General features: G+C 57.1%; 213 protein-coding genes and 1 tRNA gene (1 of these 214 running past the window's edge). 137 read left to right on the top strand and 77 right to left on the bottom strand.

All coding sequences use genetic code 11. The features are described 5' to 3' along the window. Positions 1 to 258 precede the first annotated feature (258 nt). Positions 259 to 1,413 (top strand): nodulation protein NodZ, encoded by a 1,155-nt coding sequence (locus tag AAFN47_RS04085; RefSeq protein ID WP_499807919.1) that lies wholly within the window; start codon positions 259 to 261, stop codon positions 1,411 to 1,413. 218 nt (positions 1,414 to 1,631) lie between these two features. Here the strand turns inward: AAFN47_RS04085 and AAFN47_RS04080 are convergent, their stop codons facing one another. Continuing rightward, positions 1,632 to 2,081: a hypothetical protein gene (locus AAFN47_RS04080; RefSeq protein ID WP_499807918.1), complete on the bottom strand. Its 450-nt coding sequence runs from the start codon at positions 2,079 to 2,081 to the stop codon at positions 1,632 to 1,634. A gap of 370 nt (positions 2,082 to 2,451) precedes the next feature. On the opposite strand from AAFN47_RS04080, the gene AAFN47_RS04075 reads away from it, so the two are divergent. Genes AAFN47_RS04075 through AAFN47_RS04065 form a run of 3 tightly spaced genes read left to right on the top strand, consistent with a single transcriptional unit; the run spans position 2,452 to position 4,584 of the window. Further along, on the top strand, positions 2,452 to 3,627 hold the full coding sequence (locus tag AAFN47_RS04075; RefSeq protein ID WP_499807917.1) for a M24 family metallopeptidase: 1,176 nt from the start codon (positions 2,452 to 2,454) through the stop codon (positions 3,625 to 3,627). Positions 3,628 to 3,655: 28 nt separating this feature from the next. Beyond that, positions 3,656 to 4,408: an IclR family transcriptional regulator gene (locus AAFN47_RS04070; RefSeq protein WP_499807916.1), complete on the top strand. Its 753-nt coding sequence runs from the start codon at positions 3,656 to 3,658 to the stop codon at positions 4,406 to 4,408. Positions 4,409 to 4,437: 29 nt separating this feature from the next. Next, positions 4,438 to 4,584 (top strand): fumarylacetoacetate hydrolase family protein, encoded by a 147-nt coding sequence (locus tag AAFN47_RS04065; protein ID WP_499807915.1) that lies wholly within the window; start codon positions 4,438 to 4,440, stop codon positions 4,582 to 4,584. A gap of 7 nt (positions 4,585 to 4,591) precedes the next feature. Here AAFN47_RS04065 and AAFN47_RS04060 read toward each other — a convergent pair whose 3' ends face one another. Genes AAFN47_RS04060 through dctP form a run of 6 tightly spaced genes read right to left on the bottom strand, consistent with a single transcriptional unit; the run spans position 4,592 to position 11,175 of the window. After that, the gene (locus AAFN47_RS04060; protein ID WP_499807914.1) at positions 4,592 to 5,059 is read right to left on the bottom strand and encodes a (2Fe-2S)-binding protein; all 468 of its coding nucleotides are present in this window, start codon (positions 5,057 to 5,059) and stop codon (positions 4,592 to 4,594) included. Next, positions 5,056 to 5,877, bottom strand: coding sequence for an FAD binding domain-containing protein (locus tag AAFN47_RS04055; RefSeq protein ID WP_499807913.1), 822 nt, complete (start codon positions 5,875 to 5,877; stop codon positions 5,056 to 5,058). Before AAFN47_RS04055 ends, AAFN47_RS04060 begins: the two co-directional genes overlap by 4 nt. After that, positions 5,874 to 8,222: a xanthine dehydrogenase family protein molybdopterin-binding subunit gene (locus AAFN47_RS04050; protein ID WP_499807912.1), complete on the bottom strand. Its 2,349-nt coding sequence runs from the start codon at positions 8,220 to 8,222 to the stop codon at positions 5,874 to 5,876. The genes AAFN47_RS04055 and AAFN47_RS04050 overlap by 4 nt, the downstream gene beginning before the upstream one ends. A gap of 27 nt (positions 8,223 to 8,249) precedes the next feature. After that, the gene (locus tag AAFN47_RS04045; protein ID WP_499807911.1) at positions 8,250 to 9,569 is read right to left on the bottom strand and encodes a TRAP transporter large permease; all 1,320 of its coding nucleotides are present in this window, start codon (positions 9,567 to 9,569) and stop codon (positions 8,250 to 8,252) included. Further along, a complete protein-coding gene (locus tag AAFN47_RS04040) occupies positions 9,562 to 10,053 on the bottom strand; it encodes a TRAP transporter small permease subunit (RefSeq protein ID WP_499807910.1) in 492 nt (163 codons plus the stop codon). The genes AAFN47_RS04045 and AAFN47_RS04040 overlap by 8 nt, the downstream gene beginning before the upstream one ends. 54 nt (positions 10,054 to 10,107) lie before the next feature. After that, positions 10,108 to 11,175 (bottom strand): TRAP transporter substrate-binding protein DctP, encoded by a 1,068-nt coding sequence (gene dctP, locus AAFN47_RS04035; protein WP_499807909.1) that lies wholly within the window; start codon positions 11,173 to 11,175, stop codon positions 10,108 to 10,110. 548 nt (positions 11,176 to 11,723) lie between these two features. Here dctP and AAFN47_RS04030 point away from each other — a divergent pair. From AAFN47_RS04030 to AAFN47_RS04015, 4 genes are all read left to right on the top strand, one after another. Next, entirely contained in the window at positions 11,724 to 12,119 is a 396-nt protein-coding gene (locus AAFN47_RS04030) for a hypothetical protein (RefSeq protein ID WP_499807908.1), read from the top strand. A 652-nt stretch (positions 12,120 to 12,771) separates the two neighbouring features. Further along, a complete protein-coding gene (locus tag AAFN47_RS04025) occupies positions 12,772 to 13,362 on the top strand; it encodes a L,D-transpeptidase (protein ID WP_499807907.1) in 591 nt (196 codons plus the stop codon). A gap of 133 nt (positions 13,363 to 13,495) precedes the next feature. Beyond that, positions 13,496 to 14,563, top strand: a complete 1,068-nt coding sequence (locus AAFN47_RS04020) for a GGDEF domain-containing protein (protein WP_499807906.1) — start codon at positions 13,496 to 13,498, stop codon at positions 14,561 to 14,563. Positions 14,564 to 14,602: 39 nt separating this feature from the next. Continuing rightward, a complete protein-coding gene (locus AAFN47_RS04015) occupies positions 14,603 to 15,010 on the top strand; it encodes a response regulator (protein ID WP_499807905.1) in 408 nt (135 codons plus the stop codon). 62 nt (positions 15,011 to 15,072) lie between these two features. Here the strand turns inward: AAFN47_RS04015 and AAFN47_RS04010 are convergent, their stop codons facing one another. Beyond that, the gene (locus AAFN47_RS04010; RefSeq protein ID WP_499807904.1) at positions 15,073 to 16,023 is read right to left on the bottom strand and encodes an acetamidase/formamidase family protein; all 951 of its coding nucleotides are present in this window, start codon (positions 16,021 to 16,023) and stop codon (positions 15,073 to 15,075) included. Between the two features lie 287 nt (positions 16,024 to 16,310). Between AAFN47_RS04010 and AAFN47_RS04005 the strand changes: the two genes are divergently transcribed. The 3 genes from AAFN47_RS04005 to AAFN47_RS03995 are packed head-to-tail and all read left to right on the top strand — an operon-like array spanning position 16,311 to position 18,997. After that, the gene (locus AAFN47_RS04005; RefSeq protein ID WP_499807903.1) at positions 16,311 to 17,342 is read left to right on the top strand and encodes an ABC transporter substrate-binding protein; all 1,032 of its coding nucleotides are present in this window, start codon (positions 16,311 to 16,313) and stop codon (positions 17,340 to 17,342) included. Continuing rightward, a complete protein-coding gene (locus tag AAFN47_RS04000; RefSeq protein ID WP_499807902.1) occupies positions 17,343 to 18,128 on the top strand; it encodes an ABC transporter ATP-binding protein in 786 nt (261 codons plus the stop codon). It abuts the gene before it with no gap. A gap of 8 nt (positions 18,129 to 18,136) precedes the next feature. Beyond that, positions 18,137 to 18,997, top strand: a complete 861-nt coding sequence (locus AAFN47_RS03995; protein WP_499807901.1) for an ABC transporter permease — start codon at positions 18,137 to 18,139, stop codon at positions 18,995 to 18,997. A 13-nt stretch (positions 18,998 to 19,010) separates the two neighbouring features. On the opposite strand, the gene AAFN47_RS03990 is transcribed toward AAFN47_RS03995, so the two are convergent. Both AAFN47_RS03990 and AAFN47_RS03985 read right to left on the bottom strand, forming a co-directional pair. Beyond that, positions 19,011 to 20,108, bottom strand: a complete 1,098-nt coding sequence (locus AAFN47_RS03990) for a sensor histidine kinase (protein WP_499807900.1) — start codon at positions 20,106 to 20,108, stop codon at positions 19,011 to 19,013. Positions 20,109 to 20,115: 7 nt separating this feature from the next. Next, positions 20,116 to 21,891: a B12-binding domain-containing radical SAM protein gene (locus AAFN47_RS03985; protein WP_499807899.1), complete on the bottom strand. Its 1,776-nt coding sequence runs from the start codon at positions 21,889 to 21,891 to the stop codon at positions 20,116 to 20,118. Between the two features lie 182 nt (positions 21,892 to 22,073). Here AAFN47_RS03985 and AAFN47_RS03980 point away from each other — a divergent pair, with 182 nt between their 5' ends. The 11 genes from AAFN47_RS03980 (at position 22,074) to rpoC (ending at position 35,830) form a co-directional block, all read left to right on the top strand. Then, positions 22,074 to 22,439, top strand: coding sequence for an ArsR/SmtB family transcription factor (locus AAFN47_RS03980; RefSeq protein WP_499807947.1), 366 nt, complete (start codon positions 22,074 to 22,076; stop codon positions 22,437 to 22,439). Continuing rightward, positions 22,436 to 22,792 (top strand): SRPBCC family protein, encoded by a 357-nt coding sequence (locus tag AAFN47_RS03975; protein WP_499807898.1) that lies wholly within the window; start codon positions 22,436 to 22,438, stop codon positions 22,790 to 22,792. The genes AAFN47_RS03980 and AAFN47_RS03975 overlap by 4 nt, the downstream gene beginning before the upstream one ends. Before the next feature lie 40 nt (positions 22,793 to 22,832). Continuing rightward, on the top strand, positions 22,833 to 23,438 hold the full coding sequence (locus tag AAFN47_RS03970; RefSeq protein WP_499807897.1) for an ATP-dependent Clp protease proteolytic subunit: 606 nt from the start codon (positions 22,833 to 22,835) through the stop codon (positions 23,436 to 23,438). Positions 23,439 to 23,764: 326 nt separating this feature from the next. Continuing rightward, positions 23,765 to 23,965 carry a preprotein translocase subunit SecE gene (gene secE, locus AAFN47_RS03965; protein WP_499807896.1) on the top strand — a complete coding sequence of 67 codons (201 nt, stop codon included), beginning with the start codon at positions 23,765 to 23,767 and terminating at the stop codon, positions 23,963 to 23,965. A gap of 25 nt (positions 23,966 to 23,990) precedes the next feature. After that, positions 23,991 to 24,521: a transcription termination/antitermination protein NusG gene (gene nusG, locus AAFN47_RS03960; protein ID WP_220227412.1), complete on the top strand. Its 531-nt coding sequence runs from the start codon at positions 23,991 to 23,993 to the stop codon at positions 24,519 to 24,521. Between the two features lie 177 nt (positions 24,522 to 24,698). After that, positions 24,699 to 25,127, top strand: coding sequence for a 50S ribosomal protein L11 (gene rplK, locus AAFN47_RS03955; RefSeq protein WP_499807895.1), 429 nt, complete (start codon positions 24,699 to 24,701; stop codon positions 25,125 to 25,127). A gap of 4 nt (positions 25,128 to 25,131) precedes the next feature. Continuing rightward, positions 25,132 to 25,830 (top strand): 50S ribosomal protein L1, encoded by a 699-nt coding sequence (gene rplA / locus AAFN47_RS03950; protein ID WP_499807894.1) that lies wholly within the window; start codon positions 25,132 to 25,134, stop codon positions 25,828 to 25,830. Positions 25,831 to 26,085: 255 nt separating this feature from the next. Further along, positions 26,086 to 26,673, top strand: coding sequence for a 50S ribosomal protein L10 (gene rplJ, locus AAFN47_RS03945; protein WP_499807893.1), 588 nt, complete (start codon positions 26,086 to 26,088; stop codon positions 26,671 to 26,673). Between the two features lie 55 nt (positions 26,674 to 26,728). Further along, a complete protein-coding gene (gene rplL, locus AAFN47_RS03940) occupies positions 26,729 to 27,106 on the top strand; it encodes a 50S ribosomal protein L7/L12 (RefSeq protein ID WP_499807892.1) in 378 nt (125 codons plus the stop codon). 190 nt (positions 27,107 to 27,296) lie between these two features. Then, positions 27,297 to 31,442: a DNA-directed RNA polymerase subunit beta gene (gene rpoB / locus AAFN47_RS03935; protein WP_499807891.1), complete on the top strand. Its 4,146-nt coding sequence runs from the start codon at positions 27,297 to 27,299 to the stop codon at positions 31,440 to 31,442. Between the two features lie 173 nt (positions 31,443 to 31,615). Continuing rightward, complete coding sequence (gene rpoC, locus AAFN47_RS03930) at positions 31,616 to 35,830, top strand: DNA-directed RNA polymerase subunit beta' (RefSeq protein ID WP_499807890.1); 4,215 nt, start codon at positions 31,616 to 31,618, stop codon at positions 35,828 to 35,830. 110 nt (positions 35,831 to 35,940) lie between these two features. Here the strand turns inward: rpoC and AAFN47_RS03925 are convergent, their stop codons facing one another. Beyond that, entirely contained in the window at positions 35,941 to 36,216 is a 276-nt protein-coding gene (locus AAFN47_RS03925) for a transcriptional regulator (protein WP_499807889.1), read from the bottom strand. A 421-nt stretch (positions 36,217 to 36,637) separates the two neighbouring features. Here AAFN47_RS03925 and rpsL point away from each other — a divergent pair, with 421 nt between their 5' ends. The 39 genes from rpsL (at position 36,638) to AAFN47_RS03730 (ending at position 64,144) form a co-directional block, all read left to right on the top strand. Beyond that, entirely contained in the window at positions 36,638 to 37,009 is a 372-nt protein-coding gene (gene rpsL / locus AAFN47_RS03920; RefSeq protein ID WP_220227420.1) for a 30S ribosomal protein S12, read from the top strand. 46 nt (positions 37,010 to 37,055) lie between these two features. Beyond that, positions 37,056 to 37,526 carry a 30S ribosomal protein S7 gene (gene rpsG, locus AAFN47_RS03915; protein WP_499807888.1) on the top strand — a complete coding sequence of 157 codons (471 nt, stop codon included), beginning with the start codon at positions 37,056 to 37,058 and terminating at the stop codon, positions 37,524 to 37,526. A gap of 33 nt (positions 37,527 to 37,559) precedes the next feature. Next, positions 37,560 to 39,650 carry an elongation factor G gene (gene fusA, locus AAFN47_RS03910; protein ID WP_499807887.1) on the top strand — a complete coding sequence of 697 codons (2,091 nt, stop codon included), beginning with the start codon at positions 37,560 to 37,562 and terminating at the stop codon, positions 39,648 to 39,650. A gap of 63 nt (positions 39,651 to 39,713) precedes the next feature. Further along, positions 39,714 to 40,889, top strand: a complete 1,176-nt coding sequence (tuf, locus tag AAFN47_RS03905) for an elongation factor Tu (protein ID WP_499807886.1) — start codon at positions 39,714 to 39,716, stop codon at positions 40,887 to 40,889. Positions 40,890 to 41,021: 132 nt separating this feature from the next. Beyond that, positions 41,022 to 41,330: a 30S ribosomal protein S10 gene (rpsJ, locus tag AAFN47_RS03900; protein ID WP_003547547.1), complete on the top strand. Its 309-nt coding sequence runs from the start codon at positions 41,022 to 41,024 to the stop codon at positions 41,328 to 41,330. An 82-nt stretch (positions 41,331 to 41,412) separates the two neighbouring features. Further along, the gene (rplC, locus tag AAFN47_RS03895) at positions 41,413 to 42,138 is read left to right on the top strand and encodes a 50S ribosomal protein L3 (protein ID WP_499807885.1); all 726 of its coding nucleotides are present in this window, start codon (positions 41,413 to 41,415) and stop codon (positions 42,136 to 42,138) included. Further along, the gene (gene rplD / locus AAFN47_RS03890; protein ID WP_499807884.1) at positions 42,138 to 42,758 is read left to right on the top strand and encodes a 50S ribosomal protein L4; all 621 of its coding nucleotides are present in this window, start codon (positions 42,138 to 42,140) and stop codon (positions 42,756 to 42,758) included. The genes rplC and rplD overlap by 1 nt, the downstream gene beginning before the upstream one ends. Beyond that, entirely contained in the window at positions 42,755 to 43,048 is a 294-nt protein-coding gene (locus tag AAFN47_RS03885; protein WP_499807883.1) for a 50S ribosomal protein L23, read from the top strand. Before rplD ends, AAFN47_RS03885 begins: the two co-directional genes overlap by 4 nt. 25 nt (positions 43,049 to 43,073) lie before the next feature. Next, positions 43,074 to 43,910: a 50S ribosomal protein L2 gene (gene rplB / locus AAFN47_RS03880; protein WP_499807882.1), complete on the top strand. Its 837-nt coding sequence runs from the start codon at positions 43,074 to 43,076 to the stop codon at positions 43,908 to 43,910. 15 nt (positions 43,911 to 43,925) lie between these two features. Then, positions 43,926 to 44,204, top strand: a complete 279-nt coding sequence (gene rpsS / locus AAFN47_RS03875) for a 30S ribosomal protein S19 (protein WP_499807881.1) — start codon at positions 43,926 to 43,928, stop codon at positions 44,202 to 44,204. A gap of 2 nt (positions 44,205 to 44,206) precedes the next feature. Further along, a complete protein-coding gene (rplV, locus tag AAFN47_RS03870; protein ID WP_499807880.1) occupies positions 44,207 to 44,596 on the top strand; it encodes a 50S ribosomal protein L22 in 390 nt (129 codons plus the stop codon). Beyond that, a complete protein-coding gene (gene rpsC / locus AAFN47_RS03865) occupies positions 44,596 to 45,303 on the top strand; it encodes a 30S ribosomal protein S3 (protein ID WP_499807879.1) in 708 nt (235 codons plus the stop codon). Before rplV ends, rpsC begins: the two co-directional genes overlap by 1 nt. Positions 45,304 to 45,339: 36 nt before the next feature. Further along, positions 45,340 to 45,753: a 50S ribosomal protein L16 gene (rplP, locus tag AAFN47_RS03860; protein ID WP_220227430.1), complete on the top strand. Its 414-nt coding sequence runs from the start codon at positions 45,340 to 45,342 to the stop codon at positions 45,751 to 45,753. Positions 45,754 to 45,764: 11 nt separating this feature from the next. Continuing rightward, a complete protein-coding gene (gene rpmC / locus AAFN47_RS03855) occupies positions 45,765 to 45,965 on the top strand; it encodes a 50S ribosomal protein L29 (RefSeq protein WP_499807878.1) in 201 nt (66 codons plus the stop codon). 14 nt (positions 45,966 to 45,979) lie between these two features. Next, the gene (gene rpsQ / locus AAFN47_RS03850; protein ID WP_220227432.1) at positions 45,980 to 46,210 is read left to right on the top strand and encodes a 30S ribosomal protein S17; all 231 of its coding nucleotides are present in this window, start codon (positions 45,980 to 45,982) and stop codon (positions 46,208 to 46,210) included. Between the two features lie 83 nt (positions 46,211 to 46,293). Next, positions 46,294 to 46,662, top strand: coding sequence for a 50S ribosomal protein L14 (rplN, locus tag AAFN47_RS03845; protein ID WP_499807877.1), 369 nt, complete (start codon positions 46,294 to 46,296; stop codon positions 46,660 to 46,662). A 10-nt stretch (positions 46,663 to 46,672) separates the two neighbouring features. Then, complete coding sequence (gene rplX / locus AAFN47_RS03840; protein WP_499807876.1) at positions 46,673 to 46,981, top strand: 50S ribosomal protein L24; 309 nt, start codon at positions 46,673 to 46,675, stop codon at positions 46,979 to 46,981. Then, entirely contained in the window at positions 46,974 to 47,531 is a 558-nt protein-coding gene (gene rplE, locus AAFN47_RS03835; protein ID WP_499807875.1) for a 50S ribosomal protein L5, read from the top strand. Before rplX ends, rplE begins: the two co-directional genes overlap by 8 nt. Before the next feature lie 28 nt (positions 47,532 to 47,559). Next, a complete protein-coding gene (gene rpsN / locus AAFN47_RS03830; RefSeq protein WP_499807874.1) occupies positions 47,560 to 47,865 on the top strand; it encodes a 30S ribosomal protein S14 in 306 nt (101 codons plus the stop codon). Positions 47,866 to 47,876: 11 nt separating this feature from the next. Continuing rightward, positions 47,877 to 48,275 carry a 30S ribosomal protein S8 gene (gene rpsH / locus AAFN47_RS03825; protein ID WP_220227437.1) on the top strand — a complete coding sequence of 133 codons (399 nt, stop codon included), beginning with the start codon at positions 47,877 to 47,879 and terminating at the stop codon, positions 48,273 to 48,275. 38 nt (positions 48,276 to 48,313) lie between these two features. Next, a complete protein-coding gene (gene rplF, locus AAFN47_RS03820) occupies positions 48,314 to 48,847 on the top strand; it encodes a 50S ribosomal protein L6 (protein ID WP_499807873.1) in 534 nt (177 codons plus the stop codon). 12 nt (positions 48,848 to 48,859) lie between these two features. After that, positions 48,860 to 49,219, top strand: a complete 360-nt coding sequence (gene rplR / locus AAFN47_RS03815; RefSeq protein ID WP_220227439.1) for a 50S ribosomal protein L18 — start codon at positions 48,860 to 48,862, stop codon at positions 49,217 to 49,219. Between the two features lie 42 nt (positions 49,220 to 49,261). Further along, complete coding sequence (gene rpsE, locus AAFN47_RS03810) at positions 49,262 to 49,822, top strand: 30S ribosomal protein S5 (RefSeq protein WP_499807872.1); 561 nt, start codon at positions 49,262 to 49,264, stop codon at positions 49,820 to 49,822. 6 nt (positions 49,823 to 49,828) lie between these two features. Continuing rightward, positions 49,829 to 50,029, top strand: a complete 201-nt coding sequence (gene rpmD / locus AAFN47_RS03805; protein ID WP_499807871.1) for a 50S ribosomal protein L30 — start codon at positions 49,829 to 49,831, stop codon at positions 50,027 to 50,029. A gap of 11 nt (positions 50,030 to 50,040) precedes the next feature. After that, positions 50,041 to 50,508 carry a 50S ribosomal protein L15 gene (rplO, locus tag AAFN47_RS03800; protein WP_499807870.1) on the top strand — a complete coding sequence of 156 codons (468 nt, stop codon included), beginning with the start codon at positions 50,041 to 50,043 and terminating at the stop codon, positions 50,506 to 50,508. A gap of 192 nt (positions 50,509 to 50,700) precedes the next feature. Next, positions 50,701 to 52,041 (top strand): preprotein translocase subunit SecY, encoded by a 1,341-nt coding sequence (secY, locus tag AAFN47_RS03795; RefSeq protein ID WP_499807869.1) that lies wholly within the window; start codon positions 50,701 to 50,703, stop codon positions 52,039 to 52,041. Next, positions 52,038 to 52,688 carry an adenylate kinase gene (locus AAFN47_RS03790; protein ID WP_499807868.1) on the top strand — a complete coding sequence of 217 codons (651 nt, stop codon included), beginning with the start codon at positions 52,038 to 52,040 and terminating at the stop codon, positions 52,686 to 52,688. The genes secY and AAFN47_RS03790 overlap by 4 nt, the downstream gene beginning before the upstream one ends. A gap of 236 nt (positions 52,689 to 52,924) precedes the next feature. Further along, positions 52,925 to 53,293, top strand: coding sequence for a 30S ribosomal protein S13 (gene rpsM, locus AAFN47_RS03785; protein WP_499807867.1), 369 nt, complete (start codon positions 52,925 to 52,927; stop codon positions 53,291 to 53,293). Between the two features lie 127 nt (positions 53,294 to 53,420). Beyond that, on the top strand, positions 53,421 to 53,807 hold the full coding sequence (gene rpsK, locus AAFN47_RS03780) for a 30S ribosomal protein S11 (protein WP_499807866.1): 387 nt from the start codon (positions 53,421 to 53,423) through the stop codon (positions 53,805 to 53,807). A 103-nt stretch (positions 53,808 to 53,910) separates the two neighbouring features. After that, positions 53,911 to 54,921: a DNA-directed RNA polymerase subunit alpha gene (locus AAFN47_RS03775; protein ID WP_220227446.1), complete on the top strand. Its 1,011-nt coding sequence runs from the start codon at positions 53,911 to 53,913 to the stop codon at positions 54,919 to 54,921. A 45-nt stretch (positions 54,922 to 54,966) separates the two neighbouring features. Next, positions 54,967 to 55,395, top strand: a complete 429-nt coding sequence (gene rplQ / locus AAFN47_RS03770; RefSeq protein WP_499807865.1) for a 50S ribosomal protein L17 — start codon at positions 54,967 to 54,969, stop codon at positions 55,393 to 55,395. A 185-nt stretch (positions 55,396 to 55,580) separates the two neighbouring features. Next, on the top strand, positions 55,581 to 57,083 hold the full coding sequence (locus AAFN47_RS03765) for a DegQ family serine endoprotease (protein WP_499807864.1): 1,503 nt from the start codon (positions 55,581 to 55,583) through the stop codon (positions 57,081 to 57,083). Between the two features lie 5 nt (positions 57,084 to 57,088). After that, positions 57,089 to 58,417 (top strand): replication-associated recombination protein A, encoded by a 1,329-nt coding sequence (locus AAFN47_RS03760; RefSeq protein WP_499807863.1) that lies wholly within the window; start codon positions 57,089 to 57,091, stop codon positions 58,415 to 58,417. Then, positions 58,401 to 59,435 (top strand): 2-dehydropantoate 2-reductase, encoded by a 1,035-nt coding sequence (locus AAFN47_RS03755; protein WP_499807862.1) that lies wholly within the window; start codon positions 58,401 to 58,403, stop codon positions 59,433 to 59,435. The genes AAFN47_RS03760 and AAFN47_RS03755 overlap by 17 nt, the downstream gene beginning before the upstream one ends. A 307-nt stretch (positions 59,436 to 59,742) precedes the next feature. Then, on the top strand, positions 59,743 to 60,120 hold the full coding sequence (gene crcB, locus AAFN47_RS03750; protein ID WP_499807861.1) for a fluoride efflux transporter CrcB: 378 nt from the start codon (positions 59,743 to 59,745) through the stop codon (positions 60,118 to 60,120). Between the two features lie 14 nt (positions 60,121 to 60,134). Further along, the gene (locus tag AAFN47_RS03745; protein ID WP_499807860.1) at positions 60,135 to 61,103 is read left to right on the top strand and encodes an RluA family pseudouridine synthase; all 969 of its coding nucleotides are present in this window, start codon (positions 60,135 to 60,137) and stop codon (positions 61,101 to 61,103) included. After that, positions 61,100 to 61,762, top strand: coding sequence for an HAD-IA family hydrolase (locus AAFN47_RS03740; RefSeq protein WP_499807859.1), 663 nt, complete (start codon positions 61,100 to 61,102; stop codon positions 61,760 to 61,762). The genes AAFN47_RS03745 and AAFN47_RS03740 overlap by 4 nt, the downstream gene beginning before the upstream one ends. A gap of 2 nt (positions 61,763 to 61,764) precedes the next feature. Beyond that, positions 61,765 to 62,553 carry an ATP12 family chaperone protein gene (locus AAFN47_RS03735; RefSeq protein WP_499807858.1) on the top strand — a complete coding sequence of 263 codons (789 nt, stop codon included), beginning with the start codon at positions 61,765 to 61,767 and terminating at the stop codon, positions 62,551 to 62,553. Positions 62,554 to 62,611: 58 nt separating this feature from the next. Then, positions 62,612 to 64,144, top strand: coding sequence for an acyl-CoA carboxylase subunit beta (locus AAFN47_RS03730; protein ID WP_499807857.1), 1,533 nt, complete (start codon positions 62,612 to 62,614; stop codon positions 64,142 to 64,144). Between the two features lie 16 nt (positions 64,145 to 64,160). Here the strand turns inward: AAFN47_RS03730 and AAFN47_RS03725 are convergent, their stop codons facing one another. Further along, complete coding sequence (locus AAFN47_RS03725; protein ID WP_499807856.1) at positions 64,161 to 64,577, bottom strand: DUF4864 domain-containing protein; 417 nt, start codon at positions 64,575 to 64,577, stop codon at positions 64,161 to 64,163. Between the two features lie 456 nt (positions 64,578 to 65,033). Between AAFN47_RS03725 and AAFN47_RS03720 the strand changes: the two genes are divergently transcribed. From AAFN47_RS03720 to AAFN47_RS03710, 3 genes are read left to right on the top strand one after another with little or no spacing between them, the layout of a single operon-like run. Then, positions 65,034 to 65,990 carry an ABC transporter permease gene (locus tag AAFN47_RS03720; RefSeq protein WP_499807855.1) on the top strand — a complete coding sequence of 319 codons (957 nt, stop codon included), beginning with the start codon at positions 65,034 to 65,036 and terminating at the stop codon, positions 65,988 to 65,990. 10 nt (positions 65,991 to 66,000) lie between these two features. Continuing rightward, complete coding sequence (locus tag AAFN47_RS03715; protein ID WP_499807854.1) at positions 66,001 to 67,062, top strand: ABC transporter permease; 1,062 nt, start codon at positions 66,001 to 66,003, stop codon at positions 67,060 to 67,062. 3 nt (positions 67,063 to 67,065) lie between these two features. Beyond that, entirely contained in the window at positions 67,066 to 68,724 is a 1,659-nt protein-coding gene (locus AAFN47_RS03710) for an ABC transporter ATP-binding protein (protein ID WP_499807853.1), read from the top strand. 71 nt (positions 68,725 to 68,795) lie between these two features. On the opposite strand, the gene AAFN47_RS03705 is transcribed toward AAFN47_RS03710, so the two are convergent. From AAFN47_RS03705 to AAFN47_RS03640, 14 genes are all read right to left on the bottom strand, one after another. Beyond that, positions 68,796 to 70,406 carry an ABC transporter substrate-binding protein gene (locus AAFN47_RS03705; protein WP_499807852.1) on the bottom strand — a complete coding sequence of 537 codons (1,611 nt, stop codon included), beginning with the start codon at positions 70,404 to 70,406 and terminating at the stop codon, positions 68,796 to 68,798. A 162-nt stretch (positions 70,407 to 70,568) separates the two neighbouring features. Beyond that, the gene (locus AAFN47_RS03700) at positions 70,569 to 71,711 is read right to left on the bottom strand and encodes an acyl-CoA dehydrogenase family protein (protein ID WP_499807851.1); all 1,143 of its coding nucleotides are present in this window, start codon (positions 71,709 to 71,711) and stop codon (positions 70,569 to 70,571) included. Further along, the gene (locus AAFN47_RS03695; protein WP_499807850.1) at positions 71,712 to 72,908 is read right to left on the bottom strand and encodes an acyl-CoA dehydrogenase family protein; all 1,197 of its coding nucleotides are present in this window, start codon (positions 72,906 to 72,908) and stop codon (positions 71,712 to 71,714) included. Between the two features lie 52 nt (positions 72,909 to 72,960). Further along, a complete protein-coding gene (locus AAFN47_RS03690) occupies positions 72,961 to 75,087 on the bottom strand; it encodes a 3-hydroxyacyl-CoA dehydrogenase NAD-binding domain-containing protein (RefSeq protein ID WP_499807849.1) in 2,127 nt (708 codons plus the stop codon). A gap of 87 nt (positions 75,088 to 75,174) precedes the next feature. Further along, positions 75,175 to 76,338: an ABC transporter substrate-binding protein gene (locus AAFN47_RS03685; RefSeq protein WP_499807848.1), complete on the bottom strand. Its 1,164-nt coding sequence runs from the start codon at positions 76,336 to 76,338 to the stop codon at positions 75,175 to 75,177. 30 nt (positions 76,339 to 76,368) lie between these two features. Next, the gene (locus AAFN47_RS03680) at positions 76,369 to 78,258 is read right to left on the bottom strand and encodes an AMP-dependent synthetase/ligase (protein ID WP_499807847.1); all 1,890 of its coding nucleotides are present in this window, start codon (positions 78,256 to 78,258) and stop codon (positions 76,369 to 76,371) included. 22 nt (positions 78,259 to 78,280) lie between these two features. Continuing rightward, positions 78,281 to 79,057, bottom strand: a complete 777-nt coding sequence (locus tag AAFN47_RS03675) for an ABC transporter ATP-binding protein (RefSeq protein ID WP_499807946.1) — start codon at positions 79,055 to 79,057, stop codon at positions 78,281 to 78,283. A gap of 2 nt (positions 79,058 to 79,059) precedes the next feature. Then, positions 79,060 to 79,851 (bottom strand): ABC transporter ATP-binding protein, encoded by a 792-nt coding sequence (locus AAFN47_RS03670; RefSeq protein ID WP_499807846.1) that lies wholly within the window; start codon positions 79,849 to 79,851, stop codon positions 79,060 to 79,062. Then, a complete protein-coding gene (locus AAFN47_RS03665) occupies positions 79,848 to 80,948 on the bottom strand; it encodes a branched-chain amino acid ABC transporter permease (RefSeq protein ID WP_499807845.1) in 1,101 nt (366 codons plus the stop codon). Before AAFN47_RS03665 ends, AAFN47_RS03670 begins: the two co-directional genes overlap by 4 nt. Before the next feature lie 10 nt (positions 80,949 to 80,958). Further along, a complete protein-coding gene (locus tag AAFN47_RS03660) occupies positions 80,959 to 81,834 on the bottom strand; it encodes a branched-chain amino acid ABC transporter permease (RefSeq protein WP_499807844.1) in 876 nt (291 codons plus the stop codon). 84 nt (positions 81,835 to 81,918) lie between these two features. After that, positions 81,919 to 82,956, bottom strand: coding sequence for an alcohol dehydrogenase catalytic domain-containing protein (locus AAFN47_RS03655; RefSeq protein WP_499807843.1), 1,038 nt, complete (start codon positions 82,954 to 82,956; stop codon positions 81,919 to 81,921). Beyond that, positions 82,953 to 83,936 (bottom strand): NADPH:quinone oxidoreductase family protein, encoded by a 984-nt coding sequence (locus AAFN47_RS03650; protein ID WP_499807842.1) that lies wholly within the window; start codon positions 83,934 to 83,936, stop codon positions 82,953 to 82,955. The genes AAFN47_RS03655 and AAFN47_RS03650 overlap by 4 nt, the downstream gene beginning before the upstream one ends. Continuing rightward, entirely contained in the window at positions 83,937 to 85,175 is a 1,239-nt protein-coding gene (locus AAFN47_RS03645; RefSeq protein WP_499807841.1) for an acyl-CoA dehydrogenase family protein, read from the bottom strand. It abuts the gene before it with no gap. After that, the gene (locus AAFN47_RS03640; protein ID WP_499807840.1) at positions 85,168 to 85,824 is read right to left on the bottom strand and encodes a TetR/AcrR family transcriptional regulator; all 657 of its coding nucleotides are present in this window, start codon (positions 85,822 to 85,824) and stop codon (positions 85,168 to 85,170) included. The genes AAFN47_RS03645 and AAFN47_RS03640 overlap by 8 nt, the downstream gene beginning before the upstream one ends. Positions 85,825 to 86,008: 184 nt before the next feature. Between AAFN47_RS03640 and AAFN47_RS03635 the strand changes: the two genes are divergently transcribed. From AAFN47_RS03635 to AAFN47_RS03605, 7 genes are all read left to right on the top strand, one after another. Continuing rightward, positions 86,009 to 86,677 carry an SDR family NAD(P)-dependent oxidoreductase gene (locus AAFN47_RS03635; protein ID WP_499807839.1) on the top strand — a complete coding sequence of 223 codons (669 nt, stop codon included), beginning with the start codon at positions 86,009 to 86,011 and terminating at the stop codon, positions 86,675 to 86,677. A gap of 83 nt (positions 86,678 to 86,760) precedes the next feature. Then, positions 86,761 to 88,338: a carbamoyltransferase C-terminal domain-containing protein gene (locus tag AAFN47_RS03630; RefSeq protein WP_499807838.1), complete on the top strand. Its 1,578-nt coding sequence runs from the start codon at positions 86,761 to 86,763 to the stop codon at positions 88,336 to 88,338. Next, positions 88,316 to 88,951 carry a histidine phosphatase family protein gene (locus tag AAFN47_RS03625; protein ID WP_499807837.1) on the top strand — a complete coding sequence of 212 codons (636 nt, stop codon included), beginning with the start codon at positions 88,316 to 88,318 and terminating at the stop codon, positions 88,949 to 88,951. Before AAFN47_RS03630 ends, AAFN47_RS03625 begins: the two co-directional genes overlap by 23 nt. 71 nt (positions 88,952 to 89,022) lie before the next feature. Further along, a complete protein-coding gene (locus AAFN47_RS03620; protein WP_499807836.1) occupies positions 89,023 to 90,924 on the top strand; it encodes an ABC transporter ATP-binding protein in 1,902 nt (633 codons plus the stop codon). Beyond that, positions 90,921 to 92,822, top strand: a complete 1,902-nt coding sequence (locus AAFN47_RS03615) for an ABC transporter substrate-binding protein (protein WP_499807835.1) — start codon at positions 90,921 to 90,923, stop codon at positions 92,820 to 92,822. The genes AAFN47_RS03620 and AAFN47_RS03615 overlap by 4 nt, the downstream gene beginning before the upstream one ends. A gap of 8 nt (positions 92,823 to 92,830) precedes the next feature. Beyond that, entirely contained in the window at positions 92,831 to 93,829 is a 999-nt protein-coding gene (locus AAFN47_RS03610; protein ID WP_499807834.1) for an ABC transporter permease, read from the top strand. After that, the gene (locus tag AAFN47_RS03605) at positions 93,826 to 95,004 is read left to right on the top strand and encodes an ABC transporter permease (protein WP_499807833.1); all 1,179 of its coding nucleotides are present in this window, start codon (positions 93,826 to 93,828) and stop codon (positions 95,002 to 95,004) included. Before AAFN47_RS03610 ends, AAFN47_RS03605 begins: the two co-directional genes overlap by 4 nt. Before the next feature lie 2 nt (positions 95,005 to 95,006). On the opposite strand, the gene AAFN47_RS03600 is transcribed toward AAFN47_RS03605, so the two are convergent. The 4 genes from AAFN47_RS03600 to AAFN47_RS03585 are packed head-to-tail and all read right to left on the bottom strand — an operon-like array spanning position 95,007 to position 99,730. After that, positions 95,007 to 96,116, bottom strand: coding sequence for a glycosyltransferase family 4 protein (locus AAFN47_RS03600; RefSeq protein WP_499807832.1), 1,110 nt, complete (start codon positions 96,114 to 96,116; stop codon positions 95,007 to 95,009). Next, the gene (locus AAFN47_RS03595; RefSeq protein WP_499807831.1) at positions 96,113 to 97,246 is read right to left on the bottom strand and encodes a glycosyltransferase family protein; all 1,134 of its coding nucleotides are present in this window, start codon (positions 97,244 to 97,246) and stop codon (positions 96,113 to 96,115) included. The genes AAFN47_RS03600 and AAFN47_RS03595 overlap by 4 nt, the downstream gene beginning before the upstream one ends. Positions 97,247 to 97,259: 13 nt before the next feature. Continuing rightward, positions 97,260 to 98,528: a glycosyltransferase gene (locus AAFN47_RS03590; protein WP_499807830.1), complete on the bottom strand. Its 1,269-nt coding sequence runs from the start codon at positions 98,526 to 98,528 to the stop codon at positions 97,260 to 97,262. After that, complete coding sequence (locus tag AAFN47_RS03585) at positions 98,525 to 99,730, bottom strand: glycosyltransferase family protein (protein ID WP_499807829.1); 1,206 nt, start codon at positions 99,728 to 99,730, stop codon at positions 98,525 to 98,527. The genes AAFN47_RS03590 and AAFN47_RS03585 overlap by 4 nt, the downstream gene beginning before the upstream one ends. A gap of 358 nt (positions 99,731 to 100,088) precedes the next feature. Between AAFN47_RS03585 and AAFN47_RS03580 the strand changes: the two genes are divergently transcribed. Next, positions 100,089 to 100,937 (top strand): FkbM family methyltransferase, encoded by an 849-nt coding sequence (locus tag AAFN47_RS03580; RefSeq protein WP_499807828.1) that lies wholly within the window; start codon positions 100,089 to 100,091, stop codon positions 100,935 to 100,937. Here the strand turns inward: AAFN47_RS03580 and AAFN47_RS03575 are convergent. Genes AAFN47_RS03575 through AAFN47_RS03565 form a run of 3 tightly spaced genes read right to left on the bottom strand, consistent with a single transcriptional unit; the run spans position 100,914 to position 103,977 of the window. Further along, on the bottom strand, positions 100,914 to 102,224 hold the full coding sequence (locus AAFN47_RS03575) for an NAD(P)/FAD-dependent oxidoreductase (protein WP_499807827.1): 1,311 nt from the start codon (positions 102,222 to 102,224) through the stop codon (positions 100,914 to 100,916). The two genes, AAFN47_RS03580 and AAFN47_RS03575, sit on opposite strands and share 24 nt — an antisense overlap. 53 nt (positions 102,225 to 102,277) lie before the next feature. Then, complete coding sequence (locus tag AAFN47_RS03570) at positions 102,278 to 103,078, bottom strand: phosphate/phosphite/phosphonate ABC transporter substrate-binding protein (protein ID WP_499807826.1); 801 nt, start codon at positions 103,076 to 103,078, stop codon at positions 102,278 to 102,280. Beyond that, a complete protein-coding gene (locus AAFN47_RS03565) occupies positions 103,075 to 103,977 on the bottom strand; it encodes a fatty acid desaturase (RefSeq protein ID WP_499807825.1) in 903 nt (300 codons plus the stop codon). Before AAFN47_RS03565 ends, AAFN47_RS03570 begins: the two co-directional genes overlap by 4 nt. A 129-nt stretch (positions 103,978 to 104,106) precedes the next feature. Between AAFN47_RS03565 and AAFN47_RS03560 the strand changes: the two genes are divergently transcribed. Then, positions 104,107 to 104,979 carry a helix-turn-helix domain-containing protein gene (locus tag AAFN47_RS03560; protein WP_499807824.1) on the top strand — a complete coding sequence of 291 codons (873 nt, stop codon included), beginning with the start codon at positions 104,107 to 104,109 and terminating at the stop codon, positions 104,977 to 104,979. 9 nt (positions 104,980 to 104,988) lie between these two features. Here AAFN47_RS03560 and AAFN47_RS03555 read toward each other — a convergent pair whose 3' ends face one another. After that, positions 104,989 to 105,408 (bottom strand): ion channel, encoded by a 420-nt coding sequence (locus AAFN47_RS03555; protein ID WP_499807823.1) that lies wholly within the window; start codon positions 105,406 to 105,408, stop codon positions 104,989 to 104,991. 252 nt (positions 105,409 to 105,660) lie between these two features. Here AAFN47_RS03555 and doeA point away from each other — a divergent pair, with 252 nt between their 5' ends. From doeA to AAFN47_RS03540, 3 genes are all read left to right on the top strand, one after another. Beyond that, positions 105,661 to 106,851 carry an ectoine hydrolase DoeA gene (doeA, locus tag AAFN47_RS03550; protein WP_499807822.1) on the top strand — a complete coding sequence of 397 codons (1,191 nt, stop codon included), beginning with the start codon at positions 105,661 to 105,663 and terminating at the stop codon, positions 106,849 to 106,851. Between the two features lie 2 nt (positions 106,852 to 106,853). Next, positions 106,854 to 108,026 (top strand): acetylornithine deacetylase, encoded by a 1,173-nt coding sequence (argE, locus tag AAFN47_RS03545; RefSeq protein ID WP_499807821.1) that lies wholly within the window; start codon positions 106,854 to 106,856, stop codon positions 108,024 to 108,026. A 416-nt stretch (positions 108,027 to 108,442) separates the two neighbouring features. Beyond that, the gene (locus tag AAFN47_RS03540; protein WP_499807820.1) at positions 108,443 to 108,826 is read left to right on the top strand and encodes a DUF930 domain-containing protein; all 384 of its coding nucleotides are present in this window, start codon (positions 108,443 to 108,445) and stop codon (positions 108,824 to 108,826) included. 43 nt (positions 108,827 to 108,869) lie between these two features. Here AAFN47_RS03540 and lysM read toward each other — a convergent pair whose 3' ends face one another. Continuing rightward, positions 108,870 to 109,301, bottom strand: a complete 432-nt coding sequence (gene lysM, locus AAFN47_RS03535) for a peptidoglycan-binding protein LysM (protein WP_499807819.1) — start codon at positions 109,299 to 109,301, stop codon at positions 108,870 to 108,872. A gap of 265 nt (positions 109,302 to 109,566) precedes the next feature. On the opposite strand from lysM, the gene AAFN47_RS03530 reads away from it, so the two are divergent. Continuing rightward, positions 109,567 to 110,127 (top strand): exopolysaccharide biosynthesis protein, encoded by a 561-nt coding sequence (locus tag AAFN47_RS03530; protein WP_499807818.1) that lies wholly within the window; start codon positions 109,567 to 109,569, stop codon positions 110,125 to 110,127. Between the two features lie 43 nt (positions 110,128 to 110,170). On the opposite strand, the gene AAFN47_RS03525 is transcribed toward AAFN47_RS03530, so the two are convergent. Further along, a complete protein-coding gene (locus AAFN47_RS03525; protein ID WP_499807817.1) occupies positions 110,171 to 110,392 on the bottom strand; it encodes a hypothetical protein in 222 nt (73 codons plus the stop codon). A gap of 171 nt (positions 110,393 to 110,563) precedes the next feature. Between AAFN47_RS03525 and paaZ the strand changes: the two genes are divergently transcribed. Continuing rightward, positions 110,564 to 112,594: a phenylacetic acid degradation bifunctional protein PaaZ gene (gene paaZ / locus AAFN47_RS03520; RefSeq protein WP_499807816.1), complete on the top strand. Its 2,031-nt coding sequence runs from the start codon at positions 110,564 to 110,566 to the stop codon at positions 112,592 to 112,594. Between the two features lie 42 nt (positions 112,595 to 112,636). Beyond that, positions 112,637 to 113,032 carry a GFA family protein gene (locus tag AAFN47_RS03515; protein WP_499807815.1) on the top strand — a complete coding sequence of 132 codons (396 nt, stop codon included), beginning with the start codon at positions 112,637 to 112,639 and terminating at the stop codon, positions 113,030 to 113,032. A 10-nt stretch (positions 113,033 to 113,042) separates the two neighbouring features. Here AAFN47_RS03515 and AAFN47_RS03510 read toward each other — a convergent pair whose 3' ends face one another. Continuing rightward, positions 113,043 to 114,302 carry a hypothetical protein gene (locus AAFN47_RS03510; RefSeq protein ID WP_499807814.1) on the bottom strand — a complete coding sequence of 420 codons (1,260 nt, stop codon included), beginning with the start codon at positions 114,300 to 114,302 and terminating at the stop codon, positions 113,043 to 113,045. Between the two features lie 97 nt (positions 114,303 to 114,399). On the opposite strand from AAFN47_RS03510, the gene AAFN47_RS03505 reads away from it, so the two are divergent. Continuing rightward, a complete protein-coding gene (locus AAFN47_RS03505; RefSeq protein ID WP_499807813.1) occupies positions 114,400 to 114,777 on the top strand; it encodes a lysozyme inhibitor LprI family protein in 378 nt (125 codons plus the stop codon). A 7-nt stretch (positions 114,778 to 114,784) separates the two neighbouring features. Here AAFN47_RS03505 and AAFN47_RS03500 read toward each other — a convergent pair whose 3' ends face one another. After that, positions 114,785 to 116,686 (bottom strand): tetratricopeptide repeat protein, encoded by a 1,902-nt coding sequence (locus AAFN47_RS03500; protein WP_499807812.1) that lies wholly within the window; start codon positions 116,684 to 116,686, stop codon positions 114,785 to 114,787. A 194-nt stretch (positions 116,687 to 116,880) separates the two neighbouring features. Between AAFN47_RS03500 and AAFN47_RS03495 the strand changes: the two genes are divergently transcribed. From AAFN47_RS03495 to AAFN47_RS03475, 5 genes are all read left to right on the top strand, one after another. Continuing rightward, a complete protein-coding gene (locus AAFN47_RS03495; RefSeq protein WP_499807811.1) occupies positions 116,881 to 118,065 on the top strand; it encodes an MFS transporter in 1,185 nt (394 codons plus the stop codon). A 370-nt stretch (positions 118,066 to 118,435) separates the two neighbouring features. Continuing rightward, on the top strand, positions 118,436 to 119,419 hold the full coding sequence (locus tag AAFN47_RS03490; protein ID WP_499807810.1) for an ABC transporter substrate-binding protein: 984 nt from the start codon (positions 118,436 to 118,438) through the stop codon (positions 119,417 to 119,419). A 2-nt stretch (positions 119,420 to 119,421) separates the two neighbouring features. Beyond that, positions 119,422 to 120,201 carry an ABC transporter ATP-binding protein gene (locus tag AAFN47_RS03485; RefSeq protein WP_499807809.1) on the top strand — a complete coding sequence of 260 codons (780 nt, stop codon included), beginning with the start codon at positions 119,422 to 119,424 and terminating at the stop codon, positions 120,199 to 120,201. After that, positions 120,152 to 120,994, top strand: a complete 843-nt coding sequence (locus tag AAFN47_RS03480) for an ABC transporter permease (protein ID WP_499807808.1) — start codon at positions 120,152 to 120,154, stop codon at positions 120,992 to 120,994. Before AAFN47_RS03485 ends, AAFN47_RS03480 begins: the two co-directional genes overlap by 50 nt. A 130-nt stretch (positions 120,995 to 121,124) precedes the next feature. Further along, entirely contained in the window at positions 121,125 to 122,126 is a 1,002-nt protein-coding gene (locus AAFN47_RS03475) for an isopenicillin N synthase family dioxygenase (protein ID WP_499807807.1), read from the top strand. A gap of 52 nt (positions 122,127 to 122,178) precedes the next feature. On the opposite strand, the gene AAFN47_RS03470 is transcribed toward AAFN47_RS03475, so the two are convergent. Then, entirely contained in the window at positions 122,179 to 122,793 is a 615-nt protein-coding gene (locus AAFN47_RS03470) for a GNAT family N-acetyltransferase (protein ID WP_499807806.1), read from the bottom strand. Continuing rightward, the gene (locus AAFN47_RS03465; RefSeq protein ID WP_499807805.1) at positions 122,793 to 123,755 is read right to left on the bottom strand and encodes a homocysteine S-methyltransferase family protein; all 963 of its coding nucleotides are present in this window, start codon (positions 123,753 to 123,755) and stop codon (positions 122,793 to 122,795) included. Before AAFN47_RS03465 ends, AAFN47_RS03470 begins: the two co-directional genes overlap by 1 nt. 251 nt (positions 123,756 to 124,006) lie before the next feature. Between AAFN47_RS03465 and AAFN47_RS03460 the strand changes: the two genes are divergently transcribed. Beyond that, the gene (locus tag AAFN47_RS03460; RefSeq protein WP_499807804.1) at positions 124,007 to 125,149 is read left to right on the top strand and encodes a benzoate/H(+) symporter BenE family transporter; all 1,143 of its coding nucleotides are present in this window, start codon (positions 124,007 to 124,009) and stop codon (positions 125,147 to 125,149) included. A 3-nt stretch (positions 125,150 to 125,152) separates the two neighbouring features. On the opposite strand, the gene AAFN47_RS03455 is transcribed toward AAFN47_RS03460, so the two are convergent. From AAFN47_RS03455 to AAFN47_RS03430, 6 genes are all read right to left on the bottom strand, one after another. Beyond that, positions 125,153 to 125,515: an MmcQ/YjbR family DNA-binding protein gene (locus tag AAFN47_RS03455; RefSeq protein WP_499807803.1), complete on the bottom strand. Its 363-nt coding sequence runs from the start codon at positions 125,513 to 125,515 to the stop codon at positions 125,153 to 125,155. Further along, positions 125,512 to 126,789, bottom strand: a complete 1,278-nt coding sequence (locus tag AAFN47_RS03450; protein ID WP_499807802.1) for an FAD-dependent oxidoreductase — start codon at positions 126,787 to 126,789, stop codon at positions 125,512 to 125,514. The genes AAFN47_RS03455 and AAFN47_RS03450 overlap by 4 nt, the downstream gene beginning before the upstream one ends. 12 nt (positions 126,790 to 126,801) lie before the next feature. After that, complete coding sequence (locus AAFN47_RS03445) at positions 126,802 to 127,641, bottom strand: ABC transporter permease (protein WP_499807801.1); 840 nt, start codon at positions 127,639 to 127,641, stop codon at positions 126,802 to 126,804. Continuing rightward, complete coding sequence (locus AAFN47_RS03440) at positions 127,634 to 128,401, bottom strand: ABC transporter ATP-binding protein (RefSeq protein ID WP_499807800.1); 768 nt, start codon at positions 128,399 to 128,401, stop codon at positions 127,634 to 127,636. Before AAFN47_RS03440 ends, AAFN47_RS03445 begins: the two co-directional genes overlap by 8 nt. A gap of 27 nt (positions 128,402 to 128,428) precedes the next feature. Then, positions 128,429 to 129,463 carry an ABC transporter substrate-binding protein gene (locus AAFN47_RS03435; RefSeq protein WP_499807799.1) on the bottom strand — a complete coding sequence of 345 codons (1,035 nt, stop codon included), beginning with the start codon at positions 129,461 to 129,463 and terminating at the stop codon, positions 128,429 to 128,431. Between the two features lie 129 nt (positions 129,464 to 129,592). Then, positions 129,593 to 130,435 carry a shikimate dehydrogenase family protein gene (locus AAFN47_RS03430; RefSeq protein ID WP_499807798.1) on the bottom strand — a complete coding sequence of 281 codons (843 nt, stop codon included), beginning with the start codon at positions 130,433 to 130,435 and terminating at the stop codon, positions 129,593 to 129,595. Between the two features lie 74 nt (positions 130,436 to 130,509). On the opposite strand from AAFN47_RS03430, the gene AAFN47_RS03425 reads away from it, so the two are divergent. Both AAFN47_RS03425 and AAFN47_RS03420 read left to right on the top strand, forming a co-directional pair. After that, positions 130,510 to 131,433, top strand: coding sequence for a LysR family transcriptional regulator (locus tag AAFN47_RS03425; protein ID WP_499807797.1), 924 nt, complete (start codon positions 130,510 to 130,512; stop codon positions 131,431 to 131,433). Between the two features lie 87 nt (positions 131,434 to 131,520). Further along, positions 131,521 to 132,687, top strand: coding sequence for a chorismate-binding protein (locus AAFN47_RS03420; protein ID WP_499807796.1), 1,167 nt, complete (start codon positions 131,521 to 131,523; stop codon positions 132,685 to 132,687). A gap of 36 nt (positions 132,688 to 132,723) precedes the next feature. Here the strand turns inward: AAFN47_RS03420 and lexA are convergent, their stop codons facing one another. Both lexA and AAFN47_RS03410 read right to left on the bottom strand, forming a co-directional pair. Next, positions 132,724 to 133,437: a transcriptional repressor LexA gene (lexA, locus tag AAFN47_RS03415; protein WP_499807795.1), complete on the bottom strand. Its 714-nt coding sequence runs from the start codon at positions 133,435 to 133,437 to the stop codon at positions 132,724 to 132,726. A gap of 186 nt (positions 133,438 to 133,623) precedes the next feature. Further along, on the bottom strand, positions 133,624 to 135,942 hold the full coding sequence (locus tag AAFN47_RS03410; RefSeq protein WP_499807794.1) for an autotransporter outer membrane beta-barrel domain-containing protein: 2,319 nt from the start codon (positions 135,940 to 135,942) through the stop codon (positions 133,624 to 133,626). A gap of 265 nt (positions 135,943 to 136,207) precedes the next feature. Here AAFN47_RS03410 and paaG point away from each other — a divergent pair, with 265 nt between their 5' ends. The 12 genes from paaG (at position 136,208) to AAFN47_RS03350 (ending at position 145,141) form a co-directional block, all read left to right on the top strand. Further along, on the top strand, positions 136,208 to 136,993 hold the full coding sequence (gene paaG, locus AAFN47_RS03405; protein ID WP_499807793.1) for a 2-(1,2-epoxy-1,2-dihydrophenyl)acetyl-CoA isomerase PaaG: 786 nt from the start codon (positions 136,208 to 136,210) through the stop codon (positions 136,991 to 136,993). A 3-nt stretch (positions 136,994 to 136,996) separates the two neighbouring features. Then, positions 136,997 to 137,458, top strand: a complete 462-nt coding sequence (gene paaI, locus AAFN47_RS03400; protein WP_499807792.1) for a hydroxyphenylacetyl-CoA thioesterase PaaI — start codon at positions 136,997 to 136,999, stop codon at positions 137,456 to 137,458. Positions 137,459 to 137,481: 23 nt separating this feature from the next. Continuing rightward, a complete protein-coding gene (gene paaK, locus AAFN47_RS03395; RefSeq protein ID WP_499807791.1) occupies positions 137,482 to 138,795 on the top strand; it encodes a phenylacetate--CoA ligase PaaK in 1,314 nt (437 codons plus the stop codon). Positions 138,796 to 138,826: 31 nt separating this feature from the next. Further along, the gene (locus AAFN47_RS03390) at positions 138,827 to 139,729 is read left to right on the top strand and encodes a PaaX family transcriptional regulator (RefSeq protein WP_499807790.1); all 903 of its coding nucleotides are present in this window, start codon (positions 138,827 to 138,829) and stop codon (positions 139,727 to 139,729) included. 75 nt (positions 139,730 to 139,804) lie between these two features. Continuing rightward, positions 139,805 to 140,800, top strand: a complete 996-nt coding sequence (gene paaA, locus AAFN47_RS03385; RefSeq protein WP_499807789.1) for a 1,2-phenylacetyl-CoA epoxidase subunit PaaA — start codon at positions 139,805 to 139,807, stop codon at positions 140,798 to 140,800. A gap of 10 nt (positions 140,801 to 140,810) precedes the next feature. Continuing rightward, positions 140,811 to 141,266 carry a DUF3291 domain-containing protein gene (locus AAFN47_RS03380; RefSeq protein WP_499807788.1) on the top strand — a complete coding sequence of 152 codons (456 nt, stop codon included), beginning with the start codon at positions 140,811 to 140,813 and terminating at the stop codon, positions 141,264 to 141,266. A gap of 10 nt (positions 141,267 to 141,276) precedes the next feature. After that, positions 141,277 to 141,561 (top strand): 1,2-phenylacetyl-CoA epoxidase subunit PaaB, encoded by a 285-nt coding sequence (gene paaB, locus AAFN47_RS03375; protein WP_370688197.1) that lies wholly within the window; start codon positions 141,277 to 141,279, stop codon positions 141,559 to 141,561. After that, positions 141,561 to 142,313: a 1,2-phenylacetyl-CoA epoxidase subunit PaaC gene (gene paaC / locus AAFN47_RS03370; protein ID WP_499807787.1), complete on the top strand. Its 753-nt coding sequence runs from the start codon at positions 141,561 to 141,563 to the stop codon at positions 142,311 to 142,313. The genes paaB and paaC overlap by 1 nt, the downstream gene beginning before the upstream one ends. Positions 142,314 to 142,320: 7 nt before the next feature. Next, positions 142,321 to 142,842, top strand: a complete 522-nt coding sequence (gene paaD / locus AAFN47_RS03365; protein WP_499807786.1) for a 1,2-phenylacetyl-CoA epoxidase subunit PaaD — start codon at positions 142,321 to 142,323, stop codon at positions 142,840 to 142,842. A gap of 10 nt (positions 142,843 to 142,852) precedes the next feature. Next, positions 142,853 to 143,938: a 1,2-phenylacetyl-CoA epoxidase subunit PaaE gene (paaE, locus tag AAFN47_RS03360; protein WP_499807785.1), complete on the top strand. Its 1,086-nt coding sequence runs from the start codon at positions 142,853 to 142,855 to the stop codon at positions 143,936 to 143,938. A gap of 104 nt (positions 143,939 to 144,042) precedes the next feature. After that, positions 144,043 to 144,546 carry a hypothetical protein gene (locus tag AAFN47_RS03355; RefSeq protein WP_499807784.1) on the top strand — a complete coding sequence of 168 codons (504 nt, stop codon included), beginning with the start codon at positions 144,043 to 144,045 and terminating at the stop codon, positions 144,544 to 144,546. 172 nt (positions 144,547 to 144,718) lie between these two features. Beyond that, positions 144,719 to 145,141 (top strand): bleomycin resistance protein, encoded by a 423-nt coding sequence (locus AAFN47_RS03350; RefSeq protein WP_499807783.1) that lies wholly within the window; start codon positions 144,719 to 144,721, stop codon positions 145,139 to 145,141. Between the two features lie 367 nt (positions 145,142 to 145,508). On the opposite strand, the gene AAFN47_RS03345 is transcribed toward AAFN47_RS03350, so the two are convergent. Genes AAFN47_RS03345 through AAFN47_RS03325 form a run of 5 tightly spaced genes read right to left on the bottom strand, consistent with a single transcriptional unit; the run spans position 145,509 to position 150,978 of the window. Beyond that, positions 145,509 to 146,750, bottom strand: coding sequence for a molybdopterin molybdotransferase MoeA (locus tag AAFN47_RS03345; RefSeq protein WP_499807782.1), 1,242 nt, complete (start codon positions 146,748 to 146,750; stop codon positions 145,509 to 145,511). Next, complete coding sequence (gene moaC / locus AAFN47_RS03340) at positions 146,747 to 147,235, bottom strand: cyclic pyranopterin monophosphate synthase MoaC (RefSeq protein WP_499807781.1); 489 nt, start codon at positions 147,233 to 147,235, stop codon at positions 146,747 to 146,749. Before moaC ends, AAFN47_RS03345 begins: the two co-directional genes overlap by 4 nt. Positions 147,236 to 147,238: 3 nt before the next feature. Then, positions 147,239 to 148,036: an indole-3-glycerol phosphate synthase TrpC gene (trpC, locus tag AAFN47_RS03335; RefSeq protein ID WP_499807780.1), complete on the bottom strand. Its 798-nt coding sequence runs from the start codon at positions 148,034 to 148,036 to the stop codon at positions 147,239 to 147,241. 3 nt (positions 148,037 to 148,039) lie between these two features. Further along, a complete protein-coding gene (gene trpD / locus AAFN47_RS03330; RefSeq protein WP_499807779.1) occupies positions 148,040 to 149,068 on the bottom strand; it encodes an anthranilate phosphoribosyltransferase in 1,029 nt (342 codons plus the stop codon). Positions 149,069 to 149,082: 14 nt separating this feature from the next. Beyond that, entirely contained in the window at positions 149,083 to 150,978 is a 1,896-nt protein-coding gene (locus AAFN47_RS03325) for a SurA N-terminal domain-containing protein (RefSeq protein ID WP_499807778.1), read from the bottom strand. 200 nt (positions 150,979 to 151,178) lie between these two features. Here AAFN47_RS03325 and tpiA point away from each other — a divergent pair, with 200 nt between their 5' ends. From tpiA to pyrG, 3 genes are all read left to right on the top strand, one after another. Next, complete coding sequence (tpiA, locus tag AAFN47_RS03320) at positions 151,179 to 151,940, top strand: triose-phosphate isomerase (protein ID WP_499807777.1); 762 nt, start codon at positions 151,179 to 151,181, stop codon at positions 151,938 to 151,940. Positions 151,941 to 152,058: 118 nt separating this feature from the next. Beyond that, complete coding sequence (secG, locus tag AAFN47_RS03315; protein WP_499807776.1) at positions 152,059 to 152,433, top strand: preprotein translocase subunit SecG; 375 nt, start codon at positions 152,059 to 152,061, stop codon at positions 152,431 to 152,433. A 149-nt stretch (positions 152,434 to 152,582) separates the two neighbouring features. After that, a complete protein-coding gene (pyrG, locus tag AAFN47_RS03310; RefSeq protein WP_499807775.1) occupies positions 152,583 to 154,211 on the top strand; it encodes a CTP synthase in 1,629 nt (542 codons plus the stop codon). Positions 154,212 to 154,224: 13 nt separating this feature from the next. Here pyrG and AAFN47_RS03305 read toward each other — a convergent pair whose 3' ends face one another. Then, a complete protein-coding gene (locus AAFN47_RS03305) occupies positions 154,225 to 155,316 on the bottom strand; it encodes an SO2930 family diheme c-type cytochrome (protein ID WP_499807774.1) in 1,092 nt (363 codons plus the stop codon). Positions 155,317 to 155,320: 4 nt separating this feature from the next. Continuing rightward, complete coding sequence (locus AAFN47_RS03300; RefSeq protein ID WP_499807773.1) at positions 155,321 to 156,556, bottom strand: parallel beta-helix domain-containing protein; 1,236 nt, start codon at positions 156,554 to 156,556, stop codon at positions 155,321 to 155,323. 121 nt (positions 156,557 to 156,677) lie between these two features. Here AAFN47_RS03300 and AAFN47_RS03295 point away from each other — a divergent pair, with 121 nt between their 5' ends. Both AAFN47_RS03295 and eno read left to right on the top strand, forming a co-directional pair. Next, positions 156,678 to 157,349: a TetR family transcriptional regulator gene (locus AAFN47_RS03295; RefSeq protein WP_499807772.1), complete on the top strand. Its 672-nt coding sequence runs from the start codon at positions 156,678 to 156,680 to the stop codon at positions 157,347 to 157,349. 118 nt (positions 157,350 to 157,467) lie between these two features. Beyond that, complete coding sequence (eno, locus tag AAFN47_RS03290) at positions 157,468 to 158,742, top strand: phosphopyruvate hydratase (RefSeq protein ID WP_499807771.1); 1,275 nt, start codon at positions 157,468 to 157,470, stop codon at positions 158,740 to 158,742. Positions 158,743 to 158,766: 24 nt separating this feature from the next. Here eno and AAFN47_RS03285 read toward each other — a convergent pair whose 3' ends face one another. Then, positions 158,767 to 159,666 (bottom strand): helix-turn-helix domain-containing protein, encoded by a 900-nt coding sequence (locus tag AAFN47_RS03285; RefSeq protein ID WP_499807770.1) that lies wholly within the window; start codon positions 159,664 to 159,666, stop codon positions 158,767 to 158,769. Between the two features lie 418 nt (positions 159,667 to 160,084). Between AAFN47_RS03285 and AAFN47_RS03280 the strand changes: the two genes are divergently transcribed. The 14 genes from AAFN47_RS03280 to lpdA (AAFN47_RS03215) all read left to right on the top strand — a co-directional run bounded on the left by AAFN47_RS03280 (position 160,085) and on the right by lpdA (AAFN47_RS03215) (position 174,380). Next, on the top strand, positions 160,085 to 160,963 hold the full coding sequence (locus tag AAFN47_RS03280) for an EAL domain-containing protein (RefSeq protein ID WP_499807945.1): 879 nt from the start codon (positions 160,085 to 160,087) through the stop codon (positions 160,961 to 160,963). A gap of 167 nt (positions 160,964 to 161,130) precedes the next feature. Further along, on the top strand, positions 161,131 to 161,442 hold the full coding sequence (locus AAFN47_RS03275) for an FtsB family cell division protein (protein WP_499807944.1): 312 nt from the start codon (positions 161,131 to 161,133) through the stop codon (positions 161,440 to 161,442). Between the two features lie 142 nt (positions 161,443 to 161,584). Continuing rightward, entirely contained in the window at positions 161,585 to 162,622 is a 1,038-nt protein-coding gene (gene pdhA / locus AAFN47_RS03270; protein ID WP_499807769.1) for a pyruvate dehydrogenase (acetyl-transferring) E1 component subunit alpha, read from the top strand. A gap of 14 nt (positions 162,623 to 162,636) precedes the next feature. Further along, positions 162,637 to 164,019: a pyruvate dehydrogenase complex E1 component subunit beta gene (locus tag AAFN47_RS03265; protein WP_499807768.1), complete on the top strand. Its 1,383-nt coding sequence runs from the start codon at positions 162,637 to 162,639 to the stop codon at positions 164,017 to 164,019. Positions 164,020 to 164,030: 11 nt separating this feature from the next. Continuing rightward, positions 164,031 to 165,356, top strand: a complete 1,326-nt coding sequence (locus tag AAFN47_RS03260) for a pyruvate dehydrogenase complex dihydrolipoamide acetyltransferase (protein WP_499807767.1) — start codon at positions 164,031 to 164,033, stop codon at positions 165,354 to 165,356. A 32-nt stretch (positions 165,357 to 165,388) separates the two neighbouring features. Next, positions 165,389 to 165,949: an HdeD family acid-resistance protein gene (locus tag AAFN47_RS03255; RefSeq protein ID WP_499807766.1), complete on the top strand. Its 561-nt coding sequence runs from the start codon at positions 165,389 to 165,391 to the stop codon at positions 165,947 to 165,949. Between the two features lie 56 nt (positions 165,950 to 166,005). Continuing rightward, positions 166,006 to 167,469 carry a dihydrolipoyl dehydrogenase gene (gene lpdA, locus AAFN47_RS03250; protein ID WP_499807765.1) on the top strand — a complete coding sequence of 488 codons (1,464 nt, stop codon included), beginning with the start codon at positions 166,006 to 166,008 and terminating at the stop codon, positions 167,467 to 167,469. A gap of 34 nt (positions 167,470 to 167,503) precedes the next feature. Beyond that, positions 167,504 to 167,743, top strand: coding sequence for a GlsB/YeaQ/YmgE family stress response membrane protein (locus AAFN47_RS03245; RefSeq protein ID WP_499807764.1), 240 nt, complete (start codon positions 167,504 to 167,506; stop codon positions 167,741 to 167,743). A gap of 19 nt (positions 167,744 to 167,762) precedes the next feature. After that, positions 167,763 to 168,731: a lipoyl synthase gene (lipA, locus tag AAFN47_RS03240; RefSeq protein WP_499807763.1), complete on the top strand. Its 969-nt coding sequence runs from the start codon at positions 167,763 to 167,765 to the stop codon at positions 168,729 to 168,731. Between the two features lie 12 nt (positions 168,732 to 168,743). Next, entirely contained in the window at positions 168,744 to 169,202 is a 459-nt protein-coding gene (locus tag AAFN47_RS03235; protein WP_499807762.1) for a type II toxin-antitoxin system RatA family toxin, read from the top strand. A 214-nt stretch (positions 169,203 to 169,416) separates the two neighbouring features. After that, positions 169,417 to 170,643: a thiamine pyrophosphate-dependent enzyme gene (locus tag AAFN47_RS03230; protein WP_499807761.1), complete on the top strand. Its 1,227-nt coding sequence runs from the start codon at positions 169,417 to 169,419 to the stop codon at positions 170,641 to 170,643. A gap of 2 nt (positions 170,644 to 170,645) precedes the next feature. After that, the gene (locus tag AAFN47_RS03225) at positions 170,646 to 171,665 is read left to right on the top strand and encodes an alpha-ketoacid dehydrogenase subunit beta (RefSeq protein WP_499807760.1); all 1,020 of its coding nucleotides are present in this window, start codon (positions 170,646 to 170,648) and stop codon (positions 171,663 to 171,665) included. Further along, on the top strand, positions 171,662 to 172,984 hold the full coding sequence (locus tag AAFN47_RS03220; protein ID WP_499807759.1) for a dihydrolipoamide acetyltransferase family protein: 1,323 nt from the start codon (positions 171,662 to 171,664) through the stop codon (positions 172,982 to 172,984). Before AAFN47_RS03225 ends, AAFN47_RS03220 begins: the two co-directional genes overlap by 4 nt. 1 nt (position 172,985) lies before the next feature. Continuing rightward, positions 172,986 to 174,380: a dihydrolipoyl dehydrogenase gene (lpdA, locus tag AAFN47_RS03215; RefSeq protein WP_499807758.1), complete on the top strand. Its 1,395-nt coding sequence runs from the start codon at positions 172,986 to 172,988 to the stop codon at positions 174,378 to 174,380. A gap of 28 nt (positions 174,381 to 174,408) precedes the next feature. Here lpdA (AAFN47_RS03215) and AAFN47_RS03210 read toward each other — a convergent pair whose 3' ends face one another. The 4 genes from AAFN47_RS03210 to AAFN47_RS03195 all read right to left on the bottom strand — a co-directional run bounded on the left by AAFN47_RS03210 (position 174,409) and on the right by AAFN47_RS03195 (position 179,482). Continuing rightward, on the bottom strand, positions 174,409 to 176,952 hold the full coding sequence (locus AAFN47_RS03210; protein ID WP_499807757.1) for an HWE histidine kinase domain-containing protein: 2,544 nt from the start codon (positions 176,950 to 176,952) through the stop codon (positions 174,409 to 174,411). Next, positions 176,949 to 177,428: a biliverdin-producing heme oxygenase gene (locus tag AAFN47_RS03205; protein ID WP_499807756.1), complete on the bottom strand. Its 480-nt coding sequence runs from the start codon at positions 177,426 to 177,428 to the stop codon at positions 176,949 to 176,951. Before AAFN47_RS03205 ends, AAFN47_RS03210 begins: the two co-directional genes overlap by 4 nt. Positions 177,429 to 177,788: 360 nt before the next feature. Then, positions 177,789 to 178,277 carry a CinA family protein gene (locus AAFN47_RS03200; protein WP_499807755.1) on the bottom strand — a complete coding sequence of 163 codons (489 nt, stop codon included), beginning with the start codon at positions 178,275 to 178,277 and terminating at the stop codon, positions 177,789 to 177,791. Next, on the bottom strand, positions 178,274 to 179,482 hold the full coding sequence (locus AAFN47_RS03195; protein ID WP_499807754.1) for a bifunctional 2-C-methyl-D-erythritol 4-phosphate cytidylyltransferase/2-C-methyl-D-erythritol 2,4-cyclodiphosphate synthase: 1,209 nt from the start codon (positions 179,480 to 179,482) through the stop codon (positions 178,274 to 178,276). The genes AAFN47_RS03200 and AAFN47_RS03195 overlap by 4 nt, the downstream gene beginning before the upstream one ends. Positions 179,483 to 179,637: 155 nt before the next feature. Between AAFN47_RS03195 and dusB the strand changes: the two genes are divergently transcribed. From dusB to hflX, 9 genes are all read left to right on the top strand, one after another. Further along, positions 179,638 to 180,630 (top strand): tRNA dihydrouridine synthase DusB, encoded by a 993-nt coding sequence (gene dusB / locus AAFN47_RS03190; protein ID WP_499807753.1) that lies wholly within the window; start codon positions 179,638 to 179,640, stop codon positions 180,628 to 180,630. Next, on the top strand, positions 180,627 to 181,760 hold the full coding sequence (locus AAFN47_RS03185; RefSeq protein ID WP_499807752.1) for a two-component system sensor histidine kinase NtrB: 1,134 nt from the start codon (positions 180,627 to 180,629) through the stop codon (positions 181,758 to 181,760). The genes dusB and AAFN47_RS03185 overlap by 4 nt, the downstream gene beginning before the upstream one ends. Further along, entirely contained in the window at positions 181,757 to 183,211 is a 1,455-nt protein-coding gene (gene ntrC, locus AAFN47_RS03180) for a nitrogen regulation protein NR(I) (protein ID WP_499807751.1), read from the top strand. The genes AAFN47_RS03185 and ntrC overlap by 4 nt, the downstream gene beginning before the upstream one ends. A gap of 196 nt (positions 183,212 to 183,407) precedes the next feature. Then, a complete protein-coding gene (locus tag AAFN47_RS03175) occupies positions 183,408 to 185,675 on the top strand; it encodes a sensor histidine kinase NtrY-like (RefSeq protein ID WP_499807750.1) in 2,268 nt (755 codons plus the stop codon). Beyond that, positions 185,665 to 187,029 carry a nitrogen assimilation response regulator NtrX gene (gene ntrX, locus AAFN47_RS03170; protein WP_499807749.1) on the top strand — a complete coding sequence of 455 codons (1,365 nt, stop codon included), beginning with the start codon at positions 185,665 to 185,667 and terminating at the stop codon, positions 187,027 to 187,029. Before AAFN47_RS03175 ends, ntrX begins: the two co-directional genes overlap by 11 nt. Positions 187,030 to 187,058: 29 nt before the next feature. Further along, positions 187,059 to 188,435: a Trk system potassium transporter TrkA gene (gene trkA, locus AAFN47_RS03165; protein WP_499807748.1), complete on the top strand. Its 1,377-nt coding sequence runs from the start codon at positions 187,059 to 187,061 to the stop codon at positions 188,433 to 188,435. A 26-nt stretch (positions 188,436 to 188,461) separates the two neighbouring features. Continuing rightward, positions 188,462 to 189,913 carry a potassium transporter TrkG gene (locus tag AAFN47_RS03160; protein WP_499807747.1) on the top strand — a complete coding sequence of 484 codons (1,452 nt, stop codon included), beginning with the start codon at positions 188,462 to 188,464 and terminating at the stop codon, positions 189,911 to 189,913. Positions 189,914 to 190,131: 218 nt separating this feature from the next. After that, positions 190,132 to 190,380, top strand: a complete 249-nt coding sequence (gene hfq / locus AAFN47_RS03155; protein WP_220227589.1) for an RNA chaperone Hfq — start codon at positions 190,132 to 190,134, stop codon at positions 190,378 to 190,380. Beyond that, complete coding sequence (hflX, locus tag AAFN47_RS03150; RefSeq protein WP_499807746.1) at positions 190,370 to 191,722, top strand: GTPase HflX; 1,353 nt, start codon at positions 190,370 to 190,372, stop codon at positions 191,720 to 191,722. The genes hfq and hflX overlap by 11 nt, the downstream gene beginning before the upstream one ends. Before the next feature lie 8 nt (positions 191,723 to 191,730). On the opposite strand, the gene mazG is transcribed toward hflX, so the two are convergent. Continuing rightward, entirely contained in the window at positions 191,731 to 192,552 is an 822-nt protein-coding gene (mazG, locus tag AAFN47_RS03145) for a nucleoside triphosphate pyrophosphohydrolase (protein WP_499807745.1), read from the bottom strand. A gap of 7 nt (positions 192,553 to 192,559) precedes the next feature. Beyond that, positions 192,560 to 193,024, bottom strand: coding sequence for a GFA family protein (locus AAFN47_RS03140; RefSeq protein ID WP_499807744.1), 465 nt, complete (start codon positions 193,022 to 193,024; stop codon positions 192,560 to 192,562). A gap of 217 nt (positions 193,025 to 193,241) precedes the next feature. Between AAFN47_RS03140 and AAFN47_RS03135 the strand changes: the two genes are divergently transcribed. Then, complete coding sequence (locus AAFN47_RS03135) at positions 193,242 to 195,137, top strand: PhoX family protein (protein WP_499807743.1); 1,896 nt, start codon at positions 193,242 to 193,244, stop codon at positions 195,135 to 195,137. Between the two features lie 83 nt (positions 195,138 to 195,220). Here AAFN47_RS03135 and AAFN47_RS03130 read toward each other — a convergent pair whose 3' ends face one another. Continuing rightward, positions 195,221 to 195,706 (bottom strand): anthrone oxygenase family protein, encoded by a 486-nt coding sequence (locus tag AAFN47_RS03130; RefSeq protein ID WP_499807742.1) that lies wholly within the window; start codon positions 195,704 to 195,706, stop codon positions 195,221 to 195,223. An 87-nt stretch (positions 195,707 to 195,793) separates the two neighbouring features. Here AAFN47_RS03130 and AAFN47_RS03125 point away from each other — a divergent pair, with 87 nt between their 5' ends. Then, a complete protein-coding gene (locus tag AAFN47_RS03125; protein ID WP_499807741.1) occupies positions 195,794 to 196,396 on the top strand; it encodes a TetR/AcrR family transcriptional regulator in 603 nt (200 codons plus the stop codon). A gap of 64 nt (positions 196,397 to 196,460) precedes the next feature. On the opposite strand, the gene AAFN47_RS03120 is transcribed toward AAFN47_RS03125, so the two are convergent. Then, a complete protein-coding gene (locus AAFN47_RS03120) occupies positions 196,461 to 197,441 on the bottom strand; it encodes an alpha/beta hydrolase (RefSeq protein ID WP_499807740.1) in 981 nt (326 codons plus the stop codon). 89 nt (positions 197,442 to 197,530) lie between these two features. On the opposite strand from AAFN47_RS03120, the gene AAFN47_RS03115 reads away from it, so the two are divergent. Then, entirely contained in the window at positions 197,531 to 197,899 is a 369-nt protein-coding gene (locus AAFN47_RS03115) for a TfoX/Sxy family protein (protein ID WP_499807739.1), read from the top strand. A gap of 22 nt (positions 197,900 to 197,921) precedes the next feature. Here AAFN47_RS03115 and AAFN47_RS03110 read toward each other — a convergent pair whose 3' ends face one another. The 7 genes from AAFN47_RS03110 to AAFN47_RS03080 form a co-directional block, all read right to left on the bottom strand. Then, positions 197,922 to 198,746: an MBL fold metallo-hydrolase gene (locus tag AAFN47_RS03110; protein ID WP_499807738.1), complete on the bottom strand. Its 825-nt coding sequence runs from the start codon at positions 198,744 to 198,746 to the stop codon at positions 197,922 to 197,924. Further along, positions 198,743 to 199,552 (bottom strand): TatD family hydrolase, encoded by an 810-nt coding sequence (locus tag AAFN47_RS03105; RefSeq protein ID WP_499807737.1) that lies wholly within the window; start codon positions 199,550 to 199,552, stop codon positions 198,743 to 198,745. The genes AAFN47_RS03110 and AAFN47_RS03105 overlap by 4 nt, the downstream gene beginning before the upstream one ends. Then, entirely contained in the window at positions 199,549 to 201,099 is a 1,551-nt protein-coding gene (gene metG, locus AAFN47_RS03100; RefSeq protein ID WP_499807736.1) for a methionine--tRNA ligase, read from the bottom strand. The genes AAFN47_RS03105 and metG overlap by 4 nt, the downstream gene beginning before the upstream one ends. 93 nt (positions 201,100 to 201,192) lie before the next feature. Next, positions 201,193 to 202,233: a DNA polymerase III subunit delta' gene (locus AAFN47_RS03095; protein ID WP_499807735.1), complete on the bottom strand. Its 1,041-nt coding sequence runs from the start codon at positions 202,231 to 202,233 to the stop codon at positions 201,193 to 201,195. Next, on the bottom strand, positions 202,230 to 202,907 hold the full coding sequence (gene tmk, locus AAFN47_RS03090) for a dTMP kinase (protein WP_499807734.1): 678 nt from the start codon (positions 202,905 to 202,907) through the stop codon (positions 202,230 to 202,232). Before tmk ends, AAFN47_RS03095 begins: the two co-directional genes overlap by 4 nt. Positions 202,908 to 203,080: 173 nt before the next feature. Continuing rightward, a complete protein-coding gene (locus AAFN47_RS03085) occupies positions 203,081 to 204,247 on the bottom strand; it encodes a D-alanyl-D-alanine carboxypeptidase family protein (protein ID WP_499807733.1) in 1,167 nt (388 codons plus the stop codon). A 100-nt stretch (positions 204,248 to 204,347) separates the two neighbouring features. Further along, on the bottom strand, positions 204,348 to 205,352 hold the full coding sequence (locus tag AAFN47_RS03080) for a septal ring lytic transglycosylase RlpA family protein (protein ID WP_499807943.1): 1,005 nt from the start codon (positions 205,350 to 205,352) through the stop codon (positions 204,348 to 204,350). A 502-nt stretch (positions 205,353 to 205,854) separates the two neighbouring features. Between AAFN47_RS03080 and AAFN47_RS03075 the strand changes: the two genes are divergently transcribed. Continuing rightward, positions 205,855 to 206,148: a hypothetical protein gene (locus AAFN47_RS03075; RefSeq protein ID WP_499807732.1), complete on the top strand. Its 294-nt coding sequence runs from the start codon at positions 205,855 to 205,857 to the stop codon at positions 206,146 to 206,148. 67 nt (positions 206,149 to 206,215) lie between these two features. Next, positions 206,216 to 206,305, top strand: a tRNA-Ser gene (locus AAFN47_RS03070). Between the two features lie 175 nt (positions 206,306 to 206,480). Here AAFN47_RS03070 and AAFN47_RS03065 read toward each other — a convergent pair. Next, a complete protein-coding gene (locus tag AAFN47_RS03065; RefSeq protein ID WP_499807731.1) occupies positions 206,481 to 207,239 on the bottom strand; it encodes a bestrophin-like domain in 759 nt (252 codons plus the stop codon). Positions 207,240 to 207,308: 69 nt separating this feature from the next. After that, complete coding sequence (locus AAFN47_RS03060; protein ID WP_499807730.1) at positions 207,309 to 207,599, bottom strand: hypothetical protein; 291 nt, start codon at positions 207,597 to 207,599, stop codon at positions 207,309 to 207,311. 74 nt (positions 207,600 to 207,673) lie between these two features. Between AAFN47_RS03060 and AAFN47_RS03055 the strand changes: the two genes are divergently transcribed. Then, entirely contained in the window at positions 207,674 to 208,483 is an 810-nt protein-coding gene (locus AAFN47_RS03055) for a hypothetical protein (RefSeq protein ID WP_499807729.1), read from the top strand. A 192-nt stretch (positions 208,484 to 208,675) separates the two neighbouring features. Here AAFN47_RS03055 and AAFN47_RS03050 read toward each other — a convergent pair whose 3' ends face one another. Beyond that, positions 208,676 to 209,746, bottom strand: a complete 1,071-nt coding sequence (locus AAFN47_RS03050) for a linear amide C-N hydrolase (RefSeq protein WP_499807728.1) — start codon at positions 209,744 to 209,746, stop codon at positions 208,676 to 208,678. Between the two features lie 117 nt (positions 209,747 to 209,863). After that, entirely contained in the window at positions 209,864 to 210,601 is a 738-nt protein-coding gene (locus tag AAFN47_RS03045) for a serine hydrolase domain-containing protein (RefSeq protein ID WP_499807727.1), read from the bottom strand. Positions 210,602 to 211,309: 708 nt separating this feature from the next. On the opposite strand from AAFN47_RS03045, the gene AAFN47_RS03040 reads away from it, so the two are divergent. The 3 genes from AAFN47_RS03040 (at position 211,310) to AAFN47_RS03030 (ending at position 214,192) form a co-directional block, all read left to right on the top strand. After that, on the top strand, positions 211,310 to 211,534 hold the full coding sequence (locus AAFN47_RS03040; RefSeq protein WP_499807726.1) for a hypothetical protein: 225 nt from the start codon (positions 211,310 to 211,312) through the stop codon (positions 211,532 to 211,534). Between the two features lie 359 nt (positions 211,535 to 211,893). After that, complete coding sequence (locus AAFN47_RS03035) at positions 211,894 to 213,039, top strand: hypothetical protein (RefSeq protein WP_499807725.1); 1,146 nt, start codon at positions 211,894 to 211,896, stop codon at positions 213,037 to 213,039. Between the two features lie 115 nt (positions 213,040 to 213,154). Further along, entirely contained in the window at positions 213,155 to 214,192 is a 1,038-nt protein-coding gene (locus tag AAFN47_RS03030) for a hypothetical protein (RefSeq protein WP_499807724.1), read from the top strand. Here AAFN47_RS03030 and AAFN47_RS03025 read toward each other — a convergent pair. Both AAFN47_RS03025 and AAFN47_RS03020 read right to left on the bottom strand, forming a co-directional pair. Beyond that, positions 214,159 to 215,019: a hypothetical protein gene (locus AAFN47_RS03025; RefSeq protein WP_499807723.1), complete on the bottom strand. Its 861-nt coding sequence runs from the start codon at positions 215,017 to 215,019 to the stop codon at positions 214,159 to 214,161. The two genes, AAFN47_RS03030 and AAFN47_RS03025, sit on opposite strands and share 34 nt — an antisense overlap. A gap of 221 nt (positions 215,020 to 215,240) precedes the next feature. Then, positions 215,241 to 215,467: the 3' end of an ABC transporter ATP-binding protein gene (locus AAFN47_RS03020; RefSeq protein WP_499807722.1), read on the bottom strand. The gene runs 1,486 nt beyond the window's last position; the window shows 227 of its 1,713 coding nt (coding positions 1,487-1,713); its start codon lies beyond the right edge, outside the window; its stop codon occupies positions 215,241 to 215,243.

Raw genomic sequence — 215,467 nt, 5'->3', positions numbered from 1 at the left:
AAGATCCGAACTTGTGAGAAACTCACTGTGATCATCCATGGAGCTACTCCGTGAGAAAATACATCTCGAACGGACTCGCAGATCACAAACCTACCGGAAAGGTGGGGTCAAAACACCGCTTACACTGAAATTCCGTATCCAGTTGGCATTTCTGTTGCTAAAGGTGTGCATACAGCGGATTTGCATCGTAGCGCATTTTTGCATGGAATCGAATTCATGCGTCGAGGGAATGAAGGATTGCAGCAGGAAGATGATTAAATGCAGGCATTTGAATTAGGCAATTTCTCCAAAACAAAAATAAGTCGCATCGTCTCCAACAGACTAACTAGACTTCTTGCAAAGTATAGCGGAGATATCCCAGACGCCGGCAAGCGAGAACTCTATGAGTATGCAATCACAGCTTTGTTTATTCTAGAATCCATATCGCAACCGCTAATGACGGAGAAGCATTCGCAAGCACACAAATCGCCCCGTGAGAAGCAAAAATTTGTGGTATCAGCCAGAACATCAGGTCTTGGTGACATGATGAACCAACTGACACATGCCATGTGGTATGCACGCAACAGTGGTCGCCGTGTCTTGGTAGACTGGTTAGGTTCACGTTACTACACTGAGAGAAGCGCCACAGAGAGGTTTGATATATTTGAGCGCTTTTTCGAGTGCGACGACATATCTTCCTCGCCCAGTGACCTCGCCCTTGGTCAAGGCGCCGCTGTGGAACCTTCACCCACCGAACTTTCGGCTGCAGAAACGGAGGAAGTTGAAGCGCCGTTTATAGAACTTTTTTCAATTTTAGGCCGCGATATTCCCCTGGAGATTGTCAGGCTCACTCGCCCTGTGGATTTTCTGCCACTAGACGTTCTCGCGCCATTCTACAACAAATTGAGAGTGCGCGATCGCGTTACTGCACCCGTTCAAGCGACTTTAAGCCAATTGAGCACAGCGATTGGTGTTCACATACGTCACGGAAATGGTGAGTTGTACAACGAAGAGGATGAGTTGGTCCTCTTCGAGCGGTATAGGGAAGCAATTGTCAGATGTAAGGAATTGAATCCCAACTCATCGCTGTTTCTCGCAACTGATAGCAAACTCGTGGAAGATTGGTTTGAAGGCGAGTTTGGCAATCACCTAAAGCTTCCCAAATACCTCCCCGAAGAAAAAGGTCACGCCCTCCATCATCCAGATTCAACGAGTAAAGCAACGGTATCTCGCCTGGATGTTTTTGAGGGAGCACTGCGCGATATGGTTGCTCTTGGTCAATGTAAAATACTGGTCTGTGACACCTGGAGTTCCTATACACGCGCTTCTCAGGCATGGGGCGGCGCCAATAAGAAAAATGGCCGTCTTTTTCCCATCAAAGTGCCTCGAAAGTCCTGGGAGCAACTACAAGAACTTAAACGTATTCGCAATTAATAATACTAACCATAACGACCTTCCCGTATTTCATCGACATAGGCAGAAATAATAACGGATTGCGCTAAACAAGGAGAATGAACTGTTGCGGTGGATGCCCCCACCCGCCGGCATCGTATACCATGACGTGTGTCTAAGTAGGTGTGCATCCTCAATCCTGGAAACTGACGTCACCGCCGCCCGTCGCAGAGTTGCGGCAGGCGGCGGTGTATCGGGTGTCAGGCGGACAGTCTGACTGGCGGCTCGTTTCGGCTCTTCCAGTCGCTGCGCATCCGGTCCATGCCGGCGATCAGGGCCTTGGTGACCTGATCCCTGTTTTGGATGTCTTCTGTATGCAGCCATACAATGCCGGAATCCTTACCCCGCGCGTTGAGCGACAGCGCGAAACCGACGGGCTCATCGGCGTAGGTCGCCAAAATAATGAAACCTGTGTCCGGGCCGCCGCCGCCGTGGTTCAGCAGCGAGAGTGTCCGGCCGATCCGGTTTGGATCCAGGGGGGCGGAATATCGGCGGCTCGCCCGCTTCATCAGGCGAGTGACTTGCATGAAATCGCCGAGGGTTTCAGCTCGCCTGGTCTGCAGCGGATTTTCTGCTGCAGAAAATGCAAGGTGCAATGGATAAGCTGCCGAATCTGACACCTGGTTCTTTTTGTAGGTCTGATAAGTCATCTTCTGTCTCCTTATTCCAGGGATCAGCCCGCATAGCGCTGGTTGTTCGGCGACGCCTGATCCTGCAGACACCCGATGCGTCGCCTGGGCGGCGCCACCGACCGAAACACTCTCCTCGAGAAGCTTGGTGTGTCGGCTTGTCTTTTTCTAATGTCGGTTGCCGACGGGGATATTCAAATTAATTCGGTGTAAGGTAGCGCAGTGCACTGACATATTGGGTTCAGGCCAATTGCGGCCGGTCCCGAATAGGTGCGCAGTCATGAGGTACGTGTTGCTCCGCTGCAAATCCGATGGTTGAGGCGGCGCACCAAAACCTGCTAAGGGTATTGTTCCGAATATAGTTATAACGTACCTTTAATCGGAACATTGGATGGCAGAATTTAATATGACTGCAGAGACCTTGGCGGCGGCGTGCAGGGATCGTGCGTTCTCGTTTACAGACGCGGATGCGATTGTTACCGATAATCCGGATCACATCGGCTATCTTTGCGGCTACCGATCCATTCTCCATGACATGGCGCCTTACCGGCAGTTGCTGGTCGCAACACGAAGCCGGTGCGTGCTGGTGACCGGCGCCAGTGACGCAGGCGCGGCGCGTGAGGTCGTTGGAGCGTCCTGTCGGATTTGGCGATACGGGACATTCTTCGTCTATGGCGTCGAGGAGGAAAACAGCATCGCGACGCACCCTGCCAACGCGGATTATGAGGACGCTGTCCTGGCCGCACTTGAATCCGAGCTGCCAGGAAAAGGCGCCATGCTGCTTGATCTCGACCGCGCGGACACGACGGCGATTGTCACCCGCGCGTTGTCAAATTGGCGATGCTTGCCGGCGGCGAGCGTTCTCGCCAGATCGCGCGCGGTGAAATTGTCCGGCGAGTTGGATCGTCTTCGTCATGCCTCGCGGGCAACGGACGCCGCCATAGCGTCGGCAAGCAAGATGATTTGTCCGGGGGCAACGGAACTGGAACTGGCGGCCGAGATTTCGCGCGTGATCGTCGCGGAAGGCGGCGTTCCACGATTTGTCGTCGTGACGTCCGGGGAGCGGAGTTCGCTCGTGGACGCTTTTGCGACCGAGCGCCGGATAGAGCAGGGCGATATCGTGCGCATCGATGTGGGGGGACGTTTTTCAGGGTATCATTCCGACATGGCGCGCAGTTTTTGCTGCGGTGAACCGGAGCCGCTGACGGAGCAGCGATACGACGCGTTGCTCGACGGCGAGTTGACGGAACTCAACATGATCAGACCCGGCGCTTCGGCGCATGACATATTCGAGGCAGCCGTCGCCGCCGTGCAAAAAGGCGGCATACCAGACTATAGGCGCAACCACTGCGGCCACGGGATAGGCATTGCTTCCCACGAATTTCCCTATATCGCATACGGCAATGAGACGGAACTGGAGGCGGGAATGGTGCTTTGTCTGGAGACGCCTTACTACGAAAGAGGGTGGGGCGGCATAATGGTCGAGGACACCGTCATCGTGACGAATGAAGGGTATGAGCGCATTACGCCCTCGTTGCGCGCATTGCGACAAGTCGCTCCGGTTTGAAGGTTGCGCGGATGCAGGAAGATCGCACATGACGAAGAACCAGTCTCTGGAACGTGGGCTTGAACTTCTGGAACTCGTCCAGAAATCCGACAAGCCGCTTGGCACGCGCGATATGGCCCGCAAGTTGGGTGTCAGCCCGGCCGCCGTTCAGCGTCTCGTCAATACGCTCAATGAAAGAAACTATCTGGCGCGTGATCCGGAAACGCGCCGTTATCGCGTCGGCTACCAGGCTATTTTGTTCGGCAATGCGATCGCGCGCAGTGACGCGCTGCTGGTCGAGGGGCGCAGAGAACTTGAGGAGGTGACGCGAAAGCTCCGCGTGGATTCCTACATGGCGACGCTGCAGGGACAAAATGCGTTCTACCTTTTGTGCGTTACGGGAGAGGCGCTTGTTTCGGTGCGCTGCGAACCCGGCGACACGATCCCGCTTCATTCCACGGCGATCGGAAAATGCATTCTGGCCAGCCTGCCTGATTCGGAGATACTCGAGATACTTGGCCCAGGACCCTATCAGGCGATCACCGGCAGCACATTGACGACACCGGAGGCTTTTCTTGCCGAAGTCGAAGCAACGCGCGAACGTGGTTACGCCATTGTCGAAAACGAAAACATCGAAGGCATAACATCGGTCGGCGCATTGCTGGATCTGCCGAATGCGCCGTCGAAAACAGCGATCAGCATTTCCTTCTCGCCATATTTCTCGAAAGACATCGACACGGAGGAGGCGGCTGCAGTGATCCAGGCCGCCGCAAGAAGAATAAGTCGCAGCGTCGCCATTTAGAGCGCAATTCGTCAGTTCCTTACCAATGATTGTTGATCGCCTGGAATGATTCGCTCTATCCCGGAGACATCTTCATGACCGGCACACCGGAAGGCGTCGCGCCTGTTCAGTCCGGCGATGTCATGCATGCATGGATCGATCGGGTCGGCGAAATGTCGGTGCGCGTGTCGGCCTGATTGGCCTTCAAGCGCTTTTTTCCGCGATGCATCGTTTGATCGCGCGTACGATGCCGCGATAGCCGGTGCATCGACAAACACAGCCGGCAAGTTCAGCTCGAATCTCGTCTTCATCGGGCCGATCCAGCCGGCTGACGATATCATAGGCTGTCGCCAGCATGCCGGGCGTGCAATATCCGCACTGCAGAGCATGCTCCTCGCGAAACGCCTTGCGAAGGCGCGACATGAGGGGATCCTGGTCATAACCTTCGACGGTTGTGATCTCGACGCCATCGCAGGAGGCGGCCATGGTGATGCAGGATCGGATCGGCATTCCGTCCATTAAAACAGTGCAGGCGCCGCAGGCGCCGTGCTCGCATCCCAGATGTGTGCCTTTGAGTGACAGCCGTTCGCGGAGAAAATCGGCAAGGTTCAGTCGGGGGTCGATTTCCGTGCTGACTTGTCTGCCGTTTACGGTGAGTGACAGTGTGGTCACGTTCGAACCTCCTCCATCGCGCGCCTCAGGCACACAGTATGGATCTGTGTCTCGTAGCGGCCGAGTGAGCCGAGAGCTCCGGTCAGCGCATCCCGGATAGTGTCGTCGTCGACAGCTCCTTCCTGGAGCGCCTTTTCGAGCATGGCAAATCGTTGCGGACCGCCAATGGCGCTGCTGCCGGCGACAACGCGGCAGAAGCCGCTTTCCGGATCTTGGACGGCAGCCGCGATCGCCTCGCCAAAGGCTCCGGCTTTCTTGCGCATCTTGTGAAAAGACCACCGCAGGTCAGGGGAGGCCTTGGGGACACATATGCCGGTCAGTATCTCGTCTTCCTGCAAGGCCGTCGTGAATACATCCATCATGAATTCCTCGACAGGAAGCTTTCGATTTCCGTTTGTTCCGGAAACTTCCACATCTGCGCCAAGCGCTATCATCGCCACCGGCCAGTCAGCGGCGGGGTCGGCATGGGCGAGGCTGCCGCCGACGGTCCCTCTGTTGCGAACTGCCCGATAGGCGATATTGCGGGCGACATGGCGCAGCATGCCGCTGCAGTGACTATCTGCCCCGCCATCCTCTATGCGCGCATGGCTTATACAGGCGCCCAGGCGGATGTGATCTCCGATATCTTCGATTGTAGCGAGTTCCCGAATGGCTCCGATGTCGACGAGCGTTTCGGCGAATGCCACACGCAGGTTCAACATGGGAACCAGCGACTGACCGCCGGCTAGGACGCGGGCCGCGCCACCGCCGTCGGCAAGAATGGCGACGGCCGCCCCCACCGTATCCGGCCTGTGGAATTCGAGAGCCGGCGCCTTCACTTTGATACCTCCAAATCGGCTATGGCGCGATCCTGAGCGTCAAAGATCGCTCCGAGAACGCGCTTTGGCGTGGCCGGCACGGCGCATAATTCTGCTCCAAGCGGCCTGAGCGCGTCGTTGATCGCGTTGACCACGGCCGCCGGCGGCGCAATGGCGCCGCCTTCACCGACGCCTTTTACGCCAAATCGGGTATAGGGCGATTGCGTCTCACTGTGATCCAGCCGGATTATCGGCGTCTCGGCCGCGGTCGGCAGTGAATAATCTGCAAATGTCGTTGCCAGCGGCTGGCCCTGATCGTCGAAAGGCGACTCCTCGAACAAGCCAGTGCCAATGCCCTGAACGACGCCGCCGAGCACCTGGCCGTCGACGATCATCGGATTGACCCGCGTACCGCAATCATCGACAGCGACGTAGTCAAGCAGTTCGACGGTTCCCAGTTCCGGATCCACCGAAACCGTCGCTGCATGGGCGGCATAGGCGAACGGACCCTTGTCGCCATCGGGTCTATACCCGCCCGTTACCTCAAGACCGTCACGCAACACGTCTTCGGGAAGTTCGTAGGGTCTGAAGTGCCAGGTTTCGGCTGCCTCCGCGATCGTCATCGTGGCGGTAGGTCCTCTCAGTTGCCCGTCTTCCAGGTGTACGTTGGACGGCTCGCATTGCATCAAATGGGCTGCGATCTCCCGAAGTTTCACCGCGATCTTGTCGCAGGCGGCGGCTACCGCGCCGCCTGTCATCACAATGGCGCGCGAGGCGTAGGTGCCAGTTGAGAACGGCGACAGTCCGGTGTCTCCGTGACGCAGAACGACACGATCCGGTTCTATGCCAAGAACCTGGCTTGCGATCTGGGCCATGGTCGTTTCCATGCCCTGGCCATGCGATTGCACGCCGACACGCAATTCCAGGCTGCCGTCCGGTTGCATGAGCGCCGCCGCCTGTTCGAAACCAGGCATCATCGGAATGCCGATATGCGAGATCGTCGATGTCGAGACGGCGGTATGTTCGGTGTAGATTGCGTATCCTGTGCCCAGCAAGCGTCCGGGCGCGGGTGTCTTTGGCCCTTCCGCTACCATCTCCATGGCGCGGAGTAGACAGGCCGGATAGTCGCCGCTGTCGTATTCCTTGCCGGTGATCGCTTTGTAGGGCATCGCCTCAGCTTTGACGAGATTGTCGATCCGGACCTCGGCCGGGTCTCGTCCGACTGCCCGGGCGACGGCGTCCATGGTGCATTCAATGGCGAAACAGGCGCCCGGTCTCGCCACCGCCCGGTAGGGGGAGAGGGGTGGTTTGTTGGTCACGACCGTTTGCGTTTTGACCCTGTAACCACCAATGTCGTAAGGCCCCGTGAGAATGCCGCTTGCCTGTATCGCGTCGAAACCGTTGGTGTGCGGCCAGACGGAATAGGCCCCGCCATCTGTGGTCAGTTTCGCGTCGATAGCAAGTACGCGCCCGCGATCGTCCGCATAGGCGGTCATTTCATAGCGGTGCTCGCGGGCGTTGGCCCCGGCGGTCAGATGCTCGAATCGGTCTTCCAGCCAGCGCAGTGGTCGGCCGGTTTTCATTGCCAGCGCCGCGACAATGATCTCTTCCGGATGGAGAATCGCCTTGTATCCGAATCCGCCGCCCACGTCTGGCGCGATGACCCGGATCTGCCTTTGCTGCAGCCCAAGGGCCTCGCACAGGGCGGTTCGTATCTGGTGCGGAGACTGCGTCGAGGAATAGACCACCAGTTGGTCGTCGCGCTCGCTCCAGTAGGCCAGCACTCCTTTTCCTTCCAGCGGAACCATGGCCTGACGGGCCATGTCAAGCACTCGGGTCACCTTGACAGGCGCGTTGGCGATGATCTCGTCGATTCCGGAGTCAAAGCCGGTTTCCATCGAGACATTGTTGTCCCAATCGTCATAGAGCCTTGTCCCATCGTCTGACAGCGCGTCATCCATCGACGCAATGACCGGCAGCATTTCGAAGTCCGGCGCCAGCGTCTCCACCAGATCTTCCGCCTCCGCCCGGGTAGGTGCAATGCAGGCAGCGATGATTTCGCCGACATAACGTGTGCGGTCTAAGGCCAGCGGAGGCGCTGCGACAATACGATGACCCGGCACTTTGGATGCTGGGGGAACAAGCTTCACATCTGAAAGATCAGCGGCTGTGAAAACGCGACCGTCGGCGTCGACCGGCGTGTCGATTGACGCTATGCGGGCGTGCGCCAGAGGTGAGCGGAGGAACGCCACGTCAAGCATTCCCGGAATATCGATATCGCCAATGAAGCGACCACGTCCCTCCAGGAACCGCGCGTCTTCCCGGCGCAACATGGAGGCGCCTATGCCTGTTTCTTTTATCGTCATGCGGCCTTCAGCTTCATACTGTCCTCCTCAGAATCCTACGAAAGAGGTAAGCCAGGTCGCTGTTCCTGGTAAAAGAAACACCACCAGAAGCACCAGGAGCTGACACAGCACGAACGGCATGACGCCGAAGGCCATCTGCCGATAGCTCATGTCCGGTGGCGCGATGGATCTCAGATAAAACAGCGAGGGGGCCATCGGCGGCGTGAGATAGCTGGTCTGGATCGCGACAATTGCAAGCACGCCGAACCATATGGGATCAATGCCTGCGGCCCTGAGCAGCGGATCGTAGATCGGCACACATATCAATACGATCGATATCCAGTCGAGCACGAAGCCGAGCAACATGATGATAAGAAGGATCACGAGAATCGTCTGGTTCGGCGTCAGGTTCATCGCATCGAGGAAGCCCTGGATGAGCTGTCGGCCGCCATTCGCTTGAAAGATCGACGTGAACATCGTACCGCCGACTACGATCAACATCACCATTGCGGTGATGACCAGTGTCGCGCGCGTCGCCAACCAGAGAACAGAAGCTTTCAGTTCTCCATAGAAAAGGGTCAGCAATATCGTCCCAAGCGCGCCAACGCCGGCGGCTTCGGTGGGCGCGGCTATCCCCGCCATGATGGATCCGACAACGGCGAACACCAGCGCAAGGGCTGGAAGGAGCGACGTGGCCGTGATGCGAAGTTTTTCGTTGAGCGGTATGGCCAGTTCATCGGCGGCGAGCGGCGGACCATCCTGTGGTCGCACGGCGCAGCGCAGCAGCGCATAGCCAAGGAAGAAGGCGACCATGAGCAGGGAAGGCAGCACGATGGCGGCGAACATGTCTCCGATGGAGACCTGGGCCTGCGTCGCATAGACCACGACGACGATTGAGGGCGGGATCATTGTGCCGAGCGATCCTCCCGCGCAGATCGTGCCTGCGATCAGATCGTTGGAGTATCGATATTTCTGCATGGCGGGGATCGCCATCATGCCGACCATAACCTCCACGGCGCCGACAATGCCGGTTCCGGCGGCGAAGATCGCACACATGGAGATCGCCGCCAGCGCCAGTCCGCCGGGGAGCCGGCCGAGCCAGAGGCGCATCGCATCGAACAAACGCACGGCGATGCCCGAGCGTTCAAGCATTGCGCCCATGAACACGAACAGCGGGATCGCCGCATAGGTCGGATTGGAGGCGACGGAATCGAGAAATCGAAAGAGCTGATTTGGCGCGATATCGCCGAAGGAAAGCAGCGCGAAACCGAACGCCGTGGCGATGAGGCTGAAACTGACCGGCAAACCCAAAAGGATCAGCGCGAACAGCGCCGGAAACATCAATCCGGCCAGAAGCGGATCATGCATGCCGTTGGGCCGCCTTTGTAAAGTCGCGAATTGCGGTCACGAGGATCTGCAGCGACAAGGCCGCCAATCCGATCGAAATGATGCTGTAGAACGGCCAGAGCTTTGGCGCGAATGCGCTTACCGGGTCCACCGAGCCGCGTTCATAAGCGCTTATCGCCTTGTTCGCAGCCACCCAGCTGATCGCCGTGAACGCCGGCAGCGCAACGCACGCCATGAGCAATCCGGAGATAAGGCAGCGAAGCCTTTCGGGCAGCATCTGAGCCAGGAAATCGATGCTGACGTGACCCTTTTCCTTGAGCGCGAAGGCGGCGGACAGAACGAACAAGGCGCCGCCAAGCATGTAGGTCATGTCGCTCGCCCAAAGGGTGGGCGCATTGAAGACATAGCGGCAGACGACTTCGTAGATCATTACGCCGATCAGCAAAATGACCATGACGCCGGCGACCACGGCAAGCGCGGAAGACAACCGATCAATGATCGTCATTGGCGGACCCCATAATGCACGAGGCCGGCGCAGGGCGCGCCGGCCTCCAGGTGATTATTTGCCGTCGATATGCTTGTAGGATGTGCCGTCGGCATAGAGATCCTGGAACGCAAAGTAGCTTTCGCCAATTTTCTCCATCCAGTCATTTCCATCGGCAGCCTGCTCCTCTGCCTTTGCCACAGCCCAGGTGCGTCCTGCTGCGGTGATGGCGTCGGTCACCTCCTTGGGAAGCACTTCCATTGTGTTGTCGCCGGCCTTGAGTTCTTCCATAGCAACAATATCCTGCATTCCCGACTGTAGATAGCTTTCAAACACAGCGAGTTTCGCAGCGGTCGTTACAACATCCTTCAGGTCATCGGGCAGGGCGTCCCAGGTTTCCTGCTTCACAATGAACTCGTTTATGCCGGCGGGAAAATGCAGTCCCGGACCGATAATGAACTTGGCGGCTTTCTGCAGCCCTGCGATCTGGTTGTCGGCGGGACCGGACCACTCGGCCACATCGACGCCGCCGCGATCTAGCATCTGGTAGACCTCCGAGCCGGTGACGAAGACCGGCGCGGCCCCGAATTCATCGGCCAGGATCGACGCCCAGCCGCCTGCTGCGCGGAATTTAAGACCTTTGAGATCCTCGACGGAATTGATTTCCTTGTGCGAATGCCAGAGTTCCGTACCGACGACGCCCCCGACCAGTGAGTGAAGTCCAAGGGTGTCGCGCTTGAACTCCGTGAGGAGATCCTGGCCACCGCCTTCATAAAGCCAGTAGAGCATTGTTTCCGGGCCCATGCCGCCCGGGTGGCCGGCGTAGAATGTGTTGGCCGGATCTTCGTTCACGGCATAAAGCGGGGTAATCATCGCAGCATCGGCGGTTCCGTCCAGCACCGCTTCGTAGTTCTGGGTGGCCGGCGCCAGAACACCGACGGGGTAGGGCTCGATGACAAGTCGTCCCTCCGACAACTGGTTTACCCGGTTCGTGAATGGCTCGACGATATTCTTCCACAATCCCCACGTTTCGCCAGCATAACTGGACATGCGCCATACTATAGGGTCATCCTGCGCCAAAGCCTGGGAGGCAGGCAAAAGGGTCGAGGCGACGATTAAGGCTGCCTTGAGGGTATGTTTCATTGGTCTCTCCTGTTGAGCCTGGTCTCCAGCGACGGAGATGTGGCATTCTTGTGTTGTTCGAAGCTGAGGCAGGGAGCCCCGAATAGTTTCTGGGGTGTCGACAACTGCCTCCGGCGAATTGGACGAGTTTCGCTTGATCCTGTGGTTCGGGTCCATAGTTCCGCTATTCGTATAGTTGTTCCGAATATCGACGCATAATTTGGTTTTGTAAACAGGTTCGACGGCACGTATTTCCGGCATCTTGCACAATTAAACGTCAGAGATATTCTGCCCGGCAGCGAGGATTCGCAGGAAAGCCGCGATGTTACAGGCATATTACGTGAATTTGAAAATTTCGACAGGTGTATATGAAATTTGGTGTAGCTAGAAGAAATTCAGGTTACATGGGGTATATGTTGCTATTATCGGAACAATAAGCTGCTTGTACGCAAGCGTGGTTGTCCGCCGACGCCGACACGATAGATCGGCGCCGGTGCATTTTCTTGAAGCTGTTACCTTAAAACAATCATGCAGAGCTGCACTGTCGTTGCATCGAAAGCGCGCGGATTTTGCATTATGCCGCGACAGCTTTTGCGCAGTTTTATCCTGTCGCCATCGCTGAGCGACGCTACTGCCGCTCCAACGGATTGGGATCCGCCACCGCCACCGCCAGAGCCGGATCCGCCGTTGCCGGCGCCACCTTCGGATCCTCCTCCGCTTCCGCTTCCTCCTCCGCCCGAACCGGATCCGCCTCCGATTCCAACGTCAACTCCCACACCGGCGCCAATTCCGCCTGTTCCTACGCCAGCGCCAACGCCAACACCGGCGCTTGCAACGCCGCCGACATCCGCGCCTACGCCAACACCAGCACCGACGCCGCCGCTTCCAGCGCCTGCGGCTGCTCCGACGCCTGCGCTGGAGTTTCCAACGCCAACGCCCACGCCCGCGCCAACTCCGACGCCTGAACTGCTTGCTCCGACGCCAGCGCCTACGCCAGCGCCGACGCCTCCAACGCCGACTCCAGCACCAACCCCGACACCACTTTGAGCCGATGCAATTGTGGTCGTCCCAAAAAATGCAACGCCGACAATTAAAGAAGCGATCCATTTTGAAGTTCGATAGTCTCGACGATTTTTCATCTTTACTTCTCCCTTGCTGGTCGCCCTACAATAATAATAGTGCAGCGTAAAAATAAAAAAACAAGAAATTTTGTTCCAAAAATAGTAATAAAAATATTTATTAAAAAAATAATCATTGAATACTTTGTTTGTGTTGAAACAATAATCGCAATTCACGCCTGCCAATCAACGCTCGATGCAGCAATTGCAGCCCTACGATTTGTCTATAGGTAGTCAGGCGCGGCGATGTGCGGTGTCGTGCGTATGAAAATTTCGTGACTATCGGTTTTTTCGGACAGTCACGGGAACCCCGTCATGAAAATGCGCGTTTTCAGAGCGAATTTGAGATCAACAGCAGTTTTCCATGTAACGTCAGCCAGGCGCGAAGTGGGGACCAGACCGCAAGGCGACAAAGAGAGTGAAGCGTAGAGAGTTTGTTGCAGGCAGCGTAAGCCTGCTTGGTATGGCGGCGGCAGGGTGTGTATCGGCTCCGAGGCCTATGCCTGACAGGCAGGGTTACGGCGTCAGCGTCGGTGTTTCGTCGTACTACCGTTCGTTATACGGGCCAATGCCACAGGAACGCTTTCCTGTTCCCGCTGTTGATTTGAGCCGGGTCCCGGAGCGGTTCTGGCGTCGGGAAGTTGACTATTATGCGGGATATCCGGTTGGTTCTCTCGTCGTCGACACAAATGAATTCTACTTGTATCTCGTTCAGCCGAACAACACGGCGATACGATACGGCGTTGGTCTTGGACGCGCCGGTTTTTCCTGGTCGGGAAGCGGCTATATCGAATGGAAGCAAGCCTGGCCGACATGGACGCCTCCCGCAAGCATGATCGCGCGTCAACCGGAACTCGCAAGGTGGAGCGCCGAGAACGGCGGCATGCCGCCTGGTCTTGATAATCCCCTCGGCGCACGCGCACTTTATATATTCCAGAATGGCAAGGACACGCTTTACCGGATTCACGGGTCGCCGGAATACTGGTCGATCGGTCAGGCGGTTTCCAGTGGCTGCGTCAGGCTGATGAACCAGGATATCGTTGACTTGTATAACCGGGTGCCCACCGGTTCGAAGTTGATCGTCATTTGATAAGAAGCCAAAGAACGGTTCTGTTGAAACGACGTAACCATACGCCGGGGTGTCAACTATCCAGTCGGGCGGTAGAAAATTCTTAATACCGGAATAATATTCAATTACAGTATGCTTCTGAATTCAGGAGGTTATGCTGGAAAATCTTCTCTACGCCTATGCATGCCTGTTGGCGGTGTTGACGCTCATGTCTGCGACCAACGCGAGTTCTGACAAATGGCCGACCGGGCATGCGTTTCGCTATGTTGCCCTTACTGTCGCTATACTTGCCTCGTTTGCGGTCAATCTGGCGATAACGTCCGTTGCGGAAATTCCTGCAGCTGGACCACTCGCCTTTCATGCGGCCTTGATTCTACTTTATTTTTCCTATCCTGTCGCGGCGACCGCAGTCGCCTTACTGGTGACGTATATTGTAGTGTCGAAAAATGCCGAGCTCTCGATTCTCGCGGAACTCGTCCCGATGCTGGGCGTCGCACTCGGTTTGAGAGTCGTCGGTCGAAACACCTATCGTGTCACTTGGCCGGTGAAAGTGGTTTCGATCGCAAGCGCCGCCGCAATCGCATCCATTGTCTCGACAGTCTTGTTCGGCGCGACTCTACAGTTCGTCATAGCCAATCTTTTCATGACGGCGCTGGTTGTTTGGGCAGGCGCATATTTCTTTGAGAGAGAGAATGCGTTGCGCGATCGCAGGGCGTACTGGCGGGAAAGAGCGCAAACCGACCATCTGACGACACTTTACAATCGAAGCCGTTTCGAACGTGACATTTCCATCCTGATGGCGAATGGCGATATCGGCCTTTTGCTGATCGACGCCGACAATTTCAAGATGGTCAACGATCGGTTCGGACACGAGGCCGGCGATATCGCGCTCACGCACATTTCGCAAGTGCTCTATAGCGAGTTGGCTGATCCACAGAAGGCGTATCGTATAGGCGGTGAGGAGTTCGCCGTTATCGTTTGTGATCATTCCAGCGAGCTGATGGTAGAAATTGCGGAAAACATTCGGGACAAAATCGAGAAGAGTTCTCTAATCGTCAATGGCCAGTCCCTCAAGATGACCGTGAGCATAGGTCTGACGTTCGGCAAAAGGGGCGAGAGCTCTGCTGAAGTCATGCGTCAGGCCGATAAAAGTCTTTACAGGGCAAAGGATCGTGGCAAAAACTGTGTCGATGTTTTTGAAGCGGCTCAGTCCGCCGCATAGTTGTTACTACTCCGATCCATACTCAAAAGGTATTCCGATTTGGAACCGAATAGCGAAAATCCAGGCAAATCGATTCTCATCGTGGACGACGATGCATTCGACAGAAGCCTGATTACCCGCAATTTGCGAACCGAGCTGCCGAACTACGATCTGGTCGAAGTGTCGGACAGCAGCCAGGTGATTTCAGCAATGGCGAAGCGACGACCCGACTTGGTACTTCTCGATATCTGGATGCCTTCTCCCGACGGATTTGAAGTGCTGGACGCAATCCGGTCCAGCCATGAATATAAGAGGTTGCCGGTCATCATGCTTTCGAGTTCCACAAATCCCGTCGACAAAAGCAGGGCGCGATCACGCGGAGCCGACGGGTATGAAGTCAAGCCGGCGAGTCTGGCCGGGTACAGAACGCTCGCCAAGGCGGTGTCCGCCCGCTTGCAGGAAGGTTGAAGGGCCGAACGCCCATCGCCGTCGACTTCAGTCCTGTGTCGCCCGTCTTCTGGAAACGGACCTTACATGATCTGGCCGATCAGGGATTTTGGCATCATCATGTGAACGCCCTTATGTCCATTCACAGCCTGGGTTACATGGAGGTCCGCGCCAACGCTGCAAAGCGAATATGCGTCTGCCTTGGATACGCCAGCCAGTTCGTTCAGCCACGCGATCATGTCGCGCAACGCCATTTCCGCGCAAACGTCGAGACTCGGGTGCATGCCCATCGTAACGTAGTGCGTTGACGTTTTAGCCCGCGGATATTGCAGCGAGAGGTCTTCGCGCAACACCAATTTGAACGTTCCCGTCAGCGCGGTTTCGAGAGCCGTCACGCAAACTTCCCCATGTCCTTGCACCGCGTGCCCGTCTCCACATGAAAACAGCGCGCCGTCGTTGAACACAGGAAGATAAAGTGTGCTGCCCGCGCCCAGATCCTTGTTGTCGAGATTGCCGCCCATCGCCCGTGGCATCAGCGTTGTGATGCGTCCCCACCCCGTTGGTGGGGCCACTCCCATGATTCCGAAGAACGGCGACAGCGGGATGTCGATTCCGCTATGATGGCGCCCCAGTTTCTTTTCCATGTCGATAGGGATGATTTTGACGATAGGCGCGTCGAAATCGTCGGGAAGTACGCCCGCCAGCGGCAGGATCGCGTTGTAGGCCCAGTCCTGACGCAGTTCTATCGACTGCACCTGAACCTCCAGAACATGCCCCGGTTTTGCGCCCTGGATTGCGACAGGGCCCGTCAGGATGTGTGGGCCAGGGCCTTTTTCACGGGCTGACGCGTGAACCTCTTCAAGTTCTGGCGGGACGATGAACCCATCTTCCGTGCGCGCTTTCGCGATTGGCTGGCCGGAAAGCGTCTCAATTCGCACGACATCGCCACTGTCTACCGTCAAAACCGGCGGCAATCTTGCGTCGAAAAATCCCCAATGACAGGTTTCGACACTGGATTTGAGCACGTGGTCCATTTGTTTTGTCCCTTCAGTAGTTCAGTTTGCAGCTTTGTTGTTGCTGCGCTGATAGTCATTTTGCATGTGGTCTGAGCATTGCTCTGAAAATACTGCACAAAAAATAGTCAATCCACTCTCGTGCGCATTATTTCCGCAAAATGTATTGACATACTACATTTCGCTCCACAAGACTGGGGTCAGTTTAAAGCGGCGCCTGTTCCGGCGCGCTGTCGAATCCCATCCAATCCCGTTTTGCTGGCGCCCTGAAAGGCAGATGCGAAAAATTCAGAGCAAGGAGATATATAATGCTGACCAGGCGATCCGTAATGCTTTCGATGGGCGCAGCCGCCTTTGCAGGGTCGACCCTGACCGGCGCGTCGAGGTCCGCCTTTGCCCAAACGAAGAAAATCAAGGTTGGCGAGGTTGTCAGAACGCAATTCTATACCCCGATGTATGTGGCGCTGGGATTGGGTTACGTGGAAGAGGAAGGACTGGATGTCGAACTCATTTCAGCGGGCGGTAGCGACAAGGTCGGCGCACTTGTCCTGACTGACAGCGTTGATTTCGGTCTCGCCGGACCGGAGGTCGCAATCTACATCACGAACGGCGAGTCACCTGACAAGCCTGAAATTTTCTGCGCTCTCACCGGCACGGACGGCTATTTCCTGGTGTCGAAGGAAAAGATCGACAATTTTGAATGGTCGATGCTCAACGGCAAGACGATCATGGCGCAGCGTCCTGGCAGCACGCCTGAACTTTGTTTTGAATACCTGCTGAAGGAGAACGGCGTTGATGAGGCGACAATCTCCGGTCTTGTAACCAATATAGGTCAGGCTGCGCGCGAAGGAGCCTGGCTTTCCGGCGACTATGATTTCGCCCTGATGATCGAACCCGCGCTGTCTCGGCTGGAAAAGTCTGGCGACCTTCATGTCATAACGTCGATCGGCAAGGAAATGGGGCGCGTGGAATACACCTCCTTCTTCGCCAAGAAAAGTTGGCTGGCGGAAAACGCTGACGTGGCCCAGAGCTGGACTAATGCGATCGCCAAGGCTCAAAAATGGATGGAAACCGCGACGCCGCAGGAAATCGGCGAAGTGATCAAGCCGTACTTCACCAGCGTCAGCATGGAAGATCACGTCCAGGTTATTGATCGCTACCTCAATGCTGGCGGTCCGATCTGGGCTACAAGTCCCGAAGTCGATGAAGACGGAATCGCCAAGTTGCAGGAATTGATGGTTTCCGGCGGCGTCATGGGCGCAGACCAGATCGTTCCCTACGACGCCGTTGTCACCAAAGAATATTCTGACAAGGCTAAAGAACTCGTAGGTAAAAGCTAATTGTCAACGAACTCAGTAGAGATTTCAAAGGTTTCACTGAGCTACTACACTCCAGAGCGTGAAACGCTCGCTCTGGAGGATATTTCGCTCAGTGTCGAAAGCGGTCAGTTCGTTGCAATCGTCGGCTCATCGGGATGTGGCAAAAGCACTCTCCTGTCCGTCGTCGCCGGACTGGTTCCGCCAACCGAAGGCAAAGTGATTGTAAACGGAAAGTACGTTCAAGGCACTTCTCCGAATATCGGTTACATGTTCCAAAAGGACACGTTGCTCGAGTGGCGAACAGTCTTGCAAAACGCTCTGCTTGGATCTGAATTGCTTGGATTGGACAAGAACAAATCAAGGGAACGGGCGAAAAGCCTGCTGACAAGCTACGGCTTGGGTGAATTTCTTCATGCGCTGCCAACACAATTGTCCGGCGGGATGCGCCAAAGAGCTGCGCTTGCACGGACGTTGTGCACGGCGCCGGAAGTACTCTTGCTCGACGAGCCGTTTTCCGCGCTTGATTTTCAAACGAAACTGGCTTTGTCCGACGAGATTTCCGGCATTCTCCGCGCCGAGGGAAAGACGGTCATACTGGTTACCCATGACATCGCTGAAGCCGTGTCGATTGCAGACCGTGTTATCGTGATGAGCAGGCGGCCCGGTCGGATCAAATCAGACCATCGCATCACCTATCCAAGTGCGGGCGGCGAGCGGCCAGGCCCGTTCAAGGCCCGCTCATGTCCCGAGTTCAATGGATATTTCCAGGCCGTCTGGGACGAGCTTGATGTTCACAAGGTTGAGTAATATCCGAAATGTCCGATGAAACCCTGACCGCAAGCGAACAAAAGGTCGCCCCGTCGCAGCCGGAAATCAGCGACGGGTTCGCGAACTACTTGCGGACACAGCGCCGCCGTTCCGCACAGGTGACCATGTTTCAATTCGGAATCGTCGTCGGTTTCCTGATTCTGTGGGAACTGGCTCCCAGGCTGCACTGGATCAATCCGATGCTGACGAGCTATCCTTCGGCTGTGCTGCGCACCTTGTGGGGTCTCATTCTTGACGGCAGTTTGTGGGGCCATACGCTCGCGACGTTCTACGCCACTTTGATCGGTTTCGTCGGAAGCCTCATTATCGGTATCGCCGTAGCCGCTCTTCTGTGGCTCTCACCGTTTCTGAACAAGGTGCTGGATCCCATCATAGTCGTGCTCAATGCTCTTCCAAAGATTGCTTTGGTTCCGGTCTTTTTCATCTGGCTGGGAGCGACGAGTTCGATTTACGCGATGGCGATCTCGATCAGTGTATTCGTGACCATTGTCATGCTTTATACGGGCTTCGAAGCGGTCGACGAGGACAAGATCAAACTTGCGAAGCTCTATGGCGCGTCCCGTATCCAGATACTGAGAAAGATCATCCTTCCCGGAAGCGTTCCGACGATGATTTCGGCCTTGAAGATCAGCGCCGGGTTGTCTCTGGTTGGCGTTGTCGTCGGAGAGTTCCAGGCTTCCAAGGCAGGCCTCGGATACCTGATCACATTCGGCGGCCAGATATTCCAGATGAATCTCGTGATGACGTCTCTGGTGATGCTTGCATTTCTATCGACGGTCCTGTTCGCCGCCATCAAATATTTCGAAAACTACATCTACAGGCGTCGCGGCATCAAATCCGGCCAGTGAGCCTCCTGACGTCTTATCCGGATTGTCTGGCCGAATCGACAAGCTCGCCGGGTATCTGGAAGCAGATGGTAGCGCCGTCATCGACTTTGGAATCGTCGATCCAGACAGTTCCGCCGCGAACCTCGACAAGTTGCTGAACGGCGGCGAGGCCAAATCCGTGTACGGCGCCTTGCGGGTCTGAATGCGGCGCGCTGCCGATCGGATGGTCTTTCGACGCGAAACCCTTGCCGTCATCCGAAACCTTGATGACAAGCCACTCGCCGTCGCTGTCTGTAAGCTCTTCAACTGTAACGGCGACGCGCGAATTGGAAAATTTGATGGCGTTGTCCAGCAGGTTTCTCAGGGCGATCTGGAGCGCAGCCTTGTCGGTCGTGGCCAGACATGCCGGCAATGCCACTGTTTTCGTCGAAAGAGGATCAAGTATCGCAACCAGGTCCGAGCAGATATGGTGCACATCCACTGTCTGGTGCGGCGCGAGATCAAGGGTGAGCGACCTTGCATAGGATAACATGTCGTCGATTTGCGACAGGGCCTTTTCTGTCATGTCGCCGGCCATTTCCAGAAGCTCTTTCTTGCCGTCTCCAAGATCCTCGAAACCCTCGCTAATCATCTCCACGATCAGTCCAATCTGGCGCAAGGGACCGCGCAAATCGTGGGCCGCGGTGGAGGTGAACAGTGCAAGATCGTCGTTAAGCGCCTTGATTTTCGAGTTGCTTTCCGCCTGTTTGAACTGTGTTTCCTTGAACTCGGTTATGTCAGTCGCAATGCCAATAATACCGGTAATGACATCGCCGGAGCGGATCGGAGACAGCGTGGTCTGCCACCATTTCGGTCCCGTCGCGAGGTCGATGTTTTCTTCATAGGTATAGGCTGCGTTGCGGCGCAGGCAGGCGCGGTAATTCCTGGTGATGGTATCGGCGGTTCGCTTCGGCAGAAAGTCGTGTGGGCATTTGCCGAACACCTCTTCGTTCTTCAATCCGCTGAGCTTTTCATGGCTGCTGTTGAGCTTGCGGAACCGGAATATCTCTCCTGGCAGAACATCGAGAACGAAAATCGGCACTTCGACCGAATCGAGAATCTCTTCCGCAGAAATAAGGGCAGACACCGGCATGTGAGGCTCAACCGTTTACGGCGCTCACCAGTTCTCTGACCTTGCGGGTATGCGCAACGGCCTGCTGCGCGCCGCGCGTTTGCGTCAGCAGATCGAATGAACTGTCTTCGTCGTCGGTGACCGCTGTCATCGCCTTGTCGGTGTAGTGCGCTGCATTCGGGTCGCGCTTTACGGTTCGAGCAAGCAGCAGAAGATCTACGATTGCGCGCAGGATCCGGCCGTGCTTCACAACCGTCTCGCCGACGTAGCGCGGCCAGAACACGACGGGATGTTCACGAGGCAGGCCGTGTCGACGCTCGTCGGGATGCTTGAGCCGGAGGACGCCGCTCTGCAACGGATGAACGCGTTCCAGCGGAACCGTCGTTTTGAAAGTGAAAAGCACCTTGAGCAGTCGGAACAGCGGAACGCCCGATCCGGCGGCGCGGCGCAGCAATGTGAGCGTGTGTTCCTTCGAATAGTAAAGCGACCAGGCCTCCTCGTAGATGGCCTTGAATTCCTCGTTGCTCATCTTCTCATGCGCGGTGCAGACATGCTCGAGATCGTAGATATTGAGATCGGGCTCCATGGCGATGCCCTGGTTCCACAGTTTCTGATGGTCCTCGGAGCCGGGCAGGGGCGTAAGCAGGAAGAATTCGATGATATCGAGCGGCAGTTCCTCCTGGATGATTTCGATATCCCGGCGTATCGATTCCGGCGTGTCGGAAGGGAAACCAAGAATGTATCCGGCCATGGTAATGATGCCTTGATCCTTCCAGGCCAAAAGCATCTTGCGGTATTCAGTAATCTTGTTTTGGCGTTTCTTCGCGCTCGCCAGATTGTCAGGATTGACATTCTCGAGGCCGATGAAAACGCGCGTCATGCCGGCGCGCTTGGCCTTTTCGATGAAATTCTCGATCTTGTGGCAGAGCGTGTCGACCTGAATCATCAATCCGATGGGAATGCCGTCGCGCTCACGCAGCAATATCAGCCTGTCGAAGATCGCTTCCCAGTGTCTGTTCCGGGCGAAGTTGTCGTCCGTGATGAAGAACTTGCTGATTCCCTGTTCCCAGTTGAGACGCACGATCTCTTCTATGTCATCGGCTGAACGGAACCGTGACTTGCGTCCCTGAACATTGATGATCGTGCAGAAGGAACATTGGTACGGGCAGCCGCGACCGGCATCGAAACTTGTGCTGAGTCCCAGCGTACGCTTGACGTTGACCTTTGGAAGAATTGGCACGGGCGTCTCATTGAGTCCCGGCAGATCGTTCATGAAATTGTAGACTGGCTGGAGCTTGTTTTCGGCGGCGTCGATCAGCACCTGGTCCAATCGACCTTCCGCTTCTCCGGCGAACATGGCAATGCCGAGATCGCGACAGGCGTCCAGTTCGATGGCCTTTCCGTCGAGCATCGCCAGGCAACCGGAAATATGGAAGCCGCCCATGGCGACCGGAACGCCGGCGTCTCGAAACGGCCGCGCAATATCAAGGGCGCGCGGGTACTGGTTCGATTGAACGCCGACAAGGGCGACCATCCCAAAATTTTTGTTCTGGCGCAGCGTCTTGAGCAGCGATTTGATTTTGACGCGCGTGTTGGTTTCGTCGATGATGGTGATGTCTATGTCGACATCTTCTCCGAGGACACGACGCTCCGCGCAGTCGGCGGCAATCCCGTAGACGGCGGCAAGGGAATTCGATGGGATCATGGCGCGCCACCAGCGAATGACGTAGCCGTCGTCATCGTAATGTGACGGTTTGATCAGGATGAGCTGGAAGCGACGTCTGGCTTGTTTGGTGTCTGCCAAGTAACGGTCCCTGTAACTGGATTTCGCGGACATCGAGTATCAAGCGATGCAAAGTCTTCGCGGCACTATATTCGTTTTTGCCGATAATATCGACCATCAAATCTTCAGAATTTCGAGATCCGCGTCTGTCCGCCAGATATGGCGCGCCGTTGAGGCAATCAAGTGATGGGCAAATTATGAAGATGGCCTGCAGGAGAGTTGCGAATCAGATAAGTGTATGCTTATGTATCCGAATGAACGGGAATAACGTCTTCAAAGCGTTGGCTGATCCGACGCGCCGCGCAATTTTTGAAAAACTGGCGGATGGAAGCATGAACGCCAGTGCGCTGCGGGAAGGCATGGACATCAGTCAGCCCGCCATGTCCCAACACCTGTCGGTCTTGCGCAATGCACATCTCGTCCGTGAAGAACGGCGGGGGCGCTACGTCAACTACGAGGTCAACCCGGACGGGTTGGTCCAGATTGCCGACTGGCTTGCGAAATACCGCGCCTACTGGCCGGCGCGTGTCGACGCCCTCAAGGCCTTGTTGAAGGAAATGGATCAATGACGCATTCGAAGAAGTGGCCGCTGAAGGAATTGGTTTTCGATTACTGCCTTGATGCTTCGCCGGAAAAGGTCTGGCGGGCGATCTCTGTCGATGAGTTCCGCGCCGAATGGTTGCCGAACAGCGATCTTGAAGAGGCGCAACCGATCGCCGAGACGCCTGGCGAGGAAATAAGCTTCCGAATGCGGGACGATGGTCAGTCGTCGGCTTCAAGCACGGTCACATTTCAGATCCGGTCTGATTTCCGGGGTGGAACGCGATTGAGAATCATTCATCAGGCGCCGGAAGCAGGGGCAGGGCGCAAGCCGCCCGTTGCAGCCAATTGCAATAAAGGATGTCTGTTGCGAGCGGCCTGATCAAAAGGCGCCGCCGCATGGCGGGATACAGGAGAAAATGATGAGCGGAACAACGCAATTCGTTCCCATGGTCGTGGAGCAATCCAGCCGTGGAGATCGCTCTTTCGATATCTATTCGAGGCTCCTGCGCGAGCGCATCGTGTTCCTCAACGGTGAGGTCAATGACACAATATCGGCTCTGGTTTGCGCCCAGTTGTTGTTGCTGGAGGCCGAAAATCCCGAAAAGCCGATCAACCTCTATATAAATTCGCCTGGCGGGGTGGTGACCAGCGGTTTCGCGATCTACGACACGATGCAGTTCATCAAGGCGCCGGTTCACACATTATGCATGGGGACGGCTCGCTCGATGGGGTCCTTCCTTCTGATGGCCGGAGAACCGGGACACCGGATGGCGCTGCCCAACGCCAGTCTTCACGTTCATCAGCCCTTGGGCGGATTTCAGGGGCAGGCGTCGGATATCATGATTCACGCCGAAGACATCCGGAATACGAAGCAACGCATCACCAGACTCTATGCGGCGCATTGCGGTCGGACGTATGAAGAGGTGGAGCGCACGCTCGATCGCGATCATTTCATGTCGCCGGATGAAGCGTTGGCGTGGGGCTTGATAGACGGCGTGCTGGCCCGGCGGGCCGAGGCCGCTTGAATTTCTTGTCTGAATCCCCATATCGCTTTCGATCTACGACGTGCGTAGAGCGGCGTTGGCGTCGATCAGATCACGGCGTCGTGAAAACATGGCGGCTGGCCTCTTTGCCTTGGGAAGTTTTGCTGGTATAGGATTTCTCGACATCGAAGGTGAGAGTGTAACCGGCGCCGGTCTCGATTTGACTTGGACGTGGGATTATTTTATTGCAATAATTCCAGATAGGCTCTTGTGAATTTTCGAATCGACGACTATTAAGAGTGGAAACAGACACGCGGCGCGTGGGACTGACGGGTCCTTTTTACGCGCCGTAAACGCGTGAGCGGCACATGGCATCAAAAACCAACCCCTTTACGTTTCTGCAGCAGGTACGCTCCGAAACGTCAAAAGTGACGTGGCCTTCGAGGCGGGAGACCATGATCTCGACGATCATGGTGCTTATTATGGTGTTTCTTGCCGCTATATTTTTCTTTGTGGCGGATCAGGCTCTCGGCTTCGTTGTGGGCTGGATTCTGAATGTCGGCGGTTGATACGGGCGCGAGGCGGGAGAAAGTAATGGCAGCGCGCTGGTATATCGTGCACGCTTATTCGAATTTTGAGAAAAAGGTCGCTGAATCCATCGAGGAGCAGGCGAAGGCCAAGGGATTGGATCATCTGTTCGAGAAGATCCTGGTGCCGACCGAAAAGGTCGTGGAAGTGCGACGCGGCCGCAAGGTCGACTCCGAGCGCAAGTTCTTCCCCGGCTATGTCATGGTTCGCGCGGATTTGACGGATGACGCTTATCATCTGATCAAGAACACGCCGAAAGTGACCGGTTTTCTTGGTTCGGACAACAAGCCGGTGCCGATTCCCGATTCCGAGGCCGAGCGTATTCTGACGCAGGTCCAGGAAGGCGTTGATCGGCCGAAGCCGTCGATCTCCTTCGAGATCGGAGAGCAAATCCGCGTTGCGGACGGACCTTTCGCGTCCTTCTCGGGAACGGTGCAGGAAGTCGATGAAGAGCGTTCGCGCCTCAAGGTGGAAGTATCCATCTTCGGTCGGGCGACGCCGGTCGAATTGGAATACGGTCAGGTCGAGAAGGTCTGATAGCTACGGCGGCGCAAGCCGTCTTGCGCGTGGGAGGAAGTCTGGCCAAGCCAGCCATGTCGACCGCACCACGCAACCGCAGCCGCCGGGAAGCCGGCAATCGGACAGGGTCGGGGCTCCGACGCCAGTCCCCAATCATGACTGGCCTCGGTCGGTCTAAAATAGGCAGAGAGTAGCATGGCTAAAAAAGTTGCAGGTCAGCTGAAACTGCAGGTGCCGGCAGGTGCGGCGAACCCGTCGCCGCCGATCGGGCCGGCGCTTGGTCAGCGTGGCATCAATATCATGGAATTCTGCAAGGCGTTCAACGCCGCCACGCAGGAAATGGAAAAGAGCGTTCCGATTCCGTGCATCATTACTTACTACCAGGACAAGTCCTTCACCTTCACGATGAAGCAGCCTCCTGTCAGCTATTTCCTCAAGAAGGAAGCAAAGCTGAAGTCCGGATCGAGCGAGCCTGGCCGTAAGGTCGCAGGCAGCATCACCCGCGACAAGGTCCGCAGCATCGCTGAAGCGAAGATGAAGGACCTGAACGCGGCCGATATCGAGGGCGCAATGGCCATGGTTGAGGGCTCCGCCCGCTCCATGGGGCTGGAAGTCAAGGGTTGAGACGATGGCCAAATTAGCAAAACGCACGAAGAGTGTTCGCGAAGGTATTGATAATACGCGCCTTTATGACCTCACTGAAGCAGTGTCGATGGTCAAGGAGCGGGCGACCGCCAAATTCGATGAAACCATCGACGTCGCAATGAATCTGGGTGTTGATCCGCGTCATGCCGACCAGATGGTCCGTGGCGTCGTCAGCCTGCCGCATGGCACCGGGCGTTCCGTACGGGTCGCCGTATTTGCACGCGACGCGAAGGCGGAAGAAGCCAAGGAAGCCGGCGCCGATATCGTTGGAGCGGAAGATCTGGTCGAGGCCGTGCAGGGCGGTCAGATCGATTTCGATCGCTGTATCGCGACGCCGGACATGATGCCGCTCGTCGGTCGCCTCGGCAAGGTGCTGGGTCCGCGCGGCCTTATGCCCAATCCGAAGGTTGGCACGGTGACGATGGACGTGAAGGCGGCTGTCGGAGCTTCCAAGGGCGGCGCCGTAGAGTTTCGCGTCGAGAAGGCCGGCATCATCCATGCGGGCGTCGGCAAGGCGTCGTTCGACGCCAAGGCGATCGAGGAAAATATCCGCGCATTCGCCGACGCCGTCATCAAGGCGAAGCCGACGGGTGCAAAGGGCAGCTACCTCAAGCGCATCGCCCTGTCGTCGACAATGGGTTCAGGCGTGAAGGTCGATCCGTCGACCATCGGATCCGCCTGAGTTTGAAAGAATTTTACGCCGGTTTCGGCCGGCGCAAAAGTTTCGGCCTTCGGGTCGAAAATCCGGACTTCGGTCCGGAATTCCTGTCCGAGATTGCAGGTGGTTCTCCTTAATCACTTGGCCTGCATGAGACGGGTAAGAACGGAAATTTCGGGCCTGGCGCCCGGTATTCGGTTCGAACCTTCTTTGCCTTGTGCCTGGATTTCGGTCCGGTTCGAGGGGACAGGATCCTCAAGCGTCGCTTGCGGGTCGTAAATGGCTCCGGGCGGCAAGGCAAAACCCGACAGGTTTCGAATAGTCGAACCTGTCAACTGGAGAGTGGCAGTGGAAAGAGCGGAAAAACGCGAATTCGTCACGACGCTGAACGAAGTCTTCAAGACATCGGGCTCTGTGGTCGTGGCCCACTATACCGGTCTGTCGGTCGCGCAAATGAACGATCTTCGTTCGAAGATGCGTGACGCTGGCGGCACGGTAAAGGTCGCGAAGAATCGCCTGGCCAAAATTGCTCTTCAGGGCACGGAGTCGGAAAAGATAACAGATCTTTTCCAGGGACAGACGGTCATCGCCTACAGCGAAGACCCGGTTACAGCTCCGAAAGTCGCCGTCGAGTTCGCCAAGAGCAACGAGAAGCTCGTTGTTCTGGGTGGCGCGATGGGGGCAACCGTTCTCGACGAAGTCGGCGTGAAGGCCCTTGCCTCGCTTCCGTCCATCGACGAGCTGCGTGCGAAGATTGTCGGCATGATCAACACGCCGGCCACGCGCATCGCACAGGTTGTCAGTGCGCCTGCGGGTCAGCTCGCACGCGTCATTAACGCTTATGCCCAGAAGGACGAAGCCGCCTAGGCGGACCTTCGCTGTAATACGAACCAGTTCGAACCGAACCTAAGGAAACTGAAAAATGGCTGATCTTGCCAAGATTGTAGAAGACCTCTCGAACCTTACAGTCCTGGAAGCTGCAGAGCTTTCGAAGATGCTCGAGGAGCATTGGGGCGTTTCTGCTGCCGCGCCGGTAGCGGTTGCTGCTGCTGCAGGCGGCGCCGGCGAAGCCGCTGCTGCTGAAGAAAAGGACGAATTTGACGTTGTTCTCGCCGAAGCCGGCGACAAGAAGATCAACGTGATCAAGGAAGTCCGTGCGATCACCGGCCTTGGACTGAAGGAAGCCAAGGATCTGGTCGAAGGCGCGCCGAAGCCTGTCAAGGAAGGCGTTGCCAAGGCGGAAGCCGAGGAAATCAAGAAGAAGCTCGAAGAAGCAGGCGCTAAAGTCGAGCTTAAATAACGGTTTTTCCGTTTCGGCGCGGTGCGGGATTTCCCGTTCCGCGCCGCTTCAGGAAAACCCTGAACTGATTACCCAAGAGCCCGAAATGGGTCCTTGGGTAATGGGTTCTCAAAGACCCGTTTTTTGCGAAGTCCCCTGGCCAGCGGCTTCGTCCGGTGCAGGCCCGAATGCAAGATACGAAGGAGCTCCGATGGCTCAGACCCTTTCGTTTAATGGTCGCAGGCGCGTACGTAAGTTTTTTGGTAAAATTCCCGAAGTCGCAGAAATGCCGAACCTCATCGAGGTTCAAAAGGCGTCCTACGACCAGTTTCTCATGGTTGACGAGCCCGAGGGCGGTCGACCGGACGAGGGGCTGCAGGCTGTCTTCAAATCCGTATTCCCGATCTCCGACTTTTCCGGCGCATCCATGCTGGAATTCGTCTCCTACGAATTCGAACCGCCGAAGTTCGACGTCGAAGAATGCCGTCAGCGCGATCTGACCTATGCTGCGCCGCTGAAAGTGACGCTGCGTCTTATCGTGTTCGATATTGACGAAGAAACCGGCGCGAAGTCCATCAAGGACATCAAGGAACAGAACGTCTACATGGGCGACATGCCGCTCATGACCGACAATGGCACCTTTATCGTCAACGGCACGGAACGCGTCATTGTCTCGCAGATGCACCGTTCGCCCGGCGTCTTCTTCGACCATGACAAGGGAAAGAGCCATTCTTCCGGCAAGCTGCTGTTCGCTGCTCGCGTCATTCCCTATCGTGGTTCCTGGCTCGACATCGAGTTCGACGCCAAGGACGTTGTCCATGCGCGTATCGATCGTCGCCGCAAAATTCCGGCGACCTCGCTGCTTATGGCGCTCGGCATGGACGGTGAGGATATCCTCGACATGTTCTACAGCCACTCCGTTTATTCGCGCGAGGGCGAGGGATGGCGTATCCCGTTCCAGCCTGATGCGCTGAAGGGCAACAAGACCATTATCGAGCTTGTCGACGCCGACAGCGGCGAAGTTGTGGCTGAAGCCGGCAAGAAGCTCACGCCGCGCTTCCTGAAACAGCTGACCGAGAAAGGCGTCAAGGCGCTTCGCGCCACCGACGAGGACCTTTACGGCACTTATCTCGCAAATGATATCGTGAACCTGGAAACCGGCGAGATCTATCTCGAAGCCGGTGACGAAATCGACGAGAAGACGCTGCCTGTCGTGATCGAGGCCGGTTTCACCGAACTGCCGATTCTCGACATCGACCACGTCAATGTCGGCGCCTACATTCGCAACACGCTTTCGGCCGACAAGAACGAAGATCGCCAGGACGCGCTGTTCGACATCTACCGTGTCATGCGCCCGGGCGAACCGCCCACAATGGAATCGGCGGAGGCGATGTTCACGTCTCTGTTCTTCGATCCGGAGCGTTACGACCTTTCTTCGGTCGGTCGCGTGAAGATGAACATGCGTCTCGATCTGGACGCCGAAGACACCGTTCGCGTCCTGCGCAAGGAGGATATTCTTGCCGTGGTCAAGACGCTTGTCGAATTGCGTGACGGCAAGGGCGAGATCGACGACATCGACAATCTCGGCAATCGCCGCGTGCGTTCGGTCGGCGAACTGATGGAGAACCAGTACCGTCTGGGTCTGCTGCGCATGGAACGCGCCATCAAGGAGCGCATGTCGTCCATCGAGATCGACACCGTGATGCCGCAGGACCTGATCAACGCCAAGCCGGCGGCCGCCGCCGTGCGTGAGTTCTTCGGTTCCTCGCAGCTTTCTCAGTTCATGGACCAGGTCAATCCGCTTTCGGAAATCACGCACAAGCGGCGTCTTTCGGCGCTTGGACCGGGTGGTCTGACGCGTGAACGCGCGGGCTTCGAGGTTCGCGACGTGCATCCGACGCACTACGGCCGCATCTGTCCGATCGAAACGCCGGAAGGTCCGAATATCGGACTGATCAACTCGCTCGCGACCTTTGCCCGCGTCAACAAATACGGCTTCATCGAGAGCCCCTACCGCCGGATTTCCGACGGTAAGGTCACCAACGAAGTGCTGTATCTGTCGGCCATGGAAGAGGCCAAGTACCACGTTGCTCAGGCCAATGCTGTTCTGACGGAAGACGGATCGTTTGCTGACGAGTTCGTCGTCTGCCGCCATGCCGGAGACGTGATGCTTGCTCCGCGCGAAACGATCGACCTGATGGACGTTTCGCCGAAGCAGGTTGTCTCTGTCGCCGCCGCCCTGATCCCGTTCCTTGAAAACGACGACGCCAACCGCGCCCTCATGGGCTCGAACATGCAGCGTCAGGCCGTTCCCCTCGTCCGCGCCGAAGCGCCGTTCGTGGGAACCGGCATGGAGCCGATCGTGGCGCGCGATTCCGGCGCGGCCATTGCCGCGCACCGGACCGGCGTTGTCGATCAGGTGGACGCGACGCGTGTCGTTATCCGGGCGACCGAGGAACTCGATCCTTCCAAGTCCGGCGTCGACATCTACACGCTGCAGAAATTCCAGCGCTCGAACCAGAACACCTGCATCAACCAGCGTCCGCTGGTCAATGTGGGCGACCGGATCGAGAAGGGCGACATCATCGCCGACGGTCCGTCAACGGATCTGGGCGATCTTGCGCTTGGTCGCAACGTGCTCGTCGCGTTCATGCCCTGGAACGGCTACAACTACGAGGACTCGATCCTTCTGTCCGAGCGCATTGTGCGTGATGACGTCTTCACGTCGATCCACATCGACGAATTCGAAGTCATGGCGCGCGACACCAAACTTGGACCGGAAGAGATCACTCGCGACATTCCGAACGTGTCTGAAGAGGCTCTGAAGAATCTTGACGAGGCGGGCATCGTCTACATCGGAGCAGAAGTCGCTCCGGGCGACATCCTGGTCGGCAAGATCACGCCGAAGGGCGAAAGCCCGATGACGCCGGAAGAGAAGCTGCTTCGCGCGATCTTCGGTGAAAAGGCTTCCGATGTTCGCGACACCTCCATGCGGATGCCGCCCGGCACTTTCGGAACGGTCGTCGAAGTGCGCGTCTTCAACCGCCATGGCGTGGAAAAGGACGAGCGCGCGATGGCGATCGAGCGCGAGGAAATCGAGCGTCTCGCAAAAGACCGCGACGACGAACAGGCGATCCTCGATCGCAACGTCTACGGACGTCTTTCCGACATGCTGGAAGGCAAGACTGTTGTCGCCGGACCAAAAGGTTTCAAAAAGGGCGGAAAACTCGACACGGAAACCATTCAGGAATATCCGCGTTCGCAGTGGTGGATGTTCGCCGTCGAAGACGAAAAGCTGCAGGGCGAGATCGAAAGCCTGCGCACCCAGTACGACGAATCCAAGAAGCGGCTGGAACAGCGCTTCATGGACAAGGTCGAAAAGGTCCAGCGCGGAGACGAGATGCCGCCCGGCGTCATGAAGATGGTCAAGGTGTTCGTCGCCGTTAAACGCAAGGTTCAGCCTGGCGACAAGATGGCCGGACGTCACGGCAACAAGGGCGTGATCTCGCGCATCGTTCCGATCGAGGACATGCCGTTCCTCGAAGACGGCACGCATGTCGATATCGTTCTGAACCCGCTCGGCGTGCCGTCGCGCATGAACGTCGGACAGATTCTTGAAACCCATCTGGGCTGGGCTTGCGCCGGCATGGGCAACAAGATCGGCAAGTTGCTCGAAGGCTACAAGGAAGGCGGCGATATCAAGCCGCTCCGCGACACGATGGAAGACGTGATGGGCGCCGGTCCTAAGGCCGAGCCGATCAAGGACTATGACGACGATTCCATCGTCAGGCTGGCCGAGCAGACAAAGCGCGGCGTGTCAATCGCTACTCCGGTCTTCGACGGCGCAGTGGAAATGGACGTCAACGAGATGCTCGCAAGCGCCGGGTTCAATGAAACCGGTCAGTCGACGCTTTATGACGGCCGCACGGGCGAAACTTTCGACCGCCAGGTCACGGTCGGCTACATCTACATGCTGAAGCTGAACCACCTGGTGGACGACAAGATCCACGCCCGTTCCATCGGACCTTACTCGCTCGTCACCCAGCAGCCGCTGGGCGGCAAGGCGCAGTTCGGCGGCCAGCGCTTCGGTGAAATGGAGGTCTGGGCGCTTGAAGCCTACGGCGCCGCCTATACCTTGCAGGAAATGTTGACGGTCAAGTCCGACGACGTGGCCGGACGCACCAAGGTCTATGAGGCGATCGTTCGCGGCGACGATACTTTCGAAGCCGGCATTCCGGAGAGCTTTAACGTTCTCGTCAAGGAAATGCGGTCTCTGGGTCTCAACGTGGAGCTGGAAAACACCCGCGTCGAGACGGAAGACCAGGGCGCCGAGAGACTGCCCGACGCGGCTGAATAATGATGAACCGGCGCGCGTGGAGGCAAACGCGCGCCGGTTCCAGCCATTGCGGATCCAATCGCCGCAAAATGGCCATAACGAGAGACAGGATTTATACAGGCGTCATGACACCGATTCCGGAACCAGCCGGACATGACGCCAAACAGGGGTAGAACCCCGCGAAGGAGACAGGCATGAACCACGAGGTCATGAACCTTTTCAACTCCCAGGCTCCGGTCCAGACGTTCGATTCCATCCGGATTTCGATCGCGTCTCCGGAAAAAATTCTTTCGTGGTCCTACGGCGAGATCAAGAAGCCGGAAACCATCAACTACCGTACGTTCAAGCCGGAACGCGACGGACTGTTCTGCGCGCGCATTTTCGGACCGATCAAGGACTACGAATGTCTTTGCGGCAAGTACAAGCGCATGAAGTACAAGGGCATCATCTGCGAAAAGTGCGGCGTTGAAGTCACGCTGTCGCGCGTGCGCCGCGAGCGCATGGGCCATATCGAACTTGCAGCCCCGGTCGCTCACATCTGGTTCCTGAAGTCTCTGCCGAGCCGCATTGGAACGCTGCTCGACATGACGCTGAAGGATATCGAGCGCGTTCTGTATTTCGAAAATTACATCGTCACCGAGCCGGGCCTCACGTCCCTAAGCGAGAACCAGCTTCTGTCGGAAGAAGAGTTCATGATCGCCGTTGACGAGTTCGGCGAAGACGCTTTCACGGCGATGATCGGCGCGGAAGCCATCTACGAACTGCTGGCTGGCATGGATCTCGACAAGATCGCCGTTGACCTGCGCGACGAACTGGCTGCGACGAGTTCGGAACTGAAGACCAAGAAGCTGATGAAGCGGCTGAAACTGGTCGAGAACTTCATTGAATCCGGCAACCGTCCGGAATGGATGATCATGAAGGTCATCCCGGTTATTCCGCCGGACCTGCGTCCGCTGGTTCCGCTCGACGGCGGCCGGTTCGCGACTTCCGACCTCAACGACCTCTATCGGCGCGTCATCAACCGTAACAACCGCCTGAAGCGGCTGATCGAACTGCGCGCGCCCGGCATCATCATCCGTAACGAGAAGCGGATGCTGCAGGAGTCCGTTGACGCCTTGTTCGACAACGGTCGTCGGGGCAGGGTGATCACCGGCGCCAACAAGCGTCCGCTGAAATCGCTCTCCGACATGCTGAAGGGCAAGCAGGGGCGTTTTCGTCAGAACCTGCTCGGCAAGCGCGTCGACTATTCCGGCCGTTCCGTGATCGTGACCGGTCCGGAGCTCAAGCTGCATCAGTGCGGACTGCCGAAGAAGATGGCGCTGGAACTGTTCAAGCCGTTCATCTATGCGCGGCTCGACGCGAAGGGCTATTCGTCCACCGTCAAGCAGGCCAAGAAGCTGGTCGAGAAGGAAAAACCGGAAGTCTGGGATATCCTCGACGAGGTTATCCGCGAGCATCCGGTGCTCCTGAACCGTGCGCCGACGCTGCACAGGCTGGGCATCCAGGCCTTCGAGCCGACGCTGGTCGAAGGCAAGGCGATCCAGCTGCATCCGCTGGTCTGCACCGCGTTCAACGCCGACTTTGACGGCGACCAGATGGCCGTGCATGTCCCGCTGTCGCTCGAAGCGCAGCTCGAAGCCCGCGTGCTGATGATGTCGACGAACAACATCCTGCACCCGGCCAACGGCGCACCGATCATCGTGCCGTCCCAGGATATGGTCCTCGGTCTCTTCTATCTTTCGATCATGAACGAGAACGAGCCGGGCGAGGGCATGATCTTCGCCGATATGGGCGAGTTGCATCACGCGCTCGAAAACAAGGTCGTCACGCTGCACTCCAAGATCAAGGGCCGCTTCAAGACCGTTGACGAGGAAGGCAATCCGGTGTCGGCGATCTACGAGACGACGCCTGGCCGCATGATCATTGGCGAGCTTCTGCCGAAGAACGTCAAGGTGCCTTTCGACACCTGCAATCAGGAAATGACCAAGAAGAACATCTCCAGGATGATTGACACGGTCTATCGCCACTGCGGTCAGAAAGAGACGGTCATTTTCTGTGACCGGATCATGCAGCTTGGCTTCGGCCACGCCTGCCGCGCCGGCATTTCCTTCGGCAAGGACGACATGGTCATTCCCGCCGCCAAGGCGGAGATCGTCAACGACACCGAAATGCTCGTCAAGGAATACGAGCAGCAGTACAATGACGGCCTGATCACCCAGGGCGAAAAGTACAACAAGGTCGTGGACGCCTGGGGCAAGGCCACCGAGAAGGTCGCGGAAGAAATGATGGCCCGCATCAAGGCTGTTGAATTCGACGACAATGGTCGCCAGAAGCCGATGAATTCGGTCTACATGATGAGCCATTCGGGCGCGCGTGGTTCTCCGAACCAGATGCGTCAGCTCGGCGGCATGCGCGGCCTCATGGCCAAGCCGTCCGGCGAAATCATCGAAACGCCGATCACGTCGAACTTCAAGGAAGGCCTGACGGTCAATGAGTACTTCAACTCCACGCACGGCGCCCGCAAGGGACTGGCGGACACTGCGTTGAAGACGGCCAACTCGGGTTACCTGACCCGTCGTCTCGTCGACGTCGCGCAGGATTGCATCGTCACACAGGTCGATTGCGGCACGGACAAGGGTCTGACGATGACCGCCATCGTCGACGCCGGCCAGGTGGTCGCCTCTATCGGCCAGCGTATCCTCGGCCGCACGGCGCTGCACGATATCACGCATCCGCAGACCGGCGACGTTCTCGTCGCTTCCGGCAAGATGATCGAAGAACCGGATGTGGTTGCCATCGAAGCCGCCAACGTCCAGTCGGTCAAAATCCGTTCGGCCCTAACCTGTGAAATGCAGAACGGCATCTGCGCCACCTGCTACGGTCGCGACCTGGCGCGCGGAACGCCGGTCAATATCGGCGAGGCCGTCGGCGTTATCGCCGCACAGTCGATCGGCGAACCCGGCACGCAGCTCACCATGCGGACCTTCCACCTGGGCGGCACCGCCACGGTTGTGGACCAGTCCTTCCTTGAAGCCTCCTACGAAGGCAAGGTCAGGATCAAGAACCGGAACGTCCTTCGCAACTCCGGAGGCAATCTGGTCGCCATGGGCCGCAGCATGTCGGTCCAGATCCTCGACGAGCAGGATGTCGAACGGTCGTCGCAGCGCGTCGCCTATGGTTCGCGTCTGTTCGTCGACGATGGCGATGTGGTCAAGCGCGGCCAGCGCCTGGCCGAGTGGGACCCGTATACGCGTCCGATGATGACGGAAGTCGCAGGCGTGGTCGAATTCGAGGATATCGTCGATGGCGTATCCGTATCGGAATCGGCCGACGAGACGACCGGAATCACCAAGCGTCAGGTCATTGACTGGCGCTCGACGCCGCGCGGCGTTGATCTGAAGCCCGCGATCGTCATCAAGGACAAGAATGGCAAGATCGCCAAGCTTGCCCGTGGCGGCGAAGCGCGCTTCATGTTGTCGGTGGACGCCATTCTTTCGGTCGAGCCCGGCCAGAAGGTTTCGGAAGGCGACGTTCTTGCGCGTGTTCCGATGGAAAGCGCCAAGACCAAGGACATCACCGGTGGTCTGCCGCGCGTCGCCGAGCTGTTCGAGGCCCGTCGTCCGAAGGATCACGCCATCATCGCCGAGATCGACGGAACGATCCGTTTCGGACGCGACTACAAGAACAAGCGCCGCATCATGATCGAGCCGTCGGAAGATGGCGTCGAACCTGCGGAATATCTCATCCCCAAGGGCAAGCCGTTCCATCTTCAGGACGGCGACCCGATTGAAAAGGGCGAGTATATTCTGGACGGCAATCCTGCGCCGCACGACATTCTTGCGATCAAGGGCGTCGAGGCTCTGGCCTCTTATCTCGTCAACGAGATCCAGGAAGTCTACCGGCTTCAGGGCGTTCTCATCAACGACAAGCATATCGAGGTCATCGTTCGGCAGATGCTGCAGAAGATCGAGATCACGGATTCGGGCGATTCCGCCTATATCGTTGGCGACAATGTCGACCGGATCGAGCTGGAACTGGCCAACGAACGCCTCGAGGAAGAAGGCAAGAAACCTGCCTTCGGCGATCCCGTGCTGCTTGGCATAACCAAGGCTTCGCTGCAGACGCCTTCTTTCATCTCCGCGGCTTCCTTCCAGGAAACCACGAAGGTGCTGACAGAGGCCGCCGTAGCCGGCAAGATGGACGCCCTCCAGGGTCTGAAGGAAAACGTCATTGTTGGCCGCCTGATTCCTGCAGGCACCGGCGGGGCGATGAACCAGATCCGTCGCGTGGCAAGCTCGCGCGACGAACTCATTCTCGAGGAACGCAAGAAGGAATCCGGCTCGGAAGAAGCTCTGCCGTTGCTGACCGGAGTTTCCGGAGACATGGCGGAGGCGCCGGTGAGCGAATAGCTTCTCCGCAACGCCTTTTTGAAACTGAAAGAACCCGGCTCTTGCGAGCCGGGTTCTTCATTTTTGGGCTGATTCGGAGAATACGGCTTTGGGCTCAAGCGGTTTCAACGTCAAAAGGTGACAATCGAAACTTCCCCTTCGACGGCGCCCTGGTAGGCCGAGGCGTACGGTTCGTCGTCCGGCATGCCTTCCATAACGCCGATCTGGTCGAGTTCGGCTTCCACGTAGCCTTCGCTGGCCATCGCGTTGAGGGTTTCGCGCACGGCGGTGTCGTCGTCCGGCGCCGAAAGAATAATATGGACGTCGATCGGGTCTTCGTCCTTGTCCAGGAAGGCCTTGCCGATGATGATGAACACGATCGGCTCGTCTTCGTCCTCCGCCTGCATGCTGCTTCTCCGTGGTCGCCCTGTTGATTCGGCTCTTTCTGCATGTTTCTGTCGCGAGGCACAAGGGAAGGGGCGGTTTGACCTGGAATAATGCCGCGGACCCCGCCGCGAGGCCGCCAAACGCCGAATTAGTTTCACAATAATTCGGTTCCGGTCTTGACGATGTCCAAGCCAATCAGTATGTACGCGCCACCAGAGCTGATGTGGAGTTTGCTGGTTCGGGATGACTCGTCCTGAAGTTCGCTCCAGACACGGTTCAAACTGCACGTTGATACAAAATGCTGCAAGCACGACACGGTTTCCGTGTCCTCTGCATTTTTTGGGCAAGCCGCCAATGGCGGGTTTGCCCGTTTGCGCATGAGTATGCGTGCACGGGAAACGCCCGCGAGGGCAACATGAAGAATTATATGAGGATGGTTGAATGCCAACCGTAAACCAGTTGATTCGCAAGCCGCGCCAGGTGCCGGTCAAGCGTAACAAGGTTCCTGCACTGGACGCCAACCCGCAGAAACGCGGCGTTTGCACCCGTGTTTACACAACGACTCCGAAGAAGCCGAACTCGGCGCTTCGCAAGGTGGCCAAAATCCGCCTGACCAACGGCTTTGAAGTTATCGGATACATTCCGGGCGAGGGGCATAACCTTCAGGAGCACTCCGTCGTGATGATCCGCGGCGGCCGTGTGAAGGACCTTCCCGGCGTTCGCTATCACATCATCCGCGGAGTTCTCGACACCCAGGGTGTCAAGGACCGCAAGCAGCGCCGTTCCAAGTATGGCGCGAAGCGTCCGAAGTAAGACAATCATTTTGCTGGTCATCCAGCGATAGTTGAGAGACTAGACCATGTCCCGACGTCACAGTGCAGAAAAACGTGAGATCAACCCGGATCCGAAATTCGGCGATCTCGTCATCACCAAGTTCATGAACGCCATCATGCTCGACGGCAAGAAGTCCGTAGCTGAAGGCATCGTGTACGGTGCATTCGACATCATCGAAGACAAGACCAAGCAGGAGCCGGTCGGCACGTTCCACGCTGCTCTCGACAATGTCGCTCCGCAGGTTGAGGTTCGTTCGCGCCGTGTTGGCGGCGCCACCTACCAGGTTCCGGTGGATGTTCGTCCGGAGCGCCGCCAGGCGCTCGCGATCCGTTGGCTGATCAGCGCCGCGCGCAATCGCAACGAGACAACCATGATCGAGCGCCTTTCGGGCGAACTCATGGATGCGGCGAACAACCGCGGCAACGCCGTCAAGAAGCGCGAAGACACGCACAAGATGGCTGACGCCAACCGCGCGTTCTCGCATTACCGCTGGTAAGTTTTACGAATTTACGCATCGAAAGGCACTGAAATGGCCCGCGAATATAAAATCGAAGACTACCGGAATTTCGGTATCATGGCGCACATCGACGCTGGCAAGACGACGACGACCGAGCGCATCCTGTACTACACTGGAAAGTCTCACAAGATCGGCGAAGTCCATGACGGCGCCGCAACGATGGACTGGATGGAGCAGGAGCAGGAGCGCGGCATCACGATCACGTCCGCTGCGACCACGACCTTCTGGAAAGGTCGCGACGGCAACATGCGCCGCTTCAACATCATCGACACGCCCGGACACGTTGACTTCACCATTGAGGTCGAGCGTTCGCTGCGCGTGCTCGACGGCGCCGTTGCGCTGCTCGACGCCAACGCCGGTGTCGAACCGCAGACGGAAACCGTTTGGCGCCAGGCTGACAAGTATAATGTCCCGCGGATGATCTTCTGCAACAAGATGGACAAGATCGGCGCCGACTTCTACCGCTCCGTTGATATGGTGAAGAGCCGTCTTGGCGCGATCCCGGTGGTCATGCAACTGCCGATCGGCGCTGAAAGCGACTTCAAGGGCGTGATTGATCTTATCGAGATGAACGCTCTGGTATGGCGCGACGAGTCGCTCGGCGCGCAGTGGGATATCGTTGAAATTCCGGCTGACCTTAAAGACAAGGCTGAGGAATATCGCGAAAAGCTCATCGAAACCGTCGTCGAAATCGACGAGGCTGCGATGGAAGCCTACCTCGAAGGCGATATGCCCTCCAACGACCAGATCCGCGCGCTTGTGCGTCAGGGTACGATCAACGTCGACTTCTTCCCGATGTTCTGCGGCAGCGCCTTCAAGAACAAGGGCGTGCAGCCTCTGCTCGACGCTGTCGTCGAATACCTGCCGAGCCCGATCGACATCCCGGCCATCAAGGGCATCGACGCCAAGACCGAAGCCGAGATCAAGCGCGTTGCGTCCGATGACGAGCCGTTGTCCATGCTCGCCTTCAAGGTCATGAACGATCCGTTCGTCGGTTCGCTCACTTTCGCGCGCATCTATTCTGGAGTGATCGAAAAGGGCTCGTCCGTGATGAACACGGTCAAGGAAAAGCGCGAGCGCGTTGGCCGCATGTTGCAGATGCACTCCAACAGCCGTGAAGACATCGACGTCGCCTATGCCGGTGATATCGTTGCTCTCGCCGGTCTGAAGGAAACCACTACGGGCGACACGCTTTGCGATCCGCTGAAGCCGGTCATCCTCGAGCGCATGGAGTTCCCGGATCCCGTTATCCAGATCGCCATCGAGCCGAAGACCAAAGGCGACCAGGAAAAGATGGGCATTGCGCTCAACCGACTGGCTGCCGAGGATCCGTCCTTCCGCGTCAAGTCGGACGAAGAATCCGGTCAGACGATCATCGCAGGCATGGGCGAGCTTCACCTCGACATCCTGGTTGACCGCATGAGGCGCGAATTCAAGGTTGAGGCCAATGTCGGCGCGCCGCAGGTGGCGTATCGTGAAACGATCACCCGCGAAGCCGAAATCGACTATACGCACAAGAAGCAGTCCGGTGGCTCCGGTCAGTTCGCTCGCGTCAAGATCATTTTCGAGCCGAACACCGAAAGCGAAGAGTTCGAGTTCGTCTCCAAGATCGTTGGCGGTAACGTTCCGAAGGAATACATCCCCGGCGTTCAGAAGGGTATCGAAAGCGTTCTGTCTTCCGGTCCGCTCGCGGGCTTCCCTATGCTGGGCGTGAAGGCAACGCTCATTGACGGCGCCTACCATGACGTCGACTCCTCGGTGCTCGCCTTCGAAATCGCGGCGCGCGCAGCCTTCCGTGAAGGCGCCAAGAAAGCCGGCGCTCAACTGCTCGAACCGATCATGAAGGTCGAGGTGGTTACGCCTGAGGATTATGTCGGCGATGTGATCGGTGACCTGAATTCCCGGCGCGGCCAGATACAGGGGCAGGAATCGCGCGGCATCGCCGTCGTGATCAACGCTCATGTGCCGCTGGCGAACATGTTCAAATACGTGGACAACCTGCGCTCCATGTCCCAGGGACGCGCGCAGTACTCCATGCAGTTTGATCACTATGCTGCGGTTCCGTCGAACGTCGCACAGGAAATTCAGGAAAAATATGCCTGACAAGGGCTGAACTGAACAACAGAAATAAAAGCCCTTTCGGGCGAGGAAATACGGAGAGCCAAGATGGCGAAAGGTAAGTTTGAACGCAACAAGCCGCATGTGAACATCGGCACGATCGGTCACGTTGACCACGGCAAGACGTCTCTTACGGCAGCGATCACGAAGTACTTCGGCGATTTCAAGGCCTATGACGAGATTGACGGCGCTCCTGAAGAGCGTGCGCGCGGCATCACGATCTCGACGGCGCACGTCGAGTACGAAACGGAAGCGCGTCACTATGCGCACGTGGACTGCCCTGGCCACGCCGACTACGTGAAGAACATGATCACGGGCGCGGCACAGATGGACGGCGCGATCCTGGTTGTTTCGGCCGCCGACGGCCCGATGCCGCAGACGCGCGAGCACATCCTGCTTGCCCGCCAGGTTGGCGTTCCTGCGATCGTTGTGTTCCTGAACAAGGTCGACCAGGTCGACGACGAGGAGCTCCTCGAGCTCGTCGAGATGGAAGTTCGCGAGCTTCTGGACTCCTACGAGTTCCCGGGCGACGAAGTTCCGATCGTCAAGGGTTCGGCGCTTGCTGCTCTTGAAGACTCCAACAAGGAAATCGGCGAAGACGCTGTTCGCGCGCTGATGAAGGAAGTCGACGCCTACATTCCGACGCCCGAGCGTCCGATCGACCAGCCGTTCCTGATGCCGATCGAGGACGTGTTCTCGATTTCGGGCCGCGGCACGGTTGTTACGGGACGCGTGGAGCGCGGCATCATCAATGTTGGCGACGAAATCGAGATTGTCGGCATCCGCGACACGAAGAAGACGACCTGCACGGGCGTGGAGATGTTCCGCAAGCTTCTTGACCAGGGTCAGGCCGGCGACAACATCGGCGCGCTGCTTCGCGGCGTCGAGCGTGAAGGCGTTGAGCGCGGTCAGGTTCTGTGCAAGCCTGGCACGGTTACGCCGCACACGAAGTTCAAGGCAGAAGCCTACATCCTGACGAAGGAAGAGGGCGGTCGTCATACGCCGTTCTTCACGAACTACCGTCCGCAGTTCTACTTCCGTACGACGGACGTGACGGGTGTTGTGACGCTTCCTGAAGGCACGGAAATGGTTATGCCGGGCGACAACGTTACGGTTGACGTTGAACTGATCGTTCCGATCGCGATGGAAGAGAAGCTGCGCTTCGCCATCCGCGAAGGCGGCCGCACCGTCGGCGCCGGCATCGTAGCGAGCATCACGGAGTAATTCCGCTGGAATTCAAGACGCGCCGCCGCAACGCGGCGCGTCTTTGTTGATGCGGATCGATCCGCACCGAAACGAACGAAAACGGGCCGGACCAGAAGTGCCCGGTTGTTTTGAAACTGAGGATTAAGTCGAATGAACGGCCAGAACATCCGTATCCGCCTGAAGGCGTTTGATCATCGGATTCTCGATGCGTCGACACGTGAAATCGTATCGACGGCCAAACGCACCGGCGCGAGTGTGCGTGGACCGGTTCCGCTGCCGACCAGAATTGAAAAATTCACGGTCAACCGCTCGCCCCATATCGACAAGAAGAGTCGCGAGCAGTTCGAGATGCGGACCCACAAGAGGCTTCTCGATATCGTCGACCCGACGCCGCAGACGGTGGATGCCCTTATGAAGCTCGATCTGGCTGCAGGCGTAGACGTGGAAATCAAGCTCTAAGGAGCAGTTTCTGGGGTCGGTTGCGAAAAACCCTCGTGGAACTCGCGCAAGACCGGAACCAAAAATGGACAAGGATGAACCAATGCGTTCAGGAGTTATAGCACAGAAGGTTGGGATGACCCGCGTCTACAATGACGCCGGGGAACATGTTCCGGTGACTGTTCTGCGTTTGAAGAACTGTCAGGTTGTCGCCCAGCGCACTGAGGAAAAGAATGGCTACACGGCTGTCCAGTTGGGCGCCGGCATGGCCAAGCCGAAAAACACGACGAAGCCGATGCGCGGCCACTTCGCCGCCGCCAAGGTTGAGCCGAAGGCAAAGCTCGCGGAATTCCGCGTGTCGACTGACAACATGCTTGAGATTGGTTCCGAACTGACCGCCGAACACTTCGTTCCCGGACAGAAGGTCGATGTCACCGGCACGTCCGTCGGTAAGGGATTCGCCGGCGCGATGAAGCGGCACAATTTCGGCGGCCTGCGCGCCACCCACGGCGTGTCGGTTTCGCACCGTTCGCATGGTTCGACCGGACAGTGCCAGGATCCGGGCAAGGTGTTCAAGGGCAAGAAAATGGCCGGTCACATGGGCAGCACCCGCGTGACAACCCAGAACCTGGAGGTCGTTTCGACCGATTCCGATCGCGGCCTCATTCTGATCAAGGGCGCCGTTCCCGGCTCCAAGGGGTCCTGGATCCTTGTTCGCGACGCCACCAAGATCGCCGTTCCCGATGACGCGCCGCGTCCGGCCGGTTTGCGTGCGGCAGCCGCTGCGAAAGCAGCGCCGGCTGAACAGAGTGCTGAGGGAGCCGAATAATGGACATTAAGGTAACAACCCTCGAAGGCAAGGACGCCGGCAAGGTATCGCTGTCCGATACCGTTTTCGGTCTCGAGCCGCGCGATGACATTTTGCAGCGCATGGTTCGCTGGCAGCTTGCGCGCAAGCAGCAGGGCACCCACAAGACCAAGGGCCGTTCGGAGATTTCCCGCACCGGCGCCAAGATGTTCCGTCAGAAGGGCACGGGCCGCGCTCGTCACTCTTCTGCTCGCGCGCCACAGTTCCGTGGCGGCGGCAAGGCGCATGGCCCGGTTGTTCGAGATCATTCGATCGGTTTGCCGAAGAAGGTTCGCGCTCTGGCTTTGCGTCACGCTCTTTCCGTCAAGGCGAAAGCCGATGAAATCATCGTCATCGACGACCTCGCCGCCAAGGAAGCCAAGACGAAGACGCTGTCCGGATCGCTCGAGAAGCTCGGCGTTTCCAACGCGCTGTTCATCGGCGGCGTCGAACTGGACAACAACTTCGCTCTTGCGGCCCGCAACATTCCGAATGTGGATGTGCTGCCGGTGCAGGGCATCAACGTTTACGACATTTTGCGCCGGAGCAAGCTTGTCCTGAGCAAGTCTGCCGTCGAAGCGCTTGAGGAGCGGTTCAAATGACTGATCTTCGTCACTACGACGTAATCACCTCGCCGGTGATTACAGAAAAATCGACCCTGATCTCCGACCAGAACCAGGTCGTGTTCAATGTCGCGCGCACCGCTACCAAGCCGCAGATCAAGGCGGCTGTCGAGGCGCTGTTCGGCGTCAAGGTCAAGGCGGTCAACACGCACGTTCGCAAAGGCAAGGTGAAGCGTTTCCGCGGATCCATTGGCCGGCAGAGCGACGTCAAGAAGGCAATCGTGACGCTGGTCGAAGGCGAGTCCGTCGACGTCACGACCGGTCTTTGACGGCAGGACCAGAGGATAAGAGACTATGGCACTGAAATCATTCAAGCCGACCACGCCAAGCCAGCGTCAGCTGGTGATCGTCGATCGCTCGGGTCTGTACAAGGGCAAGCCGGTCAAGCACCTGACCGAAGGTCTGTCCTCCAAGGGCGGCCGCAACAACACGGGTCGTATGACCGTTCGCCATCGTGGCGGCGGACACAAGCGGACCTATCGCCTGGTTGACTTCAAGCGTCGCAAGTTCGATGTGGAAGGCACGGTCGAGCGTCTGGAATACGATCCTAACCGGACCGCGTTCATTGCTCTCGTCAATTATGACGATGGCGAACAGGCCTACATCCTGGCGCCGCAGCGGCTCGCCGCAGGCGACAAGGTCGTCTCGTCCGGGTCGGCCGTCGACGTGAAGCCGGGCAACGCCATGCCGCTGCAGTCCATGCCGGTTGGCACCATTGTGCACAACGTCGAGATGAAGCCCGCCAAGGGCGGTCAGATCGCTCGCTCTGCAGGCGCTTACGTGCAGCTGGTCGGTCGCGACCAGGGCATGGCGATCCTCAGACTGAATTCCGGCGAGCAGCGTCTCGTTCCGGGCAGCTGTCTGGCGACTGTCGGCGCTGTGTCCAATCCGGACAACGCAAACCGCAATGACGGCAAGGCTGGTCGTACGCGCTGGCTCGGCAAGCGTCCGCACGTTCGCGGCGTCGTCATGAACCCTGTCGATCACCCGCATGGCGGTGGTGAGGGTCGCACGTCCGGCGGTCGTCACCCGGTTACCCCGTGGGGCAAGCCGACCAAGGGCAAACGCACCCGGTCGAACAAGCAGACCGACAAGTTCATTATGCGCTCGCGTCATCAGCGCAAGAAGTAAGAGAGGAAGTCTCACGTGGCTCGTTCAGTTTGGAAAGGTCCGTTCGTTGACGGCTATCTTCTCAAGAAAGCCGAGAAGGTGCGCGAAAGCGGTCGCAACGAAGTAATCAAGACGTGGAGCCGTCGTTCCACGATCCTGCCGCAGTTCGTTGGTCTGACCTTTGGCGTCTACAATGGCAGCAAGCATGTGCCGGTGTCTGTGTCGGAAGACATGGTGGGCCACAAGCTCGGTGAATTTTCCCCGACGCGGACCTATTACGGTCATGGCGCGGATAAGAAAGCGAAGAGGAAGTAACAATGGGCAAGGCCAAGGCCGAGCGCCGATTGAAGGACAATGAGGCGAAAGCGGTTGCTCGCACGATTCGCGTCAGCCCGCAGAAACTCAATCTTGTTGCTGCCATGATCCGCGGCAAGAAGGTTGATCGTGCGCTCGCCGATCTCGAGTTTTCGCGCAAGCGCATCTCCGAAACCGTGAAGAAGACACTGGAATCGGCAATCGCCAACGCAGAGAACAATCATGATCTCGACGTCGACTCCCTGATCGTATCAGAAGCCTATGTCGGCAAGTCAATCGTCATGAAGCGCTTCCACGCGCGTGGTCGCGGAAGAGCGTCGCGGATTGAAAAGCCGTTCTCGCACCTGACCATCGTCGTGCGCGAAGTTGAAGAAACCGAGGAGGCCGCATAATGGGCCAGAAGATCAATCCAGTAGGCTTTCGCCTTGGCATCAACCGGACGTGGGATTCCCGCTGGTTCGCCGAGAAGGGTGAATACGGCGCGCTGCTTCAGGAGGATCTGAAGATCCGCGAATACCTGAACAAGGAGCTGAAGCAGGCTGCGATCTCGAAAATCGTTATCGAGCGTCCGCACAAGAAGTGCCGCATCTCTATCCACTCGGCCCGTCCCGGTCTGATCATCGGCAAGAAAGGCGCGGACATCGAGAAGCTGCGCCGCAAGCTGGCGGTCATGACCAATGCGGAAACGCATCTCAACATTGTTGAAGTGCGCAAGCCGGAAATCGACGCCAACCTGGTTGCGCAGTCGATCGCACAGCAGCTCGAGCGCCGCGTTGCGTTCCGTCGCGCCATGAAGCGCGCGGTGCAGTCCGCCATGCGTCTCGGCGCTGAGGGCATCCGCATCACCTGCGGTGGTCGCCTTGGCGGCGCCGAAATCGCTCGCACCGAGTGGTATCGTGAAGGCCGCGTTCCGCTTCACACGCTGCGCGCCGATATCGACTACGGCACAGCCGAAGCCCACACCGCCTACGGCGTCTGCGGCATCAAAGTCTGGATCTTCAAGGGAGAAATCCTGGAACATGATCCCATGGCTTCGGAGCGCCGCGCCACCAGTAGCGATAACCAGGGCAGCAGTAATCGCCGCCGCGAAAGCGCCTGATTGCGCGCGCGGCAGGCCAAGTTCGGAGAATAAGAAATGTTGCAGCCAAAGCGTACAAAGTATCGCAAGCAGCACAAGGGCCGCATCCGGGGCGTCGCTTCGGGCGGAACGGACCTGACTTTCGGTTCCTATGGTCTGAAGGCCCAGGAACCGAACCGCGTGAATGCGCGCGAGATTGAAGCTGCTCGCCGCGCCATCACCCGTCACATGAAGCGCGCCGGTCGCGTGTGGATCCGCGTCTTCCCGGACGTGCCGGTTTCGTCGAAGCCGACCGAAGTCCGCATGGGTAAGGGCAAGGGTTCCGTCGATTACTGGGCGGCCAAGGTCAAGCCGGGCCGGATCATGTTTGAAATCGACGGCGTCGCAGAAGACATCGCGCGCGAAGCGCTGCGTCTCGGAGCCGCCAAACTGTCGGTCAAGACGCGGTTCGTGCAACGGATTGCAGAGTAGGAATCGGAACGATGAAAGCCGCAGACATTCGTACGATGAGCAATGATCAGCTCAACGACGAGCTCGCGAAGCTCAAGAAAGAGCAGTTCAACCTTCGCTTCCAGAAGGCGACCGGACAGCTCGAGAAGACGTCGCGTATCCAGGAAGTGCGCCGCGATATCGCCCGCGTCAAGACAATCAGCCGCCAGAAGGCGGTTGCAGACAAGGCTTAAAGGACACAAGAACAATGCCAAAACGTATCCTGCAGGGCACCGTTGTCAGCGACAAGAACGACAAGACAGTAGTTGTCAGCGTCGAGCGTCGTTTCGCACACCCGATGTTCCAGAAGACCGTGCGCCGCTCGAAGAAGTACAAGGCGCATGATGCGGAAAACAAGTTCAAGGTCGGCGATACCGTATCCATTCAGGAATGCGCGCCGATTTCGAAAGACAAGCGCTGGACTGTCATGACCGACTAGGTCGGTCCGCAACAGACAAGAATGTATTAGAATCAAGGGTAGGGCGGATGCTCTTCCCAATTAGGTAAAGAAGGCGGTCTGACATGATTCAGATGCAAACAAACCTCGACGTCGCTGACAATTCCGGCGCCCGTCGTGTCATGTGCATCAAGGTGCTGGGCGGCTCCAAGCGGAAATACGCTTCCGTTGGCGACATCATCGTCGTCTCCGTGAAGGAAGCGATCCCGCGTGGCCGCGTCAAGAAGGGTGATGTGATGAAGGCGGTCGTCGTACGGACGGCCAAGGATATTCGTCGTGCGGACGGAAGCGTCATTCGCTTTGACAAGAATGCCGCCGTCCTCGTCGACAACAAGAAAGAACCAATCGGCACGCGTATCTTCGGACCGGTCCCGCGCGAACTGCGCGCCAAGGCCCACATGAAGATCATTTCGTTGGCGCCGGAAGTTCTCTGAGGAGATTACGATGCAGAAGATCCGTAAAGGCGACAATGTGATCGTGCTCACCGGCAAGGACAAGGGCCGTACAGGCGAGGTCCTGAAGGTGATGCCGAAGGAAAACCGTGCCCTGGTCAGCGGCGTCAACATGGTTCGGCGCCATCAGCGTCAGACCCAGACCGAGCAGGCCGGCATTATCAGCAAGGAAGCGCCTATCCAGCTGTCCAATATCGCTCTTGCCGTGGACGGCAAGCCGACCCGCGTCGGGTTCAAGATATCGGAAGATGGCTCCAAGGTGCGTGTGGCAAAGCGTTCAGGAGAAGTAATCGATGGCTGAGGCAAGTTACGAGCCGCGGCTCAAGACCGAATACAAGACCCGCATCCGCGACGTCATGCAGGAAAAGTTCTCCTACATGAACGTCATGCAGATCCCGCGCGTCGACAAGATCGTCATCAATATGGGCGTCGGCGAAGCGACGGCGGATTCCAAGAAGCCCGCCACTGCTGCTGAAGACCTGGCGGCAATCGCCGGCCAGCGGCCCGTCGTGACCCGCGCGCGCAAGTCGATCGCCGGCTTCAAGGTGCGCGAAGGTATGCCGATCGGCGCCAAGGTGACCCTGCGCCAGGCGCGCATGTATGAATTCATGGACCGGTTGGTCAACGTCGCGCTTCCGCGCGTTCGTGACTTCCGCGGCCTGAATCCGAAGAGCTTCGACGGCCGTGGCAACTTCGCCATGGGCCTGAAAGAGCACATCGTGTTCCCAGAGATCAATTACGACAACATCGATCAGCAGTGGGGCATGGATATTATCGTTTGCACGACCGCCGAAACGGACGACGAAGCGCGCGCTCTTCTGAGCGAGTTCAACTTCCCGTTCCGGCAGTAACGACAAGCGTAGAAAAGGACCTAAAGACATGGCTAAGGTTAGCGCAGTCGAAAAGAACAAAAGACGCCGCAAGCAGGTCGCGAAGGATGCGTCCAAGCGCGCCGCGCTCAAGGCGATGATCAGGGACCAGAGCACGCCGATCGAAGAGCGTTTCCGTGCGACTCTGAAGCTTGCCGAGATGCCGCGTGACGGATCGAAGACGCGCGTCCGCAATCGCTGCGAAGTCTCTGGGCGTCCGCGCGCCTATTATCGTAAACTGAACATGTCCCGTATTGCGCTGCGCGAACTCGGTTCGCTCGGCAAGGTTCCGGGCATCGTCAAGTCGAGCTGGTAAGGAGACGTCACATGTCTATGAGTGATCCCCTCGGCGATATGCTTACCCGTATCCGCAACGCCACCGGCCGCCGCAAGAACACCGTCAGCACGCCGGCTTCCAAGCTGCGCGCGCGCGTTCTGGACGTTCTGCAGTCGGAAGGCTATATCCGCGGATATTCCGAAGTCACCTATGACGACGGAAAGTCGGAGCTCAATATCGAGCTGAAATACTCCGAAGGCGCGCCGGTCATCCGCGAGATGTCGCGTGTCTCGAAGCCAGGACGCCGGGTTTATGTCTCGGTCAAGTCTATTCCGAATGTCGCGAATGGCCTCGGCATCTCGATCCTTTCGACTCCGAAGGGCGTGATGGCCGATCATGAGGCGCGCGAACAGAATGTTGGTGGTGAGGTTCTCTGTCGCGTCTTTTGACGTGGCGGTCCTCCTAACGGTCAGACAGGTTTGAAATTATGTCTCGTATCGGAAAAAAGCCCATTTCGGTTCCCGCCGGTGTGACTGCCTCGGTTGAAGGCCAGACAGTCAAGGCCAAGGGCCCCAAGGGTGAATTGAGCTACGTCGTCAATGACGAAGTGCTCGTGAAAATGGAAGAAGACGCAGTCGTCGTCACGCCGGCTGATCAGTCGCAGGGCGCGCGCTCCAAATGGGGCATGTCCCGCACGAACATCGAGAACATCATTCTCGGTGTGACGAACGGCTTCGAGCGTCGTCTTGAAATCAATGGCGTCGGTTACCGCGCCTCCATGCAGGGCAAGAACCTGCAGCTTGCGCTTGGCTTTAGCCATGATGTGGTCTTCGAGGCCCCGGACGGCATTACGCTTGCCTGCCCGAAGCCGACGGAAATCGTCATCACGGGCATCAACAAGCAGCAGGTCGGTCAGGTTGCGGCGAAGATCCGCGAATTCCGTCCGCCGGAGCCCTACAAGGGCAAAGGCGTCAAATATGCCGAAGAGCGGATTGTCCGCAAAGAAGGCAAGAAGAAGTAGGGACACCCAGCTATGGCAAGCAGCAAAGCTCTTTCGAAACGCGCCGGGCGTGTCCGCCGGCAGCTCAGGTCGGTCGCCAATGGTCGTCCGCGGCTTTCGGTCAACCGTTCTTCGAAGAACATCTACGCCCAGATCATCGATGATCTGGAAGGCAGGACACTGGTGTCCGCATCGACGCTGGATCCGGATCTGCGCAAGTCGCTGAAGACCGGAGCCGACACAGATGCGGCCGCCGCAGTCGGCAAGCTCGTGGCCGAACGCGCCACGAAGGCCGGCATCGAACAGGTCGTCTTCGACCGCGGCGCCTATATCTATCATGGCCGCGTCAAGGCTCTGGCGGACGCCGCCAGGGAAAACGGCCTCAGCTTCTAATCATTTGCCCGTTGAAACCGGAAAAGAAAAAGGACAAGGACAATGGCAAGAGAACCCCGCCGCGATAATCGCGGAAAAGACGACGATCGCGACAGCGAATTCGTCGACAAGCTGGTTCACATCAATCGCGTTGCGAAGGTTGTGAAGGGCGGACGCCGTTTCGGCTTCGCCGCTCTCGTGGTCGTCGGTGACCAGAAGGGTCGCGTCGGCTTCGGACACGGCAAGGCTCGAGAAGTTCCGGAAGCGATCCGCAAGGCGACCGAGTCTGCCAAGCGCAGCATGATTTTCGTGCCGCTGCGCTCCGGCCGCACACTGCATCATGATGTCCAGGGCCGTCACGGCGCCGGCAAGGTGCTGCTGCGTTCGGCCAAGGCCGGTACCGGAATCATCGCGGGTGGCCCGATGCGCGCCGTCTTCGAGACGCTCGGCATGCAGGACGTTGTCGCCAAGTCGACCGGTTCCTCGAACCCGTACAACATGGTTCGCGCAACCTTTGATGCTCTGGCCAACCAGATGCATCCCAAGGACATCGCCAGCCAGCGTGGAATCAAGTATTCGACGCTGCAGTCTCGCCGCGCGTCGATCATCGGCAGTGAGGAGTAATCTCTGATGGCTGAGAAAAAGGCAGAAAAGACGGTTACGGTCGAACAGATCGGCAGCCCGATCCGCCGCCCGCAGGATCAGCGCCAGACGCTGATCGGGCTTGGACTGAACAAATTGCATCGCCGCCGGACGCTGGAAGACACGCCGGCAGTCCGTGGCATGATCCGCAAGGTTCGTCACCTCGTGCGCGTCGTCGACGAAGCCTGAGGGAGTTGAAAATGAAACTGAATGAACTGAAAGACAAGGACGGAGCCGTCCAGGACCGCAAGCGGGTCGGACGTGGCATCGGATCCGGCAAGGGCAAGACCGGCGGCCGTGGCGTCAAAGGTCAGAAATCGCGTTCGGGCGTCGCCATCAACGGCTTCGAAGGCGGTCAGATGCCGATTTATCAGCGTCTTCCGAAGCGTGGCTTCACGAATATTTTCGCGAAGGACTACAACATCGTGTCGATCGGTCGCATACAGACCGCCATCGATTCCGGTAAGCTCGACGCATCGGGAACGATCGACGCGGTTGCGCTTCAGGCCGCTGGCGTGTTGAAGCGCGTGAGAGACGGCGTTCGCGTCCTGTCCGATGGCGAATTGAAGGCCAAGGTCAGCCTCGAAGTCGCCGGCGCGTCGAAGACGGCGATCGAAAAAATCGAAAAGGCTGGCGGCTCCATCAAGGTGCTGAACGCCGCCGAATAAAACCTGGCGGGCCCGGACGTTTGAACCGGGCCAGCCGATCCCCATATGGATGATACAGCGTCCCGGAGGAGGAAGTTGGAGGCATCGAATTCCTGGTTCATTCGAACCTTTGATGTTTCTTCATAGGCAATCATGACCGCATCCCGGTAACGATCCGGAGCTTCCCGGGGTGGCGGTCACGCGGAGATTCGCATGGCATCTGCAGCCGAACAACTCGCATCCAATCTCAATTTTTCAGCTTTCGCCAAGGCTGAGGATCTAAAGAAGCGCATCTGGTTCACACTGGCTGCGCTTCTGGTCTATCGGCTTGGCACATACATTCCCCTGCCGGGCATCGACCCCGACGGTTTCGCCCGCGCTTTTCAGCAGCAATCCGGCGGCATTCTCGGCATTTTCAACGTGTTTTCTGGGGGCGCCGTACAGCGCATGGCCATATTCGCGCTGGGAATCATGCCGTACATCTCGGCCTCCATCATCATGCAGCTCATGACGTCGGTGGTTCCGACGCTCGAGCAATTGAAGAAGGAAGGCGAACAGGGCCGCAAGGTCATCAACCAGTACACGCGCTACGGCACCGTGTTGCTTGCGGCCGTCCAGGCCTACGCGATCGCGGCCGGTCTCGATAGCAGTGAAGGCATCGTCACGAATCCTGGCTGGTTCTTCCGCATCTCAACTGTGATCAGCCTTGTGGGCGGCACCATGTTCCTGATGTGGCTCGGCGAGCAGATCACCGCCCGCGGCATCGGCAACGGTATCTCCCTGATCATCTTCGCGGGCATCGTCGCGGGGCTTCCAGGCGCCATCACAGGAATGCTGGAACTCGGACGCACGGGCGCTCTTTCGGCCGGCATCATCGTTCTGGTCGTGCTTATCGCCATCGGCGTCATCGCCTTCATCGTGTTCGTCGAGCGCGCGCAGCGGCGGCTTCTGATCCAGTATCCGAAGCGTCAGGTCGGCAACCGCATGTTCCAGGGCGATTCATCGCACCTGCCGCTCAAGCTGAACACGGCCGGCGTTATTCCGCCGATCTTCGCCTCCTCGCTTCTGCTCTTGCCGACCACGCTCGCCGGTTTTTCTAGCTCTACCGACCTGCCGGCCTGGGCGACGACGCTCTTGGCCACGCTCGGTCACGGACAGCCGGCCTATATGGTGCTCTATGCAGCGTTTATCGGCTTCTTCGCGTTCTTCTATACGGCCGTTGTGTTCAATCCGAAGGACACGGCGGACAATCTGAAGAACCACGGCGGGTTCATCCCCGGCATTCGACCGGGAGAGCGCACGGCCGAGTATATCGACTACGTCCTGACCCGCATCACCGTCGTGGGCGCGATCTATCTGATATTCGTCTGTCTCTTACCCGAAATGCTCATTGCGCAGACCGGAATCCCCTTTTATCTCGGTGGCACGTCCCTGCTGATTGTCGTCAGCGTAACACTTGATACAGTGGCGCAGGTGCAGGGACACTTGATTGCGCAGCAATATGAGGGCTTGATCAAGAAGTCCAAGCTTCGAGGAGGAAAGAGGGGACGATGAGATTAGTGTTGCTGGGACCGCCGGGCGCCGGCAAGGGGACGCAGGCGCAAAGGTTGGTCGAGAAGCACGGCATGCCACAGCTTTCGACAGGCGACATGCTTCGCACGGCCGTCGCCAATAAAACCGAAGTCGGCCTTCGCGCCAAGGCGGTGATGGACGCAGGAAAGCTGGTGTCGGACGATATCGTCAACGCGATAGTGTCCGAGCGGCTGGATGAACCGGACTGCAAGGACGGATTCATCCTCGATGGTTTTCCGAGAACACTGGTGCAGGCCGATGCGCTTGGCCGGATGCTTTCGGAAAAGGACATGCCGCTCGATTGCGCCATCGAGGTTCGCGTCGACGACGATATTCTGGTGGAGCGCATTTCCGGACGTTACACCTGCGCCACGTGCGGCGCCGGTTATCACGATACGTTTCTGAAGCCGAAGAAGGCGGGTGTGTGCGACAAGTGCGGAGGCACAGAGTTCAAGCGGCGACCGGACGACAACGCAGACACGGTTCGAACGCGGCTTTGGGCTTACTACAAGGAAACGTCGCCGCTGATCGGCTACTACCATGCAAAAGGACTTTTGTATGGAGTGGACGGAATGGCGGAAATTGACGCCGTATCGGAGCAGATTGACACTATTTTGGCCAATCTCTGACCCTTTGGGGGAGAATGACCGATATTTTTGACCGTTTGCGTCGAAAATTTGGATCTGGTGTGTTGACGATCGATACCCGAGTCCGATAGAAACCCCGCCAATTCGAGAATATCGAGCGGTTGGCGCGGTTTTCTAAATTCAGAGAACCGGGGCTGATCGCTTGTTTACGTCCCGATATTGGAAGCAGGCTGCCATTGTGGCTGTCGAGCAGAGACCGGAAGTCAAGGAGAACAGGCGTGGCCCGTATTGCTGGCGTCAATATTCCGACCAACAAGCGCGTTGTTATTGCGCTGCAGTATATTCATGGCATAGGCTCAGCCTTCGCCAAGGAAATCACGGAGAAGGTCGGCATCCCGGCGGAACGTCGTGTCAACGAACTTTCCGACGCCGATGTAATTCAGATCCGCGAAACGATCGACCGCGACTATCAGGTCGAAGGCGATCTTCGTCGCGAGCGTTCCATGAACATCAAGCGTCTGATGGACCTGGGCTGCTATCGCGGTCTTCGTCATCGTCGCAACCTGCCTGTCCGTGGCCAGCGCACGCATACCAATGCGCGCACCCGCAAGGGGCCGGCCAAGGCCATCGCAGGCAAGAAGAAATAGGGCTGCGCGGTATCGCGCTGTCCCGCCACCCGTCTTTGGGCAGGCTTTGAGAATTGGGGTCGGGGTTATCCCCGCCCGGTGTAGCCGCTGGAAATACGGCGGTGTAGAGATCTCTGAAAGGTAAGATATGGCTAAGGAAGCCCGTGTTCGCCGTCGCGAGCGCAAGAACATTTCGTCGGGAGTGGCGCACGTCAATTCGTCATTTAACAATACGATGATCACCATCACCGACGCACAGGGAAATGCAATCGCCTGGTCGTCCGCCGGCGCAAAAGGCTTCAAGGGTTCGCGCAAGTCGACTCCGTTCGCCGCGCAGATCGCCGCCGAAGATTGCGCCAAGAAGGCTCAGGAACACGGAATGAAGTCGCTTGAGGTCGAAGTTTGCGGACCGGGTTCCGGTCGCGAATCGGCGTTGCGCGCGCTTCAGGCCGCTGGCTTTACGATTACCTCTATTCGTGACGTAACGCCGATCCCGCACAATGGATGCCGCCCTCGCAAGAAGCGCCGCGTCTGACCGCATCGAACATCCAAAACCAAAGAGCGCATGACGCGCTCCTCTTGGTTCTCCAGCTCTTTTGTCACGATTGGATGGTGGCAAGGAACGGAAGGCAAGACATATGATTCAGAAAAACTGGCAAGAGCTTATCAAGCCGAACAAGATCGAGATCACCTCGTCGGGGCGCACCGGCGCCCGTCTGATCGCCGAGCCGCTGGAACGCGGTTTTGGCCTTACGCTCGGCAACGCGCTGCGTCGCGTTCTGCTGTCGTCGCTGCGCGGCGCTGCAGTCACCGCTGTTCAGATTGATGGCGTTCTTCACGAGTTCTCGTCGATCGCCGGCGTCCGCGAAGACGTGACGGACATCGTCCTCAACATCAAGGAAATCGCCATCAAGATGGAAGGCGACGAGCCCAAGCGCATGGTTGTGCGCAAGCAGGGCCCGGGCGCCGTCGTCGCCGGCGACATCCAGACGGTCGGCGATATCGAGATCCTCAATCCGGACCACATCATCTGCACGCTCGATGAAGGCGCCGAAATCCGCATGGAATTCACCGTCGCCAACGGCAAGGGCTATGTGCCGGCTGATCGCAACCGCGCCGAAGACGCTCCGATCGGACTGATCCCGGTCGACAGCCTCTATTCGCCGGTCAAGAAGGTCTCCTACAAGGTCGAGAACACCCGCGAGGGACAGGTTCTCGATTATGACCGCCTGATCATGACGCTCGACACCGACGGATCGGTGACCGGTGAAGACGCTATCGCATTCGCCGCCCGTATCCTGCAGGACCAGCTTGGCGTGTTCATCAATTTCGACGAGCCGCAGAAGGAAGTCGAGGAGACGCAGGCGACGGAACTCGCGTTCAATCCGGCTCTGCTGAAGAAGGTCGACGAACTGGAGCTGTCGGTCCGCTCGGCGAACTGCCTGAAGAACGACAACATCGTCTATATTGGCGATCTCATTCAGAAGACCGAAGCCGAAATGCTGCGTACGCCCAACTTCGGTCGCAAGTCGCTGAACGAGATCAAGGAAGTTCTCGCATCGATGGGTCTGCACCTCGGTATGGAAGTGCCCGCCTGGCCGCCGGAAAATATCGAAGATCTGGCCAAGCGCTACGAAGATCAATATTGAACCAGTAACCCGCAGGCTTGAGGTCTGCATCACAGGAGAAAGCTCATGCGCCATCGCAAGTCAGGCCGCAAGCTCAACCGGACTGCCAGCCACCGCAAGGCGATGTTCGCCAACATGGCGGCAGCTCTTATCGAACACGAGCAGATCATCACCACCTTGCCGAAGGCCAAGGAGATCCGCCCGATCGTCGAGAAACTCGTCACGCTCGGCAAGCGCGGCGATCTGCACGCTCGCCGTCAGGCTATCTCGAAGATCCGCGACGATGAAATGGTCCGCAAGCTTTTCGACACCATTGCGTCGCGCTACGCCGACCGCAATGGCGGCTATACGCGCATCATGAAGGCCGGTTTCCGCAGGGGCGACAATGCTCCGCTCGCAGTCATTGAATTCGTTGATCGCGACGAAAGCGCCCGTGGCGCAAAAGATTTCGCCCGCCTCGAAGCGGATGCGAATGAAGAAGAAGCAGCAGCATAAGAACTGACTGCTCCGAATGAACTCGAAGCCGGGCTGCAACGCCCGGCTTTTTTCGTTTGTTTCGAAGCCTATATACCTGGCGACATTACAATTTGGTAATCGTGACAAATTGCCTTCTTTATGGCAGTTCAGATCGATTATCATGGTAGCGATTCAATCAAATCAAGACCAATCGGAGTTGCCCCATGCGCAATAAGAGAGTGCTGTATCCTGTGATTTTGGCCGTTCTGGCCGTCGGGTCGGCAATCATGATCGCGCAGGCGCGGGCGCCGTTCGGCAACAGCGTTCTCGGCGGGTTTGTCGCCGGTTCGTTCAGCGAAACAAAGGTCGCTCATGTGCCGCTGCCGGTTCACAATGCGGCCGCGAAGCGCGTCGTGCCGAACAGCCAGGCGCAGTTGCTCTATTCCTACTCGGAACTCGTCAAGAAAACCGCCGGCGCTGTCGTCAACGTCTATGCCGAAAGGATGGTGCGCCAGTCGTCGCCCTTTGCCGGAGATCCTTTCTTCGAGCGTTTTTTTGGACAGCGCATGCCGCATCGCAGTCAGAAGCAATCGAGCCTCGGTTCCGGCGTCATCGTCGACGCAACCGGTTTGATTGTGACCAATAATCACGTCATCGATGGCGCTGACGAAATCAAGGTGGCGCTCGCCGACGGCCGGGAATACTCAAGCAAGGTTCTGCTGAAGGACAAGCGGGTGGATATCGCCGTCCTGCAGATTGAAGGCAATGATGTTTTCACCGCCATCGACTACAGCGATTCCGATCGTCTCGAAGTCGGCGACATTGTTCTTGCAATCGGCAATCCCTTCGGTGTCGGCCAGACCGTGACCAGCGGCATTGTCTCGGCGCTGGCGCGCAACGGCATCGGGATTTCCGACTTCGGCTTTTTCATCCAGACAGACGCAGCCATCAATCCGGGCAATTCCGGCGGCGCGCTGATCGACATGCACGGCAATCTGATCGGCATCAATACAGCGATTTTCTCGCGGTCGGGCGGCTCCAACGGAATTGGTTTCGCGATCCCCGCCAATATGGTGAAAGCCGTGGTCGATGCAGCCAAGCGGGGCGATGAGCGGTTCAAGCGGCCTTATATAGGGGCGACCTTCTCCGCAGTCACAGGGGATATGGCGGAAGCCCTGGGTATGAAAAGGGCCAGCGGCGCGATCGTCACGGATGTCGCAGAAAACGGGCCTGCCGACAAAGGCGGTTTGACTGTCGGTGATCTGGTCATTTCGATGAATGGCGTTGTGGTGGAGCATCCCGATGCGCTCGGCTACCGATTGGCGACTGCAGGTGTTGGCAGGGACGCCGAGTTCGAGGTCATGTCCCGCTCGAAGATCAGGAAAATCACCATCACCCTTGAAGCGCCTTGGAGCCGCGGCAAAGGGGCGGAGACCGTGATTTCCGGCAACAATCCCTTCGCAGGCGCAACTGTGGCTGACCTCGTTCCAAAACTTGCCGAGGATCTGAACATGCCAACGGGTCAGGAAGGCGTCGTGATTCTGGCGGTCGAATCCGGATCGCCCGCCGTGCGTTTCGGCCTGAAGGAGCGCGACATCGTCACGGTGGTCAACGGCAAAACAGTTACAAGCGTCAATCAGATGGTGGAAATTGTCAGCCGTCGTCAGCCCTATTGGAGGTTCGAGATCAATCGCGATGGAAAGCGGTTCAGCCAGTTGATACGATAGTCTGCATGTCAGACCTGTTTGCTTCACTTGCGGATGAAATGGCGGAACGCAGCCGGCCATTGGCCGATAGGCTGCGTCCGAAAAGCATTGCCGAGGTGACGGGGCAGGAACATCTCACCGGCGCCGACGGCGTGCTGTCGCGCATGCTTGCGACAGGGTCGCTCGGTTCGATGATCTTTTGGGGGCCGCCAGGAACCGGCAAGACCACGGTGGCGCGGCTACTCGCCAATGAGACGGATCTCGCCTTCGAGCAATTGTCGGCGATCTTTTCCGGCGTAGCGGATCTCAAGAAGGCGTTCGATGCGGCGCGCGCGCGTCGCATGTCAGGCCGGCAGACGCTGCTTTTCGTGGACGAGATCCATCGGTTCAACCGGGCCCAGCAGGACAGTTTCCTGCCGGTCATGGAGGACGGCACAGTCATCCTCGTCGGCGCAACCACGGAAAATCCGTCCTTTGAACTCAACGCCGCTCTGCTTTCGCGGGCACGGGTGCTCACGTTCAAATCGCATGCCGAAGAAAGTCTCGGCCGATTGCTCGAGCGCGCTGAAGCGCTCGAAGGCAAGTCGCTCCCGCTCGATGATGAGGCGCGGGCAAGCCTTGTGCGTATGGCGGACGGCGACGGGCGCGCCATCCTGACGCTCGCCGAAGAGGTGTGGCGGTCGGCGCGAGAGGGCGAGACCTTCGACGCAGAAGCGCTGCAGGAGTTAGTGCAGCGGCGAGCGCCTGTCTACGACAAGAGCCAGGACGGGCATTACAATCTCATCTCGGCGTTGCACAAGGCGGTGCGTGGTTCCGATCCGGACGCCGCGCTTTATTACCTGTGCCGCATGTTTGACGCTGGCGAGAGCCCGCTGTTTCTCGGCCGGCGTCTGGTGCGCATGGCGTCCGAAGACATCGGACTTGCCGATCCCCAGGCGCTTGTCGTTGCAAACGCCGCCAAGGACGCGTACGATTTTCTCGGGTCGCCAGAGGGAGAACTGGCGCTGGCGGAAGCCTGCATCTATCTCGCCTGCGCGCCGAAATCGAACGCGGCCTATGTCGCGTACAAGGCGGCCATGCGGGCGGCAAAGGAGTACGGCTCGCTGCTGCCGCCGAAACACATTCTCAATGCGCCCACAAAACTCATGAAGAGCGAGGGATACGGGAGCGAATATCAGTACGATCACGATACACCCGACGCCTTTTCGGGACAGGATTACTTCCCGGAAAAGATGGGTCGGCATACTTTCTACGATCCGCCCGAACGCGGCTTTGAAAGGGATATCCGAAAACGGCTCGACTATTGGGCCAATCTGAGACAGCGCAAGCAGGCGGCGGATGGCGAAGACGATTGACGATATGCTGATCGGCGTTCTCGGGGCAGGCTCGATCGGCTGCTATGTCGGCGGCTGTCTTCAGCAATCGGGATGCGCGGTCCGCTATTTCGGTCGTGAACACGTCGCGTCGGATATTCGGTCAGCCGGGTTGCGCCTGACATCCCATGACGGACGAATGGCGGACCTGCCTGCGGAGGCCGTGGATTTCAGAACAGATCTATCCGGACTGGAAGAATGCGACATCCTGCTCGTCTGTGTGAAAAGTCCGGCGACGGAAGAAACGGCCGCTGCAATGGCAGGCGCGATTGATTCCAACGCCGTCGTGATCAGTCTGCAGAATGGCGTCGCCAACGCCGATGTTCTGAGACGCCGTCTGCCTGATAGTACGGTTCTCGCCGGCATGGTCGCCTTCAACGTCGCGCGTCTGCAAGGCGCGCATTTTCATCTCGGAACGGATGGCGACATCTATATCGAGGATCACCCGGTCGCCCGCGTGTTTGTCGATCGCCTGAACGCGGCCAGCGTGAGTGCAAAAACATCGCTGGACATGAAGGCCGTGTTGTGGGGCAAGCTGCTCCTCAACCTCAACAATGGGCTCAATGTGCTCTCGGATATGCCGTTGCGTCGGCAGTTGCTCGATCGCGACTATCGCCGCGCGCTTGCGCTGCTTATCGAGGAAACGCTGACTGTGCTCAAAACCGCCGGCGTAAGCCCCGCAAAGATAGGAAAGGCGCCTCCAGGACTGATGGCCTCGATCCTTCGGCTTCCGAATTGGCTGTTCGAGCGCGTGGCGGCAAGCATGCTGAAGATAGACGACAAGGCCCGGTCGTCCATGCGCGACGATCTTGACAGAGGCCGCAAGTCGGAGATTGCCTTTATCAACGGCGCGGTGGTGGAACTGGCGGCAAAGCTCAATGCGTCCATACCGGTCAACGCCGCAGTGATCGCGCTCGTCGAGGATGCTTTCGCAATGGGACAATCGCCGGCGCTCGAGGGCAGGGATCTTCTTCAGCGCTTGCAAAAGGCGGCCGCGTGAGAACCAGGATTGCAGAGGGCGAAGAGGTGGAACCGTGTGCTTTTGGCTGCTTGTCAAGCAGCGTCGCCGCACTATATCGGTAGCTCCATTATAAGGGCTCATCTCCATTTCAATGCTGAAATTGAGGTTTCCCGAAACAAAGCCAGACTGGTGAATAGCCTGAATTTTCGTCGATTCCCGAAACAAAGCCAATTTGAAGAGAAGCCGGATTCGGCAAAATCCCGAAACAAAGCCAGATTGTCGGAATGGCCGAATTTCAACGGTTTGACGGTTCCCAAGGACGATGAAAGTCTCTAAACGCTAAGGAATGTACCACTTTCTCATCGTCGCTCTCGGAGGAGCCGTCGGGGCTTCGCTTCGTCATCTGACTAGCCTGTTGACCCTGCGGTGGTTTGGACCGGGATTTCCGTGGGGAACGCTGACAGTAAACATCGTGGGGTCATTCCTGATAGGCGTATTCATCGAACTGCTGGTCCGAAAATTTGATAGTTCGCAAGAACTGCGTTTGCTTGTTGCGACAGGGATTATGGGTGGCTTCACGACTTTCTCCGCCTTCTCGCTTGATGTCGTGGTCATGTGGGAGCGCGGTGCGACGCTGACGGCGGCGGGATATGTGCTTGCAAGTGTGGCGCTGTCGATACTTGCGCTTTTCGCGGGACTGGCGCTTGTTCGCGGCCTTACCTAGGAATGATCGGAATCATGGCGGGTGTAGAACAGAAAACCGTTGATAGCGACGAGAGCGGCATGCGCCTCGATCGCTGGTTCAAGACCCATTACCCGGGTCTCGGTTTCGGTCGCCTGCAGAAGCTTCTGCGGTCGGGCCAGATTCGCCTTGATGGCGGCCGCGCAAAAGCCGATACGCGTATTCAGCCCGGCCAGACGATCCGCGTTCCACCTCTGGATGCGGAGAAGCCGACGAGCGCTGCAAAATCCACCAATGCATCCGACGCCGAACGTTTGTCAGCTATGCTGATCTATGAGGATCCGAAGGTATTTGTGTTCAACAAACCTGCGGGTCTGGCCGTGCAGGGCGGCTCCGGGGTCGCGCGGCATGTCGACGGCATGCTGGAGGCCTGGCGCAACAAGAGAGGCGAGAAGCCGCGTCTGGTTCATCGGCTCGACAGGGATACGTCGGGCGTGCTGGTCGTCGCCCGGACGCGGCAGGCCGCGCAGCGATTGACAGCCGCCTTTCGTGAGCGCGCCACTGAGAAGGTCTACTGGGCTCTGGTCAAGGGCGCGCCGGGCAAGAAGGAAGGCCGGATCTCGACCTGGCTTGTCAAGGAAACGACGCCGGATGGGGATCGCATGCGCGTCGCAAAGCACGGCGAGCCGGACGCTGACCATGCCGTCTCCTACTACCGGGTGATCGAACAGGCGGGCCAGAACCTTTCCTGGCTTGAAATGCAGCCCTATACCGGGCGCACCCATCAATTGCGCGTCCACGCCGCCCATCTCGATTGTCCGATCATCGGCGACCCCAAATATTTCGAAGCCGATCAGAACTGGGATTTCCCGGGCGGCCTCCAGAACAAGCTGCACCTGCACGCCAGGCGCATTGTGATACCGCATCCGGACGGTAAGGGGACTGTCGATGTGACGGCGCCGCTCCCGCCACACATGGTCCAGAGCTGGAACCTTCTGGGGTTCGACAAGGATCACGCCGAATGAAGCTCGTTCTTTTCGATTGCGACGGCACGTTGATCGACAGCGCCCACGTCATCCACGCCAGCATGGAAAGGACGTTCGCCGAAGAAGGTCTTGCCGTTCCGGAACTGCATCACACCAAGTCCATCATCGGGTTGACGCTCGACAAGGCTATCTCGGTGCTTATGCAGGAAGAGATCAATGACCGGATCGTCAACATGGTCGTGCGCTACAAGCATCACAGTCTGACGATGCGCGAGGAGCAGGAGGTTCACGAGCCGTTTTACGACGGTATATGGGACCTGCTCGACGAGTTGCGCGGCCGGGACGACATCTTGCTCGGGGTGGTCACCGGAAAGTCGCGGCGCGGCCTTGATAATTTGCTCACGCGCCACGGCCTGGAGAAGGCAATCCTCACAAGCCGCACCGCCGATGAGTGCCCTTCTAAGCCACACCCCGCCATGGTGCTTGAATGCTGTCGCGACGTAGGCGTGGACGTGGCTGACACGATCGTGGTCGGCGACGCGATTTACGATATGCAGATGGCGCGGTCGGCGGCCGCCAGAGCGATTGGCGTTACCTGGGGGTATAGCACGCCGGACGAACTGACGGAGGCCGGAGCGCACAGCACGATCAGCCATCCGTCGGAAGTTCTCGATCACCTGATAGGCGTGACGGAGTAGATATGCGGGATTTGCTTGAAGAACTGTATGACGCGCAGAAGGACGCCGATCCAGTCCGTCTGGCCCAGGGACATTCCGGCCGGCAATTGCCCAAGCGTTTCTATGAACAGGCGGCTGCCGCTGAGGAAGACGGCGGGTTCGTCGTGCAACTCGACGGCAAGACCGTGCGCACGCCGGCCAGGTCTGTTCTGAAGCTGCCGACGCCGGCGCTGGCTGAACTGATCGCCGACGAATGGAACAGCCAGGAAAAATTGATCGATCCGGCCGCCATGCCCGCGACGCGGCTCGCGAATACCGCTCTCGACGGCGTAGCCCTGGAAGCCGAAGCAGTGCTTGAAGATGTTCTGCGCTTTGCCGGGACGGATTTGCTTTGTTACCGCGCCGGTTCTCCGGAGGGGCTTGTAGCCAGCCAGAACGAGGTATGGGATCCGATCATCGATTGGGCGCATTCCCGGCTCGGAGCCCGTTTCGTGCTTGCCGAGGGGGTGATGCATGTCGAGCAGCCATCGGAATCCCTGCGCGCGGTCAACATTCACCTGAAGCAGTTCCAGGATCCATTCGTCGTTGCGGCGCTGCACAGCATGACGTCCCTGACAGGGTCTGCATTGCTGGCGCTGGCGGTGGCCTTCCAGGAAATTGAAGCGGAAGAAGCCTGGGCTGCGGCGCATGTCGATGAAGACTGGAATATCCGGCAATGGGGCGAGGATGCGGAGGCGCGTCTGCGACGCGAGTTCAGACAGCGCGAAATGATGGCTGCCGCCAAAACGCTGCAGGCGGTTACGGGCGGTTGAGCGGCGTGGGTTGATTGGGCTACAAGGTGGCTGGAACAGAACGTATCGGGGGATCAAATTGAAAGACGTGTTGCTGGAATTGCAGGAGCGCCGCGCGGAAGCGAGAATCGGCGGGGGGCAGAAGCGCATCGATGTGCAACATTCTCGCGGAAAGCTGACCGCGCGCGAGCGCATCGCAACATTTCTCGACGAGGGCTCCTTCGAGGAATTCGACATGTTCGTGCAACACCGCTGCACCGATTTCGGGATGGAGGAAACCAGGATACCCGGCGACGGCGTCATCACTGGCTGGGGCACGGTCAACGGCCGAAAAGTATTTGTTTTCGCCAAGGACTTCACGGTTTTCGGCGGCTCTCTCTCGGAAGCTCACGCAGCCAAGATCACCAAGCTGCAGGACATGGCGTTGCGCAACCGCGCGCCAATCATCGGGTTCTATGACGCCGGCGGAGCGCGCATCCAGGAAGGCGTGGCCGCGCTCGGCGGATACGCCGAAGTGTTCCAGCGCAATATCCTCGCTTCCGGCGTTATACCGCAGATTTCTGTCATCATGGGGCCCTGCGCCGGCGGTGATGTCTATTCGCCGGCCATGACCGATTTCATCTTCATGGTGCGCGACACATCCTACATGTTCGTCACCGGACCGGATGTCGTGAAGACCGTTACCAACGAGACGGTCACAGCCGAGCAATTGGGCGGCGCGTCGATCCACACGACGAAGTCCTCGATCGCAGACGGCGCCTATGAAAACGATGTCGAGGCGCTTTTGCAGATGCGGCGTCTTATTGACCTTTTGCCACTTTCCAACACGTCGGAAGTTCCGGAAATCGACAATTTCCAGCCGATCGATGTTCCCGACAAGTCGCTGGATCTCGTGATTCCCGACAACGCCAACAAGCCCTACGACATCAAGGAAGTGATCCAGAAGACGATCGACGAAGGCGATTTTTTCGAGATTCAAGCCAAATTCGCCGCCAACATCGTATGCGGCTTTGGCAGGGTGGAAGGCCGAACAGTGGGGTTTGTCGCCAACCAGCCAATGGTTCTTGCAGGCGTTCTCGACAGCGATGCGTCCAGGAAGGCGGCGCGGTTTGTGCGTTTCTGCGACTGTTTCGGGATTCCGATCGTTACCTTCGTCGATGTGCCGGGCTTCCTGCCCGGAACGGCTCAGGAATATGGCGGACTGATCAAGCATGGCGCGAAACTGCTGTTCGCCTATGGCGAGGCCACAGTCCCGAAGGTCACCATCATTACACGCAAGGCCTATGGCGGCGCCTATGACGTCATGGCGTCGAAACACCTCAGGGGTGATCTCAATTACGCCTGGCCGTCAGCCGAAATCGCGGTTATGGGCGCGAAAGGCGCGGTCGAGATCATCCACCGCAAGGATGTCGGAGATCAAGAGAAGATTGCGGCGCATACGAAACGATACGAGGAACGGTTTCTGTCGCCATTCGTGGCGGCCGAACGCGGTTATATAGACGAGGTGATCATGCCGCATTCGACGCGCAAGCGGGTCGCTACTGGACTTCGGCTTCTACGTGAGAAAAATCTGACAAACCCATGGAAAAAGCATGATAATATTCCATTGTAGTCGTGCGGTAATTCCGTCAGATCGCTGAATCGCGGATCGGCGTCAGTCGGACGCCGGTGATGCGATAGGTTCCGTCATCCTGTCTGGCGAGAATGTAAACGGCCTGCCAGCTCTTGCCTTTCGTATCGGTGATCAGCAGTTCCTGTATCATCAACCTGCCATCGCCTTCGCTGGCGTTTCGGCCGAAGGTCAGATTTCCTGGACGGTAGATCGGGCCGTACCTGTTCTTCACCATTTCCATGAAGCGCTGGGTGTCTGGAAAGGCGCTCTTGATACCCGGAGCCGCAAAGGAATAGGCGGTTTCCCCATCATCGCTTCTAAACGCCTCGATCTGTTGTTTGATGATGCCTTGAACGATTTTGGCGTTGTCTTCGGCCCGCGCCAGTCCGATCGAGAGCATGAGCGAGAAGACCAGGAATGCCACCATACGCATGAAACATCTCCTTGTATCTCTTTTGTTCGCCCGTTTTATTTACGCTCACGATGCGAAATCAGATCACCTGATGGTACTCCGGATCTGCGATGGTGTCATCTGGTTGTCGTATTTGCACAAGGTGCATGACGCAGTGGATGGTCATGGGCCCGTCCAAATTGTGTCACTCTGACGGTCAAATGGCGTCGGTTGGTTCGGCGATGGACTGCTTGCGACAGAGCCATAGGACACTGCGGACACAACCGCAGAATTGATCTGATGCGATGAACAGTGGTTGTATTGTTCTCGCTCCTATAGGGCTGGGGCGTTGTTATGTAACTAAAAATAAAGGATTTTCAACAGCATACCGGCGCATTCCAGGGAATTGACTGTTGACTTGTCACCCTGCCTCTTGCGACACTGGCTGCGAATTAAAAAATGCCCGACCAACGGGCTTCCTCAATGAAGGAGGGGAATATGGGTGGTGTATTGCCGCTGGTCGGCAAGCGACTCCTGCTGGGCTTGGTGACCCTGCTGATAGTTTCTATAATTATTTTTGGCGCCGTCGAACTGCTTCCAGGCGATGTGGCCCAACAAATCCTCGGGCAATCTGCGACGCAGGAAACAGTAGACGCCTTACGCGAGGAATTGGGTCTGAACAAGTCTCCTGTTACCCGCTATTTCGAATGGCTTGGCGGCGCGGTTCAGGGCGATTTCGGAACGTCGCTCGCCAACAAACGGTCGGTGACTGCGCAGATCGCTCCGCGTTTCGCGAACACGTTGTTTCTCGCAGCCTATGCCGCGGCCATCTCTGTGCCACTCGCCATATTCCTCGGCGTTCTGACTGCGCTTTACCGAAATTCTGTCTTCGACCGGGTGTCCAATGCTCTCAGCCTCGTTTCCATATCCTCGCCGGAATTCTTCCTGGGATATGTTCTGATCGCTTTCTTCGCCGTTCAAAGCCAGCTCTTCCCGTCGATTTCGAATGTCACCAGCGGCATGGATTTCGATGACAGGATTTATCGGACCACACTGCCGGCGGTCACGCTTGCTCTCGTCGTCACGGCCTACATGATGCGCATGACGCGCGCTGCGATCATCAATCTGCTCGCGTCTCCCTATATCGAGATGGCGCGGCTCAAGGGCGTGCCCAACGCGCGCGTCATCACCCATCACGCTCTGCCAAACGCCCTCGCGCCGATCATCAACGTCGTCGCGCTCAATCTCGCCTATCTCATCACAGGTGTTGTCCTCGTCGAGGTGGTGTTCGTCTATCCCGGCGTCGGCCAGTTGCTGGTGGACAGCGTCACGAAACGAGACTTTCCAGTCGTACAGGCTTGCTGTCTGATCTTCGCGGCCACGTTCATCATGTTCAATCTCATCGCGGATGTCGGATCGATCCTGTCCAATCCGCGCCTGCGTCATCCGAAGTGAGGAGGGGATAATGGTTTCCTTTGCTGTCATCTATTACGCCCTCCTTATCATCGCGTGTTGCGTAGCCGCGTTTTACCGGCAGCGATCAGGGTTGATCGTCCTGTTCGTGCTGCTTTGTATTTCGCTGATTTCCGGATTGCTGGGCGGCGTTGATGTTCTGATAAAAATCACAATAGGGGTCGCGCTGCTGGCGGCCGCCGGCGGCATTTCGTACAGCTTCCGCGAAACGCTCACCTACATCTTGCCGCATGAACCCGCGAGACTCATGCGCAAGGCGCCGTTGACGGCGGCTTTCGGGTTGCTCGTCATCATCGCCTATGTCATCGCGGCGGTGTTTGCCCCGATAATCGCCCCTTTCGGCGAGGCGCAAGTGGTTGGCAGTTCCTTCGCGCCGCCGGACGATGTCATGATCCTCGGCGGCGACCAGCTCGGTCGAGACCTGTTCAGTCGCCTGATCTACGGCGCCCGCAACACGGTCGGCATCGCTGTACTGACGACGGCGATCGCTTTTATCGTCGGCACCGTCGCGGGCCTCGTTGCCGCGTCTATGGGTGGTTGGGTAGATCAGGTGCTGGGCCGGATCGTCGATATCCTGATGGCCATTCCGCAGTTGATCTTCGCGTTGCTTTTGCTGACGATCGTCGGCACCAGCGTCGTCAATCTGACCCTCGTCATCGCCTTGTTGTATTCGCCCTTGATATTCCGTCTCGTCCGGGCGGTCGCCGGCAATATCGTGGTGATGGACTACATTGAGGCCGCGCGGTTGCGTGGAGAATCGACCTGGTATCTGACAACGAAGGAAGTGCTGCCCAATATCACCGCGCCTCTGGCCGCCGAATTCGGGCTGCGGTTCTGCTTTGTCTTCCTTGCGATTTCGGCGCTGTCCTTCCTGGGTCTTGGTATTCAGCCGCCAACAGCCGACTGGGGATCGATGGTGCGTGAAAACGCATCGCTGATTTCCTTCGGCCTGCTGACGCCGCTTATTCCGGCGGCGGCTATCGCGTTGCTGACGGTCGCCGTGAACTTCGTGGTCGACTGGATGCTGCATATTTCGTCGGGATTGAAGGAGTAGACGATGGTGAAGGAAAAAAGCGTTCTGCTCGAAATCAAGGATCTGCGGATCGAAGGCTATTCGGACGAAGAGTGGACAGAGATCGTTCACGGGGTCAATCTGACCCTTCACCGCGGCGAGGTCATGGGGCTGATCGGCGAATCCGGAGCCGGCAAGTCGACCATCGGTCTGGCAGCCATGGGGTTCACCCGCGACGGGTGCCGCATCTCGGGCGGCTCGGTGCTGTTCGACGGCATGGACCTCACTACGGCCTCGCGTGCTGAGCGTCGGGCTCTTCGCGGCTCGCGGATCGCCTATGTCGCGCAGTCGGCCGCAGCCTCCTTCAATCCGGCGCACAAGCTGATCGAGCAACACACCGAGTCCGGGCGTTTGCACAAGATCAGTTCGAAGTCCGAGATGGAGGCTGATGCGATCGAACTCTACCGGCGACTGCGGCTTCCCAATCCTGAGGAGATCGGCTTTCGCTATCCGCACCAGGTTTCCGGTGGTCAGTTGCAGCGTGCAATGACCGCGATGGCGATGAGTTGCCGTCCGGATCTGATCATCTTCGACGAGCCGACGACGGCGCTCGACGTGACGACGCAGATCGAGGTGCTCGCGGCGATCAGGGACATTGTCGAGCAGTTCAACACGGCTGCCCTGTACATCACGCATGATCTCGCCGTCGTGGCCCAGATGGCGGACCGCATCAAGGTTCTCCTGAAAGGGGACGAAGTAGAGGAAGCCGAAACCAGGAAAATGCTGGCCGATCCGACGGAGGATTACACCAAATCCCTCTGGTCGGTGCGCAGTTTCGAGCGTGAGCAGAAGCCGCAACCGCCAGCAAGTGAAACGCCGCTGATCTCGGTCCGTGGCGTAGACGCCTCCTACGGTCCCGTACAGGTGCTCAAGGGTGTTTCATTCGACATCTATCGCGGTCAGACGGTGGCCGTGGTTGGCGAATCCGGTTCCGGCAAATCGACGACCGCCCGGTGCATCACCGGGCTGCTGCCGCCCGACGCCGGCGAAATCCTGTATGACGGCGAGGTGATGCCGGCCCGGTACCAAAACCGCAGCAAGGAGCAACTTCGCCAGGTCCAGATGATCTACCAGATGGCGGATACAGCGCTGAATCCTAAAAAGACGATCGGTGAGATCATCGGCAGGCCGCTGCAATTCTATGGCGGACTGCGCGGAGCAGAACTGAAAACGGCGATCGACCAGTTGCTGAATCAGATCGAACTCGAACCTTCGCTCTATTACAACCGGCTGCCGTCGGAGCTCTCGGGAGGGCAGAAGCAACGCGTCGGTATCGCGCGCGCGCTTGCGGCAGGCCCCACCTTCATCATTTGCGACGAAGTGACCAGCGCGCTCGATCAGCTTGTCGCGGAAGGAATTCTGCGCTTGCTTGACCGGCTGCAGAAGGAACTGGATCTCGCCTATATGTTCATCACCCACGACCTTGCGACCGTGCGAGCGATCTCCGACGTGGTCGTCGTCATGAAGGAAGGCGAGGTGGTTGAACAGGGACCCAAGGATGTGATGTTCAAGCCGCCGCACCACGAGTATACGGACCTTCTTCTGTCATCGGTGCCCGAAATGGATCCGGACTGGCTCACGCATCTTCTTGAGGAACGCGGCGTGGACAATGTCGGCGAGGCGGCGCACGACAAAAAAACCTGACGTCGAGAACGCCAGGTTTTTTGAAAGTCTTGTGAGCTCCGGATCGAAATCCGGAGCTCTTTTTATTGATCTCAGCTTTCGAACCACCAGCGCTCGTAACCGCGGGCGCCGTCAAGCTCCCAGTTCGAGGCGATGAAGTCGCCGTGGGCGACATTGTCGCGACGGCCCATGACGCGGTTGATAAAGAACGGCACGACCGTTCCGCCATCGTCGCGGCACAGAAGCTGCATTTCCTGGTACATGTCGCCGCGCTTGGCTTCGTCCAGTTCGGACTTCGCTTCGACAAGAAGCTTGTTGAACTGGTCGTTGACCCAGTGGCTTTCGTTCCAGGCTGCGCCTTCCTTGTAAGCCAGCGAGAACATGACATCCGGTGTCGGACGCGCGCCCCACTGCACAAAGACAAACGGTTTGACCAGCCAGACGTTTGACCAGTAGCCGTCATTCGGCTCACGCACCACATTGATGTCGATGCCGGCCGCCTTTGCGTGTTCGGAGTAGAGCACGCACATGTCCACGGCGCCGCTCATCACGCTGTCTGCGGCGGAGAGGTCGACATTGATCGATCCGAGGCCGGATTTTTCCATGTGGAACTTGGCCTTGTCCGGATCGTAGGAGCGTTGCTCCAGATCCGCCCAGTAGGGCAGGGACGGCGCAATCGGATGGTCGTTGCCCAGGCTGCCGTAGCCGAAGAGGATCTTCTCGATGATTTCTTCACGGTTCATGGCGTATTTCAGAGCCAGTCGCACATCAAGATTGTCGAAAGGCGCAACGTCGCAGAACATCGGTAACGTGACATGCGAGCCGCTGGGCACATTGTCGATCTTGATGCCAGGCGCGCGTTCCAGCAGGCCGACAGTCTTGAGATCGACCGAAGTGATCGCATCGACGTCCCCGGTGACAAGCGCCGTCTGGCGTGCGTTAGCATCGTTCAGCGTCAGCATGTTGACGGAATCGAAATAGGCGCCTTCGCGGTGCCAGCCGTCATGCCTGGAAAGCTCCGCGCGTACGCCCGGATCGAAATTGTCGATCTTGTACGGGCCGGTGCCGTCGCCACTTTCCCAGTCGACGCCGCCGTTGCCGTCCGACGGCAGCATGACGAGGTGGTAGTCGGAGAGCAGGTAGGGCAGGTCGGCGTTGCCCGCAGCCATCTTGATCACGACGGTCAGGTCGCCGTCAGCCTTGATGTCCACAACGTCGGTGAGGAGCGCCTTGGCCGCCGAAGTGGTTTTCTCTCCGCGGTGGAAGTTGAGAGACGCCACAACGTCTTCGGCGGTCAGCTTCTTGCCGCTGTGGAACGTGACGTTGGGGTTGAGCTTGAAGGTCCACTCGGATGCGTCGGCCGAAGCTTCCCAGCTGTCGGCGACATCCGGACCCAATTCGTTGGTGTTGGTGATCAGCGTGAGATAGCCGCGAACGGCGTGCGAAAGCTGGATCATGAAAACGCTTTCCGTCGTTCCCGGATCCAGGCTGTCGGCGGTGTTGCCGTCATGAACGCCCACGCGAAATGTTCCGCCCTTTTTCGGCGTCTGTGCAGCGACCTTTGTAGACCACAGGGTCGAGGCGGCGGCTGCCGTCGCGCCAGTCGCCAGCGCGCCTTCCATAAATCCACGGCGGCTCAGACGCTTCTTGCGAGCCTGCTCGATTATGGATTTGATAAGTGCGTCGGTTTCTTGCTTTTTCATTTCGTTTCCCGTTTTTTGAGCGATAATTATCGTAATTTTTCTTGTTATGGCCGCAGTCTAGCAACATCGAATTGAATGTCCATGGTCGAAACCCGACACTCAGGGCTGCATTTTCCCCGATAAGTCGTGGCTGAAGCGCACTTTGTGCAACTTCTGCTTGGTTCAGGCCGCTTGTGCGGTGGACAGCTCGATATAGCGCGCCATGTGGTAATCCACATCGCCAAACTGATGATCGATCATGATGAGCCGCTTGGCGAAATGCGGCAGGGAATACTCCCAGGTCATGGCGATACCGCCATGCATCTGGATGGCTTCCTCGGCCACGAGCCTGCCGACCTGTCCACACAGCGTCTTGGCCGTGGAGACCGCCTTTTCCCTCTCGATCCTGTCGAGCTCAAGCCTTCCGGCCGCATTGATGACAGCCGAACGGGCCTGTTCGATCTCGGTCAGGACCGTCGCCATGCGGTGCTGTAGCGCCTGGAACTTGCCAATCGGCACGCCAAACTGTTTGCGGGTCTTGAGGTAGTCGAGCGTGATGTCCCGGCAGATTTCCATTAGTCCGATCGATTCGGCGCATAGGGCCACATTGGCCCGCGCTACGGCCATTTCGATCGCCGGATACGCCTTTCCTTCAGCGCCAAGGACAGCGCTGTCAGGGACTTTCACGTCGTTCAGCGAAATTTCGGAAGCGCGCAGACCGTCGATCGTTGGATAACCGCGTATCTCAACCCCGTCCGCGTCGGCCGGGAGGAGAAAGGCGCAGACGCCGTCTTCGTCCCATTCTCCGCCGGATGAGCGCGCCGTGACGACCAGCAGGTCGGCCGTGTCGGCGTTAAGGACAACCGCCTTGTTCCCGTTGAGGGTCCAGCCATCCGCGCTCCTGGAACAGGTGGTCTTCACGGCGCAAACGTCGTAGCGGCTGTCGGGCTCTCCATGCGCAAGGGCGGCGAGGCGGCCGCCGGCGATGATGTCGGCCAGCGTCGATTTCTGTTCGTCATCGCCGAGCCGCGAAATCACGCTGCCGGCCAGTACCGCCGACGCCACGAAAGGTTCAACGACAAGGCCGCGGCCAAGCTCCTCGAAAAGAACGCTGATATCGAAGCCTGCGCCTCCGAAGCCGCCATCCTCCTCGCTGAACAGAGCGCCGATCAGGCCGAGTTCGGCGAATTGGCTCCACATCTCCCGGGAAAAACCATCAGCCGAATCTGCGATCTCGTGTCGTTTCTCCAGCGGATAATTGTCTGCGACAAATCGGGCGACCATGTCCTTCAGCATCGCCCTGTCTTCGGTAAGTGTGAAGTCCATTCAAAGCCCCATCATCATCTTGGAGATGATTCCGCGCTGGATCTCGTTGGATCCACCGTAAATTGTGATCTTGCGATTGTTGAAGTATTCGGCCGCAACAGGCGCGGCGTAGTCCGGTCCGATCGGTTCCTGATTGTATCCCGCGTCCAGCGCCTCCGACACGAAGGGCATGGCGTAGGGGCCAAGAGCGCGCCGGGTCAGGTCGTTGATCGCCTGGCGGATCTCGGTTCCCTTGATCTTCAGCATCGAACTCATAGGCCCTGCATTGGCGACGCTGTCCGGCGACGAGAGCAGCCGCAGGTTCGTTGTGGACATGGCGTCGAGATCCATTTCGATCTGGGCAAGCCTTTGTGCGAAGTAGGGATCTTCGATCAGCGGTTTGTCGCGGATCGTCTGAAGCTTGGCGATGTGCCGCAGATGCGCCAGCGCAACTTTGTTGGCTCCGACATTCGCGATATTGGTCCGCTCGTGGGTCAGGAGATATTTCGCGTAGGTCCAGCCCTTGTTCTCCTCCCCGATGCGGTTCTCGACCGGCACGCGGACATCGTCGAAGAAGACCTCGTTCACTTCATGCGTGCCTTCCAGCAGGATGATCGGCCGCACCGTGATGCCCGGCGTATCCATATCGATCAGCAGGAAGGAAATCCCCTCCTGTGGCTTGCCTTCGGTCGAGGTGCGCACGAGGCAGAAAATCTTGTTGGCGTATTGCCCAAGCGTCGTCCATGTTTTCTGACCATTGACGACATAGTGATCCCCGTCACGCACAGCCCGGGTCTTCAGCGAGGCGAGATCCGAACCGGCGCCCGGTTCGGAATAACCCTGGCACCACCAGTCGGATCCGTCGAGAATGCGCGGTAGGTAGTAGTCCTTCTGCTCATCCGAGCCGTACTTGATCAGCACAGGGGCGAGCATCTTGAGGCCAAATGGAATGATCCGCGGAGCGCCGGCCGCGCAGGATTCATCCTCGAATATCTGTTTCTGTACGGCGTTCCAGCCGGTGCCGCCATATTCCACCGGCCAGCCGTCGGCGAGCCATCCGCGGCTGTTGAGGATGTCATGCCAGCCCTGCATGTCGTCTCGAGTAAGGCGCTTGCCGGTCAACACCTTGTCGGAAAGAGATTTCGGCAATTCCTTGTCCAGGAATTCGCGAACTTCGTCGCGAAACGCCAGTTCCTCATCGCTATAGTTTAGATCCATTGCTCGATCCTTCGGTCAGTCATTTTGTCAGTTCAGAGGCGATCCGCTTTTGCTACGCGGCCTTCTTGTTCAGCGAGTCGAAACTCTCGCCGCGCTCCACGAGATCGACCAGCAGTTTTGCCGGTCTCCAGAATTCCGGATCCTTTTCCTCAAACTCCCGGATATCGGCCAGAATTTTGTCCAGTCCGATGATATCGGCCTGTTTCATCGGACCGCCGCGCCACCTTGGAAAACCGTAGCCGTAGAGCATCGCGATATCGACATCGAGCGGACGGAGCGCAATGCCTTCCTCGACGATGCGCGCGCCTTCATTCACCATCGCTGCGAAATAGCGGCGCATGATTTCCTCTTCGGTAAAGGTCTTCGGTTCGATTCCTTTTTCTTCTCGCACACGGTCGATTATTTCGAGGACTTCCGGGTCTTCCCTGCCGCCGCGGCCGCCCTGGTCGTAAATGTAAACTCCGCGTCCGGTCTTCTGTCCGAACCGGCCCAGCTCGGCGATCCGGTCCATGTGATCATGCGCGTAGCGTCCGTTCCATCCCGAGTCGCGCAGCCGCTTGCGGTTCGCGTAGCCGATGTCCAGCCCGGCAAGGTCGCCCATCTGGTGTGGTCCCATCGGGTAGCCGAAATTCACCACGGCTTTGTCGATCTCATAAGGACTTGCGCCTTCCTCAATCATGTAGGCGGCCTGGGTCAGGTAACGCTCGAGAATACGGTTTCCAATGAAGCCGTCGCACACGCCGGCGCGTACTGCTGTCTTGCGCAGTTTCTTTGCAAGCGCAAAGCCTGTGGCCGTCACGTCAGGCAGGGTTTTTTCGCCGACAACCACTTCCAGCAACTTCATGACATGCGCGGGCGAAAAGAAATGCAGTCCCAGAACGTCCTGCGGCCTGCCGGTCATGGCGGCAATCTCGTCGATATTCAGATAGGAAGTGTTGCTGGCCAGCACTGCGCCGGGCTTTGCGTGCTTGTCGATCCGCTCGAAGAGCTCCTTCTTGACGTCCATGTTCTCGAAGGCGGCTTCGATGATGATGTCTGCGTCGGCAATGTCGGCGATATCCGCGCTGACGGAGTAGAGGTCGTTGGCCAGCCGGTCGCGATTCGCCTGATCGATCTTTCCGCGCTTGAGGCCGTCATCGAGAATCTTCTCGACATTGGCGCGACCCTTGGCTGCGCTTTCTTTATCGCGTTCGACCATCGTGACGGGAAGTCCGGAATAAAGCATCGCGCAGGTGATGCCGGACCCCATGGTGCCGCCGCCGATCACGGCTGCGCGGTCGAGCGGACGCGGCGCGCCGGTTACGAGTTCCGGCACCTTGCCGACTTCGCGGTCGGCGAAGAAGGCGTGTATGAGCGCATCACGCTGTTCTGTGCCGAGCAGTTCGATGAACGCGTCGCGTTCGAATTTCATGCCTTCGTCGAAGGGCAATTCGGTCGCGGCCTTGATAGCCTCGACGCATTTGATCGGCGAGATCTGTCCGCGCGCCTTCTTTTCGACGGACGACAGTATGCCATCGAACAATGCCTTGTTACCCCTCGCGGCCGCGATCTTGTCTTCCATTTCGCTGGTCCGGCGCACGGGCAGGTTCTCGTTCATGATTCGATGTGCGAAATCGATTCCCGCCTGGAGGGGATCGTCGCCATCGTCGAGAGCATCGATAATGCCAAGTTTGAGAGCTTCCGGGGCGCCGACATGGCGTCCGCTGACGATGATATCCGTGGCCGCCTCTACGCCTATAAGACGAGGCAGACGCTGGGTTCCTCCGGCTCCCGGCAGCAAGCCGAGATGGACTTCGGGCAGGCCGACTTTGGCGGATTTCAGCGCAACTCTGTAGTGACAGGAAAGAGCCGTCTCCAGACCGCCGCCGAGCGCCGTTCCGTGTATTGCGCAGACCACAGGCTTGTCAACGGCTTCGATCGCATTGACGACCTCATAGAGGACTGGATGCATGATCGGCTTGCCAAATTCGCGAATGTCGGCGCCTGCGATGAATGTTCGTCCCTTGCCTACGATCACGGCGACCGCCGCCGACGCGTCTTTGTTAAACCGTGCGGCGGCTTCCATCAAACCTTTACGCACAGCGTGGCCGGCCGCGTTGACCGGTGGGTTGTCGATGGAAATGACGGCGACGCCGCCTTTGTCGCCAGCAAGGATTTCATAGGACACGTCTTCGGACATCAGCGAACCTTCAGTGCATGAATTGGGAATATTGTCGTCTAATTGAGACCTGTACCCCATCCGGGGTACAGGCAGTTTAATGCAGGCTTATTTTTCTCCGAGAGTTTTCCAGGCGCCATCCTGGATCTGGGAGATGACGACGGCGTCGCCTCCCTGATGGTCATCCGCGGAGTAGTCGATAAGGACGCCGGTGATCGGATCGGTGAAGCTCAGGCTTTCCATTGCTTTCTGGAAGCTTTCAGCATTCAGATCCGGGCCAGCCTCTTCAAACGCCATGACCAGACCTTCGGCAGCCGAGCGACCGAGCAGGGCGCCGGTGCCGGGAAATTCACCGAACTCAGCCTGGTAGGATTCAATCCACTGCTTGACGTAGGGATCATCCATGCGGGTCGTCAGGTCCGGCCAACCAGCGGCGGCGTAGAAGCCGTCCGTTATGCCTTCCGGCACCTTGGCGACAGCGGTGTGAAAGGCGGCGGACGATCCCAGGAACTTCATGTCGTCCATTCCGAGTTTCTTGGCGGTTCCAAGCACTGTAATGAGCTGTCTGATGCCGAGCGCCAGAGCGATGGTGTCGCAGCCTTCATTCTTCAGTTTGGTGAGTGAGCCGACGAAATCCTGCTCATCGGGCTTGTGCGTTGTTTCCGCTGCATAGGTCATGCCGAGCTTGTCGACGGAATCCTTTGCGCCTTCCTGGATTTCCTTGCCGAAATCGGTCGGAAGGATCATGGAGCAGACGACTTTGGCTCCCTCATTGTCCCTGAGGTATTCGATCCCGGCCAGGGTCTGGTCGTAATAGGACGAGAAACCAGCGTATTTGATGGGCGACGGCGGATCGATCATCTGACGCGCGGCTGTTAGCGGGCCGACATTGGCAATGCCTTTTTGTTCCAACAGCGGGAAACTGGCGATATTGATCGGCGTGCCAAGCGACAGGAGCATGACGAACACCTTGTCGGAATTGACCAGCTTGTTCAGGTTCTGCATGGCCTTCGGCATCTGGTAGCCATGATCTTCTGCGATCAGGCGCAGCTTGCGGCCATGGACGCCGCCCTTGGCGTTGACTTCTTCAAAATACTGCCGCGTGGCGTCCATTGCCGGCGCGCCGAAGGCGGCGAAGATGCCGGACATGTCGTTGTTCGAGCCGATAAGGATTTCCGTGTCGGTGACGCCTTGGGTCTGCGCCATGGCCTGCGGCGCGATTGCCGTGGACAGGGCCAGCGCCGCAGCGATGGTCATATGTTTGATTCTCATGATAGCTCTCCTCCTTAGCGAGATATGGATCTATGAGTACATGTTATCTATCAGCGCTTTGTGTTTTTTCTCCACGAAGCCGCGCTTGAGTTTCATGGTTGCCGTTAACTCTTCGTCTTCCGCGGTCAACAGAATGTCGATGAGACGAAACGCCTTGATCTGCTCGACCCGGGCGAACTCCCTGTTGACCTCGTCGATAATGCCCGCAATCAGGTCCTGCACCTCCTGCGCCGCGCAAAGCGAGGCGAAGTCGCCGAACGGGATCCTCCGGTCCTGCGCGTATTTTTCGACATTCTCCTGATCGATCATGATCAAACAGGTCAGGAACTTGCGACCGTCGCCGATGATGACGGCGTCCGAAATATAGGGCGAAAATTTGAGCTTGTTCTCGATTTCCGCCGGAGTGATGTTCTTGCCGCCGGCCGTAATGATGATGTCCTTAAGGCGGCCGGTGATCCGAAGGTATCCTTCCGGGTCGATCTCGCCGACGTCGCCGGTCCTCAGCCAGCCGTCCGGCGTGAATGTTTCCGCCGTCTTCTCGTTGTCGCGCCAGTAGCCCTGGAACACGTTCGCCGCCTTGTACTGGATTTCGCCGCCGTCGGCGATGCGCATGGCGCCGCCGGGCACGACCTGACCGACGCTGCCGACCCTGTTGTGTTCGACCGTGTTCAATGAAATCAGTCCGGCGCTTTCGCTCATGCCGTAACCTTCATAGAGATCGACGCCGATCGACTTGTACCAGCGGATCAGATCAGGCGATATCGGGGCCGCCCCGGTCGTGCCCCGCCGCAGCCGGTCCATTCCGATCATGCGCCGCAGGTTCTTCAGGACCAGATGGTCCCAAAATCCGTAATGCATCGCGGTGAGCAAGGGGACCGGTTTCCCCTTGAAAAGATAATCGGATCGTTTGCGGCCCGTTGCGACGGCGCGGTTGAACGCCCAGCGACCGAAGGGCGTCGCGTCGCCGATCATGATCGAGATGCGGGAGTAGATCTTCTCCCAGACCCGCGGCACTGCGGTGAAAATGTGCGGGCTGACCTCCTGCACATTGTCGAACACCGTCTCCGTGCTCTCGGCGAAATTGACGGTCGACTTTGCCGCAAGTGGTCCGAAGACCGATATCAGGCGTTCGAGAATATGGCACAGCGGCAGGAAACAGACCTGCTCGTCGCTTGAGAACGCCGGTAGAGTCACCGCGGCGACGGACGTCGTGTACATGATGTTGTGGTTCGAGACCATCACGCCCTTGGGCTTGCCCGTCGTTCCGGACGTATAGATGAGTATGGCAAGATCTTCCGGTTTGGAACGCGCGATCTCCTCCTCGAACAAATCCGGATTGTTCTTCAGGTGGATCCGGCCGAGATCGTAAAGCTCCTCAAGGAACATCACGCCGTCGTCGTGAAAGTCGTGCAGGCCTTCGCGGTCCAGTACGATGACCTTTGAGAGGCCGGGCATGTCGTTTCTTGCGGACAGAAACTTGTCGAGTTGCTCGTCGTTTTCGACAACCAGAAACTTGCTCTGAGAGTTGTCGACCAGATAGGCCAGCTGCGAAGCGGAGTCGGTCGTGTATACGCCGGACATCACACCGCCCATGCATTGGGTGGCGAGGTCGAAGTAGATCCACTCCTTGTTGTCTTCAGAAAGGATCGAAACGACATCGCCACGCTGCAGGCCCAGAGACGCCAGTCCGTGACCAATCAACCTGACATGTTCGAGAAAGTCGTTCCAGGAATAGGAAAGCCATATCCCGTATTCCTTTTCCCGGTGGGCCGTGCGTTCACCCAGTTCCCGGCAACGCTGCAGGAAAAGCTTCGGCAGCGTGTCGCACCCGTCAATGAAATACGGCCCGGTGTTCAGGTCGGCGTTGAGACTGACACCGTCGATGACCGTCTGCGGTGGCAGGGATTGCATTTGTCCCATCGATATGTCCTCCCTTGTCTTTCTAGCGCCAGGTCTTGCGCTGTTTCCAGCGTCTTTGTCCGCGCTGCGTTTCCTGGTGAGCGCCGAGATAGAATTCCTGTATGTCCTTTGACTGGGCGAGCTTCTTGGCTTCTCCGCTCATCACAATTCTTCCCAGCTCCATGACATAGCCGTAGTGGGCGACATCCAGCGCAACCTTGGCGTTTTGTTCAACCAATACCATGGTTACGTTCTGTTCGCGATTGAGGCGGCGGATGATCAAGAAAATCTCCTTGACCAGCAACGGGCTCAGACCAAGGCTTGGCTCGTCCAGCAGCATGATTTTCGGCCTCGCCATCAGACCGCGGCCGATCGCCAGCATCTGCTGTTGTCCTCCCGACAATGTGCCGGCCTCCTGCTGGCGTCTTTCCTTCAGGATTGGAAAGTACTGGTAGACGAGATCGAGATCCTTTTCGATTTCCGCGTGATCCGATCGCGTATAGGCGCCCATGCGCAGATTTTCCTCTACGCTCAATATGGGAAAGATTTCTCTCCCTTCCGGCACATGGACGATGCCGTCGCGCACAACCGCGTCAGGCGCCGATCCTTCAATGGCTTTTCCGTTGAAATGGACGGTGCCTTTTTCGGGATCCATCACGCCGGAAATCGTTTTCAGAAGCGTCGTCTTGCCGGCGCCGTTGGCGCCGAGCACAGTCACGATCTGACCTTCCTGGACCTGCAGGCTGACCCCGCGGATGGCCATGATCGGACCGTAGAAGCTTTCGAGATTGTCGATCTTGAGGAGAGACGGGGAATGCATGTTCACAGGACTGCCTCCTCTTGTTCGGTCAGATCGTCGGCGCCGATATAGGCTTCAATCACGGCGGGGTCGGACTGCACCTCCTTGGGAGATCCGATCGCCAGCATCTTGCCGTCGGCAAGCGCCAGAACCCGGTCAGAAACAGAGCTGACGAGATGCATGTCGTGCTCGACCATCAGGACCGTGATGCCCATGACCTTCTTGATGTCCTCGACCCAGAAGGCGACGTCCTGGGTTTCCTCGACTGACAGTCCGGAAGCAGGCTCGTCCAGCAACAGAAGCTTGGGTTGAATTGCCAGAGCCCGCCCCATTTCGACGACCTTGCGCACGCCGTACGGAAGCCCGGCGATCAGCTTGTCGCGATAGGGCTGCAGGTCGAGAAACTCGATAACATGCTCGACGGCTTCGCGGTGATGGCGCTCCTGATCGCGGACGAACGGCGTAAAGAGCATGTCCGACAGGAAGGACGAGCGACAATGCGTGTGTCGTCCGACGAGCAGGTTCTGCAGGACTGAGGAATGTTCGAACAGCTCGATATTCTGGAAAGTTCGCGCGACGCCGAGTCCCGGTATGTCGTGCGGCGCCGTGCCGAGGATCGACTTGCCTTCGAACAGAATGTCGCCGTTTGCAGGTGTGTAAAACCGCGAAATCAGGTTGAACACGGTGGACTTTCCGGCGCCGTTCGGACCAACCAGCGCAAAGACCTCGCCTTCCTCGACGTTGAAGGAGACATCGTTGACGGCGACCAGGCCGCCGAAACGCACGGTCACGTCCTTGAGTTCGAGAAGGCTCATCGCGTGCGCTCCGTCTTGAGGTAGCTCTTCTGCCGGCGGAACATGTCGCGCCTGTAGAAGGGAAACAGCGAGAAATAGGTTCGGATCTTGATCCAGCGACCGTAGATCCCGAGCGGCTCGAACAGGATGAAGATAACCAGCAGACCTCCAAAGATCGCAGTCTCTAGGCCGGGTATCGTGATCGATCCAACCCCCAGCATTTTTGCGATACCGTCGCGGCCGAACGCGATGACAAGCGGCAGGAGGCCAATGATGATCGCGCCGAAAAACGCGCCGTGGATCGAACCCAGCCCGCCGACCACGATCATCAGAAGAAGCGTGATCGAGATGATGATGTTAAAGGTTTCGTTTGTGAACACGGTTGCGAAATGTCCCATCAGCGCTCCGCCGAGGCCGGTGATGAAACAGGATATTGCAAATGCGATCGTTTTCGTGCGGGCGACGTTGACGCCCATGGCTTTTGCCGAGACTTCCGAATCCCTCACCGCGCTAAAGGCGCGTCCAATGGGTGAGCGAATAATGTTGCGGTAGAAATAAAGCACGATGAGTGTGACGACGAGCACGAGCCAATACAATTCATCAGGATGGCCGTATCGGCTGAACTGGAACCCGAAAATCTGGATGTCCGGCGCAAAAATTCCACCTACGCCCCCGGTGATCGGTTCCAGGATGACGATCAGATCTTCCGCCAGCACGGATATTGCGAGCGTTGCGATCGCCAGATAGATGCCGTGCAATTTGGTCGTCGGCATTGCGATGATGGCGCCCGCCACGCCTGCCGTCAGGCCAGACAGTGGAAACGACAGGATAAACGGGATGCCGAGCTGGGTTTGATAGATGACATTGGAATAGGCGCCGACGGCCATGAACGCCGCGTGGCCGAGGCTGACCTGGCCGGACTGGCCGACGAGAATCATCAGGCCCATGCCGCAGATCGCCCAAATCAGAACCAGTGTGGCCTCGCCAATCAGATAGTCGTCGATCAGGAAGGGCAGGGCGATGGCGACGACGAGCAGCAGCAGGTACCAGAAGGCCTGCGACTGATGCTTGAACATTCTGATATCGGCGTCGTAGGAAGTCTTGAAGACAAAACGCATTCTGACCGCCTCACACTTTTTTCGTCTGGACCTGGGACAAAATCCCATGGGGTCGGATGAACAACATCAGAACAAGCAGCAGGTACGGCATGATTTGCGAATAACCTGCCGGCATGTAACGCGCCGAAAAAGGCTCGATCAGTCCGACAATCAGGCCACCGAGAAGCGCGCCAGGCAGGCTGCCGAAACCGCCGATTACAGCGGCCGCGAAGGCCTTGATGCCGAGCAGGCCTGCGTTCGGATCGATTGAGCTTTTGGAAGCGAACAGGATTCCTGCGATCGTTGCAACGATTCCCGACAGCGCCCAGATCATCGAATGGATCCTTTTGACAGGGATGCCCATGTAGTAGGCGGCGAGCTGGTTCTGCGAGGATGCCTGCATGGCGACGCCGAGTTTTGTTCGGGCGAAGAACAGGAACAGCGTCAACGTCAGGATAATCGTCACGGCGATCACGACGATTTCGTCCAACCCAAGCACAAGGCCGCCGAAGCGGACTTCCACGCCGGTCATGGGCGATTCCAGGGACTGCGGTTCATGTCCCCAAATGGCGCCCGCGATAAAGCGAATGACGAAGCCGAGAGCGATTGTCAGGATGACAACGGCGACCTGAGATTGTCCGAACATGCGTCGCAGCACCACGAAGTCGAGGAGGTATCCAAGAAAGCCCATTATGCCGATCGCGAGGATGCAAGAGAGCCAGAACGGCAAATCCATGTATTCGGCGTTGTTGAAGCCGAGCGTGATAAAGGCGCCCAGCATCATGAAATCGCCCTGAGCGAAGTTGACCGCTTCCGTCGCCTTGTAGATCAGCACAAAGCCGAGAGCGATCAGTCCGTAGACGCACCCGTTTGCCGCGCCGCTTACGAAAAGCTGCAAAATATCCAAATCCGAGGCCCTCCCAAGCCCGTGTCGGAACCGCTCCTCGCGCGGTTCCCAGTTATCGAACGACCTTTCGTCCGGTCTCTATAATCATGGTGTCAGCATCACCTTGGCGTGGGCCTTCTGTAAAGCCGGAACCAGATCACGCATTGCATTTTCCAGGCGAATCACGGCGTCGACTTCCGTTTGCCACTTGCCCGACACGAAGCGTTCCTGAACCTCGGCGATCGCCTGCATTTGCTGTTCTGGCGTGGTGTCCATAAACCAGCGCGTGAGCCAGAAGCCCTCGATGTGCTTCTGCATGAAGACGAATTGACCCATTTCCGGGATCACGGGCGGCTCAGGATCGAGCTTGCCATAGACCACCCAGCGCGCGCCGGTCGGCATTGCCGTGAACAGGTCAGCCGAAACCTGGTTGGCGACTGCGTCGAGCAGGAGGCGCGGCTTTTCAACCTTGATGACCTCTTTCGCCTTTTCGATGAAATCCGCAGAACCAGTCACTAGAACATGCTTTGCGCCCAGTTCCTTCAAATGCGCGACTTGGCTTTCCTTGCGCACGATGCAGATCGGAGCGACGCCGTGATCGCGGCCTAGCGCGGTCATCAACTTGCAAAGCTGACTGTTGGCCGCCGTCATAATGAAGCTGGAGACGCCAGCCTTGCGCGCGATATCGAACATCGCCAACGCGGTCAGCGGATTGACAATATGTCCCGCCGCGTCCTCGTCGCGCATGTCGTCGCGGACCGGAATGCAAACGGTGGCGGGCGTGACGGCATATTCCGCCCACGCGCCCGAGTTTGGCGTCTGCACCGTGAATGCCACGCGTTGGCCAACCAGCGCCTTGGCGCGGCTTCCCTTGCCTGAAACGACTTCGCCGACGGCCTCAAACCCCGCCGGCGCTCCCTTGACGCGGGGTTGGCCGTATTCGCCCTTGATGAAGTGAAGGTCGGAAGGGTTGATGGACGCCATGGCGACCTTGATCAGAACCTGACCGTCCTCGATTTCCGGCGTCGGGATACGCGCTGCTTCGAGATAAAGCCCCAGATCGTCGATCTGCGGGCCTTCGCGTGTCCCGGAGAAACCGTCGTGTTTCTGGATCAATGCAAACATGTCGTTGGAACTGCTCACGATGGGGTGTCCTCCGGAACCAGAATGATCTTGCCTGTCGCGCCGCGATCGAGCACGCGTTTAAGAATGGCCGGAGCGTCGGCGAGGGGATAGCGTCCCTCGATATAGGGTTTGACCGTGCCCTGCATGCGCCAGCCGATCAATTCCTTCATGTTGTCTGCGTAAACTTCCGGCTCGTACCGGGTGAATGCACCCCAGAAAACCCCGACCACCGAGAACTCCTTTACGAGAGTCAGGTTCACGGGAAGGGAGGGAATCCTTCCGGAGGCAAAGCCGATAACGAGCAGGCGACCGTTGCGCGCCATGCAGCGACAAGCCGTGTCGAAGGCGTCGCCGCCTACAGGGTCGAAAAGCACGTCGACGCCCTTGTTGCCGGTCAGATTGCGCAGGTCGTCCTTGAGATTGTCGTAGCCGATGGCCTCGTCGGCGCCGCTTTGCCTCGCGATTTCCTGCTTCCGCGCAGAGGCCGCAACCGCGATGACCCTGGCGCCCATGGCCTTTGCGATTTGTATCGCGGCGATCCCGGTGGAGCCGGCTGCGCCCAGAACCGCGACGGTTTCGCCGGGCTGCAGTTCCGCGCGCTGCTTGAGCGCATGATGAGACGTGCCATAGGCGCAGAGCAGGGCGCAGGCGTCCGATGGATCAAGACCGTCCGGCAGCGGGAATACAGCCGACTGGTCGGCCGTCACCATCTCGGCGTAAGCGCCGAGTTGATTGAGAACCGCTACCCGGTCGCCGGGCTTGAATCCTTTGACATCAGGACCAACGGTTTCCACAACGCCGGCTGCTTCCATGCCGGGAATGAACGGTGTGGCGGGCTTCATTTGATAGAGACCCTGAACGAGCAGACCGTCGGGGTAATTGACGCCGATCGCCTCTGGCCGGATCACGACAGAGGTCCCGGTCGCAACTGGATCGTCGATCTCCTTGAGAGCGAGACCCTCGAGGGGTCCGTAGTCTTCACAGACAATCGCCTTCATCTATACGCGCTCCTGGGTGTATTTGCGCAGTTCCGTGCGCGCCACTTGCCTGCGGTGAACGGCGTCGGGCCCGTCCGCGAGCCGCAGCGTCCGCAGGTTCGTCCAGGCCCGCGCCAGCGGCGTATCCTGGGATACGCCCTGACCGCCATACATCTGGACCGCCTCGTCGGTGATCTTGAGGGCGACCCGGGGCGCGACAACCTTGATCTGACTGATCCAGGGGGCCGCGGCTATCGGGTCGCCCTTGTCCATCATCCATGCGGCTTTCAGGCACAGGAGTCGCGCCATCTCAATCTCCATACGGCTTTCTGCGATGATGTCGTAGTTGGCGCCCAGTTGCGCCAGTTTCTTTCCGAAGGCTTCTCGCCGCAGCGCGCGCGTGCACATCAGTTCAAGCGCGCGCTCCGCTTGGCCGATCGCGCGCATGCAGTGGTGGATGCGCCCCGGCCCAAGCCGACCCTGCGCGATCTCGAAACCGCGTCCCTCGCCGAGAATGAGATTGTCCGCCGGAACTCGCACATCGGTAAAGCGCAGGTGGAAGTGACCATGCGGCGCGTCGTCATGCCCATAGACCTGCATCGGTCTCAGCTTTTCGACGCCAGGCGTGTCTGCGGGCACGAGTATCATCGAGTGACGCTTGTGTTTCGGTTCGTCCTCTCCGCCGGTCTTCACCATCGTAATGTAGATTGCGCAGCGGGGGTCGCCGGCCCCTGACGACCACCATTTTTCGCCGTTGAGCACGTATTCGTCGCCATCGCGGACGCAGCTCATCTGGATATTCGTCGCATCGGAGGAGGCGACGTCGGGCTCGGTCATTAGATACGCCGAGCGGATCTTTCCATCGAGCAGCGGAGCAAGCCACTTTTCCTTGTGTTCCTCGCTGCTGTAGCGCTCAAGCACTTCCATATTGCCGGTATCCGGCGCGGAACAGTTGAAAACCTCTGCGCCCAGATGCGCCTTGCCCATCTCTTCCGCGAGATAGGCGTATTCCACCGTCGTCAGGCCGTAGCCGCGGTCCGAATCCGTCAACCAGAAATTCCAGAGACCCCGGTCTCTGGCGGTTTTCTTCAGTCCTTCCAGAATTTCAGTCTGTCGCGGCGTAAAGGTCCAGCGATCTCCCTTGCCAACCTCCTCGAGGAACTCTTCCTCCAGCGGCAGGATTTCTTCGGTAACCATTGTTCTGACCGCTTCAAGAAGCGGTTGAAGACGTTCCGTGATCCCAAGGTCCATTTCAGACATCCTGCAAATACTCCTTCCCAATGCCGAGCCCCTGCAGTGCAAACCGTGTGCAACGGGAGGCTATTTCGTCGAGTTGTTCATCGTCGTCGGTGTCGCGTGGCGAATACCAGAAGATTGGTGAATTCAGCGCCATCAGAAAAATTTGCGTGGCGATGCCGGAAGACTCGAAATCGGCTTTCCCGCTCTCCTTGGCGCCTTCGATCACTTCCCGGAAGCGGACAGCGTAGGACTCGCGAAGACCCTGCAATTCCACCAGGGTCTCGCGCTGCTCCGGCGTCGTCGCCCCGCGCATCAGCAATGAGACGCCTTCCCACACGCACCGCTGAAACGGACGCGTCCTCAACATCGTCAGGCAATGGACCTTCGCCATCGCTTTCAGCTTTTCGATGGGATCGTCATAGGCCCTGCATAGCGGCTTGATCGCGGCCGCGTTCAGTTCCATTCCATAGCGATAGACATCGGCGAAGAGATCCGCCTTCGAACGGTAATGATGATAGATACGCCCCTTGGTCGAGCCAAGACGGCGCGCCACGTCGTCGATGCTCGAGGCATTGTAACCGCGTTCCATGAAACACAGTGCTGCTGCCTCCAGGATTTCCTCCTGATGTATCCGCGCTGTTCCGGTTTCGGAATCCGATGTGGCGCTCAAAATTCCTCCCAACGGCGCCTTGCGGTCGCGATCTTTTGTCCGTCGACGACCTCTTCTCCCATGGCTTGACCGTACTGCAGCTTGGAGCATACTACCGGGTATGTTGTCAATCGCCTTGTATCTGCTGCAAGCTGATGTCCATCATCGAAAAAACATATCGCTGGAGGACAGCATGACATCGCGAATGACAGGCAACAGAATACTGATAACGCGCTCGCAAGACTATATGGGGCCTGCCTGTGTCGACATGTTCATGAAGGAGGGCGGCGATGTTATCGCTGATGAGAGCGACCTGAATACGGAGGCTGCGTGCCGGAAAGTCATCGAGGAGGCCGGCCATATTGATGTGCTCATTGTCAATCTGGCGGCGCCGAATCACTATGGCGTGCTTGTGAGCGATCTCGCCGAGGAGGATTGGCTTCAAACTTTCGAACTGCTTGTGCACCCGCTTCAAAGGCTCGTGAAACACGCACTTCCGCCGATGATCGAACGCAGGAAAGGCAAGATCATCGTCGTCGGTAGCGCAACGCCGCTTCGTCCGATGGGAAGATTGTGCGCTTACAGCGCAGCGCGGGGCGCCCAGATATCCTACGTGAAATCCGTCGGTGTGGAGGTCGCCCGGCACAATGTGCAGGTCAATCTTATAGCGCAGAACTGGGTGGAAAATCCTGCCTACTACCCTCCCGAACTGATGGAGAACGAGAAGTTCCTCAAAAACCTGAAGGATCAGGTTCCCTTGGGCCGACTGGCGAAGCCGGAGGAGGACGCAGCTTTGGCGCTGTTCCTTGCTGGCGAAGAGAGCGACTTTTTCGTGGGGCAGGCGATACCCTTCAGCGGCGGCTGGGCGAGTTGAGCAGTCATTGATAAACGACGCCTTCTGGATTATGCGGTCGGCACGAATAATCCTTCTTAAACTGACTGGGTCAAAATCACCACATGCGGATATTCGCCTACAAGCCCGGGCATGACGGCCATGTCGCCGCGATCGAGGATGGCGGGCTCGTCTTCTCGATCGAGGCCGAAAAAGATTCCGGCAAGCGTTATGGCCCGATCGCCACGGACATGCTGCTGGATAGTCTGCAGAAGCTCGACTGGGTTCCTGATGTAATGGCGACGTCCGGCTGGATGCGTGAATTCCGGCCCATGGCCGATCCGATCGGGGCTGGCTATTACGGGTTTGACGGCAATTCCATTATCTCCAGCGAAACAAAGATGATGGGGCGTAGTGTCCGCTATTTCTCGTCGTCGCACGAACGATCGCACCTGATCGGCAGCTACGCCATGTCGCCGTTTCCCCAGGGCGAACCCGTCTATGCGCTCGTGTGGGAAGGCGTAATCGGCAATTTTTACCGGATCGACGAGGATCTGGTCGTTACGAAAATCGGTTCTCCCTTCAACGGTCCCGGGCATAAATATGGCTTCCTGTACGGACTGGCCGATCCGGCCTATCCGCTCGACGCCAGGAAGTCGCGCAGGGAAGACGCCGGAAAGCTTATGGCGCTGTCTGGTTTCGGCGAAGACGTCGCGCAGACGCCGGAAGAAGCGGCGCTGATCGAGCAAATCCTGGGCTGGGACGCCAGCGAATATCCGCTGATGAAGAAAGATTTTGCAGATTCTCCATTCTGTAATATCGGGCTCGACAGCCAGGAGTTCAGAAATCTCGCGAAACGGTTTCAGAACGAGATCTTCGGGCGTTTTTGCGCATTTGCAGAAGAGAACATGAAAGAGCGGCTGCCTATCCTCGTGTCCGGGGGATGCGGCCTGAACTGTGACTGGAACAGCGAGTGGCGCGGCTGCGGTTTGTTCGCTGACGTCTTCGTGCAGCCTTGCACAAATGATTCCGGTTCGGCTATCGGAACGGCTGTCGACGCCCAGTTTCATTACACTGGAAACGCCAAGCTGGACTGGACCGTCTATGCTGGCGAACGCTTCGTTCATGATGAAACCGATCTGAATGGTTTTGACGTCGCGCGCCTCGATCTCCGGGACTTTGTCACGGATTTGTCGGACGGAAAGATATTCGCCTGGGTCACTGGCCGCTATGAAATCGGTCCGCGCGCTTTGGGTAACCGGTCTCTGATCGCCGCGCCGTTCACCACGGAAACGCACCGTCGCCTGAACGCCATCAAGAAACGCGAAGGCTTTCGGCCGATCGCGCCTATTTTGATGGAAGAAGAACTCGACAGGCTTTTCAACAATCACGGCCCCAGTCCGCACATGCTGTACTTCCAGACCGTGAAAACCGATTCGCTCAAGGCTGTGACGCATGTCGACGGTTCGGCCCGCGCACAGACCGTCAACGCGTCGCAAAATCCGGAGATGTACAGGCTGCTGGAAGCGTTTCGGGCGAAAACCGGGTACGGAGTATTGTGCAACACATCGCTCAACTTCAACGGTCGAGGCTTTATCAACAGGATGAGCGATCTGGTCGCATACGCTCTGCAGACCGGCCTGGACGGTTTCGTGGTCGACGGGACCATTTACCACCGCCATGATCATGCCGGCGTTTCCTGAATCCGTTCCTTTCTTGTATGTGGTGCGCCACGGGCAAACCCACTGGAACGACCAGGGGCGCTTTCAGGGGCAAGCGGATATCGATTTGAATGACGCGGGCAGGGCGCAGGCCAAGGCCGCAGGACTTCGCCTGAAGGCCTTGTTAATCGACAGGGATCAGCGAATCGAAGAATTCGACCTCCTGTCTTCACCCTTGATCAGAGCCCGAAAAACCGCTGAGATTCTCTGCCAGGTCAATAGCTCCGATGTGTCTCGCATTCGCCTTGACCAGAGGCTCGGCGAATTGTCGTTCGGCGATTGGGAGGGGATGACCACGCTGGAGGTCAAGGCGCGTTTCCCTTCCTTGAGAAAAAAGCGGAAAGCCGACCGCTGGAACTTTCGTCCTCCGGGAGGAGAGAGTTACGTTGATGCAACACCGCGAATAAAAAACATGTTTCTTAATTTTCGTCGGCCATCAATTCTGGTTTGTCATACAGGTGTGATGCGAATAATACTCCATCTGCTTGGCGATATGCCTAAGGGCGACGCCTCGATCCATGTAATCGCGCATGGTGATATTCTGATTTGGTCTGACGGCCGGCTGATTTGTGATGAAACACCATTGCAAATATAACCATACTGTGGAAGCTGAGGTGAAAAAATTCGATAAGCCTATGATGCCGGGGACAGGATGGTTTTTCTGCAATGAGTGAAGCTTCGCCAGATCTGCTGCGCGTGGAAGATTTGCACGTGGAGATTGGCCCGCAAGAGAGCAAGGTCGAAGTTGTCAAGGGCGTCAGTTTTCGAATCCCCAAGGGCAAGACGGTGGCGCTGGTTGGCGAATCCGGCTCCGGGAAATCGATCATCGCTCAGACCATCATGGGTATTTTGCCGGATATCGCCGATATTACAGAAGGTTCGATAAAGTTCTTCGATCCTGACAAGAACGGCGAATTCGTCGATATCGCGACCTTGCCGCGAGACGGTAAAAGAATGCGTAATCTGCGCGGCGGACGTATTTCGATCATTTTCCAGGAGCCGATGACGTCGCTGTCTCCGGTTCACACCGTAGGCAACCAGATAGACGAAGCCCTGTATCTGCATCGCGATGTTTCGAAGAAGGAATGCCGCGAACTGACCGAACAGATGCTCGAGCTAGTCGGCTTTCCGAATCCCTCGCGCGCATACGGGATGTACGCGATGGAATTGTCCGGCGGGTTGCGTCAGCGCGCCATGATCGCCATGGCGCTGGTGTGCAATCCGGCCCTTTTGATTGCGGACGAACCCACGACGGCGCTCGACGTCACCGTTCAGGCGCAGGTGCTCGCCGTGCTGAAGGACGTGCAGCGCAAGCTGGGCATGTCGCTGCTGCTGATTACCCATGATCTTGGCGTTGTCGCGAACATGGCGGACGAAATCCTGGTGCTCTATCACGGTACGCTGATGGAGGCCGGGACGCTCAACGAGATATTCACAAACCCGCAACACCCGTATTTGCTCGCTTTGCTGGCGGCCGTGCCGCGGCTTGAGATGCAGCCTGGCGAGAAGCTGGTCGCGCTGCGCGAAGTGACGCAGGAACTGCCCGAGTCCTTCAAGGAGAAGGCGAAAGAGCGGAAGCAGGGCGAAGACGAAAAAATTTTACGGGTGAACAATCTTTCGAAAAGCTTCGCCGTCAAGAGTGAGCAAAGCCTGTTGGGATCCGCTGGAGAACATGTCCTGGCTGTCGACAACGTGTCTTTTTCCGTTCGTTATGGCGAATGTTTCGGACTGGTTGGCGAAAGCGGTTGCGGAAAAACCACGCTCAGCAAGATGATCATGCGGGCGCTGACGCCGACATCCGGAGAAATCTTTTTTACGGATGAGGATGGCGAGGTCGATCTCGCCCACCTCAAGGGCAAGGCGCTGTTCGAGCAGCGGCGTCGCATCCAGATGGTCTTTCAGGATCCGTTTTCTTCGCTTAGCCCGCGCTCCACTGTCATGAATATCCTGTCGGAGCCACTGGAGATCCACGGAATAGGAAATCGGCAATGGCGTCGCGAGAGAGCCAAGGAACTCATGACAATGGTTGGCCTGTCGCCGACATTGCTCAACCGATACCCGCACAGTTTCTCTGGCGGTCAACGCCAGCGTATCGGTATTGCGCGGGCGCTTGCTCTTGATCCCGACCTGCTCATCTGCGACGAGCCGGTGTCGGCGCTTGATGTGTCGGTTCAGGCGCAGATACTCAACCTGTTGACCAGGCTTCGGAAAGAACTCAACCTGACGTCAGTTTTCATTTCGCACAATCTGGCCGTGGTCAATTACGTCGCCGATCGCGTGGCCGTCATGCGAGGCGGGCGGATCGTCGAAATCGCGCCGGGCGAAGTCCTGTTCCGCGACCCGGTACACCCCTATACCCAGAATTTGTTCAAATCGATTCCCACGACCGATCTCAATCATCCTCTGCCGCTGGATGAGACAAACCTGCTGTCGATCGGTACACCTGACGTGTGGGATCAACGTTTCGTGCCCGAAGGACCGGGCGCGCCCATGGAGATGCTCGAAGTCGGATCGGATCATTTCGTTCTTGTTCGGCCGAGCAGCGTTACAAGGAGGATGGTGGCATGAAAAGAGGCCTGCTGTTCACATTGATGGTGTGTCTTGTGTTCGTCGCTGGAACTGCGCGCGCAGACGAGGCGTTGAAGGAGCCGCCCATCCTCGCGCCGCTCGTCGAATCCGGCAAATTGCCGCCGATGACGGAGCGCCTGCCGAAAGACCCGTTCGTGGTGGATTTCGAGAAAGAGTCCAAGACGATCGGCCGGTATTGTTGCCAACTCGTAACCCTCCTTGGCAGCGCCAAAGACATTCGCATGATGACCGTCTACGGCTATGCGCGCCTGATCGGTTTCGGACCTGACTACAAGCTCAGACCGGATATTCTGGAGAGTTTCGAGTCCGAAGAAGGGCGAATTTTCACCCTGCGCATTCGCGAAGGACACAAATGGTCGGACGGCGAGCCATTCACCTCCGAAGATTTCCGGTATTTCTGGGAAGATGTGGCCAATAATGGAGACCTGTCGGGATCCGGCGTGCCGCAAGTCCTGCTTTCCAACGGCAAACCGCCGAAGTTCGAAGTCATCGACGAACGCACGGTGCGCTATACGTGGGAGGATCCAAATCCAGCCTTCCCGCTTGGCCTTGCAGGGCCGAGCCCGGAATACATCTACATGCCGTCCCACTACATGAAGCAGTTCCACACCACCTACAATGATGCGGATACGCTTGCGAAAATGGCTGAGGACGGCGGGTACCGCAACTGGGCTGCAATGCACACGGTCAAGGGGCGGCAATACCGCACGGAAAATCCGGAGTTGCCAACCCTGCAGCCGTGGCGCAACACCACTGACGGGCCGTCAAAGCGTTATGTCTTTGAACGCAATCCCTACTACCATCGCGTCGATCCGAATGGTCAGCAGCTTCCCTATATCGATGAAGTGATCATTTTGACCGAGTCGGTCGACATCATTCCGGCCAAGGCCGGAGCAGGAGAGAGCGATCTTCAGGCGCGTTACCTGCATTTCGATGATTACACCTTCCTGAAGCAAGGTGAGGAAACGCAGGACTACAATGTCCTTCTATGGCGCAACGGCGTCGCAAACCAGATTTCGCTCTATCCAAATCTCAATGTGAGCGATCCGGAGTGGAACAAGCTCAATCAGGACGTCCGCTTTCGCCGGGCTCTGTCGCTTGGGCTCAATCGCGACGAGATAAATCAGCAGCTTTTCTTTGGTCTCGCGAAAGCAGGCGGCGATACGGTTCTTCAGGAATCGCCGCTGTACAAGGAAGAGTATGCGAGCGCCTGGACAAATCTCGATGTCGAACAGGCGAACAAGCTTCTCGACGAAATCGGCCTGACAGAGCGCGACTCCAAGGGCGTTCGTCTGCTGCCGAATGGCAAGCCGATGGAGCTGATTGTCGAAAGCGCAGGCGAAAGCACCGAGGAAACCGATGCGCTTGAACTCGTTCGCTATCACTGGGAACAGCTTGGCATCAAGGTTTTCACTCGTACCCTGCAGCGCGACATTCAGCGTCGTCGCTTCCTGACCGGTGAAACAATCATGACGATTTCCAAGGGGCTGGATATCGGTCTGGCGACGCCCGAAACCAATCCCGAGCAGCTTGCGCCGGTGTCGCCGTCCCAGCCAAACTGGCCGAAATGGGGTCAGTACACGGAGACGAACGGAAAGGCCGGCGAGCCCGTGTCGCTTCCGGCGGCAGAGAAGCTTCTAGAGCTCTACAATTCGTGGAGGCAGTCAACCAATATCGATCAGCAGGAAGCGATCTGGGCGGAAATGCTTGCGATTTATTCCGACAATGTCTTCTCGATCGGGGTTGCGCGGGAGACGATCCAGCCGGTCGTCGTCGACAAGAAACTGAAAAATATTCCTGCCGACGCAATATTCGCCTGGTCGCCTACGGCCTTCTTCGGGATCTTCCGACCCGATACATTCTGGTTCGAAGAATAGCAGGCAGTATGCTCAGATATATCATCTTTCGCTTTTTCGCGATGATTCCGACGCTGCTTATCGCCAGCGTCCTAATCTTCTCGATTATCGAACTTCCGCCCGGCGACTATTTCGAGACTTATGTCGCGGAATTGCAGGCTTCGGGCGAGACAGTCGATCCGCAGAAGATTGAATATCTGCGCAAGGAATATGGCTTCGACAAGCCGGTCTGGCAGCGATACTTCAGTTGGGTCTGGGGCATGCTGCATGGAGATTTCGGCTATTCGTTCGAATATGAAAGGCCGGTTTCGGAGCTGATTGGATCGCGGCTTATGTTGACGATGCTGTTATCCTTCGTAACCATCATATTCACATGGGTCGTCGCCTTTCCGATTGGCATTTACTCTGCAACGCACAAATACTCGTTTGGCGATTACAGTTTCACCTTTCTGGGGCTGATAGGCCTCGCCACGCCAAACTTCCTGCTTGCCCTTGTGATGATGTATTTCGCCAAGGTCTGGTTCGGCACGTCCATCGGGGGATTGATGGACCCGGTCTATATCGATCAGCCGATGAGTTGGGGGAAGTTCGGATCCATTGCGGAGCACATGGTCATACCGGTCGTCGTCATCGGCACGGCCGGCACGGCCGCGATGATCCGGCGTATCCGGGCAAATCTTCTCGATGAGCTCAAGAAGCAATATGTGATAACGGCCCGTGCGAAGGGTTTGCCGCCGACCCGAACGGTGTTGAAATATCCGTTCCGTATGTCGTTGAATTTCTTCATCGCCGACATTGGCAGCATTCTTCCCAATATCGTTTCCGGCGCCGAAGTGGTCGCGATCGTCCTGTCGCTCGAGACGACAGGTCCGCTGCTTATCCGCGCCCTCAAAAGCCAGGATATGTATTTGGCTGGTTCGTTCCTGATGTTCCTTGCAGTGCTGACCGTCATCGGTGTGCTGATTTCCGATATCGCGCTCGCGATCCTCGATCCGCGCATCAGACTTCAGGGAAAGCCGGAAAAATGAACGATTCGTCTTTGCCCAGACCGGGAAAACCCCTCGGACACTACGTCTCTACCGCCGAGTTTGACCCGTATTCGGTTGAGCAGCTCACGCCAGAACAGGAGAAGTATTTCTTCGCCTCGCAGCGTCAGCTCATCTGGTGGAAGTTCAAGAAACACCGCGTGGCCTACTGGTCGGCGCTTGTTCTCCTGTTTTTCTATGTGGTTATAGCCTTTGCGGAATTCATCGCGCCTTACGAACTGACGCGGCGCCATCAGGAATACATTTATGCGCCGCCACAAGGTGTGCATTTTTTCAAGGATGGCGAGTTCGTCGGACCGTTTGTCTATCAGCGCATCCGCACGCTCGATATGGAGCTCTTGAAGCGCAAATACGCCGCCAATGAAGCCAAAACCTATCCTATTGGCTTTTTCTGCGACGGCGACGAATACAAGCTGTGGGGATTAATTTCGTCTAGCAAACATTTGTTCTGCGTGCGGGACGGCGGCACATTGTTCCTGCTTGGAACGGACCGGCTCGGGCGAGACCTGTTCTCCCGAATAATCTATGGCGCGCGCATATCGTTGACGATCGGTCTGATCGGCGTCGCCGTGAGCTTCATACTCGGCATTTCGATCGGCGGTCTCGCCGGTTACTATGGCGGCTGGGTCGACAATATCGTCCAACGGATGATCGAAGTGCTTCAGTCCATACCCAGCATTCCCCTCTGGCTGGCGCTGGCGGCGATCATGCCGGTCACTTGGAGTCCGTTGCTCGTCTATTTCGGCATCACGATTATTCTTGGCCTGCTCGACTGGACGGGTATGGCGCGCGCCGTGCGCTCCAAGCTTCTTTCGCTCAGAGAAGAAGACTATGTCATGGCGGCGCAGCTGATGGGCGCGAGGCCAAGTCGAATCATCGCGCGGCACCTGGTCCCTGGCTTTATGAGCCACCTGATTGCTTCAGCCACGATCACCATTCCTACGATGATCCTGGGCGAAACTGCTCTCAGCTTCCTGGGTCTCGGATTGCGGCCGCCGGTCACAAGCTGGGGCGTTCTTCTCAACGAAGCGCAAAACATCAGCGTGGTCGTGCTTTATCCGTGGCTGATCCTGCCGGTTGTTCCGGTGATCGTGGTGATCCTTGCCTTCAACTTCATGGGCGATGGCCTGCGCGACGCAGCCGATCCCTATCAGTAGATCTATCCGAGCTCTCTGATTGCCTTGCCCAGAGTGGCCGCTGCGACGGCCACGTCATGGCGCTCCCGCACATAGGCGGCTCCCGCATTGCCGAGCGAACGCCGAAGAGATGGATCAGACAGAAGACGGCGAAGCGCCGCCGCCATGTCTTCGTTGTTCTTTGCAAGTAAGCCGGTCTTTCCGTCGTCGACCACGGCGGGAACGCCGGCGTTGTCGAGCGCGACGACCGGCGCACTTCGCGACTGGGCTTCGAGATAGACCATTCCGATAGGCTCGCGAATGCCAGGCCACACAAAGATATCGGAGCGGTCCATCAAGTCGAACATCATTTGATGTTCGACATTCCCGAGCAGCTTCAGCCGCTCTGGCGCAATGAAGGAAAGCAACTCCGCCACCGTATCTCGCTTGGGACCGTCCCCGGCGACAACCAGGTTCCAGTTGTCATGGCCGATCGCCAACAGGGACGCGGCAAGGGATTCGTAGCACTGCAGCTTCTTGCCGGGCCGCATCATGCCGGCGGTCATCAGCACCGGATCGCCGTTTTTGAAAAGGGGCGGGGATTGAGGCGCCGTATCGGGTTGAATCGACAGGTCGAGAAATGGCGCCAGTCGATTCGCAGACCGCATATCCGGCATAAAGCTTTCCAGATAGGTCCAGTCGCTGTCCTTCAATACGAAATTGATCGCGGCTGCCCTGACCGCTTCCTTTGTCGCTAGCCTGCCTTTTTCCCAATCCGCGTCGCTGTCCTGCGCAGTTCGTGCGGCTTCCGCAGTCGCATAGGGGACGCCGAATTCGCGTGAAAAATACGGTCCCAGCCAGTCGGGCGATTTGCAGTAGGGGTGATAGGTGAACCAGAGATCGGGGCGCAGTTGCGGGTCTTGTATCCAGCTGTCCCGAATTCGCGCCTTTTCGGCCTCCACCTCGCTGTAGCGTCGGGCGTAAAGATCGGGATCAGCGCGCTTCTGATAGCTCTTGACCTCTGATGCGAGCATCACGTCAAAGCCGGCTTTCGCAAGGGCGCGCATGAGCAGACGCGCGATTTCCCGGTCGCCGGACGGATGCGGATCTTTTGGAGATTTCAGCGGCGCGTAGAAGGCGATCTTTTTGATCATGGGTCGCTGTTACCTGAAATCAGCCGGCTCAGGGTTTCTGCGGTTCTGGCTGCGCCATCGGTCTCGATCGAACGCCAATCGGGAGCCGGTTTCGCCATCACCCTGCGGATCGCTTCCGCCAGCATGTCGGGCGTCTTTTCTTCATGCCCTACCATTTCGACGAGACCGCGTTGTGACAGCAGTTCCGCCCTGCGCAGCTGTTCGGTCTCCTTGTCGTTCCATTGCGGCGCTATTACTGCGCGGCATCCGGCGGCCATCAAGTCCGCGACCGTGTTGTACCCGGCAAGGGATATCGATAGCTTAGCCTTTGAGAGAAGGGTGGGAAGATCTGTCAGGAATGTGCGAAGCGTGACGTTTCCGCCCGTCGCCAGTTCGCCGAGGGCGTCGAATTCTTCCTTAGCCATATAAGGGCCGGCGCAGACGCACCATCGAGCGTACTTGAGGCTCGTGCTCTCGCGAGCAAGGAGCGCGGCGCGAATGAGTTCACGGCCGAGCATTCCGCCGCCGGCCGTCACCACAACATCGAAATGCATCTGCGGTTCGCTGTCCGGATTGATGCGTGGCGTGACAATGCCTGTGTAATGAAGCTTGTCGCGAATTTTGTCGACGAAAGGGAATGTGGCTTCGAGAGGCGTCAGTCGAGTATCGCCATGGACGAGGACGCCATCGAAGAACTGATCGATGATCTCCACCGTCTGCATATCCTTGGATGGCTTGTTGCCCTCCTGCAATATATCGCGGATCGAAGCGAGGATGATCGGTCGTTTTGCAAGCGCGGATGCCGCCTCGAGAAACGGAAGAAGTTCGAAATGCATCTGTCGGCGGCCGAAAGGAAACGCTTCGGTGATGATGACGTCGGGTCGTAGGTTCTGGAGAAGTAGGAGCAGGGCGTCGCGGCGCATGTCCTTGTACGCGTCGTCCGCCGGGCGTCCATCCGCGTCGAGCAGCCGCGTATCATCTGCCGCAGCCCAGCGTAGCGAGGGCATGTAGTGGATGTCGGCGCCGCAGGAAACCATGTCTGGCAGTTTTTCACCGCCGTGGGCTATGGTGACGTCAAACCCGGTTTCGACCAGTCTTTCGACAATACGCATGGTTCTGAAGACGTGACCGACGCCCAGAAGGTGCTGCACGTAGAATAGAACCCTATGCGTCGACCGGGATGGCATGTTGTTGCTTTTGCGGTTGGACGCCGCTTTCCTCGAAGAGCGTCACGAGATCGTCCATTGTAGACATATGGTCAAAGCGCGTCCTCACCTTTCTTTCGCCCCTTTGCGCCATCTCGTCGCGAAGCCCGGGATTTGAAATCAATTCCGCCATGGCGTCACGGAGACGCGCGACGTCGTCCGGTGGCGTCAGCAGCCCGTTGACGCCGTCTTCCACGAGTTCGACGATTCCCGACACTGGCGTGGAAACACAGGCAAGCCCCTGGCTCTGCGCCTCGATCAGCACATTTGGCAAGCCGTCGCGGTCCCCGTCGGCGGCGATCCTGCTCGGCAGAACGAAGAGATCGCTTTCACGGCAGGTTTCCAGAACGAATTCCTGCGGTTTGGCGCCGAGCATTTCGGCGCGGTCTCCAAGGCCGAGTTCTCTGATCTGCTGGGCCAGATTCTCCTGCAAAACGCCGCCGCCGATATGAGTCCAGCGCCAGTTGAGGTCCTCTGGCAATAGCGCAAGCGCAGCGATCAGGGTGTCCAGCCCTTTCTTCTCGACGGCTCTACCGACTGTCAGAATGCGAACCGGGTTATCGCCGGTTCCGTCCCGCGTGGACGCCGGTCGCTCGAAGGCGGGAAACCGATCCAGATCGAGACCGTGATAAACGAGATGTACGCGGCTGGGATCGTTCGCCAGTGACTGCAGATGCTTGTGTCCCACAGACGTGCAGGTGACGCACCAGTTCAGGTCATCGAGCTTTTCGCTCAGCTCCCAGTCCGGCGATGTCCAGATGTCCTTGGCATGGGCTGAACAGCTCCAGTCAAGCCCGACAATGGCGCCGCAATAGCGCGCAACGGAACACGGAGTATGGATGAAATGCGCATAGATCCATGCGGTCTGGGGTGTCAGTTCGCGCGCCATGACCAGTGCTTGACCAAACCGCCGTACGCGATTGCGCGTCGGATCGCGTACGAGGTCCTTCAAAAACAGACGGAACGCCTGCGAGAATCCTGGCCGCCGCAAACTGCTCACCAATCCCTTCAAGACGCGTACGGGATCTTCGTGCAGATATTCAGGAAGATAATTGACCGGAGCCTTGATTTCCGAGTGGATCGGGTGGCGCGCCTTGTCGGTCGGATGCCGAAGGGAAATCAGGTTGAGGCGAAAACCTGCGCGTTCAAGCGACAGCAGTTCCTGGGCAATGAAGGATTCGGAGAGGCGTGGATAGCCTTTCAGAACCACCGCAATGGTTTGCATCATCTCTCGGCCCTGGCGAGTTGGATGGATTGCTCGTCGCGGTCCTGCAGGATGGTTTCGACGGCGTCGCCGATGCGTTCGAGGCCATGTGCGTCGATACCGGCGCCAACCGGTTCGTCGTCGGCGATGAGCGCACGGATGGCGGCGGCAAAATCAAGCGGCCTCGAGGCGACAGCCTCCGGCGCCATACGGCACCAGCCGAGTTCGGCCGCCCGGCTCGCCCGGATGTATTGCTCAAGCCGCGGCGTCTGGCGCGGCACGAACAGCGCCTTCTTGTTGCGCGACACAACTTCGCAGAACGTGTTGTAACCACACATGCCGACGACCGCAGAAGCCCGGCGGATCAGCCCTTCTGGCTCCGAATCGAAATCGATCACATGCATCCGGCCCGTGCGTTGCGCCCGCGCGCGGATCGCGTGGGCCTCTTGCGGGTCCGCATAAGGCCCCAGAAGCAGTACCGCCGGCATCGTGATTTCCGCGTCCTGCTCGTAGGCGTCGACCACCGCATTCATCACGAAGTCGCCGTCGCCGCCGCCGCCAGCCGTCACCAGCAGATAGTCTTCAGGCAGTTCGGCGGGAAGCGCCGGCGCACCCGCCTGTCCGAGCGAGCGGTACAGAAAGCCGGTGAAGCTGCAGCTCGACAGAACGCTCTCCGGAAGACTCATCTCGCGCAAGGGATGGTGGAATCTCTCCGTACCGTAGATCCAGATATGGTCGTACAGCCCCTCGATGCGCTCGTAGATGCCCTTGCGCTCCCATTCCGAGCGCAGCAGAGCGGTATCGTCCAGCACGTCGCGCAGACCGAGCACAAGCGTCGCCCCGCAGGTCTTCAGATAGCCGAGCGCGGGCATCAGTTCGCCGCTGAGGCCAAGCGGCTCCTTGTCGGTGATGAAGATGTCGGCCGGACGGCGTTTGAGCGCCTCCATGATGGCGTGGCTGCGCGCCTCGATCACCTGTTCGTAAGTAAGCTGCGGGTCGGCCGGGCGGTAGCTGCCGTCCGGTTGCTTCTCGATCTGCGGGATCGGCGCGAAGTGAATGCGGTCATGGGCAGGAAACCGCGACGACAGATCCGATCCGGTGATGATCGTCGCATGCGCGCCGCAAAACCGCTCGACCAGCGTCATGGCGATCTTGCGGCTGCGCCGCAGATGCCCGAGGCCAAAGGTGTCATGGCTGTAAAGTACAATGTGGGGGGCGTCGTTCACAAAGGCCTACCTGTCACAACAATTGTCATTCTGGACCGGAAATCAATGTGGACGTCGCCACGCCGACCAATGATCACACATGATGCCTCTGTTCAATCCCGCCCTTGTTGCATGTTGATAAACCATTCCGCGGTTGTCGGCAAACGTGCAGGCAAGGAATCGGATGAATGAACAATGCCTGAGATCGATGAAATCTGTATGTCCGGTGAAACAGCGAAATCCATGCGAGGGAGCCAATGAATCCTCTGGTCAACAGGCTGATTTGACTTCATAGTATCGACGGATGATTTCGATCACGTAATAAATTTCCCTGCTGATCCAATGGCGCGCGGCTTTGGCGAGTTCTGACACTGTTAAAATGCGACAAGGCTTAGACACCGTTTCGGATTTCGGCGACCACAAGCCGGGCTTGCTGCCGACAGTGATCTGGCGGCTCGCCACCCACAAAATGATCGGGCAGCAACAGCGCAAGGTTATCCGCAAGCGGTTCGCACGTCGATTTCAGGGGCCTTTCGACGTCGAGGCGGAAGGCGTGCGTATGCGCGCATATCCGTTCGAGAACTATTGCGACCGCACGGTTGTCGGCAGAAAGGTCCTGCCGGAAATTCCCGAGCGTCGCCTGATCGCGTCGATAATCAAGCCGGGCATGGTCTTCGTCGATATCGGCGCGAATGTCGGCTCCTACAGCATGTTCGTTGCAAAAGCCTGCGGTGACCATGCGAGGATTCTTGCGTTCGAGCCACACCCGCGCACCTTCTCCAAACTGGTGTTCAATCTCGAAGCGAACGGTTTTCGCAGTGTAGAAGCGATCAATCGTGGAACCGGTCCGAAATCGCAGAGGCTGAAGCTGTACTCGAGCGGCGGTACCAATATCGGGACCGCATCCCTGCACTCGGACGCGATCGATGCGCGCGACCATGTGGAGATCAAGATCACGCCGCTATCCGAAGCGCTTGTCCTTCGCAACATCGACCGGGTGGATCTGTTGAAAATCGATGTGGAAGGTTATGAGGATCAGGCGCTGTTGCCGCTCATGGTTCCCGAACATAAATCCCTCTGGCCGAAAGCCATTCTGATCGAAACGGTGCTGCGCCGCCTCTGGAAAATCGACTGCGTCGAGCAACTCGAATCCCTCGGCTACAGGATCGCCGGCGCCACATCGGAAAACACCCTGCTGACCTTGTCAGCCGATGACCGAGAAGCTTGAATCCTGATTGATTTCGCGGTTGCGTGAAAACGCGCCGATTGAAATGTCCGCGTCGAGATAATCGAGGTGGAACTCAACCGGATCGCTGTCGTGATCATGTCCGCTCTCGCAGGCTTCAACCAGTTCGGCCATCATCTTGCCCGCGACCGGCGCGTTCTTGAACTGATTTCCGCTGGTGCCGATCGCCATGTAATAGCCTTTCAGATCGCTCTTGTCGTAGATCGGCATCCAGTCTTGGGTCACGTCGTAAAGGGCGACAACGCCTTTGGCGGCGCCCGGCAATTTCAGTGTCGGAATGCGCTGCGCAAGGCGCATGACCAATATGTTCCATTGCTCCGAGAAGTTCGTGTTGAAGTCGTCCGGATCGTCAACCCATTCCTTCTCGTCGCAGGCCGGATCTTCCGACCCGATCAGGATGTTGTTGCCTGTCTCAGGACGGCAATAGGTCGCGATATCGCTGTCGGAGTAGACGAAGCCGTCTTTCTCGAAATTCACGCCTTCGGGCGAAGGCACATGGGCGACTTCATGGCGCAACGCCCTCGTGCTCATCTTCATGCCATCGGCCACTCCGGCCAGCGCATTGATCCCGGACGAGTGCGGTCCGGCAACGTTGATAACGACCGGAGCGGTAATCGTCGCCCCGTCTTTCAGGACCACACCGCCGACGCGGCCATCCTTTGTAGTGATCTCGCATACTTCGCGGTTGAACAGGAACTTCGCGCCCATTGCTTCGGCCGCACGCTGCGCATTGTGAGCCGCCAGTTTAGGGTCGTTGACGTAGCCGCCGCGCGGAAAGAACACCGCGCCGTTGACCGCCTCGCCGGTCGGCGCGCCGAACCCTTCGTCCTCCGGGCGTTTCGCCGGCTCAAAACGGTGCACGTCTGCGTCCGGTAAGCGCGACGGAATATCCTGCGCGCTCAGGTCCTCGTACGGGCAGCCGATCCGATCCATCATCTCGCACACCCGAGCAAGATTGTGGTTGTGATCGGTCTTTATGACGAGGCAGCCGGTGTCGTGATAGCGGATGAGGCCCTGTTCGTCGCTTTCGCCAACGTAATCCGACCAGTTTTTCCAGTAGTGCCAGCCCTCATAGGCCAACGCACAGGATTCGAAGGTCGAATAGTAGGTGCGAATGATCGCGCAGGAACCGGAGGTGGACCCGTATCCGGCCTCGGGCAGCTTGTCGACCGACAAGGTGCGGCGTCCCTTGCGCGCAAGCTCCAGCGCCACGCAGGAGCCGATAACGCCCGCGCCAATGATTATGGCGTCATAGGATTCGCTGACCATGAAATTTTCCTTTCGGTGACTGATTTGGTCCTACACGTCGAGCGAAAACGGCGTCAAGCGGTTGTAAGCTGAGAAAGCGGCTGCGCCCTGTAACGGCTTTCAATCACCGCATAATCCTTTGGCCGCATTGGCGAGAAGCCCGTCAGCAGAAGATCGTCCCGGGTCTCTTCATCCAGTCCGGCCATGGCTTCCACCACGGCGTTGTGGATCCGGTCCGCCGATAAACGCCGGTCCCGTGCACAAATGTACGGCAGTCCGGGTGTGGGATCGGTTTTCTCTATGACCTTTACCATCCGCGCCGCAGGCTCATGACGCTGCGCCAGACGCCAGCTTACGGCGTCGATGCTTGCAATATCGGCCTTGCCGTCCGCCACGCTGCGGATAGAGGCGCGATGAGAACCAGTGCAGACCTGCTCCGCGACGGTTTCTGCGCCGCGTCCGTGTTTCCGCAACGTGTGTCCAAACGCCGAAAAGCCGGATTGCGAGAAGGCGTTGTTGTAGGCGAAGCGGAGATTGGCGAGGTCGTCCAACCTGGTTGCAGGGCAGTCCGCATGAACGACGATTACGCTATAGTAGCTGCCTGCGCCGCAGGCGATATCGTAAGCTGGCGCGCCGAGCAATTGCACCTTGTTCTTCAGGCCAAGCACGTAGGGCAGGCCGCAGGTCTGACCAATCACGAGACCCGGTGCGTTCCAGATTTCCGTTTCGCTCAGGGTTCTCTCAAGCCGTTCCGGCGCGGCAATACCGTATTCGGCCAGATTGACCCGGATGGCGCGCCAGAAACGATCGTTTGAACTTTGCAGTTCTGGCCAGTCATACATGGGTAAGGCGGCGATCGGGTCGCCGCCGCTCATTGGTCGCTTCCGCCTGCCAGCGGATAGGGCACTGGCTCCTTTCGCCGAAACGCGAACGTCCGGATGATCTCCATGTAGTTGCGATAGCTGTAGCCACGATTGAGTTTCAGGAACCGGTCGCGATGCCGCGCATAGAGCGACGGCAATTGATGCCAGGCCACAGACGGATAGGCGTGGTGGACTGCGTGCAGGTTGTTGTTCAGGAAGAGCAGGCTCAGCGGACCGCGGTCCTCTATGATGACCGAGCGTCCGAGATGGCTCTCTTCCGCCTGATGTTCGAGATAGGTCCGGATCATCAGGATGGACATGCCGAAATAGGCGGAGATGAAATAGAGCCATAGCGGCATGCCGGAAATCATATTCACTACGGCAAGCAGGAGCACCACGAGCGGGAGATGCAAGACCCAGGCGAAGATGACGTCGCGGTCGTTGCGAATGGCTGCCCGCCCGTCCGATATTGCGAGACGGATCAATGATATTGTCGGGCCGAACAGCATACGGCCCGCGAGCGTGTTGTTGAACTCGAAAGCCGCCTTCACGATACGCGGCAACTTGCTCCAGAAATTCTGCGCGAGATACCAGCTTTCCGGATCGTCGTAGGGATCGCAGATATTGGCGTTCTGATGGTGGTCGAGATGGGAGTCCTTGAACCGGAAATACGGGACATACAGTCCAATCGGCAGAACAACGACGGCGTCGTTGGCCGCTGAACCACGAAAAGGGTGTCCGTGAATGCACTCGTGCTGCAGCGATGAGTGCAGCGTGATGACCGGACAAAGCAAAAGCGCCGCCACAATCCATGGCAGTCCAAACGGGTTAACAAGAAAAAATAGCCATGCGGCGTAGCAAATAGTCAGAAGGCCGAGGGTGCGCCACTCGGATCGGTCTTTGAGAATCACCAGAATTTGTCCCCTTGTTTGCATCGCACAATGCGCCTGCAAACAAGAATAGACAATGTGAGAATAAGCGCATAAAAATGTTTATATGTAGAGCAATGTGGTAGTAATACATAAATGATATCAAATGCAGTGAAAACACAACAGGGCGATGAAACCCATGGCGACAAGCGCGATGTCGCGGCGATCTTCCGGGACCGCATGGCGCTCCTGTTGGCGCAGAAGGGTTTCAATCTCAGCCAGTTCGCCAAGTCGATCGGCATCGATCGCTCGGCGCTGAGCCAGTTTCTCGCGCCGGGCTCGACCCGTCTGCCCAGAGCCGAGACGCTGTGCGCGATAGCCCGCACCTGCGGTGTCTCACTTGACTGGCTGATGGGGTTGATCGCACGGGATTCACTCGACAGCGAAACCGTTGAGATGCTCGAAATCCAGCGCGTCAATCAGGAGTCCGGACGGCGCATCCTGTCCGAGTGGCACAAGGAGGCCATGGGCTACAAAATTCGATATGTCCCAAGTGAACTGCCTGACTTGCTCCGAACCGAGGCTGTGCGCAAATTCGAATTCAATCTCAAGAATCCGGACGAGCGGGAATCGCGCGAGCAGCAGGCAAAAGACCAGTTGACCTATTCGCGTCTTCCGGAAACCGACATGGAAGTCTGCATGCCGGTCCAGCGGCTCGAACAGTTCGCGAGCGGGCAGGGCATGTGGAATGGTCTGAGCGCGGAAGTCCGGCGCGAACAACTCATGCACATGGTCACGCTCATCGACGAACTCTATCCGACGTTTCGTCTGTTCCTCTATGACGGCCGTGAGGTCTATTCGGCGCCTTACACGCTGTTCGGGCCGTTGCGCGCGGCGCTTTATGTCGGCGACATGTTTCTGGTCGTCAATTCAAAGGACCATATTCGCGCGCTTACCTCGCATTTCGACCACCTGATCCGCATGGCGCGTTTCGGCCCCGATCGCGTCGCCGGCAAGGTTGTGGGGCTGGCCAAGACGCTTTGACGCGACGGCCTAGTCGCGAAGGTGATGCTGCACTCTGCGAACATGCCTCAGCGTATCGGTGATCATAGCTGTCATCAGCCCGAACATCAGGAATCCGGTTGCGCCTGTCATGCCGCCCAACAGCCGCAGTTCTTGAGGAACAACAACGTCGCCAAGGCCAAGCGTCGTATAGGCGACCAGGGAGTAATAAACAGCTTCTTCCAGCGTGCTGAAAACCGACATCATCCGAAAAACAAGCGCCCACAACCAGACCCCGAACGTCGTCATGCCCATCGTCGAAATCGCGACCAGCGAGACAACAACGAATGACCTGATATGCTGGTTGGGACCACGAAGCCACGGCTCCATTCTCAGGAGCAATTCATTAAGAGCCGACCACATGAACGCGCCTCCCAGCAAAGACACCAGTGTGATGACTGTTCCAAGCATCAATTGGCTCAACACGAGGTAACCATCCTTTCGCTGATAAACGCAACGCCACAGAAGTAACTGTATCAATCAGCTCGTATCGAGGTCGAGTTTTGAACGATACGAGCGGATGACTGCAGTTGCATTGATACTCCCAATGCAGGATTCTTAATTTTCTTTGCCATCTCCGTCAAAGGAGCGCGTCGCATATGGAATTGCGGCGGACCGAAAGTTGAGTCTAGATGAGCCTTGATCAAAAAGGATGGATGACCCGTGACCGGAAACACCGACAAGCAACTGCCTTTCTCCCTTGACGAATACGCTGTGCGCCTTGGAAGGGTTCGCAAGGCGATGGAAGAGGCGGGCATAGAGCTGCTTGTCGTCACCGATCCCTCCAACATGGCGTGGCTGACGGCCTATGACGGCTGGTCCTTCTACGTCCATCAATGCGTGCTGGTCACCCTGGACGACGATCCGGTCTGGTTTGGCCGCCTGCAAGACGGCAACGGCGCGAAGCGCACGGTCTACATGGATGACGCGCACATCCTGTCTTACCCCGATCATTATGTGCAGTCTCCGGTTCGCCACCCGATGGACGTGCTGTCGCAGATAATCACCGACAGGGGATGGTCGAGCCTGGTGATCGGCGTCGAGATGGACAATTACTACTTCTCTGCCGCCGCCTTCGCCGCCCTGTTGAAGGGCCTGCCGAATGCGGATTTCAAGGATGCGACAGGGCTTGTCAACTGGCAGCGCGCCGTCAAATCCGAACGGGAACTCGACTACATGCGCATCGCCGGCCGCATTGTGGAAAAGATGCACCAGCGCATCTGGGGCACGGTCAGGCCGGGTATTCGCAAATGCGATCTTGTTGCGGAAATCTACGATGCGTCCATTCGAGGCGTCGGTGAATTCGGCGGCGACTATCCGGCGATCGTGCCGCTCCTGCCGTCGGGCGAGGACGCGGCCGCCCCGCACCTGACTTGGGACGACAAGCCGATGCGGACGGGAGAGGGGACCTTCTTCGAAATCGCCGGCTGCTACCGTCGCTATCACTGCCCGCTATCCCGGACCGTGTTTCTTGGCAAGCCGACCCAGACCTTTCTCGACGCCGAGAAGGCCGTTCAGGAAGGGCTTGCAGCCGGTCTCGAAATGGCGAAACCCGGCAATCTTGCCGAAGATGTCGTCAACGCCTACTTCGCCATCTTGAAGAAGTACGGGATCGTGAAGGACAATCGCAGCGGCTATCCGATCGGTATTTCCTATCCGCCGGATTGGGGCGAGCGCACCTACAGCCTGCGGCCGGGCGACAAGACCGTGCTCCAGGAGAACATGACCTTCCATTTCATGACCGGGCTGTGGATGGATGATTGGGGTTTCGAGATCACTGAGAGCGTTGCGATCACGGACGGCGATCCAGAGTGTCTCGCCGATCTACCGCGAGAACTGGTCGTGAGAGACTAGAAATGCAGGCTGGCGATCTTTCCCTGGACGTGGCCGAAGCACAGCAGCGCGCGGTTGATATTCTCGATCAACTGGTTCGCTTCCCGACCCTGTCGGGCGAATCCAATCTCGATATGATTGCATTTGTCACCCGGTTTCTGGCGGATCACGGCGTCGTGTCGTCCATCTCGCATGACGAATCCGGACAGCGCGCCAATCTTTACGCGACGATCGGACCGGAGACCGACGGCGGCGTACTCCTCAACGGTCACACCGACGTCGTGCCCGTCGAAGGGCAGGAATGGTCGAGCGATCCCTTCGAACTACGCATCTCCGATGATCGTCTGTACGGGCGCGGAAGCGTCGATATGAAGGGGTTCCTGGCCTGCATGCTCGCCATGACGCCGGAATTCAAGGCGATGCCGCTTGCAAGGCCTGTCCATCTTTCGATGTGCTACGACGAGGAGAACGGCGGCTTTGGCGCGCCGGTGCTGGCCGGCGATATCGTGTCCAAATCCTGGCGCCCGTCCGTCGCCATCGTTGGCGAGCCCACGGAGATGCGCATGGTCGGGGCGCACAAGGGCGGGCTGGAACTCCGTACGGAAGTCACCGGGTTCGCCGCCCATGCCTGTGATCCCTCAAAGGGCGTGAACGCCATCATGATCGCGGCAGACATGATCGCCCATCTGCGGAAACTGGCGCATGATCTTTCAGGTCAAATCGATTCCGAAAGTCCATGCGATCCACCGCATGCCACCATCAACGTCGGCACGGTTCATGGCGGCGCCGCCCGTAATGTTGTGGCCGGCGATTGCGCCTTTGATTGGGAAATCCGTCCCACGCGCAGCGGTCAGGCGGAGATGTTGCTGGAAGAAATCAACAACCATTTCAGTGCGATACTGACGCCGGCCGGCGCTTCGTTCCAGACAACGATTGAAGCCGTCGTCCCGCCGTTGGTGTATGATCCCCAGTCGGCAGCAGCCCAGCTGGTGGGAAAACTGACCGGCATGAATTCCGTTGGAGCGGTGTCTTTCGGAACCGACGCCGGGCATTTTCAGGCCAATGGCATGTCGACTATCGTCTTCGGTCCGGGCTCCATCGATCAGGCGCACAAGCCGGATGAATTCATCGAACTCGAACAGATCAGGCAATGTCTGCGGTTTCTGCACAAGCTGGGCGGTGAACTGTCCGCCTGACCGGTCATCATTCGACCAAATTGCTTTGAGACCTTGCCCCCATAGTCGAAAGACCGGAATGGGCAATGGGCGGCTCGGCGTTATCCGGAATTATTGCGGAAAGACCTCTCAGGGGGCCAATCGATCAGAAAGGCTCGCCCGCGACCGGGGTCGCGGCGTCTCTTTTCGTGCACGCCCTCTTTTTCCTTCTGATCATTATGTTGCTGCCTCTTCCCAAGCCGTTGAACCCTCTGATTCCTGACGCCGTGCGGGTGACAGTTGTATCGAAGCTTCCCGCACTTCAGCAGCAACCGTTAAATGAGACGCCGCCCGAGGCTGCGCCTCCGCGTCCGTCAAAGCTGGCGTCAATAAATCCCGAACGGTTTCGGCCGCGCCCGCCTGAGACTTGGGCTCGAAAGGCGTCGGAGGAAAACAAGATGGTGCGCGCGACGCAGATTTTTGCCGGCGCGGTGCTCGCGACGCCGGAAGCCCGCCAGGCGCGGATGGCCTTGCCGACGCTTGTTGACGAAGACCGAAAGCTTCAACTCTGCGGACTGGAAGCGATGGAGCAGATCCATGTCTGGGACAACATGTTCCAGCCCGAGAGGCTCGTCGCCTACACTATGGAGGACGCCAGGATCAGCGGAACCAGCGTGATCGCCGACGGCGCGGCCTTTCGCAGCCGCAGCCGCTGGTACAATCTGCAATTTCGCTGCGAGGTGACGCCGGACATGCGCGACGTCGTCGCGTTTGAGTTTGCCGTCGGTGAACCGATTCCCTACGAGGACTGGCTCTTGCACAATCTGGCGGCCATTCACTGATGTAAAGAATCGGGAATAGCCCACCAAACCTGTAAATAAAGGATCACTTTAGCGGCGGGATCCTGAGCACCTGTCCCGGATAAATCTTGTCCGGATCGGACAGCATCGGTTTGTTGGCCTCGAAAATCGCATTGTATTTTGTTCCGTCGCCATAGGCCTTCTTTGCTACCGCCCAGAGCGTATCGCCCTTTTCAACGGTGTGGAAGGTCGAACCGTCAGCCGTGTCGTCCGTCTCGATATTTTCCTCGACCTTGGCTATTCCATCGATGTTTCCGGCGGCGAGGATAAGCTTTTCCTTTACTTCCTGAGACGGCGCCTTTCCGTTGATGACGACCTTGTCTCCTTCAACCTTCACGTCGAGATCGTCTTTCAGCCCTAGCATTCCGGCTTCCTTTGCGATGGCTTCGGAGGCGTCGTCATCGTCTGATCCCCAAAGTTTCTTGCCTGCATCTTTTACGAAATCAAAAATTCCCATGGTGTGTTTCCTCTCTTGAAGCCGGTTGGTCTCGCACGGCGATACTACAATTCGGAGACTATAGAAATATTGCAAGTAAAACAGTGTAAATGCCGAGTATGCGGCGTTTCGAGAGTCTGAGTTTTTCCTCAGATGTTATGAGAACAAAAACCGGGACTATTTGGAACCTGCGCGTTGCGAGACGGTTTATGCCTGATGCGTAACAAAAGCCTGAATTCTGATCATGTCCAGTAAGGCGCAAGGAGCCGCTCCGAGTGAAGCTCCCGTGACTGATCTTCTTGGCGCTTTGCATGAGCGCAGCGGTTCCAGCCGTCGGGTGTCGATTGCGGCAATCGTAGGGTACCTTGGAACCGATTCCCTGTCGGCGGTCATGCTTGTTCCTGCTCTTGTGGTTGTAACGCCTCTCAGCGGTGTTCCCGGCCTTTCTTCAGTCTGCGGAATTCTTATCGCTCTTGTCGCAGCTCAGCGCGTGATGGGAAAAAGTCACCTTTGGCTGCCACGCTGGATGCTGTCGCGTCGCATTGAACGCGAAAAGCTCGTCAATACGATCGCCTGGCTCGAAAAGCCCGCCTATTGGATAGACAAGCTGACACGACGACGATTATCACTTCTGGTTCACAAACCATTTTCGACCCTGATGACGCTGACATGTGTGCTGTGCGGTCTCGCCATGCCCATGTTGGAGCTTGTGCCATTCAGTTCGTCGATTCTCGGAAGCGCTGTCAGTCTTGTCGCAATTGCGTTGGTGGCGCGAGACGGTTTGGTCGGCTTTCTGGCCTTGATGATAATGGCAGGTCTCGCTGCAGTCACCAGCAGTGTTCTTTAACTCAGGCGGAAGCGGCCATCCGCTTCCGCCTGACAAGACGATACTATTCGGTCCAGACAAAGCGCCGTCTGGCTGATACGCCGAACATCACGTCGCCTCGTGCTATGGCGATGTCGCGATAGACATGCGCAGGCATGTCCAGCAGCGCTTCATTTTCCAAACGACTGCGATTTGCCGCCCTCAGCCTTCCCGGCAGTCCAAAGATGCGATTCCACATCGAACCGCTCCGGCTTTTCCCCGTTCCACGATCGATGAAAGTAGTCATTTCTCTGTGTCCTTCCCGCTCAAATGTTGATCGGTCAGCCTGCAATCTATGGGAGTTCTGCGCGAGCCTCTGTGAGAAATGATACAGTTCGGGAAATTGCCGCTATAGTCTGGATTGACCGAATGGTTGGTTAATTTATACTGGATGAATGGTATCGAACGGGAGGAAACGATGGGACTGATGCTGGTATCGAGCTTTGCGGCAGGGCAGTGGATTGCACCTTCCGGAACACCATCCAAGTTATATTCGGCCGCAAACGGCCAGATCATCGGCGAGGCTGGCAGTGACAGTCTTGATTTCCAGCAAATGCTGGATTTCGCGCGGGACAGGGGCGGTCCGGCGCTCAGAAAGATGACCTTTCATGATCGCGCGCGCATGCTGAAGGCCCTTGCGCTTTATCTCAACGAGCGCCGTGACGGGCTTTATGCGCTGTCTCACATGACCGGGGCGACTTTGCCCGACAGCCGCATCGATATCGACGGCGGTATCGGCACGCTGCTGGTCTATGCGTCGAAGGGCAGGCGTGAAATGCCTGATGATCAGGTCTATGTCGATGGAGAAACCGAAATGCTGTCGCGGGAGGGAACGTTTCTCGGGCGACATGTCTGCACCCCTTTGACCGGCGCCGCGATCCACATAAACGCATTCAATTTTCCGGTCTGGGGCATGCTTGAAAAGCTGGCGCCCACATTGCTCGCCGGGGTGCCGGCAATCGTCAAACCGGCGACGGCCACCTGCTGGCTGACCGAGGCCTGTTTCAAGCTGATGGTCGAAAGCGACGTGTTGCCGGAAGGGGCGGTCCAGTTGATATCTGGCCGGACGGGCGATCTGCTCGACCGGCTCGACAGCCGGGACATCGTCAGCTTTACCGGATCCGCAGCGACGGCGTTGTCTCTGCGGTCCAAGGAAAATATCCTCGCAAACTCCGTGCGATTCACGGCCGAGCAGGACAGTCTCAATGCCTCAGTGCTTGGAGTTGACATCGAACCCGGCTCGCCGGATTTTGATATTTTCATCAAGGAAGCGGCGAACGAGATTACCACCAAAGCCGGCCAGAAATGCACGGCGATAAGGCGGATCATCGCGCCTGCGTCGCGGATTGATGCTGTTGTGGAAGCCCTGTCAAAGCGGCTTGAGGCCGTCACCATCGGCGATCCCACGCTCAAGGAATCAAGAATGGGAGCGCTCGCTTCTGCGGCGCAAAAACGCGATACGCTTGAAAACGCCGCGCGGATCGGCGCGGAGTGCGAGCGCGTCTTCGGTGACGAAGAGGCGCCGGAACTGACAGGCGTCGGTGTCGAGTATGGCTACTACCTCAAGCCCATACTTTTCGTCTGCAATGATCCGGACGCCGCCAAGGCGGTTCATGAGGTCGAAGCCTTTGGCCCCGTGTCAACCGTCATGGGATATCGCGACGCCGAGCACGCCATCGAGCTGGCGAACCGCGGCGGCGGGTCACTGGTGGCCTCTGTAGTCACGCGCGATCCACAGACGGCGCGGGAATTCGTCCTCGGTGCGGGGGCCTCCCACGGCCGGATCTATTTCAACAACGGGGATTCCGCGAAGGAAGCGACAGGTCACGGTTCGCCATTGCCGCACATGGTTCATGGCGGTCCGGGCAGGGCCGGCGGCGGCGAGGAACTTGGCGGCGTGCGCGGAGTCATGCATTACATGCAGCGCACCGCAATACAGGCGAGCCCTGATCTGATGACCGGGATCACGGGTAACTGGGACCGGGGCTCGAAGGAAGTCGCCGGACCGGCGCATCCCTTTACCCGAAGCTTTGGCGAACTCCAGATCGGCGAGACTATCCACACCCTGTCGCGGGAAGTCACGCTGGAGGATATCGAGCACTTTGCAAGTTTCACCGGCGATACGTTCTATGCGCATATGGATGAGGAGGCGGCGAAGGCGAACCCGTTCTTTCCCGGCCGCGTCGCGCACGGATATCTGCTGTTGAGTTTCGCCGCCGGCCTCTTTGTGGAGCCAAATCCCGGTCCGGTGTTGGCGAATACAGGGTTGAACAGCCTGAGTTTCCAAAAGCCTGTCAGTCCGGGCGATGCGATATCGGTTCGTCTCACCGTCAAGCGAAAGACGCCGCGCAATGACGAGTATGGAGAAGTAGCCTGGGATGTTGTGCTGACCAATCAGGACGGCGAGCAGGTGGCGGAGTACGAATTGCTGACGATGGTTTCCCTCTGAATTTGCGTTGTCAACGGCGCCGGCGTCGCTGATACTGCAGTCATGTGCGCACAGTCATCCGAAATGCATGAAGGCGGATGCTTCTGCGGGGCGATCCGTTACAGCACACTCGGCAAGCCGGATCGCGTTTCCATGTGTTCCTGCGAATGGTGCAGGAAGCGAACAAATAGCGCTTTCGGAATTTCAGTCTATTTCCCGGAGGACCAGATCGCAGTCTTTGGAGGAAGCTGGAAGACCTTCCGGTTGACGTCCAACGCCAGGCGTTGGCTTGAAACCCGGTTTTGTGGACATTGCGGCGTTGCCGGAGGCACATTCGACAATCCAAAATTCTGGTATACGCCCGAACGATACGGTTTCGTTCGCTCCAAGCCGAACTGGCTGGAGGTTCAGGACGGTCTACACGTTTTTCAGGCAATGCCCGGAACGCCGAATGAGTGATATGGACGGCTCAGCCGCCGAAGGGACCGAGCAACATCAGTGATTGCGGACCATAGACGGTCGCCCATTCATCCATGATTTCTCTGAGTAGAGGCAGGTTCCAGCCGGCTTCAGCCCAAAGCGGTGGGTTGAACTCCACATCGGTTTGCCATCTGCGCATCGCGGCGTGGGCGGCTTCGGGAGCGTTGATGTTGGACAGGTTGGCGATCAATACGAGAGCCTTTGTCGAACCCTTCGCAGAAGCCGGAGACCAGGCAAGGAGGAACGGGCCGCGTCCATCGATTTCAATTCCGGTCAGTTCGGCTTCGTAAATCGCCTGGTCAGCCATTGTCGCGCCATAGTTCAGCACGGCGGTTTCGCATTTTTGGACGTCATTCATTCTGGAAAGGGCATCCGTATCCACAGAAGCAGAAACCGGCCAGACCATCGCCATGCGAGGCGCCGACGCCGGCAGGCCTCGCACGGGCTCATGCTTTGCGCTCTCGACATAGGCCGCACAGAATTGCGCCAGCCGCTCGGGGTCTCGTCTTGTTGTGTCCAGAGGAAACGCCACCATTCCGTAAGCGGCAAAGCGATCATCCGGACTGGATCCGGGTTTCATGTAGACACGCGCCGAATGGGCTGGAACGACTATGGTTTCCCGACTGGAAAGGACTTCTTCCTTTTCCTGCGTAGCGATTTTTTTCGTCACACGGCCGGTTCGCTTGTCGACGACCGTCGTCTTCACGACTGTGTCGGTGCGTTCCAGAATTCCTTCCGTTTCGGCGAGAACGCCTGTGCCGGTGTCGGCGACGACAGTGTCGAAGTCTTCCTCGGTCGTGGTCGTTTCCTCGACACGTTCGACAATTGCCTCCGGCGTTTCGACGATTTCGACGGTGGAGTCCGTCTTGCCCGGCGTTTTGGTTACGCGCACGGCTTCGACAATTTCTTCGGAGGCAGGCTCCTCAGGCGCTTTCTCCACGGCCATCTCGGTAACGACCGTTTCGGACGGCTTGGCGGGTTCTTCCACAGAGTCGGAGCCCGCGACGGTCGTTGTCGTTGACTGAGCCTCGACCTCGACTTCAGGTTCAGCGCCGGCCGCCAGTGCAGCCTTCGAGCCTTCATCCTGGGTTGCAGGCGTTTTCGTTGATGCGATTGTTGAAGGCGCCGTCATTACGGGCGGCGCGGATTGTGCGGTCGTTGCGGAATTGTGTGTGGTGCAGCCGTGTAAAACGACGCTTCCAGCCAGAAGCAATGCGGTCGTCAAAAGATGCTTTGAACCATGCGCCACTGGACCGTCCCTCGGTTGTATCCAAGTGTTTGTGCATTCCGTCTTTGCTATAGTATGGCAAGTTTAGCGTTTCTGCAATCGAGGAGAAAACAGGACAATGAACACCGCCACAATCCGTTCACTGGCATGCCTGACATTTGCGACCGTTTGGACAACGCTATCAGTGTCTGGCGCATCGCTTGCTGCAAGTTTCGACTGTTCGAAAGCGGCGGCGCCGGATGAAAAGGCCATCTGCGCCAACCCGGACCTTTCGGCGTTCGATTCCGAAATGGCTGGATTATATTACGGCTACAAGGCCTTGCCGCTGCTTATGGGCGCCAGCGGCATTCGGCGGGACGAGGCGGAGGCCTTCCTGAAACAACGGTCCGACTGCGGTTCGGACGTCTCCTGCCTGCGTTCGGCCTACACCCAACGCATCAGCGCTCTGAAATCAGATATCACCGAAGGTGTGAAGAACTATTGCGTCGGAAACTGACCGGAATTCATTTCTTGTCTTCATCCAGCAAATCGCCTGCGCGGAGATAGTCTGACTGCGCCTTTTCCGTCTCGCCGATTTTTTCATAGGCCGCAGCGCGGTTCAGAATGGTCTGGTAGTCGTCGGGCTCCAATTCGAGGGCGCGATTGTAGTCTTCAATCGCCAGGGCGAATTCCTGGCCATCGAAATAGGCGTTGCCGCGATAGGTGTAGGCTAGTTGGTAATCCGGCGCGAGGGCGATCGCCTGCGTGAGGTCGCTGATCGCCTTCTGGTCGGATTTCTCGATCCGGTGAGACCAGCCCCGCATGAAATAGACGTGGGCGGTGTTTTCGCCCAGAGAGATGGCCTTGTCGAAGGTTTCGACCGCCTGCCGCACATTCTGAGCGTCGAACTCGACAAGGCCGAGAATGTAGTAGGCGCCGGAAACAGTCGGGTCGAGTTCCAGCACTTTTTCGACATCAGTCCGGGCGCGATCGTAGTCGCCCGTATCGTGATAGGCGCTGGCGCGCTCCAGATATGACTCGGCGTGGTCGTCCCTGACGGCAATCGCCGAAGTATAGTATTCGATGGCCTTTTCGTAACGGGCTTGCGCATGCAGAACATTGCCCTGAGCCACGAGATAGTCAGGATCATCCGGCTGCAAAAGGGCGCCTTTGGCGAAGTCTGCGAACGCCAGCGCATAGCGGCCGGCGCGATAGTGGATGTATCCGCGGTTGAACATGGCGCTCGACAAGGCGGGTTCGAGCCTGATTGCCGTGTTGTAGTCGTCGAGGGCAGCTTCGTCGTCGCCCAGTTCGGCGTGAATGAAGGCGCGTCGGAAGTAGTATCGGGACTGCTTCTCATCGAGCGCGAGCGCCTTGTCTATATCTGAAAGCGCGGCGCGCACGTCTCCCGCGCTGTCCAGCAATTCAGCACGGTAGAAAAACGCCTCGTGGTAGTTTTCGTCGTGCTGGACGGTCCTGCTAAAATGCTCGATGGCATTCTCCAAATCGCCGGCGTCCTTGTACAGAAGGCCGCGATTGAAGTAGGCGGTTGCGTAGTCCGGGTCGATCCGGATAGCCGCGTCGTAATCAATGGCCGCCAAATCCTGCAAGCCGGTGCGTTCATAGGTGACGCCGCGATTATTGTGGTAGGAGGCGATAGGCTCCAGGCCAATCGCCCGGTCATAGGCCGCAATTGCGAGGCGGTATTCTTCAACTTCGCCATAGGCGTCGCCGAGTTTCGCCAGGCAGGAATGGTTTTCAGGTTCCAGATCAACGGCTTGCTTGTATGATTTGGCAGCCTCGTCGAAGCGTTCCATCCCGAACATCAGATCGGCGAAACTTTCCCGGTAATAGGAGACCTCCGGTTCGATCTCGGACGCCTTCTTGAGATCGATCATCGCCTGCATGTCGTCGCCGAGTTCGTGATGCGCCCAGCCGCGACTGTCATAGGCGGCGGCGAATTTCGGGTAGAGGCGAATGGCCTCGTTGTAATCTGGAATGGCCTTGCTGTAATCCTCGGAGAAGAAACGGGCCTCTCCAAGCCGAAAATACACGTCTGCGTCATGCGGATCGATCGCGGCCGCGAGTGTAAAGTCGGCTATCGCTTTCGGATACACTTCCAGGGAATAATGCGCCAGGCCACGATGGTAGAGAGCAAAAAAATAGCGTTCATTGTCCTCGAGCGCCTTGTCGAAGTCTTCGATCGCCTGACGATAGTGCCCGCGATCCAGCCGATATTTGCCACGGCGGGCGAATTCATACGGGGTCTTTGGCGCGATCAGAAAGGCTTCGTCGCCACGCTCGCGCTCCATGCGGTCGATCTCGCGGCTTGAGGGCGACTCCGCGAACCATAACCGGCTTTCCGCGTCGCCGGGCGGGGCGGTGAAGAAAAACGCTGACAGAAAGCCGAGAACCAGAGGTGTCATGCCGATGCAATTGCAATTGAAGTCTGTCCGCAATTGAACCGCAGTAGACGATCCGTTTCAACTGCAAATACGCGCGTCGCCGCTGCGTCTCGCCTGATGGGCGCCCACGACGCATAAATTATGCCGGCCGCGGCGATTGCAGCGGCATGACAATGCGGCTAGTGCAGTGAATCTATTCGGGATTTGAATGCGAAATGGATCTGAGACGCACGTTAACTGTCATCTTAATTCTGCTGGCGGGTTTCTATGCCGGCGGGCAGTTGGGAAAGATCGCGCCAGTGGTGCTGTTGCTGAGGGAGCAGCATGGCTATTCGCTGACCTATCTGGGCTGGCTCACATCGCTGATCGGCCTGTTCGTGGCGGTCGCTGCGCTCCCGGTCGCCTTTGCCATTCGTCATTACGGCGTACGTCTGTCTCTGAACGCCGGCACGCTGCTGTTGTTTGTCGGCGCGGTTTTCCTGTGGCCAACCACGGACCAGTTCCTGGCGCTCTTCGCGCGTGGCATTGAGGCGGTTGGCTATGTGCTGGTCGTGATAGCGGCGCCGGCGGTTCTGAACGACATCGCGCCTGAACGGTTGAAGGCGCCGGCCCTGGCGATTTGGGGCGGCTTCGTTCCAATCGGTTATGCGCTGGCGAACTATCAGGCTGCGGCGGTGCTTCCAGGATTTGGACTGTCCGGTTTCTATCTCAGCATGGCGCTTGGCTATGGTCTGTTTGGCGTGCTCTCCGGTATTTTAGTGTCCACGCTGCCCCGCGCGCAACCATTCGCGCCTGCCGCCAAAACGACACAAGCCATGGGCGGGCTGCCTGCGCGGGCCTACTGGTTGGCCGGCGCATTCGGGTTTTATGTTGTTGCGTCCTTGCCGCTGTTCACCTTTCTTCCGACCTATGTCGGCTTGCTTGACGACAGGCTGGCGCTTTCGGCGGCGGCAATCGCGCTCTTCGTGCCCGTGGGCAATATCGGGACAGGCTTTCTTGTCGCAGGTCGCCTGCGCAACCATACGGCCAGCCTCACAATGTTTGCGCTTGTCGCGCTCGCCCTGGGAACGGCAGCGATATTTCTTCTCGATGCGCCCTCGGTGAAACTTGCCGGCGCAATTCTGTTTTCCCTTGCAAGCGGCGTCGTGGGCTCGGCGGTTTTCGCGACGCTTCCAGCGATCGTTCGCGACGGGCAGTCTGCCTCCATCGCAATGGGCGCGATCGCGCAGACCGGTGGCGTCGGTACGGTGATCGGCCCGCCGATCGCCGGTTTCGTTATCGAGGCCTACGGCTGGTCAGGCCTGAGCGTCTATGTCGTCATTGTCTGCATACTGGGCGTCGTTTGCGCCTGGAAGGCGGTCGAACAACGGCATGAGCTCCCTGTCGGAAGCAATTCCTGACGCGCAATATGCCAGTCGCCCTAATGTGGCTACGACTGGTTTCGCATAAAATTTGTGCAGCATGATAACAGCTGCGGCGTTTCTAGGCGCCGTCGCCGTCTTTCATCTCAAGAATTGCGATTTTCCGGCTCGATCGCGAATTGGCATGGAACCTGCATTATTCAGGTCGAGTAGAAGCGGTCAGGATTAACGGCAGTCCGGGACATTGCTCGGCATAAACATTGCGGAACAGGTGTCCAATGCCGTCTTCTATTTCACCAAGTAAAACTCTCCCAAGACTGCCGGGCAGGCGCATTGAGCGCCTGCCCGGTGCTTTGGCGATGATGAAACGCCAGCAGTCACGAAAGGTAGTTCCATGCTGAAACACTCAATGAAACTTTTAACCGGAGCAGCCTTGGCGACAGTGCTGCAAGTCTCCTGCGCCAGCGCGGCTGACAAGGTCGTTTACCAGCTCGACTGGTTGCCCGGCGGCGACAAGGCTCCGATCTATGTCTGCATCCAGAATGGCTTCTGTGAAGAGGAAGGCATCGAAGTCTCTATCGAGCCCGGCAAGGGATCGACCGAGGCTATTACCAAGATGGCGACCAGAACCTCCGACATCGGCACAGCCGGCATCAGCGCCTTGATGGCCGCCAAGGCCAACGAAGACGTGCCGGTGACGGCCGTCATGTCCTATTTCAACAAGGGACCGCACGCTTTCTTCGCCACGAAGGATTCCGGCATCGCAGAAGTCGCCGACGTCAAGGGCAAGCAAGTCGCGACGTCTCCCTTCACGTCCTCGAACGTGTTCCTGCCGCTGGTGCTGGACGACGTCGGACTGACGGAAGGCGACATTACGCTCACCAAGGCCGATCCGGCGGCGCTCGGTCCGATGCTGATGACCGGCAGCTCCGACGTTGTCATCGCCTGGCTCACAAACGTGACCGTGTTCACCAACCAGGCCAAGGAAGCGGGCAAGGAACTTGTCGTTCTGCCGTGGTCGGCCGCCGGTCTCGATCTCTACGAGGCAAGCGTCATTGCGTCCGACAAGTTTCTGACTGAACGTCCGGACGTCGCGAAGCGATTCCTCAAGGCCTACAAGAAGTCCATCGAATTCACCCGAGACAATCCGGAAGAAGCGGCCAAAGCCGTAACCGCCATGATCCCGGAAATGTCGACGGCAGATGTCGCCGGCGGCATCAAGGACGCTTTTGTGCTGGTCTTCAATGATGTGACGGACACGGACGGATTTGGCGTGTTCGAGCCTGGCCGTCTTCAGGCGACCTGGGAACGCGTTTCGGCGTCGCAGGGTCTTGAGCCGGGCGCGCTCGATCCGGAATCCATTGTCGACCGCAGCTACATGCCGGAGAGCTGAGAGTGACATTGCCTGAAATACCTGCCCTCGAATTCGACGATGTAGGGCAGGTATTCGACACGGCCTCGGGCCAGCTGGAAGCCCTCAGGGGCGTCAGCATGAAAGTGAACCGCCACGAATTCGTGGCGGTTCTCGGCCCCTCCGGCTGTGGCAAGTCGACCCTGTTGCGCCTGACGTCGGGACTGATTGCGCCAACCTCGGGAACAGTCCGGGTTTTCGGCAAGGAAGTGAACGACCCGCGCGACGACGTTGGGATCGTCTTCCAGAAGCCGACGCTGCTGCCCTGGGCCAATGTCGAGGACAATGTTGTCTTTCCGATCCGCCACAAGACAGGGCGCGTCAGGCCGGAACACCGGGAGACCGCGCGCGAATTGTTGCGCAAGGTCGGCCTCGAAGGCTTCGAGAAGCGTCTGCCTTCCGAGCTTTCCGGCGGCATGCAACAGCGCGTCGGCATCGCACGCGCCATGCTGCTCAATCCCGATATTCTTCTGATGGACGAGCCCTTTTCGGCGCTCGATGCTCTGACTCGAGAAGAGATGGGTTTCGAACTCCTCGATATCTGGCAGGCGCAACCCAAAACCGTGATGTTCATCACCCATTCGATTTCGGAAGCAGCGCTGCTCGCCGACCGGGTTTTGGTGATGAGCGAGCGACCCGGACATTTCATCGCGGATTTCGAAGTGCCGCTTCCGCGACCACGTAGCGTCGAAACAAGCACGCGCAAGGAAATGCATGAATTCGCAGCCCAGCTCCGCAGCCTCCTCCTCAAGCGCGCAGCCTGAGAATAAGCAGGCAGGAAACCCGTTGAAGGCGATCCTCGCACTGCCCATCCTGAGGCCAATCGCGACCTTCGCCGCTATCCTTTTCATATGGGAACTATCGACGATCGTATTCGAGATTCCGTCGTTCCTGCTGCCGGCGCCGACGCGTATCATCACAGGGTTCGACGCCGTCGAGTTTTCCCGCTGGATTGAACACATATGGGCAACCCTGCGGGTTGCGCTCTATGGCTACATCACGGCGATCGTTATCGCCCTTCCGCTGGCGATCGTGCTGTCGCGCTCCAAGGTCGTGTCGGACTGTCTTTATCCGCTGCTTGTCGTGATCCAGTCGACGCCGGTCGTCGCCGTCGCGCCCATCATCATCGTCGTGCTTGGATCGGGCGATGCGCCGCGCATCGTGATCACGTTCCTGATCACCTTCTTTCCGCTTGTCGTTTCCATGACGACCGGATTGATGGCGACGCCCCCGGAGCTGATAGAACTGTCGCGCAGCCTTCGCGCGCCGGTGTCGCGTGAACTCAGCCAGATCCGCATTCCCTACGCGATTCCCTACATCTTCTCCGGATTGAAGATCTCCATTACACTGTCGATCATCGGCGCCGTGGTGGCGGAGTTCGTGGCGGCGGAAAAGGGCATCGGGTACTTCATCCAGTTCTCGACATCCTATTTCAAGATACCGCAGGCATGGGCCGGACTGTTCCTTCTGGTGCTGATATCTCTGCTTCTGTTCCAGATCATTTCGGCAATCCAGAAGCAGTTTTTCCCCTGGAGCCTGCCGAAGGATAACAACTGACGAAAGGAGACCGCAAAAGGCCAAACGGCCAGCAACGACTGTCAATGGCAACGGAGTAGAAGCAGTCAACGTCACACGACGTGGTCATTGCTCCATGGGAAACACGGGATTACCCGTATTGGAGAATCAAATGAACACAACTGTATCCGAAAAGAACTACAGCCTCGACGAGCTGAACAAGGAAACGACGTTCGGCGGCGCGGGCTCGGAAAAGATTCGCGACATTCCCCGCATCGACCTGTCGGATTTTGACGCCCGAAAGACCGAAATCGCCGATGCGCTCTGGTCGGCGTCGACCGACATCGGCTTTTTCCAGCTTGTCAATCACGGCGTTCCCCAGGAGCTGATCGGCGGCGCCTTCGAGGCTTCGGAAGCCTTCTTTTCGCTTCCGGAAAAGGTCAAGGCGCGCTTTCCGCTGCTGTCCGGCACGAACGCTGGCTGGGAATACAAGGCGCAAGTGCGCCCGTCGACCGGCACTGCGGATCAGAAAGAATCCTACCAGATCACGCTTCCGCGGATGACCGAGCTGTGGCCAAGTGAAGAGGAACTGGCCGGCTTCAAGACCACAATGCTCGGCTTTGAACGGGCAAACTGGGAACTCGGCATGCGGGTTCTATCCTGCTTCGCTTTGAAGCTCGGTTTCGTCGAAGACTTCTTCACCGAGCGTCACGATCCGGTGTCCCCGGAATACCAAAGCACGCTGCGCCTTCTGCACTATCTCGAGCTGGTCAACGCCAAGCCGGACGACTTCACGTCCTTCTGGCGCGCCGGCGCCCACACGGATTTCGACTGCCTGACGCTGTTGCATCAGCGGCCGGGGCAGGGCGGTTTGCAGCTATGTCCGGGCAAGGAATCTAGCGAACTCGCCTGGACGGACGTTCCGCCGCTGCCTGGCGTCGTCACCTGCAATATCGGCGACATGCTGATGCGCTGGAGCGACGACAAGCTGCAATCGACCCTCCATCGGGTGCGGATGCCAAAGCCTGAAGAGTCGCGCGGATCGCGCTATTCCATGGCCTTCTTCTGTCAGGCCAACAAGGACGCGATCATCGAAGGGCCGGAAAAGCACTACGCGCCGATCACGGCGCACGACTATCTCCAGCAACGCATCGCCGCGAACTTCGCGAAGTAACGTTTCTGAGAAAACAGCCCCGCCTTCTTACCGAAGGCGGAGCGCTCTTGATTTACCTGGAATCTCGTTTCACGAGCAGCACCCAGTTTTCTCCGTCGCAATCCCAGCCGTCTTCCTTGACGATCGGTCGGGCGTCGGTTTCGACGTAGCCGGTCTTCTCGTAAAGGCGTCGCGCGCCGGTATTGCCATCGGAAACGATGATACTCATCGCGCGTCCACCGGCCATTCGTTCGGCTTCAGCCAGAAGATGCGTTCCGCAGCCCATACTGCGACGCTCCGGATGGGTCGCCAGCACGTTGACATATTGCGTGCCTGGAGCGAGGTTTTCCAGTTCCTGCAGCGGGACGAACATCGCCGGCATCGTGTCGTAATCGATTGGCTCCGGCGTGCCCGCAAGCGGGTAGGTGATCAGGCACGCCGCAACATCTCCCTCAACTTCAGCGATCACTGCATTTCTGTAGGTGAATGCGCCTTCGCTGCGCCGGGCCCGAATGCGGCCGAACTCCCACGGGTCCATGCCGGCTTCGGCGTTCTTTTGCCACACATGATAAGGCATGCCTTCGCCGGCGTAGTTGATCAGGCGAGCCAGATGATCGGCGTCATCCGGCGTCGCCGGTCTTGTCACTAGCGTTCGACGTGTCTGCGACTGATGCGCTGAATCAACCATCACGCGGCCTTTCTGTGCCCGCAACAGGCGTCGTGGATTGCTGCGATGTGGCGGATATCCGTACCGCAACATCCGCCGAGCACCATGAGATTGGGCAGCATGTGCATGAGTTCGTGGTACTCCCTGCCAAGCTCCTGCGGGTCGCCGGCGTCGAGTTCCTCGGCGTTGTCCAGTTCCGCGTGGCTCATTTTGGACGCGTTCGCTCTCAGGCCGCCGATGCGAGACAGCCAGCTGTCGCGATTGTCCAGCACATCCCTGAAGTGGGTCGGATGAGCGCAGTTGATCATGTAGTAGACCGGGTAGTTTCCGGTTTTCCTGTCGGTCTGTTCAATGGCGTCTCCGAGCGTCTGTCCGGTCGGCAATCTTCCGTCCGTCTCAACGGTATAAGCGAGAATGACAGGCATGTCCGCCTTTTTGGCGGCATGGGCTATTCCGAGCGCTTCCTCGACATAGTTCATCGTCACAGCCGAGACAACATCGACGCCGGCGTCGGCAAACAGTCCGATTTGCCAGGAGTGGTAGTCACAGGCCTCTTCAACGGACATCATTGCGGTAGGGCTGTATCCGTCGCCGCGTGGGCCGAGATTGCCGCTGATGACAAACGGGGACTCGGCGGTCTCGAACGCATGGCGAATTTCTTCAAGCAGCGTCACGCTGGCCCGATTGGCCTGCTCCAGTTGCGCGGTGGTATATCCCAGAAGCTTGCCCCAGTCAGGGCTGGCTCGCCAGGTCGCGGATTCAAGAACGAAACCCATCTTTTGCGCCCGCGCCAGTTCGGCGTATGGGCGATAATAGTTTTTTGTCGCTTCGCGGCCTTCTTCGGTCTTCAGCACATCGAAGGAGGCGAAATGTGGGAGATCCATTCCTTCAAGAAAGATGAGTGTCGTTTCCAGGCCGCCATCCGTCAGCATGGTCTTGCCGTTCATTTGCGGCAGGCTGTTTCTGTATTTTGCATTCAACATGATTGGGCTCCTTGTATCGTGGAAGTGATATAGCGGGTGACGATCCACACTTGCAGTGCGATTACGGTGCAGTTTTCGTGAGCTGTATTTCCTTCTTGAAAACAACGATCTGTGAGAACTCGCACCAAAAGCGCCCGATCCGCCTGTAAAAAGCTGCACCAAAGGTATGGAAACTGGTTCGCCCCGACGCAGGCTTTGACTTCCGCCGCAACTCGCTCCATCAAGGCGGTCGTTGCGGAAAGGCGGATTGCATGCGTTCATCGGTAATCATTTCGGCGCTCGTCGCGGTGTTAGTGGGGTTTGGAAGCTCAGTCGCGATCGTTATCGCGGCGGCGCACGCCGTCGGAGCGACGGAAGCGCAGACGGCCTCTTGGATCAGCGGCGCTTGCGCCGCGACGATGTTTTCTACCGCCGTTCTCAGCATTCGTTTCCGTATCCCGATCGTCGCGGCCTGGTCGACGCCCGGGGCCGCGATGATTGCGACCACCACCAGCATCACGCTGCCGGAAGCCGCCGGCGCATTTATCCTCGCCGCCGCGCTCATCCTGCTGACGGGAGCTTTCCGTCCGATCAATGCGCTGATCGCCAAAATTCCGCAGGCTGTCGCGTCGGCGATGCTCGCTGGCGTTCTTTTCGGGTTTGTGGCCGCTGTCTTCACGCATCTGAACGCCATTCCGCAACTGGTGCTGCCGATGGTGCTCCTGTTCATTGTCGTGCGAATATTCTCGCCTTCCTGGGCCGTGTTGGCGGTGCTGGCGCTGGGCGTCGTGCTCGTCTATCTGCTCGGCATGACCAAGCCTCTTGAGGAACTGCGTCTTTCGACATTCGAGATCATCGTTCCCGAGTTCAACGTCTCGGTGCTCATTGGTCTCGGATTGCCGCTTTATCTTGTCACGATGGCGTCGCAGAACCTGCCCGGTTTCGCAGTGCTGCGCTCTGCAGGCTACGAAGCGCCGACGCGTGCGATCCTCGCAGTGACGGGATTTGGGTCCCTCGTGACCGCAGCTTTCGGCGCGCACACGACGAACCTCGCAGCAATCACCGCTTCAATCTGCACTGGTGAAGACGCGCATCCGGACAAGGAAAAGAGATGGCTGACCGGTCCGGTCTATGCCGCCGGCTATGCGGTATTGACCCTGATCGGCGCATCGGTGGTGGTCATTTTCGCCAGCTTTCCGCCTGAACTCGTCGCGACGATTGCCGGCATCGCGTTGCTTGGGCCGCTGGTCGGGGCGCTCGGCAATAGCCTGGACGAAAAGGGGGCCCGTTTTGCAGCGGTCATCACCTTTGTGGTGACGGCGTCCGGCATGACCCTTTTCGGCATTGGCGCGGCCTTCTGGGGGCTGCTCGCCGGGATTGCCGTCTATGGACTTGATCGCCTGCTCAAGCGTTAGGATTCATTGCTTCTCTATGCCAAGCGCCTTGCGCTGCGCTCTCGTGAGCTTGGCTGCGACGATGTTGTAGGCGGCTTCAATATATTTTGCGATCTCGACATCGGCGAGGGCGTCCGGGTCGCGAACCTGAACCCACTTTGCGCGCGCCAAATATGGCGCCGGAACGACGCCCTCCTGTTCGCACAGAACCGTGTAGGAGAAATCGCTGCATTTGAAGCTGACCGCGTCTTTTGTGTCCTTGCCCCAGTTCGAGCATAGGGCGAATATCTTGCCGCCGATCTTCCAGACGGATGCGCCGCCCCATTGTTCGACGCGGGTAACGGCAGGAAGTTTGGCGCAGAACCGGTCAAACTCTTCGCGGGTCACAGCAGTGCCCCGCGCGCGGCCAACGCCTGGTTCACGGCCTGTGCGGAGGCGGGTTTGGCCGAGGATGCGCTGAGGGCCGCCGCCGTTCCGGCGGCTTCCCCGGTGGCGAACGCCGTGCCCATGACCCGGATCGAGCCGTAGGCTCTGCCGTCGGCGCCGATGGTGCGCCCGGCGTACCAGAGATTGTCGAGGCCATCGGCGGTTATGGCGTCAAGCGGTACATGGCAGTAACCGTCGCCGCCAACGGAGTGGTAGATGGGCTTGCCGGCCTCGCCATGCAGTTCGATTGGCCATGCGGCGCGTGCGATCGGATGGTCGCATTTGCGGCCGCTGATGACGTCATCGAATGTCATCCGGTAGCGGGCTTTCGGATGTCGGCTTTCACGAATGCCGATCTGCGGCCCGGTCTGGGCCAGGTAGGCGTCCTCGAAACCATCGACATGGTCGCGAAGGGCCTGGACGAGCCCATGCGCCATCATGCGACCTTGCTGTTCCGCGCGTGTGAAGGAACTGGAGCTCAGATCATCGATCGGCAAGTCGACAGTCAGCCACCAGAAATCATCCGAACCCGGCACGCGCGTGTAGATGCCGCCGTCGCTGCGATTGATCTTCAGGTCGCTCGTCTCGTTGTATTTTTCCGTCGTGGCGATGATGACTTGCCGGTCGATCCGTGTTCCGGGCGCCAACCCGCCAATTCTCAGCGGCATGGTCACGGCCTGAAGATGGCCGTTCTCGTCGCCTGTCTGGCAATCGACGCCGGAAAGCAGCGCGAGATTGGCGTCGCCGCTTGCGTCCACGAAAGCGTCTGCGATGACGCGCCTGCGTCCGTCCATCCCTGCGAGCATCACCGATTCGAGGTGGTGCCCGGTGCGAGAAACCGAGGCGACGCGGGTGTGCAGCAGAACGTCGATTCCATGCTCGGCGCAGATACGGTCAAGCGACAGTTTCAGCACTTCCGGATCGAGGAGGATGATCCAGTTTCCGGTGGTCGGAGAACGGTAGGGTTTTGCATCAAGACCATGTCGGCGCAATTCATCAAGCACCAGTTCGCCAGCGCCGGCCACCGCCTGTATGGGTTCTGGCGCCTGCTGAAAGAAACCGCAATAGGCCAGCACCTGCGCATTGGTCGCAGCGCCTCCGAGGAAACCGTATTTTTCCACGAGACACACCTTGGCGCCCGTGAGCGCAGCCCCGATAGCCGCGCCAACGCCAGCGGCTCCGCCGCCGGCAACGACAACGTCATAGTCGGGCTGCCAGCTTTCGTCGGAAGACAATTGGCAATTCTCCTATCTGCGCCAGCGCAGGAAATACAGTTCGGCGAGCGAAATCAGGTAGCTCACGATCAGCCCCAGGATCGAAAGCAGGATGACGCCTGCGATCAGCTGATCGGTGGACATCAGGTTGCCTGCGAGCAGCACATAGGCGCCAATGCCGTATTCCGCGCCAATCATTTCCGCTGCAACCAGCAGAATAATCGAGATTGACGCCGAAATGCGCATGCCGTTGAGAATCGCGGGCAGGGCGCTCGGGAAGATGATTTTGCGTATGATTGACCAGCGAGACAGATTGAAGCTCTGTCCCATGTTGATTAGCGAACGGTCCACCGCCTCTATGCCGCCATAGGTGGCGATGACCGTCGGAAAAAACGATCCGAAAAGAATTGTCGCGACCTTTGACCCCTCGCCAATGCCGAACCAGATGATGAACAACGGAAGCAGCGCGATTTTCGGTATCGGGAAGATGGCGGCGACAAGCGGCCGCAGGGCCGCGCGCGGGTAGGACCAGAGCCCGATCAGCGCGCCGACGGCGAGACCCAGCATGGTGCCGCACGTAAAGCCGATGATGAGCCGGTAGAGCGAAGCGCTGAGATGTTTCCACAGCAGGCCGCTCTGGATGAGGTCTTTCAGCGCTTGAACAACTTCCGAGGGCGACGGCAATACGATCGGTGGAATCAAGCCGAAATTGCTTCCGAGTTCCCAGATGACAACGAGCACGAGAAAGACGATCGGGGCGATCAGCGCGCGCGGCTTGGGCGAGAAACCGCCGCCGCGATAGCGGACTTTCCTGATTTCGTCCTCCGGGGAAGTGGTGACTGCGTCGTCGCGGCGTTGTGCAAGATCAGACATCCGCCAACTCCCTGTCAGCTGAAAGAGCTTCTTCGCGCATCATCTCCCACAACTGGTCCTGGATCTCGATCAGTTCCGGACTGCCGTGCTGTCTTTCACCGATCGGAACCGATATCTCGACGACATTTCTGATAACGCCGGGACGACGCGACAGTACAATGATCTTGTGCCCCAGCGCGACGGCTTCGGCGAGATTGTGCGTGACATAACAGGCTGTGAACGCTTCGCGCTGCCAGAGCGCGATGAAATCATCCATAAGCAATTCGCGTGTCTGGCTGTCGAGCGCCGAAAGCGGTTCGTCCATCAGCAGAACCGCCGGATTGACGGCCAGCGCACGGGCGATTGCGACACGCTGTTTCATGCCGCCGGAAAGCTGTCGCGGATAGGCGTTCGCGAACTCCGTCAGGCGGGTGCGTTCAAGCACATTTTCGATCCGCTCACGCACCGCTTGTGCGCCGAGTTTGTGTTCTTCCAGGACCAGCGAGATATTGCCCCATGCGGTGCGCCAGGGCAGCAGAGCGAAATCCTGGAAGATATAGGTCAGAGGGTTGAGGCTATCGGCCGGAGGGTCTCCGATCTGGTAGACGCCGCCTGAAGTGGGTTCTTCAAGGCCGCCGATCATCCTCAGAAGTGTGGACTTGCCGCACCCGGAAGGCCCAACGATGCAGACGATCTGGCCACTGCGAATCTCCAGGCTGATGGATTTCAGCACTTCGAGATCGTTGTATTTGTGGCTCAGATTCCTGATTTCGAGGTCCACGGTCCGGCAAGCTCCCTGTCAGATCGGTCAGTAAGTTTCAACGAAACTCGGATCGACCATCATTTCAATCGTCAGAGACGGGGAAACCAGTCCGGCGTCCTGGAACCACTTCATCTGCTTTTTAGCGTCAGTCAGGTCCAGCGATGCATTGTCGTTCAGGTTCATGGCGCCATTCTGGATGGAGGGCGCAGCCTTCTCGTAAGGACGATCCTGGTAGACATATTTGTGAATCATCTTCGTCATGTCTTCCAGTTCCTGCGGGTCGGCGTCTTCGGCCAGCATGACGCTGTTGAAGTCGGCGATGCCCCTGGCGTAGGCTTTGACGAAGCGCTCAACCATGTCACGACGCTCTTCGGTGTTTTTCGTCGACGTGAACAGAGCCGAAATCTGGTATTCCGCATAATCGTAGAGCCAGCCAAGCATCTTGGCGTCGCCGTTTTCGACGAGCGGCTTGGCGATATGCGGCACCATGATCATGGAGTCGACCTGTCCGCTCTTCAGCGCGGCGATCATGGAGCCTACCTTCTGCAGGGGCACAAGTTTCAGCTCATCGATCGAGTAGCCGGATTTTTCCGCGATGCGAGCGGCCATGTAATGGAACGTCGAGCCAACCTGGGTCATCGCCACGGAATGGCCCTTCAACTTGTCGACGGAATTCAGACCGTTGTCGTAGGCGTTGTTCGAAGCAAGGATCATCATGCCGTCAACGCCGATCTTTTCATGAAGCACGCCGGCGACGACCTTGACCGATCCCTTTTCTGCGAGGTTCATCAGACCGCCGGTCAGGCCGGCGATGCCGAAATCGGCGTCGCCCGAAGCCACCGCGACAGCGATCGGCTGGGCTGCCTGGAAGAACTTGAACTCGACGTCGAGCCCTTCGTCCTTGAAGTAGCCTTTCTCGTAGGCGATGAAGCCTGCCGAGTGGGACGTAAAGCGCAATGCGCCCACAACGACCTTGTCGTCCGCCAGCGCGTAAGCAGTGGAAACGATCGTGGCTGCAGCAACAGTGAATGCGAGAGTGGCGCGCCGCAGGAGCGCGGGAATTTCAAGAGATCTTTTCATCATATCCTCCTCAGGAAAGCCCGCGGTCTGTGCCGTGAGCCGTGGCGGGACTTTGGTTGACGCCGTCGTTATTTGGTAGGCAAGTCTGCTGTCAAAGCAATAGCCTCAAGCTATGGGCGGCTTAGGCCATTATAATTGCATGTCGAAACCGGTTCGGGAAGCCAGAAGGTCGAACTGACCCTGGGCCATATCCTCTCCGGTCATGATCGGATTGCCGCGCGCGCGGGCTGCGCGCAACCAGGCGGTCAGGCTGCCAGAGGAAACGATATCGGCAACAACGGCTCCTGGCGACGCCGTCTCGAGAGGGCATATCCGCGAGTCGTCGTGAAGCCCGACCGTCGTCGCGTTGACAATCAGATGATAGTCCGTAATCGAGTCCGGCTTTCCGCAGGATATTGACGCCGTGGAGTTGTTCGTCAGGAGTAACGCCAGTCGCCGCATGCGATCGTCATCGGTGTCGAATAGCTGTACCTGCATTGCCCCTGCGTTCGTCAGCGCGAGGGCGATCGCGGCGCCGGCCCCGCCGCAGCCGAAAATCAGGACCGCGCCAGAGGCCGGGTCATGACCCTTCGACTGCATTGCCCGGACGAACCCGTCTCCGTCGACGTTATCCCCTGTCAGGCTTCCGTCTGCGTTTCTCGTGACGACGTTTACGGCTTGCAGCAATCTGGCTCTTTGCGTGGCGCTGTCGACCAGTTCAAGGCAGGTTTGCTTGTGCGGCGCCGTCACCACGGCGCCGTTGCAGTTGCTCCAGCCGCGCAGAAACCGAAAGAATGCGCCGAGATCATCTGCGGGAATGTCCATCGGCGTCATGAGCGCAGCCATGTTGTGTTTGGCGAACCAGCTGTTGAATATGGCCGGCGACTTTGCATGTGCGATGGGCGAACCGATCATCGCCACAACCCGGGCCTTGCCCGTCAACATGGCTGCGGTGGTTCCGTCATCCGTCTGATTTTCGTGAATATTGTTCAAACTGCGCCTCTGGACGGGAAGATCTATTAAATTGCTGACCCGGTACAAGCATGATAACTGTGCCGGCTTCCTGAATGCAGACATGTGTAGCCATGCTTTCCTTTCGTCAACTGGAAGTATTCCGATCGGTTATGGTCAGCGGTTCCATCAGCGCCGCTTCGCAACAGCTCAATATCGCGCAGCCGACGGTGAGCAATACCATCAAGCGGCTCGAGGACGTGCTTGGCGTTCGGCTCTTCCACCGCAACGCCGGTCGCCTGACGCCGACGCGCACTGCGCGCCAGATCTTCGAGATCGTCCAGCCGTCCATGACCGGCCTCGAGCAATTGTCCAGCACAGTCTTCGAAATCGCCTCCGGTCAGTCCGTCACGCTCAGAATGGGCGTCTCGCCAAGCGTCTCGCAGGCTCTCGGTCCAAAGGCGCTCGCCAAGCTCGCGCGCCGCAATCCAGGCGCCAAGTTGCGCATGGACACGTTGTCGCTAACCCAGATCAAGGACTATCTCTGGCTTGCGGAAGGCGATTGCGTCGTCACCATCTATCCCGTGAACGACGCCATGATCGTGTCCCAGAAAATCGCCGAAATCTCGATGGCCTGCATCGTTCCGCGCGACCATCCGATGGCCAACAATGAAAGCGTGTACATCGACCAGCTTGCCGACGAGCGTCTTATTTTCTTTCACCCCAACACGCCGCACGGGCGCTGGGTGAAGGACATGTTCGAGGAACGCGACATCAAGCCGAACATCACCATCGAGACCCGTTTTGCGGAGAGCGCCATCTCTTTGATGTACGAGGATTTCGGCATCGCGATTGTCGATGAATTGACGGCGACCGGCGTCAGGGACCCCGACATCAAGCCCATTCCCTTCGCAGATGGACCGCGGCTTCCGGTTCTCCTGCATCATCACAAGGACCATGGCGCACGGCGGGTCATCGAAACCATCCGGGAAAGCCTCACCGAGGCGGCGCGTGAAATCGGGCTGGAATTCGTGACATAGCTTTACGCTATGCCGGCTCGTTGATTTTGTGCTGGCGACTGTCCGGTCTTCAAGCAAGTTTCCCCCGGTCAAACGGAGATGATCGGAATGAAAATACCGGGAGGAGCCAGGAGCCTGCTATCGGCTGCTGCGGACACCGACTTGCCTTTCGCCCTGTGGCGCAGGCCGGATGCGGTTCACTGGGAGGCGCTCGTTAGCTGCAACGGTTTGACGAAACGGCCGGTGTTTACAAAAACGCATGAGCGGCCTTTCTTCGCGATCAATCGCGTCGATGTCGAAGACGCCAACCTTGCGGACGCCATTGAAGGCGATGTCCGGCTGGACAAGGACGGCGTCAAATTCTGGACCGGAGACGCCTACGGCGACGACCCCGTTTCCGACCATCAAAAAAGACTGCTGGAGCTCGCCGATGACCGGATGGATGTTCCCGTCCAGTCGCGCGCCAATGTTGACGGACCGCTTGCGACCGATCGCCAGACTTATGAGTTGCTGGTGGAGCGCTGCGTGCAGCAGATCAAGGCGGGCCGCATGCGCAAGCTCGTCACGTCGCGCGTGGAAAACCGCGCGCTGTCGCCGGAATATGATCTGCTCGATATGGCAGAACGGCTCGCCGCCAAGCTGCCGTCCGCATTCGTCGCGCTCGTTCACCTGCCTGAAACCGGAAGCTGGCTCGTTGGAACGCCGGAGATCCTGCTTTCGTCCACGCCGGATGGCGTTGACACCATGGCGCTTGCCGGAACGCAGTGGGTCGGGCCGGATCCGGATCTAAGAAACATTGGCTGGCCGGACGGTTTGATCGAGGAACAGGCGCTCGTCAGCAACTATATTCGGCGCGCATTCCTGGAGCAGGGCATCGACGATTTCGAAGAGGTCGGACCGCGCACGGTTTCGGCGGCCAATCTGGTGCATCTCAGAACGATTTTCCGCAGAAGCGCGGACAGCCTCGACGCCGACCGGCTGGCGGGCCTCCTGCGCAGCCTGCATCCGACATCGGCCGTCTGCGGCATGCCGAAGCCGCCCGCGATTGAATTCCTGAAGCGGTTTGAAGGCTACGATCGCGGCTACTACACCGGCTATCTCGGACCAGTCGACTGGGACGGCTCGACAAAGCTCTACGTGAACCTGCGCACCGCGCAAATTCTCGGGCAGGAAATCAGCCTCTATGTCGGGGGCGGAATTGTTGAGACATCAAACCCCGCCCGCGAATGGATCGAGACGGTCGAAAAGACCAAGACGGTCGGGTCGATTATCTGAATATGGAGCGAGCAGGCCGGACCTGCTCGCTTGTTCCTAGTTGTAGGTGCGAATAAGCCCGACGAGCTTGCCCTGGATCTTGACCTGGTCCGGTCCGAAGATCCGCGTTTCGTAGGCGGGGTTGGCGGCCTCCAGCGCAATGGATGCGCCCTTGCGCCGAAAGCGCTTGAGCGTGGCTTCCTCTTCGTCGACCAGGGCGACGACGATCTCGCCGGGATTGGCCGTCGACGCGTTCTTGATCACAACCGTATCGCCGTCAAAGATGCCTGCCTCGATCATCGAGTCGCCCTTGACCTCGAGCGCATAGTGCTCGCCATTGCCGAGCATTTCCGGGGGAACGTTGATGTTGTGGGTGTTGTTCTGGATTGCGGATATCGGCACGCCGGCTGCGATGCGGCCCATGACAGGCACGCTGACGGACGAATTCGCCGCTTCCTTCGGCGCTTCCCGCACCAGTTTGGGATGCGTCTTGCCGAGGCTGCCTTCAATAACGCTTGGGGAGAAGCCCTTGCGCGGATGCAATCCCTGCGCAGCCATTTCCGGAAGCCTGATGACTTCCAGCGCTCTTGCGCGATTGGGCAGGCGGCGAATGAAGCCGCGTTCCTCAAGCGCTGTAATCAGACGGTGGATGCCCGATTTCGACGCGAGATCCAGCGCGTCCTTCATTTCATCAAATGACGGCGGTATGCCGGATTCCTTCATCCGCTCGTGAATGAACAGAAGCAGTTCGTGCTGCTTGCGCGTTAACATGCCCAATCCTCCGAATCGGCGAAACAAATACAGAACATACACTATATGTTCCATTTGTGTTCTGCAAGTGTATTGCGCAATTTGGTTAAGAATGGATTGAAAAGCGATCGCGCCGACGCACAGGGGTGCGTCGGCGCTCTTGATTTTGACAATGGAAAGCTGTCCGCCGCAGTCGACGCTGCGATCCTATTTCACCGGAAAAGGAATGCGCAGGTTGAGCGTTCCGCCATAGGACGTGGAGTCCTCATTGTAGGCGGCGGTGAACCGGCCTGTCAGGCTGGCCTTGCCGTCGAAGTCGATGGCGAGTTCGGCGCCGCCGGTGAAGAACGTCCCGTCGATATCGCCCGGTCCCGCAAAGCTCGTCGAGGAGCCAATCGCAGACACCGCGAAGGCGTCGTCGCTGAAGCCGGCGAAGGACACGCCGGCGAAGGGCTTGAACCGGATCGTGTTGCCGCCTGACTGCATTTCGAAGGGCAGGCCGGCTTCCAGCGTCCCGAAATAATAGGCCGAATCCCGCGCGCCGATCGTCGCGCCGTCGAAACCGGACACCCGGTAGCTGTCGGCCCGGTTCCAGAGCGCTCCGGCCTGACCAAGCACTTCCAGACCGACATAGCCGCCCATTTCGGACGCCGGTATTTCATAGGCGAACCCGCCGGTCGTCGCCAGGAATGATCCGTCTCCCGAGCCGCTGCCGGTGCGATAGTCGGGGCTCGACAGGCTGGTCTGTGTGACGCCGCCTAAAATGGCGGCATTCAGCGTGAACCGGCTGTTCGGAAAGTAGAAGGCGCGAACGCCGCCAAAGCCGGACGTCAGGTCCGTGTCGTGTTCGCCGTCGTCGATGCGTGAAGAATAGGACGCGCCCCCGCCGAACAGGCCGATGCTCCACATGGCGTTCACTGCATGATCATACCCGCCGACGCCGCCTCCGCCGGATGTGTCATAGCCGCTGTAAACGGTGGATGATCCGAAATCCGCTGCGCTGCCGAATCCGGTCAGCCAGAAGCCGCTTTCTCCGGCTTCAGGGCGGTCGTGATACAGCGTGCCGGTCATGTCGAAGAAGAAAGAACGCATCAGCGCGTTGCCGCTCTGGAAGGGCGTGGGATCGATCGTTACGATTTGTGTTGACGTCACGATCGCCGCAAAGCCGTTGAGATCGACGATTTCCGGCGCAGAGACGAAATTGACAAGCGATGCAACCGGGCTGTCAACGCTGAAACTGTCCGTGCCGTCGCCGAGGTCGACAAGCCCGACGATCCGCGAGCCGGTCCCGATCTGCAATGCGTCGTCGCCTTCGCCGAGATTGATGGCGACGCCGCCAAAGCCTTCGAGATAACCGTAATTGTAGATGGTTTGCGATTGCGTGTTGAGGGGATCGGTGTTGACCGCATGGTAGCCGATAATGCTGCCGGTGTTCGTGATGTAGGACGGCGCTGCGCCATCTTCATCGAAATCGACGCCGTCTTGCGAATCGATACCGCCGTTCTCCACCTCGATGCGGCCGGTGTTCAGCACCACACCGTCGTCGAAGTCGATGCCGTCCTGCGGATCGCCGGCGTTGTAGGGAATATAGATCGAGCCGTTGTTTTCGATCCAGGAATCGGTTGCCGTGTGAATGCCGTCGTCAAGGGCGGTGATCGAGCCGTTGTTGATGACCACGGCGCCGTCCGCATCCAGGTTTATGCCTTCGTCTGTGGCGTAGATCGCGCCATTGTTGATCGCGGTGCTGTCCAATTCCGCCTGAATGCCGTCGTCGGAGGCGTTCAGTGTTCCGTCATTGACGATAAAAGCGCCGTCACCGGCGTTTATTCCATCGCCGTCATAGGCGGTGACATCGCCCGAATTGTAGACTTCGCCGTTTTCCGCGACCTGAATGCCGTCGTCATATCCGATCGCCACGCCTTCATTCCTGATGTAGCCGTTATCCTCGGCCTTGAGGGCGTCGCCGTCATAAGCGGTCACGGTTCCCGTATTGATGATCTCGCCGTCATGCTCGATCTGGATCCCGTCATCGGAACCGGTGGCCGTTCCTTCGTTGAGGATAGAGGCGCCGTCGGCGGCCTTCAGGGCGTCGCCGTCATTCGCGGTGACGGTTCCCTCGTTGATGATTTCTCCACCATCCTCGATCTGCACGCCGTCGTCCGCTCCGATGATTTCACCGGTTTCGCTGTTGAGGACATAGGCGTCGTCATCGACGTTGACGCCATCGCCATTGCCGTCGATGACGCCGTTGTTCGTGACGCTGGCGTCGTCGCCGCCCTGCACGCCATGCTCGCCGCCGCCAGACAATATCGTTCCGTCATTGGTCAGCGTTCCATTATCGCCAAACCGGAATCCACGGTCTCCGCCGCCGTCCACGACGGCGCCTTCCTCCACGATAACCGTCACGTCCTCAACATTCTCGTCAACGAAGCCGGTGCTTGGACCGGTGCAGATCACCGTTTGTCCGTCGGTCGGCGAGGCTGGGTCGCAATCGGCCCGGGCGGCGGATACGGAGGTGAGTGTCAAGCAAGCGACGCCACACAGAAGTTGCGCCGCATGTGACGCCAAAGAACTTGATTTCATGTATTCCCCCGACTGGATATATGATGATCTGCTGGAACCAGCAGGACTTTTGTAGGGTGGCTGCATGACAGTTATGCGACAGTTTGATGATCGCGGACTGTCTGGCGCCGCGACGGTTCTGCCGGAACGAAATCGGAACAAAAAAGATTCATTGACCGGTCGGTCGGTTTAAGTGCTATTGTCAACGGTGCGCAGGGAGGAGACGCCAATGAGCGACGATTCAGTCAGGGTCGAAAAGCAGGACGGGTATGTCGTGATCACACTCGACAGGCCGGACAAGCTCAACGCCTTCAATGAAGCTCAGCATGTCAGCCTGAAAGAGGCGCTCATCGAGGCGGAAGAGGATCCTGCGTGCCGCGCAATCCTGCTCACAGGCGCGGGCCGCGGCTTTTGCGCCGGGCAGGATCTCTCAGAGCGCGATCCCTCCCAGGGCGAGATCGACCTCGGTCTCACTATCGATTCCTGGTACAACCCTCTCGTCCGCAGGATCCGTTCCATCGGCAAGCCCGTGATCTGCGCCGTGAACGGCGTGGCCGCCGGGGCAGGGGCCAATATCGCGCTCGCCTGCGACATCGTGCTTGCCGCGCGCTCGGCGAAATTTATTCAGGCGTTTTCTCGCATCGGCCTGGTGCCGGACAGCGGCGGAACATGGACCGTGCCGAACCTCATTGGCGAAGCGCGCGCCAAGGCGATCATGTTCACCGGCGAGCCGGTGTCGGCGGAACAGGCGGCCGACTGGGGCATGATCTGGAAAGTCGTGGACGACGACGGGCTCATGGCGGAAGCCGCCGGTCTCGCGGCTAGCCTCGCCAAAGGTCCGACAAGAAGCCTCGGTCTCATGAAGGGCCTGATACAGCAGGCTGGCGACAACACGCTCGACGAGCAGCTTGATCTGGAGCGCGATACGCAAAGGGAAGTTGGCCGCGGAACGGACTACGCCGAAGGCGTGCGCGCCTTCATCGAGAAGCGTCCGGCGAAATTTACGGGGCGATAGACCATGACGAACGATAGCGCCCAGAAGCCGAGTTCGGCGGAAGATCTGGCGAACGCCAGCGCCGAGGCGATGTGGCGGGAGGACCGCGCCTCCAAGCATATGGGCATGGAGATCGTTGATATCGGTCCGGGTCGCGCGACTTTGCGGATGCCGGTGCAGGACCACATGGTCAACGGGCTGGATATCTGTCACGGCGGTTTCGTCTTCACCTTGGCGGACAGCACGTTCGCCTTCGCCTGCAACAGCTACAACCAATATGCTGTCGCACAGCATTGCGCAGTCTCGTTCCTGCAGCCGGCGCGGCGCGGCGAGATGCTGACCGCAGTCGCGAGTGAGGTGCACAGGACAACGCGCAGCGGCATTTACGACATCCGGGTGACCAGGGACGACGGGACGGTTGTGGCTGAATTTCGCGGTCACTGCCGGACCATCAAGGGAACGCACGTGCCGGAGGCGGCTGAGTAGCAGACCGATCGGCGGAGGAGACAATGCAGACAAAAACGACAGGCGGGTACAGCGCCGGCCTTGATGCGATCGAAACGGCGTCAAGGGACGAAATTTCAGCCCTTCAGCTCTCGCGCATGCGCGAGACATTGCATCGCGCCTACGAGCACTCGCCATTCTACCGCAAAAGCTTTGACATGCATGGCGTCCATCCGGACGATCTCAATTCGCTCGACGATCTGTCGAAATTTCCCTTCACGGTGAAGCAGGACCTGAGGGACAATTATCCGTTCGGCATGTTCGCCGTGCCGCGGGAAAAGCTTGCGCGTCTTCACGCGTCTTCTGGCACCACCGGCAAGCCGACCGTGGTCGGCTATACGCTGGGCGATATCGACATGTGGGCGCAGATGGTCGCCCGGTCGATCTACGCCAGCGGCGGGCGGCCGGGCGACCTTGTGCATGTGTCCTACGGATACGGCCTGTTTACCGGCGGGCTTGGCGCCCATTACGGCGCCGAGAAGCTTGGCTGCACGGTTGTGCCGATTTCCGGCGGTATGACCGAACGGCAGGTGATGCTGATCGACGATTTCAAACCGCGCGTCATCATGGTCACGCCGTCATACATGCTCTCCATCCTCGACGAATTCCGCAATCAGGGTCTCGATCCGCGGGAAAGTTCGCTAAAAGTCGGCATTTTCGGCGCCGAGCCATGGACCAATTCCATGCGCGAAGAAATCGAAACGGCATTCGACATGGACGCCGTCGATATTTACGGCCTGTCCGAAATCATCGGGCCGGGCGTCGCCAATGAATGCGTTGAAACCAAGGACGGCCTGCACATCTGGGAAGATCATTTCTATCCGGAGGTCATCGATCCGCAGACGGGCGAAGTGTTGCCGGACGGCGAAATGGGGGAGCTTGTGTTCACTTCGCTGACCAAGGAAGCCTTCCCGATCATCCGCTATCGCACCCGAGATCTTACGCGATTGCTGCCGGGCACGGCCCGTTCGATGCGCAGAATGGAAAAGGTCACCGGCCGTTCAGACGACATGATGATCATCCGCGGCGTCAATGTGTTTCCGACACAGATCGAGGAGCAGATCCTCAAATGCCGGATCCTTGCGCCGCACTATCAGATCGAGCTTACGCGCGATGGGCGTATGGACCGTATGTCCATCAAGGTCGAGGCGAGCGGCTCCGGCCTGGGCGATGAAGACCGCAAGCAAGGCGCCAATGAGTTGCGTCACCACGTCAAGAGCGTCGTCGGAGTAACGGTCGAGGTCGAAGTGCTTGATCCGGGCGGCGTCGAAAGATCCGCCGGCAAGGCGCGGCGGGTCGTGGATTTGCGTAGCGCTTGATCGCGCAGCTCTTCGCGGCGATAAGTGCGGCATGAGCGAAGCCGCACACAGCCATCTTGAACGATTGATAGACGCCTTTCACGGGCAGGAGCGCATCCGCGTCTGGTCGCTGGTCATCACGATTTTCGGCGACGCCGTCAATCCGCGCGGTGGCGAACTCTGGCTCGGATCCCTCCAGGAATTGATGTCCCGACTACGCGTCGAACCAAGCGCGCTGCGCGCCGCCATGTCGCGCCTGACCTCAGACGGATGGTTGCTGCGCATCCGCGAGGGACGCAACAGCTATTACCGTCTGGCCGAAGCCGGTCAGGTTGAATTCGCCGAGGCGACGACCCGGATCTATGCGCCCGGTCCCGTGTCCTGGGACGGTCAGTGGACAATCATCCTTTCGAATGGCCCAAACGACCGGAAGCGTGAGGCGCGGCGCTCGGCGTTGCAATCCGCCGGTTTCGGCGCCCTGTCGCGCGGTCTGTTCCTGCGTCCCTCGGATGGCGCGGAATCCATCGCGGCGCAACCGCACGAGTTCATCTTCTCGGCGCGCCTTCGTGAGGATTCCAATGTCGGCGCCTTGATCGAAAAAGCCTGGTCGGAGGTCGACGCGCAGCGCTCCTATGCGTCCTTTGCGCAGGATTTTCGCCCGCTCGACGTTGCGTTGCGCGCGAAGAACGATCTGGATCCGTTGTCATCCATGGCGGCCCGTACGCTGTTGATCCATGCATTCCGCCGCGCCGCCCTGCGCGATCCCAACCTGCCGCCGGAACTGACGCCGGACGCCTGGAAGGCGGATGAAGCGCGCCGGATCGCGTCGTCCATCTACAGCGCCATCGCCGGGGCAAGCGAACGCTGGCTCGACGAGTGCAAACGATCCGGCGACAGGACGCTCGAACCGCCTGCAATCGATATCAGTCGCAGATTTCGCGCGCCGTCCGCGTAATTCGTTACGAAAAAACCATTGAATTATTATATTTCGTAACATATAAATTGGAGCGAGGATGAGGAGCACGCTTCCATGTATTCGCAGGGATTGATTGGCGCTGACGGCCGTACCGACGAAGACGAAGCCTTTCTACAGGCGTTTCAGGACCGTATTGACGCTGAATTGAAGATCGAACCGAACGATCCGATGCCGGAAGGCTATCGCAAGACGCTGGTTCGCCAGATTTCACAGCACGCGCACTCCGAAATCATCGGCATGCAGCCGGAAGGCAACTGGATCACGCGCGCGCCGACGCTGCGTCGCAAGGCGGCGTTGCTCGCCAAGGTGCAGGATGAGGGCGGTCACGGTCTCTATCTCTACTCGGCGGCCGAAACGCTCGGCGTCAGCCGCGAGGAAATGACCGATCAGCTTCTGTCGGGCGCCGCCAAGTATTCCTCCATCTTCAACTATCCGACGTTGACCTGGGGCGACATCGGCGCAATCGGCTGGCTGGTCGACGGCGCCGCCATCATGAATCAGATTCCCCTGTGCCGGTGTTCCTTCGGCCCCTATGCGCGGGCCATGATTCGCGTCTGCAAGGAAGAAAGCTTCCACCAGCGTCAGGGCTACGAGATCATGATGACGCTCGCCCGCGGATCCGACGAACAGAAGGCCATGGCCCAGGACGCGCTCGACCGCTACTGGTGGCCGTCGCTGATGATGTTCGGACCTTCCGAAGGAAGCTCCGTTCATTCTAGCCAGTCCATGTCGTGGAAGATCAAGCGGTTCACCAATGACGAACTGCGCGACAAATTCATCAACGCCACAGTGCCGCAGGCCGAGTTTCTCGGTTTGGCTGTGCCGGATCCCGACCTCAAATGGAACGAGGAACGGCAGAGCTATGATCACGGCGAGATCGACTGGGACGAGTTCTGGCGGGTCGTGAAGGGCGATGGCCCCTGCAACCGGGAAAGGCTTCGCAATCGCAACCGTGTCCACGACGAAGGCGCCTGGGTGCGCGAAGCCGCGCTTGCGCACGCCGAAAAACGCCGCGAACGGGCCGAAGCCGCAAAAATCGCCGCGGAATAGGAGTGCCGTCATGCATCTGGCTGAACTGAATATCGGCCGAACCCGATACGATCTCGACGATCCGCGCATGGCGGATTTCGTCAACAGACTTGATGCCGTCAACGCGCTTGCCGAACGCAGCGAGGGGTTCGTCTGGCGTCTGGCCGACGAAGCGGGCGACACTGTCGCGCTGGAAAATGATCCGCATGTGATCGTCAATCTTTCCGTCTGGGAAACGGCGGAGGACCTTGAACACTTCGTCTGGAACACGGTGCATCGCAAGGTCTATGGCCGTCGCGGCGAGTGGTTCGAGACCATGGGCAAGGCCCACTTCGTGATGTGGCGTATCGAAGAAGACACTGTGCCAACGGTCGCAGAGGCAATGGCCCGCCTTGAACATCTGCGGCGCCATGGCCCGAGTGATCATGCCTTCGGGTGGGAAGGTTTGCCCAATCTCAAGACCTGGTTTGAAAAACGCTGCGCATAGGACAATGACGATGACCGAAACGACGCCACTTTGGGAAGTCTTCATCAGGGCGAGGAACGGCCTCAACCACAAACACGCCGGTTCGCTGCACGCGGCCGATGCGGAGCTGGCGTTGCAAGCCGCTCGCGACGTCTATACCCGTCGCGGCGAGGGCCAGAGCATCTGGGTTGTGCGCTCCAGCGACATCGTCGCTTCCGACCCGCAGGACAAGGACATGATGTTTGAGCCGACGGCGACGAAGATCTACCGGCATCCGACCTTCTATGAAATTCCCGACGAAGTGGGCAACATGTGATGTCTGACGACCTGTTCCGGTATGTGCTGAGACTTGCCGACGATCACCTGATCCTCGGCCAGCGGTTGGGCGAATGGTGCGGCAAGGCGCCCAGCCTTGAGGAGGATCTTGCGCTCGCCAATATCGGCCTTGATTGTCTCGGACAGGCGAGGGCGCTTTACACCTGTGCCGGTAAGGTCGAAGGCAAGGGCCGCGACGAGGATGATCTGGCTTTCCTGCGTCCGGAACGCGAATACTGCAACGCGCTTCTGGTGGAGCAACCCAACCGGGACTTTGCCTGGGCAATCGCCAGGCAATTCTATTTTTCCGCATTCATGCTGCCGTTCTGGCGTCAAATGGCGAAATCCGGTGATGACGATCTGCGCGCAATCGCCGCCAAGGCCGAGAAGGAAGTCGCCTACCATCTGCGCCATTCCGCGGAATGGGTCATTCGTCTGGGCGACGGCACGGAGGAGAGCCGCCGGCGCATGATCGCGGCGCTGGAAGAACTCTTCATCTACACTGGCGAACTCTTTGAGATGGATGATGTTGCGCTCGCCATGGTCTCCGAAGGCGTCGGCGTCGACGCGTCTGCATTGCGCGACGAATGGCGGCGCACGGTCGACGGCGTGCTTGCCGAAGCGCATCTCGCAGCGCCCGAGGCGGCTTACGACCAGTCTGGCGGACGGGAAGGGCGCCATACCGAACATCTCGGACATCTCCTGAGCGAACTGCAATACATGCAGCGCGCCTATCCCGGGCTCGAATGGTGAGGATGCCATGGGCGTTGTCGTCGCAGATGCGCTGAACCCGTCGAATGTCCGCTCCCGTCGAGCATGGGAAGTGGCGGCGGCGGTGCCTGACCCTGAAATTCCGGTCGTTACCCTGGCCGATCTCGGAATCCTGCGCAGCGTCGAATGTGACGACGACGGCGCCGTCATAGCCAGGGTCACGCCGACCTATTCCGGATGTCCCGCCACGCAACTGATCGAGCAGATGGTTCTGGAGGAGCTGAAGAGAGACGGGTTCGACAACGTGCGGGTCGAGAGCGTGATGAGCCCCGCCTGGACGACAGACTGGATCACAGCGGAGGGCCGCGAAAAGCTGCGCGACTTCGGCATCGCGCCGCCCGTGAAGGCGTCCAATTCCATACGCGCCCTGTTCGGGGAAACCGCGGTCAATTGCCCCCTGTGCGGTTCGGAAGACACAGAACGCATAAGCGAGTTCGGTTCAACGCCCTGCAAGGCGCTCTACCGGTGCCGAACGTGCCTCGAGCCGTTCGACTATTTCAAATGCCTTTGAGGATCAGGCGATGGCGCAGTTTTACCCACTGAAGATCAAGCATATCGTTCGCGAAACGCCCGACGCAGTCTCCGTCAGTTTTGACGTGCCGGAGGAGGCCAGGGAGCGTTTTGTGTTCGTGCCTGGTCAGTATCTCACGCTCCGCGCCAAGATTGCGGATGAGGATCTACGCAGAACTTATTCTATCTGCAGCGGAATCGATGACGGTGATCTGCGCGTGGCTATCAAGCGCGTGGATGGCGGCGTGTTCTCCGGCTTCGCCAATGACAATCTCGAAGTGGGTATGGAAATTGATGTGATGCCGCCGCTGGGGCGCTTCACGAACGCGGCTGATCCGGCCGCCCGCAACGACTATGTGGCCTTCGCCGCGGGGTCCGGCGTCACGCCGGTGCTTTCGATCGTCAAATCCGTGCTGGCCCGTGAACCTGCCAGCACCTTCACGCTGTTCTATGGCAATCGTGACCGCAATTCGGTGATATTCCGCGAAGAACTTGAGGATCTCAAGGACCGGTTCATAGACCGCTTCACCCTGGTGCATGTGCTGAGCCGGGAGGCGCAGGACGTCGACATTCTGCATGGTCGGATCGATGCGGACCGGATTCGCAAATTCGCGGAGAACAAGCTGTTCGATCCGCGGTCCGCAACCAAAGTCTTTCTGTGCGGCCCTGGCGACATGATCGATGACGCGCGTCGGGTGCTGGAAGATCTGGGCGTGAAGCCGGATCGCATCCGGTTCGAGTTGTTCACCCCGGCCGATGGAGGCGCCGCAGCGAAAAAGGGCGTCGTTCCTCCGCCATCCGAGGCGCACAGCAAGGGCGTGTCGGTCGAAGCCGTAATGGACGGCGTGCGGTCAACGTTTTCGATGGAGGGCGCCGACGGCAATGTCATCGACGCCGCGCATCGTCAGGGCATCGAACTGCCCTATTCCTGCAAGGGCGGCATGTGCTGCACCTGCCGTTGCAAGCTTGTCGAAGGCAAGGTCGAAATGGCCGAAAACTATTCGCTGGAGCCTTGGGAACTCGACGCCGGCTACATCCTGTCCTGTCAGGCACGTCCGTTGACGGAGAAAGTCGTCCTCGATTTTGACGACGTGTGATCCGTGCGGCCTTTTGTGCAATCAATAGAGGAAAATATCTGTCATTCAGCCTAAGGCTGAACTAGTCTCCGCGGTGGTATAAACCCAATGGAGTCCACGCAGATATGTTTTTAAAAAAATTTTTCGCCGCAATCGCAATACTTCTGATTTCTGTTCCGCTTGCCCGGGCGCAGGCGCCGCAATTGTGCGAGCCGTTTACCGTTATCGGTCACGCCAAGCGGACGATGACATTTATCGATCTCGGCGAACCCGGGACCGGTCCGGGCGATGAGCGCATTGGCAAACGCGTCATCTACGATGAAAATGATATGGAGATTGGCGTCCTCACATGGGTCGTGAAAACAATCACAAACCCGACCGAGGACGAAGCCGGCGTCGGTCACTTCAGCGGACACTTCGAGTTTCCTGACGGCAGTATCAGTTACCTCGGCATCCTGCGCACAAACTATCATGCCCACGAAACACAAGCTGCTTCGTTCGACAAATCCCAGGAGAACGCAATTCTCGGAGGGACCGGCATATTCGCCGGAGCAGAGGGAACGATCGAATCCAGACCTGAGGCCGATCGCAAGCGAATGATCTACAGCATAGACATCCATTGCGATTGACCGGCTCACATTCAGTGAACGCCGGCCAGAACTAGATGCCTTTTCTGCTTGTAGATGGCACGCAAACACTCAACACGCCGGGCGGGATTGGGGGCTGGATACTTTCGGACAACGTCACGAACGAACACTGTCGCCGATATCGTGCGGCGACAGTGAGGGTCGGATAAACACGATGATCAACGCGCTTGTGCCAGAATTTGCCGTGTCGGATTGGCTAAAATCCAAAGCCTTCTATTGCGACATTCTTGGCTTCGTCTGCTTGTATGAGCGTCCGGAAGAGGGGTTCTGCTACCTCGCACTTGGCAAGGCAGAGATAATGATCGATCAAATAGGTGACGGCCGCACTTTTGACGACGGACACCTTCCTTTTGCCTATCCGTTCGGCAAAGGGCTTAACGTTCAAATTCGGGTAAAGGCCATCTCGGAAATGGTGGAAGCCCTTCGACAACACGGAGTTACCCTTTATCTTGAACCGGAAGACAAATGGTATCGTGTGCAAGACGTCGAATCCGGCAATCGGCAATTCGTTGTCGCCGACCCTGACGGCTACCTCCTGCGTTTTTATGAGGATTTAGGAACGCGGCAGTTGCGTTAAGGCGATAGAATTGCTCCTCCCGCAAACGCGTCTGTGAAGTTGCCATTGACGCCGATGCGGGCGCTGTGAAATCGAACATTACGGGAACTTATTGATGCGCCGACGACGAATTTATGCTATGATATCGCTGGTTCGGTCGGCAAATTCGCGATCGTTCTATTGAGGCAAAGGTCGAATTTGACGAATTCCCGAAACAAAGCCAACGAGGTCGATACTCGGAAATGATCGAATTCCCGAAACAAAGCCAGATGGCGTTTTTGAGCCTGCATCTGTAGTACGTTTAGGGAATCTGCAGATTCCCGAAACAAAGCCAGATGTAAATATTTAATAAAAACAATAACATAAAACAATATCGGCTCGTCGACCTTTATTGAAGCGGCGGTTTGCCAGGGACCGTCTCCCTCAAAAGGATGACCCGACAGGGGTCGCCTTTCTTTGCCGGTTCCGCGAATGGGGCGCGGATCGTCAGACAGTCGGATTGCGCGAAGACCCGGGTCATGGAGGAATCCTGCCGGTCGAAGGGCAGGGCGATCAGATCTCCGTCTGGCCCGCGTTCGATTTTCGAGCGCAGATAGTCCTCGCGTCGGTCATTAGCCGGAAGATCCTTCCCGAGAACGGCAGGCCGTTCCAGATCCGGCGCGGCGTTTCCGCTAAGACGCGCTATCAGGGGGCGCAGGAAAAGGTGCGAACAGACGAGGCTTGAAACCGGGTTGCCTGGAAATCCCAGAACATGCAGATGCTCCAGGCGGCCATACATGAGCGGCTTGCCGGGACGCATGGCGATCTGCCAGAAATCGAGTTCCATGCCCCGCGCGACGAGCGTCTCCTGAACGAGATCGTGATCGCCGACGGATGCGCCGCCAAGCGTCACCAGAATATCGGCTCCGCTTTGCAAGGTCTGGTCGATAGCCTCCTCAATGGAGGCGCGCGTATCCACGGCGATGCCGAGATCCAGCGCCGTCGCGCCGTCGGCTTGCGCAATCGCCGCCACGCCAAAGCCGTTCGAAGCAATGATCTGGTCGGCCTTCGGATCCGATCCTGGCGGAACCAGTTCATCTCCCGTCGCCAATATCGCGACATGGGGCCGTCGTCTGACGGTCAGGCTCGGATAGTTCATCGAAGCGGCGACCGTCACGCGTCCCGCGTCCAGCGTGTCGCCGGTTTGAAGCACCACGTCGCCGGCGGCGAAGTCGAGGCCTTCCGGACGGATGTAGACACCCTTGCTTGCGCCCTGGTTTATCCGAACGCGATCCGGTCCGAGCGTTTCGGTGTTTTCCTGTATGACAATCGTGTCAGCGCCATCAGGCAGCGGCGCGCCGGTAAAAATGCGCACTGTTTCCCCGGAATTGACCGAGCCTTCAAAACGGTGACCGGCTGGCGCCTGACCGATGATGGTCAATTCGACGGGCGTGGTTTCGACATCAGCGGCGCGAACGGCGTAGCCATCCATGGCCGAGGCCGAGAAGGGCGGTTGCGAGCGTCGCGCGACGAGATCTTCGGCCAATATCCGGCCAGCTGCATCGGCGAGCCTGACGCTTTCGCGCTCTTCAACCGTCTCGGCATCGGCGAGAATGCGGCTTCGGGCGTCCTCGACGGAAACGAGGCTCATGGATCACGCCGCCAGTCGCCGGATTTGCCGCCGCTTTTCGAGACAAGCCTGATGGAACCGATCTCCATTCCCCGATCAACGGCTTTCGCCATATCGTAAATCGTCAGACAGGCGACGGAAACAGCCGTCAGCGCCTCCATTTCGACGCCGGTCTTTCCCGTCAGTTTCACAGTCGCCCTGACATGAAGACCGGGCAGGGCGTCGTCCTCGGTAATGTCGACGGTCACCTTGCTCAACATAAGCGGATGGCAAAGTGGAATAAGCGTCGAGGTCTGCTTGGCCGCCATGATCCCGGCCAGACGCGCCGTTCCGATAACATCGCCCTTCCTGGCGTCGCCATCGCGGATCAGAGTAAGCGTTTCCGGGGCCATGACAACATGACCTTCGGCGACGGCTATGCGCTCGGTTTCCGCCTTGTCGCCGACATCCACCATATGCGCTTCGCCGGTTGCGCCGATATGGGTGAGTTTGTCCGGCTTCGACATCGCTCAGACTGTTTCCGCGAGCAGATCGCGTGTAGCCGCTGCGACGTCGGCCTTGCGCATCAAACTTTCGCCGACCAGGAAGGAACGGATGCCGACATCGGCGAGCCGTTGGCAGTCGTCATGCGTAAAAATCCCGCTTTCTCCCACGAGAAGCCGGTCATCGGGCGCCATCACAGCGAGTTTCTCACTGGTCGACAGGCTGGTTTCGAATGTCCGCAAATTCCTGTTGTTTATCCCGAGCAGTCGGGAGTTCAGGGCAAGCGCGCGTTCCATTTCTACTTCGTCATGGACCTCGATGAGGCTGTCCATGCCAAGTTCGGCGGCCGTGTCCTCCAGAAGACGTGCGTCGTCGTCGCTGACGGAGGCCATGATGATGAGGATGGCGTCGGCGCCCCAGGACCGGGCTTCGTAAACCTGGTAGGGTTCAAACATGAAGTCCTTGCGCAGAGCGGGCAGGGAAGTAGCGTTTCTCGCTAATGTCAGGAACTCCGGCGCACCCTGAAATGACGGCGTGTCGGTCAGGACCGAAAGACAGGTCGCGCCGCCGGTCTGATAGGCGTGCGCCAGGACCGGAGGATCAAAGTCTTCCCGGATGAGCCCTTTTGACGGGCTAGCCTTCTTGATTTCTGCAATCAGTCCGAAGCCGCCTCGCTCCTGTTTTTCGGCGAGCGCCTTGTGGAAGCCGCGCGGCGTGTCGCAATCGGCAAGCATCGCCTTCAATTCCGCAAGCGGTCGCGTGGCCTCCGCCGCGGCGATTTCCCGGCGTTTGTATTCTTCGATCTTTTTGAGGATGTCCGCCATGGATTATTCCGCAGGCTTCACATGAGATTTGGATGTTTTGATCAGGGCGTCCAGCACCGCATTGGCCGCGCCGCTATCGATGGAGCGCGTCGCCTGTTCGAGGCCTTCGGAAAGATCTTCCGCCTTGTCGCCAATGACGAGCGCCGCGCCGGCATTCAGCAAGGTAATGTCACGATAGGCGTTCTTGGCGCCGTTGAGAACGTCTTTCAAAGCGGCCGCGTTGTGTTCGGCGTTGCCGCCGCGAAGTTCGGCAAGGTCGACCCGGCGCAGACCGAGATCTTCCGGCGTGACCTCGAAACGGGTGATGTCGCCATTGTGAAGCGCAGACACCGTCGTCACGCCAGCCGTCGTCATCTCATCCAGTCCGTCGCCGTGGACGACCCAGACATGTTCGGAACCGAGGTCGCGAAGAACTTCGGCCATGGGCTCGCACCAGTAAGGGTCGTAGACGCCAAGGAGCTGGCGCTTGACGCCTGCAGGGTTGGACATCGGCCCGAGCAGGTTGAAGATCGTACGGGTGCCGAGTTCGACGCGCGTCGGTCCGACATGGCGCATCGCTGAATGATGCGCCGGGGCGAACATGAAGCCAATTCCGGCCTCGCTTATGCAGGCGGCGATGCCTTCCGGCGACAGATCCAACTGGACGCCAAGCGCCGCGAGCGTATCAGCCGCGCCGGATTTGGACGTGAGCGCCCTGTTGCCGTGTTTGGCGACGGTCAGCCCGGCGCCGGCTGCCACGAAAGCGGCGCAGGTCGACACATTGTAGCTGCCCGATGCGTCGCCGCCGGTGCCGACGATGTCGATCGCGTCTTCAGGGGCCTCCACGCGAAGCATCTTCCTGCGCATGGTGCTGACCGCGCCTGTAATCTCGGAAACGCTTTCACCGCGTACCCTCAGCGCCATGAGAAAACCGCCAATCTGAGACGCTGTGGCTTCGCCGGACATCATGATGTCGAAGGCTTTGCCCGCTTCCTCCCGGGTCAGCGCACGGCCATTGGCGGCGATGCCGATGTAGTCTTTTAGTTCGGACATGTCTTGTTCAGCGCCTAGTAGCTTTGCGAGAGGGTGAGGTCAGCGAGCCTGGCGTTTACCGTCACGCCGAATTCCTCCTGCATCATGCGAACGGCTTGCCCGAGAATATCATTGGAAATGCTGTCCGAAATCGCAGAGACGGCGGTCGGCGGCAGTTTATTGTCTTCTGCAGGAGAGGGCGTCGTGACGCTCTGAACCTTTATCAGGATTCTCGCCGTATTGTCCGGATCGCTGGCCAGCGCGACATGGCCTTGCGGGCCTGAGAAGGCGGCGTTCAGCGCGTCGGCCCCGAAAAGCGCGTCCTGATCGTTGCGGCCGATATCGTATTTCGTGTCTGGGGTTAGTCCGTATTCAGCGCCGATCGCGCTTAATTCTTCGCCGTCGGCAAGACGCTTACGCAATTCCTCGCCAAGTTTGGCCAGCTCCGCGTCTGTTTGCTGATTTTTCCAGTCTGCGACGACCTGCTCGCGAACCTCGTCCAGCGTCCGATCGCGGGAAGGCGTGATGTCGTTGACTTCGTACCATAGGAAACCATCCGAACCGATGCTGATCGGCGGAGAGTCGATATTGATGTCGGCTTCGAAGGCTTCCTGCAGGAGCGTCGCTTTTTCCGGCAGGTCGCTTATCATTTGACCGTTCGGGCCGCGGCCGGTTCGGTCCACCGCGTCGATGGTCACAGGCGTGAGCTGTTGCTTGGTCGCCGCCTCCACAAGCGTGTCGCCTGCGGCGCGGGCGTCTTCGTAGGCGTCATGCACGTCCAGCAGAATATTTCCTGCGTCGACGAGCGCCATTTCCTGACGGATCTCAGGCTCGACTTCCCCGAAACTCTTTGTGGCGCCCGGCGTAATCGAGGTCACGCGCAAGATGACCGGGCCGAAGGCGCCGTCGACCACGCCGGATGTTCCACCCTGGTTCTCAATGGAAAAAGCGGCGTCAGCGATGAGTTGATCCGGCACCGACGCCTTGGAGAATGTGCCGAGATTGACGTCGTCAGCCGTCTTGCCCTGTTCGCTCAGGAGTTCGTCAAAGCTCTTGCCCTGGTCCAGTTCGCTGGCGGCGGCTTCGGCGTCTTCCCGTGACGCGAAATTCAACTGTTCGATTGTTCTCTCTTCGGGCGTCGTGTAGCGTTCCTTGGTGCGGTCATACTCATCCCGCACAAGATTCTCGGCGACCGCCGCCGGGTCCGAAATATCCTCGGCCGTCAGCGTAACATAGCTGATCTTGCGATATTCCGGCGCGCGGTATTTCGACTTGTTCTCTTCGAAATATTTCGACGCCTCCTCGTCGGTTGGGTCTGCAACGTCACCGATCAGCGTGCGGTCCAGAAACAGATAGTCAACCGTCCTCTTTTCGTTCTGGAACTGGTTGAACGCTTCAAGCAGAGCCGCGGGAGCTTCATACCCGTCTGCGATCGCATCGACGATCTGCGTTCTGATGGCGGCGTTCTGCTGGCTTGTGATGAAGCTGTCCGGCGTAAAGCCTGAATTGCGCAGTACTGCGTCGAAAGTGGCTTCGTCGAAACGGCCATTGATGCCCTGGAATGCAGGATCGTCGCGGATGATGCCGGCTAGGCGATCCTCCGAAAGTCCCAAATTCATCCGCCGCGACTGCTCGTCGAGAGCCGCAGACGTGGCGACGATGCTCAGAGTTTGCGCTTCGAGGCCCATGGTGCGCGCCTGTTCCCTCGAAACGTAGCGCTGTAATTGCTGGGAAATCAGGGACACCTGCCTGTTGTAGGCGAGCAGGAATTCGTTTTGTGTCACGCGGGTGTCGCCGACCGTCACGACCGAATTGCCGGCGCCCTGGAACATCGTGCCGCTGATGCCCCATACACCGAAGGAGAGCACGAGCAGGATGAGAAGCAGTTTGGCAAGCCAGGACTGCGCGGCGCGACGAAGGGTGTCTAGCATGTGAATTCCATTCTAACCCGGGAGCCGACGCGTTGAAACGCCGACAGTATTTGCATTTGTTGATCGTCTTTTAAGCGGCGGGCAAGCCGCTAGCAAGACCTGCGTGGCGACAGTGGCAAATTCGAAATGCGGCTGCTGGACTTTGAAATCGTCCGCCGACCTGATACGTCGTCTGCAACGATGGTTTGAGGGGTACGGGAATGACACCGGGAGTTAAGCCGCTGGTGGCCGGCAACTGGAAAATGAATGGCGATCGCAATGCTCTGCATGAAGTAGCCGCAATCGCCAATGGTATCGACGGGGCGCTTGGCGAGAATATTGACGCAATCATCTGCCCACCGGCCACATTGCTATATCTTGCAGCGGGAACCGTTCTGGATACGCCGCTATCGATCGGAGCGCAGGACTGTCATCAGTCAGCGTCCGGAGCGCATACCGGCGATATCGCAGCCACGATGATCAAGGACACAGGCGCTACGCATGTCATCGTTGGTCATTCCGAACGTCGGACGGACCACCATGAGGACGATGCGCTGGTGCGCGTAAAGGCGATCGCCGCGCACGAACAGGGGCTGGTTTCGATTATTTGTATCGGCGAAACGAAAGAAGAACGAGAAGCCGGCGAGACGCTGACGATTCTGGGCGCGCAACTCGCAGGTTCGCTTCCGGAAAATTGCACGGAATTCAATACCGTTGTGGCTTACGAACCCGTCTGGGCGATCGGCACGGGGCTGACGCCAAGTATAGACGATGTCGCCGAATCGCACGCCTTCATCCGAAGCCGGCTCGAAGACAGGTTCGGTGAGGCCGGCAGCAAGATGCGTCTTCTCTATGGCGGTTCGGTGAAACCCGGCAATGCGTCGGAACTGATGGCGGTCGTAAACGTCGATGGAGCGCTTGTCGGCGGCGCGAGCTTGAAATCGGCGGATTTCCTCGCCATTTGTGAAGCATACAGAAGTTGACCCACTTCGGCGCACGCCGTCGTTTCAATCTCCCAGATTATGGGTTGGAATAATCAACGGCGTCGTGTAAAGAGCCGCCCAATCCCTACATTCGCCAGACTTCGGCAGGAAAAGGTTCATGCAAACGGTTTTGATCGTTATTCATCTCATGGTGGTCGTCGCGCTCGTCGCCGTCGTTCTACTGCAACGCTCCGAAGGCGGCGCTCTTGGCATCGGCGGTGGAGGCGGTTCCGGCTTCATGTCGGCCCGTGGCGCAGCGGATGCGCTCACCCGGACAACCGGTATCCTCGCGGCGGCCTTCTTCGCCACGTCGATCGCATTGGGCATCTGGGCGCGTTATGAATCCCGGCCGACGGATATCCTGGAACGGATTCAGCAGACTCAGCCGAGCGAAGGCACGAGTGTCCTGGATCAACTCGGCGGATCGTCGGAAACGGATAGCCAAACCGACAGTAACAGCAATTCCGACGGACAAATTCCGACGGGGCAATAATCAGCGCCAGTGAACGATTGGTCGGCGGCTCAAACGGGTCGCCGATTTTCATGTGAGGATTCGGCAAGCCGGTTCCGAATGAAAAATCTGCGGCTTCGTGGCGAATGGGGCTGGTGGAATCACTTTGAAAGCGGTAACGACATAAGCCCATGGCGCGATACGTATTCATAACCGGCGGCGTGGTTTCCTCTCTTGGCAAGGGCATCGCGTCCGCAGCGCTCGGCGCGCTTTTACAAGCTCGCGGCTACCGGGTGCGGCTCCGCAAGCTCGATCCCTATCTCAATGTCGACCCGGGTACGATGAGCCCGTACCAGCACGGCGAAGTCTTCGTTACCGATGACGGCGCCGAGACTGATCTCGATCTCGGGCACTACGAGCGCTTTACCGGTCGATCCGCCGTACAGGCCGACAACATCACCACCGGTCGCATCTACAAGAATATTATCGACAAGGAACGCCGGGGCGACTACCTCGGGGCGACTGTCCAGGTCATCCCGCACGTCACCAACGAGATCAAGGAATTCGTCCTCGACGGCAACGAAGACTATGATTTCGTATTGTGCGAGATCGGCGGAACCGTCGGCGATATCGAGGCGATGCCGTTCCTGGAGGCGATCAGACAACTCGGAAACGATCTGCCGCGCGGCAACGCGATCTACATTCACCTGACGCTGATGCCCTGGATTCCGGCAGCGGGTGAATTGAAAACCAAGCCGACGCAGCATTCCGTGAAGGAATTGCAGTCAGTCGGCATCGCTCCGGATATTCTTCTGGTGAGGGCCGATCGTCCGATTCCTGAAGAGGAGCGCAGGAAGCTCTCGCTGTTCTGTAACGTCCGTCAGTCCGCGGTCATTCAGGCGCTGGATGTTGCCAATATCTATGATGTGCCGACGGCCTACCACCGGGAGGGCCTGGATGGAGAAGTTCTGGCTGCATTCGGCATTGACCCGGCTCCGGCGCCGAGGTTGGAAGCTTGGGAAAAGGTTTCTGCGCGCATCCGCAACCCGGAGGGGCAAGTCACGATTGCAATTGTCGGCAAGTATACGGGCTTAAAGGACGCTTACAAATCACTGATAGAAGCCTTGCATCACGGTGGTATCGCCAACCAGACGAAAGTGCAGCTTGAATGGATCGAATCGGAGATTTTCGAGAAACAGGATCCCGCGCCGTGGCTTGAAAAGGTCAACGGCATTCTTGTGCCAGGCGGTTTCGGCGAGCGTGGCTCAGAAGGCAAGATCCATGCAGCGCGTTTCGCGCGCGAGCGGAAGGTTCCCTATTTCGGTATTTGCTTTGGTATGCAGATGGCGGTGATCGAGGCCGCCCGTTCGCTGGCAGGCATTGAAAACGCCTCATCGACTGAATTTGGCGAATCGTCCGAACCAGTTGTCGGCCTAATGACCGAATGGCTGAAGGGAAATATGCTTGAGAAACGCGCTGCGAATGCGGATCTAGGCGGCACGATGCGGCTCGGCGCTTTTCCCGCCGTGCTCAAACCCGGCACGCGCATCGCTGACATTTACGGTGAGACAGAGATTTCCGAGCGGCACCGCCACAGATATGAAGTCAATCACGACTACAAGAATGTCCTGGAGGAACACGGATTGGTGTTCTCTGGTATGTCGCCGGACGGGGTTTTGCCTGAAACCATCGAATATGCGGACCACCCGTGGTTCATCGGCGTTCAGTACCATCCCGAACTCAAATCGCGTCCTCTGGCTCCACATCCGTTATTCGCATCTTTCGTCGAAGCGGCGCTCGAACGTTCCCGCCTCGTATAGACCAGGCATCCAGTCAGTCGAGCTGGGCGATCCATTCCTCAAGCATTTCGACGGCTTCTACATGGACCATGGAGCGGCCGAGCTCTGGCATCATGACGCCCGGGTCGAGGCTTTTCATACGGAAAATCAGGATCGAGTCTTCCGGGGCGCCTGGAACAATATCGAACTTGTGATCCCCTGATCCGCGCCCGGCGGCCACCGGTCGTTTCATAAACCCCCATTTCACAGGGTCGGTTTCCGATCTTCGCAGGAAAAGGCCCGAATTGCTGGCGGCGCCTTCAAGACGATGGCAATGGGCGCAATTGACGTCTAGATAGGAGCGTGCTCTTGCGTCTATCGGCAGAGTGTCGTCGTTCCAGTTTGCCGCTCGCGGCGCTTCGTCCGCCCTTGGCGCGCCACTCAAAATGCCGCGTTCTGACCAGGCTTCCAACTGGTTTGAAGCGCCCGTTGCGTAGTCAAACTGATGATTGAGATTTCGCGCGCTCGGACCGATCGGCGTTATCCGGTCGCCGTTGGCGTGGCATTCCTTGCACTGGTTGGCGTTCGGGACAGCGTAGTTGATGTCGATTGGGTCGCCAGAATTGTCGATTACATGAACAGGCAACCGTTTTCCAGCGATCTTCAGCGTCGCGTCTTTTGCGTCTTCGTCCCATACATAGGCGAACGCCTTCCAGCCACCGTCCTGGTGGATCAGAAGCCGGGTTTCGACAAGGCTTTTGTCACGGGTCGGTTCACGCAGGTCAGCAGGGTATGAGAATGTTTTAACGAGCGTTGTTCCAACCGGAAACCGGAAGACATCGTCATCGACATACTCCGCCGATTTGCCTTCGGGCACATAGACGAACCGGTTCTTGGATGCATAATCGGAAAAAAGCGGCGTGACGAGATCATAAGGCACGACGCCTTCCGACGGCGTTTGCTTCAAACCGTCTGCGAACAGATTATATTCGGACAAATGCCGCGCCGGTTTGCTGGCCATGAGGGCTGCGTCGTTGACCGGGCCGGCGCGAGCCTGTTCGACATTCGCCAACAAACCGCAGGCAACGAGCGAATATGTAAATGCAACCAGAAAGCCGAGGGGAAGTTTTCGGCGCGACCGCTTCATGCCATCATTTTTCAAGTTGGGGGAGCGAGACCGGTTTCGGCTCCGGGAGCGATCCGGCGTAATCCGTAACATCCCGGTCCGGAGAGGTCGTCCACGGATACAGTGTGTTCTGGATCATATGGAGGTTGGCGAATGTCGCGCCGCCTGGTTCGTCGATGTAGATTCGATCTTCGTCAGAAGTCCACGTCACCCATTCTGTCAGAGGCACCACGCCGTCCCAGACGATATCCGGAACCGGCTTTCCGGTTAGCCCGGCAATCAGCATTCCGACTTCGCCATCCGGGTCTGCACCGCCGTTCTCATAGGTGTTGTCCCTTATGACCACCGCCCTGGGGTGTGGATAGTAATTGTCGTCGTCATAACTTTCAGGAAATGTTGCGATGAGGACCTGCACCGTTCCATTGTTTTTCAAAGTGTTATTGAAGATATGCACATCCCGGTTTGCCATGACCATGATGCCGGTGCCCTTAGCGACCATCCCGACCATGTTGCCTTCAGGCGCGAAATTCGGTGTGTCGTTGTCCGCAACCATATTGTCGAAAACGCGTACCGACCGGCCGCCCATGACCGGAAGGTTTGGCAGATCGAAAACGAGGATCCCGCCGGTGTTGTGCGTGGCTGTATTGCCATAGACATCGGCGTTTCTGCTGTTTTCGATCTCTATGCCGGCGACGCTGTATTGTACGAGGGAGTTGCGGACGATGATGTTCTCAGATTGGCCAACGTAAATGCCGGCGTCCGATGCGCCGCTAACTTCACAATCTTCGATCAGAATGTTTTTTGATTCCACCGGGTAAATCCCGTAAGCGCCGTTACTTTCGTCCGGTCCTCCGGTCCATGTGACTCTCACGCGCCGATAGGTGATGTTGTCGGCGGCTTTTGATTTGACGCCGTCGCCCTTGCTGTCTTCGATGGTGAAGTCTTCAAGCGTAACGCCGGGCGCGGTGACGAGCAGACCTTCACCACCGCCGACCTGATTGGCGTAAGAAAGGATCGTCTGGTCCATGCCTGTGCCTTTGAGAGTGACTTCCTCGATATCCAGCGAAAGACCATCTGCAAGATCGTAGGATCCGGCTCTCATGAAAATCGTTGAGCCTGGTTTTGCAAGAATGAGTGCTTCTTGAAGTTTCTCCGCGGCGTCCGGTCCCGGGTCGATATATGTCACCGGTTCGGCGCTGGCTGGTGAAATGGCCAGAAGAGCAAAGGAAACGCAAACCGTTGCAAGCAATGAGTGAAACATGATCTCTATCCTTATGCAGTTTCAAGGTACCATGTGGGCGTGTGCTGTTCAACGAACATGAAGGCGCTTCATATTCCCGTTTGATTTGGTTGGTTGCTGCGTCTTATACTTCGCCATGGACATGAATCCGGTCAGCGGGCGACGACAACCGCGACAGAAACGTTCGCTAGAAAAAGTCGAGACCATACTCGACGCAGTGGAAACACTTGTGGCGCGAGACGGAGTTGAGGCGCTGACGACCACCGCGGTCGCCAAACACTCGGGCATGGCCGTGGGCACTATCTACCAGTATTTTTCGAACCGAACGGAAATGGCGCTGGAAACATATGAACGCATGTTCGAGCGGCTCGCCGCTCAAATCGAGGAGGAAGCGGTACGCGGCGATCACGGGAAAGGGGCCGATGACCCGATCAGGCGTCTGATTTTTCTGTATCTGAACAACGCCGAAAATCATCCAGGATTTATTCCGCTTTTGCAGTTTGCTCGAATAAACAGGCGGCATGAGGAAGTAAAAAGCAGCGCCGAAGAAAAAATCGAGAAGCTGGTGAACCAGTACCTTAATTTGTATTTACCCGAGCTCGATTCCACGGATCTTTATGTCGTCCGCCATATCGTATTGAGATTGTTGAGAACGCTGGTCGATGCTGTTTTGTTGCAGTCCGATCCTGAGCTGCGGGCCCGGTTCAGCGAAGAGTTGGTGGAACATTGCAAGTTCGCTATCGAGCGCGCCAGACTGACTCTCGGCGACGTGTCGGAGGAACAGGGCGCGGCCACGGTTATGCAAGGCGATTAAAGCAGCATCAAACAAGCCCGTAATTGCAAATTGGAACAATGGCGGCGTTGCGTTTTGCGGGAGGTTGCCTAAAAGACTTCCTACCTTCTTCCGCCTGCCATCGAAAAGGAAATCTGTCATGACCGAAATCATCGATATTGTCGGCCGCGAAATTCTGGATAGTCGGGGCAATCCCACGGTGGAGGTTGACGTGTTGCTCGAAGATGGATCGTTTGGTCGCGCAGCGGTGCCATCCGGCGCTTCAACAGGGGCGCACGAGGCGGTTGAGTTGCGTGATGGCGGCAGCCGTTATTTTGGCAAGGGCGTGCTCGGCGCAGTCGGAGCGGTCAATGGCCCGATTCTCGAAGCAGTCACCGGCTTAAACGCGGAAAACCAGATTCATATCGACAGGGTCATGATTGAACTGGACAGCACGCCGAACAAATCTAAGCTTGGGGCCAACGCCATCCTCGGCGTGTCGCTTGCAGTCGCCAAAGCTGCCGCCGAAGCGGCGAGGCTGCCGCTCTTCCGCTATGTTGGCGGCTCGAACGCGCATGTGCTCCCCGTGCCAATGATGAATATCATCAATGGCGGCGAACACGCCGACAACCCGATCGATTTCCAGGAATTCATGATCATGCCGGTTGGCGCCGATTCGATCGGCGACGCCGTAAGAATGGGTTCGGAGGTCTTCCACACTCTGAAAAAGGAGCTTTCCGCCGAGGGCCACAACACGAATGTTGGTGATGAGGGTGGTTTCGCTCCCGGCATAGCCAGCGCGCCCGCCGCACTAGATTTTATTATGAAGTCAATCGAGAAAGCCGGTTACAGGCCAGGCGAGGACATGTTCGTGGCGCTCGACTGCGCGTCGACAGAGTTTTTCGACAACGGAAGTTACGTCCTGAAAGGCGAGGGCCGCACGCTCGAGCCGGAGGCAATGGCGGACTATCTCGCGGAACTTGTCGGAAGTTATCCGATCATATCGATTGAAGACGGGATGGCTGAAGACGACTGGGAAGGCTGGAAGGCGTTGACCCAGAAAATCGGCGCGCAGTGCCAACTCGTCGGCGATGACCTGTTTGTAACAAATTCGGCGCGACTGCGCGACGGCATCGGGATGGGCGTCGCCAACTCCATCCTCGTCAAGGTCAATCAGATTGGTACGCTTACGGAGACGCTCGACGCGGTGGATACGGCGCATCGCGCGTCCTACACGGCTGTCATGTCTCACAGATCTGGCGAGACAGAGGATTCGACCATCGCAGACTTGGCCGTCGCCACAAATTGCGGTCAGATCAAGACCGGGTCTTTAGCGCGGTCGGACCGGTTGGCGAAATACAATCAGCTGATTCGTATTGCCGAAATGCTGGGTGATCAGGCCGTGTACGCCGGAAAGTCAATTCTGCGCGTATAGTCAGGTTTCGCAGGTCATTGAATTTCAGGTTTCGCGTAGCCGCCGCCGGTATTGGCTTGGACTGACGCCGATCAGGTTTTTGAACGTGCTCGTCAGATGCGCGTGACTGGAAAAGCCGGTCATCATGGCGATGTCTGTGATGTCGATAGCGGTGCAGGACAGCAGCGATTGCGCCTTTGATATTCTTCTTCCGATAACAAACCGAATCGGCGTTTTGCCGGCGGTCTGTGTGAAATCGGACAGGAAGCGCTTGGATGTTTGACCAGTGATTTTGGCAAGCTGGTCAAGCGTGATCTTTTCACCGAGGTGTTCGTCGATAAAGCGTTCCACAGCGACGTATTGGTCCGGTGTCAGTGGTCCGTAGCTCTTGTTTTTGGAGGAGGTTGTGATGCTGGCTGTGTATTTCTTGCAGATATAACGACACATCGTTTCCATTAGGCTGGCAGCGAACGCCATATCCGCGTTATCCGGCTCTTCGGAAATCTCCGCCAACTGCCTCGAGCCGAGATGAATCAATTCGTCTCTGAGCGCCAGTCTTGCTTCGAGGTGCAGGTCAGGAGGCGGGTTTTTCGAAAGTTCGTTCAACGCGCTTTGTTCTATCCGCAGTTCGGCGAACTGGAACTGAGCGCCTTGCAACTGCACCTTGAATGTCTTGCCTGCAGGCACAATCCATATGTCGCCATCAATGGGTAGACTGACGCGCCAATGCCCGCCTTCTATCAACGCCTGAAATGTACGCAGACGTTTTCCAAGGTAAACATAAACGGTATGGTAGTCTGCGGTTACCTGCCATTCGCACTTTCCAAGAATATTTGCATGGTTATAGTGGTATTTGATTTTATTGCTATGAAAAACACGCATATCGCAATAAAGATTTTCGTCATATGTGCGATTATCTATTTTATAAGTAATATTTTCAATCATTATCAGAATTCTCAAATTTTATTATTTATGAATAAGCTAAGATACAAAGTCAAGTGGATATAAAGTATGTTTTTATACGGCAAATATTAAAAATCGTTTGGGCGCATTAGTTAATTTGAATTCAAAAGTTACTTGAAGATCATCGGCGACTAGTTCATTTCAGCTTTTGGCTTCGTTGTTTGTGTCTACGCTTTACTGCGGGATGGGAAAGGGCCGTCCGTCTTCATATTCGTGTTATGGTTGCTAATTTGGTCTTTCGGTATCAAAGATATCATCAATATAGGGAATAGCGCTCACTCGCCCAATTAGTGTCATATCAAGAAATGCTCGTTTATTTCAAATATTTCAACCTTAAGGTTAAAAATTTTTAGAATTTTCAGAAATCTTGGATTGCAGAAGCTGCCTATATGTAGATGATATGGGGTTGAGGTGGCGGCGTCGCGTGACAGTTGCAAGTCTCATTGGGCGAATTCTCAGATTTTTGGCAATTCAGATGTATTCGAGTGGACTAAAGGGTGTAACGCCCGTACGGGACGACGTTTCCTCGGAGCCTGGTCTTTCAATGTTTCGGGAGGCATTGGCTGACGACCGCATCGGCCTGCAAGCCGAAAGGATCGTCGATGTCCGGGATCTTGGCGCCACTCTTTATTCGGAATGTCTTGCCCGCCTCATCGATCCGGCGGGTTGCGTGCGCATGGCGTCGGAATTTGTTCCAGCAGTTGAAGCGTCTGGAGAGATCGCTTCATTGGACCGTTGTGTCATGTGTCAAGTGCTCGAAGAACTGTGCTCCGATTGCAGCGCTGTCCTCGGGTGCAATATCTCTGCGGAAACTTTGTCCGATGTAAATACCTGGAACAGCATCATTGGGCTAATTTCGAAATACAGCTCTGTGGCGAATAGACTGGTGCTTGAAGTCACAGAGACACGGCCACTCGGCATTGACCGCTATGAGGCGCGAAAGCGGTTCTCCGAGGTTCAGAACCTCGGTTGCCGGGTGGCCGTAGATGATTTCGGCGTGGGGCATTTCAGTCCTTCCACACTTCTTTTTATCGACGCGGACATCGTCAAGATAGACGCGTCAATAATGAGAAAGCTTCGTGTCGGAAAAGACGGCGTCAGCAATCTGGACTGCATTGTCGGTTTTGCATCATGCACTGCGCCTGTTGTGGTCGTGGAGGGTGTTGAAACGCCTGAGCAACTGATACTGGTCCGCAGAGCCGGCGCAACCCATGCTCAGGGATATCTGTTTCCGAGAGCCGAAATTAAACACCGTTTGTCGGGCGGCGCTATTTCTTAACTGGATCTCTCAACGATCCATGAAAAACTGATCGGCCTGATAACTTACGTTCTCGTCTAAGCCCTACAAAATCACCCGCTGCTAATACGTTGTTAAGCTAGACCGTACATAGTCGGGCACCGGGGACCGATACGCTCCATCCGCATGAGTTTCGAATTGTCTGATTGATGTCGACGCGTCAAAAAAAGATACGCAATACAGGACGATACCTCGTTCCGGTTATAGCGGCCGGCTTTATAAGCTATTTCGGATATCACTCAATTCACGGTGGGCGTGGGCTCCTTGCAAAGGAAGGGTTTGAACAGCAGTCGGCCCTCCTTCGTGAAAGGCTTGATACGCTGGTTCTAAAGAGAAATTCAATGCAGAGACGTATTCTGCTTTTGCAAGACGGCACATTCGATCGCGACATGCTGGACGAGCGCGCTCGAAATGAACTCAATATGTCGCGTCCCAACGAGATCACCATATATCTGGATTAGCGAATTAATCAAAATCAAGTTAATAGCTTTTTCTTCTATTAAAAACAATAGCTTGGTATTCAGGTGTGTTATGCATTATCGCACTTGCTGAGATCGGAGTCGTCCCGTAGACTTTCTGCAACAAAACACAGGGAGGACGAGAATGGCTCCGCGCAAAACCGCCGCGTCAACAACCCGTAAATCTCGAGCGAAAAAGCCGGCCATCGGCAAGGATATCGCGGATTTCGACAAGGAGCAGGAGCTCCAGGCTTATCGCGACATGTTGCTCATACGCCGTTTCGAGGAAAAGGCGGGGCAGTTGTATGGCATGGGTTTCATCGGCGGATTTTGTCACCTCTATATAGGTCAGGAAGCCGTCATTACCGGCGTCACAATGGCGCTAAAAGAGGGCGATCAGATTATCACAGGCTATCGCGATCATGGTCATATGCTTGCTTCAGGCATGGAGCCACGCGGGGTTATGGCCGAACTTACTGGAAGGCGTAGCGGGTACTCACGGGGCAAGGGCGGCTCCATGCACATGTTCTCGACGGAAAAGAATTTCTACGGAGGGCACGGGATCGTCGGCGCTCAGGTGCCTCTCGGGACTGGACTGGCCTTTGCAAACCGGTATCGGGAAAATGACAATCTGAGCGCCGTATTTTACGGCGACGGAGCCTCCAACCAGGGCCAGGTGTACGAGAGCTTCAACATGGCTGAACTCTGGCGTCTTCCGGTCATTTACGTCGTCGAAAACAACCGATACGCCATGGGAACTTCTGTAGCGCGAGCTTCTGCGCAGACTGACTTCTCGCAACGCGGCGAATCGTTCTCGATCCCTGGCTATCAGGTCGATGGTATGGATGTGCGCGCCGTTAAGGCGGCGGCTGACGCCGCAGCCGAACATTGCCGTTCAGGCAAGGGCCCGATCATCCTCGAAATGCTGACCTATCGATATCGCGGTCACTCGATGTCTGATCCGGCAAAATATCGAAGCAAGGACGAAGTTCAGAAGATGCGGTCCGAGCATGACCCCATCGAGCAGGTCAAGGCGCGTCTGCTGGAAATGAAGTGGGCCAGCGAAGACGAACTCAAATCCATCGACAAGAGCGTTCGCGAGGTTGTCGCCGACAGCGCGGAATTTGCTCAATCCGATCCGGAGCCGGATCCATCGGAACTGTACACGGATATACTCAGGTAGGAACGGAGGAAGCTATGCCGACAGATATTCTCATGCCAGCCCTTTCTCCGACGATGGAAGAAGGCACGCTTTCCAAATGGATGAAAAAGGAAGGCGATTCGGTCACCGCAGGTGACGTGATCGCGGAAATTGAAACAGACAAGGCGACCATGGAGGTCGAAGCCGTCGACGAAGGCACGATCGGCAAGATCGTCGTTCCGGAAGGCAGCGAAGGGGTCAAGGTCAATTCTGTGATCGCCATTCTGCTGGGGGAAGACGAGGACGCAAGCGCGATGGATGCCGAGAGCTCCGCCAAGCCTGCCGATGAGAAGCCGAAGGAAGCGGTTGAAGCGCCAGCGCCTGAAGCAAAGCCTGCCGAGGCTGCGCCAAAAGCGGAAGTTGCGTCAGATCCTGACATACCATCCGGCACGGAAATGGTGTCGATCTCCGTTCGCGAGGCGCTTCGGGACGCCATGGCGGAAGAAATGCGCGCCGACCCGGACGTCTTTGTCATGGGTGAAGAAGTCGCTGAATATCAGGGCGCTTACAAGGTCACGCAGGGTCTACTTGACGAGTTCGGTCCCAAGCGTGTTGTCGATACGCCGATAACCGAACACGGTTTCGCCGGCGTTGGCGTCGGCGCGGCAATGGCTGGACTAAAGCCGATCGTCGAGTTCATGACCTTCAATTTCGCCATGCAGGCGATAGACCAGATCATTAACTCTGCCGCCAAGACCCATTATATGTCCGGCGGGCAGATGGCCGCGCCGATCGTGTTTCGCGGACCTAACGGCGCCGCAGCGCGCGTCGCCGCCCAGCATTCCCAATGCTATGCCTCATGGTACAGTCACATTCCAGGACTAAAGGTTGTGATGCCCTATACCGCGGCAGACGCGAAGGGCTTGTTAAAGGCGGCGATACGCGATCCCAATCCGGTAATTTTCCTCGAGAACGAGTTGCTTTACGGCCATTCCTTTGATGTTCCAAAACTGGACGACTTTGTTCTGCCGATCGGCAAGGCGCGCATTCACAGATCTGGTTCGGATGTGACCATCGTGTCCTTCGGCATCGGGATGACATATGCCGACGAAGCAGCGACCGAGCTAGCCAAATCGGGGATCGAATCCGAAGTCATCGATTTGCGAACGATTCGCCCGATTGATATCGAAACCGTCATCGATTCCGTCAAGAAAACCGGACGCCTTGTCACGGTGGAGGAGGGCTTTCCGCAAAGCTCGGTCGGTACGGAAATCGCAACCAGAGTGATGCAGCAGGCTTTTGACTATCTCGATGCGCCGGTTGCGACAATCTCCGGAAGGGATGTTCCCATGCCCTATGCGGCAAATCTCGAGAAATTGGCGTTGCCCAGCACCGCCGAGGTGATCGAAGCCGTCAAAGCCGTGACCTACACAGCCTGAGGGAGGCGAACATGTCGATAGAAATAACCATGCCTGCGCTTTCTCCGACTATGGAGGAGGGCAATCTCGCCAAGTGGCTTGTGAAAGAAGGCGACAGCGTTGCGCCTGGTGATGTAATCGCGGAAATTGAAACCGACAAGGCGACCATGGAGGTCGAGGCTGTCGATGAAGGAACGGTCGCAAAAATTATCGTTCCAGCCGGCACTGAGGGCGTCAAGGTCAATGCGCCGATCGCCATTCTGGCGGAAGAGGGAGAGGACGTTACAGCAGCGGCTTCCGAACAACCCAAGCAAGAGACGCCTTCTTCGAAACCATCAGAAGAGCCTGAGCAAGACAAACTCGCGCCACCGGTGATGGATGCGTCTCCTGCGCCATCGACGCCTGCTGCAAAGGATTCATCCGGAGACCGGATTTTCTCGTCTCCGCTCGCCAGACGTCTTGCAAAAGAAGCCGGTGTGGATCTCTCGTCTGTCAAAGGGTCCGGACCGCATGGCCGCATCATCAAACGGGATGTAGAGGCGGCAGCGTCCGGAGGCGCTGCTCCCGCCGCCGCACAAAAACCTGCAAGCGCGCCAGCGGCGCCAACTGCGGCTCCGGCGATGTCTGACGACCAGACCCTCAAACTTTTTGAAGAAGGCTCCTACGAACTCGTTCCGCATGACAATATGCGCAAGACGATCGCCAAGCGGCTGGTCCAGTCCAAGCAGAGCATTCCGCACTTCTACCTTTCAGTCGACTGCGAACTCGACGCTCTTCTGGTATTGCGTCAGCAGCTTAACGCCGCAGCGCCGGCCATTGATGGAAAGCCAGCTTACAAACTGTCGGTTAATGATTTCATCATCAAGGCGCTCGCCTTTGCTCTGCGTGATATTCCCGCCGCCAATGCTTCATGGACCGAAAGCGCCATGGTGCTTCACAAGCACAGCGATGTCGGCGTGGCTGTTTCCATTCCCGGAGGGTTGATCACGCCTGTTGTGCGCGAGGCCGAACAAAAACCGCTTTCGGTCATTTCCAATGAAATGAAGGATATGGCGGCGCGCGCAAGAGAACGCAAACTCAAGCCGGAAGAATATCAGGGCGGTTCGTCAGCGGTATCCAATCTGGGCATGTTCGGCATCAAGAACTTTTCGGCAGTCATCAATCCTCCGCATGCGACCATACTCGCTGTCGGCGCTGGCGAGCAGCGCGCCATCGTGCGTGACGGCGAAGTCGTGGTGGCCACGGTCATGTCAGCGACCCTGTCGACCGACCATCGGGCGGTAGACGGCGCGTTGGGAGCCGAATTGCTCTCCGCATTCAAACGCTACATTGAGAACCCGATGGGAATGCTCGTCTAGAATATCCAGTGGCAGCAATTCAGGAGATCGTAATGCCGGACAGCAGTGAAAATGCCGCCGACGAGTTCATTCAGAGGCTCAAAAAAGCCTGGGGCTGGCTTGTGCTGCTGGGCGTCGTATCGCTTGTCGGTGGGATTCTGTGTTTCGCCAATCCTCTGAAGGCGACGATAGCGGCGGAAACGCTTGCAGCAATCTTTTTCATCCTTCTTGGCATACTCCAACTCGCGCAGGCCTTCTCAATGAAGGGCTGGGGTGGCGTGCTGTGGTCGGCGATAGTTGGTGTGGTCTCCGTGCTTGTTGGCGCTACTCTAATCAAGAATCCGCTGGAAGGCGCGGCCACACTCACAGTTATGGTCGGTATTTTGATGTTCCTTATGGGGGGCTTCAAGATCGCTTATTCGTTCTCGCTTCGCTCCATGGCCGGATGGGTCTGGGTGCTGGTTTCCGGTGTTTTGTCGATTGTTATCGGAATCGTCATCTTTGCAGATTTTCCCTGGGCGGCGGTAACAGTGCTCGGTCTGTTTCTCGGAGTTGAACTGATATTCAACGGGATCAGTCTATTGATGACCGGGATTGCGCTGCGAAACGCCTGAATAGCGGGAACGCATACGGCGTTCGCTGTTCCCGAGCAAAGACAAGGAGACATAGAGTGTCCAACAGTTACGATGTCATTGTCATAGGATCCGGACCTGGCGGCTACGTATGCGCCATCCGTGCGGCGCAACTTGGATTGAAAACAGCTATCGTTGAGCGAGAGCACCTCGGGGGGATTTGCCTGAACTGGGGCTGTATTCCTACAAAAGCGCTGCTTCGGTCGGCGGAGGTGCTTCACCTCGCCGAACATGCCGACGCTTATGGCCTCAAGCTTGAGGGCACGATTTCACCGGACCTCCAGGCGGTTGTAAAACGGTCTCGCGGCGTTTCCGGTCGTCTCACCACAGGCGTCGGTTTCCTGATGAAGAAAAACAAGATCGACGTAATCTGGGGCGAGGCGAAATTGACCAAAGCCGGCAAGGGTGGCGCGCCGGCCGAGATAAAGGTCTCCAAACCAGACAAGAAACCGATGGAGCCACAGAATACGCCTCCAAAGAATACATTGGGCGAAGGAACCTACACGGCCAAACATATCATCGTTGCGACTGGAGCAAGACCGCGTGCGCTGCCGGGAATCGAGCCTGACGGCAAGCTGATATGGACCTATTTCGAAGCCATGGTGCCACCGGAAATGCCGAAAAAGCTCCTTGTCATGGGCTCCGGCGCTATTGGCATTGAATTCGCCAGCTTCTACAACGCCATGGGCGTTGATGTCACAGTCGTTGAACTGATGCCGAACATCATGCCGGTCGAGGACGCCGAAATTTCCGGTTTCGCGCGCAAGCAACTCGAAAAACAAGGTCTCAAGATCATCACGGAAGCAAAGGTTTCCAAGGTCGACAAGGCGGCGGACAGCGTTACCGCGCATGTGGAGACAAAGGATGGAAAGACAGAGAAGATAGAGGTGGACCGGCTGATTTCCGCGGTGGGCGTTCAGGGCAATATCAAGAACCTCGGGCTTGAGCAACTCGGCGTCAAGACGGATCGCGGATGCGTCGTCATAGACGGCTACGGCAAATCAAATATCGAAGGCATCTACGCAATTGGCGATGTCGCTGGGCCGCCGATGCTGGCACATAAAGCCGAGCACGAAGGCGTCATATGCGTGGAAAAAATCGCGGGCGTGCCAGGCGTCCATCCCTTGGACAAGTCGATGATACCGGGTTGCACCTATTGTCATCCGCAAGTCGCCAGTGTTGGGCTGACGGAGGCGAAAGCCAAGGAAGCTGGATATGAAATCCGCGTCGGACGGTTTCCGTTCGTGGCGAACGGAAAGGCGATCGCGCTTGGCGAGGACCAGGGATTGGTCAAGACTATTTTCGACAAGAAAACAGGACAATTGCTCGGCGCCCATATGGTTGGCGCAGAAGTGACGGAACTGATCGAAGGGTTCGTGGTCGCCATGAATCTGGAAACTACGGAAGAAGAACTGATGCATTCCGTGTTCCCGCATCCCACATTGTCGGAAATGATGAAGGAAAGCGTGCTTGACGCCTATGACCGCGTGCTCAATGCTTGACCTGTGCGTTTGAGCAACCAGATTGAGATGTGATGTGAGTTGGATTCTTTGGATTATTGTTGGCCTGCTGGCTGGCTGGATTGCCCAGAAAATTATGGACCGACAGGGGGGGCTCATCAAAAACCTCGTTGTCGGTCTGGTTGGCGCTTTCGTCGGCGGTTTGCTGGCGAGTGCTGTGGGGCTTGAGTTCTATGGATTTCTGGGCACCCTGATCGTTGCGACAGTCGGCGCGGTGGTGGTGCTGTGGTTATTTGCATTGCTTGCCGGACGATAAATAACGGATTTTGAGTGGTATGGTAACGGTTGTCGATACGGTTTCGGGAAATGCAAAGCGGGTGCGCCATCCTGAGAAGGCGCATAGGCCCGATACCGAAATACAGCGCAAGCCGGACTGGATCAGGGTAAAGGCGCCTACTTCAAAAGGATATCTTGAGACTAAGGATATCGTCAAAAGCAATAACCTCGTCACGGTATGCGAGGAGGCGGGCTGTCCCAATATAGGCGGTTGCTGGCAGCAGAAACACGCCAGCTTCATGATCATGGGCGAAATTTGCACCCGGGCATGCGCTTTCTGCAACGTATCTACGGGCAGACCGACGGCGCTCGACGACAACGAACCGGAAAATGTCGCGAAGGCTGTATTCCAGATGGGTCTGAAGCACGTCGTTATCACGTCTGTCGACCGTGATGATCTAGACGACGGAGGCGCTCAGCATTTCTACGATACGATCCTTTCTATCCGGGAAGCCTCTCCTCATACGACGGTAGAGATTCTGACGCCCGATTTTCTGCGCAAGCCTGGTGCTCTCGAAAAGGTTGTCAGCGCCCGCCCGGACGTTTTCAACCATAATCTGGAGACTGTTCCTTCCAATTATCTGACTGTCAGGCCAGGCGCGCGCTACTTCCATTCGATCAGGCTCCTGCAGCGTGTAAAGGAACTTGACCCTGACATGTTCACCAAATCGGGCATCATGGTGGGCCTGGGCGAAGAGCGGAACGAGGTCTTGCAGTTGATGGACGATCTGCGCGTTGCAGATGTTGATTTTCTCACCATCGGCCAATATCTGCAGCCAACGCGAAAGCATCACAAGGTGATGAAGTTTGTGACGCCTGACGAATTCAAGGCCTATGAGACAATCGCCTATTCGAAAGGTTTTCTAATGGTGTCGGCCAGTCCGCTCACCCGCTCGTCACACCATGCAGGCGATGATTTCGCCAAATTGCAGGCTGCTCGGGCTGCGCGAAACGGACTGAAAGCCTGATATCGGTCGGTCATGCCGAAATTCGAAACGACACGCAGCGTCGGGCACACGCCGAAAAACATGTTCGACTTGGTGGCGGATGTCGAGAGATATCCTGAATTTCTACCGCTTTGCGAAGCGCTGCGTATCCGCAAGCAGAAGGAACGCAACGGCAAGACATTGCTGACTGCCGACATGACGGTCGGATACAAGGCGATCAGCGAGACCTTCACCAGCCAGGTTTTGCTCGATCCGGACAGCAAGGTTATCGACGTCAAATATCTCGATGGACCGTTTCGATATCTCGACAATCGCTGGACATTTCACGATTCAAAGATTGGTTGCGATGTGGGATTCTACATAGAGTATGAGTTCAAGAGTCGTATGTTGGGGCTGGTGATGGGATCCATGTTTGATCGCGCTTTCCGCACTTTTGCAGAAGCCTTCGAACGTCGTGCGGACGAGATTTACGGAAAACCCGCCGAATCGTAGTCGATCAGGTACCCTTTCTGTTTTTCGGTATACGTAAGAAACCGGCCTTCAGCGGTTAATCCGTGAAACGCTGTGTCTCCAGTCACTAGCTCTGCGTTATTATATTTCTTTCATTGGCAGGCTACTTGCCGCCGGAAGTTTCCGATGCACATTATTAGGTTGTGGAGGCGAAGAGAGCTTCTTCGACCTCTGTCGTTTCGCATGGGAGGTTGCTGTGCCAGATTATTCTCCGCTCACTTTTCGAGTTCCGGAACCGCCTGTGCGTCCTGGTGGCGAACCAGATTTCTCAAAATTCGACGTTCCCAAAGCAGGCACTGTGAGACGCCCTGAAATTGATAGCGACCCAGATGATATGAAAGATCTGGCGACATCGCTCATCAGGGTCCTGAACCGAAAAGCGGAAGCGGTTGGACCCTGGGCAGGCGACATAAACACAGATCACCTTCTGCATGGCTTGCGCTCGATGATGCGGACGCGCTCCTTTGACGAGCGGATGATGACCTTGCAACGACAAGGCAAGACATCATTCTACATGAAATGCACAGGGGAGGAGGCGATTGCTATCGGCCAGCAACTCGCGCTTTCACCCGGCGACATGAATTTTCCGACTTACCGTCAGCAGGGACTGCTGATTTGTCAGGACTACCCGATCGTCGACATGATCTGTCAGATTCTGTCAAACGAACGGGATCCGTTGCATGGCCGGCAACTTCCGGTGCTCTATTCTGCGCGGGACCACGGATTTTTCACGATTTCAGGGAATCTTGGCACGCAATACATCCATGCGGTCGGTTGGGCGATGGCGTCTGCGATCAAGGGCGACACGAAGATCGCTACCGGCTGGATCGGCGACGGATCCACCGCTGAAAACGATTTCCATGCAGCGCTCGTCAATGCGTCCGTCTATCAGCCGCCGGTCGTTCTCAACATCGTCAACAATCAGTGGGCCATTTCGTCCTATCAGGGTATTGCCGGCGGGGATCTGGCGACGTTCGCCGAAAGAGCGCTTGGATACGGAATTCCTTCTTTGCGCGTCGACGGCAATGACTTCATAGCCGTGCACCAGGTCTCCAAATGGGCCATTGAACGGGCCCGGCGGAATCTTGGACCAACACTCATCGAGTGGGTTACCTATCGGGTGGCGCCACATTCGACTTCGGATGATCCGAGCAAATACAGGCCGAGAGAAGAGTCGGCGGCCTGGCCACTGGGCGATCCGATCCTGAGGTTGAAGAACCATCTGATACAGCGCGGACTCTGGAGCGAGGAACGACACAAGCAGGCGGAAGCCGAATTCGATGAAGAGATGCGGCTGACGGCAAAGGAGGCGGAACGTTTCGGGGTCATGGGAGAGGGGGCCAGCAATCGCGACATCTTCGAAGACGTATATAAGGAGATGCCTCCGCACCTACGCAAACAACGCCAGGAGCTTGGGGTCTAGCCATGGCGCAGATGTCTATGATCGAGGCGATTCGAAGCGCCATGGATGTGATGCTGGCACGTGATGAGAACGTCGTGGTGTTTGGCGAGGATGTCGGTTACTTCGGTGGCGTGTTCCGATGCACCGCCGGATTGCAGGAGAAATATGGCTCTTCGCGCGTATTTGACAGTCCGATCAACGAGAGCGGCATTGTCGGCGCCGGTATCGGAATGGCGGCTTATGGCTTGCGCCCCTGCGTTGAAGTGCAGTTCGCGGACTATATCTATCCCGCTTACGACCAGATAGTTTCGGAGGCGGCGCGGATGCGTTACCGGTCCGCTGGTCAATTCACGGCGCCGATGACGATCAGAAGCCCCTGTGGCGGCGGTATTTTCGGTGGACAGACTCACAGTCAGAGCCCGGAAGCCCTTTTCACCCATGTTTCCGGATTGAAGACCATCGTTCCATCGACGCCATACGATGCGAAAGGTCTTCTGATATCTGCGATCGAAGATGATGATCCGGTTATCTTTCTTGAGCCCAAGCGCCTGTACAATGGCCCGTTCGATGGTCACCCGGACCGTCCGGCGCAAAGCTGGGCGGGACATCCGCAGGGTGAGGTGCCTGAGGATCACTACACCGTACCCATCGGCAAGGCGCGTCTGGTGCGGGATGGCTCGGACGCCACGATAGTAACCTACGGGACCATGTGCTTTGTCGCCGAAGCAGCGGCGAGCGAGACCGGTATCGACGCCGAAATAGTCGATTTGCGAACCTTGCTTCCCCTCGACATTGATACAATCGTCAATTCGATCCGGAAGACGGGGCGTTGCATGATCTTGCATGAGGCGACCCGCACCTCCGGTTTCGGGGCCGAGCTCTCCGCGCAGATCCAGGAAGAGTGCTTCTACAACCTTGAGGCTCCTATCGTACGTGTCACAGGCTGGGACACGCCTTATCCACACGCACAGGAATGGCACTATTTCCCCGGGCCGGAGCGGGTCGGTCGTGAACTTGAGAACCTGATGGAGGCAGCGACATGAGCCGGCGTTCCGTGAAAATGCCGGATGTCGGCGAGGGTATTACAGAGGTAGAGATCGTCGAATGGTCCGTTGAGGTTGGCGACGCCGTTCGTGAAGACGACATTCTCGCGTCCGTCATGACCGACAAGGCGACAGTGGAAATTCCAACGCCAGTGGATGGCAGGATCGTTTCATTGAATGGAGAGGTTGGTCAGCTGACGCCGGTGGGAACGGTCATCGCCGTCATAGAGACTGTAGACGATTCCAGCGATCAGGCGACTGGCGAGGATGAAGAAGAGACATCCAAAGAAGACCTACAGGTCTCTGTCGGAAAAGAGGAGGCTAAGAAGCCTGTCAGATCGGCTGAAACTAAAGAGGTAATATCCGAGCAGGCAAGCGTTCCGCGCCCGAAACTGTTTCATGAGCCGGGTCCTGCGCTAGCGCAAGTACGGTTGCCTCGACCGGAAGGTGAGAAACCCGTTGCATCGCCCAGCGTGCGTAAACGCGCCATGGACGCCGGCATTCGGCTGGCTTACGTCCGCGGCTCAGGTCCGGCGGGCCGGATTCTACATGAAGATCTGGATGCGTTCATTGCTGGCGAAGGAACTGTCGCAACGCGTACCGGAGCCAAGCCGAACACGAGCGTCAGGGAGCACGCCATCGTCGGGTTGCGTCGTCGTATCGCGGAACGCATGCAGGACGCAGTCCGCCGCATCCCGCACCTAACCTATGTCGATGAGGTCGACATGACCGAGTTGGAATCCCTGCGTCACCATATGAATGACCGCCGCAAGGGGGATCAACCGCGTCTGACAGTTCTTCCGTTTCTGATGATTGCCATTGTGCATGCACTTAAAGCTTATCCGAAGTTCAGCGCTCACTTCGATGACGATGCGGGAATTGTCCATGAATTCGGCGCGGCGCATATCGGAATGGCGACACAGACGGATTCAGGACTGATGGTCCCGGTTGTTCGGCACGTCGAGGCTTCCGACATCTGGTCGATCGCAGGCGAAATCAGTCGATTGTCTTCTGCGGCGCGGGACGGGTCTATAAAACGCGACGAGCTTACCGGATCGACCATAACGATTTCAAGTCTCGGCCAGATTGGTGGAATTGTCAGTACGCCGGTCATCAACAGTCCCGAGGTCGCCGTTGTCGGCGTCAACAAGATCGTTCAGCGACCCGTTTATGTTGATGGCGTTCTGGTTCCCCGAAAGATCATGAATCTGTCTTCCTCTTTCGATCATCGCATCATCGATGGTTGGGACGCAGCACAGTTCATTCAGCATATAAAGCAATCGCTGGAACACCCGGCGACCCTGTTCATGGAGCAGTAGTATGGAACGGATATCCTGCGAAGTGCTCGTTCTCGGCGCCGGACCAGGCGGATATGTGGCGGCGATCCGAGCTGCGCAACTTGGTCTCGATACCGTAATTGTGGAGAAAGGCAGGACAGGGGGAACCTGCCTGAATGTCGGTTGCGTGCCGTCCAAAGCCCTTATCCATGCCGCAGATGAGTATTATGCAGCAGCAGGAGCGAAAGGCGGCAACAGCATCGGCATTCGTGTCGAAAACGCCTCTCTTGACTGGTCAAAGACACTGAACTGGAAGGACGGCGTCGTCAGCGGGCTCAACAGGGGCGTTGATGGCCTGTTGAAGAAATCCGGTGCCAGGATGATCGCAGGCGCGGGACGCATGGTCGATGGCAAGAATTGCATGGTGGAAACGGATGACGGCGATGTGCGCATTACCGCGAAAAACGTTATCCTTGCGCCTGGCTCCACGCCGGTGGAATTGCCCGGTTTGCCATTCGGAGGCGCGGTGATCTCATCCACGGAGGCCTTATCGCTTGAAAGTATTCCTGGAAAACTTGCCGTTGTTGGCGGCGGATATATTGGCCTGGAACTCGGAACCGCCTTTGCAAAACTGGGCACCGAGGTGATTATCATCGAAGCGACAGACCAACTGTTGCCTCAGTATGATCAGGCACTGTCAGTTCCTGTCGCAAAACGCCTGGAAGATCTCGGGGCCTCCGTTCATCTCAATAGTCGTGCGCGCGGACTTGCAGAAAATGGCGCAAAACTGGCAATCGAAACGGAGGGCGAGGGTACTTCGCAAATTTCCGTCGACAAAGTTCTCGTAACTGTTGGTCGGAAACCGAATCTGCAGGATTGGGGGCTCGAGGAACTGCAACTCGACATGTCGGGAGACTGTATCCTTGTAGATGAGACCTGCAGAACCTCCATGACAGGCGTTTACGCGATTGGCGATGTAACCGGAGAGCCGATGCTGGCTCATAGAGCCATGGCGCAGGCAGAGGTGGCGGTCGAGGTGATAGCAGGCAAAAAGCGCGTTTTCGACCCGGTATCGGTTCCTGCAATTTGCTTTACTGACCCGGAAATTGTCAGCGTGGGTCTACTTCCAGAGCAGGTCAAACAGAAAGGTAACGACATTGTGGTCGCCAATTTTCCTCTATCGGCCAACAGCCGGGCTATCACGCTGGAAAGTCGGACCGGTTTCGTTCGCATTGTAGCCCGCAAGGACAACGGAATGGTTCTGGGTATCCAGGCCGTGGGAAAACAAGTATCGGAACTCTCGGCGTCGTTTTCGCTGGCTCTCGAGATGGGAGCGTGCCTGGAAGACATTGCACGCACAATCCATGCACACCCTACGCAAAGCGAGGCCTTGCCAGAAGCGGCCATGATGGCGCTCGGCAGAGGGCTGCATATTTGAACCAACGCCATCGCGTTCAATGGAGTTTCTAATCGGTAATCCTGTTGATGGTCCTGACGATTGATCTGGCGTCATATGGTTTTTGCAATACCGGCGCCTCGGGAAACTGTTTGACCACGGCGGCGGTCTCGCCGTAGCCGGTCGTAAAGGCGAATGGAATACGGCGCCTTTTCAGTTCCTGTGCCACCGCTTCGGAGGTTTCCGTTCCCAGATTGACGTCCAGCACCGAAACCGTCGGAATGAAACGGTCAATTTTCTCGATCGCGTCTGACACTGTGGCTGATGTCACGAAATCACTGACGCCTGCATCTCTCAGGATCTGTTCGATGTCCATCGCGATCAGCATCTGATCTTCAACGATTAATACCCGCGCAGCGGATATATCTCCATCCGGTGTTTCGATGTCCGCTGGATTAACTGAGTGTTTGAGGCCGATCGTGTCCGCCTCTTCGCCCATAGTCACAAAACGGGCAGGAATGAGCAAGCGGGCTGAAACACCCTCCGAAGAGTAATCGACGTTGCTTTCCCCGCCAAGATCGTAAGGAATGCTGCGCTCGACCAAAACCGTACCGAAACCTCGATGTTGAGGCGCGCGCGCCTCCGGTCCGCCGCTTTCTTTCCATTCGATGACGCAGTTTCCGGCACCATCAGTTTTCCAATGAATGCGGAGTTCTCCGCCGGATGTGGACAAGGAGCCGTACTTGACGGCGTTTGTCAGCAGTTCGTGAAGCACAAGCGCCATGACTGAGAACGAACGCGCATCAAGCAGAATATCCGGACCACTCACGTCAAATGTGGATTCAAGAGATTGAAAGGGTGTCAGCTCCGTTCTGACCAATTGCATCAGAGCGCCCCCGCCATCGCCTCGTATTATCTGGTCGTGGGCGGTCGCCAGCGCTTGCACGCGTCCTCTGAGGGCAGTCACATACTGGTCTATGGTTTGTCCCACGTCAGAGGGTTGAGCTATGACAGAATTGATCACCGCCAGAATGTTCTTTACCCGGTGATTGAGCTCCTGATTAAGCATGCGCTGACGCACATCAGCCTTGGCCCGCTCGTCAACCAGCAATTCATTATGGTGAAGAACGACTTCGGCGAGCGCAGTTCGCGTCGCTTCGGCGATTTCCAGTTCCTCGTCGGTCCATGGAAGGGACTGCCGATGCACTGTTTGCTTCCAGATGTCGAAACTGGAGCGTGGCGTTAGTCGGTCTCCCATGGGACCGCTCTCATAGGTCTTTTGCGGATTTCCCGCCCAGTTCAAAGTCCTGACCATCTCGCGTCTAAAGAAAAACAGGTAGTCGCGAGGCCGTTGTGAGAGTGGAACAATAAGTATTCCGGAGACGTCGGCGGCGTAGTCGACTGCTTCCGGAATATCATTTGAAATCTGGTTTGTTTCCCAGACGGCGGCCTCAGAGACCTTCTTCGCGAAATTCACGAGCGTTGGAATATGTTTTTCAGAAGGGGTGTATCCCTGAAAAGTCCAGCTTCCGTTCAGCCATATGCCGGCCCCATCGCAGGGTATCAGGCGGGCGAAGTCGTCGATGCTATCGCGAATGACCGCATCGATATCCTGGGCTCGAACTGCGAGCCGGAGGAACCTGTCCAGTGACTGGCGGGCGTCCGTGGCCGCCTCAAGCAATTTGGTCTGTTTCAATGCGCTGAGGTGAAGAGAGAAGAAATCGCCGAACATTTCAGCGGCGACGCGTTGAGCCATCGTCAAGACCCGAGGCGAATAATGATGGCAGGCAATCAAACCCCATAACTCGTCGTCTACGATAATGGAAATCGACATTGATGCAGCAACGCCCATATTTCGCAAATACTCGCAGTGAATAGGCGAGACGCTGCGGAGATGAGCGAACGAAAGGTCGAGTGGCTTATCGGATGCATCGAAAACCGGATTTACAGCCACCGGCATGAAATTAGCGTCTGAAATCACGCGTATCGTATTTTGTAGATAGAGCTTCCTTGCTTGCTGTGGAATATCAGACGCCGGAAAATACTGGCCAAGAAAACTCTCGAGATGTTCGCGTTTGGATTCGCTTATGACTTGCCCCGATCCGTCATGCATGAAGCTGTAGATCATGACACGGTCGTATCCAAGCAGCGCCTGGAGAAGGCGCGCGACATGTTTGACGACGTTGTCGATGTTGTCTATCGATGAGATGCGGCCGATAAGCTCTCTTGCCAGCTCGAGCGGTTGTGTCGGATCCGAGAGTTGCGGCTCGAATTCAAGAATACAGTTTCCTTCGAACCTGTGAACGGCGATATCAAAGCTGCGCCCGGATTGGAGTGCTGTATCGAAAAGAAGGGCTGGGCGCGACGGATCGTTTGTGCGATTGAGCGCATTTCGGACCGCGTGCGTGGCCTCGCTGCCGAGGATATCGGCGAGAGGTTTTCCGTTAATTTCTTTATCGACACCAAGCATATCAGCGGTGTTTTGCGAATGACGGAGTACGGTGTCGGCAATCCCGTCGCAGGCGATCAGGCAGCCATGCGGCTGAATGCTTCCCGGAATGTGGATCGGCTCGCGATCGCAATTTGTAAGGTCAACGCTGATTTGCCGGCTCATTTCGGACCTGCGAATGCGTTGTAAGCAATACTGAAGAGATTATTGGCTGAAGCAATAGCGACAGAGATGTCTATATCCGACTGTTCCAGCAGCGCGAGAAAGTCTGGCCAACGTGTTTTGTCCACGGACTGGAGAGACAAATGGCTTGCGCCATACCTCGATCCAAGCCCAAGCGCCAATGCGTCCCGATAGAGTATACGCGCTCCCATATTTGAGCCTTCGATCACGTAGAGTGAACCCAACAGCGAACTTCTGTCGGGTGTCGCCAAGGGCGCGGTCGAACGGCCTTGAGTGGGCTCAGCCACGTTCAGGTCGACCATGTCGCTGCGGATGGCGTCGAGTAACGTCAGTGGTCTCCAGTCGCAGGCTTCGTCGAGCAGTTTTTCGCCTCCTTTAAAGTGCTCTTCGATATGTTTTCGAAAGAGATACTGTCCGGCAAGATAGCGTCGATAAAGGTCGAGCGTGGCGAATTTCACAATGCTGTCGTCGAGTTGCTCGTGAGACTTTGCTGTGCCGTCTCGAAGGGCGAAACGGTGGCTGATCTTAACAGGTGGTGACGGTGTTATGTATATATTCAATAGTTGATTTAGATATGCTGGAACTGTTTCGGGCCTAGCTCTAGGGAGATATTTACGCGAAAGAATAAACAGTCAATACGGGGAATGCTATAAACTTTGTTAATATGGCTCCAAGCGTTTAGGTTATTATGAATCCAGGAGCAGCAGTGCTGGCAGAAGATTCTCTGAAAAGGTTTGGTCCAAGTAGAGGCGTCAACAACCTTAAATGTTGGTTCTCTCAAGCAACTGCAAGCAATTCTGCCTTGCAGGGCTGAAAAATTAAACTTGCGTAGCTTCAATAAGCGCATCGAGTGCAGTTTGTACCGTGGCGAGACGAATGGCCTCTCTTGCAATATCTCCGCAGCGCAGAACCTTGTGACATATAAGCCCCGACTTTCCTGCGACCGCCATATGAACGAGGCCCACCGGTTTTTCGGCGGATCCCCCACCGGGGCCTGCAATGCCGGTAACACTGACCGCGAAGTCGGCGCGAGATCGGGAAACTGCGCCCAGCGCCATTTCTTCGGCAGTTTGTCGGGACACGGCGCCGAACCGGTCAAGGGTGGCTTCTGATACCCCCAGCATGTCCTTTTTCGCCTGGTTTGAATAGGTAACGAACCCGCGATCAAAAACTGCTGACGATCCTGGAATATCGGTAATCGCAGCGGCGATCATCCCGCCTGTGCAGGATTCCGCTGTTGCAACAAGCAGGCCAACTGTTTTGCATGCGTCAACGAGCCTCTCAGCCTTGTCGAATGTTGACATCATGACGCGTTGTCGGAATAGACGACGGTTGCAGTAGCGATGGCGGCGATGCCTTCGGAGCGTCCCACGAAGCCCAACTTTTCATTCGTTGTCGCTTTCACGGAGCAACGGTCGATGTCGATCTCAAGGATTTCGGACAATTTCTTGCGCATGGCGTTGCGATGTGGACATATGCGTGGCGCCTCACAAATCAACGATACATCCGCATTGCGGATGTGGCCGCCTTTTCCTCGAACAATACCAGCCGCATGTTCAAGGAAGATATGAGAGGCGGCGCCTTTCCACCTGGGGTCGGTTGGAGGGAAGTGATCGCCGATATCTCCAGCCCCGCAAGTTGCAAGCAGCGCGTCAGTCAATGCATGAAGCGCGACGTCGGCGTCGGAGTGTCCGGACAACGCCTGGTCGTGTTCAATAAATACTCCGCATAGCATAACGCCATTGCCCGGCTTCAAGGCATGTACGTCATAACCGTTTCCGGTGCGAACATCGGGCAGGTCGAATACGGGTTGGTTCGCTGACAGTTTGGCGTCCGCCATCGCAATGTCCTGTGCAGTCGTCAGTTTGACGTTGTCGCGGAGACCTTCCACGATATCCACGGGAATACCCGCCCATTCCGCAATGCTGCAGTCATCCGTGAATTCAATTTCCGGTTTTTCGGCTGCACGTCGATGTGCGTCAAGTATTCTGTTGTACTCGAAACACTGAGGCGTTTGCGCTCCGTAGATCCCGATTCTGGATAGCGTGCACTCCACGCGCTTGCCGTCGGGGGATTTTTTCAAAGTATCAGTTACCGGCAGTGCAGGCAGCAGGGCGGCGGCGCCGGCGCCCAGTGCATCGGAAAGCCCGTCGATAAATTCCCCGGTCAAAAATGGGCGGACGCCGTCGTGAATCATCACATGGCTCATCCCAAGTCCCTCGAGGGCCTTCAGGCCGCAAAGCACGGACGCCTGTCTTGTCTGGGCGCCTGTCACCACGACCATTTTCTCGGGCGCCGGCACAAACTGCAACAAGGCGTCATACAAATCCCTGTCCTCAGGATGTATGACAACGACAATGGTCTCGATTTGAGCCGACGTGATGAATGGTTCGAGCGTCCAGGCGAGTACGGGACGGTTGCCGATCGGTCGATACTGCTTGGGGCCTTCGATGGACCAGCCTGCGCGCTCTCCACGACCGGCGGCGACAATTACCGCAGCGATTGCATTCATTTTCAACAAATTGCCCGTTTTGGTTTCAGCATGGATTGCACTGTTCCTTCGTTGCCGTTTCTATAAACAGCTTTCGCTGATTTATCTTGCAATTTTCTACTGATTGCTTAAAAAAAATGCATGTTTTGTCGCTGCCTCAAAAGTCCGCAATCTTAATGATCGATAGCCCCTTATCCATCGGGCCGGTGCAGATTCGCAATCGATGCATTCTGGCGCCCATGTCCGGCGTAACCGATTTGCCCTTCAGGCAGTTGGCCTGGAGGTATGGCGCAGGACTCGTCGTGACCGAAATGATTGCGAGTCGCGAGCTTGTCTGCAGCCGATCAGAATCATGGTCAAGGCTGAAAGGAACCGGGATCCGTCCGCACATGGTGCAGCTCGCCGGACGCGAGGCCAGATGGATGGCTGAAGCTGCAAAAATCGTCGAAGCCAATGGCGCTGATGTCATTGATATCAACATGGGTTGCCCTGCGAAAAAAGTAACGGGCGGGTATTCCGGATCGGCGCTAATGCGGGATCTTGACCATGCGCTTAGCCTCATCGACGCAACGGTCAATGCAGTTTCGTTGCCTGTAACTCTGAAGATGCGTCTTGGCTGGGACGAAAACAGCATCAATGCCCCGGAACTTGCACGCCGCGCTGAAGACGCCGGTGTTCAAATGATCACTGTGCATGGCCGAACGCGTAATCAGTTCTATGAGGGCAGGGCAGACTGGAACGCAATTGCCAAGGTGCGAGAGACCACAACGCTTCCTTTGGTCGCCAATGGCGACGTTCATACACTTGAAGACGTCGGCGCTATCATGAGAATGAGCGGCGCCGATGCGGTGATGATCGGTCGCGCAGCGCAGGGACGTCCCTGGCATATTGGCGCGTTGCTTGGTCGCGATGACGTTCCGAATGACCCAGGCGATATCGTCGCGCTCGTTACTGAACATTACGAAATGACGCTTGAACATTATGGACAGGCTTTTGGCGTTCGCCACTTCAGGAAGCATCTAGGCTGGTATCTTGATCGTCATGCGAGCGACTGCAATTCGGACCTGCGCGCTCAGATCATGACCGGATACGATCCGTCTGTTGTAGTCGAGTGTTTTCGACGCGCAATCACAGTGCGGGCGGATAACATGGATCGGGAGGCGGCATGAGCGATCGCGATGTGTTGGACGAAAATACAGATATGGATCAGGCCAAGTTTGTTCTCAACGCGATACGTCATCCGGTCATCATGATCGATGATGACGATTTCATCATATTTGCAAACTGGGAGGCAGAGTCCTTTTTCGGCGCAAGCGGCAACTACCTCTCCCGACACAAAATCGATTCCTATATTCCCTTCGGCAGTCCGCTGCTTGCGCTCATCGAGCAGGTGCGCGAAAGGCGCGCGCCAGTCAATGAATATAGGGTAGACGTCAGTTCCCCAAAACTTGATGGAGACAGGCTGGTGGATATTTATGTTGCGCCAGTTACCGAACAGAGCGGATCGATCGTCATCCTCTTCCAGGAACGATCCATGGCCGACAAAATTGATCGGCAATTGACCCATCGCGCGGCCGCCCGTTCAGTAACCGGTCTGGCTTCCATGCTTGCCCACGAAATAAAGAACCCTTTGTCCGGGATCAGAGGCGCGGCGCAACTGCTCGAATCATCGGTCAATGATGAAGACAGGCCATTGACCCGTCTCATTCGTGACGAAACGGATCGCATCGTGTCCCTGGTCGATCGGATGGAAATTTTTTCTGATGAAAGACCGGTCGACCGCGAGGCAGTCAACATTCACTCCGTTCTTGACCGGGTCAAGGCGATCGCGCTGGCCGGCTTTGCGCAAAACATAAAGATCAAAGAACAATACGATCCATCTCTGCCGTCCGTGTACGCCAATAGAGACCAACTCATTCAGGTGTTTCTCAACCTCATCAAAAACGCCTGTGAAGCACTCGGCACCCAACCTGGTGGAGAAGTGCTTTTGACGACGGCTTTTCGTCCAGGCATGCGACTGTCCGTTCCAGGCTCCCGCGAGAAGGTTTCTCTGCCGCTCGAATTCTGCGTGCAGGACAACGGACCGGGCGTGCCGTCAGACATCCTGCCGCACCTCTTTGATCCGTTCATTACGACGAAGATAAACGGATCTGGCCTCGGGCTGGCGCTCGTTGCCAAAATAGTGGGGGATCATGGCGGAATCGTTGAATGCGATTGCCACTCAAACAGGACAATTTTCCGCATTCTTATGCCAGCTTCCAGCAATCCGCCTACCTCGACAAAGGAAGAGACTCAATGAGCAAGGCCACGATTCTCGTTGCCGACGATGACGCCGCCATCAGGACCGTTGTTAACCAGGCGCTCTCTCGCGCCGGGTATGAAGTGCGCGTAACATCCAATGCAGCAACCCTTTGGCGCTGGGTTGCAGCTGGAGACGGCGATCTCGTCATAACCGACGTAGTTATGCCTGACGAAAATGCTTTCGACCTCCTGCCGCGCATCAAAAAGGCGCGACCCGACTTGCCGGTGCTTGTCATGAGCGCGCAGAACACTTTCATGACGGCCATCAAGGCGTCGGAGCGCGGCGCCTACGAGTATCTGCCAAAACCGTTCGATCTGACAGAGCTCATCGCGATTGTCGGTAGAGCGCTTTCGGAGCCGAAGAAGGTAGCGGCGGACGCCAATGCAGATTCCGGGGAGGGGATGCCCCTTGTCGGTCGCTCAGCGGCCATGCAGGAGATTTACCGGGTGCTTGCCCGTCTCATGCAGACCGACCTGACGTTGATGATTACTGGGGAGTCGGGAACGGGTAAAGAACTGGTGGCCCGGGCGCTACATGACTACGGCAAACGGCGAAACGGTCCGTTCGTCGCAATTAACATGGCCGCAATTCCGCGGGACCTCATCGAATCAGAGCTTTTCGGGCACGAGAAAGGAGCTTTCACCGGAGCGCAAACGCGCTCAAGCGGCCGGTTCGAGCAGGCAGAGGGAGGGACGCTCTTTCTCGATGAGATAGGCGATATGCCGATGGACGCCCAGACCCGGCTCCTGCGCGTTTTGCAGCAGGGCGAGTATACGACTGTTGGCGGCAGAACCCCAATACCGACCGACGTTCGGATCGTTGCGGCGACCAACAAGGATTTAAAAACGTCGATCAATCAGGGTTTGTTTCGAGAGGACCTTTACTATCGGCTCAATGTGGTGCCGCTGCGGTTGCCTCCGCTCAGGGACAGGGCGGAAGATATTCCTGATCTGGTTCGCCATTTCAGCAAGGAAGCCTCCAAAGAAGGTCTTTCCGCCAAAACATTTGAGAACGCCGCGTTCGAACAGCTCAAAAGATATCCGTGGCCAGGAAATGTGCGCGAACTGGAAAATTTCATTCGTCGCATCACAGCGCTCTACCCGCAGGACATTATTACGTCGGAGATCGTTGAAGCGGAAGTCAAGAATGAAATCCAGGGAGATGTCTCCAGTTCCGTTGACAGTATGCCGGGTCCGATGACCATCGGACAATCGGTGGAGGAGAACATGCGCCGGTATTTTACTGAATTTGGCGACGATCTTCCGCCGCCGGGTTTGTATCATCGCGTGCTGGAGGAAGTTGAATATCCTCTGGTGCTTGCCGCCCTTTCCGCCACGCACGGCAACCAGATCCGCGCCGCAGAACTTCTTGGCCTGAACAGAAACACCTTGCGTAAAAAAATTCGTGAACTCGGTGTTTCGGTCTATCGTTCGCCGCGAACTTCCTGATAAGGAAGATAGCCCAAAATCCGCGTTCTACCAATGATCGGTTCATACTGATCTTAGTACCAGTACGTTGGACAATTACATCGCGTCAAAAAAGGATTTTGGTCTGACGGCGCAGGAGCCGTTGTATTTTCGCCACATTGCGTTGCTCAACAGCAACGGTATTGGCAAGCAATGACAAGCCTGGTCGCGGGATCTGATGACTGCTGGTGAATATTACGCTGCCGCCAAGAGCGGACTGTCGACCGAACTGAGCGACAGACGAAGGCCTCTGGCGCTTCTCGGTGTCGTTATCGTCGGATGCGCACTGGCTTCTGCAATCGTTTCTTTCATTATTCTCATGGGGCTTACCCCGATCGAACCGCGCGGCGAAGTGGTGCTCGCTGCCGTTGTCGTCAATCTCGTCTTTGTCGTGGCGTTGATTGTCCTCATCATAAGAGAGGTCAACCATGTCGTCGTATCACGCAAGCGTGGGAGGGCGGCGTCACGACTTCATGTCAGGATCATCGGCCTATTCAGCGTTGTTGCGATCCTGCCTGCAATACTCGTCGCGATTGTCGCCAGTATAACGCTCGACGTCGGTCTGGATCGCTGGTTTTCAATCAGAACCAAGGAAATCGTCAATTCTTCGCTGAGCGTCGCGCAGGCATACGTCAACGAAAATGCTCGGTACTTGCAGGGACAGACGGTGTCGATGGCGTCAACCCTGGACGGTGCCAGAACCCTCTACAGTCTTGACCGCACGGGCTTCAATGTACTCGTGACCCGTCAGGCCATTGGTCGCGGCCTTCTTCAGGCGTCTCTCGTCAGGCGTGACGGAAGCATCGTCGTAAGCGCAGATATTGAGACAAGTAAACCATTGCCAGATGTTCCGCAGACCGCGATAGATCTGGCCGCAAATGGTGAGCCTGCGCTTATCCCGCCTGGCGGGACCAATCTGGTTGGCGCAGTCATACAGCTTCAAAATATCCCGGATATGTTCCTCTATACGATCCGTGCGGTCGATCCTGAAGTCATGGCTTCAATGCGGTTGATGGAGGACAATACGGCGGAGTATCACGCCCTGGAAACCGACAGGGCGCCTATCCAACTCGCTTTCGCCATTCTGTATTTGGGCTTTGCCCTGATCGTCCTACTTGCCGCAATCTGGACCGCGATCGCGGTGGCGGACCGAATTGTCAGACCGATCCGTCAGCTGATCGGCGCCGCCGACAATGTGGCCAACGGAAATCTCGACGTGCGTGTCCCTGTTCGCCGGTCAGACGGCGATGTAGGAAGTTTATCCAATACATTCAATACGATGACGGATGAACTTAGGGCGCAACGTGATGAAATCATCGCGGCAAGGGATGAAATGGACGAACGTCGCAGGTTTACCGAAGCGGTATTGTCCGGGGTGACCGCCGGCGTCATCAGCGTTCAGAAAGATGGCCTCATTTCGATTGCCAACCGTTCAGCGGAGATCATGTTCGACGCCGAACTCGGAGAACTTGAAGGCCGGAGACTGGAGGATGTTTCTGCAGAAATCGCCAACGTTCTTACCAATGCTGCGAAATGGCACCGAAGCGAGTATCGCAGTCAGGTGAGCCTGATCAGAAACGGCAAGGAAAGTACAGTCAATGTCCAGGTGACGCAGGAAGGACCGCAGCAGGGCGTTGAGTCCTATGTTGTGACGTTGGACGATATTACCGATCTGGTGCTGGCGCAACGTTCGACGGCCTGGGCGGATGTAGCGCGGCGCATCGCGCATGAAATCAAGAACCCGCTCACGCCGATCCAGCTTTCCGCCGAGCGTATAAAACGGCGTTACGGTCGCCAGATATCCGATGACGACCGTGAGGTCTTTGACCAATGCACTGATACGATCGTGCGCCAGGTTGAAGATATTGGACGGATGGTTGATGAATTTTCATCCTTCGCCCGTATGCCCAAGCCGACAAAGGAAAAGCATGATTTGCGTGAAATCCTCAAGGACGCCATTTTTCTCCGGGAGGTTAGCCGCAATGATATCGAATTCATCAGGGAATTTGGTGATGATCCCATCATGGGGTATTTCGATTCTCGCATGTTGAGTCAGGCTTTCGGGAACATCATCAAGAATGCAGCCGAGGCAATTGACGCAGTTCCCTCATCGGAATCGCGCGATAGACGCAGGATAAAAATTTCCGCAAAGGCGTCGGACATCGGCGGCGTTGTGGTGGATGTCATCGACAACGGCAAAGGCCTGCCGGTCGAAAATAGAAACAGAATATTTGAACCCTATATGACGATGCGGGAAAAGGGCACCGGACTCGGGCTCGCTATCGTTAAAAAAATAATTGACGAGCACGAAGGGGTCTTGGAACTGCACGATGCGCCGAAGGAATTCGATCCGAACGGCGGGGCGATGATACGTGTCAGATTTCCTTTTGACAGTTCCGTCGAAAAGGCGGACTTGACGGGAGAAAATGAAACCGATGGTGTCTGACATACTTGTTGTCGATGATGAGGAAGACATACGCGAGCTCGTATCGGGAATCCTGTCCGACGAAGGACACGAAACCCGGACTGCAAGTGGCAGCGACAGTGCGCTCCAGGCAATTGGCGAACGTGTGCCTCAGTTGGTTTTTCTCGATATCTGGCTGCAGGGAAGCCGGCTTGACGGGTTGGCCTTGCTGGATGAGATCAAGCAAAAGCATTCGGAACTGCCTGTAGTCATGATTTCCGGCCACGGCAATATCGAGACGGCTGTATCTGCCATACGCAGAGGAGCGTACGATTTCATCGAAAAGCCCTTCAAGGCGGATCGTCTGATCCTGGTGGCGGAGCGCGCCCTCGAAAATTCGAACCTGAAACGTGAAGTCGACGAATTGAAACGGAAGTCCGGTGAGCCGACCGAACTGATCGGCACCTCGGTAGCGATTTCACAATTGCGTCAGACGATTGAGCGCGTGGCGCCCACCAACAGCCGCATTATGATTATGGGGGAGTCTGGCTCGGGAAAGGAAACAGTCGCCAGACTGATTCACAAAAATTCTGCGCGTTCGGAACGACCATTCGTTGTTCTCAACGCCGCCATGATTACGCCGGAGCGTATGGAGGTCGAACTCTTTGGAACTGAAAGCCGCAATGGTCAAGAGCGTAAGATCGGCGCCCTCGAACGGTCTCACGGTGGTATTCTCTATCTTGACGAAATCGCGGACATGCCCCGCGGGACCCAGAACAAGATCTTGCGGGTGCTCGTCGAGCAAAAATTTGAGCGGGTAGGGGGATCAAAGCAGGTCAGCGTCGACGTGCGCGTGATTTCCTCAACCGCGCAAAATCTTCAAGACTTGATCGACAACGGCGAGTTTCGGGAGGATCTTTATCATCGGCTCGCGGTTGTGCCTATCAAGGTGCCGTCGCTGGCTGAACGTCGTGAGGACATTCCCTTCCTCGTCGATCTGTTTATGAAGCAGATCAGCGAGCAGGCGGGAATCAAGTCCAGGTCGTTGAAGGAAGACGCAATGGCGGTGCTTCAAGCCCACAGCTGGCCCGGCAACCTTCGACAGTTGCGCAACAACATCGAACGTCTCCTCATCCTTACGAGAGGAGAAGAAATAGGAAATCAGATCAGCGCTGATATTCTGCCACCGGAAATTGGTGAAATGCTCCCAAACGCCAGGGGCGGCGACCAGTCGCACATCATGACCCTGCCGCTCAGGGAAGCGCGTGAAATGTTTGAGAAGGACTACCTCATGGCGCAGATCAATCGTTTCGGTGGAAACATCTCGAAAACTGCAGAATATGTTGGAATGGAACGGTCTGCTCTACATCGCAAATTGAAGTCGCTTGGTCTATAACGACCTGGTAGATTCCACGCGGGGGACCAATGAAGGTCATCATTTGCGGAGCGGGACGGGTCGGCTACGGTATTGCGGAGCGCCTCTCGACTGAAGACAACGACGTCTCTGTTATCGATACGTCTCCATCGTTGATCCACGCAATTCGGGAATCCTTGGATGTTCGCGGCTATGTCGGCCATGGTTCGCAGCCGGATGTGCTTGAACAAGCTGGCGCCGATCAGGCGGACATGATCATCGCCGTTACACTGTACGACGAAGTGAACATGGTCGCATGCCAGGTCGCGCACTCACTGTTCAATGTTCCTACAAAAATCGCTCGTATTCGGGCGCAGAGCTATCTGCAGTCCCACTATCAGGACCTGTTTTCACGCGAGCATATGCCAATAGACGTCATCATTTCTCCGGAAGTGGAAGTCGGGCAGATGGTGTTGCGCCGGATTGCGTTGCCTGGCGTTACTGATGCGGTGCGATTTGCGAACGACACCATTGCCATGGTGGCGATCGAATGTCTGGAGGACTGTCCGGTCGTCAACACGCCGCTTGAACAGTTGAGCGACCTGTTTCCGGATCTGATCGCAACGGTAACTGGCATATGGCGTGAGGGACGTCTTATCGTGCCCCATTCCGGAGACCAACTTCAGACCGGCGATCTTGCCTATGTCATCTGCGATCGGACACATGTGCGGCGCACGCTGGGACTCTTCGGACATGACGAATCCGAAGCGACGCGGATCGTGATCGCGGGTGGCGGAAATATCGGCTACTTCGTTGCTCACGCCATCGAACAGCAGCAACCATCTTCTCGCGTCAAGATCATTGAATATGACCGGGAAAAAGCACTGGACGTCGCAGATCGACTGGACCGGACCGTGGTGCTGCACGGGTCGTCGCTTGACACCCAGATACTCATAGAGGCGGACATTGAAGACGCGGATTTGATGGTGTCTCTCACGAACGACGACCAGGTGAACATCCTCTCATGCGTGATGGCGAAACGTCTGGGCTGCAAGTCCAATCTGGCTCTGATCAACAGTCCTGCGTTTCTCGATTTCACAAAAACGCTCGGTATCGATGCGCATGTCAATCCCAGAGCAGTGACAATATCCAGGATCCTTCAGCATGTCAGACGCGGACGCATTCTGGCCGTTCACAGCATTCAGCAGGGCGCGGCTGAAGTGATCGAGGCTGAAGCTCTGGAGACCTCACCAATTGTTGGAACGCCGTTGCGGGAACTGGATTTGCCGAACGGCATCAGGATCGGCGCAATATACCAAGACGGTCACGTGATGCGTCCCGATGGAGAGACCAAAATCACGACTGGCGACAGAGTCGTTCTACTTGCCAAGGCGTCGGCAGTGCGCCATGTCGAGCAGTTGTTCCGCGTAAGCCTGGAGTTTTTCTGAGCGCGATGCGCGGGGTCTTACATCTCATGACTTTCGGTTCGGCAGGCATGTTTGCCCTGCTTGTACCGGCAATCATGGCGGCAATCGCCAACGGTGAAAACGACATGATCAGGCCGATGCTGGTCTTTGCCTTCATCGGCGTTTTTCTGACCGTCGTCATACTGGCTTCGATCTCTGGAGGCCGGGAATCCTCCGACAGGGCGTTCCGCTATCTTGCGCTTGTCGCAACGTGGTTGACCGTCTGCTTTCTCGCAGCTTTATCGTTCATGGTGTTGGCAGATATCGGTATTTCTGCAGCGCTTTTCGAGGCGGTCAGCGCGTTGACGACATCCGGCGGCAGCGTTCTGGACAGGGAGAATGCGCCTTTGAGTCTGCTTTTCTGGCGGACGCTTCTTGAATGGTACGGCGGGTTTTTAACCCTGTCGTCGATTGTGCTTGTACTTGCGCCGGCCGGATTCGGTGGATTGCAATCCAGGGCCGGGTCTCTGCTGGTCGACAAACCGGAAGCTGGTCTCTACTCGCTGACGGCCTATGGCAGTCTTATGGCGCAATATGGTCTTGTGACGATGGCTATTCTGCTTGGTCTTTTGCTTTTTGGCGTGGCGCCGCTCGAAGCCGTCATGCTGGGGATGATTGCGTCGGCTACGGGGGGCTTTGTTCCGTTTGTTGGTGGGATAGAAGCGCACATTGGCGACGGGGCAATGACGGTTCTCGGCATGGGTCTTTGTCTTGGCACCCTCAGTATATTCTGGCGCCGCGCGCTGCTTCGCCGTCCTGGCCGAATATTTCAGAATTCGCTGGAAACCAAGATTGTTGCTCTTGCGATAAGCCTGGTATCGGTTTTATACGCGGCGAGAATCGTCGCCGTGACCGGCAACGAAACGGCGCCGGCAATCTTTAAATCCCTGGAGGAGGGATTCTTCGCCGCGGCATCGCTCGTGGCGACCAGTGGAATGGAAAGTCGACCTGGCGTTATCGCGCTGCTTCCTAACATTGTGGTTCTGGCCATCATATTCGTCGGCGGAGGGGTGTATTCGACCTCCGGCGGTGTGAAGATTTTCAGAATCGGCGCCATGTGGATGTACGCCATCGCCGAATTGAACCGCCTAATATATCCAAACAGCGTCGCGCGATTGCGTTTTGGAGAGGCGACGATTGATACGGCTTCAATTCAGGCGATTTGGAGCTATTTTATTATCGCCGTGCTTATTGTCGGCGCAGGTTCGGTGTTGATATCGCTAACGGGAACAAATTTCGAAGCCGCTATCATCATGGCTGTGTCGCTGTTTTCAAACGCCGGGCCGGTATATGAGGCCTTAAGGCCGGTATCGGCCGTTTCTGATGGTGGATGGCCTCTCTATAGCTCCCTTCCAAGCGCAGTAACCTATCTTGTTGGAGCAATAATCATGTTTATTGGCCGGCTCGAAGTGCTTGTCGTGTTTGCTGTTTTTAATATCCGGTACTGGTATTACCGCTGACAGTTCATATACTATAGGTAAATCCAAGTGTGGATGATGCGCGAGTTGGCTATGGTTGTGCATTGCAGCGATTAGAGATTGCGGAAAATCTATCGATTTGGTAACCAAAAGTTTGGCGTATGGTCGGTGGCGGGATAGAACCGGTGACCCCGGCGATTAAATTGCGACCTGCCCGCACAATAAGAAGAAACCGGCAAGGACAAGGATGAAATAGCGCGATGGCGGAGCGTTCCCAGAATTTGCAGGACCAGTTTCTCAATACCGTTAGAAAGCAGAAGGTACCCCTTACAATTTTTCTTATCAACGGTGTCAAGCTGACAGGCGTGGTTACATCGTTTGATAATTTCTGCGTATTGCTGCGTCGCGATGGACATTCGCAGCTTGTTTACAAGCATGCAATCTCGACGATAATGCCGGGTCAGCCAATCCAAATGTTCGAAGGTGAAGAACCAGCACGTGAAACCTGAAAAGGGACAGGAACAGGCGGCTAGAAATTCCGGAACTGTATCCGCAGAAAGGCGGGATAAGCCCAGTCGCGCGGTCGTCCTCGTGCCTATTCATAGAACGAGCGTATCCGACAATCCGCTGCGATCCAGCGAGTCAAAACTAGCCGAGGCCGTTGGTCTTGCCGGAGCGATCGATATCGAGATTGTTCATTCGGCAATTTACTGGCTCAACAACATTACGCCTGCAACCCTGTTTGGAAGCGGCAAGGTGGAAGAACTGGCCGGTATCGTTCAATCGCTGGAAGCTGTACTGGTGATTGTCGATCATGTGTTGACGCCGGTTCAGCAGCGCAATCTTGAGAAAGCGTGGAAAGCCAAGGTGATCGACAGGACCGGTCTTATCCTGGAGATATTCGGTCAAAGGGCGTCCACACGAGAAGGGGTGCTGCAGGTTCAGCTTGCGCATCTGAACTACCAGAAAGGGCGCCTGGTTAGGAGTTGGACCCACCTCGAGCGGCAACGCGGCAGCACCGGCTTTATTGGCGGGCCCGGCGAAACCCAGATCGAGGCGGACCGCCGGATACTGCAGGACAAGATCGTCAAGCTGGAAAAAGAACTTGAGCAAGTGCGGCGTACACGCACGCTGCACAGGTCAAAACGCAAAAAGGTGCCTCATCCGGTTGTTGCTTTTGTGGGTTATACGAACGCCGGAAAATCGACCTTGTTCAATACCCTGACTGGCGCCGATGTCCGAGCCAAAGACATGCTGTTCGCAACGCTGGATCCAACGCTTCGCCGGCTAACATTGCCGCACGGACGCATGGTTATCCTGTCGGATACTGTAGGTTTTATTTCAGATTTGCCTACGCATCTTGTCGCAGCTTTTCGCGCTACTCTTGAGGAGGTGCTTGAAGCCGATCTGATCCTCCATGTTCGAGACATGTCGGATCCGGACAATGCGGCTCAAGCCGCCGATGTAACCCGTATTCTCCTTGAATTGGGTGTTCGTGACGAGGGTGAGGGCTCTACCAAAATAATCGAGGTCTGGAACAAGATCGACCTTCTCCCGGATGAGACGGTTGAGGCTATGAAGGCGCGGCGGGAAGATACTGAAGCCGTACCGGTTTCCGCCATAACAGGGCAGGGCGTGGATTATCTCCTTGAGACGATCGAGTTGACTCTTTCAGGCAGACTTCTCAATCGGGACATTACGATAGGCGTCGACGATATGAGCCAGTTGAACTGGCTCTATGAGCACGCAAAAGTCCATTCCCGGGAGGACAGGGAAGACGGCAGCGTCTCGCTCAATCTGGATATAACCGAACATGATATGACCGATCTGCAGCGCCGACTTGCGCACTGATAGTCATTTCAGTCGAAAGCCTTAGCTTCGTTCCACAAGAAGTCCATTCGCTCCAGAGACGTGTCGTCGATAACGGCGCCTTCTTCCGAGAGTTTCTGCTCGATATAGGCAAAGCGTTTTCGGAACTTGTTGTTTGTCCCCCTGAGCGCCATCTCCGGGTCAGCGCCGATGTGACGTCCAAGGTTGACGAGAACGAACAGAACGTCGCCAAACTCGTCTCTCACCTTGTCGGAGCCATCCATGGCGAGCGCCTCGCGAAGCTCGCCGATTTCTTCTTCCGCCTTGGCAAAAACAGACTCAGGATCGCTCCAGTCGAACCCGGTGCGCGCGGCTTTCTGCTGTAGTTTTATTGCTTCTGTCAGTGCGGGCAGGGCGGTTGGCACGCCTTCCAGTCTGCCATGCGTTGGTTCTCCGTCAAGGCCGCGAGCGCGACGACGTTCGGCCCGTTCCGCCTTTTCAACCGCCTTTATTTCATCCCATTGCACCTTGACGGCATTCGCCGTATCGGCGTCCGACACATCGAAGACATGCGGATGCCTCCGTATCATTTTTCGGGTGATGGAATGCACGACGTCACCGAAATCAAATGCGCCGGCTTCTTCCGCCATCCGCGCATGAAACACGACCTGAAGAAGCAGGTCGCCCAGTTCCTCACAGAGATCGTCCATGTCGTTGCGTTCAATCGCGTCGGCAACTTCATAGGCTTCCTCGAGCGTGTAGGGCTTGATCGATTCGAAGTCCTGTTTGACATCCCACGGACATCCCGTCTTCGGATCGCGCAGGGCAACCATGATCTCGATAAGCCGGGAAATGTCTTTTGATGGCTTCATGCTCGTCTCAATCCAATTCGATGGCAGCAAGTCGTCGCTCAAGACTTGCCTGCGGCCAATATTTCTCTCGATCGTAATAGCGATTCACGGCTGGTACATTATCCGGCAAGGTGAGCCAGGGCTGCTTGCTTTCGGTAAAGATGTGAATATCGGGTGGACAGGCGTCCGGGTTTTCGAGCGCGCCCACGCGCACAAAAATGAATTTAGGGCCGGCGCCGGAATATATGCTCCATAGCGCAACATGGCATTTGGGGCAGCGGTAGATCTTCTGTCCCTTTCCACTTTCACTGGGTGTATCGACCATCTCCGGTGCGCCTGACTTGATTTCGATCCTGTTGGATTCGATCAGTGCATTCATGACAAACGCCGATCCGGTTTCGCGCTGACACCATCGGCAATGACACGCATGAACGAAGAGCGGCTTTGCGGTCATTTCATACGTGATTTCGCGGCAGCTGCAATAACCCTTCATGGACCTGTCCCTTCGAATCCTGCGCAATGCTAACAGGTGGGAAGCGGCATGGTATATCCTTCCAATCAAAAGGGTTGATTTCTCCCTCGGACTCTCGGGAGTAGATACTCGTTGTCATACGGTTGTGGGGTCTTCGCGCTAGAAAATCGTGCCTTCACGTTCGGATGGTCGGACGTTCAGGAAGCCAAGCCGCCTCAAAGCGAGCAGGGAGCCAGCCATGAGCGAGAACAACGTTAGAGAACTGACTGCCGATGAATGGGACGAAGTCAACTTTCCGCGTCCAAAAGAGAGTGAATTCGATCGCGTTGTGGAGCGTGCTATTTCTCGAAGAGGTTTTATCGGCGGCGTGCTCGCGTTCGGTTCCGGAGCCGCGGCCATGTGCGCCGGCCTATTGAAACCGGAAACAGCGCAGGCCCAACAGGCGACCCGATTTGTATTTACTCCCATCCCGACCGCAACGGATAGCGATGTCCATGTGCCTGAAGGCTACAGCTGGCAGAGACTGGTGAGTTGGGGAGATCCTCTGTTTACCGGAATAGACGCGTTCGACAACGCCATTGGAGGCGCGGCCGCAGATTCCGACAGGGTATTCGGTGAGAACACGGATGGAATGGAGCTATTCGTTATCGGTGGAAAACAGGTGATTGCCGTCAATCACGAGTACACCAACAATAAGACCGATCTGCCACAGGCTACCGATGGCGTGCCACGGGACGGCCAGGATGTTCTCAAACTCCAGAACTTGCAGGGCATTGCAGTCTTTGAAATTGTCGAAAGCGATACCGGGTGGACGGTTGTTTTGGATAGCCGTTTCAATCGGCGCATTACCCAGAACACACCCATGCAATTCAGCGGGCCCGCGACTGGTCACAATCTTCTGAAAACGGAGGCGGACGCTAACGGCGTCGAGAGCCTTGGCACGTTTAGCAATTGCGGCTCGGGAAAGACCCCCTGGGGCACATATCTGACCTGCGAGGAAAATTTCAATGGCTACTTTGGCGCCACGGAAGAACCGGAACTGACGGAACAGGTCGCAGAAGGTTACAAGCGGTATGGAATTTCGACCGACGGACGGGGATATGATTATCACAAATGGGATACCCGTTTCGACACTTCGAAAAATCCCAACGAGCCACATCGCGCCGGCTGGATCGTTGAGATAGATCCGTCAAATCCGAAGAGCACGCCTGTCAAACGGACTGCGCTTGGTCGTTTCAAACATGAAAACGCGGAGACTGTGCTGGCGCCTGACGGCCGCGTCGTGGTCTATATGGGCGACGACGAGCGTGGCGAATTCCTCTATAAATTTGTTTCGAAGGACGCCTATGCGCCAGGTGCAGATACGTCCACTTTGCTCGACGAAGGGCAACTCTACGTCGCCCGATTCCACGACGACATGACTGGTGAATGGCTTTCGCTCACCCCGGACACGACGGGGATGTCCGATGCCGAGATTGCGATATTCTCACGCATTGCAGCATCGAAAGTAGGCGCCACGACCATGGACCGACCGGAATGGGTGGCGGTGAACCCGGTTTCGGTCGAAGCCTACTGCGCGCTGACCAACAACAGTCGCCGGGGCGTCAAGTCAAATGCCGGCGGCGACTGGACGCCTGTAGCCGGTCCCAATCCGCGAGCAGCCAACAAGTACGGGCAGATCGTGCGTTGGCGCCCGTCCGGCGATGATCACGCCTCGGAGACCTTCGAATGGGATCTGTATGTTATGGCCGGAAATCCGACCGTGCATGTAGGGGATTACGCCGGGTCGGCCAATATCAACGAAGGCAACCTGTTTAATTCGCCGGACGGCATGGCAATCGATTCCACCGGGCTAATCTGGATACAGACTGACGGCGACGATTCCGATGAAGGCGATTTTGTCGGAAATGGTAACAATCAAATGCTCGCCGGTGATCCGGTGACAGGCCGTATAGAGCGTTTTCTAACCGGACCGAAAGGCGCTGAAGTCACAGGTCTCTGCTGGTCGGCGGACCGTCGAACCATGTTTGTCGGAGTACAACATCCGGATGCGCCGTTTCCAGACGGTGAAGGCAAGCTGCCGCGTTCTTCTATCATTGCGATCAAGCGCGACGATAATCTGCCTGTAGGCTAATTGTTCGCCGAGCAGGACGACAAGACGCGCCGATTGTGCGCGTCTCGCAGAACGTTTTAGGATCGTGCGATCTGTTTCTAAGATCAAACTTTGGATAACCCAATCCCGGCAAAGGTGAGGGCGATCCCGGATGCAATGGTGCGCAACTGGTTCCAGAATTGCCAGCTTGGAGAGTAGTCCTGCCAAATGATTTCGGCTGCCCCAACATCTTCTGGAATGTCTACTGACGCCAGCGCCTCGTTCATCGGCACGTTTACGCCCATCGTCAGTAACAATCCGAAGATCAGGTAAACAAGGCCGGCGGCGGCGAACCAAAAGGCGGCTGACCGGAATTGACTGCGATAGGCAACGCCAGCAGTAGCAGCCAGGACTAACGGCGTTAAAAAGAACGCCGGGAAGAACGCCCCATTGCGTACAGAGGCGTTCATCGCCTGCATCGCAGCAATTGCTATGCGTGGATCAGCTTGGTCAAGACCCCACATTGTGGAGCAGACCCATGCGTAGAAAAATCCAAAAATCGCGCCGCAGAAGAGAATTGAACTGATGGAAAGCGTTTTGATCAAATTCACGAAAATTACCTCCAACCGTACGCAAATGTACACCTTTACAATCCCGTACATATATGTACGCTTATGGTCAAGTAAAGGGAGCTGAAATTGGATCAGCAAAAAAGAGCGCAACGCGCCAGACAGATCGAAAACGCAGCTTATGAACTCCTCGAGAAACGAGGCTATTCCGGCACGTCGATGCTGTCAGTGGCAAGACACGCCAAAGCGTCGAATGAGACCCTTTATCGTTGGTACGGAGACAAGCGGGGTCTGTTCAGATCCATTGTTGAAGCGAACGCAGCTGCGACCAGGCAAAAACTGGAAGCAGCAATTGGCGGAAACGCAGACCCGGTAACGGTGCTTGAAGAAATCGCGCCGATCTTACTGTCAATGCTGCTCGGCAAGAAGGCAGTGAGCCTGAACCGCGCCGCCGCCGCGGATGAAACGGGTGAACTCGGATTGGCGATTGCCGCAGCCGGCCGGGGCACGGTGTATCCGTTGATATGTAAGCTGATGGAACGCGGCGTAAAGATAGGCGCGCTGAAGGTGACGTCCGCAGAAATAGCAGCAGACTGGTTCTTGAGCCTGTTGATCGGCGACCTTCAAATCAGACGCGTTATTCACGCCTTGGAGCTTCCGACAGAGCAGGACATCCAACAGAGAGTGGATACCGCGATTTTTGCATTCAGGAAGCTCTGTGAAACCGCATGAGGGATATATGATTAGATCGCATAAGATATATTATGGAACTAATGGCCGTAATCCAGATTGCGTTTCAATTGCCTCGCGTCACCGCATCAAGCCAACGGTTAATCCGTACAAATGATAATTCTGACCGCGTAAGGCTGAAATGATCTTGATCATCGAGAAGTTCAACAGATTTGTGCAAAGCATTGAATAAAGATATGAAAGCCGCGGAATTCATTGCCTCGTCATCGCGGCCGACCAGCGTAAGAGATGTTTGCGGCAGCGATTCGATATCACCACGAAAGTTTGTATGAAGATTGAAATTCGTCATAAGCCGCCACGAATACCCAAGCGTCTCAGTGCCGTTCTGAAATTGCTCAGGCATATTGAAACGGATCGTTTCAAGATGGTCGAAGATATGGAGGCGGACATTGTTGAGCATTGACAGCCCGATGATGCGCGGCAAGGAAATATGGGCCCATCCACCGTTGCCTTCGATAACCGTTGGCGCCTTGTGTCCCAGTATCGGCGCCAGCGCGAAGTAATTCTCAATTCTGTCGCCGTACTCACTTGCTGCAAAGCGTATCGCCATAGCGCCGCCTGACGAGTGACCACCCATAACAATCGTTGTGTCCGGATTGCTGGCAAGGATCATGTCGACAAGGTCTGAGAGATCGTCTTCGAGTTGACCGACATAGTCGATGTCGCCACGACGTTCTCCGGAGCCAAAATGACCGCGAAGATTTGGAACAAAGATCTGTGCGGCGTTGCTGTTTGACAGGTAGCTCGCCATGGGATCCAGATAGCCGCCATGATAGCCTGAACCATGTAGCAGTATCAGCGAAACGGAACTCCTGGACGCATAATGGCGATAGGCCAATTCCTGTCCGTCACGCGCGGCATACGTTAGCAGTTCCTGTTGCTTCGATAGATCCGGGCCACCACGCAGCTGACTGAAATTCAAACTTTCGCTATCTTCTACGCGCGGTGGAAAAAGAATCAGAACACATGCGATTAGCAGGTAAATGACCGGGAATAGCGCCAGCGAGATACCGATTTTCCATATCATAGCGTCACCATCCTGATAGCCATATTGTTACAGTTTGTCGCATGTGGCAGGAACAAAAAAGAGAACATACGCCGGCAGGAGGCTGGGAAATGGCGGTTTCGAAAGAGTTTGCAGACTATTTGCGGGAGCAGTTTTCGGTCGTTCCGGGATCTGAAATAAGACGGATGTTCGGTGGCGTCGGTGTTTTTCGAAATGGCCTTATGTACGCGCTTGGCACGTCCGGAGGTCGCCTCGCCTTCAAGACGGACAATGAAACCATTCCTGCGTACGAGGCGGCGCAATGCGAGGAATGGATACACACGCGAGCGAATGGTTCGACGGCCCGGATGGGATACTGGTATGCGCCAGATTATATTCTGGACGACCCCGAGGCCTTTGAAAAATGGGCCTGTGAAGCTTATGAAACAGCCGTGCGCGCAGACAGCAGGAAACCGGCCGGGAAACGAAAATTGAAGTAATTGGGATTTGCCGAACCCGTATTCAGGCGACAACGTCCAGATCCTGCTTAATTTGCATCATGTCGTAGGCCGGCTCGACGTTCGCCGGCGTCTCTGCAAGCACCGTCGCATAGTCAAGCGGCACGTGCATATGCGTCAGTATGCCTTGTTTCGGCTGAAGTCGTTCGATCCAGTCGAGCGCTTCTCCGATTGAGAAGTGACTTGGATGCGGCCGATATTGCAAGGCGTCGACGATCAAGCAGTCCAGATCTTGTAATTTTTCGATAGACTTTTGAGGAAAATCACTGACATCGCTGCAATAGGCGACATTCCCGATCCGGTAGCCGGTCGAGGTAATGCTTCCATGCAGTTGCTCGAACATATTGATGGTGAGTGGACCACCCTCGCCTTCGATCACAATTGGATTGTCTAAAGAATCAATTGTATTGGCGTCCACAATTGGCGGGTAACCGCTGCCAGGCGGCGTCTCGAAGCAATACAGAAACGCTTCGCGCAGGCGCGCCATGGTAACCGCGTCGGCGTATATGGGCATGCGCTTTTTCTGGACAACGACGAACCCTCTAAGGTCGTCTATCCCGTGCAGATGATCCGCATGGGGGTGGCTGTAAAGCGCAGCGTCCAGGATGCGCACGCGAGCACTGATCATTTGTTCGCGGAAGTCTGGGCCGGTGTCGATGACAACAGTGGTCACTCCGCCATCTGCAGAATACTGTTCGATGAGAAGCGATGCGCGTCTGCGGCGATTTCGAGGATTGGTCGGGTCGCAATTGCCCCAGTCGCCGTCGATACGTGGAACGCCGGGTGAAGAGCCACAGCCGAGAATCGTCAGAATTTGCCGTACTCTCATGAGGTCGCAACCAAACGGTTGTCACTGGAGGGGACCTTGGAAAACAAACGAAAGAAATTCTCGCTGGTCTGCCGGTGAATGTATTCCTCCGACACCCCTCTCGTCTCAGCGAGAACCCTGGCCGTATTGACGACGAACGACGGTTCGTTGCGCTTGCCGCGATGTGGTACTGGGGCCAGGTATGGAGCGTCCGTTTCAACAAGCAGACGATCGGCCGGGAGGTCCACCGCGATCTGACGCAATTCTTCGGAATTCTTGAAAGTGAGGATGCCTGAAAACGAGACATAACCGCCGAGTTCGACGCCGATTTCAGCCAGGGCGCGGCCGGACGAAAAACAGTGCAGGACGAAGGGAAATGCCCCCTTCCCGCTTTCTTCTCTCAGGATTTGCGCCATGTCCTCGTCTGCCGAACGCGCGTGGATGACAAGCGGCAGCCCGGTTTCGCGCGCGGCTTCAATATGCCGACGTAACCCGATTTCCTGGGCCTCCCGCGGCGCATTGTCGTAGTGGTAGTCCAGCCCTGCTTCGCCAATGGCGACCACTTTGGGATGGCGTGAAAGAGCAACAAGGTCTTGCACGGTTGTGTCGAGTTCCTGGTCCGCATTGTGCGGATGGGTGCCAACGGAGCAATAGACGCGTTCATAAGCTTCTGCGATCGCGCGAATAGCTTCGAAACGGCGCACATGGGTGCAGATTGTCACCATGCATTCGACGCCAGCTGCGACGGCGCGCTCGACGATTGCATCACGTTCGCTGTCGAAATCCGGAAAATCGAGATGACAATGGCTGTCGACAAGAGTGCTCACGCCTGCTCCGCAGTGTCCACGTGGCGTGGAAAAATTGGTTTCGGAGCAGGCAGGTCCGTTGACGGGACGAGCCGTCCGGCCTCCCCCAGCTTGTCGAAACCGCGGTCGGCGTCCTCAACAGAAAGAATATCGAGCAAACGCGCGCTGGATTCCGGCATGAAGGGCTGACAAAGAATTGCCACCTGTCTCACCACATCGATTGTGACGTAAAGTACGGTCGCCATGCGCTCCGGATCGGTTTTCTTCAACGCCCATGGTTCCTGAGAAGCAAAATAGCGATTTGCTTCCGAAACCACGCCAAAGACCGATCCCAACACTTGGTGAAGAGCCTGTTTGTCTATGCCGTTGCGCGCTTCAACCAGCAAGGCGTCTGCCTGCGCGAGGATCGCCTTGTCCTCATCACTCAGAGCCCCGCATTTCGGTGTCTTGCCGTTGCAATTCTTGGCGATCATCGATAGTGAGCGCTGGGCGAGATTACCCAAATCGTTTGCAAGGTCTGAATTAATGCGACCGACAATGGCGTCGTGGCTGTAATTGCCGTCCTGCCCGAATGGCACCTCACGCAGGAAGAAATAGCGCACCTGGTCGACCCCGTAGTGGTCGACCATATCGAATGGATCCACGACGTTGCCGACCGATTTCGACATTTTTTCACCGCGGTTGAAGAGGAATCCGTGCGCGAAAACGCGCTTCGGCAATTCTATTCCTGCAGACATCAGAAATGCTGGCCAATAGACCGCATGAAACCGAATGATGTCCTTGCCGATGACGTGGACATTGGCCGGCCAGAATTTCCATAGCGGCGCATCTGGATCAGGATAGCCGACCGCCGTGATATAGTTGGTCAAGGCGTCGACCCAGACATACATGACATGGCCTTCGTCATTCGGAACCTTGACGCCCCAGTCGAAGGTCGTGCGGGAAATGGAGAGATCCTTCAAGCCGCCCTTGACGAAGGAGACAATCTCGTTGCGCCGGGCGTCCGGCCCTATAAAATCGGCGTTTCGGTCGTAAAGTTCGAGCAGGCGATCTTGGTAGGCCGAGAGACGGAAGAAATAGCTCTCTTCCTCAACCCACTCTACCGGAGTGCCTTGCTGTCCATAGCGAACGCCATCGCGCAACTCGGTCTCGTCTTCCTGATAATAGGCTTCGTCGCGGACCGAATACCAGCCTGCGTAGCTATCCTTGTAAATGTCGCCGGCTTTGGTCATCGCCTCCCAGATAGCCTGGCTGGCCCTTTTATGACGCGGTTCGGTGGTGCGAATAAAATCATCATTGGAAGCATTGAGAGCTTCGGCCATACGCTGAAACGCCGCCGTGTTGCGGCTGGCGAATTCGGCGATTGGCAGACCTTCTTTTTTGGCGGTCTGCAACATTTTCTGGCCGTGCTCGTCCGTTCCGGTCAGAAAATGAACTTCCATTCCGTCGAGGCGCTTGAACCGGGCGATCGCATCGGTGGCGATCAACTCGTAAGCATGTCCGATATGCGGCTTGCCGTTCGGGTAGGAAATTGCAGTCGTAATATAGAAGCGGTTACTCTCACTCATTTCTGCCAATCTCTGAATTGCAGCGGCGATCGCGATCGTCCGACGCGGGCGAACGCATTCAGCCGTCCTCATAAGCGAAAATCAGCGGCGTGGCTACGCCGCCTGTAACTGAAAAATGGATGAAAAGACCGAAAGCACAGCCTGCTTGCGATCAAGGTTGTAGACGTCGGTCGTATCAAGATCCCTGCCGATCTCCAGGGCAAGCTCAGCCCATCGGTCGGCTCCGGAACGATCTCCGGCGCGAGCATCCATGATCGCTTTCTGCGAAATCCAACCAACCACATGGTCTTTGAAGAGCGCATATGCCTCATCACGGTCTCGAGCAGACAGCATATCTGCCAGCTTGTGCGGGGCTTCCGCCGAACCATCCGCGCCGCGCGATACGATCTGCTGGAAGGCGTCGATGATGTCCAGACCGCCATAACGCAGCAGCAGCAATGCGGTCGCCAGACTGCCCGCAGACGCCGCCGCGGTCTTGGCAAGCGTTTCAGGATCCTCTGTTTGTTCGAGTCCGAGATTGGAGAAGGCTGAAAGCACCTCTGCATTGGACAAGGGATGCATGTTGATGGTCATGCAGCGCGACCGGATCGTAGGCAGGAGGCGTCCGGCTGCGTGTGAGACCAGTATGAATAGTGAGCGCCGCGGCGGCTCTTCCAGAATTTTGAGAATTGCATTCGCGGCTGAACGGTTGAGGTCATCGGCCGGGTCGACGATGACTATGCGCCAGTTTCCCGTGCCCGATGTCTGTTCGTAAAACCGCCCTGCCCTGCGCACCTCATCGACTGTGATAGCCGTGCGAATGCGCCCTGATTTGCGATCTATCGGTCGCGCCAGATGCAGCAGACTATGCGAGGCTCCGGTGGCGATCTGATGGGTTACCGGTGATTCCGGATCGGGATCAGCGATCACAGAAGGCGCCGTATCTGCTTCCGGATGGCTCAGTATGTGATTGGCCAGTCGGAAAGCGAGCGTCGCCTTGCCGATACCTTTCGGGCCTTCCAACAGCAATGCGTGATGCATATGTCCGCTGCGATAGGCGTCAGCAAGAAAGCGCGTCGTGTCCTCATGTCCGAAAAGTCGCGTGTTGCGTTCTGGCGCTATCGCGCCGTCAAGAACGCGCGGATTATCGCTCACCGTACACCTTCCCGATTTCGGGCAGGTTGACTTTCCAGTCGAGCTGCAACCAGTTCCTGTACGATTTGCTCAATCTCCCTGGCGATCGCGTCAGCCGGCCGGGTGGCGTCAACGATCCGGCAGCGCTCAGGTTCCGCGCGTGCAATATCCAGATAAGCCTCCCTGCGCTTGATCTGGATAGCAAGTTCTTCCTTCTCATAACGGTCCGGCGCTTCCCTGTCGCCCGAACGGGCCCGCGCTCGTTTCATTCCGATCTCGGCAGGCAGATCAAGAATAATCGTCAGATCCGGCGTCATGCCATTGACCGCAACGCGTTCGAGCGCGCGGACAAATTCCGGCTCCAGATTGCCGGTTACGCCCTGGTATACGCGCGAGGAATCCATGAAGCGATCACAGAGCACAATCTTGCCGTCAAGAATCGCTGGCCGTATCAATTCTTCTATGTGGTCGTTGCGCGCCGCAGCGAAAAGCAACGCTTCCATGCGGACCCCGAACTCTTCCGCTGCGCCGGAAAGCAAAACTTGTCGAACAGCCTCAGCGCCGGCGGAGCCACCAGGCTCCCGTGTCGTGACGACCTCGAAACCGTCCGATTCAAGGGATTGGGCGAGATATTGGATCTGGGTTGACTTGCCAGCGCCCTCGCCACCTTCGAATGTGATGAACAGCCCCTTCAAACGTTTTTCTCTCGCTTGTTGTTTTTCAGGTCACTCGGGACTTCGCACACGGCCCGCACGGACACCCGATACCCGGCGCCGTTTCGACAGGATCGTTTTACCCAATTATGTAAGCGCCTTTTCAGGCAGCGTCCACATTGCGTGTATTATTCGTGTGAAGAGTTAGGATTTTACTACAGCCAGAACAGCATGAGTTCCTGGAGCGCATGGAAGGCGCGTCTATGCAGCGGGCCGACCGGGACGCTGTTTGCCGCAAAAAGGGGCGTTTCCTGATTGAGCGTGTCGCCGGTCCACACTTTCAAGGCGCCGATCTGAGCGCCCTTCTCGACCGGGGCCTCCAGGGGCCAGTCGTAGACAATGCGCGCCTTGATGCGCTCCGGATCCGCCACCGGAATGAATATCGTCACTGCACTTTCCGGAGCCAGGTCGACATAGGAGCCGTCGCCGCCGTAGACACTGGCTTGACCGACGATTTCACCGGCTTGAAAGAGCTCTCTCGGCTCGAAGGATCGCAGACCCCATTCGAGCATCTTGCGCGCTTCCTCTGCGCGTTCCTTTTCGCTGGACATGCCGCTCATTGCGAGAAAGAGCCTCGTCCCTTCGCGCTCGATTGAGCTCACGATGCCGTATCCCGAAGCTTCCGTGTATCCGGTTTTTAGGCCATCGACCCCTATGCCCAGGCCAAGCAGCGGATTGCGGTTTCGCTGGTTGATGCCGTTCCACTTGAATTGTGGTTCGGAGTACCAGCGATAAAAGTCTGGATAGGTCTGCTGCGTATATCTGGCGAGCATCACGAGTTCCCGCATCGTGACAGCGGAATCCGGATGCGGCAGGCCGGTTGAATTACCAAAGACGGATTTTGTCATGCCGAGTTCGCGGGCTCGCTCGGTCATCTTTTTGGCGAATACGTCTTCCGAACCAGAAATGCCCTCTGCGAGTATGATGCAGGAATCATTGCCCGACTGCACGATAGCGCCGCGGATCAGATCGCCAACAGGAACGAAGGACTTGATAGCGGCGAACATAGTCGACGTGCCGGAGGGCGCTCCGCCGGTGCGCCAGGCATTTTCAGAAACCTGAAATTCATCGTCCAGCGAAAGGCGACCTTCGGCGATTTCGTTGAACACCACTTCCATGGTCATGATCTTGGCAAGCGATGCGGGCGGCACTGGCGCATCTTCGTCCTTGGCGAACAGGACTGATCCCGTATCAGCCTCGATCATAAATGCCTTGTCGGCTCTTGTTTGAAATTCCTGGGCAAAGGCTCTGCTGCAGGAGACCACGGCGCATAGGCATATGATCGCTGGAATCAAATTTTTGAACAACGGTGACACTGTCATTGATCCCTCAATAGCCCCATTGATAGGCTACCAACTGAACCTGCGCGTATCAATTGAATTGCGATGATGAAACCAGGCTATCGCGATATCCGCTAAGAGCCTATAGGTTGTCCTGCTTCTCTGCGAAAGCGAGAATCGCCTCTTCCGTCAATTGACCCTCTTCATTTATCAAGGCGGCGAAGGGATCTTCAATTCTAGAGCCGTAGCGCTCATCCCGATAGGCATTGACGAGTTTTGGTTTGTACTCAGACGATGCAAGCCCCATGATCGGCCTGTCACGTGGAATAGGACCGATTTCCGGCAAGTAATATTGATCTGACGAGACCAGTCGCGGCCCCTTGCCCGTTTCCGATGAAGCGACTTCCAGATTTTCGTTGGTAAAGCCAAGTTTCGTAGAAGCTTTGCTGATCAGCGCCGGTGGGCTCAGCTTGGAAAGGCCATCCGTGATCTTGTCACCGGCGGAAGCAATCATGTTTGTGCTGCTGCCGTCGCTGTAGGACGCCATGAGATACGGCATGTCACGACCGTCCATACGGGCTTTGCCCATATATTCGACGCGAACTTTCGCTACACCGGCGTTCTTGATTTTGAGCATGTCGGCGGCCTTGCTCGACACGTCGATGATCCGTCCGTGAGCAAATGGACCACGGTCGTTGACGCGTACGACGACAGAAGTTCCGTTCTCAACATTCGTCACACGGGCATAGCTGGGAAGCGGAAATGTCGGATGCGCGGCGGATAGATGATACTGGTCGTATACTTCGCCATTAGCCGTATGGCGGCCATGGAAGTTTGGCCCATACCAAGATGCAAGCCCGACCTTGTCGTAACCCGGTTCTTCCTTCGGGTGGTACCAGCGGCCGTTCACCATATAGGGCTTGCCGATCTTGTAGGTTCCGCCGCCCTTCTTCACGTTCTTGGAAGTCGTAACACGTTTGCTGGCTGAGACGCCGTATTTGCTCTCGCTGAATTTCGTCTTGTTGTTGATGTCGGCTTTATCAGCCGGGCTCGACATGCAAGAGGCCAAGGCAAGCCCAAGGCCCATGACTGTCGCGATACGAACAAATTTCCACGAATCATGACCAGAGGTAGTTCCCCTTGCCATTCTTGTTGCGCGGATGCGCCCCGCATTCAGCATTCCGTCCAGCCCCCGATCGAGCAATCCCCTGTCGCCTTGCTCACTACAACATTCGTACTGTTCGGCAAAGAGCGGCGACCGTCATCTTGGTCAACAATAACCACATCGTGTTGTCAAGACGTCAACGTCAAAGCATGATCCATAAAAATCAATGTTTTGGTTAATGTCAACTCACCGTTTGCCGCGGCGCAAGGCGGACCGCCCGCATTCCTATTTACAGGAGTCGCCAACCGCGCGAATATCGGTAATTGAAACACGCATAGGTAATTGTCTTTTATAGCGTAGGCTATGGAAAGTTTTTTGTGGGAAGCATTACAGTTTTTCATAGGCGTTTTGACGGTCGTCCACTCGGTTTCCGGGTCGATATATGCTTTATGGCGCTGTTCCTGGTTTCTGCGCCAGCCTGCCTGGCGGATGACATCTATCCCGATATCGTTGGCCTTGGGTCGGAGAAGGCGCAGATATTCGCATGTCTTATAATGGCGACGACGTCGTCTTCAGTTCCGAAACGATCACGCAGACCATCACGGAACAACGCGATCGCAGGTTGACCGGCAGCATGCACTCCGAGAGCGGCGCGTCCGAAAAATTCAGCGTCTCGTTTGTCGGCGTCTTTGTGGACAAGAGCCAATTTCGCTGGTCGGAACCGAACGGTTTCGCAGAAGGTCGCATGATCGACGCCGATACCATTGTTTCCTGTTACATCCGCACGACTCCGGAGGGTCAAAACGCGGCCTGTCAGACGCTAAGGCGGGTAAAATAACGATCACAGGTTATTTTTCATCTGCCTGCTTGAAAAGATAAGACTTCTGGCGCAATAAGGCGCTGCCGGAGGAGTGGCCGAGCGGTTGAAGGCACCGGTCTTGAAAACCGGCAGGCGGGAAACCGTCTCGTGGGTTCGAATCCCACCTCCTCCGCCACATCATTGAAATTATTGAATTAAATCAGATACTTGCGTAGTGATCGATTTCGCTATCATAACCACTCACATAACCGGCCGTACGTGCCGTAATGCCGATATTATCTGGAAAGCTCTACGCCCAGATCGGGGGCATCTTCGGGGTGCACGCCAGCACATCCAAATACGTTCCACAATTAAGATAACCCCGGATACAGCCGATGTGGTTCTATCATTTCAATACCGGCATAGGGGCTTGCATGAACCGTCAGCAACCAGAGGCTTGTAGTGGCCGCAAGAACGTAAAGGAAAATTGCTGTGATTCCCGCTCGTGTTCTATCGGCGTGGGTCACTGCGATCGTGATCGATGTCAAGATCGTCAGTGTCAGCAACATATACCATTTGTACTGATTGACGGTCGTGCTGGCGATGGCGAGGCGCACATCGCGTGTTTCCTGGAGGTCATTGAAAATGGCGACGGCCTGATTGATGATCGGAGCAGGCGCATCACTCTCAGCGATATCCATAATGATGATACGAATTTTCTGAAGAGCCTCCTCGACCGACGCCGCCGGATGAAGATTTCCATTGGCTCCCCATTCGTCCGAAATTACCTTTTCGCGATATAGATGCATCACTATTTTAAGGTCAGGCCTGTTCAGGACGTCAGATTCAGCGCTTCCGATCAGGCGATTGATCGCGGATCGTTCAGAGGTGAGTTCCTGATCAGCTTCTGCATGTAGTGTCCAGATGTCGGCAGCAACAAAGCCCAGAGACAGTGCCCATGACGTCGCAATCGTTCCGATGAATGCGCCCACCGGAATGACCAAGGCATCAGTGCGCGCATATCTGGCAAACAGGAGCAGGACCCAATAGGTCATGACGAACAAGGCAAGGCCGAAGACCAGAAACAGCAAGATTGAGGGAAACAGCGCGAGGTTCAGGAAATACGACATTTAAATCCACTCTGGGAAAAACACGGATTTAGTTTTCCTGGATTTATAATCGCTCGGATAAAATTCCGATTACTGAAACTCTCGAGGATTTGCAGCGAACTGAACGACAATCGCGTATCTTAATAAATGCCGGCTCATTTGTGGGGCCGATTGAAAATCCGATGAGTTGTTTATTTGAGTCATTTCTGAACCAATGATGTCAAGGCTGGCGCGGGGCGCACATGGCATCGATATCACCCGCCGGCGCCACATCCCGACACCGATCCCACCGACAAGCGCGCCGTTGAAGCCGATGGAAAGAGCACTGGCCTGGATCACCGATTTTTGTGGAACTGCTGACGAACACCTAGCATCTGTCATGCTATTTTCTTACAAGGGGCGGTAATGTAATTGAACTGGTTTTTCCGGTTACGTTTGCCGGACAGGGGGCCAAATTGAAGAAGTATATTTCTGCGTGCGCTTTGTTCCTTTGTGTTCCACAAACTCTACACGCGGCTGACAGTATCGATGCGGCTCCAGAAGCTTCCACAGTTACAGAAACCAGCGCCTCGGACTGGGCGCTTCAGATTACTCCCTATCTGTGGGCTACCGGAGTAAAAGGGAGGGTTTCTCCATTTGGCGCCGGGCCGACCGTGGATATCGATCAATCATTTTCTGAGGGTCGGGATGGGCTGAATATTGCCGGATTTGTAAATGTATGGGGTCGCTACGACCGTTTTGTTCTCTCGGCTGACATGATGTATACTGATACGAGTGACGGTGACACCTACAGGTTTGCACTCACACCGCAGCTACCACCGTTTGAAGTGACCGTTAAACTGAATACCAAGCAGTTTATGACGACCGTGCAGGGTGGATACCGCGTTATCGATACGCCCACTTTTACTTTTGACGCTCTAGGCGGTATACGTTTATGGCATATTTCCAATGAAATCACGGCCAGTGGGCTTGGAAGGTCATTACGTTATGATGAGGGCTTTGGCTGGATTGATCCCGTTGTCGGAGCACGTCTGTTTTTCAACCTGACGGATAGATTTTCGGTTCAGGCCCAGGCAGATATCGGCGGCTTTGGCCTTAACTCCGATTTGACATGGTCTGTTCTAGCGACCGCGAACTATATCTTGAATGAGAGTTTGTCGTTTTCAGCGGGCTACAAAATCGTTGATACCGATTACGAAAAAGATAATCATGTCTATGACATAAGGCTGAGCGGACCTGTTGTGGGACTTACATACCGGTTCTAGTCGTGAATGGTTTTGTCGCAAATTTAGGCGATCCCGGTTGATGTTAAAGTCCGCTGAGTTTTTCCACCAATCTGGCTAGCCCTATCTTGCTGTCGATTATACGCAGGGCGGGGCGTTTCTTTCTAAAAGAGCGTCGCAGTCCTGTTCTAGGATGATACGACCACCACACAGGAATGCGGTGGTCGGCATATCTCAGTTTACCGGCTCGAACTGGAAAGGTTCGGCGAGCTTAAAGTCTGACGAAACTTCACCTGATTGCAGCGTGACCATGTCAACGCCCAGATCCAGCATTCGCACCCCGGCTTCAGCCGAGAAATCCAGCTTGTTCAGATCGACCCAGAACAGGTTGGGAGAAATGGCTGATTCAACATAAAACAGTTTGTCCTTGTGATCAGCGACAACCCTCCAGCGCGTGGTGGACAAGTTCGGTGCGTCCGGTGTGTTGATGCCATAAGGAACTGAAGCGTTGCGGATCACGCTCATGGCAGCAGCTGCCGCGATGCGCGGGTTATTCGATTTAACCACCATGTCAATGTAAGTATCAGCCCGCGCAAAACGATCAGAAGAACGCGTTGTGCCTGGCAGCACCTCACGCGGGTTGACTTCATGCCAGTATCTTTTCACCGCCAATTGCTGGTCGTATGGGGGATCGTTCGTCATTGTGCGGTATTCGGGGCCGTGGTGAATTACAAGTTGACCATCCAGCCATTCCAGAATGGCACTATCGCCGCTGGCGTCTGAGAGTGAAAGATGCACTTTCGCCAGGCGTCCAGGCTGATCGGGCACGTCGGCGGTTACGACATCGAAGGGATTGGCTTCCATATCGGCGACAGCTTCCGCAACGCTGCCGTAATTGTCCATGAAATACTGCGCCCAGATCGACAGCGACATTTCGGGTGTTTTGCCACCATTTTCGGGATATTCTGACGCCACAAGCCAAAGCATGTTAGCCACTAGTCCGGCTTCATTCATTCCATCCACAGTGGATAAGTCATAACCGGAAACAATCATGCTTCCGTATTTTGACGTCCAGGTCAGTGAATTCTTTCCCGCTTCGCCATTTCGCTCCATACCGCGTGGGAATACCCACAAGTTGGAGAGCATTGGCAGGCTCCAGTCCATGGAACGTGCCGTCAATATGCGGTCTTCCGGTCCATGATATACAACACGGGTGCAGGCATCGGCGATTGGCGCCGCGGCCACTGAAAGCGCAATTGCCAGAGTTAGGCTGCGCCAAAACGATCTGTTTCCTTTCAAAATCATACCTCCAAGTTTGCATAGCGGTCGCCCTTTGAATCTAAAGGAAAAAAACCGGCTGATCCTACTTGGATGGTCGCAAGTGTGTTGGTCAAGATTGAGCAATGATAAACTTATCGCAAGTCACATAAAACTGAAGTTTGCTTGCTGATTGGATTGTATGTCAGGCGAAGAAAGATCAGGCCATTCGGCGGCGCACGCGAGGAACGACGGGAGGGCGTAGTCCGAGATGAATAGCATTTCTTCCGAGTTGCAGCGAGTGCCGGGAGCCGAATTTGCCCAAAGCCGGTCGATACCCCCATATTTTGAATTGGAAAACTGTGCGCTTTGGGGCGCGGCGTTCCGCGAAGTGGCGGGCCGTAGATATCCGACCCGCCCTTCATAGGGAACGCCAGTGGCAGCCGATAGCGCCAGACCAAGCATGATAAAGTTCGTATGGGCGTATTGGAAATCCGTTCCCGGATCGAACAGCATTCCGTGATCGAAGGCAATCTCGAGCAATTCCCTGTCGGTCCATTCGCGAAAGACATGCTTCTCGAAAGCGGCAACGAAGTTTTCGTCCGTGACGTAGTCCGCATAACCCGACGAAGAATCGGCCAGCATCCTGCGGGTAACCCGGTCTTCTGCAGGGTAGTCCGGCAGCCAGGCGTCGATTGTGTCGTCGAGAGTGACCAGACCTTCATCCACGATTTGGAGAAGGATTGTCGTCTGGGAAGCAATCGCCATCGCGCCGATGCGGAATTGCATGTCGGTACGAGACGGAAGACCTGTTATCGATTCTCCTGCGGTTGCAAGTACCTGAACTGCTTCTCCGACGCTGACAGCGACAAGGAGCGCCCTGACGCCATGCTTTACCCGCATTGCTTAGAGGTTTTCCAGAACATCGTCGACGGCCGTTACGCTGAACGGGGCGTTCAGTTCCTAGGCGGAAACCTGATGGAGAAGGACGGAGCCGTACAGGAAAGCCGCGGCAAGCAGCGCCAACATGTCTTTTATTTGCGAAGTCATCCTTCGCCCCTACATTTCCGGCGTCCTGCTGGATATCTGCATGTGCACATTACTTCAGAGGTGCGGAAACAGCCGGACCATCACTGCAAGCCATCTCAGACAAATCCGCCCAATTACTACTTCGAAATATGAAACAATAACCAAAAGTGCATAAAGCTGGTAGCGTTTTCGGTAAGGCGGACGGAGGAATTTCTACCATCGAAGAGCCATTCATGGAATTGCCAACCGGTTTCGATCGCTTTGAATCAACCGGCGATTTTCTAAGTACGTACCTCTACTGCCCTGCCCTCACCCGATTTGGCGGTGATTCAAAACACATTTCTTTTATCTGTTCGGGCTCGTAGAACTTCCCGCCCATTCATTTTTCCTGCAAGAGCTCGAATCACGCCAGATTAAAGTAGACGGCGCGCATTACTCTACCGGACCCAGGACCAGCGTTTTGTGCCTTAAGGAATGCGTGAAGGATCACATCTGGATGGTCTTGCAGTCTATAAACTATTATCCGCAATTTCCTTGGACAGCTTTGGCCTCGATCCCTATTACTGTCTCAGGGTTGAACGAATGAAGGACTACATATCGATGAAAACATTAATTGCCAGCCTGTTTGCCGTTTCAGTTCTTGCCGCAACCACGGCTTGGGCTGATGACGAAAATTCCAAGGAAATGTCCGAATCTGAAGCCGGGGTTGAGTCGATCGCGGAAGAAGCCGACGACGCGCCAGCCGAAATACCGAACGCCTTGAAAGGCGATCAGATGGGCACTGAATCTTCAGATGGGGGCAATTGAGTTTGCCACTGGTGTTCCTGACAATAAGTTCTTTCCATCGGCTGCAGAGTCTGTAGCTCCCACAGAAGAGCGTCGCATTAGTCGCGGCGAATTCAAATTCGCCACACCAGGCGCTCTTTTGTGAAACTCGCCTCCAAAAATCTCCACTTTCTTGACATCGCTGTCGGCAGACTGTCCTTTAAGGCCTTTGAGACGATACTGTCTGCGTGGAGATATATCCGCAACCAGGGCGCGGGTCTTTTCCGTGGCGCAATTTCGTGTAGAAAGGAGCCCTACTGCGGCTTTGGCGGATACTGCGAACTGGAAGTGATTTTTACCAGAATTGAGATTTTAATCTGTTCGGCCATGGGATTGCGGGCTTGAACGGATCGGAGAAGAAAATAATCCTCCACATGGGGACGGAGAAAACCGGAAGCACTGCAATTCAGCATGTGCTTGACCGCAACCGTATGCTGCTGAGTGAGTTTGGAATTCGGTTTCCTGAATCCGCCGGATCACATATCAACCACACCTACCTTTCGGTCTATGCGCAGGACGACGATGTCTTCGACAATATAAAAGCGCATGTTCTCGCCTCGCTTAAAATGGATATCGGGCAGTTCCGCCACTGGTTCGAACAGCAACTTTCCACAGAGTTTTCAGAAGGAAAACGGTGGCGAACCTCAGTGCTCAGCACAGAGTTGATCCACAGCCGCATTACGCGCCCCGTTGAAGTCGAGCGCTTGAGTTATTTGTTGTCCAATTTTGCAGGCGACATCCAAATTCTGATATTTCTCCGCCGTCAGGATGAGTTGGCCTTGAGCAGATATTCCACTGCGATCCGCGCAGGGTACGGCCGTTTTAACGGTGTCTTCGAAAATAACATCTCCGCGCAGGCCTATTTCAGTCTGCCTTCCGATCGCGTGATTAACGACTATCGAGACTACTATGACTATCGAAACGTCATTGAGCGTATGTCGGATATATTCGGTCCGGATACAATCAAGGTGGCGCTGTATCCCGATTCTTTCGGTCAGGGAGGACTTGTGCGCTATTTCAGTTCCATGCTTGGGATCGATCCGGACTTATTGCAGCATGGAGATGCCAAACTGAACAATGCCATGAGCGCTGAGGCTCAATTCGTCATGGCGTCAGCTAACAGCGCGGGCAAAATGTGGAAAACTAACGGAGAACGCAATCTGGACATGAAGGAACTTCAGCGTGAAATTGAGGCGGTTTTTCCTGGGTCGCCACGCCAGGTGCCCCGGGATGACGCCAGATCCTTCACCGAACGGTTTGCAGATTCAAACGAATGGGTGCGTGCTCGGTATTTTCCGGAGAGAAAGACGCTGTTTTCTACCGATTATGTACACTATCCGGAATCCATAGATTATTCCGTGTTCAGTTCAAGGCTTGCGAAGCACGCGGAGGCTTATTCGGAGAGAGCCTCGCAACTGACCAGAAAGACCAATCCACTGCATCTCAGGTTCATGGAGCGGTTTCTGGGTAGATCGCTTCGCGTCTAAGTCTTTGGGAAGAGTGATGCGCTCGCCAATCCACGACGTTACGAAGTCTAGAAAAGCGCCCTCGGTCTTGAGGCAATCGGTCATTCGCGCCTACTACAAACTCAGGAACAGGCAATTGAACTTGTTCTACCGATTTTCGGAGAATAGTCCGCAACGAGGAAAAGAATTTGAGATTTCACTGATCAGGATACTGGGTAACGACCATTATCCAAGGCATGGTCGTGGACAGACCCTGGACAATGTGAAATTCATTCTCAAGCACGAACCATCGATCTCCGGAATCCGGAAACTGTTTGTACTGAACAGGATTGTGGATCCTGAAGCTGAAGCGTTGCTCATCGACGAACTCGAACAGGCGGGCATGGAGTTCATGAAAATTCCATTCATTGCGGACGAGTATCGCAAGGTTGGCTGGGATCTTGATGAGTTTGGCGGCGTCCAGTTCTTCAAAACACAAGACTTTAGACGCGCTGCGAAGGTCATGCAAACAAAGATGCAACTTTGGGCGACTTCACCGAAAATTCGGTACCTGATGAACGTCAACGGCGCGCGGAACACTGCGCTCGAAATAGGCAGGCGGATATCGGACTGGACCTTTGCGCTTGATAGCAACTGCTGCTTCACGAAAGTGCAACTGGAACGTCTCGTTGCATCTTGTCGCGCCTCGCCGCACATGCCCTATGTCATCGTGCCAATGGTCAGGATCGGTGATAATCAACGCTATTTTGGTCCAGAATTGAACTATTCGCTATTTGAAGAACCTCAGATTGGGTTTCACTATCTGACACAGGAAACCTTTGACGAACGATATCCATATGGCGTTTCCGACAAGGCGCATTTTCTTAAGTGCTTAAGGTTGCCTGGCAAATGGCTCTGGTGGGGCAAAGAAGCTTTCATGCCGGGTGAAGCGCATCCGTTTCCCGACAGATATCGATACAAGATCAGCGCCGGCGGCGTGATACGGTTGTCCTCCGGCACGCACGGTCTTTCGGATACCAACGAAAAGAGCCAGAATATTCGCTACCACGGACGCAATGAGTCCATTCTCAAGACGATAGCTCATATGGAGCAGATGTACGGTGTACCCGTAGACACAATCCGCGATATTATCCTGTCTGATTATATGTCCAGTCTTGCACAAGTCGAACCATAGCGTTCGTCAAGTTCTGCGATGGCGCGGAGAATGCCGTCATCCCGGTTGGCCATGCGCCGGACAGAAGACTTCCTGCCAGTTTCCTGCGTGACATTGCCGGAGTAAAGGCGCCCTACCCAACCGTCCGACATTACAAAACGCCCCCACTCGGGGCAGGAAGGCGCCGGCGGAATATCCCACGGGTCGACCTCCCAATGGTCCCATGGTCCCCGCACGCCAAGACGCATCAACAGCTCAGCTTTCGGCGATCTTCCATAGGGCAGCCTGGGGTCGAAGCGTTCACCGGAGAGCTTGTGAAACATTATCTGGGGTTCTTCGCCGCAGTCCGGCGAAAAATGCTCGTCCAGTATGGTGTCGTTCTCAGTCAGTCTGTGCATGGGCACGATGTGATACGGGAAGATGATCGACCGCTTTGCTGTTTGACGAATGTCCCGCCATCCCCTGCCCGATATCATGCAGTTGCCATCGAAAGGCAGGATCCATTTTGCGCGTTTTCTGCCATGTTCGAGGGCCGCATTGCGCGCGCCATTGTTGTTGATCGCGTAGAGAATTTTCGGTCGTAGCGCAGCCAGAACCGCGCGGTTTCGAGCTTTTTCGTCAAGGGGTTCTCTGGAGCCGTCAAGATAGGGCGCTACGTCAGAGTTGTTTTCAATGCGTGCGTAGTCATCCGGTTCGAAATCGATTGTGAAATAGTTTTGTTTGTAACTGTCCAGACGGGCGATGATTTCATGACGCCTGGTTTCATCGAAAATACGATTGACGACCCACCATTTCTGACAGTCCTCGAACTCCGGTTCATGCTCCAGGCAAAATTCAAGATTGGCCAAAGTCTGACCGGGCCTGTGCCGGGGAGGCAGATCGTTGCCCAAAATGCGATAGAGCGCAAAGTCATCTTTCCCCTGGCGATAAGTTTCAGAGGCGCCCGATTTTACGTAGACCTCTCGCTCTTTCCTCAATCGATGGGCGTGAAGAAACGGTGCAACATATTTGTTTTGAAGTTTTTGCAGTTTTTTCAAGACATACGGAGTCATTGGGCGCTTGTCAGCCTTTAGCCGCTTTTTTGCTTTCCATATGTCTCGCCGAGATGGAACAGGGATCTGTAAAGGTCACTGCTCTTTTCCAGTTCATCGTGTGTTCCATTGGCGATGACATAGCCATCATCAAGCAGAATGATGCGATCCGCCGCCTGAATCGTCGAAAGACGATGCGCCACGATGATGAGCGTACGGTTTTTCGACAGCTTGATCTGGGAGTTGATAATCATCCTTTCGCTCT

Origin of the sequence: Hoeflea sp. CAU 1731, assembly GCF_039888615.1 — a bacterium.
Classification (GTDB): domain Bacteria; phylum Pseudomonadota; class Alphaproteobacteria; order Rhizobiales; family Rhizobiaceae; genus Flavimaribacter.
This window is presented reverse-complemented; position numbering and strand designations above follow the sequence as displayed.

Bases quoted from the DNA above. Each gene is read 5' to 3' on its own strand.
- AAFN47_RS04085 (WP_499807919.1), top strand. From the start codon at position 259: ATGCAGGCATTTGAATTAGGCAATTTCTCCAAAACAAAAATAAGTCGC.
- AAFN47_RS04080 (WP_499807918.1), bottom strand. From the start codon at position 2,081: ATGACTTATCAGACCTACAAAAAGAACCAGGTGTCAGATTCGGCAGCT.
- AAFN47_RS04075 (WP_499807917.1), top strand. From the start codon at position 2,452: ATGGCAGAATTTAATATGACTGCAGAGACCTTGGCGGCGGCGTGCAGG.
- AAFN47_RS04070 (WP_499807916.1), top strand. From the start codon at position 3,656: ATGACGAAGAACCAGTCTCTGGAACGTGGGCTTGAACTTCTGGAACTC.
- AAFN47_RS04050 (WP_499807912.1), bottom strand. From the start codon at position 8,222: ATGACGATAAAAGAAACAGGCATAGGCGCCTCCATGTTGCGCCGGGAA.
- AAFN47_RS04045 (WP_499807911.1), bottom strand. From the start codon at position 9,569: ATGCATGATCCGCTTCTGGCCGGATTGATGTTTCCGGCGCTGTTCGCG.
- AAFN47_RS04040 (WP_499807910.1), bottom strand. From the start codon at position 10,053: ATGACGATCATTGATCGGTTGTCTTCCGCGCTTGCCGTGGTCGCCGGC.
- dctP (WP_499807909.1), bottom strand. From the start codon at position 11,175: ATGAAACATACCCTCAAGGCAGCCTTAATCGTCGCCTCGACCCTTTTG.
- AAFN47_RS04025 (WP_499807907.1), top strand. From the start codon at position 12,772: ATGCCTGACAGGCAGGGTTACGGCGTCAGCGTCGGTGTTTCGTCGTAC.
- AAFN47_RS04020 (WP_499807906.1), top strand. From the start codon at position 13,496: ATGCTGGAAAATCTTCTCTACGCCTATGCATGCCTGTTGGCGGTGTTG.
- AAFN47_RS04010 (WP_499807904.1), bottom strand. From the start codon at position 16,023: ATGGACCACGTGCTCAAATCCAGTGTCGAAACCTGTCATTGGGGATTT.
- AAFN47_RS04005 (WP_499807903.1), top strand. From the start codon at position 16,311: ATGCTGACCAGGCGATCCGTAATGCTTTCGATGGGCGCAGCCGCCTTT.
- AAFN47_RS03995 (WP_499807901.1), top strand. From the start codon at position 18,137: ATGTCCGATGAAACCCTGACCGCAAGCGAACAAAAGGTCGCCCCGTCG.
- AAFN47_RS03990 (WP_499807900.1), bottom strand. From the start codon at position 20,108: ATGCCGGTGTCTGCCCTTATTTCTGCGGAAGAGATTCTCGATTCGGTC.
- AAFN47_RS03980 (WP_499807947.1), top strand. From the start codon at position 22,074: ATGGCCTGCAGGAGAGTTGCGAATCAGATAAGTGTATGCTTATGTATC.
- AAFN47_RS03975 (WP_499807898.1), top strand. From the start codon at position 22,436: ATGACGCATTCGAAGAAGTGGCCGCTGAAGGAATTGGTTTTCGATTAC.
- AAFN47_RS03970 (WP_499807897.1), top strand. From the start codon at position 22,833: ATGAGCGGAACAACGCAATTCGTTCCCATGGTCGTGGAGCAATCCAGC.
- secE (WP_499807896.1), top strand. From the start codon at position 23,765: ATGGCATCAAAAACCAACCCCTTTACGTTTCTGCAGCAGGTACGCTCC.
- nusG (WP_220227412.1), top strand. From the start codon at position 23,991: ATGGCAGCGCGCTGGTATATCGTGCACGCTTATTCGAATTTTGAGAAA.
- rplK (WP_499807895.1), top strand. From the start codon at position 24,699: ATGGCTAAAAAAGTTGCAGGTCAGCTGAAACTGCAGGTGCCGGCAGGT.
- rplA (WP_499807894.1), top strand. From the start codon at position 25,132: ATGGCCAAATTAGCAAAACGCACGAAGAGTGTTCGCGAAGGTATTGAT.
- rplJ (WP_499807893.1), top strand. From the start codon at position 26,086: ATGGCTCCGGGCGGCAAGGCAAAACCCGACAGGTTTCGAATAGTCGAA.
- rplL (WP_499807892.1), top strand. From the start codon at position 26,729: ATGGCTGATCTTGCCAAGATTGTAGAAGACCTCTCGAACCTTACAGTC.
- rpoB (WP_499807891.1), top strand. From the start codon at position 27,297: ATGGCTCAGACCCTTTCGTTTAATGGTCGCAGGCGCGTACGTAAGTTT.
- rpoC (WP_499807890.1), top strand. From the start codon at position 31,616: ATGAACCACGAGGTCATGAACCTTTTCAACTCCCAGGCTCCGGTCCAG.
- AAFN47_RS03925 (WP_499807889.1), bottom strand. From the start codon at position 36,216: ATGCAGGCGGAGGACGAAGACGAGCCGATCGTGTTCATCATCATCGGC.
- rpsL (WP_220227420.1), top strand. From the start codon at position 36,638: ATGCCAACCGTAAACCAGTTGATTCGCAAGCCGCGCCAGGTGCCGGTC.
- rpsG (WP_499807888.1), top strand. From the start codon at position 37,056: ATGTCCCGACGTCACAGTGCAGAAAAACGTGAGATCAACCCGGATCCG.
- fusA (WP_499807887.1), top strand. From the start codon at position 37,560: ATGGCCCGCGAATATAAAATCGAAGACTACCGGAATTTCGGTATCATG.
- tuf (WP_499807886.1), top strand. From the start codon at position 39,714: ATGGCGAAAGGTAAGTTTGAACGCAACAAGCCGCATGTGAACATCGGC.
- rpsJ (WP_003547547.1), top strand. From the start codon at position 41,022: ATGAACGGCCAGAACATCCGTATCCGCCTGAAGGCGTTTGATCATCGG.
- rplC (WP_499807885.1), top strand. From the start codon at position 41,413: ATGCGTTCAGGAGTTATAGCACAGAAGGTTGGGATGACCCGCGTCTAC.
- rplD (WP_499807884.1), top strand. From the start codon at position 42,138: ATGGACATTAAGGTAACAACCCTCGAAGGCAAGGACGCCGGCAAGGTA.
- AAFN47_RS03885 (WP_499807883.1), top strand. From the start codon at position 42,755: ATGACTGATCTTCGTCACTACGACGTAATCACCTCGCCGGTGATTACA.
- rplB (WP_499807882.1), top strand. From the start codon at position 43,074: ATGGCACTGAAATCATTCAAGCCGACCACGCCAAGCCAGCGTCAGCTG.
- rplV (WP_499807880.1), top strand. From the start codon at position 44,207: ATGGGCAAGGCCAAGGCCGAGCGCCGATTGAAGGACAATGAGGCGAAA.
- rpsC (WP_499807879.1), top strand. From the start codon at position 44,596: ATGGGCCAGAAGATCAATCCAGTAGGCTTTCGCCTTGGCATCAACCGG.
- rplP (WP_220227430.1), top strand. From the start codon at position 45,340: ATGTTGCAGCCAAAGCGTACAAAGTATCGCAAGCAGCACAAGGGCCGC.
- rpmC (WP_499807878.1), top strand. From the start codon at position 45,765: ATGAAAGCCGCAGACATTCGTACGATGAGCAATGATCAGCTCAACGAC.
- rpsQ (WP_220227432.1), top strand. From the start codon at position 45,980: ATGCCAAAACGTATCCTGCAGGGCACCGTTGTCAGCGACAAGAACGAC.
- rplN (WP_499807877.1), top strand. From the start codon at position 46,294: ATGATTCAGATGCAAACAAACCTCGACGTCGCTGACAATTCCGGCGCC.
- rplX (WP_499807876.1), top strand. From the start codon at position 46,673: ATGCAGAAGATCCGTAAAGGCGACAATGTGATCGTGCTCACCGGCAAG.
- rplE (WP_499807875.1), top strand. From the start codon at position 46,974: ATGGCTGAGGCAAGTTACGAGCCGCGGCTCAAGACCGAATACAAGACC.
- rpsN (WP_499807874.1), top strand. From the start codon at position 47,560: ATGGCTAAGGTTAGCGCAGTCGAAAAGAACAAAAGACGCCGCAAGCAG.
- rpsH (WP_220227437.1), top strand. From the start codon at position 47,877: ATGTCTATGAGTGATCCCCTCGGCGATATGCTTACCCGTATCCGCAAC.
- rplF (WP_499807873.1), top strand. From the start codon at position 48,314: ATGTCTCGTATCGGAAAAAAGCCCATTTCGGTTCCCGCCGGTGTGACT.
- rplR (WP_220227439.1), top strand. From the start codon at position 48,860: ATGGCAAGCAGCAAAGCTCTTTCGAAACGCGCCGGGCGTGTCCGCCGG.
- rpsE (WP_499807872.1), top strand. From the start codon at position 49,262: ATGGCAAGAGAACCCCGCCGCGATAATCGCGGAAAAGACGACGATCGC.
- rpmD (WP_499807871.1), top strand. From the start codon at position 49,829: ATGGCTGAGAAAAAGGCAGAAAAGACGGTTACGGTCGAACAGATCGGC.
- rplO (WP_499807870.1), top strand. From the start codon at position 50,041: ATGAAACTGAATGAACTGAAAGACAAGGACGGAGCCGTCCAGGACCGC.
- secY (WP_499807869.1), top strand. From the start codon at position 50,701: ATGGCATCTGCAGCCGAACAACTCGCATCCAATCTCAATTTTTCAGCT.
- AAFN47_RS03790 (WP_499807868.1), top strand. From the start codon at position 52,038: ATGAGATTAGTGTTGCTGGGACCGCCGGGCGCCGGCAAGGGGACGCAG.
- rpsK (WP_499807866.1), top strand. From the start codon at position 53,421: ATGGCTAAGGAAGCCCGTGTTCGCCGTCGCGAGCGCAAGAACATTTCG.
- AAFN47_RS03775 (WP_220227446.1), top strand. From the start codon at position 53,911: ATGATTCAGAAAAACTGGCAAGAGCTTATCAAGCCGAACAAGATCGAG.
- rplQ (WP_499807865.1), top strand. From the start codon at position 54,967: ATGCGCCATCGCAAGTCAGGCCGCAAGCTCAACCGGACTGCCAGCCAC.
- AAFN47_RS03765 (WP_499807864.1), top strand. From the start codon at position 55,581: ATGCGCAATAAGAGAGTGCTGTATCCTGTGATTTTGGCCGTTCTGGCC.
- AAFN47_RS03760 (WP_499807863.1), top strand. From the start codon at position 57,089: ATGTCAGACCTGTTTGCTTCACTTGCGGATGAAATGGCGGAACGCAGC.
- AAFN47_RS03755 (WP_499807862.1), top strand. From the start codon at position 58,401: ATGGCGAAGACGATTGACGATATGCTGATCGGCGTTCTCGGGGCAGGC.
- crcB (WP_499807861.1), top strand. From the start codon at position 59,743: ATGTACCACTTTCTCATCGTCGCTCTCGGAGGAGCCGTCGGGGCTTCG.
- AAFN47_RS03745 (WP_499807860.1), top strand. From the start codon at position 60,135: ATGGCGGGTGTAGAACAGAAAACCGTTGATAGCGACGAGAGCGGCATG.
- AAFN47_RS03740 (WP_499807859.1), top strand. From the start codon at position 61,100: ATGAAGCTCGTTCTTTTCGATTGCGACGGCACGTTGATCGACAGCGCC.
- AAFN47_RS03735 (WP_499807858.1), top strand. From the start codon at position 61,765: ATGCGGGATTTGCTTGAAGAACTGTATGACGCGCAGAAGGACGCCGAT.
- AAFN47_RS03725 (WP_499807856.1), bottom strand. From the start codon at position 64,577: ATGCGTATGGTGGCATTCCTGGTCTTCTCGCTCATGCTCTCGATCGGA.
- AAFN47_RS03720 (WP_499807855.1), top strand. From the start codon at position 65,034: ATGGGTGGTGTATTGCCGCTGGTCGGCAAGCGACTCCTGCTGGGCTTG.
- AAFN47_RS03715 (WP_499807854.1), top strand. From the start codon at position 66,001: ATGGTTTCCTTTGCTGTCATCTATTACGCCCTCCTTATCATCGCGTGT.
- AAFN47_RS03710 (WP_499807853.1), top strand. From the start codon at position 67,066: ATGGTGAAGGAAAAAAGCGTTCTGCTCGAAATCAAGGATCTGCGGATC.
- AAFN47_RS03705 (WP_499807852.1), bottom strand. From the start codon at position 70,406: ATGAAAAAGCAAGAAACCGACGCACTTATCAAATCCATAATCGAGCAG.
- AAFN47_RS03700 (WP_499807851.1), bottom strand. From the start codon at position 71,711: ATGGACTTCACACTTACCGAAGACAGGGCGATGCTGAAGGACATGGTC.
- AAFN47_RS03695 (WP_499807850.1), bottom strand. From the start codon at position 72,908: ATGGATCTAAACTATAGCGATGAGGAACTGGCGTTTCGCGACGAAGTT.
- AAFN47_RS03690 (WP_499807849.1), bottom strand. From the start codon at position 75,087: ATGTCCGAAGACGTGTCCTATGAAATCCTTGCTGGCGACAAAGGCGGC.
- AAFN47_RS03685 (WP_499807848.1), bottom strand. From the start codon at position 76,338: ATGAGAATCAAACATATGACCATCGCTGCGGCGCTGGCCCTGTCCACG.
- AAFN47_RS03680 (WP_499807847.1), bottom strand. From the start codon at position 78,258: ATGGGACAAATGCAATCCCTGCCACCGCAGACGGTCATCGACGGTGTC.
- AAFN47_RS03675 (WP_499807946.1), bottom strand. From the start codon at position 79,057: ATGCATTCCCCGTCTCTCCTCAAGATCGACAATCTCGAAAGCTTCTAC.
- AAFN47_RS03670 (WP_499807846.1), bottom strand. From the start codon at position 79,851: ATGAGCCTTCTCGAACTCAAGGACGTGACCGTGCGTTTCGGCGGCCTG.
- AAFN47_RS03665 (WP_499807845.1), bottom strand. From the start codon at position 80,948: ATGCGTTTTGTCTTCAAGACTTCCTACGACGCCGATATCAGAATGTTC.
- AAFN47_RS03650 (WP_499807842.1), bottom strand. From the start codon at position 83,936: ATGAAGGCGATTGTCTGTGAAGACTACGGACCCCTCGAGGGTCTCGCT.
- AAFN47_RS03645 (WP_499807841.1), bottom strand. From the start codon at position 85,175: ATGTCTGAAATGGACCTTGGGATCACGGAACGTCTTCAACCGCTTCTT.
- AAFN47_RS03635 (WP_499807839.1), top strand. From the start codon at position 86,009: ATGACAGGCAACAGAATACTGATAACGCGCTCGCAAGACTATATGGGG.
- AAFN47_RS03630 (WP_499807838.1), top strand. From the start codon at position 86,761: ATGCGGATATTCGCCTACAAGCCCGGGCATGACGGCCATGTCGCCGCG.
- AAFN47_RS03625 (WP_499807837.1), top strand. From the start codon at position 88,316: ATGATCATGCCGGCGTTTCCTGAATCCGTTCCTTTCTTGTATGTGGTG.
- AAFN47_RS03620 (WP_499807836.1), top strand. From the start codon at position 89,023: ATGAGTGAAGCTTCGCCAGATCTGCTGCGCGTGGAAGATTTGCACGTG.
- AAFN47_RS03615 (WP_499807835.1), top strand. From the start codon at position 90,921: ATGAAAAGAGGCCTGCTGTTCACATTGATGGTGTGTCTTGTGTTCGTC.
- AAFN47_RS03610 (WP_499807834.1), top strand. From the start codon at position 92,831: ATGCTCAGATATATCATCTTTCGCTTTTTCGCGATGATTCCGACGCTG.
- AAFN47_RS03605 (WP_499807833.1), top strand. From the start codon at position 93,826: ATGAACGATTCGTCTTTGCCCAGACCGGGAAAACCCCTCGGACACTAC.
- AAFN47_RS03600 (WP_499807832.1), bottom strand. From the start codon at position 96,116: ATGATCAAAAAGATCGCCTTCTACGCGCCGCTGAAATCTCCAAAAGAT.
- AAFN47_RS03590 (WP_499807830.1), bottom strand. From the start codon at position 98,528: ATGATGCAAACCATTGCGGTGGTTCTGAAAGGCTATCCACGCCTCTCC.
- AAFN47_RS03580 (WP_499807828.1), top strand. From the start codon at position 100,089: ATGCGACAAGGCTTAGACACCGTTTCGGATTTCGGCGACCACAAGCCG.
- AAFN47_RS03575 (WP_499807827.1), bottom strand. From the start codon at position 102,224: ATGGTCAGCGAATCCTATGACGCCATAATCATTGGCGCGGGCGTTATC.
- AAFN47_RS03570 (WP_499807826.1), bottom strand. From the start codon at position 103,078: ATGAGCGGCGGCGACCCGATCGCCGCCTTACCCATGTATGACTGGCCA.
- AAFN47_RS03555 (WP_499807823.1), bottom strand. From the start codon at position 105,408: ATGCTTGGAACAGTCATCACACTGGTGTCTTTGCTGGGAGGCGCGTTC.
- argE (WP_499807821.1), top strand. From the start codon at position 106,854: ATGCAGGCTGGCGATCTTTCCCTGGACGTGGCCGAAGCACAGCAGCGC.
- AAFN47_RS03540 (WP_499807820.1), top strand. From the start codon at position 108,443: ATGGTGCGCGCGACGCAGATTTTTGCCGGCGCGGTGCTCGCGACGCCG.
- lysM (WP_499807819.1), bottom strand. From the start codon at position 109,301: ATGGGAATTTTTGATTTCGTAAAAGATGCAGGCAAGAAACTTTGGGGA.
- AAFN47_RS03525 (WP_499807817.1), bottom strand. From the start codon at position 110,392: ATGACTACTTTCATCGATCGTGGAACGGGGAAAAGCCGGAGCGGTTCG.
- paaZ (WP_499807816.1), top strand. From the start codon at position 110,564: ATGGGACTGATGCTGGTATCGAGCTTTGCGGCAGGGCAGTGGATTGCA.
- AAFN47_RS03515 (WP_499807815.1), top strand. From the start codon at position 112,637: ATGTGCGCACAGTCATCCGAAATGCATGAAGGCGGATGCTTCTGCGGG.
- AAFN47_RS03505 (WP_499807813.1), top strand. From the start codon at position 114,400: ATGAACACCGCCACAATCCGTTCACTGGCATGCCTGACATTTGCGACC.
- AAFN47_RS03500 (WP_499807812.1), bottom strand. From the start codon at position 116,686: ATGACACCTCTGGTTCTCGGCTTTCTGTCAGCGTTTTTCTTCACCGCC.
- AAFN47_RS03495 (WP_499807811.1), top strand. From the start codon at position 116,881: ATGGATCTGAGACGCACGTTAACTGTCATCTTAATTCTGCTGGCGGGT.
- AAFN47_RS03490 (WP_499807810.1), top strand. From the start codon at position 118,436: ATGAAACTTTTAACCGGAGCAGCCTTGGCGACAGTGCTGCAAGTCTCC.
- AAFN47_RS03480 (WP_499807808.1), top strand. From the start codon at position 120,152: ATGAATTCGCAGCCCAGCTCCGCAGCCTCCTCCTCAAGCGCGCAGCCT.
- AAFN47_RS03475 (WP_499807807.1), top strand. From the start codon at position 121,125: ATGAACACAACTGTATCCGAAAAGAACTACAGCCTCGACGAGCTGAAC.
- AAFN47_RS03470 (WP_499807806.1), bottom strand. From the start codon at position 122,793: ATGGTTGATTCAGCGCATCAGTCGCAGACACGTCGAACGCTAGTGACA.
- AAFN47_RS03465 (WP_499807805.1), bottom strand. From the start codon at position 123,755: ATGTTGAATGCAAAATACAGAAACAGCCTGCCGCAAATGAACGGCAAG.
- AAFN47_RS03460 (WP_499807804.1), top strand. From the start codon at position 124,007: ATGCGTTCATCGGTAATCATTTCGGCGCTCGTCGCGGTGTTAGTGGGG.
- AAFN47_RS03445 (WP_499807801.1), bottom strand. From the start codon at position 127,641: ATGTCTGATCTTGCACAACGCCGCGACGACGCAGTCACCACTTCCCCG.
- AAFN47_RS03435 (WP_499807799.1), bottom strand. From the start codon at position 129,463: ATGAAAAGATCTCTTGAAATTCCCGCGCTCCTGCGGCGCGCCACTCTC.
- AAFN47_RS03425 (WP_499807797.1), top strand. From the start codon at position 130,510: ATGCAGACATGTGTAGCCATGCTTTCCTTTCGTCAACTGGAAGTATTC.
- AAFN47_RS03420 (WP_499807796.1), top strand. From the start codon at position 131,521: ATGAAAATACCGGGAGGAGCCAGGAGCCTGCTATCGGCTGCTGCGGAC.
- lexA (WP_499807795.1), bottom strand. From the start codon at position 133,437: ATGTTAACGCGCAAGCAGCACGAACTGCTTCTGTTCATTCACGAGCGG.
- paaG (WP_499807793.1), top strand. From the start codon at position 136,208: ATGAGCGACGATTCAGTCAGGGTCGAAAAGCAGGACGGGTATGTCGTG.
- paaI (WP_499807792.1), top strand. From the start codon at position 136,997: ATGACGAACGATAGCGCCCAGAAGCCGAGTTCGGCGGAAGATCTGGCG.
- paaK (WP_499807791.1), top strand. From the start codon at position 137,482: ATGCAGACAAAAACGACAGGCGGGTACAGCGCCGGCCTTGATGCGATC.
- AAFN47_RS03390 (WP_499807790.1), top strand. From the start codon at position 138,827: ATGAGCGAAGCCGCACACAGCCATCTTGAACGATTGATAGACGCCTTT.
- paaA (WP_499807789.1), top strand. From the start codon at position 139,805: ATGTATTCGCAGGGATTGATTGGCGCTGACGGCCGTACCGACGAAGAC.
- AAFN47_RS03380 (WP_499807788.1), top strand. From the start codon at position 140,811: ATGCATCTGGCTGAACTGAATATCGGCCGAACCCGATACGATCTCGAC.
- paaB (WP_370688197.1), top strand. From the start codon at position 141,277: ATGACCGAAACGACGCCACTTTGGGAAGTCTTCATCAGGGCGAGGAAC.
- paaC (WP_499807787.1), top strand. From the start codon at position 141,561: ATGTCTGACGACCTGTTCCGGTATGTGCTGAGACTTGCCGACGATCAC.
- paaD (WP_499807786.1), top strand. From the start codon at position 142,321: ATGGGCGTTGTCGTCGCAGATGCGCTGAACCCGTCGAATGTCCGCTCC.
- paaE (WP_499807785.1), top strand. From the start codon at position 142,853: ATGGCGCAGTTTTACCCACTGAAGATCAAGCATATCGTTCGCGAAACG.
- AAFN47_RS03355 (WP_499807784.1), top strand. From the start codon at position 144,043: ATGTTTTTAAAAAAATTTTTCGCCGCAATCGCAATACTTCTGATTTCT.
- AAFN47_RS03350 (WP_499807783.1), top strand. From the start codon at position 144,719: ATGATCAACGCGCTTGTGCCAGAATTTGCCGTGTCGGATTGGCTAAAA.
- AAFN47_RS03345 (WP_499807782.1), bottom strand. From the start codon at position 146,750: ATGAGCCTCGTTTCCGTCGAGGACGCCCGAAGCCGCATTCTCGCCGAT.
- moaC (WP_499807781.1), bottom strand. From the start codon at position 147,235: ATGTCGAAGCCGGACAAACTCACCCATATCGGCGCAACCGGCGAAGCG.
- trpC (WP_499807780.1), bottom strand. From the start codon at position 148,036: ATGGCGGACATCCTCAAAAAGATCGAAGAATACAAACGCCGGGAAATC.
- trpD (WP_499807779.1), bottom strand. From the start codon at position 149,068: ATGTCCGAACTAAAAGACTACATCGGCATCGCCGCCAATGGCCGTGCG.
- AAFN47_RS03325 (WP_499807778.1), bottom strand. From the start codon at position 150,978: ATGCTAGACACCCTTCGTCGCGCCGCGCAGTCCTGGCTTGCCAAACTG.
- tpiA (WP_499807777.1), top strand. From the start codon at position 151,179: ATGACACCGGGAGTTAAGCCGCTGGTGGCCGGCAACTGGAAAATGAAT.
- secG (WP_499807776.1), top strand. From the start codon at position 152,059: ATGCAAACGGTTTTGATCGTTATTCATCTCATGGTGGTCGTCGCGCTC.
- pyrG (WP_499807775.1), top strand. From the start codon at position 152,583: ATGGCGCGATACGTATTCATAACCGGCGGCGTGGTTTCCTCTCTTGGC.
- AAFN47_RS03305 (WP_499807774.1), bottom strand. From the start codon at position 155,316: ATGAAGCGGTCGCGCCGAAAACTTCCCCTCGGCTTTCTGGTTGCATTT.
- AAFN47_RS03300 (WP_499807773.1), bottom strand. From the start codon at position 156,556: ATGTTTCACTCATTGCTTGCAACGGTTTGCGTTTCCTTTGCTCTTCTG.
- AAFN47_RS03295 (WP_499807772.1), top strand. From the start codon at position 156,678: ATGAATCCGGTCAGCGGGCGACGACAACCGCGACAGAAACGTTCGCTA.
- eno (WP_499807771.1), top strand. From the start codon at position 157,468: ATGACCGAAATCATCGATATTGTCGGCCGCGAAATTCTGGATAGTCGG.
- AAFN47_RS03285 (WP_499807770.1), bottom strand. From the start codon at position 159,666: ATGATTGAAAATATTACTTATAAAATAGATAATCGCACATATGACGAA.
- AAFN47_RS03280 (WP_499807945.1), top strand. From the start codon at position 160,085: ATGGGGTTGAGGTGGCGGCGTCGCGTGACAGTTGCAAGTCTCATTGGG.
- AAFN47_RS03275 (WP_499807944.1), top strand. From the start codon at position 161,131: ATGTCGACGCGTCAAAAAAAGATACGCAATACAGGACGATACCTCGTT.
- pdhA (WP_499807769.1), top strand. From the start codon at position 161,585: ATGGCTCCGCGCAAAACCGCCGCGTCAACAACCCGTAAATCTCGAGCG.
- AAFN47_RS03265 (WP_499807768.1), top strand. From the start codon at position 162,637: ATGCCGACAGATATTCTCATGCCAGCCCTTTCTCCGACGATGGAAGAA.
- AAFN47_RS03260 (WP_499807767.1), top strand. From the start codon at position 164,031: ATGTCGATAGAAATAACCATGCCTGCGCTTTCTCCGACTATGGAGGAG.
- AAFN47_RS03255 (WP_499807766.1), top strand. From the start codon at position 165,389: ATGCCGGACAGCAGTGAAAATGCCGCCGACGAGTTCATTCAGAGGCTC.
- lipA (WP_499807763.1), top strand. From the start codon at position 167,763: ATGGTAACGGTTGTCGATACGGTTTCGGGAAATGCAAAGCGGGTGCGC.
- AAFN47_RS03235 (WP_499807762.1), top strand. From the start codon at position 168,744: ATGCCGAAATTCGAAACGACACGCAGCGTCGGGCACACGCCGAAAAAC.
- AAFN47_RS03225 (WP_499807760.1), top strand. From the start codon at position 170,646: ATGGCGCAGATGTCTATGATCGAGGCGATTCGAAGCGCCATGGATGTG.
- AAFN47_RS03220 (WP_499807759.1), top strand. From the start codon at position 171,662: ATGAGCCGGCGTTCCGTGAAAATGCCGGATGTCGGCGAGGGTATTACA.
- lpdA (WP_499807758.1), top strand. From the start codon at position 172,986: ATGGAACGGATATCCTGCGAAGTGCTCGTTCTCGGCGCCGGACCAGGC.
- AAFN47_RS03210 (WP_499807757.1), bottom strand. From the start codon at position 176,952: ATGAGCCGGCAAATCAGCGTTGACCTTACAAATTGCGATCGCGAGCCG.
- AAFN47_RS03200 (WP_499807755.1), bottom strand. From the start codon at position 178,277: ATGATGTCAACATTCGACAAGGCTGAGAGGCTCGTTGACGCATGCAAA.
- AAFN47_RS03195 (WP_499807754.1), bottom strand. From the start codon at position 179,482: ATGAATGCAATCGCTGCGGTAATTGTCGCCGCCGGTCGTGGAGAGCGC.
- dusB (WP_499807753.1), top strand. From the start codon at position 179,638: ATGATCGATAGCCCCTTATCCATCGGGCCGGTGCAGATTCGCAATCGA.
- AAFN47_RS03185 (WP_499807752.1), top strand. From the start codon at position 180,627: ATGAGCGATCGCGATGTGTTGGACGAAAATACAGATATGGATCAGGCC.
- ntrC (WP_499807751.1), top strand. From the start codon at position 181,757: ATGAGCAAGGCCACGATTCTCGTTGCCGACGATGACGCCGCCATCAGG.
- AAFN47_RS03175 (WP_499807750.1), top strand. From the start codon at position 183,408: ATGACTGCTGGTGAATATTACGCTGCCGCCAAGAGCGGACTGTCGACC.
- ntrX (WP_499807749.1), top strand. From the start codon at position 185,665: ATGGTGTCTGACATACTTGTTGTCGATGATGAGGAAGACATACGCGAG.
- trkA (WP_499807748.1), top strand. From the start codon at position 187,059: ATGAAGGTCATCATTTGCGGAGCGGGACGGGTCGGCTACGGTATTGCG.
- AAFN47_RS03160 (WP_499807747.1), top strand. From the start codon at position 188,462: ATGACTTTCGGTTCGGCAGGCATGTTTGCCCTGCTTGTACCGGCAATC.
- hfq (WP_220227589.1), top strand. From the start codon at position 190,132: ATGGCGGAGCGTTCCCAGAATTTGCAGGACCAGTTTCTCAATACCGTT.
- mazG (WP_499807745.1), bottom strand. From the start codon at position 192,552: ATGAAGCCATCAAAAGACATTTCCCGGCTTATCGAGATCATGGTTGCC.
- AAFN47_RS03140 (WP_499807744.1), bottom strand. From the start codon at position 193,024: ATGAAGGGTTATTGCAGCTGCCGCGAAATCACGTATGAAATGACCGCA.
- AAFN47_RS03135 (WP_499807743.1), top strand. From the start codon at position 193,242: ATGAGCGAGAACAACGTTAGAGAACTGACTGCCGATGAATGGGACGAA.
- AAFN47_RS03120 (WP_499807740.1), bottom strand. From the start codon at position 197,441: ATGATATGGAAAATCGGTATCTCGCTGGCGCTATTCCCGGTCATTTAC.
- AAFN47_RS03115 (WP_499807739.1), top strand. From the start codon at position 197,531: ATGGCGGTTTCGAAAGAGTTTGCAGACTATTTGCGGGAGCAGTTTTCG.
- AAFN47_RS03110 (WP_499807738.1), bottom strand. From the start codon at position 198,746: ATGAGAGTACGGCAAATTCTGACGATTCTCGGCTGTGGCTCTTCACCC.
- metG (WP_499807736.1), bottom strand. From the start codon at position 201,099: ATGAGTGAGAGTAACCGCTTCTATATTACGACTGCAATTTCCTACCCG.
- AAFN47_RS03085 (WP_499807733.1), bottom strand. From the start codon at position 204,247: ATGACAGTGTCACCGTTGTTCAAAAATTTGATTCCAGCGATCATATGC.
- AAFN47_RS03080 (WP_499807943.1), bottom strand. From the start codon at position 205,352: ATGGCAAGGGGAACTACCTCTGGTCATGATTCGTGGAAATTTGTTCGT.
- AAFN47_RS03075 (WP_499807732.1), top strand. From the start codon at position 205,855: ATGTCTTATAATGGCGACGACGTCGTCTTCAGTTCCGAAACGATCACG.
- AAFN47_RS03065 (WP_499807731.1), bottom strand. From the start codon at position 207,239: ATGTCGTATTTCCTGAACCTCGCGCTGTTTCCCTCAATCTTGCTGTTT.
- AAFN47_RS03060 (WP_499807730.1), bottom strand. From the start codon at position 207,599: ATGACAGATGCTAGGTGTTCGTCAGCAGTTCCACAAAAATCGGTGATC.
- AAFN47_RS03050 (WP_499807728.1), bottom strand. From the start codon at position 209,746: ATGATTTTGAAAGGAAACAGATCGTTTTGGCGCAGCCTAACTCTGGCA.
- AAFN47_RS03045 (WP_499807727.1), bottom strand. From the start codon at position 210,601: ATGCGGGTAAAGCATGGCGTCAGGGCGCTCCTTGTCGCTGTCAGCGTC.
- AAFN47_RS03040 (WP_499807726.1), top strand. From the start codon at position 211,310: ATGAAGGACTACATATCGATGAAAACATTAATTGCCAGCCTGTTTGCC.